This is a genomic window from Pedobacter sp. GW822-FHT03F06 (assembly GCF_058801365.1).
The window spans coordinates 1-230,686 of record NZ_JBXANE010000009.1; the positions used below are offsets into that span (position 1 = coordinate 1).

The following is a 230,686-nucleotide window of genomic DNA, read 5'->3' on the forward strand; positions in this document are numbered from 1 at the left end:
AAACTCCAAAAAAAGAGTTTTTCTTAAAATAAATTTGCAATTGTGGTAAACCTAGAATACGACCGTAGCGGAGAGATGTTGTAAATTTGATTTCAATAACATGGTACAAAGATCTCTCCATTCCGTTGCACTCCAGTCGAGATGACGACCCTTTTATTAGAATCCTTTATCTCAACCGGTCGTCATCCGATAGCTGTCGGATCCCGCGCAGGCGGGAACCTTAAAACGCTTTTAATTTTAAAACTATGGGTGGGAACTCCCCTCCTTCAGGAGGGGTTGGGGGAGGTTTTGCCTTCTGCACTGTCTTGCCTCGGCTCACCGCCGCCGAGGGGCTCTTACTTTTGGCTTGGCCCAAAAGTAACAAAAGCCCAAGGCTTGCAGCCTTCCTTGTAAAAAGCGACGGAAATCTCAATTGCGGCAGCATCGAGGCTCTTACCTTGGTTTATCCCTGCGCTCCCGCTTTGATCCTGCCTTAGGCTGTGGGGTTATGAGGGGGACTGCAAAGATTTCCGTGCTTTTTCCTACGAAAATCTGCCAGGCCGGATAGCAGGGCGCAGAGAATCAATTACCATATCTCAATCGAGACCAATCCGTCATTTCGACTGGAGCGCAGCGCAATGGAGAAATCTAATTAGCAATGTTTTTTAACCACCAAGTCACATAGACACTAAGATTACCAGGTATTGCTTGGTGTTCCTGATGTCTTCGTGGTTGTAGACGGTATTGTCATCCTGAGCGCAGCGAAGGATCTCTGCACAATTAACCACTACCAATACTTTTACAGTAACATTAACACAATCGTCATTCCCGCGCAGGCGGGAATCTTAAAGCGTTGGCTATTCTTTGCCCGGGCTTGCCTCGGTTCGCCGTTTAACAATTCTTAAGCCATTCCATTGCTTCATCTGCCTGATGAAAAAACTGGATTTCAGCCGTTTTTTCATCATTATCCACACTTTTCTGGGCAGATAACTGGCTGAACACGCTCGCAGAGAAAATCCATGCAAAGTATCTTAATCCTGCAAGTTCCATTAAAGGCAGCCAAACTGCTGCGGCCCAGTCGGAAGCTTCAGACCAGGTACCTAAAACCAATCGGTTATCATTAAAAACTTTTGAACGCGGATTAGATTTCAGGTATTCAATCATCAATGCACCACCATGTTTAACCGATCGCATGTCCTGATGGCCTACCCATTCTACATACATAATGTCTTCATCTTCAGGGCAGAAAATACTGAGATATTGATCTTTATATCGATTTTTTATTTTTATTTCTGGCAGTATCGGTTGGCCCTGATCTAAAGGAAGTTTAAAAGAGAATACGGAGCCTTTCCCAAGTTCGCTTTCAATCCAAAAGCTTCCGCCATGGCGCTTTATAATTTCTGCAGAAATAAACAGTCCTAAGCCCAGGCCATCAAATCGTGCAGAAGAATTATCAGCGCGATAGTAACGTTCAAACAGTTTGCCTAAATGTGCTTTTTCAATACCGATACCGAAATCGGTTACCGAAACAATTACATTGCCATCCTTTAAGCTGGTGGAAACGAGTACACGATCGGCATTGGGTGAATATTTTACCGCGTTTGACAGGAAATTTTGTACCACTTGTTCGAGCCGGTAAAGATCGCCACTAAACTCAAGCTGCAGGTTGTCTTCTAAAATAATGGTATGATTTGGCGCCAGCTGCTGCATGGCTGTTATGGCTTCGCGAAGCATACGCGAGAAATCGAAACTTTCGATGTTGAGCAGCATCTTGCCGGCATTGATTTTACTAACGTCAAGCAAATCCCTGATTAATTTCTCGAGCCTGTTGAGCTGGCCTTCGCTCCGGAGCAGAAAATCGCGTACTGCACCCCCTTCTACCTTACGGAGCAGCATTTGGTTATAACCTTTGATAGAAGTTAGCGGCGTTTTTAACTCATGACTGGCAATGGAGATGAATTCATCCTTGCGCGATTCAATATCTTTATGATGTTGTATATTGGTATTGGTACCTACCCAAATGGAAGGTTTATTTACCTGTTTGATTAATACGGCCCTGGCCAGGTGCCAGTAATAAGCACCATCTGCAAAGCGTAAACGAAATTCTTGCGTATATTCTTTTTCAGTTCTTAACGATTCCTGCCAACGGTTTAAACTCTCAGAAAGATCATCAGCATGAACAAAGGTTTCCCAACCATTCTCAATAATTACCGACTGTGGATAACCAAAATCGCGACAAATGGTTTCATTTACATAATTGATGTAACCATCAATTCCTGCCGTCCAAACCTGTTGTGGCATGGCATTGAGGAGCGAAAGCGAACTCAGGTGATCATCTCCCGTTGAACCAGCAGAAATTTTAACTCCCTGACCTTTATCTCCCGCTTCATTGGTGTTTTCCATCTTCAAATCTACTAAAATGCTAAAAAAATAATGGCCTTTGTCTGTAAAATTAGTATTTAATCGAGTAGATTATTTACAGAAACTGAAATGGATAAAATAAGTTGCCATTTTTACCATTAAGTCATTTCTACCTCGATCAGTCCGTCATCCGATAGCTATCGGATCCCGAGCCGGCGGGAATCTTAAAGCGCGCGCTATTCTTTGCCTCCCGCTCGGTCTTGCCTCATTATTTTCTGTCATCCTGAGGTACGAAGGATCTTTTAATTGCCGTTATCGCGAACAATCCGTCATTTCGACCGTAGTGGAGAAATCTTTTAAGTTAGGTTAATAGTGTGCATTTTTTCCCTTCGCTCAGGCTTGCCTCGGCTCACCGCCGCCGAGGGGGCTCTTTCTTTTCTCTTGATAGAAAAGAAACAAACCTGAGCGCAGCGAAAGCATGCCTGCCATTGAAAACAACAAACACCAAGGCATAACTGAAAGGCTTGGATCTGATGTCGGATAAATTCGCCAAAGCTTTGAGGTCGTCAGCACAAGCCCCGATGAAAAATCGGGGAGGGCGTGCTGCCTCAGGGTAGTGGTAGGTTGAAAGGAGGTGCAAAAGCTTTAACGTCCTGAGCGTAGTCGAAGGATCTCCTTCCATCATATCCTATGCCGGATACCAGGGTGCAGAGACAGGCATCCGTAAATTTATTCTCTCTGAAACTATGAGGGGCACGCGGGGTCGTCATCTCGAACTTTCTAATACGGTCGTCATCCGATAGCTATCGGATCCCGCGCAGGCGGGAATCTTAAAGCGTTGGCTATCTGCTATGCCGGATAACAGGGAGAAGAGAAATCATTCGCGTTATTTAAAACTCGATGAATCCGTCATTGCGAGAAGGCTTTTTCAGCCGACGAAGCAATCTCATTAGTAGTGTTTTTATCATTAAGTCATTCTACCTCGATCAATTCGTCATCTCCTTAGAGGAGAGATCTTTGTCCATGGCTCAGGCTTGCCTCGGTTCGCCGCCACCGAGGGGGCTCTTTCTTTTCTCTTGATAGAAAAGAAACAAACCTGAGCGCAGCGAAAGCATGCCTGCCGTTAAAACAACAAACACAAAGGCATAACTGAAAGGCTTACATCCTTTCTTGAACTAAGCTATCGAAATTCTTATTGCGGCAATATGGAGGCCCCGATGAAGAATCGGGACTTTATATTGCCTTGGGCAGCGGTGTATTGTGGGGTTGTGCAAGAATTTCAATGCTTATTTCTGCGAAAATCTGCCAGGCCGGATAGCAGGGCGCAGAGAATCAATTACCATATCTCCATCGAGACCAATCCGTCATTTCGACTGGAGCGCAGCGCAATGGAGAAATCTAATTAGCAATGTTTTTTAACCACCAAGTCACATAGACACTAAGATTACAGGTATTGCTTGGTGTTCCTGGTGTTTTCGTGGTTGTAGGCAGTGTTGTCATCCTGAGCGCAGCGAAAGCATTAAAAACAACCAAACACAAGGCACAGCTGAAGTGTTCGGCGAAGCTAATCTTAAAGCCGTAATTGGGTGTTTAGTGCCGCAGGTGGGCTGCTCCGACACTGCTATAGACCAAAATAACCCTAAGCCCGCTTTCTCTTTACCTTTTATTTAGCTATTGTTAACCTGGCAACCTAAAGCCAGGCAAATTTTAGAAATAGCAGACCTACAACGAAGCCTTAGTTTTACCAAAGCGGCTTCGAAGCAGTAGGCAAGTAAGTATACCGTAGGGTGCAGCCAAGCCTGGCAGGAAGGTGGCCTAAACGTGGGGTAAATGTGGCGTGAAGGTGGACTTTGGAATATTTTTTTTCGGATTTTTAGTCAGATTGACTACATTGGATGATCATCCCTTTTGTTTAACCTAATATACTAAAATTATGGCTATCCAGAATGGAATTATCAAAATTAACGGGCAACTCGGCGATCTTGTTTTTTACAAACGCGGAATTAAGGATGTGGTCAGGCAAAAAGCCGCCCACAAACAGCAGACCGAAGCGAGCAAAAAAAGCAGTCGCGATTTTGGCACGGCCAGCAGAAATGCCGCTTACATCAGAAAAGCGTTCGCACCGCTCGTCAAACTTTATGCCTATGGCGATCTCCTCAACCGCCTGAACAAGCGTTTTATCGAAATCTTTAAAACGATCCCAACCGAACATGCAGGTGATAAAAAGTTGATTGATGGTAACATTGCCCTGCTTAAAGGTTTCGAATTTAACAGCAGCAAGCCCCTGGAACAGTTATGGCTTCGCGAATCGGATTTGCGCATCGAACCCGATGGATTAGTAAAACTTATTCTGCCTAAGTGCGAAATAAAAGCCCTCCTGAAACCGCACCCCAAGGCTACAGAAGCCCGTTTGCAGGTGATGGGTTTTCATTTCGACCTGGACGGTACCGGCGGCTACGAAATTATGGAAGTGAACGACCTGGTGATCCCTTTAAACAACAGCCAATTTCCGAAAACAACCTTAACCTTAAGCCTGAACCACCAGGGCGATAAAGCCTTGGTTTTCGCCATGGGCATTTCATTTTTTTCGGGCACTGCCCGCTACGCCGACCGGCGTTATTATGCGGGTAAAATTATTCATGCGCTGCGTTTAAAGAATGGTGTAATCGTCGATTTTGTGGCGCAACCTCAAGTGGAAAGGGAGGTAATGGAGCAGGGGGAGAAGTTAAGCTGGGTGGTAGAGGAGGAGTGAGTTGCTGTTGTTTTAGTCTGATTTTTTGATAAGAATCTGAACCCGATTTATTATTTTTTTTGAGGTGTACGGGAAACCGTAAATAATAGCAGCTTCTATAAGTTACCTTGTTGCACTATTGGTGAATCTTAGGTGTAAATCCAGATTTACTTAGCGCATGTACAACTTATAAATCGTTATGAGCCTTAAAATCCAACTTTATATCGTTTCGCTTTGGTTACTCTTCTTTTTATTATTTATTAATAAAGTACAGATACCTTATTGTTTTGATAAGAATTGCCATTTTATTGGTCTTTCTAAACTGCTAATCGCTAATCTAGTTCCGTTAATATTTTTATCGCTGGCAATTTTTGGCTTTATCTTTTATGCAAATTTTAAATACGTTATCCGTAGAAATAGGTCTTTGCCTGATAAAGTAACCAGGATTGAAAACTTAAACTGGGAGCATTTAACTTTCCTGGTTACCTATGTAATCCCATTTTTAAGTTTCAATTTAAATGAAGATCGAAATGGTTTGGTCTTTTTTCTTGTGCTGATTATCATTGGTATTATTTATATAAAAACGAATATGTTCTACACCAATCCAACATTGGCACTTCTTGGATATCATATTTATAAATTATCTACCACCAATAAAGAGAACTTTATCATCATTAGTAAAGATGTAATTCAAGAAAATGATCGCATTCAATATCAACTATTGAGTGACAATATATACATGGCCAATAAATCAATAAACAATGGAAATACAAGAACTTAAAGAAAAACTAAATTTAGTTAACGATGTAATTAATCCGATAGCGATTAATATACATTTAGTGAAAAAAGAAGAGGATGGAACTGAATCTATTCTTGATGCCGATATCTCGAAGGAGCTTGCCGATGAATTAAAAGAAATATTTACGGTAGCTATAAATGAAAAGATACTTAGCAATGAAGAAATAGAATTAAAAGATATTTCAACTGCAAGTGAAACAATCAATTCCTTGTTTTTTTACGATTTGGAAGAATTCCCAGAGAAACTTGCAATCGCTAAGGAGTTTGATCCATTTATTGATTACCCCACATTTTCATTCTCAAATGATGATATGGAAACCATAAAAGCGATTATTGTAACTATTGGGAATGCCGATAATTATTTTTCAATTTACAAACACGTATACCCGGTTACAATTGTAAGACAAGATAAAATGTTAGGGCTTATTCCTATTGGTAACAGATTTGAAAAGCTTAACAGTAATATTTTACAGATTAATAGTTCTATTGATTTCTTATTCACAGATGATTCTCTTGTGATTAACAATCTAAAAACTTTGGCTTCTGCCTACGGTTATAATGAAATTGTTAAAAACCAAGCCAGACAAAATATCGAACTTATTTCAGAACTTGATTTAATTGATAATTTAGATGAGTTAACCTCGATTGTAGATAATGTTAAATATGCTAAGCGTGTATTAAGGATAAAACCAGATTCGCCCGTGCTGCAACTTGCCAAAACAAGAATCATCGCTTTTATCACTTCACACCCTAAACTTTCGGGCAAAATAAGATTAAATGCAGCTGGAGATAAAATTTTGTTGGATACCGATGTTTCTAAAGTGATTACTATTGGGATTTTAAATGATGATTATTTAAAATCAAATTTGACCGAACTGGATTATGAAAGCGAAAGTAAATTAACTATAGCTGATGAAGTATAGCTGACGAAAATTAAATGTTACAAGCGTGATCATTTAAAATAAAGTGTTGAAACTTTAATTGCCTAAATATGAACCACCCCAAAATAAGGTTACGATATTTCGGCTTCTTTTGATAATTTAGCTAAATATTCTATCCGCTAGTTTTAATTTAAGCAATTATTGCTAAATTATGTCGAGCCTAAATTACTCAAAAAAGATAAATGACTTTGATCGTTAACGAACCTCAAGTTGAGTACGGATTTATTGGAAAACTAACCGATTTGAAATATACTTATCGGGCAGATATACGCGATCGTAATTCTTTGGAATTAAACTTTCGCCGGAAATTTGATGCATTGAATCGGGTAAACTTATCAGATGCTGAATTTGCACGGTTGAGAGATGAAATCGTTACGCCAGATGTTTTTGCGGCTTCAAAGACTTTGCGTCAAAAGAATACTTTTACCCGTGAAGATGGTACGCCACTGCAATACACTTTGGTTGATATTAAAGATTGGTGTAAAAATGAGTATGAGGTAATCAATCAGTTTCGCATGAATACAAAAGATACCAATCATCGTTATGATGTTATCTTGTTGATTAATGGGATACCTGTAGTACAGATTGAATTGAAGACACTGCAGATTAGCCCCAGGAGGGCTATGCAGCAAATCGTTGATTATAAAAATGACCCAGGCAATGGTTATAACAATTCGCTGCTGTGCTTTATGCAGTTGTTCATTGTGAGCAACCGTTCTGATACTTACTACTTTTCAAATAACAAAAATCAACATTTTGCTTTTAATGCCGATGAGCAATTTCTACCTGTTTACAAATGGGCAAGAGAAGATAATTCAAAAGTTGACAATTTATACGAGTTCACCGAGATATTTTTAGCGAAGTGTACTTTGGGCGAAATGATTAGTCGCTATATGGTGTTGGTAGAAAGTGAGCAGAAGTTAATGGTAATGCGACCTTACCAGATTTATGCAGTTAAAGCCATTGTGAATTGTATTCAGCAAAATCGGGGTAATGGTTATATCTGGCATACTACTGGAAGCGGCAAAACGCTTACATCGTTTAAAGCATCTACACTATTAAAAGATAATCCCGATGTAGAGAAATGCTTGTTTGTAGTAGATCGTAAAGATTTGGACAGGCAAACACGGGAAGAATTTAACAAGTTTCAGGAAGGTAGCGTTGAGGAAAATACCAATACAGATACATTGGTTAGGCGTATGCTTTCTGAAAGCTACGCCGATAAAGTAATTGTAACCACTATACAAAAGTTAGGCCTGGCATTAGACCCTAGTCACCGTAAAAACTACAAGGAGCAACTTAAACCCTTAGCGGGTAAAAGAATGGTATTTATCTTTGATGAATGCCACCGTTCGCAGTTTGGCGACAACCATAAAGCCATTAAAGAATTTTTCCCAAATGCCCAATTATTTGGTTTTACGGGTACACCTATTTTTGAGGATAATGCCACTTACAAAAAAATAGATGGGCAGCACGCTTCATACTTAACTACAGAAGAAGTTTTTCAAAAGCGGTTGCATGCTTATACCATCACACACGCTATTGAGGATGAAAATGTTTTGCGTTTCCATATTGATTATTTTAAAAGTCAGGGAGAATACGAACAGAGGTTGGATAAAACCTATACTAAACAAGCTATTGTAGAAGCCATATCTGATAAACATAATGCAGCAACACATTCACGTAAGTTTAATGCGGTGTTTGCAACGGCATCTATTAATGATGCTATTGCCTATTATAACCTATTCAAAGATGCGCAATTAAAGAAATCAGCCTTGTATGACGATTTTTATCCATTAAATATTGCTTGCGTTTTCTCCCCGCCTGCAGAAGGTAATCAGGATGTAAAACAATTACAAGATGATTTGCTACAGGAGAAAGCAGATAATGAGGTAGCACCGGAAGAGAAGAAACTGGCACTTAAAACCATTATTATCGATTATAACAAACAATATGGTACCAATCATACCATTACAGAGTTTGATCAATATTATCAGGACGTGCAACAGCGCATTAAGGATCATAAATATACCAATGCAGATTACCCACATGCCAAAAAAATAGATGTTCTAATTGTGGTAGATATGTTGCTAACTGGTTTTGATTCTAAATATTTAAATACATTATATGTAGATAAGAACCTGAAATACCATGGTTTGATACAAGCATTCTCGAGAACCAATCGGATTTTAAATGCCAGTAAACCTTATGGACATATTTTAGATTTTCGTAATCAGCAAGATGCTGTTGATGATGCCATTGCTTTATTCTCTGGAGAAAATACCAGCAAGGCAAAAGAAATTTGGCTGGTTGATGCTGCGCCTGTGGTAATTGGTAAATACGAAGAGGCTGTTAGCAAACTTAATCAATTCATGCAATCGCGTGGTTTAGCAACCAAACCTGACGAGGTGAACAACTTGAAAGGCGATATGGCCCGTGCCGAATTTATTACATATTTTAAAGAGATACAACGTTACAAAACACAGCTAGATCAATATACCGATTTAAAAGAGGCTGAGCAGGAAAAAATAGAAAGTTTATTGCCAAATGAAGATTTACGTTCTTTTAAGGGCGCTTATTTAGAAACGGCTAAACGCCTGAAAGAGAAACAAGATAAGGGTGACGAAGACACCGATGCGGATATACAGGAATTGGATTTTGAATTTGTACTGTTTGCTTCTGCTGTGGTTGATTACGATTATATTATGGGCTTGATAGCCAAATATACCAATGCCAAACCATCTAAGCAGAAAATGACGCAAGAGCAGCTTATTGATTTGTTGAGTTCGAGTGCCAACCTGATGGATGCCCGTGATGATATTGCAGCATATATTAAAAGTCTAGAAGTTGGTAAAAGCTTATCTGAAACTGAAATACGTGAAGGATTTGAGAAATTTATAGAAGAAAAATCTGCTCAGGAGCTTACAATTATTGCCCATAAATACGGTTTAGCAGTTAAGCCATTAAAAACTTTTGTAGAAAGCACAGTAGAGCGTATGATATTTGATGCGGAACAATTAAGTGATTTGTTGGCACCACTAGAGCTGGGTTGGAAAGATAGAGCCAAAAAGGAATCAGCCATCATGGACGATTTAATGCCCCAATTGAAAAAATTAGCCAAGGGAGGCGAAATAGCAGGGTTATCAGCTTATGAGTAGGTAATTGAAAATTCAAAACATGAAATGACTAACAAATCTCAATTAAACATAAACGATTCGGATTATAGCGAGATTTTACATCAGGCTATAAGCCAGATCAGGATTGTGCAGACTTTAATTGCAAAACAAGTAAACAGTGCTGCAAACTCTATTTATTGGAATTTGGGAAAATTACTCTTTGAAAAACAACTGGAAAGCTATGGCAGTGGCGTGGTGAAACAATTAACTATCGATCTTAAAAACGAATTCCCTGATATGGGATTATCACCTCGTAACCTGTGTGATATGAAGCGGTTTTATGAGCGGTATCATTTGGCAAACCAAAAACTGCGACTGGCTGTCGCAGTTTTGCCTTGGGGCATAACCTGCTTTTACTTGATATAATCTAGGATAAATTGCAAACCTTAGTATTAAACGAATTAAACGCATCAGAAGAAGAAATGAACAAGGAGAATAAATTGGTGCCGAAGTTGAGGTTTCCTCAATTTGAAAAGGACAATTCATGGGCTGATCTTCCTTTAAGGAATTATATAGAAGAGTTCCAAGAAAGATCATCATCGAATAATATCTATGAAGTATTGACTTCTTCTCGTTTTGGTTTGATTAGACAGAAAGATTATTATGATAACAGTCGGATTACAGGACGCGAAAATGCTGGTTTCAATATCATTCCTCAAAATTATATTACTTATAGAAGTAGGAGTGATAATCGTCGTTTTTATTTTAATGAAAATAATCTGGGTATAATAGGCTTAATTAGCAGCTATTATCCAGTTTTTCGCATAGTTGGAGGAAGTAATAAGTTTTTTGTCGAATTACTTTCTAATTATGTAGATCACGTAGGCAAACACAGTGTAGGGACATCACAAACAGTATTATCAATCAATGAACTAAAACGAATTAAACTACCGGTGCCTCTAAGTGAGGATGAACAACAAAAAATAGCTGACTGCCTTTCCTCCTTGGATGAATTGGTAACTGCGGAAACTGAAAAGTTAGGTTTTTTAAAAGAATATAAAAGGGGATTAATACAAGAACTGTTTCCTATTGAGGGTAATAAAATTCCTAAATTGCGTTTTCCTGAATTTAAGCATAGTGAAGAGTGGGAAACGGATAAGTTATCTGGAGATGATGTTGCTTATCTAGTTAATAAAAAAATAAGTTTTGAAAAATTAGACTTGGCTACATATGTTAGTACGGAGAACTTACTTACGAATTATTCAGGAGTTGTGATCGCATCCAGATTGCCATCATCTGGAGCTTTCACTGAATATCAAAAAGGTGATATTCTTTTATCAAATATTAGACCTTACTTAAAAAAAATTTGGCTTTCTGATAGAGCAGGAGCAACATCAAATGATGTGATTGTTATCCGAGCTAAAACAAAATTGAATGCTTCATTTTTAGGTTGTTTACTCATAAATGATGATTTCATTAATTATATAATGAAAGGTGCTGAGGGTGTCAAAATGCCGAGGGGAGATAAGGATTCGATAAAACAATATCAGATTGTTTTTCCAAATAAGCATGAACAACAAAAAATAGTGAATTGTCTTTCTTCTTTGGATGAGCATATAGCTTCACAAGCAAAAAAAGTTGAAAATTTAAAATTGCATAAAAAAGGCTTACTGCAACAGTTGTTTCCAACCATTAATTAATTTACGATGGCTAAAAAGATTTACAATTATAAAAATCTTAAAGAACTTGTGATAAGGCTCAGAGATGACCTGAAAACCTGTGATTTCATTTTACTTTATGCCCACAATGGAACAGGTAAAACCAGGGTATCTATGGAATTTAAAGAGCAGGGCAAAAAAAACAAGCAGAAGCAGGCTGATACTCTTTATTTTAATGCCTTTACAGAAGATTTATTTAGCTGGGATAATGATATCGTTAATGATAAGGAAAGAGTTCTAAAAATCAATTCTTCATCCAAATTTTTTAGCGGCTTTCAGGAGTTGGAATTGGAGAACAGAATTCGACCTTTTTTAAACCGCTATGCCGATTTCGATTTTTCTATTGATTATGACAGCTGGGAAATTAGCTTTAGCCGGCAAGTTCGTGTAAAAACGAATGTAAAAGGCGAGGTTCAGGAAAAAACAGAAATAGTTAACAGTATTAAGGTATCACGCGGTGAAGAAAATATGTTTATCTGGTGTGTATTTTTAGCTATTTGTCAGTTGGCTATAGATGGGGCAGAGGCTTACAATTGGGTTAAATACTTTTATATAGATGATCCTATTTCTTCCTTAGATGATAATAATGCCATTGCGGTAGCCAGTGATTTATCGCAATTATTGCTGCAAGCGGAGGGTAAAATTAAAGTAGTCGTATCATCACACCATATTCTTTTCTTTAATGTAGTTTGCAATGAACTTAAGAGGAAACCACACGAAAAATATTTTTTATATAAAAAAGCTGATCAATCTTACAGCTTAAGAAAAACTACTGATACACCTTATTTTCATCATGTCGCCTTGTTGGGTGAACTTAAGGAAGCAACGGTGTCGGGAAATATTAAAACCTATCATTTTAATATACTCAGAAGTATATTGGAAAAGACCTCATCATTTTTTGGTTTCAATGATTTTGGAAAGTGTATTTATAATGTAGAAGATGAGGTTCTTTTTGAAAGGGCGCTAAATCTACTCAGTCATGGTAAACATTCAATTTATGAACCAGTTGATATGAATGACGATAATAAAGAATTATTTAAAAGGATATTGGACGCCTTTTTGGATAAGCATCAATTTGAATTACCAGAGTTATTAAAAGATAGTACAGCACAAAAAGTATAATATGACCGCATTAGAACAACAACAATTAGGGAAAACGCTTTGGGCAATAGCAGATGATTTACGTGGTTCGATGAACGCAGATGATTTTCGCGATTATATGCTCTCATTTCTTTTCTTACGTTACTTATCCGATAATTACGAGCAAGCAGCCAAGAAAGAGTTAGGAGGGGACTATCCTGTATTAGATATAACAGACAAACGCACGCCATTGGCTGTTTGGTACGAAGCGAATGCTGCAGATGTTTTGGAATTTGAAAAACAAATGCGCCGTAAAGTGCACTATGTGGTAGAACCACAACATTTATGGACGAGCATTTCTGAACTGGCTCGTAAACAAGACGGAGAATTACTTACTGTTTTACAGCAAGGTTTTAAATATATTGAGAATGAATCTTTTGAAAGTACCTTTCAAGGCTTATTCTCCGAAATCAATCTCGACTCTGAAAAACTAGGTAAAAACTATACTGAACGTAATAAACGGCTTTGCACTATTATTCAGAAAATTGCAGAAGGTATTGCTAAATTTTCTACCAATACCGACGTTTTAGGCGATGCCTACGAATATTTAATTGGGCAGTTTGCTGCAGGTTCGGGTAAGAAAGCTGGCGAGTTTTATACACCACAACAGCTGTCAACTATATTATCTGAAATTGTCACCTTAGATAGCCAAGATCCTTCATTAGGTAAAAAGAAAAAGGTAGATAAAGTACTTGATTTTGCATGTGGTTCTGGTTCGTTGCTTTTAAACGTTCGCAGGCAGCTCGGAGCATTTGGTATCGGTAAAATTTACGGTCAGGAGTATAATATTACAACCTATAACCTAGCGCGGATGAATATGTTATTGCACGGTGTTAAAGATACCGAGTTTGCGATTCATCACGGTGATTCCTTAGCCAATGATTGGGATATTTTAAACGAAATGAACCCTGCAAAGAAGATGGAGTTTGATGCTATTGTGGCTAATCCACCTTTTAGTTATCGTTGGGAACCAAACGAAGTAATGGGCGAAGATTTTCGTTTCAAGAGCTATGGATTGGCACCAAAATCGGCTGCAGATTTTGCTTTTTTGCTTCATGGTTTTCACTTCTTAAGTAATAGCGGCACCATGGCGATTATTTTACCACATGGTGTACTGTTCCGTGGGGGTGCAGAAGAACGTATTCGAACCAAGTTGTTAAAAGATAATCATATTGATACTGTAATCGGATTACCACCAAACCTGTTCTTCTCTACAGGAATACCGGTTTGTATCTTGGTACTTAAAAAATGCAAGAAATTTGATGATGTATTGTTTATCAATGCCAGCGATCATTTTGAAAAAGGAAAAAGGCAAAATAGACTAAGAGATGGTGATGAGAAGGAAGGCGAGCCAAATGATATTCATAAAATAGTAGAAACTTATAAAAACCGTTTAGAAGAAACCCGCTATTCTCGTCGTGTGTTGATGGATGAGATTGAGCAAAACGGTTATAACTTAAACATATCCCGTTATGTAAGTACCTCGGTTGATGAAGAAATTATAGATTTAGCAGAGGTGAACAAGCAACTGGTTGATATTGATAAGAAAATTGCAGATGCGAGGAATAGGCATAATGCGTTTTTGAAGGAATTAGGGTTGCCATCTATTTAAATTTTATTAAAATAATGATTTCAAATTATCGCTCTCTACTTCTTCAGGTCAATGCTCTCCAAGATAAATACCGAACTATTTCTGAAATTACTGGAGAAGATTTTAATGTTTTTAAGATTCTTAAATTGCAAGCTTCAGAAACTCGACTTCATTCTGCATTTTTGGCCGAGTTATTAAGTCCTTTAGGCTCTCATATCCAGAAGAGCAGATTTTTAGAATTATTTGTATCAAAGGTTATTGCCGAAGAATTCGATTTTGATGTAACTACCGCTAAAGTTCGCATAGAACAACACATTGGCTTCATAAATGAGGAAAAAACTAAAGGCGGAAGATTGGATATTGCAATTAAAGACGCCAGAGGTAATGAAATATTAATCGAAAATAAGATTTATGCTGGCGATCAAGAAAATCAGCTATTAAGATATCATCATTATAATCCTAAAGCAAAGTTATTATATCTGTGCTTGGACACAAGAAGAGTATCTGAATTTAGTTGTGGACACCTAAAAGAATTTGAACATTTTCAGGTCATCACCTATAAAGATGATATTTCAAGTTGGTTGGAGCTATGCAGAAAGGAAGCGGCATCTTTCCCGATTTTACGAGAAAGTATAACTCAATATATTAATCTCATAAAACTGTTAACCGGACAAAACACAAATAGTAAGATGAATAGCGAACTTGCAACACTACTTAGTAAGGATAAAGAAAATTTGGAATCATCATGGGCAATAGCCAGTGCATTGGATGCTGCTTGCGATTTGTTATTGGGGAAATTTAAACTACAATGTGAAAAGATAGGTACTGAATTAGGTTTAGAGTTCGAATTTGGTATCAATTGGAGTAAAAGATATTCAGGTTTTTTTTTCTGGGATAAAGATTGGAATGATAAGTGTATTGGCTTCGAATTTCAAGGAATGGCTAACGGTCTAATTTTTGGTGTATGTTGGCAATCTGATGAGTATAAAGATAAGGAGAAAGCAAGCGAATACTTTGATAAACTTAATGTAAACAATATTGGCCATAAGACGGACTATTGGCCTTATTATGAAAATATAGAATCTCCATTGGATAATTGGGACAATAAGGAACCGTGGTTAGGAATTATTGATGGTACTCTGAAAGAATATATTTTTGAAAAAATAAAGGGAATTAAAACGATTTTAAGCGATTAAATTAATAAATAAAATTAAATTCTATCTATAGAAATGCTAACCGAAAATCACATAACAAAATTGTTTGTAAACTATTTGGACAAAAATAACTTTACAGAAATCACATCAGTAACCACTAAGCAAAAAGGTTTTGACATAACTGCTTTAACACCACAAGGCAAAAGGTTTTATGTAGAAGTTAAAGGCGAAACAAGCGCCAATGAAAATTCCAAACGTTATGGGCAATATTTTACTGGTAAACAAATATGGTCACACGGTGCGGTTGCATTATTTACTACGCTACGATCAATGGATAAACCGGAGCATCAAGATGCTCAATTTGCAATGGCGTTCCCAATGAATCATGAGCCGATGATGTTATACATTAAGAAATCTATGGATAAACTCGGCATACAAGTATATTTTGTATCGGAAAATGAAGTGAAAATGCTTTAGCTTCATTTTTATTTTCTATTTATTCTTCAATATCTCGACTTTCTTCCTCTTACTAACAAATAATCTTTCAAAAGTTTAACAACTTTGTCTAAAGATCGTTCATTGCGAGTGAATTTAAGATTTCTTCACCGATTTCAAAAACACAAAACCCACCACACCCGATAAATCCAAGTGGTTAATACGCAAACCTCATCACATGGTAATCAATACAGCTTACCATTACAACGAATCTAAAAAATCTAAATACAAAGGAACGCTTTCTTCTACCCATTTTTTCGACGTGTTATACTCCATTCCATAATAAGCAAATGGGGGTTGGTAATCGGCTTTTACATATTCAAAAGAAAGTTCGAACGGACGGGTTAATTCTGCTAATGTATATTTATACTTTTCTGACGGACGCAGTTCGTGTTCTTCAACGCCCAATGAAATGGCCAGGGCGATTTTCTTGCCAGACAATTTATAACCACTTTTGCTGCCATAGGCCCATCCATGAGTGAGTACTTCATCCATCCATTTTTTTAAAAGCGGGGGACAATTGAACCAATAATAGGGAAATTGGAATACAATTTTATCATGTAGTTCAACGAGCTTTTGTTCTGCCAATACATCAATCTTTTCATTAGGATAGGCCTCATACAGTTGATGCACTACATATTTATCAGGGTATTTGTTTAATTCTTCAATCCACCGCTTGTTGATTAGGGAGCTTTTAATATCGGGATGGGTTACTACGATCAATGTTTTCATTTTTACAGATTTTGATGATTATAAAGCGCAAAAATAAATGCATAACAGCTTATTTTGTACATTAGCGACCAATTGTAAGGTACTATAAAAAATGTAAGTATGTCTAAAATCAAGGAAACCTCAACCAACTATGCTAACAAACAAGCTTTAGCTGATGAGTGTTTAGAAGTTTATTCTGCAAACATTATCGGCGGGCAATGGGCTTTAGTGATCTGTTCGTGGTTAATGAACGGTAAACTCAGATTTGGAGAGTTAAAACAACGTTTGCCAAATATTACCGAGCGAATGTTAACCTTACAGTTACGCAAATTAGAAGCGGATAAAATTGTTAAGCGAACCATCTACGCCGAAGTTCCGCCACGGGTGGAGTACGAACTAACCGAAATTGGCCTGGAATTGAGACCGATTATTAATGAACTCGAAAGGTGGGGCGTAAAACATAAAAATCTGTTAGGGGAGTAGTTTACCTGGTAGATTTAGGCGCTCGCTATAGTACGGTCGTCATCCGATAGCTATCGGATCTCGCGCAGGCGGGAAGCGGTATTGTTGTCTTTGAGGACTTTGTATCGTTGGGGTTTAAAGCTATGGGTGGGAACTCCCCTCCTTCAGGAGGGGTTGGGGGAGGTTTTGCCCTAGACTCAGTCTTGCCTCGGTTAGCCGCCGCCGAGGGGCTCTTTCTTTTCTCTTGATAGAAAAGTAACAAACCTGAGCGCAGCGAAAGCATGCCTGCCGTTAAAAACAACAAAGACCAAGGCATAACTGAAAGGCTTGGAACTGATGTCGGATAAGCTAGTCGAAACTTTATTTGCAACAGCGGCTAGGAACGAAGAAAAATCGTTCTTGCCTCTGTTTTGGTTCTTTGGGTTAGGGAAAGATTGTGCACAAGTTTCAACTGCTTCTCCTTCCATCAGTTCCGAGGCCGGATAGCAGGATGCAAAATAGCATGGAGCATATTGCAGGGCACAGAAATTTGTCTTTTAGCCCTTTCCCTTTCAGGGGAAAGGTGCCGATAGGCGGATAGGGGTTTAAGGCGCTCGCTATAGTACGGTCGTCATTCTCGCGCATGCGGGAACCATGAAGTGCTCAGCGAAGCTAATCATAATGCGCCCGCTATTTTCTTGCCCTTTGCTCGGTCTTGCCCCAGCTCGCCGCCGCTGGAGGGCTCTTTCTTTATCCTTGATGATAAAGAAACAAACAATCAAGGTTTGCATCCTTCCTTGTAAAAACCTACGGAAATCTTAATTGCGGCAGCATCGAGGCTCTTAGCCCTTGCTTTATTCCGCCGCTCTCGCTTTGATCCTGCCTTGGGTTGTGGGGTTATGAGGGGGACTGCACAGATTTCCGTGCTTTTTCCTGCGAAAATCTGCCAGGCCGGATAGCAGGATGCAAATAGCATGGAGCATCTTGCAGGGTGCGATACTTTGTTTTTTAGCCCTTTCCCTTTCAGGGAAAGGTGCCGATAGGCAGATGGGGGTTTAAGGCGCTAAAAAGTAACGCTTGTTCTTCGTGTTCTTTGCGGTTCCCCCTCTGCGCCCTTTGCGGTTAAATGTACGCCTAAACTTTCTTCATCGATTTCAAAAACACAAAACCCACCACACCCGATAAAACCGATGCGGTTAAAATCGCAAACTTCGCTTCCGAAACATGCAGCACCTCGCTAAAGGAAAGCAGCGCAATAAAGATCGACATCGTAAAACCGATTCCGGCGAGCATACCCAAACCTAAGATGTGTTTCCAGCCTGCTCCGGTGGGTAAATCGGCCCATTTCAGTTTCACGGCTAACCAGCTGAAAAAGGTTACGCCAATGGTTTTACCCACAAATAAACCTACAATAATGCCGATGCCGAGGGGTGAAACCAGTCCAGCGAGCATTTCTTTCTGGAAAGTGATATTGGTATTCGCCAATGCGAAAATGGGCATAATGATATAGTTGACTGGGGTGGTTAAAAAATGTTCCAGTTTTTCTAGTGGCGATTCTTCATCCGTTTCGTTAGTAGGGATGGTAAAAGCCAGCAGTACCCCTGCAATGGTGGCATGGATGCCGGAGTGGTGGATGAAATACCACAGGAATAACCCCGGGATGAGGTAAAATACCAGTTTCTTTACGCCGAAATAATTCATCAGTCCTAAAAGAACAAGGATGCCCCCAGCCATGGCCAGATATTCTAAATGGATCTGGTGGGTATAAAAAATCGCGATCACGAGAATGGCGCCGAGATCATCTACTATGGCTAAAGCAGCCAGGAATATTTTTAAACTGGTAGGTACGCTTTTACCGAGCATGGCAATAATGGCGAGGGCAAAGGCAATGTCGGTTGCCATGGGGATGCCCCAACCAGATGCAGAGGTTTCGCCTTTATTAAACAGGGCATAAATCAAAGCAGGAACCAGCATGCCGCCCAAAGCTGCAATTACGGGTAGGGCTGCACTTTTAAGCGAGGAGAGTTCGCCTTCTACGAGTTCGCGTTTGATTTCGAGTCCGACGAGGAGGAAGAAGATGGCCATTAAGGCATCGTTTATCCAGGCTAGGATGCTATAGTTCACTTCACCAAAGCCTAATTTGATTGCTAAAAAGGTTTCGAAACTTTCTTTTGAAGCGGTATTGGCGATGAGTAAGGAGATTGCCACGCAGATCAGCAATAAAAAACCGCCTACTTGTCCGGAGCGGAAGAAACGCTGAAATACTTCTAGGTTGATGAGTTTGGCCATAAGGGTAAAAGTAGTGAAATGAAGGGGGAAAGGGGAAGTTTTTGTGAGGAAATCTAAATAGATGATTTTTTAAAACTAAGGGTGGGAGCTCCCACCCTTAGTTTCAAGGAGGGGCTGGGGGTGGTTATAAGTTATAGTACGATCGTCATTCCCGCGCAGGCGGGAACCTTAAAGCGATCGCTATTCTTGCCCTTCACGCAGTCTTGCCTCGGTTAGCCGCCGAAGGGCTCTTACCTTTTTCTTGATAAAAAGGTAACCAAACCTGAGCGTAGCGAAAGCATGACTACCTTTAAAAACAACAAACACCAAGGCATAAATCAAGGCTTGGAACTGATGTCGGATAAATTCGTCAAAGCTTTTTGGTCGTCAGCACAAGCCCCGATGAAGGATCGGGGCTTGTGCTGCCTCGGGGGTAGTGGTAGGTTGAAAGGAAGTGCTAAAGCTTTAACGTCCTGAGCGTAGTCGAAGGATCTCCTTCCATCATTTCCTAGGCCGATAGCAGGGTGCAGATCGCATGGAGCGTATTGCAGGGTGCGGTACTTTGTTTTTTAGTCCTTTCCCTTTCAGGGGAAAGGTGCCGATAGGCGGATAGGGGTTTAAGGCGCTCGCTATAATACGGTCGTCATTCCCGCGTAGGCGGGAATCTTAAAGCGGTCGCTACTCTTTGCCCTAGACACAGTCTTGCCTCGGCTCGCCGCCGCCGAGGGGCTCTTACTTTTGGCTTGGCCCAAAAGTAACAAACCTGAGCGTAGCGAAAGCATGACTACCTTTAAAAACAACAAACACCAAGGCATAAATCAAGGCTTGCACCTTTTCTTGAACTAAGCTATCGAAATTCTTATTGCGGCAATATGGAGGCCCCGATGAAAAACCGGGACTGTATATTGCCTTGGGCTGTGAGGTGCTGTGGGGTTAGTGCAATAATTTCAATGCTTATTTCGACGAAAATCTGCCAGGCCGATAGCATGGTGCAAATAGCATGGCGCGTATTGCAGGGTGCGGTACTTTGTTTTTTAGCCCTTTCCCTTTCAGGGGAAAGGTGCCGATAGGCGGATAGGGGTTTAAGGCACTCGCTATACGGTCGTCATCCGATAGCTATTGGATCCCGCGCAGGCGGGAACCGGTATTGTTGTCTTTGAGGACTTTGCATCGCTGGGTTTTAAAGCTATGGGTGGGAACTCCCCTCCTTAAGGAAGGGTTGGGAGAGGTTTTGCCCCAGGCTCAGGCTTGCCTCGGCTCGCCGCCGCCGAGGGGGCTCTTACTTTTGGCTTGGCCCAAAAGTAACAAAAACCCAAGGCTCGGATCTGATGTCGGATAAATTCGTCAAAGCTTTTTTGGTCGCCAGCACAAGCCCCCGATGAAAAATCGGGGAGGGCGTGCTGCCTCGGGGCAGTGGTAGGTTGAAAGGAGGTGCAAAAGCTTTAACGTTTTCTCCTTCCATCATTTCCTAGGCCGAATAGCATGGCGCATATTGCAGGACGCAGTACTTTGTTTTTTAGCCTTTCCCTTTCAGGGGAAAGGTGCCGATAGGCGGATAGGGGTTAGGGGTTTAGCGGATCGGTGGGAACGCGATCAATAAAAAAAGCCGCAGATCTTTTAAATCTGCGGCTTTATGATGTGGCTCCCGGATGAACCAGGGAGGCTGATGTTTATTAGCATTAAGATCCCCGCATGCGCGAGGATGACGACAGTCGTTTAAATTAAGGCTTCTTGCCAATATTCACCCTGATATTTACTTCAAAATCGCCATCGGTGTAACCACTGATTGCGGAAGTTGCCGTGTTGTAATAAGCCATAAAATACAAGGTCGATTTGTAGTTCATGCCGAAACCAAATGTAGCGTTCTGGGTATTGTGGTACATGGCCATTACGTACAGTTTATCATTGGCAAAATTTGCATTTAAACCGGCATCCCATAGGTTATCGTAATTTTTAATGCCTCTAAAAACACCTTTGGGCTCGAGACTGATTCCGTTAATGCCCGATCCCAGCATAAATTTATAACTCACCGCCGAATAAAACGTGGGTTTGTCGGCAAAGTTTAAATCATCTTTTCTAAAAACGGAACGCATGTTCGGTACGGCACCCTCAACCGTTAATCCTTTCGAGGTATAAGAGATCCCGAAATCGCCATCTACATAATAACCCCTGTCGTTAAAACGGGCGATGGATGGGTCGTTAATGTCGCTGTTCCTTACACTGCTTAAATCCAGTTTATCCTGACTTGCGCCAAAAGAGATCCCAAAGTTTAATTTCTGATCGTCGCTGTTTAGCGGAAGGTGGTAAGCAAAGGTTCCAACGGCTTTGGTGCGTTGGATACCGCCCGATTTCTCGTTGTACACATTCACACCCCAGCCTACTTTGTTCACCTGCTGATCTAAGGTTACACTTTGTGTAATGGGGGCACCCGGAATGTTAGACCATTGTTTGCGGAAACTTCCGTTGATGTTAAAACCTTCGTTTATACCGGCCATTGAGGGGTTAACCAGGTAGCGGTTCTGGAAATATTGTGCATTTAACGGAAGGATCTGTGCTTTAACCGAACCTAAAAATAATGTGCCTGCAGCAAATAGAAACGTTACGCGACGCATTTGCTTTATGTTTTTTGTAATTGCTCTCATGTCTGTAATTAGTCTCTAATGATGTTGATAAAACCTTTGAATGTACCGATGCCACTACCCAAATCGATGATGTAATAATAGGTTCCTTCATTCAGCGGACTACCGTTTATGGTTCCGTCCCAATCGTTGGCATAGGTATGTTTGGTGTATAAAATCCGCCCGGCCTTATCGAATATCTTCAAGGTATTGTTTGGATAATAATCGATGTTTTTCACGATAAATTTATCGTTATAACCATCACCATTAGGCGTAACTACAGTACTGGCTTCGAGTTTATAATCGTCTATTACGGTAATGGCAATGCTTTGATCGCTCACACAACCACTTGCATTGCTTACAGTAACACGGTAAGTACCGCTCTGTTTCGGTCGGATGGTTAAGGCAGCAGTACTTTGTCCGCTAACGATATCCGAGCCTGTCCAGCTGTATTGTGTACCGCCGGTAGCCGTTAAAATGATGGCATCGCCTTTGGAAATCGATAAACCTTTGTTGCTGCTGATGGAAACCACTGGCAGGGCGTTTACCGTTACCGTAGCTGTTCCGCTTTGTGTTTGGGTCGCATAAGCATCGGTCACGCTTACTAAATTGTAGGTAAATGTACCTGTTAAATTGGTTGGTACACTAACCGTTGCAGTAGTTGAGCTTGTGCTTACCGTGCGGTTACTACCTCCATTAATGCTGTAAGTAAAGGTATAAGGTGCTGTACCAACCGAGCCTGTGAAAGTAATGTTTGGTGATGAACCGAAGTTACATACGGATGTATTACCTGCAATGGTGGCTACCGGTAAAGGACGAACCGTTACCGTGGTTGAAACATTTTGTGCTTGTGCACTAAAAGCATCGGCAATGTTGGTGATGGTGTAAACGAATGTGCCCACCACATTGGTTGGTGCCGTTACTGTTGCGGTATTGCCTGTTGCCTTTAACGTTTGGCTGCTGCCTCCATTGATGTTATAAGTAAATGTAAACGGTGCTGTACCTGCAGTAGCCCTAAAGGTAATTACCGGAGCAGTGGCGTTTTGTGGAACAGCAACACTGGCACTTAGTGCGGCAACCGGTTTGGGATTAATATGAAGATTGGCAGAATTGTAGTTGATGCTGTAATTGCTACTTAAAGCCAGCGTTCCCTGCTGAATGGCATAATCGCCTGCAGTTTCGCCCGCCACACGGCTTAATGCGCCTGTAAAAGCATCGGTACCAATTAATGCAGGACTGGAAACGTAGGTAAATGCAGGATCAGCTGTTCCTTCTAGCTTGGTTTTGGCATCTGCGGTTACCGTAATGGCTTTAGGTGCAATGGTTAATACCTGTTGTTTGGCAATTGCCGGGTTAAAGAAAGTATCGCCCGGTTGATTGGCCGTAATGGTTACGGTTCCTGCTTTTACAATGTGGATATCATTATTGCTAATGGTGGCAATATTGGTATCGCTACTGGTATAAGTAATGTTGATGGCGGTATTATCGCTGGTGGCTCCTGCAACTAAATCAGGATCGCCGTAAGTAGCAGTTCTTGTAGGCGCAAAGGTAATATTCTGGTCTTTTTTAACGGTAGCATCATCCCTGGTGTACCAGATGGGCGAGGTGATGATCCGGCTTCCGTCTGCTTCTACAATATCAGCATAATAATAGCCTGTGGCCAGGTTGGCCAGTGCATTATCGGTATAGGTTAAACTTGCGGTTGGACTGGTGGTTAATTCTACCGGGTTGGTACCGCTTCCAGGTGTTCCGTATAAAATTTTAATGCTGGTTACCGGACTTGTGGTAATCGAACTCACCGAGATCTGTGGCGCACCGGCTGTTTTAAATACACTGCCTACCGGTTGTTTGTTGATGGTGAAAACCACTTTGGCTGCCGAATCTTGTGATGCATAAAAACGCATCTTTTTAATGGCATCCAATAAATCGTTCTCGGTAAGGGCGGGAGCCAATACCACTAACCTGGCACGGGTGTGCTTACCAAAGGTTAAATTGTGGTTATCATGATCGATACTTGCACCAAGGTGATAACCCTTAGCCAGCATGCGGTTATAATAGCTTAAATAACTCATTGAGCTGGCGGGATCGGAATAGGTAACATTGGTTGAAAACGCAGGACCACTTTCTAGTGCCGCACCTACAATGGCGCTATCGGCGCTTAAATCATAAGTAGCCGAGATGTTGTTAAAATCGGTAGTATTAGGGTGAGCCAAAGTAGCTACGGCATTTAAACCATGGCGGTTAATGATCCTGAATAAACCCGCTGGCCCGGTATAAGTACTTTTAGGTACATAAATCTGGTTTTCGCCGGGCTCCCAGCCGATCAGTGAATCGATACCATACACAATTACGTGTCCGCCGCCACTGATTACACCCCATTCCATACCGTGCAAAGCAACGAAAGTTGAAGTGGTTGCATTTTTGGCAGCAATGATACCCGGTTGCCAGTTGGCCAATGACATGCCGGCCTGTGTATGGTTATGCTCTGATATTCCAAGGAAATCGAGGTTCATCGCCGTTTTGGCAAAAGCATAATCATCTTCTGGTTTTTTGGTTAAATCGTCTTTATTTCCATCAGAATAACTGCTGTGACTGTGTAAGTTACCATAATAGAAGTTGAGTTTGTTTACATCGAGGATACCGGTTTTAAAGTTTCCTAAAAGGGGCTGTGCGGTTAAATATAAAGGGCCACCGCTGCAGGCACTATTTACCGCATAAGTGAAAAAGTAATAATTGGTGTTCTGGGTTAAACCATTTCTGATAAATGAAGTGCCCGTTCCTCTTTTCACTACAATACCACCACCTAAAGCATCGCCTACATTATAAACCGTTTGGTTTACCGGTGCTGCGGTTAAGGTGCTGCTGGTACTCATCACCACCAGGTATTCATCAGCTGCGCTGGCGGCTGTAAAAGAAGCCTGGATAAAGTTATAGTTTGCAGAAGTAATGGTAAAACCTGTAGGCTGTGCCGTTGGGGTGGCACAGGGCAATAAGGTTTTAGTGCTTTGTGCTGCGGTTAAAATATTGGTGGTTAAATATTTCGGTCCGCCGGTACAAGAAAGGTTGTTTAACGGAACAATAAAATAGTTGTAAGTAGTAGAACTGTTTAGATTGTTATCGGTAAAGGTATTGTTTACAATTTTGTTAATTACCGTACCCCCACCAAAAGCAGAACCAATGGCATAAGCAGTACCATCAACCGGAAGCGCACTCAAAGTGGCATTTAAACTTCTGATGATCAGGTATTCGTTGGCATCGGCCGATTTAGTGAAAGCAGCGGTGATACTGCCTGTAGTTACGGCACTGAAGGTTAATGCTGTTGCCGGACTGGTTGGCGCGGCGCAGGCAGGTAAGTTAGGTGGGAAATGTACACCCAATCTATTGGCATCGTCGTCATCAATGGCATTTTGAACGGTAGCCAGTGGTGTTCTGGTCCAATCGTCGTCTACGTAAGTAGGACTAGGTGCGGTTACATTCAAACTTCTTACATAAGAAACATCTTTGGCGTTAACTCCCTGACCGAAAGCATCTATAATGTTGTTATTGGCATCTAAAAGTGCCACACCATCGTTACCGTTAAAGTTGATTACGGTATTGCTGTTTAATATGGCACTGGAAGTACTTAGGTAGGGTACTTCGGTATTGCTGTTGCCCGTATTGCCCAAAAGTACGGAGCCATGAGCCGGAATGGTAAAGTTTAAATTTACCGTTTGCGAAGGTGTGCCAGTGATGTTGATGTTACCTGCATCGCCCGAAATATTGTATAAAGCCAATTTTAACTGTGGTGATGCAGTATTGATCGGAGCGTTGCTCAGGTTGGTTAGTTCGATCCATTTGTTTACAGAAGTGCCTTCGTAATATTGACTGATGATTACGGGTGCGCTTACCAGAGGAGGATTAGCAGTGGTGGCATCTACCGCGGCAACTGTAGTTTGTAAATTGCCAGCGGCATCTTGTGCCACTACATATAAGGTATAACCAGTACCGATTGTTAAACCTGTAATGGATGCACTGGCATCGGTGTTAGCCGTGTTGGCAAATGATCCCGATTTTAAAGCTGCAGATCCGGTTCCATCCTGAGCAGCTTTCACCTGTGCAGGTGTTGGCGAAGTACCTCCCGAAAGGGCCAAAACATAATAAGTGGTACCGGCTTCGTTAATGTTGTTTATAAAATCGACTGAGGTAGTGGTAACCGTTGTGGTTTTGGGGAAAGTGGCTGCCGTTACCGGTGGGGTAACATCTGCCAAACCCAGTGTTGTTACATTTAGGAGTGTAACTGAAGTTTGTAAATTAGGCGTGCTGGCACCATCTTCTGCCACCACGTACACAGCATAATTTGTAGTTGCAGTTAATCCGGTAATGGATGTACTAACATCTGTATTAGCTGCATTGGTCAAAGCGCCAGATTTAATTGCTGCGGTACCACTTCCGTTTAATCCAGCTTTTACCTGTGCCGGTGTTGGTGTTGGGCTGCCTGATGCGGTAACAACGTAATAAGTTTTACCCGGCTCATCGATATTATGGGTAAGGCTAAAAGAGGTTGAGGTAATATTTGATGTTTTTGGGTATGAGGCTGTATTTACAGGAGGGGTATTGTCGGTACCAGAAACTGCAGATCCGGAAATAACGACATCATCTATACTAAACGTACCTCCGGCAGCTTCGGCATTGTAACCATAAAAACGGAAAGTAGTTGCTGTAGAAATGCTGGTAAAGCCTGTTAAGGTAATGGTACTGCCAACCTCGGCAGTTGTTGCCGCATCCAGGACCTGAAATATGTTTCCTGATACAACCTGAAGATCTGTATTGGCGGGCGATACAGTGGCTTGTAAGTTAGCCGCATAGCTGTCTTTACTCGATCGTACACTGTATTGCCTGATTCCTGTTCCTGAACGTTGCAGGGTGAATTTAATCCCCGTAATGTTTAAGGTGTAACCTGCAACAGGTGTAATGGTTACTTCGTAATACTTGGTTAAATCTATTGTGCCGGTAAAAACATCACTGGCATTGGTTGCCCCTGTAGGCTGACTGGTGAAAGAAAACCTTCCTCCTGCGTTAGGGTTTGCAGAAACAGCCCCGTTAGCCGTAAAAGAACCAAAAGTAACTCCGGTTGCAGTTGGAACCGGGGTAGGGTCCGTTTTACCGGTAGTGGTAGAAACGCTACCGAAATTGTAGGTTCCGTTAAAACTTTGGGCAAACAACGAAGTTGCCAAAAGCATTGTAGAACATAGTAGTAAAAGTTTTTTCATATAAGTTTTTTAGGGATATGAAATGATGAATTAATCTTTTTGAATAAGTTAGCGGAGCGGATTAAGCATAATTGCTTTATTTTTCGGGAACGGTCCCGCGAAGATTGGAATGATTAGGAGTAGCGTTTTGCCATACAGAATAATAAGGATTGTAATTAGAAGATTTTTGATCATTCAGCGCAAACCATCATTACTAAAGGGAAATGCCTATAGCAATTGTGCGAAAATCATTTGCTGACAACGATTTTTTTAGCAAGAAAGCTTTATTGGAGTAATTGTAGCGCCATATAGAATGATTAGGTTACGAAAATAAGCGTAGAATATTAATTCAGTATTAGAATGAGGTTAATTTTAGTTGTTTGTTTTGTTAAAAGCTTGTGGAGTACGGCATTAAAATATAAATTTATATATTTCTTTGGTATTTAGGTTGGATGTTGATAAATTTTAGGCGAGGAGGAGAGCTGGGGCGTCATCTTGACCGTAGTTTAGAGATCTTTGTGCTTTCCATAAACACATTTCGTCATTCCCGCACAGGCGGGAACCTTAAAGCGGTCGCTATTCTTTGTCTTAGGCTCGGGCTTGCCTCGGCTCACCGCTATAATACGGTCGTCATTCCCGCGCAGACGGGAACCTTAAAGCGGTCGCTATTCTTTGCCTTAGGCTCGGGCTTGCCTTAGGCTCGGGCTTGCCTCGGCTCGCCGCCGCCGAAGGGGCTCTTTCTTTTGGCTTGGCCCAAAAGAAACAAACCTGAGCGCAGCGAAAGCATGCCTGCCTTAAAAAAACAACAACAAACAAGGCATAACTGAAAGGCTTGGAACTGATGTCGGATAAATTCGTTAAAGCTTTTTTAGTTGCCAGCACAAGCCCCCGATGAAAAATCGGGGAGGGCGTGCTGCCTCTGGATAGTGGTAGGTTGAAAGGAGGTGCAAAAGCTTTAACGTCCTGAGCGTAGTCGAAGGATCTCCCTCCATCATTTCCTAGGCCGGATAGCAGTGAGCAGATCGCATGGAGCGTATTGCAGGGTGCAGTAATTTGTTTTTTAGTCCTTTCCCTTTCAGGGGAAAGGTGCCGATAGGCGTATAGGGGTTTAAGGCGCTGGCTATAATACGGTGATCATTCTACTACAACAATAAATCCGTCATTGCGATGAGGCTTTTGCAGCCGAGGAAGCAATCTTCCTACTATGGGTTATCTGCGATTGATACGGCGGTTACTCCATCGTTTTTGCTTCTAATAATTTTCTGTCATCCTGAGGCACGAAGGATCTTTTGCCGACAGATTCTTCACTGCGTTCAGAATGACAATTGTAGGTCTTGCCCCAGGCTTATGCTTGCCTCGGTTAGCCACCGAAGGGCTTTTACTTTTTCCTTGATGAAAAAGTAACAAAAAATCAAGGCTCGCATCCGTTTTTTATGTGATTATATTGTTTTTATAGGTATAAAAGATTGCTGCGCAATTCTTGTAAAAACCTACGGAAATCTTAATTGCGGCAGTATCGAGGCTCTTGCCTTGGCTTACTCCATCGCACCCGCTTGATCCTGCCTTGGGCTGTGGGGAACGGAGGGAAGAGCACAGATTTCCGTGCTTTTTCCTGCGAAAATCTGCCAGGCCGGATAGCATGGTACAGATCGCATGGAGCGTATTGCAGGGTGCAGTAATTTGTTTTTTAGCCCTTTCCCTTTCAGGGGAAAGGTGCCGATAGGCGGATAGGGGTTTATGGGGCATGTTCTAGGTATCCCTAGATTGATCCTTTTGAAACTGTGAGGGGAACTCCCCTCCTTCAGGAGGGGTTGGGGGAGGTTTTGACCGGTCGCTACAAATACTCCTCAATATTTCCTTTACCCTCACGGATCACTTCGAACTCGCCTGTTGTACAATCGATTACGGTAGAGGCTTCATTGTCGCCAAAGCCGCCATCAATGACCAGATCAACCAGGTCTTCATATTTTTCGTGGATCAATTCCGGGTCGGTAGAATATTCGATTACATCATCGTCATCCTTTATCGAAGTAGACAGGATAGGATTACCCAGTTCTTTTACAATACAACGGGCAATGTTGTTATCGGGCACACGGATACCCACCGTTTTTTTATTGGAACTTAGTAATTTAGGTACATTGTTATTGGCATTAAAAATAAAGGTAAAAGGACCCGGTAGTGCTTTTTTTAACACCCTGAACGTGGTATTGTCAATCGGTTTAATGTAATCGGAAATATGCTTTAAATCGTGACAGATGAAAGAGAAATTGGCCTTTTCGGGTTTGATGCCGCGTATTCTGCAAATTTTTTCGATGGCTTTCGGATTGGTAATGTCGCAGCCCAAACCATAAATGGTATCGGTTGGATAGATAATTAAACCACCTTTCTTCAACACTTCAACAACTTGTTCAATGGCTCTTTCGTTTGGGTTTTCTGGATAGATCTTAATAAGCATAGCGTAAAAATAACAAATTAATACGTTTGTTGTTTAAATAACATTAATCATAAACATTCTAAATATGTACAAATAATTGTACAGTTTTTTTATTATCTTTAATTTTGAAGATTATTAACAGTAACATGGAAATCACAAATTATACCTCATTCAGGCAAAGTTTAAAGTCTTATTTAGATAAGGTTTTTACGAACCATACCCCCTTATTTGTTACCCGGGCAAAAGGAGAAGATGTTGTTGTGCTATCTAAAGCAGATTATGACAGTATGCAGGAAACTTTTTATTTGTTAAAAAGCCCAAAAAATGCAATCAGACTTGAGCAGGGACTAAAAGATTATGAGAATGGTTTGGCCAAGGAGCAAGACTTAATCGATAATGATTAAATTGTTTCTCGGTGGTGCATGGGAGGATTATCTCTATTGGCAATCGGTTGATAAATCGGTTCTGAAGAAAATAAATGCTTTGATAAAAGAAATCGAACGCACACCTTTTGAAGGTACCGGAAAACCTGAACCACTAAAACATCAATATTCTGGATGGTGGTCGAGGAGGATTAATTTAGAACATAGACTTGTTTACAAAGTAGAAGATAACAAAATTATCCTCCTACAGTGCAGGTATCATACTTAACAATAACAACATGAGAAAAGCTTTTGTCGCAATTGCAGCATTTTTAATTGCCTTAACCATTATGCTGGGCCTTTACCATCCTTTTTTATGGTGGACATTCATCTTCACCGGTCCTTTTGTAATCCTTGGTATTTACGATTTATATCAGCCCAAGCATAGTATTGTAAGGAACTACCCGGTTTTTGGCCGTTTAAGGTATTTTATGGAAGAACTGAGGCCGAAAGTTTACCAGTATTTTGTAGAGAGCGATACAAACGGTACACCTTATAGCAGGCTAAACCGCTCATTAATCTATCAACGCGCTAAAAAAGATAACGATACCATTCCATTCGGAACGCAGTTAAATGTTTACGATAACGGTTACGAATGGTTAAGCCATAGTATTGCAGCCATTTCTCACCACGAATTAAATTTAGATCCGCGTGTTATGGTTGGTGGCCCGGATTGCAAGAAACCTTACTCTGCGAGTATTTATAATATATCGGCCATGAGTTTTGGCTCCTTAAGTCAGAATGCCATTCTGGCTTTAAACGGTGGCGCTAAAATGGGCAATTTTGCACACAATACCGGCGAAGGTGGAATCAGCGATTATCACCGTCAGCCAGGTGGCGATTTAATCTGGCAGATTGGTACCGGTTATTTCGGTTGCCGCAATGCCGACGGTACCTTTAATTACGATGCTTACGCCGAAAGGGCAAAAACAGACCAGGTAAAAATGATCGAGATTAAACTTTCTCAGGGCGCTAAACCTGGTCACGGTGGCATGTTGCCCGCCAAAAAGGTAACGCCAGAGGTAGCCAGGATCCGTTTAGTGCCCGAAGGTAAAGATGTATTGTCGCCACCTGCACACTCGGCATTTAATACGCCGATCGGTTTATTGGAATTTGTGAAGAAACTTCGCGATTTATCGGAAGGTAAACCCGTAGGATTTAAACTTTGTATCGGTCGTAAAAGCGAATTTTACGCCATTTGTAAAGCCATGGTAGAAACCGGTATTTATCCTGATTTTATTACCGTTGATGGTGGCGAAGGCGGAACAGGTGCTGCCCCACAGGAATTTTCGAATTCGGTAGGTATGCCTTTGCGCGAAGGTGTAGCTTTTGTATACGATGTTTTGAATGGTTTTGATCTGAAAAAACACATTAAAATTATCGCCTCGGGTAAAGTGGCAACAGGTTTCGATCTGGTTAAAAATATTGCCCTTGGTGCCGATATGTGTAATGCTGCCCGCGGAATGATGTTCGCTTTGGGCTGTATTCAGGCTTTAGAATGTAACAGCAATACCTGTCCAACAGGTGTTGCTACACAAGATCAGAGTTTAATGAAAGGCCTTGTGGTAGAAGATAAAACCGTTCGTGTTAAAAACTTCCATAACTTAACTGTGGCTAGTGCGGTAGAGTTATTGGGGGCTGCGGGTTTAAGAGAAACGCATCAGTTAAGCAGGGCATATATCAATAGGCGGGTGAGTCCGAGTGTAATGCAGAGTTATTTAGAGAGTTTTCCGTATATCCCTGCAGGCAGTTTGTTAAAAACACCTTACCCAACACGTTACGAGCTGGGTATGGCGCTGAGCACTTCGGCCAGTTTTGCCCCAACCGATTATAAGGTTTCGGCGGTAGATTATGCACATGCCAATCCGTATGGAGATAGTATGCATGATGATGGACGATAAATTTGCGGATGACTTCCGAAGTTTAAAAAGGGACCGAGCGTAGGCAGAACTTCATAAGTCTAGCATATGGCAAAACTCATTAGTTTTTTTGGAAAGCATGGGCAGTGGTGTTTAGGTTTGTTCAGTCCTGCTTTTTGCTTCTGCCGATGAAAAATCGGCATCCGCGTCAATCAGGTTTAGGTGGCCAGAAATAGGGAGATTATGAATGTGCAATATAGCATGATAGATACTGAAACAAGTTCAGTATGACGGACCCGCTCTCTCGATCGTCACCCTGAGTTTAGCTCAGGGTCTTAATAACGAAAATAGCGGGATAGATACTGAAACAAGTTCAGTATGACGAAATGCCCTGAAACAAGTTCAGTATGACGGACCCGCTCTCTCGATCGTCACCCTGAGTTTAGCTCAGGGTCTTAATAACAAAAATAGCGGGATAGATACTGAAACAAGTTCAGTATGACGAAATGCCCTGAAACAAGTTCAGTATGATGGACCTGTTCCCTCGCATTGCAAATCGAAATAATTTTATAGATAAAAAAAGGAGTCAAGTTTTAAAACCTGACTCCTTTGATAATGGGTTATTTGTTTTCCCTAAACCCTAAACCCTAAACCCTAAACCCTAAACCCTAAATCCTGTTAAAATTCTGCGTTTTTCGGGAACCTTGGGAAAGCAATTACATCGCGGATGTTGGTCATTCCGGTTACGAACAATACTAAACGTTCGAAACCTAAACCAAAACCCGAGTGCGGAGCTGATCCAAAGCGGCGGGTATCTAAATACCACCAAAGTTCTTCCTGTGGAATGTTTAAATCTTCCATGCGTTTAGTTAAACGGTCTAAACGTTCCTCACGCTGCGATCCGCCAATCATTTCGCCAATGCCCGGGAATAAAATGTCCATCGCTGCAACAGTTTGTCTGCCTTCGGCATCTGGCTCATTCTGGCGCATGTAGAACGATTTAATATCGGCAGGGTAATCTGTTAAGATTACCGGTTTTTTAAAGTGTTTTTCTACCAGGTAACGTTCGTGCTCACTTTGTAAATCGGCACCCCATTCATCAATCAGGTATTTAAATTGTTTCTTCTGGTTTGGTTTAGAAGATTTTAAAATCCTGATCGCCTCCGTATAAGTTAAACGTTCAAACTCGTTGGCTAAACAGAAATCGAGTTTTTCTAACAAGCTAAATTCGCTGCGCTCGTTCTGTGGTTTTTGTTTATCCTCTTCGGCCAAACGGGTGTTTAAGAATTCTAATTCATCTTTGCAGTTGTCTAAAGCATATTTAATCACATACTTCATCATATCTTCTGCAAGCTGCATGTTATCTTCTAAATCGGCAAAGGCAACTTCTGGCTCAATCATCCAAAACTCTGCCAGGTGGCGTGTGGTATTCGAGTTTTCTGCCCTAAACGTAGGTCCGAAAGTATAAATCTGTCCGAAAGCCATTGCCGCTAACTCACCTTCCAACTGACCAGATACGGTTAAGTTGGTTGCTCGGGCAAAGAAATCCTGCGAGAAATCTACCTTGCCATCATCTGTACGTGGTGTATTGTCGAAATCTAAAGTGGTTACCTTAAACATTTCGCCGGCACCTTCTGCATCACTTGCGGTAATTACAGGTGTGTGCATGTACACAAAACCACGTTCGTTGTAGAATTGGTGAATGGCAAAGGCCAAAGCATGACGTACTTTAAAAACGGCATTAAAAGTATTGGTACGGAAACGCAGGTGTGCAATTTCGCGCAAAAACTCTAAACTGTGTTTTTTTGGTTGCAATGGGAATTTTTCAGGATCGCTATCACCCAAAATTTCTACAGTTGTTGCCTTAATCTCAACAGTTTGACCTTTACCTAAAGATTCGATCAGCTTACCTGTTGCAGAAATGGCCGCACCGGTAGTGATTCTTTTTAACAGCTCATCAGGTAAATTATTAAAATCGATCACCACCTGGATATTGCTCATGCAAGACCCGTCATTTAATGCAATAAACTGATTATTACGGAAAGTTCTAACCCATCCCATAACCGTTACCTCTGTGTCAAATGCTGTCGACTTTAATAAATCTTTAATTTGCTGTCTCTTAATCATATTGTTATTTGTAAAAGGCGCAAATTTAGAAAAAAAAACGTATCAGTTGGCAGTTTTCGGTATACAGTTTTTAGTTTTTTAGCATGAGGCAATTGAACCGTTAACTGCAAACTGAAAACTGCCTACTGTTGTTGCTGCTGCATCGCTTCCATATATTGCTGATAGCTGTTTTGTGTTCTTGCGGTGGTTATTGTTCCGGATGGTTTAGTGTAATTCACTTCTTTTGGCTGAAAATAAGTTTCGTGATCATTAAAGTCTTCATCATTATAACCTACTGATACGTTAACTTCCATAATATGTTCGAAACCACCTTTGTAAACCCCTTTTACTGGTGAGCAATCGGCAAAATTTCGGCCTACTGCCAGGCGCACATGGTTTTCATTAGCAATGCAGTTATTGGTGGGGTCTAAACCCAGCCAGCCATATTCTGGTAAATAGGCCTCGGCCCAGGCGTGCGTGGCGCCTTCACCCCGCATACCATCTCTATTTGGGCAGATATAACCGCTCACATATCTGGCAGGAATCCCGGTTAAACGCAACATGGCCGTTAATACATGGGCAAAATCCTGACAAACACCTGCCCTAAGTTTTAAAATTTCATCTATGGTGGTGTCAACTGCTGTTACCCCTTTAATGTATTCGAAATTATTGAAAACATCGGCACAGTATTTTATCGCGGTTTGATAGGGTGTATCTTCAGTATCTTTAATCTTCAGTGCTGTTTCTTTCAGTTGGCTAATGCCCTCGAAACTTTCTTGTCGTAAGTAATCGATATATGGCACTTCGAATTTTAGTGCGCTCAAACTGTTCCATTGCTCGCTGCTAAACATATCGTCTTGCGGCAATGGCTTCGGGAAGGTTTCTACACTCACTTTAGAAAAAATTTTCAGCTGGGTATGTGGCTCATTTTGAGTAAATGTGCCTACTTCATTGCCATAATAATCGATAAAGATTTCAATTTCCGGGCTTCCGGAGATATTCAGGTCGTGTTTAACCACCTTTTGAAAATCATCCTTGATCGGAAATAATATAATCTGATTTGCACTGTCCCGAACAGGCAATTCGTATTTGTAATTGGTGATATGTTTGATTTTGAAAATTGGCATATTGGTTTTTATTATTATAGGTTACCACAGATAAAAAAAGATAAACACAGATCATAAATCAATAAAAGAATAGTATCTGTGGTTAAAAAACTATTTATGAATTTGCGAAATAATATTCATTCAGCAGGTTTCCGATGCCGAAAAGTTCAGCTCTGATCTCTGTAAGGTAATGATGCAGCTGCTCTTCGTTCATGGTATTTACCGAGCTATAGGTGATCATGCTTTTTAAACGCCCTATTTTAAAAGATAAGTTGTTATAATGTTCGATATTGCTTTCGCTCTTTAACCGGTTAAAATACCTTTCGATATTATGCATCGCATACAGTGCCGACCTTGGAAAATCATTGTTGAGCATCACTAATTCGATGATGTTTTTTGCGTCGAAACCTTGCCTGTAAGTTTTTAGGTATAGCTCATAACCACCTAATGATAGCAATAAATGTTTCCAGTAGGATATATCCGTAAGCAGATCCGGATTGCTGCTTATCGAGCTGAATTTAATATCGAGAATATCGACTGACTGTATGCTTCTCTCCAGGTGTTTGCCAATATTCATAAAACTTCTGCTTTCGCCACGCTCCATCACACTGTCGGCAGTTCCGTTATATAACATTACCTGTTTAATCAAAACATCCAGGGCGGTAACAGGATCATCCTTCTGTACGTACCACAATAATTTCTCGTCTTTTACCGCATGGTAATATTCGTTTAAACACTGCCATAAATCTTTAGGGATATGTTCCTGAACGCTCCGTGCATTTTCCCGGGCCAGGGTAACGATGTTTAAAATAGAATTTTGATTCTCTCGGTTTAACAAGAGGTATTCTATCACCGCCCGGCTATCGTGCTGGATATTCAATAATTCATTTTCGTCATCTGACGAAAAAATCCTTATGACGGGCTTCCAGGTAAATTCCTGTATGGTATCTTGTGAGGAAGCATAATTTGTTTTTAACATGCGCAGCATACCATCGCTGCGCTCAACATATCTGCTTAGCCAATATAAGCTTGATGCAACTCTACTTAACATATTCTGTATTCTAAGAAGTTAAAACCCATGTATCTTTACTGCCGCCGCCCTGCGAACTGTTTACGACCAGCGAACCTTCTTTTAAGGCTACCCTGGTTAAGCCGCCCGGCACAATTGAAATGCCATCCGGTCCGTTTAAGGCGAAAGGGCGAAGATCGATTCTGCGTGGCGCCAGTTTTCCGTTGATAAAACACGGGGCTGAAGACAGGCTTATGGTAGGTTGGGCAATAAAATTGCGGGGATCTTTCAGTACTTCGATTTTGTATTCGTTAGTTTCCTGCTCGCTGGCAGCATGCCCCATTAACATGCCATATCCACCACTTCCATTGGTTTTTTTTATGACCATGGTATTGATGTTTGCAAAAACATAATCGAGCTCGTCTTTATTACTGAGTTGGTAGGTGGGTACATTCTTGAGTATGGGTTCTTCGTTCAGGTAGTACCTGATCATGTCTGGTACATAAGTATAAACGGCTTTGTCGTCGGCTACGCCATTGCCTATTGCGTTAATAATGGCTACATTGCCTTTGCGATAGGCGCCCATTAGGCCTGCAACGCCCAGTACGCTGTTCGGATTAAAAACCAGCGGATCAAGATAGTCGTCATCTACACGGCGATAAATCACATCAACCTGTTGTAGGCCAGTGGTGGTTTTCATAAATACCTTTTGGTTTTTAACCACCAGATCACGCCCTTCTACCAGTTCTACCCCCATTAAGCGGGCCAGGGTAGTGTGTTCGTAATAGGCAGAATTATACATACCCGGGCTTAACAGTACAATTGTTGGGTTCGAAACAGCTCTGGGAGAGAGGCTCATTAAATTTTTATACAATATGGCAGGGTATTCGGTTACACTTCTTACGCCGCATTGCGGAATAAGGTCGGGGAATAATCTTTTGGTGATTTCCCTGTTCTCGAGCATATAGCTTACGCCCGAAGGTGTGCGCAGGTTGTCTTCAAGTACATAAAATGTTCCGTCATGATCTCTTATTAAGTCTATTCCGGCAATATGGATATAAATATCGTGTAATACGTTTACATTGTGCATCTCTCTTAAAAAATGCGGACAAGAATAAATTACGTTTATCGGTACAATCTGGTCTTTTAAGATAAATTGATTGCTATAAATGTCATTTAAGAAAAGATTCAGCGCTTTTAAGCGTTGTTTTATTCCTTTTTCTATAAAACTCCACTCTGTTGAGGTAATAATTCTTGGAATAATATCAAAAGGAAAGATTTTTTCGATGCCTTCGCCACTATCATATACCGTAAAGGTAATGCCCTGGCTCATGAACAGCTTTTTAGCCAGTTCTTCTTTTTTGTTCAGGTTCTCGAGCGATTCTTTAGAGAAATTATTGATGAAGTTCGAATAATGATCTCGGTAATGATCGCCATTTAGGAACATTTCATCATATGTTTTGGGATGATTTAAGTAATTTTTTATAAAATCTTCTATCATTTTGCTTAAATATTTCCTTAAATTATGATTTTGAAAGGAAAAAACTAGTTTTTTTGTGTTAAAAATTAATTTTTATATGATTTATATCTATTTAGTTTATTTTTTATGTCTGTATTTTAGTGTTTTATGTATTTTTTTATTAAAATATTTAAAATTTTTAATAAAAATACTTGCTAATATGAATAAAGTTTGTACTTTTGTAATGCTCGTTAATTATTATTATATATTTGGTTTAAAAAAAGCGCTGGTAACGGCGCTTTTTTTACAAAAGCATCAAGACTTATTCATAATCAACATAAACCAAACATCCTAAACCAAAAAAAGCTCCGGTAAACGGGGCTTTTCTTTTTTGATGTCATTACAGTTCAGTAACCATAGGATAAAGTATGTCGGAAAGGAGCGTTCTCAAAGAAAAGTCGTCATTGCGAGGAGGCCTTTTCAGCCGACGAAGCAATCTTACGACTATGGATTGTAGCGATCGTTGTAAGATTGCTTCGTCGTTCCTCCTCTCAATGACGACCCCTCATAGGAATTCTAAGTGCATAAAAAAAGCTACCCTTTTTAGGATAGCTTTCAATATATGTTTTGTTATTGTTATTCTTCTGAATAGGTGATTTTGTTCACGTGTTTATCAATTTCCCATCTTCCTGTACCTTCTTCGCCAATCACTTCGAACAATTCTAATGCCCTGCGTGCTTTGTATTCTTCTTCGCGTTGCTCTTTCAGGAACCAGTTTAAGAATTCCATGGTTACAAAATCCTGCTCTTTGTGGCATTTAGCCGCCAGGTTTTTAAAACTTTGGGTAATGGCAATCTCTGCTTCTAAAGCATCTTCGAAAACTTCCCTAAATCCGGCAAATTCGGTTTTAATACCAGAAACTTCCGGAGATATTGCGTTTCCGCCCATATCTAAAACATATTTGAACAATTTAAGCTGGTGTACTCTTTCTTCTTCAGATTGCTTTAAGAAATAATCTGCTGAAAAGTCGAATCCATTTTGGTCGCACCAAGATGACATTGATAAATATAGTGATGAAGAGTGAGCTTCTTTTTTGATCTGCTGATTTAATAATGTTTCGATATCCTGTGATATTAAACATTTAATGCGCATTAAGTCTTTCATAATTTTCTTTGCTTAACTAATGATACAAAGGTAACATCAAATTAAGTATATTGTGTGATTTATTTGCTATATGAAATTAGTCTAAATTGCTGATAATTAGTTATTTGTAATCAGTTTAAATAAGGGGCGGGGATGGGAATGGATAGCAGAATAACGCGAAACGGATAGTGCTTGAGGATCAGAAGGATAAAGGGAGGTTCATTGCCAATAATTAATAACTAATGAAACAATGACCAATAGCGAAATAGAAAAATTGCAAATGAGCGATATTGGATAACTAATGTATCAATAGCGATAGGAGTTGACAGTTTTCAGCTATCAGTGAATTTCAAGGAAATAAATCTCCTCAGATTATCGTCATTGCGAGAAGGCTTTTTTGCCGACGAAGCAATCTTTGTAACAGGATCACCGGCATGAAAGATTGCTTCGTCGTTCCTCCTCGCAATGACGATTCTTCTATAAGAATCTGTCAATGGTAGTTTATCTCAGGATTTTTCCGATATAATAGATACTGAAGTAACCCGATAGCTATTGGGTTCAGTATGACGCACCGAATGGATTGAACGAAAAATGGATGTAGTTAAACGATACAGTTTTCAGTTGGCAGTTTTCAGTTGATAGTTTGATATAAGTGAATAAGCAGTTTAAGCAATTGCTACAATTAACCAATTATGCTTACCATTAAGAAGTTAAGAAAATTAAGGTTTAAGTGAGGTTTGTGTGCAATATGGCTATGAGCCATCGAATCACTATCTGTTAAGCGGTTTAAGCAATTAACCACCCTGAACTACCAATAAACTAATTACTAATGAGCCACTGAACTAACGACTAATAAACCAGTCTGTAAAGGCAGTCGCTGATAAGGTGATTTAGTTTGAACATGGTAAAAGTACCCTGCAACAAATCTTTTAAAGCGATAATTTCTAAAGCACTTAATAAATAGATGTGTTCGCAGCCATTAAAGGTAACCAGTTCGAAATCGGCTTTGTTGGTATTTAAAAGGAGTGCTTCAATATCAATATCTTCTACAACCTTTTTTAATTTTTGAAGCGACAGGCAATTAAAGCGTGCAAATTTGCCACCAAAATCTACATAAAAGCAGTTTAATTTATCTGATTGATAAATAGAACCATGGGTATTTGAGAATACGTTAACCAGTTCATTAATATCGATACACGCTTTTTCCATCGGTTACAAAAATTGGCATTATTTAGATTAAATACAAATAAAAACGAAAATAAATTTGAAGCGTGCTGGGCGTGGAGCATTTAGCGGCTCAAAAGCTATATGGGGAGGGGATTATTTGAACTTAAAGACCATATGATGGTAGAGTCCGCCTATAAACTGTTTTTCATTTTGAATAACAAAGCCCATGTTTTGGTAAAGTTTTAACGCACGATCATTGTTTTGTTCTACCAACAAACCTACAGTATGGTGGCCAAGTTGTTTGGCCCAATCTATACCTGCTTTAATGAGCTGTTTTCCTATTCCCTTTCCCTGGGCATTCGGATTAACACTAATGGTATCGAGGTAGAATTCACCGCTTTGAGTCTCGGTGCCCTGACCGGTATTATTGGCCTGGTGATGCTCAGCCAGGTATGCTAAAAATGGCAGGCGAAGCTTTAGGAGTTCTCCGCCATCATAAGCATTTAAAGATCCCAGGATTTTGCCTTCATCTTCAAAAACCAGGGTATTTTCGTAACTGTATTGGTTGTTCTTTTGTTGGAAAAAATGTTTAAAGATCCGGTTAATTATTTCATCGTCTTCTAAATTGGTTAATTTCTTGGCCAGCTTGCCCATCGCCTGAATAATCAGTGGTACAACTTCTTCTGTATCTGAGGGCATAGCTGGTCTGATCATCTAAATATCACTTAGGTTAAAAGTTTCGGACACACGGATTCCTTTTTCTGTTCGCTGTAAGGTGCAACATTCGTTAACGGGATCGTGCTCCAGGTATAATATATAGTTGTTATTAACAGCTTCTTCTAAAAAAGCCTGTTTCTCGGTCAAGGTTTTTAAAGGAAACATATCATAAGCCATTACATAGGGCAGGGGAAGGTGACCCACCGAAGGTAAGAGGTCGGCCATATATACAATGGTTCTGCTTTTGTAACTGATTTTTGGCAGCATCATGGCATCGGTGTGGCCATAGGCGAAACTGATGCTGATATTTTTCTGCCATTCGATATTTTCTTTTTCGGCTACAAATTTAAGCTGTCCGCTTTCCTGGATCGGCAGAATGTTTTCTTTTAAGAAAGAAGCTTTTTCCCTCGCATTTGGCGCTACTGCCCACTGCCAATGTTTTTCATTACTCCAATAATGTGCATTTTTAAAGGCTGGTATCAGTTTCTCATTTTCTCTTACTATTGCCCCGCCAACATGATCAAAATGAAGGTGTGTGAGGAAAACATCCGTAACATCAGCTGTGCTAAAACCCAACTGCGCTAACGATTTTTCCATCGAGTCATCCCCATGCAGGTAATAATGACTGAAAAACTTTTCGTCCTGTTTGTTCCCAATTCCGGTATCCACTAAAATCAATTGATTACCTTCTTCAATTAACAGGCAGCGCATGGCCCAGGTACAAAGGTTATTCGCATCAGCAGGGTTTGTTTTTTGCCAGATGGCCTTGGGTACAACGCCGAACATAGCGCCACCATCTAATTTAAATAAGCCTGTGTTTATGGTGTGGAGTTTCATTTTTGTAGTATCAAGTAATTAGTATCAAGTATCAAGTAGTTAGTATCTAGTATCAAGACCGGAATTGGTTAAAAATACAAAAACCCTTCAGCTTTAACTAAAGGGTTTTTGTAAATGATATTGGTTTTACTTATCGATGTGGCACCTTAGGCCTTCCACCTTTAAACCTTCTACCTTATAAGTGTATCACTTCTCCGTATGCATCAGCAGCAGCTTCCATAATGGCTTCGCTCATGGTAGGGTGAGGGTGAACAGATTTAATCATTTCGTGACCAGTAGTTTCTAATTTACGGGCAACTACGATTTCGGCGATCATTTCGGTAACGTTGGCACCGATCATGTGTGCGCCTAATAATTCTCCGTATTTAGCATCGAAAATTAATTTTACGAAACCATCTTTAGCACCGGCAGCACTTGCTTTACCTGATGCAGAGAATGGAAATTTACCAATCTTTAACTCGTAACCAGCTGCTTTAGCTGCTTTTTCGGTATAACCTACTGAAGCAATTTCAGGGGTGCAATACGTACATCCCGGGATGTTGTTGTAATCTAATGGCTCGGCATGCTGACCAGCAATTTTTTCTACACAGATAATACCTTCTGCAGAAGCCACATGGGCAAGTGCCTGACCGCCTACTACATCGCCAATTGCATAATAACCTTTAACTGAAGTATTGTAGAATTCGTCGGTAACAATTTTGCCTTTCTCCGTTTTGATACCGGTTTCTTCTAAGCCGATGTTTTCGATGTTGGCTACAATGCCAGCAGCTGAAAGCACGATGTCGGCCTCGATAGTTTGCATACCCGAAGCTGTTTTAACCGAAACTTTACAGCCCGCACCGCTGGTATCTACAGATTCAACACTTGCTGATGTCATGACATCGATACCTACTTTTTTCAGGCTGCGTAACAATTGTTTAGAAACGTCTTCATCTTCAACCGGAACAACATTATCCATAAATTCTACGATGGTTACTTTTGTGCCCATAGTAGCATAGAAATAAGCAAACTCTACACCAATAGCACCAGAACCTACTACTACCATACTTTTTGGTAATTCAGGAAGTACCATGGCCTGGCGGTAGCCGATAATTTTTTTACCGTCTTGTTTCAGGTTAGGCAATTCTCTTGAACGGGCACCTGTAGCAATGATGATATTTTTAGCACTTAGCTCTTGTTGAGAGCCATCTGCACCTTTAACTTCTAATTTGTTTCCTGGTTTTACTTTACCAGTACCCATGATGACGTCAATTTTATTTTTTTTCATTAAAAATTGAACGCCTTTACTCATGCCATCGGCTACACCGCGGCTGCGTTTTACCACAGCAGCAAAATCTGCGGTTGCACCAGCAGTAGTAATTCCGTAATCAGCAGCATGATTAATATATTCGAAAACCTGAGCACTTTTTAAAAGTGCTTTAGTAGGGATACAGCCCCAGTTTAAACAAATACCACCTAATGATTCACGCTCAACAATTGCAACTTTTAGTCCCAACTGAGAAGCTCTGATTGCAGCTACGTAACCACCTGGGCCGCTGCCTAAAACAATAACGTCGTAATTCATCTGTTTTTTAATCTATTTTAAAGAGATTTGTTTTAATTGTTTTGTATTATCTGTAATCGTCTGGTTTCATTCCTTAATCAGGGCTGCCCCACATCCGGATTACAAAATTTAAAAGATCTTCATCCAGCAACAATCGCTCAAAACTAAAAAAAAAATGTCAATTGCTTAGCTCAATATTGAGATAACAGTGAAAATTTACAATGATTGAATATTGTTTTAAGCATGCTGTTTAAAAATGACAACTACAATCAGGTGGATTTGCAGAATAATATATTGATAAGCTGGTAAAAAGTTAAATAACCGCGATGTTTAGGGTTTAAAAAATGTTGTTAACATGTATTATTTGAAAAATACCAATGTTAGCATAGGTTTTCTGCTTAAATTATAATCAACTGTTGATTTTATTATTAAAAATTTAGTTTTATAAACAATGTATTGATAAACTGAAAGTTATAATCACTGCAATATGTGTTAAATGTTGAAAAGTTTTGCCTGACTTAATAATTATTTAACATTAGATGTTAAAATGTGTTAAATTTTATTGGGTACATTTGCGGCATAATATAATATCCCTATTAGATTTATTATTCAACAACAAAAAACATTTAAAAAACAAAGTATGAAGAAATCTTTACTTTTAAGATTAGTACTGGTTATTGTTGCATTTGTAGGTATTGCCATTGGTGCCAATGCACAGGTAACTACATCATCAATGACAGGAACAATTAAGGATGCCAAAGGCGCCTTACCTGGTGCGAGTGTGAAAGCAACACATACACCAACTGGGACTGTTTATTCGGTATCTACAAACAACGATGGCCGTTTTACCATCGGTGGTATGCGGGTTGGCGGTCCTTATACCATTGAAGTTAGTTTTGTTGGTTACAGACCGGAGAAACAAACTGAAGTTTATTTGAAGTTAGGAGAACCTTACTTATTAAATCTAGTTTTAACTGATAATAGCTCTACGTTGGCTGAAGTTAAAGTTATTGGTCAAAGCACCAATTCTATAATGAATTCAAGTAGGAATGGAACTTCTACTGTTATTAGCAAACAACAGATCCAAAATCAACCAACTATTAGCAGAAGTGTTAACGATTTAACCCGTTTAACGCCACAGGCAAACGGAACTTCAATTGGTGGTGGTAACTATCGTTCGAACAATTTTACCGTAGATGGTGCTAACTTCAATAACCAATTTGGTATTGGTCAGAACATCCCTGCTGGTGGTTCTCCAATTTCAATTGATGCCTTGGAGCAAATCTCAATCAATGTAACACCATTTGATGTTCGTCAAACTGGTTTTACTGGAGGTTCGGTAACTGCGGTTACCCGGTCTGGTACAAACACTTTTACCGGAAATGCATTTTACACGATGCGTGGTGAAGAACAACAAGGAAAAAGAATTGGTGAAACATTTAGATTAGGTACGCTTCAAAAGCTTGATGAGAAAAATTATGGCTTTAGTTTTGGTGGCCCAATTGTTAAGGACAAATTGTTCTTCTTTGTGAATTATGAGAAGAAACACACTATTCAGCCAGGAACAAACAAAATTGCTTCAACTCCACAACTTGCTTTTGGCGGAGTAGGAACACCATCTTATGTTGCAAAACCTACTGAAACTTTCTTAAATACAGTTTCATCTTATTTGCAATCTAAATATGGTTACGAGACAGGTCCTTATCAAGGATACTCGAATATCAGTGATAACGAGAAAATGTTTGCACGTTTAGATTGGAATATCTCAAAATCTCAACGTTTCAGTGTACGTTATAATCAAGTAGAGAGTCAATCGCCTTCGCCTTTAAGTAACTCTACAACCGGATCTGGAGCAACTTTCTCTACAGCAAATAACAGAACTGCAAACACCGCATTATCTTTTGCAAGTTCAAACTACTACCAAGCTGCAAACTTATATTCTGCTGTAGCTGAATTAACCTCATCTTTCGGAAGTAAAGTAACAAATGTTGCTAGGGCAACTTATTCTCATCAAAATGACCCAAGAAAATCAGATAGCAGCCCATTTCCTTTAGTGGATATACTTGATGGTCCTGCAGTTGCAACTTCTTTCGGCTACGAGCCATTTACTTATGGTAACTTGCGGGATGTTAAGGGATACACTTATTCTGATGATTTAAGTATTGCTTTAGGAAAACATAACTTAAGTTTAGGATTACAAGCAGAATTTAGTACCACTAAAAATGGTTTTCAACGTTTCGGAACAGGTTATTATATCTTTAATTCTTGGGCTGATTTTGTAAATAATGCCAAGCCTTCGAACTATGCTGTTACTTATCCTTTAACAGCTGATGGTTCTCAAGCTTATCCTAGCTTTGAGTTTAACCAGTATTCAGCATACTTACAAGATGAATTTACGGTATCTGACCGTTTAAAATTAACTGCCGGTTTACGTGTTGAACAAGCTACTTATCCTGATGTATCGGAAGTAAGAACGCATCCATTGGTTGCTGGTCTTTCTTTCGCAGGTCAAAAAGTTGATACCGGTTTATTACCTGAAAATAGAATTTCTTATTCGCCTCGTTTTGGTTTTAACTGGAATGTTTTCGGAGACCGTTCGTTCCAGGTACGTGGTGGTACAGGTATCTTTACCGGTCGTATTCCATTTGTATGGATTGTTTCTCAATCGGGTGACGCTGGATTATTACAATATACCCAAACTTATTCAGGTCAAGCAAATACTCCATTTTTTAATCCAAGCATAGCCCCAAATTTATTGAGTGCTGCTCCTGCAGCAGGTTCTTCAATTCCAAGTAGCATTAGCGTAATGTCTCCTAACTTGAAACTTCCACAGACCTGGAAATCAAGCTTAGCATTTGATATTAAATTGCCTTGGGGTATTGTTGGAACCTTGGAAGGTATTTATGGAAGAGATTTAAATGTAGCGGTTGCTCAGAATATAAACTTAGTTAATCCAACAGCGTTAAATATTAGCGGTTACGGAGACACCAGATTAATGTTCCCTTCTGGTGGTCAGTTGCCAACAACATCAACAGGTGCATTTGCTAGGCAAAACGTTTCTTTAACAAGTGCCGGTGCAGTTACAACTTCTGCTGCTACGACCAGTTCTTCTGGTTTTAACGTTATTCAAATGACTAATGCTAAAGGTGGATATAACTGGCAGGCTACTGCACAATTAACAAAACAATTTCAAGGTGGTTTAGCTGCAATGATCGCTTATACCCGATCTGATCAACGCAATTATGGCGATGGTGGTGGTGATCAGTTATTAAATTTATGGTCAATTCCTGCCACTGCTGGTAATCCAAATAACCCAACCTTAAGCTATTCTCAGAATTTAAATCCTGATCGTATTATTGCAAATATTTCATATAGAAAAGAATATTTTGGAAATTTAGCGACTTCGTTCTCATTGTTCTATGAAGGAACTCAACAAGGTAGATTCTCATATACTTACAGCACCGATTTTAATCGTGATGGTCAATCAGGAAATGATTTAATTTATATACCTAAAGCTGGAGAAATGACGGCTTCATCTTTTGTCGCTATTCCAGCTGGAACAACTAACTATAAAGTTGCCTACAGTGCTCAAGAACAAGCCGATATATTCGAAGCTTATATTCAACAAGATGCTTATTTGAGCAAACATAGAGGTGAATTCGCCCAACGCAATGCTGGTACTTCACCTTGGAGAAATCAGTTCGATTTTAGGTTAACGCAAGAAGTTTTCAAAAACTTTGGAAAAACTAAAAATTCATTCCAGTTTACAGTTGATATTTTCAATGTTGGTAATTTGCTTAACCGTAAATGGGGTAATGTTAATTTTGTTAATAGTTCTGCTATTTTGGTTCCTCAAAATGTTGGTTCTATCAGCAATACAACTAAACCTACTTTCAGACTTAACAATAGTCAAGGTGATATTACGAGAGAAACATTTGGTACTTCTCAAACCATTTCTTCAACTTATTATATGCAGTTTGGTGTTCGTTATAACTTTAACTAATACATAACAAATTATATAATATTAAAGCGCCGATCGTCTCTGATCGGCGCTTTTTTTGTTACAAAGAATGGGAATACGATTTATGATTTCGAACTATTCAGATACTATCCTACCTCTTTTTTAACCTTTGCAGGTACACCCGCAACCATCACATGCGGTGGAACATCTTTTGTCACGCAAGCTCCTGCCGCAATATAGGCTCCCTTTCCAATCGTTATACCAGGGATTATTGTTGCCCCAGCCCCGATAAACACACCTTCATTAACATGCACATTTCCGGCAATGGTTACACCGGGAGAAATGGTCACGTAGTTCTCTAGTATGCAATCGTGACTGATGTTGCAGTTTGAATTCACAATGCAGTGGTTACCGATATGCACATTTGCATTGATTACACAGCCTGGCGCAATACAGTTGCCGTAACCGATTTTAATTGAAGGGCTGATGTAGTTGTGTTGATGGATGATATTGATGAATTGATAGCCCTTGTTTTCTAATAGCTCAATGATAGATTTTCTTTCATAAGTGCCTATTGCACCAATTAATGCAATATTTAAAGCAACAGTATGTTTTTCTAAAAAGGATGGTAAAGAAATAACAGGCTTGGCTATATTTGGATGATTAATTGCATTTTCTAAGTTTATTACATACCCTGCTAACTGATAGTCGTTATTGCCGTTTAAATATTCGCTAAGCTCTGTAGCATGTTTGCCTGCACCCAGAAGATATACATTGATCATAACGTTATTCCTATTTGGAGTAGTTTATTTAAATCCAATATACATTTATATCAGCAAAATTAAATGATGTATCGATAAAACTTAATAATACGTCAACAAGGATATAATGGTAGCCAACTGTAGTATAGATTAATGACTGTCTTTGCGATGTTTTTTATTATAACTAAAACCATTTTAACCAAAAAATGATTTTAATATTAGTCTATTTATTTAAAACTAATATTAAAAACAATGAGCACTTCAAAACAGACCCACGATCATGCTAAAATAAAAGCCTGGGCAGCGCAACACAATGGCGTACCGGCGATGGTTGCTGATACAGCAAAAACCAGCGGAGGTGGTATTTTAAGGATACATTTTCCAAAGCATAGCGATAGTTCATCAGATTTAAAGGAGATAGATTGGGATACCTTTTTTAAAACCTTTGATGAAAACAAACTCGATTTTTTGTATCAGGATAAAAAAGCAGATGGAGAGGAGAGTACCTTCCATAAATTTGTAGAACGCGGGTAATAAATAAAAGGCTGCTGAAATTTAATTTTCAGCAGCCTTTTTAAATTGTATCTTAATGCTTAATTATAAACGAAAGTTCCTTTTTCGCTTTCGATGGTCACCTGTTTCTGCTCGCCTTTTTCTACGCGACCGATAATCTGCGCATCGATATTAAAGCTTGTTGCTATTTCGATAATGCTTTCGGCAATCTCCTGAGGAACATATAATTCCATCCTGTGGCCCATGTTAAATACTTTATACATTTCTTTCCAATCGGTACCCGATTGTTCCTGGATCAATTTAAATAGGGTAGGGATAGGAAATAAGTTATTCTTGATGACGTGGATATCATCATTGATGAAATGTAATACTTTGGTTTGCGCACCACCGCTGCAGTGTACAATTCCATTGATCTGGCTACGATGGCTTTCTAAAATCTTTTTGATTACAGGTGCATAAGTACGCGTAGGGGATAATACCAATTTACCCACAGTAGTTTTGCCGAATCCTTCAATATCTATTTCTTCTGTTAATTGTTTCTTTCCAGAGAAAACCAGATCGAATGGAACAGCCGGATCGAAACTTTCAGGGTAATTATGAGCTACTGTTTTATCGAAAACATCGTGACGGGCAGAGGTTAATCCGTTCGATCCCATACCACCGTTGTATTCGGTTTCGTAAGTGGCTTGTCCGGATGACGCCAGTGCCACAATTACGTCGCCAGGTTGAATGTTATCGTTGCTGATGATATCTTCGCGCTTTAAGCGGCAGGTTACGGTAGAATCGACGATAATGGTCCTCACTAAATCGCCAACATCGGCAGTTTCGCCGCCGGTAGAATAAATCGAGATGCCTTGTTCGCGCAGATCGGCCAAAATTTCTTCTGTACCGTTAATTACAGCAGCAATCACTTCTCCCGGGATCAGGTTTTTATTCCTTCCAATGGTTGAGGATAATAAAATGTTATCGGTAGCACCAACACAGATTAAATCGTCGATATTCATGATGATGGCATCTTGCGCAATACCTTTCCAAACGGAGATATCTCCGGTTTCTTTCCAGTATACGTAAGCTAAAGAAGATTTGGTGCCTGCACCGTCTGCATGCATGATATTGCAATATTCCTCATCACCACCTAAAATATCGGGGATGATTTTGCAGAATGCTTTAGGGAAAATTCCTTTATCGATGTTTTTGATGGCATTGTGCACATCTTCTTTTGAGGCAGAAACGCCACGTTGATTGTACCTGTTATCACTCATGTTGGCGCAAAGATAAGGTTTTAAGGGGAAAGACTAAAGCTAAATACTTAAGGTTTTTTGTGGCTAAATGGCAAGGCTTTTTTACCTGGTAGGGCACCTAAATTTGTTTATCACGAAGGCACAAAGCGCACAAAGGTTTAAGGTTGTAAAAGGTAGCGTTTTGTTTTTTGAAAGTGAAGGTTGGTTTTTCATGGCGGCTTGCAGCCCCGCTTTTCCTCTCCCGACTTTATTTCCTGCCCTGTGGACGCAGATATTTAATTATTTTTTTGCTGTTATGCCGCAGGGCATCAAACTTTTGAGGCATCAAAAGTATGAAAAAATGCTTTGTCAATCCAGCAATGGGCCTTTTACACAATCCTGCACACATCAAAAAAACAGCGGCACTTCGTTTTATGTTCAATTCATGAAAAAACTTTGAATTATGTCTATAAACACAAAACCACTGCGTTTAAGGCTTGGTAATGCCATTTATACTATTTTGCACCTGTTTTTTTGATTTCTCTGGCCCTTAGGATTGACGGCGTCCTTCGGTAAAGCTTGTGGATTTTCAAAGCCAGTTAGCATGATGCCCAAAACTATTCCTAAAAAAGAGGTGTACACATAGTAGGACTTTATTTCAGGACCATAGAATTGGGCTTAGGAAGGTTCTTTGTAGTTTTTTTTCTTTACACAGGCCTATCAGAAATAAACCTGATTGCATGGATGCTGTAAACGAGGGATTAAAATTTGAAGAAAATTTTACAGCAGGAAGGAAAGCAGGACCGGATTAACCGGCAGGCACTGGTATTGCTTTCCAAAAAAAAATGTCTTTGTCAACGTAATCCACTTTTCGATTAGATCCTGAACCAAGTTCAGGAAGACGTTGCGGTGAGGATAACAGCAACCAATTTTGATAATTAATCGATTAACCAGTTTTCATTGACAGTTTACTTTTAAAGGAAAGCAATGACTAATGAACCAATGACTAATGGCCAATGAACCAACAAAAAAGGGCGTAAAGTTAAACCTTACGCCCTACACTTTAAACCTTACGGCTTAAAATCTATTTCATGAATAATAATTCTCTGAATTTTGGTAAAGGCCAAACGCTATCGTCAACAATCTGCTCTAATTTATCGGCATGGTAACGGATAATATCGAAGTAAGATTTAACTTTCTCATCGTAAGCAATCGCTTTTTCGCGGGTATCTTCGATTTTGTTGGTTAATTTACGTTCTTCTAACATCGCATCGATATTGGTTTTAACAATTTCTAAATGCTCTGATAATTTTTTAACGATATCGATAGAAACTTTGCTGTCTACACCAATTGCTTTTAATCCTTGTACGTTTTCGATTAAAGCGTTTTGGTAAGCAATTGCAGCTGGGATAATGGCCGTGTTAGCCACTTCGCCCATTACACGTGCCTCGATCTGCAGTTTTTTATAGAAGTTTTCTAACATGATTTCATGACGGGCATGGATCTCACGTGTGCTATAAATACCTGTTGTTGCAAATAACTCAGCAGATTTTTCAGTTAAATAAGCATCTAAAGCTTTTGGTGTAGTTTTGATGTTAGATAAACCGCGTGCTGCAGCTTCATCTTCCCACTCCTGGCTATAACCATTGCCTTCGAAACGGATGTTTTTAGATTCTTTGATGTATTTTTTGATCACGGTTAATAAAGCGATGTCTTTTTTATCACCTTTTTTGATCAATTTATCAACTTCAACTTTAAATTTAACCAATTGCTCAGCCATAATCGCGTTTAAGATCGTCATTGGTGCAGAAGAGTTTGCTGAAGATCCAACAGCTCTAAGCTCAAATTTGTTACCTGTAAATGCGAAAGGAGAAGTACGGTTACGGTCGGTATTATCTAATAAAATCTGAGGGATTTTAGGGATACCTAACCAAAGTGCATTGTCTTCTTTGATTTTTTTGCTGATACGTGAGTGCTCAATCTCATCTAATACATCGTTCAACTGAGAACCTAAGAAGATAGAGATAATTGCAGGTGGCGCTTCGTTAGCACCTAAACGGTGATCGTTGCTTACTGATGCAATACTTGCACGTAATAAATCGGCATGCTCGCTAACGGCTTTAATTGTGTTTACAAAGAAAGCAAGGAACATTAAGTTGTTTTTAGGTGTTTTACCTGGTGCCAATAAGTTTTTACCGGTATCAGTAATTAACGACCAGTTGTTGTGTTTACCTGATCCGTTGATACCGGCGTATGGTTTTTCGTGTAATAATACACGGAAATGGTGACGACGGGCAACTTTTTCCATCAAATCCATCAATAATTGATTGTGATCGATAGCCAGGTTGATTTCTTCATAAATCGGTGCGCACTCAAACTGAGATGGTGCAACCTCATTGTGACGGGTTTTTAAAGGAATACCTAATTTTAAGGCCTCATTTTCGAAATCTACCATGTAGCTGAATACACGCTCAGGGATAGAACCGAAATAATGATCTTCTAATTGCTGGCCTTTAGCAGACATGTGCCCGAATAAAGCACGGCCTGTTAATAATAAATCGGGACGAGCATTGAACAATGACTCATCAACCAGGAAATATTCTTGTTCGATACCTAAAGAAGCATTTACTTTAGTAATGCTTTTATCGAAATATTGGCAAACATCAACAGCAGCTTTATCAAGCGCAGCTAATGCTTTTAATAAAGGTGCTTTATAATCCAAGGCTTCACCGGTATATGATACGAATACTGTAGGGATACATAGTGTTTTACCTGCTTTGCTTTCCATGATGAAAGCTGGAGAAGAAGGATCCCAAGCAGTATAACCACGAGCTTCGAAAGTATTACGGATACCACCGTTAGGGAAACTAGAAGCATCTGGCTCTTGTTGAACTAAAGCACTACCTGCAAATTTCTCGATAGCACCATCGCCACTTGGCTCAAAAAATGAATCATGTTTTTCGGCAGTTGTACCAGTTAATGGCTGGAACCAGTGCGTGTAGTGCGTTGCGCCAGCGCTCATTGCCCAAGCTTTCATAGCTGTAGCAATTTGGTTAGCATCGTCAGAATTGATCAATTCACCTTGGTTGATAGATGAAATTAATTTTTCATACACGTCCTTAGATAAGAAATCTCTCATTTTTTTCTTATCAAATACATTCGAGCCGTAAAAATCAGAAATTTTCGCCGCAGGAGATTTAACTTCTGGTGAAATTCTGTTTTGAGCCTCTTTTAATGCGATGGTTCTTAAGCTTTTCATTAATTTGTTATGTTTTTTGTCAAAAATAGTATATTTTATTAATTTTCGTAAAAGAATCGTATTATTTATATCAATTTTATTGAAAATGAAATAAAAAAATGTTTTTCAGATGAAAAATTTCATTTTTTGTAAAGAAAATAGATTTTTCGAATGTTTTATGGAATTGAAGATTTTGCTGCATCATGCTATAAAAATAAAAGCTATGCTCAACTCTTCAATTAACGTATACAAAACCGAGTGGCTCGATCTTGTATTTGCAAACCGCAACAAAAACTATGGTGCTTATGAATTAAGGTCTAAATCTTCATCGATTATGACAAGAGCACTTTTCGTATCCGGAAGCCTTTTTGTACTCTTGTGTTTCTCTCCCTTAATTTATTCAAAGCTATTCCCGAAAGAAATTGTTGTAGAAACACCACCAACGGAAGTAAAATTGGACAAAATTATCCACCAGATGAAGCCAAAGACTCCTGAACCAGAGAAAAAGGTTGAGCCTGCAAAAGCTGATCCGATAAAGGTTAAAACGGTTGCTTTGTCTAATAATATTGTAGTGGTTAATAAGGTAGATATTGTTGATCCGCCAACGATTAAAGAAATACAGAATGCAGTGATCAGTGATAAGACACAGGATGGAGTTGAAGCCCCTAATTTGGTAATCCCAGATAATAAAGGCAATGGTAATGGCACAGGTATCGCTAAAGATGGCGCAGAAAACGGTGATCCGAATGCTGTTTTAACTATTGGTGGAGTAGATGAATACCCTGAATTTACCGGAGGTGCCAAAGCCTGGTCTAAATATATGGAACGTAACTTAAGGTATCCATCAAGAGCACAGGAGGAAGGTGCCGGAGGAAAAGTATTTGTAAGCTTTGTAGTAGAGAAAGATGGTTCGATTACCGATGTAACTGTAGTTAAAGGGATTGGTTTTGGATGTGATGAAGAAGCCATTAAAGTAATTAAAAAATCGCCGTTATGGAAACCGGGAAAAAATAAAGGGGTTCCGGTTCGTGTAAGGTATAATATGGCGATTAATTTTCAGATGATGTAAAACTGATAATGGGGGATGCTTTCTAAGCTGCATGATAGATGCTGAAACAAGTTCAGCATCACGACAACGCTCAGGATGACACCTCGGTGAAAATGCCTGAATAATTTTTCTATTAATGCTCTTATAGAAAAATGTGAGGTTGGGTAAATTGAAACGGTTTGGGTGAAAGCTCAGGCCGTTTTTTTGTGTTAGTGGACTGTTAGCCTGTCCCAGTTTTTAATAGCGGAGCGGAAATATGTCCATAAAACCGCTTCTACGGGTAATATTTATTGTTGACTTTTTGGAAAGCAAGAACAGCACCTTTTTGTCATTACAGTCCCGCCCTTTGTTTCAAATCCTCGCCCTCGTACCTCAGACTGCGGGTTTTTCACTTCGGTCGGGTTTTGGTGGGCAAGGCTGGTGGTGCTATTAAAGGTTTAGCCTGGGACAGAAACAAGTCTTATGCTGAAGGGCAGGCTTTTGTTCAATAAACCCGACAGAGCGGTTAGCCCACAGTGAAGCGCAGCGGAACGAGGACTATAAGCGATGGCGGGTGTACAGCAGCTATGAAAGGCGGAACGCTCGTTTCATGATAAAATAAATCATCTAGAATAATACAAAAAAAAACCGTCATTTCGACTGAAGCTTGCCGGTTTAAGCATCTGTTATTATTTATCATGGTATGCTTGCTTGTTTCACAGGTTTCATCAGTAGCGAAATGGAGAAATCTATCTCCACAGATCTCTCGACTGCGTTGCACCCGATAGCTATCGGGGCCGCTCGAAATGACGAATGCTTGTAAATAAAAAATGGATGACGGTTTTAATTCCATCATCCATTTTACATCTTGTACTAGTTTCTTATCCTTTATTTTCAATCCACTTGCGTGCATTTACGAAGGCTTCCATCCAAGGCGAAACCTCGTCTTTACGGCCTTGCGGATAATTTGCCCAGTGCCATTGGAACAATGAACGCTCAATGTGCGGCATCATAACCAGGTGACGGCCAGTTTCATCACATAACATTGCGGTGTTGTAATCTGATCCATTCGGGCTCGCCGGATAGGTTTCGTAAGCATATTTGGCTACGATTTTATATTGATCTTCTGCGTATGGCAATGAGAATCTTCCTTCGCCATGCGATACCCAAACGCCTAAAGTGCTTCCGGCCAGCGTAGATAACATGACCGAATTGTTTTCTTGTAAGGTTAACGAAGTGAAAATACTTTCGTGCTTGCCACTTTTGTTGTGGAGCATTTTAGGCTTTTCTTCATGGTCTTTGTTAATTAAGCCCAGCTCTACAAATAACTGACAACCATTACAAACCCCAACAGATAAAGTATCAGGACGGGCAAAGAATTTTTCTAATGCTACCCTTGCCTTTTCGTTGTATAAAAATGCACCAGCCCAACCTTTAGCCGATCCTAAAACATCAGAGTTAGAGAAACCACCAACTGCACCGATAAACTGGATGTCTTCTAAAGTTTCTCTTCCGGTAATTAAATCGGTCATGTGTACATCTTTTACATCAAAACCTGCCAAATACATGGCATTGGCCAGTTCGCGCTCAGAGTTACTGCCTTTTTCGCGGATAATGGCTGCTTTTGGTCGTGGTTTAGTTGGATCGATTACAGGTTTCTTTCCGTCAAATTGTAATGGGAAAGTGTAATTTAATACATGGTTTTTATAATTGTCGTAACGTTCTTTTGCCAATCCGTTTCCGGTTTGTTTACTATCTAATAAGTATGAGGTTTTAAACCAAACATCACGTAAATGGTCGATATCAAAGCTGAAGCGATCAGCAGCATTTTTAACTTCCAATTTAGCCGATTGGGTAACCTCACCAATTTTGTGGAAAGCAACGCCAGCTTTTGCAAAGATATCTTCAACAGCAGCATCAGCCTGGAATACGATACCAATGTTTTCTGCAAATAATACTTTAATGCTATCCGCTTCTGCTAGTGAAGACAAATCGATCGAAGCACCTAAATTGCGGTCGGCAAAGCACATTTCCAATAGGGTTGTGATTAAACCACCACTACCGATATCGTGACCTGCCTGGATTTGGTCAGCTTTGATTAATTGTTGTAATGTGTTGAAAGCCGTTTTAAATTGATCAGCACCTTTAACATCAGGTGTTTCAGTACCGATTTTGTTTAAAATCTGTGCAAAAGACGAACCGCCTAATTTATAGGTATCGTTAGAAAGGTTGATGTAATAAATTGATCCGCCGTTTTTTTGAAGTACCGGCTCAACCACTTTAGTAATATCGTCGCAATTTGCCCCGGCAGAAATAATTACCGTACCCGGTGCAATTACATCACCATCTTTGTATTTCTGTTTCATCGATAGCGAATCTTTTCCGGTTGGGATATTGATTCCTAAATCGATGGCAAAATCAGAACAAGCTTTTACTGCTGCATATAAACGGGCATCTTCTCCCTCGTTTTTACAGGCCCACATCCAGTTGGCAGAAAGTGAAACACTTTTTAAGCCATCTTTTAGCGGTGCCCAAACAATATTCGAAAGTGATTCTGCAATGGCATTGCGGCTACCTGCTGCAGGATCGATCAAGGCTGAAAGTGGTGCATGGCCAACTGAAGTGGCAATACCTTCTTTACCCTGAAAATCTAAAGCCATTACACCACAGTTATTTAATGGCAATTGTAACGGACCTGCGCATTGCTGTTTGGCTACGCGGCCACCCACGCAACGGTCTACTTTATTGGTTAACCAATCTTTAGATGCAACTGCTTCTAATTGAAGCACCTGTTCTAAATAGGTGTTTAATTCGTTGTTGTTATAGGTTACAGCTTCGTATTTACGATCGATGGTTTGATCGTCCATTACGATTTTTGGTGAACTGCCAAACATGGCGGCCAATTCAAAATCCATCGGTTTTAAACCTGTTGTTGCAGATTTAAAGGTAAAACGGTGATCGCCTGTTACTTTACCTACGGTATACATAGGTGAGCGTTCGCGGTCGGCTATTTTTTGTAAGGTTTCGATATGCTCGTTGCCGATTACCAAACCCATTCTTTCCTGCGATTCGTTACCGATAATTTCTTTGGCTGAAAGGGTAGGGTCGCCCACTGGCAATTTATCGAGGTCTATTAAACCACCTGTTTCTTCAACCAGTTCTGATAAACAGTTTAAGTGACCACCTGCACCGTGATCATGGATAGAGATAATCGAATTGTGATCGCTTTCTACCATGCCACGCACCGCATTTGCAGCACGTTTTTGCATTTCGGGATTTGACCGCTGGATGGCGTTTAATTCAATTCCGCTTCCGTGCTGACCGGTATCTGCAGATGAAACGGCTGCACCGCCCATTCCGATCCTATAATTTTCTCCACCCAGAATAACGATGTTATCGCCCTCCTGTGGTTTAAGTTTTTGCGCCTGGCTGGCTTTACCGTAACCGATACCGCCCGCAAGCATAATTACTTTATCGAAACCTAATTTTCTGGGTGTCACACTGAGCTTGTCGAAGTGTTCGTCGTGTTCGAAAGTTAAAACCGAACCCGTAATAAGCGGTTGACCGAATTTATTTCCAAAATCTGTAGCACCATTTGATGCTTTGATCAGGATATCCATCGGGGTTTGGTATAACCATGCTCTTTCTTCAACACCTTTTTCCCATGGACGGTTATCTTCTAAACGCGAAAGCGCGGTCATGTAAACGGCAGTTCCTGCTAAAGGCAATGAACCTTGTCCGCCTGCTAAACGGTCTCTGATTTCGCCTCCCGAACCTGTTGCTGCGCCATTAAAAGGCTCAACAGTAGTAGGGAAATTATGGGTTTCAGCTTTTAATGAGATTACCGATTCGAAATCGCTTGTGGTATAATAATCAGGCTCATCGGCACGTTTAGGTGCAAATTGCTGCACTTTCGGGCCTTTAATAAAAGCTACGTTATCTTTATAGGCCGAAACAATATCATTAGGATTTTCTTCTGATGTTTTGCGGATCAATTTAAACAAAGAAGTAGGTTGTTCTACGCCATCGATTACAAATTTGCCATTGAAAATTTTATGGCGGCAGTGTTCCGAATTCACCTGAGAGAAACCAAAAACTTCAGAATCGGTTAACGGTCTTTCTAATTTTTGCGCTAAAGTATTTAAATACTCAACTTCTTCATCACTTAATGAAAGTCCTTCTTGTTTGTTGTAAGCAGCAATATCGGTGATTTCTAAAATCGGCTCAGGTTTAATGTTGATGGTATATACCTCCTGATCGAGCTTGTCGTATTTTTGAGAAAGCATTGGGTCGTAATCAGCAAAATTTTCATCAACCTGCTTAAATTCTTCAATCCTGATGATTCCCTGCATGTCCATGTTCTGGGTAATCTCTACTGCATTGGTACTCCATGGAGTAATCATTGCTGCTCTTGGTCCAACGAAAAAGCCTGTTAAAGCTGTTTCTTGCGAGATTTTGGCACCGCCAAATAACCATTCGAGTTTAGTAATATCAGTGGTAGAAAGCGCTTTGTCTGTTTGTAAAACAAAAATCGCCTGCGATTGACTAAGGAAGAAATGAATCATGCTTTTTTTTTGAAGTTGCAAAAATAGCGTTAAAATTTTAAAAAGCTCATTGTAGCGTACAATATAATTGCGCTTTTATTACTTTTGACGTTAATGTAGCGCGAGTTGCCATCATTATGCGTTTTAATTAACTGTATAAGTTAATATGTAGTTGATCCTTTTTGCCCAACGCTTATACCTGCCTCGGCTCGCCGCCGCCGATGGGCTCTTTCTTTTTGGTGTCAAAAAGAAACAAAAAACACCGGCTGAAAATTTTTCTTTCAAAGTCGGTGGGTTGGCTAGGGCAATGGAATCCGAAAAATTTGTTAGGCCGGATTTACCCGGAACGAAGATACAGTGGAGTGGCCTAGTTGGGCGGAAATACTTGCGAAAATAAAGTGCTTACTGATCGGTGATTTACAAACGGCATTAATTGTAGCGAAATGCAAAGCAAAAACTTTAAAAATTCAAATTTATGTTCAATAAAATACACCACATTGCCATTATCTGTTCAGATTACGAAAAATCGAAAGATTTTTATGTAGATAAATTAGGTTTTACCGTTTTGGCAGAGGTTTACCGGGCGGAAAGAAAATCGTATAAATTGGATCTTGCAGTAAATGGTATATATCAGATCGAGTTGTTTTCTTTCGAGAACCCTCCTGCAAGACCATCGCGACCAGAAGCGCAGGGCTTGCGCCACCTGGCTTTTGAAGTTGATGACATTGAAAAAGAGATTTCGCGTTTAAATGACCATGGTATTATTACCGAGCCTATCCGTATTGATGAGTTTACCGATAAGCGCTTTACTTTTTTTGCCGATCCCGATGGTTTGCCTTTAGAGTTGTACGAAATTTAGGATGAGCATTTTCAAGTTTAAACAGTTTGAAGTCGACCAGACAGGTTGCGCCATGAGGATTAACACCGATGGCGTATTGCTTGGTGCAACAGTTAAGCATCCTTCGCCTACAGCTATATTGGATATCGGGACAGGAACCGGTGTAATTGCATTGATGTTAGCGCAGCGATTTCCTGAAGCGACCATACATGCTGTAGAAATCGACCAGCAAGCTGCTGAAACCGCTGAGAAAAATTTTCAATTTTCAGTTTTCAGTGAGCGGTTAACCATCAGCCACACATCAATTGAACAATATGAGTATGCTCGGCAATTCGATCTGATTGTTTCTAATCCGCCCTTTTTTGTAAATGATTTAAAAAGTGAAGAATTTAGGAAAGGAATAGCCCGGCATGCAGATGAAGACTTTTTTAACATGCTCATTAAAAAATCGAGTGGGTTATTGGCAGAAGAAGGTTTGATTTGGTTAATCCTTCCGGTAAAACAAGCCGATGAAGTTATTGGTATTGCTGCATATTATAATTTATCTCTTGCAGAGCGGATCCATATTCATTCTGATGAAAGCAAACCAACCTTTAGGCAGATGATCTGTTTGAAAAAGGGTGAAACAGTTTTAAGAGAAAGAGACTTTAATATTTATGAATCTTTTAAACAGCATACAGCAGCTTATAAGGAATTGCTGAAGGATTTTTTCCTGGCATTCTAGCTTAGGGTTTTAGGATGGACGGAGGGATAGGTGCAATGGTAACATTGTATAATCATTATGGTGCTTTTTTATCATATTTAACCACCATTTTTTAAAGATTTGTCAATCTTTTGAGGATTTGTTTTAGCAAAAAATGGTTGAAAGATTTTGCTAATCCTGTAAATTAGGAGGCGCAATTAAGTTTACATAATGAAAAAAATAGGATTAATTTCTGATACCCATGGTTTTTTAGATGATGCGGTTTTTAAACACTTCGATGGAGTGGATGAGATTTGGCATGCCGGCGATTTTGGGCCTAATGTTGCCGAACCTCTGGCAGCTTTTAAACCTTTGCGCGGGGTGTTCGGAAATATAGACGATAGTGCGATTAGAGCAGAGTTTCCGGAGCAAAATCGATTTAGCTGCGAAAGAGTTGATGTTTGGATGACGCATATAGGTGGGTATCCAGGGAGATACTCATCTTATGTTAAGCCTGAAATATACACTAAGCCTCCGAAATTATTTATTACAGGGCACTCGCATATTTTAAAAGTAATGTTCGATGAAAAAATAAAATGTTTGCATATAAACCCAGGTGCGGCGGGAAAACACGGTTGGCACAAAGTGAGAACCCTCATCCGTTTTTGCATAACTGATGAAAATATTCATACCTTAGAGGTTATAGAGTTATCGGGTAGATAATGTAAAATATACACTAAGTATGGTTTGTGGCGTTAAAACACTAGGACAATTTATTATAGAAAAACAAGCAGATTTTCCATATGCTAAAGGCGAACTTTCGAGGTTATTGAGGGATATTGGTATAGCTGCAAAAATTGTAAACCGCGAAATTAACAAAGCTGGTTTGGTTGATATTTTGGGCGATATGGGAACCACCAATATTCAGGGTGAGGAACAAAAAAAGCTAGATGTTTATGCTGATGAGCAGTTTATTGCAGCGCTAACCAGTGGTGGCGAATGTTGTATTGTAGCTACCGAGGAAGAAGATGAAATTATCCATATCGAATCGCCTGTTTCTCAAAACGCCAAATATATTGTTTGTATCGATCCTTTAGATGGTTCATCCAATACGGATGTAAATGTTGCTGTCGGGACAATTTTTTCTATTTATCGCAGAAAGTCGGTTGATGGCAGAGCGAGTATAACGGATGTATTGCAAAAAGGTACAGAACAGGTAGCTGCCGGTTACATTATTTATGGTTCATCGACCATGTTGGTTTACACCACAGGGAAGGGCGTTAATGGTTTTACATTAGACCCATCAATTGGTGAATTCTGTCTTTCACACCCTCAGATGAAAATACCCGAAACAGGTTATCTGTATTCGGTAAACGAAGGTAATTATGTTCACTTTCCTGATGGTGTTAAGAAATATATCAAATACTGCCAGGTAGAGGATGAGGCGACCAAACGTCCATACACTTCGCGTTATATTGGTTCGATGGTTGGCGACATCCACCGGAATTTAATTAAAGGTGGGATTTACATTTACCCAACCACTTCGCGCTCACCTAATGGGAAATTAAGATTATTGTACGAATGTAACCCGATGTCTTTTATTATTGAGCAGGCTGGGGGCAAAGCCAGTACAGGTTTTGAACGTATACTCGAAATTGAACCTACAGAATTACATCAAAGAGTTCCGATTTTTATCGGATCAAAACATATGGTAGAAAAGGCTGAAGAAATGATGTTGTTGTATACCGCAAAATCAATCTCGATTGATGCCAATGTAGAAACGAAACTAGAAAATTTAAATGTAATCGGCGGAATTGATTAAGATTGGCTAAATCTTACTTCGCTCTGCTTCAAAAAAAGTATCTATGGCGAGGTTTTGCTTGTCTTGCGAGGCAAAAACAGCTAAACGGTCGCAACGTTCATTCTCCGGATGATCGTTGTGGCCTTTAATCCAAATAAATTTCACTTTGTGAAGTTTATATAGTTCCAAGAACCTCAACCACAGGTCTTTGTTTTTCTTATCCTTGAAATTTTTGGTTACCCAGCCGAAAACCCATTTCTTCTCTACTGCATCTACCACATATTTCGAATCAGAATAAACCGTTACCTGTTGATTTAGGCTTTTTAACGCTTCTAGTCCTTTTATTACAGCCAATAGTTCCATGCGGTTATTCGTGGTCATTCTAAAGCCGCCACTTAATTCTTTATAGTGTTGTCCTGCCCTTAAAATTGTTCCCCAACCACCTGGCCCTGGGTTTCCGCTAGCTGCTCCGTCTGTATAAATTTCGATCATAAACGCCGTAAAGTTATGTTTTTAGGTTCAAAATAGCTTGTTTTATCTGCTTTTGAATTTTTTTTTCAATTTCAAATAATTGAATGTTAAGGAATTAAAAATTAGTTGTAAAAACTTTGAAAAAAATATTTGCACGGAATATTAAAAGTCGTACTTTTGTGACATCAAAAAATACGGTGGCTGTAGCTCAGTTGGTTAGAGTATTGGTTTGTGGTGCCGAGGGTCGTGGGTTCGAGCCCCATCAGCCACCCGTAAAGGGACAAAATCTTTTAACAAGATTTTTGTCCCTTTTTTTTGCTCTTAATTCTTTGTTTTTCAGATAGATATGGTCGGCGATTTCGTTGGCTAAATTGTTCGATATCAGTCTCCATCGTATACCCTTATCGGACATTAATGAAATCAAATAATACTTCTTGATCTTTTTGAGAAAAATGACCTTAAATATTACAACTGAAATACATAATTAACCACAAAAATTTTTGGTCTATGTGATGGATAGTGATGAAAAAAGAATGGGGATGGGGACACAAACTATCCTATTTTGTGGTAAAGGTTTTTTAAATGTGCTTTAGGTGGTATAATGATCAGCATTTCATTATTTGCCGCTTCTTTCTTTAGTTACTTATGATCTTCAGATTTGCCACTTAAACATAACAGCTTATGTTATTCCAGCCCAGCGCTAAAGTCGATTCCGAAATTAAAATCCAGAAGTTCTGTTGGATGGATTTTTAAACCTATTGCCAATCTCAATAATGTAATAAAACTTGGACTGGTTTCTCCATTTTCATATTTAATAATATCTCCGGTATTAACCCCGCTTCTTTTGTAAAATTCGCGATAAGAAAGTTCCTGTTTCTCTTTTAAAGATTTTAAATGCTGACCGAATCTTTTCAGAATTATTTTTTCTTTCTCACTAATCATTTTATTGCTAATAAAAATATAATTGGCAATGTCTTTTATATTTTATTTAAAATCGTCATGCAATTACTTGACATTAAGCTTTTTTTTATTTACATTTACTTAATAAAAAAATAAAACCAGTAAGGTAAAATTAAGAGTCTTGCAACCTCAAATCTCACGCCGTTGGAGCAGGACAGCAGATTTTATCCCATTTCTTATAGTGGAATTGCTATCTTTAGCTTTCCAAAATAAGAGTGGGCTTCTGCTGTAATTCCATTTCAACGTAAGGCGTGAGAAACATTATGAGGTTATGGTTTGGGAAGCCCACTTTTTCCTCTCTCCGCCAAGACTCATAACATACGATTATGAGCAGACAAAAAATAAGTTGGATTAAATGGGTGGTACTTACTGAGGTGAGTATGTTCCAATATGTTATTTTAATTGTTCGTCATTTTCAAGTATTTTTATACCAGTCTCTATTAACTTGTCCGTTTGATCGGCTTTATGCCTTGAAGCCAAAGAATCCTGAGTAGTTTTTTTTGGATGAGGCAGGTTGGCCTTTATGGTCGAAAATAAAATAGGTTCTTAATAATGATGGCCTGCCTCATTTTTCGTTTGCTTGGAGCTTGGGCCCTGGTTTGTTGGGGCGTTTTTTGCCCATCCTTCCTCGATTTTTTTTGTGTTTGAAAAAATAAATGGTTTTACCGTAATGGGATTTGTATGTCTGGATTTTTAGGCCAGGGAGGGAGTTTTTCTGCCATTTAGGCTCTTCCACAATTAGGTACTTTGGGCGACTGCCTTTGATCAATTTTTAGTTTAGAATTTTTAACCCTGCATATGAAGAACAATAATATTTATCTGCCGCTTTTTTTTCTTTGTTGGGCTTTTTTGTATTGTCAATTCGAGGTATGGAACATTTGGTCTGCGGGTGTTGGCCGGCAGGAGCTTGCTATTGAAAAGATGGCTATGGCCGGGCAGGTGTCGCGGAATTCAATCGTGGATAGGTCGGGACCGCATGATTTTACCTGTTTCTGTTATATTGATGGCAATGTGATCTTGGTTATAAATTCTGACATTGATTTTATTTCCCCTTCGCTCCAAAATCCAATCAAAAATATTATTAAAGGTCCAGAATAGGTAGGTTGGCAGGCTTGGTTTTTCAATCATTGCTGAAATCCGGTTGCCAAATGTTACTGTAAAGTAGTCAAACTTTGCTCTTGCTTTTAATCAATTAACAATTTCTCTAGCCATCAATTCATGACCTTGTCTGATTATAATTCTAGAAATCTTTCTTTGAAAACAGCTCAACAGGTGCTGGAATCATTTTATGAACACTATAATGTCGATAAAATAAAGCTGACGTTGTTGGAGTCGTTCCAGGGTTATGCCTTGAATGAGAAGAAGGGTTTTCTGGAGCTTAACATCAGTGAGCAGGAAGTCAGTGATGTTTTCGATGGCCTGATCAATTTGGTCACGGCGGTGCGAACGCTGATGGAGCAGGGGAAGATTGAAGGAGTAAGGGCCTAGGAGCTACTTTGCAGTTCAATTTCTAATTTTTTTACGTTTTAAATCAATCAAAATGAAGCTTAAATTATGCTTCCTGCTACTGCTATGCCCATTTTTTTGGGTGCATGCCCAGGATAAAAACTTATCAGTTACCTCGGAGTCTGCAAACAATCAGGGGATTTCCATCGGGCAGCAGGTGCCGGATGTACTTGTACAGAATATTTCAGGCCTCAATGGGGCAGATAAAACGCCGATAGCCCTGCCGCTTTCAGCCTTTAAGGGCAAACTGCTCATCTTGGATTTCTGGGCGACATGGTGCTCGCCTTGTATCGCGATGATCCCTAAAATGGAGGCTTTGCAGCATTCGTTTGAAGGGCGTGTGCAGTTCCTCCCGGTAGCTTATCAGTCCTTTAAAGAGGTAGATGCCTTTTATAAAAAGCTGCAGCAGCAAACCAGTAAATCCGTGTCGCTACCTATGGTCACAGCGGATACGACACTGGTCCGGCTTTTTCCTCATCAGACGCTCCCACATTATGTATGGATAGGCGGTGATGGTGTTGTAAAGGCGATTACCGATCGTGAGGCTGTGTCTGCTGAAAACATCAATTCCTTATTAGCGGCAGGATCACTGGAGCTGAAGGTGAAAACAGATGAAAAGATGCGGTATGATGCCAGTAAGCCTTTGTTTTTTGCAGGATCGGATTTTAATGATGGTATTTTTCAATCGAAGCTTTCGGGCTATGTGGTCAATATCGGGCGGGGGATTTATAAAGATGTAGAAGTGCAGTCGGGTGCTAAGGTGAGGCGTATTACAGGGCGTAACCTCACCATGCCCGAACTGTTTCGCATCGCTTATAAAAAGGAAAAAAAAGAAACGGTGCTGGAAGATGGGCTGGAAGGTGAACTTGAGCCTCATGTAGCGAGTGCAGATTTTCTGGATTGGCTGAAGCAGGGCAGGGCTTATTGTTATGAGCTGATGATCAGTCAGCAGTCCAGCGGACGGGCCTATGCCTTGATGCAGAATCAGTTGCAGGGCTTTTTCTCAGGTTATCAGGTGGGGCTGGAAAAAAGAAAAGTGAAGGCGCTTGCGCTGATGCGTACCTCTTCAACGGACAAGATCCGAACCTTGGGCGGAGTGCCTTCGGTTGTGATGGATGGCTTTGGCTGCAAACTGACCAGTTGTTATCTCTCTGTTTTCATTGATCGGTTGCAGGTTCCTTTTCAGGCAAGCCCGCTTCCGGTAATTGACCAGACCGGATATACGGGAATGGTCGACATGGAGCTGACGGCCAATATGACCAGTGTCGGAGAGGTGAACAAAGTGCTGGCCCGTTATGACCTGCGTTTTATTGAAAAACCTGTGTCAATCGAAATGCTCGTTATCCGTAAACGCTAATTCTCAAATTTTAGTTATGAAGAAAATTTTATCACTATACCTAACCGCGCTATTTGTGCTTTACAGTTTAGCAGGGAAAGCGCAGCAGCCCGTTAAAGAAATCAAGGGCAGGGTTCTGGCGGCCGATGGACGCATTCCCCTGCATGGAGCAACCGTTAAAATGGAAGAATCCGGTGTCGCGGTGCTGACTGACCAAATGGGAAGTTTCGCGTTAAAAACCACACTGGGCAGGGTTACCCTGCGGGTATCTTACCTGGGTTATGAGCGGGTGAGCCTCAAGGTTTCCGCTAGCGATAAGCCGTTGGAAATTATACTCTCTGCTGCGGCAGCGCAGTTGAACGAGGTTGTCGTTTCCACGGGTTACCAGACCCTTCCGGCAGAAAGGGCTACGGGCTCTTTTGTTCAGGTGGACAATAAACTGCTCAACCGGAGGGTGAGTACAGGTGTGCTGGAACGGCTGGAAGATGTTACTCCGGGATTGCTTTTTAATAAAGGCAGGTCGGCTGGGGCAGGCCTGATCAGTGTGCGGGGTCAGAATACCATATATGGAAATTCCAGTCCTTTGATTGTGCTGGATAATTTTCCATATGACGGGGATATCAATAATATCAATCCCAATGATGTAGAGAGTATCTCGGTACTGAAGGATGCTGCTGCAGCTTCCATCTGGGGTTCCCGTGCCGGTAATGGAGTGATTGTAATCACAACCAAAAAAGGACGTTATAACCAATCCGTAAAAATAGGCTTTAATGCCAACGCGACAATTGGTGATAAACCCGATATTTTTTATCAGCTCAGGATGTCTGCTGCAGATTTTATTGGCATTGAAAAATTGCTTTTTGACAAGGGATTTTATCTGAATGCCGAAACGGGGTTCAATAATCCGGCGATTACGCCTGTGGTGGAATTGCTGATTGCCCGAAGGGATGGAAAAATAACTACTGCCCAGGCGGATGCGCAGATCAATGATTTGGCCGGATATGATGTGCGCAATGATTTTGACCGCTACTTTTACCGTAAAAGTATCAACCGACAGTATGCGCTGAACTTTAGCGGTGGGAGCGAAATCCAGCGTTTTAATCTTTCAGGAGGGTATGATCGCAACCTGGACAACCTGGTAGGAAACGGGTTTAACCGATATACCTTTAACGGCGGACAGTCGCTGAATTTACTGAATAAAAAACTGGAGATTACGACCGGGTTTTATTATACCCAGAGCAATACTACGACCAACAATCCCGGTACAAACCTGATCGGGCTAAAAACGGGTAACGGTTCTTCGCTTTACCCTTATGCCAGGCTCGCTGACGATGCTGGGAATCCGCTTTCGATGATCCATGACTACCGGCAGGGGTTTATTCAGTCTGCGCAGCAGCGGGGACTGCTCGACTGGAGCTATAAACCTCTGGAAGAAATCTATCTGGCGGATAAAACCCGTAAACTGATCGATTACCGGCTGAATTTTAACGCCAGCTATAAAATCAAGCCTTATCTTTCTTTCTTCCTGCTTTATCAGTATGGCCAGACCATCACTGGCGGGCGGAACCTTCGGAGCGAAAAAACTTATTTTACCAGGAACCTGATCAACAGCTATTCATCGCTTGATGCTAACGGGAAATTGTCTTACCCTATTCCCCGCGGCGCGATTTTGGATCTGGATCAGCTTACGGCTACCAGTCAAAGCCTGCGGGGGCAACTTAATTTTAACCGTCAATGGAATGATAAACATAGCCTGACGGCAATTGCCGGGTATGAAATCCGTGATTTTCACACTGTAGGAAATAGCAACCGCTCTTATGGTTATGATGACAGCCACGCAACCACTTTAGGGGTAGATTACCTAACCCAGTTTCCCCAGTATGCAATCCCAGGTTCTTTGAGCGCAATCCCGTTTTACAACAGTATGACGGATCTGAACGACCGGAATATTTCTTATTATTCGAACGCGGCGTACACCTACCTTGAACGGTATACCTTTTCTGCCAGTGCCAGGCTCGACCGGAGTAATCTCTTCGGGGTAAAAACCAATCAACAGGGGGTGCCCCTTTATTCGGCAGGACTCGCCTGGAATATCAATAAGGAGAATTTTTATAACCTTGGATGGCTTCCCTATTTAAAAATGAGGCTGACCTACGGCTATAATGGCAATGTGAATAAAAGCCTCTCTGCCTTCACAACGGCACTATACATCACAGGCAATGCCATCAATACCGTATATGCGCAGGTCATCAATCCACCAAACCCTGAGCTGAGGTGGGAGCGTGTAAGAATTATCAATTTTGGGATCGATTTTGCCACTAAGGACAACCGGGTCAGCGGCACCATAGAGCCTTACCTGAAACGGGGTATCGATCTCATCGGGGATATTGCCTTTGCGCCCTCATCGGGCATAACCACTTTCCGGGGCAATACGGCAAATACCCGTGGAGCGGGCATTGACCTTAGCTTAAACAGCCAGAATCTGGTCGGTGAATTCGGTTGGCAGACCAGTTTCTTTTTTAGCCATGTGAAGGATAAAGTTGTGAATTACGCCCTGCAGCAACCCGCAGGTCGATACGCACAATTGTCCGAAAACGAAGTGTATCCTTTGGAGGGGAAACCATTTTACGCGGTATACAGTTATGCTTTTGCAGGCCTTGATCCGCAGAGCGGTGACCCTCAGGGTTACCTAGGCGGAAAAATAAGCAAAGATTATAACCAGCTATTAACTTTGTCTACCACAGATAATCTGGTCTATGCTGGCCCGGCCCGGCCGGTCAGTTATGGGGCCCTGCGCAATACGCTCACCTACGGGCAGTTTTCGCTTTCTGCCAACATCAGTTATCGGTTGGGTTACTATTTCAGGCAGCCCGGAATCTATTATACCGGCATACTTTCCGGACAGGGGTATTATCAGGGGAGGTATAGCGAGCGCTGGCAAAAGCCCGGGGATGAACTGATCACCACCATCCCTTCGATGCCTGCGGGCATCAATACGGCAAGGGATGATTTCTATAATTTTTCAACGGCCACTGTAGAAAAGGCTGATAACATCCGCCTGCAGGACATTAGTCTGTCTTATGATTTTGGTAAAAACCTATTGCAGCGGCTATCGCTCAGTAAACTGCAGGTCTACTTGTATGCGAATAACATAGGGATCATCTGGAAGTCAACCAAAACCCGTTTTGACCCGGACTATCCCGTTGCCGACTACCTACCGACCCGATCGGTCGCGATAGGTGTAAAAGCTGATTTTTAAAATGATAATAATTAAACTGAATATTATGAAACCGTTATTTATGCTGATGTGCCTTTTGCTGTCCGTCCTGCTTTTTAGTTCCTGCCAGAAGGAATTTCTGGACAAAAAACCTGATAAGGCGCTGCTCATTCCAACAACCCTTGAAGATTTTAATGCCTTGATGGATAACCTGGCTATATTTAATATCAGCCCAGCCCTGCAGGAAATTTCAGCTGATGACTTCTACGCCACAGATGCCGCAGTGGCTGGATTTACAACCGTGGTCCAGAAAAACAGCTACTTGTGGGCTGCAGACCTCTATCAAAATGAATCCTGTATAGACTGGAACCTTCCTTATCAACAGATCTTTTATGCTAATATCATATTGGATGGCCTACAGGACCTTGAAGGGGCTGTGGGAGCGGACACCGAGTGGAACAGCACAAAAGGAAGCGCCCTTTTTCACCGGGCCTTTGCTTTTTATAATTTGGTGCAGTTGTTTTCCAAAACATATGACAAGAACACGTCAGCGGTGGATATGGGGATAGCCCTGCGCCTCACTGCAGATGTGAATGCGAAGATGGGACGGGCTTCCGTGCAGCAGGTATATGACCAAATTACAGGTGACCTGCTCGAGGCAGAAAAGTTATTGCCACAAACGACCCAGTTCAAAAGCCGTCCATCAAAGGCTGCAGCAGATGCACTATTGGCCAGGGTGTACCTGAACATGGAAAATTATGAACTGGCGGATAAATACGCGGCAGCCGCGCTCGCGCTCAACCATTACCTGCTGGATTACAATACCATCAGCCCGACCGTGACCAATCCATTTCCGTCTTCTCCTGCAGCCGACAATCCTGAGGTAATATTCTATGATAAGCTCATTCCATACGGATTTACCTCCTCGACCAGAGCAACGGTTGCTGATGAATTATACCAACTTTATGTTGATAAGGACCTGCGAAAAAGCATATTCTTCGCGGGCAGCGCGCCTTTCTATTTCAAAGGGCGTTATGGGAGCTCCCGCCTGCAGCTGTTTGGTGGCCTGGCTGTGGATGAATTGTATCTGATCCGCGCAGAATCACTGGCCAGGAAGGGCAGTTTTGCCGAGGCCATGAAAGAATTGAATACCCTGCTGGTCACGCGATGGGCCAAGGGAACTTACCAGCCCTTTACTGCCGCCGATGCAGAGGGCGCCCTAAAAATTATTCTTTTGGAAAGACGTAAGGAACTTACTTTCCGGGGACTTCGTTGGGGAGACCTCAAACGGCTCAATAAAGACCCGCGCTTTGCAAAACCTATAGTCCGGACGGTTTCAGGTCAGGTATATACGTTAAACCCGGGAGATAAACGTTATGTGCTCCCAATTCCGGCTGAAGAGATCGTTGCTACCGGGATTGCGCAGAATGAGCGGTAAATAAAAAAGCAACCGGCGCGATGCCGGTTGCTGGTTCAAAAGGTTAATCAAATGCTACTGTGCAAAATTGCCAAGTTCTTGGGAAAGATATCCGTCTGGATTGAGATTGGGATTTTGGCCTTCTGGATAGGTGCGGGTACAGATCTTATCAGAGGGTTCGCAGCCATAATCTTCGCCTGCCAACTCATAGGAGGTACCATTGAAACCCCATTTAACATTGGCTTTTTGGGCAGTAGATGCTACTGCTACGCCTGTTCCAAGTAGGAATGCGATAGCAGCAAAGTTTAATTTGATCCTTTTCATAGGAAACGAATGCTTTATTACATCAAAAAACATTCAGAAAAACTTTAGTGAATAAATGATGCTTACTCTGTTCGCAGGTTTTCAGCTTGCCCTGTTTGGCTTTTGGTCACGGTGTTGACCGTATTTAACTCCTTCGGTTCGAAAGTATAGATGTACAAAGCGAGAAGGTTTAGTATCAGAAAGAAACTATTGAATATTAGATGTGCAGCCCAGCCCATTTGGTTTAGAATGCCCCCACATGAACAGGGAACCCTGTCCCAGAAATGGAGCATGACCATGGCAATATAGCCTGTGAAGGCCAGCAGCAGTACAGATGAAAATAGCAGACCGGATATAATGGTTCGCTTGAAACATAGCAGCAGCGCAGTGATAATTTCTGCAGGGATCAAAAAATACAATAGGAAATCAGCAAGCCAACTGGGAAAAGATTGGTTGTGAAGCTGCTGGTCAAAATCTGAAAAAGTAAAGAGCTTACTGAATGCAGCATATACAAATAGCAGTACGAGCAATGACGGAATGGATGATTTAAAAATTGCCTTCATGGTAAAAGAATTATAAAAACAAATTAAGGGCGAATAGAAAAGCCAAAACAGTATGAGATGGGTATTATACCCTTTAAAGCGATGAAGAGATGAAAGAAAGTAAGTCAATGATGTACCGGTTTTTACCGCAGGTGTTTTTAAGGGCACCGTACTATAGCTTTACCGGCTATGATCTCTCGCGGTTGCCGGAAGTGTTGCAGGAACAGGCTTTTCGCAATGCCGTTTTTTTGGCGAGCGCAGCGTTTTTTGCTTTACTTGAAAAAAAGGAATTTGATTTCGATAAACTATCGGATAAGGAAAAACATAGCCTTTATAAGTATTATAACCGGATGTGCTTCCGACCAACTCCATTTGGGAGTTTTTCCTCCTTCACCTTACTCCAATGGGGAAGCGGCGGCCAGGTTAGGCTTGCCGGAAGTGATGAGTCGATCCTTCATTTATTGCCCGACCAGGAATTTTTAAGGAAACTGAAGAACAGGGCGGAGGCTGATCTGTCAGAAGGATTAATAGTCAACCCTGCGCTGTACCGGTTTAATGATGTTTTCCGCTACACCAAATCATCGTTAGATGATAAGGGGCGGTTTGGCTTTTCCCTGGAAGGGATTGCAGCCGTAAAATTTAATATACAGCTGTTTTCATTTTTATCGTCAAAAAAGGTTTCAAAAAATATTCTCTTGAGGTGGATTATGGAGTGCGGTGAGTGCTCAGATGTGGAAGCGGAAGAATATATCCAGTTTCTGTTTGACGCCGGAGCGGTTTTCAATGATAGACAGGGCAAAGTGATCAGTAATGAGGTTATGGAGAGCTTCCTTAGCTTACCTGGCTGGAACGGCTTTTGGAAAAATTACGCAATGATACCTTTATCGGGTGAAGCATCCCTGTCCGCTTTGGCCAGGGAAATCGGGAAAATTGCACAGGAAACAAAGCCTGTTGGCCAGCCATTTTATGCAGCGCTGGAAAGGCCGAACAAAAGCGAGGGACCAGATAGCGCTGAACAGGAAGAGCTGTCAAAAGCGGTCCATCTTCTGCAATTATTGGCAAATGCTGAGCAGCCTGCTGATCTGTCGCGTTTTATCCGTGATTTCCGTGCCCGCTTTGATCAGGAAAGGGTGCCTTTACTGCTGGCATTAGATCCCGATGGAGGACTGCATTATGGCGAGATGGAGCCATCTATGCCTGACCACGATATCCTGGAAAACATTCCTTTCCCTGAGCCGGAAGATGAAAACAGGACCCTTGGATGGCATGCCTCCCAGCAGTTTATCTTCAAACTTTGGATAGGGGACACCCTTCGCGATCCATGGTCGCCCCTTCAGATCAGCGAAGATGATTTGATTAAACTGGAAAATTATAAAAAGGCAATATTGCCTTTGCCACAGACGCAGGCGCTCATGTACCGCTCGACCGGTGAGCACCTGATCATCGAAAGTTCGGGCGGTGTAACTGCCGCTTCGCTGATTGGAAGGTTTTCATGCTTTAGCGATCCGGTTTACCAGTTATGCTGCGAGCTTGCTCTAAAGGAAACTACCGCAAACCCGGAACTTGTTTTTGCAGACATTGCCCAGCAATCTGATAGCCATGTTGACAATATCAACCGTCGCAAACCCATTTATTCACACGAGATACCGCTGAACGTATTTCCTTCGCAGCCGCCTGAAAACCTGGTACTGCCAGGCGAACTCATGCTTTCCCTTAAAGGTGGTGAATTGATATTAGAATCTTCCAAGCTAAACAAAAGAGTAATTCCCCGTCTGGCGACCGCCTATAACTTTCGAAATAACCATTCGCCGGTATTCCGGCTGTTGTGTGACCTGCAGTTCCAGGGTGTACAGGCAGGACTTTCATTTAGTTTGGAAAATTTTTTTCCGGGCCTTACTTTTTATCCACGGGTCTGCTACGGAAGGGTGATCCTCTGTCTGGCGAAATGGAATTTTAAGGAATCGGACATAGCGCTTTTAACGGTTGGGGACAATGCTAATCCTAATAAGACCCTGGATGGTTTTCGCAGAAAGCACCATCTGCCCCGGCACATCACCATAGGGGCAACAGACCAGCAATTGGTTTTTGATCTGGCCAATTCCACCGAGGCAAGTTTTTTTCTGCAGTGCATTGCCGGTTTAAAGCGGATAACCATTCAGGAATATTTATTGCCAGACCGTTCCATCCTGTCCGGTAAAAAGCCACTTGCGGGGCAAATGATTGCTTTTCTTGCCCACGAGAATAATATTTATAAACCTTCAAAAAAGGAAAGTGCCACTGTTAACGGCGAAAAACAACGCGACTTTTTAATGGGGAGTAACTGGCTTTACCTTAAAATTTTTTGCATTCCGCGCGCCTCGGACGAGATCCTTGCCAAAGTGATTTTCCCGTTCATTAGAGGGCAGAAAAAGCGGATAAAAAAGTGGTTTTTCATCCGCTACAGCGATAAAGGCTATCACCTGCGTCTGCGTATACAGGCGGAGGAAAATGATCTTGGCGAGATACTCGTGGCCTTGCGTAAAAAAATTGAATCATCCGGACATGATAAACTCATCAGGGATTTTCAGGGAGATACCTACCGGAGGGAAATCGAACGTTATGGGGCCGATCTCATCTCACCTATTGAGGAACTTTTTTGCGCGGGAAGCCGTCTTACTGTCCTTGCGCTAACTTTAAAGGGGAACAATTCCTTCCAACTTAGTGAGTTTGAACTGGCCTTGCTGACTGCCTGTCGCATGATCAGCTGCTTTTTTAATTCTCCGGTTGATTCCCTGGATTACCTTCGTAAGGTCACGGATCAGTTTATGGCAGAGTTCAGGGCAGATAAACCGCTGAAGGTCGCAATGGATGAAAAGTACCGCGAGAAGAAATTAATGATAGCGGACTTGTTGGAAGGTAAAGCATTATCGAAGCATCTTTTACCGCTATTAAAGCAGATGTCTGTTTTAGACGGGCTTACAAGCAGCTATTCAAATGATAAAAGAATGGAGCTTTTGGCAGACCTGGTGCATATGCAACTGAACCGGACTTTTTCCGTTAGACAAAGGCAACAAGAGTTGCTCGTTTACTATTGCCTGCAAAAGTATGTCGGCTCACGTTTGGCCCGCGAAAGGACTTCAGTCTAACGATCACTTTTGTCCCTTTTACTGATAAGTAAAGCAGGCTGGATTTTTTCCCGGAAGGCGGTGCGGAAAGTCGCTCCAATCGGAATACTCAGTTCACCGCTCAGTCTTACCTGGGCGTATTCCAACGAATGAATAGCTGCATGGTTGACGATATAAGACTGATGGATCCTGGAAAAACCTTCAAGAGGCAGCTTGGAAAGGACTTCCGCTAAAGTCAGGTAGGTGGTAACTTTTTCGTCATTCATATGGATGATGATGTAGTTGCCTATGTTTTCAATATAAAGGATTTCCGCGATGGTGATCCGGTTAAATTTTCCTTTAATGTTGCTTTTGACGAAAAAGAAGGGGGCAGCAGCGGTTTGATTTGCCTGACTGGTGAGGTTTGAGCGTACTCTGGTAACTGCCTTTAAAAACCTGGCGTAATTGATGGGCTTTAGCAGGTAATCTACTGCATCTTTTTCAAATGCTTCTGGTGCATACTCGCGGTAGGAGGTTGTGAAAATAATGTTACTCGCTGAACCTATAAGGTCTGCCACATCAAGGCCGTTAAGTTGCGGCATATCTACATCTAACAGAACAATATCGGGTGTCAGGATATTGCATAATTCTTCCAGCGCTAAAAGCGGGTTGGTGGAGCTGCCAACCAGTTCGAGGCCTGGGGTTTGATTGATGTACTTATCCAGTACTTCAATTGAATGATATTCATCATCAATGATATAGCAGTTTAAGCTCATAATTTAAGGGTTAAAGTGAGTTCGTAAAATTCGCCAGATTCTTTGATTTCCAGTTTATAGTTGTCTTTATAAAATGAATCCATGCGGAGCCGGATGTTTTGTAGCCCCAGTGCCTTTCGCTGACGGGGATGTCCGTTCTTTGATTTTTTTAGGTTCCTGCTATAAAAAGTTAATTGTCCGGTCTCGTTTGTTGTTAACTTCAGTACAGCCGGCGAGGTAATTTCGGTCAAATTTCCATGCTTAAACAGGTTTTCTGTCAGCGTAAGCAAAATAAGCGGAATTATTTTGTAGCGACCGAAATCACCGTGCATTTCCAGCTTAAGGTATAGCGGTTCTTTAAACCGGTAGCGGTTGATCTCGATGAGGTTTTCAATCTGCTCAACTTCTCTATCCAGTTTGATTTTTCCATCTGGACCTGCTTCTTCGAGGCTGAACCGCATAATCTCCGACAACAACCAGATACACTGAGCGGCATCATCGGAATACTTTTGTGTGCTGTTGTAAACAAAATTAAGTGCATTGAAAAGCATGTGCGGGTTGATTTGTTGTTGCAGATAAGCATTACGCGATTTGGTAAGTTGGGTTTCCAGCTCTGCTTTTTCTTTTTCAATAATTAATTGCCGCTTTTCCGCCTCTAGCGTCTGTCTTTTAAGAAAAGCAATGCGACCAGCCGACCAATAAAACATTGCCAAAATTGAGAAGTATAATGCTCTCATGATATTTCGCTGCAGGAAACCTTCTACATAAATGATGGAATTGGACTGATTAGCAGGCGAACTATTGACCAAATAATCAGCAACCGATTTAGTTATCATGTATAGGCTGAGCAATACGAGGCAACCTGCAATACCTTTGAAATATTTAGGTTTCCTCTCTTGGAAAACATAACTCAATAGTGCAGCAAAGAGATAAAAAAATGAAATGTTAATAGGGTAAAAGAATAAATAAACATAGGGTTTTTCTAAAGTTCCTAAGGCAATATGGACCATTGTCAGTTCATAGGTGATGAACAGTGCCCAGCAGATAACGTGTATTAGAAAAGATTTTTTTGAAAATTTTGTTACTGCTAATTTTAACATATTCTGTGCTATGAACGCTTTTTTTACTCCAAAACTGTATGAATCTGTAATAAAGATCTTTGCAACTTCACAATGTCTTAATTTAATATAAAAAATAGAAAATCATGAAAAATTCAATTAAACTTCCAGAGAAAAAAATTCTCACAGTAAACAATTTTAATCCAATTCCCGGTAAGTTCAAAAATCCTGATACTGATACGACTAGTATTACCACTAGCATAACCAGTACCCATTTGTTGAAAAATTAGTTACAAAGGTATTGGATTGATTACACCTGATGCTTAGAAATGAACTACATGATATCGAGGAACTGCTGTCTGCCTGGGGAAATTCAGGTAACGATATTGCAGTAGAATCGACTTTCCAATCAAAATCTCAACAACTTTTTGAAGCATGGAAAATGACTGCTTTCTCGCAGATTTCTGATAAAAGCTTAAGGCGTTATTTTTATTATCAGCTTGAGGGTATCCTGAAAATTTCGGATACCCTTTGTAAAATGCCAGATATTGAAATTTCAAACAAACTACAAGACCATCTTATATTACTGCTTGACGATTTAAAGCAATATTTTTCGAATTATTTTAATCGAGATGCTATGGCGCCTGTAGCTTATCATCAACGCTTAGTTAAACAATCAGGCGCAGATATTCAAGTGGTGATCACAAACCTCAAAAACGCTAAAATAGACCCGGGATTTAAAACTTTAATCTTAAATTGGGTAGATGAGATGTCAAGACACAGTAACGCAAGGCAGTATTCTTTTCGTACAATAGGCTATTTTAATTATGTCATCGAGCAAATGGCTTTGATTGATATACTTTCGGGAGAAGCAGAAAACCATCTCCATTTTTTTCTTTACAGTGTGAATTTTAATCATCTTTCTTTTTTTGTTTACCGACAAGGGAAAATCTGTGAAAAGTTGGATGCTTTTATTTGTTTAGGCGACAAAATAAATTATCTATATCATCAAAAGGCTATGGTGACATCTGTTCCTGAAGTGAAAAACATAACATATGATCCCTCATGGCCTTCAATAAAAACCATGCTTGGAGACTGGCTTCAGGAAGAAATTTGGTTGGCAGAGAAATCTTTGAGTAAGGTGAGCGAAGTCACAGTCTCAAAAATACCATTGGAAATGTCAGTTGCGCACCTGTCCTGCCTGATCCGATTACTTTATGAAGAGAGTGTTTTTGCCACTCAGAACCTTCAGTCCATTTTTAAATGTTTTGCTGGTTATTTTCAAAGCAAAAGACAGGTCGTTATTTCCCCAGGAAGCCTGAGCAAAGAATTTTATAGTATTGACCAGCATACCGCTGCACGCGTGCGGGATCTGTTACAGCGTATGGTACTGCGGATCAACCGTAATTTTTTTCCTATGGCCGTTGCAATAAATGCAACAGTCCTCTCTTATCTAAGTATGCGCTGAGTTCACCCAGCCAGTTATAGCTAAACCCTTTTTTATTGATCAGTCGTTCAGGCAAAAGAGATGTGATGTCGTTCAATGTACTGAAATGCATTGAAGTACAAGCTTTACAGAATTCAGTACTAAAACCAAGTCTGTTAATAGGGGTCTGTAATAATTCCTCAATTTCCATATTTTAGTTACATGACGTATTATAAAGATACATTTTTTGTTTCTAATAAGATGTATCTATTGTGCTGTTTCTTTTTAAGAGTACCTCTCGCGCATCATTTTGGTTTACTTTACGTTATGAGTAGAGCCAAAAACGAAGAGGAGAGCGAGCATATAAAGGAAGTTTTGAAATTGCTTGGTGCACGGATTCGTTCCCTCAGGGAAGCGAAAGGGGAAAGGAACTATGAAAAATTTGCCTTTAAACATGACCTTAACCGTACGCAGCTCTGGCGCTATGAAAATGGGGAAGATTTGTATTTTTCATCTTTGTTGAAAGTGCTTTCAGCATTGGATATTACCCTTGCTGAGTTCTTTAGTGATGGGTTTGATGAATCCGCTAAGTGAAAACATTTAGTAAAAATGAGCAGACAGCAATAAAAAAACTCAGGGCATTTGTCTTGCTGATCCTATTCGTTTAGATTTCACTTATTTAATAAGCATATTCATTGGAAGAAAACCTTATTCAAATGGATTCTAATTAGCCTCAAGAGAACTAATATGTTGATCCTGACGTAACGGATAGATAATTATAAATTATCTCCCGGGACTTATCTGTTGGTCGGACAGTATAAATAATATCGAACGCTGATCGGTTACCCTTCGAAATTTCGTAGAGCAAGTACTTGTCATTTGCGTTACTTGAAGTTTTCATGTTTTAGTTCGGTAGGATTTGGCAAATGTAAAAACATTTAATCAGGTAACTTCATAGGATTTTATCATTTGATTAATCGCAGGATCGTTTTTTGAGGAATAAAAAGTTAAGAAAGTAAAACAGTTGACGGATGAATTATTGTTTAGCAAAACATTAATGCCTTTCACATGGACGAGTACATCAATCTCGGCGAAAATGCGCCCCAACGTTTCGGGAACTTCTTAAAAGAAAGGATCTTTGATAAATTTAACTTTAAATCCGTTCATTACCTTAATGGAAATGTTGCCAATATTGAAGAAGAATGCCATCGCTACTCACAGCTTTTGGTAGACTATCCGATTGATATCGTTTGCATGGGAATAGGAGAGAATGGACACCTGGCCTTTAACGATCCGCCTGTGGCTGATTTTAACGATAGCAAAAAAGTTAAGGTTGTTGAACTGGATCTCGCCTGTAGACAACAACAGGTAAATGATAGATGTTTTGCAACATTGGGCGAGGTACCCCTAAGGGCCCTTACGCTAACAATTCCCGTCCTGATGGGCGCCGAAGTGATTAATTGTGTAGTTCCCGGAGAGACAAAAGCGCAGGCCGTACTCAATACACTTACTCGGCCAATCGATACCGCGTTCCCATCAACTGTGTTGAGAACACACCGCGGAACAGTTGTCTTTCTGGACACAAATAGTGCGAAACATATTCTTTAAATACACAGGCTTTTTAAAATGGCTGGACTAAACCTAATAGAGGAGTCATGTTGAAAACGCTCCGTCAACGTGGTCGAAAATCGGGAAAAACTTATCTGTTACAGTTTGGTATCATTAAATCTCAGCTTTAAGGCTGGATATCTCGTTCTCCCAATAGGTAATTCTATCCCATTAGTTAACTCAGCAGCAACACTTCCACCTTCTTTGTAAATGATTCCTTTTATGAATCCAGTATCCACCAGATACGATTTATGGATACGCTCAAAAGAAGAGGAAAGTAGTTGGTTGAGTTTTTCAAGTGATTTGTCATGAAGAAATATATCGCCGTTTATCGTATGGATTTCTGAATAGATGCCAGAGCCCTTGAAGTAAATCACATCGCTAACCCTAATCATCAGCACCTTTCCTTTTTGTTTGACCTGCAGATATTTCGGGGAATGTGCAGTTGCTGATTCTCCCAGTGACCTTGACAATGCCAGTGCCAGCCTGTTCTGTTCAAAGGATTTAGGTATAAAGTCAAGTACACCGAATTCAAAAGCCTCTATTGCACGGTCTTTGTAGGCTGAGATGATAATTGTGTGAAAAGCCCCGGAGGTGATTTCCGCTAGGATATCGAAGCCGTTTTCTCCATTTAGGTTAAGGTCTAGAAGCAATAGATCAATAGGGTTCGACGCAAGAAAAACCTTTGCTTCGTTCAGCTCTTCAATTTTTATATAAGAGGTCAGTTTTTTTCCAAGGATTTCTCTTACCATGCGTTCGATCCGCGTGGCTATTATTGCCTCATCTTCTATTGCCAATATTCTCATTTATGTAACTTGATTGTTGTAGTCCAGCCGTTTTCCCCGGGGCCATAATTTAACTCCCATTTTTCAGCATAAGCCTCACGTAACCTCGCTTCGATATAGTAAAACCCCATGCCGTTATAGCTTAGTTTTCTTTTTGCCCGATTGACGGCCTGAGTTTGGAAACGATAGATTTTTTCTTTCGGTGTCTGTTCATATTCCAGGCGAAATCTCACTGTTCCATCCTCTAAAGGCTTACTGTGGGTAATGCCATTCTCCAGTAGTGTATGGATAATAGCAGGCGGAAGATATTCACCATTATCTATTCCGATGCTTTCCCATCGGTAGTCGATTCCTTTTCTCATCTGCATAATTTCCATATGGTGCTTGCACAGGGAGATTTCGGTTGCCAATGGTATTAAAGATTTTTCGGCTATTGAGCATAGAATTTCGAATTCGGAGGAAAGGTCCAATATCATTTTTTTTCCCAGATCAGGAGAACTTTCAATAAGTTCGAGAAGAGCTGTTAAGGTATTCATGATAAAATGAGGCTGTATGCTTTTTTTTAGAAGGTCGGTTTTTAAACGTTCGGAAACTACCAGGCTTCTGCGGTAAGCTGTTTCCATAGCCTTCGAGCGTTCGCTCAATAGGTAAAGCATTGCCAATAACAACAGCCCGAAGGCTATATAAAGACTGTAGTCATAATAAAGAAACCACGAAACTGCCAACCCCAAAATAATTGCAATCAATATCAGCCAGGCTCCTTTTTTCTTTTTTTTGATTGCAAATGATGATACAGCTAAACTGCCCGTGGCCATAACCAATCCCATTAACTGCGCACTTAGGTCATAATGTCCGTGATTGAAGATGAAAACACTGATAAGTGTTATGGACAAAACAAGGTCGAATGGCCAGTTACTAAAGGTCGCAAACATCCTATTGAGAAAAGAGGGGATCAGAAAGGCAATAACTGTTGCCAGCATACCGATAATTTCTAATCTTGTCAGCTGGAAAGTATAAGGGTAAGCCCATAAAATAGGCAAGTATTCACATACTAATAAGGAAAGGAAAAGTAGGCAGATAAACGCAAGAAATAGGTAGGGTTTTTCGTTTTTGTGCTGCACAAAGAGGAACAAATAATATATCGATCCTGTAAGGAAACAACCTGCGAGGACAGCCATTAAAAGGGCCATTAACATTGGGAACCTCATGAGCTGGCGGTAACTTTCAATTCTGGCATTGAAGAAGGAATACTTCCGCTGATAATGAAAATTGGATATCCGCAGGGCTAGCACATGCTTTCCAGCTTTGGCTAGCGAGTCAGGGATAGGAAGGACCATACTATGGTAGCCTGGGATTTCTTCTTTAATATTATTTCCGATCTTTCCACTGCTGCCGATTTTATTATTGTCCCAAAAGGCATCATATGATCCTAATGCCACAATGTTCACCGCAAGCGGGAATGATTTCCGAAGGTCATTTGACAGTTTAAAATGGAAACGTACTATAAAGTTTCCCTTCGCATCTGTACCGTTTGCCATTTCCCAGGCACTGTCATCGGTTTTCGGTCCCAACCATTCACTTTTATTTCCGGTTTTCAGTCTGATCTTTTTAGGGCGGATGGAATCCTGCCTACAGGCTGGTGTTAGCAGGATGACAAAAATAGAAATGATACCAATGAGATATTTAAACGGATGCATATCCAAAGATAATTCTTTGTCCTGTTTTTTTTCTGTCGTTCGAATGGCGGAAATGACGTTCACAAGTTATCTGTTGACCGCCGGCAGAAGGACAGGTATAATTGTCTAAAAAATAATCCCATGAACAAAGCTATAACCTTGGCAGCTATCGGCTTGCTGATACTAGTCACCTTTAATAATGTCCTGGCCCAGGAAAATATAACTAAACGTATAGATTCTGTAATGAACCTCGCAGCCAATAGGGGGGTATTCAACGGAAACATTATCGTAACTAAAAACGGTAAGACCATCTATTCTTCTAGTATTGGATATGCGGATCCCTTATTGAAGACTAAGCTCAATGCGGCGATGTTATTTGATATCGGTTCGGTAAGCAAAGAATTTAATGGTGTTGCTATCATGATATGCAAGGAGCATAACCAGCTTGACTTGGATGATCCGCTGTCTAAATTTATCGATAGCCTTCCAGATTGGTCAAAAAAAGTGAAGGTCAGAAATCTAATCAATTATACTTCAGGTATCCCGCTTTTCGATCCTTTGGCCTTGGAAACCGAGCAGGCTATATGGAAAAACCTGAAAGGACTTCAACATTTGAGTTTTGAACCGGGGACAGGTTATATCTATAACCACTATAATGTTTTTCTTCAGATGAGGGTTATTGAAAAGGCCAGTGGAATGCGGTATGCAGATTTTATACATAAATATATTTTCAGACCGCTCGGAATGAATAGTGCGATAGTGGACTATCCATCCAATGGCAAAAAAATGGCTAAGGCTTTTGATGTTATGGGACATCCTACACCTTATCTGCAGGGAATGACCGGGTGGGTGCGTCTTACTACAGCTGATCTTTGTAAATGGGTAGCAGCTGTGGATGGATTTAAACTGATTAATGAAGAATCATACCGTTCCCTTGCCATAAATTTCCCAGGAGGAGAAAGCAGTTTGGGCGCTGTAGGGTTTGAGGGCAATAAACTTTCCTGGCACCAGCATCAGGGATCAAATAGTAATTTCGAAGCACTGATATACCATTCGCTCAAAGACGAGCTAATTATTGTAATGATGACCAATCAACAGCAAATGAAGGTGCATGGTTTGAAATCCGCAATTATTTCATCATTTGATCACTGGCCCGTAGTTGTTCCAAAACGGTCTGTTTATCTGGCCGTGAGGGAGAAGGTACTGTCGGATTTCGGTTTAGGAATGAGCTATTACGAAAAACTTAAAACAGAACAGCAGGAAAACTTTGATTTTTCATTTGAAACTGGGGACTTGATCAGCTTAGGTAAGTACCTCCAGCGCCGTGGACGCCATAAGGATGCGGTGAGCATTTTTGAAATGGCTGTTTTAGTACCTGCTCCTGCAAAAGATCTTTCATATGGGTATGAGCTTATGGCTGGGGCTCTGGTGAAACTGGGGGAACGATCGAAAGCGATAGAATTTTTTCAAAAGGCTGTGGCACTGGATAACGGAAATAAAAATGCTGCAAACGAATTGGCTTCGCTTCAAAAAATGGAATAAAAAATGGCCTTCCTTCACTGTCTTAATAACTTATGGAAATAAATCTTTTATTTAGGTTAATCCCCTTATTGAGGCATCGAAAATTCAGAAAAAGGTTTTGACTAACAGAATTAATTTTGTGGCAGGAATATATGAGAGACTGCAGCCTCTATGTCGTGTTGAATGATTTGTACGGTGTTGACTTTAATTGTTTGGCATAAATATATGGGGTAGAACATTCCTCATTTCAAATTCCTGCCGCCATGAAAAGCTCCACCAGCTTCCTTATTAGATTCTTCCCGAACCTGCGAGCGTAAACATAGCCATTATTATCTATGGCAGTCTTTCTAATTAAAAAAGTGCTGGTAATCAAAAAAATTGAGCGTTTACTTAAATAAATTATTTAATTATTTATAAATGATCTTAGCTTTTGCAGCAAATGCGTCTCGATTAAATGATTATGATTTTTTGTCCAATCCACCAATCTAAGATGCTTCAATTCATTATTTTTGGGAATGAGTACTTCTAAATTAGCTTATTACAGGCGTAAGGGCGGCCTTAGTCAGGAACAGCTCTCATCAGTTTCAGGGGTAAGCACCAGGACTATCCAGCGTATCGAAAGTGGTAAGGTTGAAGCGCATCTGGCTACAATAAAAATGCTCGCTGATGCGCTAGGTATCGAAGCGCAGCACTTGGTTGAAGATCAAGCGCTGTTACCCATTCAGCAGAAAGTTAGAGGAGATAAAATGATTGTATTATTTCACCTTTTGGCGCTGTTAGGACTTTGCTTTCCTATTCTTAATATCATTCTCCCTGGTCTTTTTTGGTTTTTTAAAAAAGATGGGCAGTTAATTTATGACATTGAAGGAAGGTTGGTTGTAAACTTTCAGCTTACCATGTCGATTGCTTTTGTTCCAGCGATTTTCTTAATAATCTTTTTGTTTCCTGTCGGTTTCCCCCTGGTATTATTAATCTATTTTTATACGCTAGTGATGAGCCTTATTAATATTTTCAGGACAATTAACAAGCAAAAGGCGCTCTATCCTTTAACCTTTAAATTTCTGAGGTGAGGCATCAAAATATGCCTTCCAGATCAAAATGACGTGAACCTGTCGTGAAAGTGTCTTAGGTAATCATCGCTATTTACGGTTAAATTTGCATTGCTTAAATACTTTCAAGATGAAAAAACTATTAACGCTGGCATGCTGGATTTACATGCTACCACTATTTGCACAAAACAATATTCAGGTTAAACAACTGAACGGAAAAAAGATAACAGCCCAAGTTTTAGAAGAGCAGTTATCACGTCTGGTTGACAGTGTTAAGATTGCGGGGCTTCAGGTAGCGATCGTTAACGATAACAATATCGTCTATTCTTCCAGTTTTGGTTTTAAGGATCTTGAAAATAAAAGGAAGCTGGATGACAGTACCGTCATGTACGCCGCTTCACTAACTAAACCGGTAAGTGCATATATTTTTATGCGTTTGGTGGAAAAGGGAATATTCAGTCTTGACAGGCCAGTCCACCTGTATCTTAAAAAACCGATAGCTGAGTATCCAAAATGGAAAGATCTTGGAGATGACACCGCATCATTTAATCTGATCACGCCCAGGATGCTGTTAAGTCATAGTTCTGGTTTGCCCGTTTTACGCCAGCTGTATGGCAACAAAGTTAATCTTATTGCCAAACCTGGTGAAAAGTTCTATTATTCCAATGAGGGCATTAATCTATTGGGATTTATGATTGAAGAGTTAACGGGAAAGAAACTCGAAATTATCGCACGTGAAGAAGTTTTTATTCCACTAAGGATGGAATACACCAGTATGATCTGGGAAAAATCCTTTGAAAACAATTTTTCTTATGCTTACTTCAAAGACGGAAAGAAATATGGCTCTGAAAGACGGGAGAGTAGCCGTGCTGCAGGTTCGATGTCAACAACAGCCGAAGATTATGCTCGGTTTATGATCAACCTAATGAAAGAAAACGGTTTATCCAGATCAGGTTATCATGAGATGCTTCGTGCACAGGTCCCGGTGAAAAGTAAACGGGGGTTTGGTCCTTTGAAAGACAGCATTACAAATGAAAATAATGCTATCGGGTTATCATGGGGGCTGGGCATTGGTACATTCAAGTCGGCTTTTGGACGGGCCTTTTTCCATACCGGGCATGGTGATGCTAACCAGAATTATGCTGTAGCTTTTCCTAAAGCTGGAATCGCTGTAATTTTACTGAGCAACAGTGAAAATTTTGAAAAAGCCAACGCCCAAATTTTAAAAATTTGCATCGGTGATACCTATTCGCCGCTGAGATGGCTTGGTCATTTGGGCGAGCCGGCCAAGGAGGAAGTTGTGAAATAACCTGATAATTAAAAAGAAGAGTTGCAATCCTTACAATGAAACTGTTAAAATTATCCTATCTAAAACATCCGTTTTTTCAATTTAGATTCAGCGACATTTTGAAATGGAAATTTAATATATCTACGAATCCCTATGATAGGGGACACTTTTTATTTAAACTAGCCTACTCAGGATTGAATGGCTTTTTTTATTTTTTAGCCAACAATACATTTAATTATTTTTAAGGTATATCTCCTTTGCAAATTTGAACCCCGCCTGACTAAGTCTTTTACAGCGGATATTTGCATGATTTTGCTGGTGTGTACGTCCTTTCTGCATTTAAACTGTCGCGCCATTTCGCTTTAAAGTGACCACCTGTTCAGAGGGAAAGGAACTTAGATGTGCATGGTCCGGTAATCAAATTGGTGGCCAGTTTGGCCCGAAACAGAGGAGTCAACTTTCACCGAAATACACACGTTGGCCAAAAAACCTGCTAAAATGCCCTGGTATATTTTTTTTCACAAACATGCCATCGAAATAAATAATACAAATCCTATAGGAATACTAGATTATTATTTCTAGTTTTGCATCATTATATAATACTTATCCAGAAAGACTGAGGGAAGGGCCCTAAGACGTCTGAGGAACCTATACACTTGTAAAAGGTGCTAATTCCTTTCTGCCCAAGGGTGGAGAAGATAAGTTGGTTATGCATCCGCATGCTAATTATTTTGAGGTCGCTCAAAGTTTTTCTGGTAAAGAACTCCTAAAAAATCAGAAAATGAAGAAAACTTTTACCTTTTTCACGGCTATTCAATTGCTCTGGCTTCCTTTATTGGCGCAGGAAAAACTGAGTGGATTTAAAATTCAAAACATTCCGCTACAGCGAGATATTGAGCAGAAATTTGATGCTGGGCTTAATAAAGAAAATATAGGGGCGACCATAAAAGAGCTTTCTGCCAACCCCCATCACTTGGGCGCTAAGGGCAGTAAAACGGTAGCAGAATCTGTACTGAAAAAGTTTAAAAGCTATGGCTGGGATGCAAAAATAGAGACTTATTATGTTTTATTTCCAACACCTAAAACCCGATCGGTAGAATTTTTAGGAAGCAACAAATACAGCGCCTCGCTTGAAGAAAAGGCTGTTAAGGAAGATTTAGCAACCGCACAGCAAGGGCAGTTGCCTCCTTACAATGCCTGGAGTGCCGATGGCGATGTAAGTGCAGGCCTTGTTTTTGTAAATTATGGTCTGCCAGCTGATTATGAAAAGTTGGAGCGTTTAGGCATCAGCGTAAAAGGCAAGATTGTTATTGCAAAATATGGCAGGTCGTGGCGGGGCACTAAACCTAAAATAGCTTACGAACATGGTGCGGTGGGCTGTATCATTTATTCGGATCCAAAAGATGATGGCTTTGTGAAAGGCGATGTATATCCACAGGGTGCTTACAAGCCAGAATTTGCTGTTCAACGGGGATCGGTAATGGATATGGTAATTTATCCCGGTGATCCATTGACCCCTGGAATCGGTTCTACAAAGGATGCCAAAAGGTTGGAGCGGGGCGATGCCAAAACGATTCTTAAAATTCCGGTTCAGCCTATCAGTTATCATGATGCTTTGCCATTGCTTGCTGCACTTAAAGGTCAGGTAGTACCTACCGATTGGAGCGGCGGCTTGCCCGTTACCTACCACATTGGCGATGGAAGTACCGTGGTTCGTTTAAACCTGGCTTTTAACTGGGATATTGTGCCAGCATACAATGTTGTAGCAAAACTTGAGGGAAGTAAATTTAAAAATCAGTGGATCATCCGCGGTAATCACCACGATGCCTGGGTAAATGGCGCTGCAGATCCGGTAAGTGGATTAGCCTCTTTATTAGAAGAAGCAAAATCTATCGGAAAATTGGCAAAGGCAGGTATAAAACCTAAACGAACACTTGTTTATATTGCCTGGGATGGAGAAGAACAATCGCTTTTAGGTTCTACAGAATGGGTAGAAGACCATGCAGACGAGTTAAACAGTAAAGCGGTTGCCTACATCAATTCGGATGGCAATGGCCGTGGCTTTTTAGAAGCAGGCGGCTCGCATGCTTTAGAAAATTTTGTTTCTGAAATTTCAAAAGATGTAAAAGACCCTCAGGTGGGTTCTAATATTTTTGAACGCTGGAAAGCCAATAAAGCCATTTCTACAGCCTCGCTTACCGAACGTAAGAAAATACAGGACAGCCAAACGCTTGATCTGGGTGCGCTAGGTACAGGATCTGATTATTCTGCATTTTTACAGCACCTTGGTATCCCTACTTTAAGCCTTGGCTTCGGTGGTGAGGATGAAGGAGGGGAGTACCATACCAATTTCGATACTTACGACAACTTTGTGAAGTTTAAAGATCCGGGTTTTGAATACGGATTGGCCCTATCGCAAACAGCTGGCAGGGCGGTATTGCGTTTGGCCAATGCAGATGTACTTCCGTTCAACTTTTCTAATCTTCAGGCTAAAATAGCGACTTACGTTACTGAAGTAAGTACATTGGCAAAGCAGCTCCGGGAAGGTGCGCAAAGCCAGAATAAGCTCATTTCAAACGGTGCTTATCAGCTTGCCAACGATCCTAAAGAAAACTTGAAAAATCCTCCTGTACAGGTCGAATTATCTGAATTTGATTTTAAAGCACTGAACTTAGCAGTAGATAGTTTAAAAGCAGTCTCATCAAAACTTAGTCAGACCGTAACCGCTGCACTTGCTTCGGATACTAAAACTGACCAACTGAATACCTTACTTTTTCAGGCTGAAAAACAATTGCTTCTACAAGCAGGTTTACCAGGGCGACCGTGGTATAGACATAGCATTTATGCCCCTGGTTTATATACCGGTTATGGCGTTAAAACCCTCCCAGGTGTGAGAGAAGCCATTGAGCAGTATCATGCAAAAGAAGTACAGGAACAAATTCTCGTGTTAACAGCCTCCATCTTAAAACTCACTCAATTTCTCAACCAAACCAATCATCCTTAATTATAATCCCTAAACATGAAACTATTTTTTACCCAGTTGATAGTCTGCTTTGTTTTGCTTAGCAGTATGCAGGCTTTTGCTCAAAATACCATTCGCGGTAAGATTACCGACAGTAAAGATAAGCAGCCGCTTATTGGTGCCACCATAAAGTTAAAAGGCACGAAAATCGGCACCAGTACCAATGGTAAAGGAGAATTTAATTTAAACATATCTCAAAAAGCTGATAGTATCATTATTCATTTTCAGGGCTATCTAGAGCAGGTTGTAGCCATCAATAACCGATCGGAAATTAATGTGGAATTGAAAGAAGATGTCCATCTTTTATCTGATGTGGTGGTTACTGGCGTTGCCGAAGGTACCAGTCGTAAAAAGCTGACCTTTGCGCTAACAAAAGTGAATAACGATCAGATTAATACCGTTCCGGCAACAGATGCCTCTCAAACTTTAAGAGGAAAAGTTGCAGGGATCCAGATCAGCCAATCTTCTGGTAATTCGGGGGCAACAGTTTATCTGCGTGGCGCTAAATCGGTATCGGGCAATATTGCGCCGCTTTTGGTGGTGGATGGCTTTGTAACAGCATTAAACCTGTCTGACTTAAATCCACAGGATATAGAGTCGATTGAAGTGGTTAAAGGTGCAGCGGCTTCGGCCCTTTATGGTACCAGGGGTGAAGGTGGAATTATCCAGGTGCTCACCAAAAAAGGAAAAGGTACTGGAAAGGTAAATATTATTGTCGACAATGAATTTGGCTTAAGCAATGTGCAAAATACGCCGCCAACCGCTCAGTTCCACCATTTTAAGGTTAATGCCGATGGCTCGTTTGTGCTTAATGGCAACGCCAGGACAATCGATGTACAAGCTAACGGTTATTCCCTTAACCTTCACCCATATCCAAATGTATACGATAATGTGGCGAATATGTTAAACAACAATCCGTATTTTACAAATTTTGTTTCTGCATCAACTGCAGGCGATAAATATACGTTGTATGCCTCTTTTCAAAACCAATATAAAGGTGGGGTTGCAGAACCTGTAGGAGCCGATAAAAGACAGACTGCCTTATTTAATTTTGGCTATAAACCGGATAAAAACTTAGAAATTAACCTAAGCCTGCAATACTTTAACAACAAAACGCCTTCTTCATCTATCTCATCAAGTGGTAGCGGTTCATTGTTGTATGCTACTTCACTTTACGAACCTTTCATCAATCTGCAGGAGCGCGATGCTTCCGGGAAATATGCTTTTAAACCCTATGGTTTTGATATCCAGAACTTCAATGTGAACAACCCTTTTTACCAACTGAGTTACCGTGAATATGAAAACAACAGTGATAATTTGCTTGCCGGAATAAAAGTGAAATACCAGTTTACCGATAAGTTGAATGCGGAGGTATACACTTCTATACAGAATGAAAACTACAATGAAACAGATTATTATCCGATTGGCTTTCAGACAATCTCTGCCGACATTACCCGCAACAATGGTTATTATGGCGAACAGACATCAAAAACCACTTCCAAAAATGGTCAGGCCCAGCTAAACTATAACAATAAATTCAACGATTTCGATTTCGGAGCAACGCTAAAGGCGGTATACGAAGAAAACAGGTTTACTTCATTATCTGGCTCTGGCTATAATCTAAGCGCACCGGTTAAAAGTTTAGGAGCTGCATCTGCCGATAGTAGAAGCATTGGCTCTACCTGGGAACAAACAGTTAACTACGGTTACTTTTTAAACTTAAAAGCCGCTTGGAAAGAAAAGATTTTTGTCGATGTACTAGGCCGCTTGGATAACAGTTCCAGGTTTGGTGCTGACGTTGGAACAGCGTTTTTTCCAAGGGTATCTACCGCATACCGTTTAACAGAAGATGTGAAATTGGGTATCATTAACGAATTAAAACTGAGGGTAGCCTATGGTAAGGCCGGAAGTTTGCCTCCCTTTGGTGCTAAGGATAGTCAGGTTTCCTTATCCAGTTCTGGCGGCGTAAGCTATAATCAACGTGAAAATACAGATCTTAAAAGGGCCATCACCTCTGAGCTTGAGTTTGGTATTGATGCCCAGTTGTTTAAACGGATTAATGTTCAGGCCAATTATGCTTTTTCGAAAAGTATAAACGATTTTATCCTCGTTCCGGCTTTTCCACCAACTACAGGCTCGGCAAGAATTTACGGGAATTTGGGCGCTGTAAAATCGAACTCGCTCGAACTCGAAATCAATGGCAATGTGATCACCAAAAATGCCTTTACCTGGAATACCGGAATTACCTTTAGCAGGATTAGAAGTAAGATTACCTCTTTGGGCGACGTGCCTGAGTTTACAGATGGCGATTTTAGAAAAGCACCTGGGGTTAGTCCTTTTGCCTTTTATGGTTACAGTGTGCTAACAGGTCTCGATCAATTGGAAACCAATGCACAGGGGCTGGTTACCAATGCAGCAGGTGGAATTTACAAGCTGAGCGATTTTGCTGTTAACCAATTGGGGTTTGTGGTTTTGAAAAGCCAGCAAGGTACTGCAGCCGAAACGCCTTTGTTATACCAAAATGCAGCTACTGGTAATTCGAAGATTATCGGAGATGCACAGCCCGATTTTATTGTCGGTTTTTCAAATACTTTCAATATCGGTCCATTGTCTCTTTATGCTGTTTTGGATTGGAAACAAGGTGGACAGAAATATAATGAAACGCAGCAATACCTTACCTATCAATACCGTTCTCCATTTTCTGATCAGGCTGCACAGGCTGGTTTGCCGCTTGCTTTTACTACAGCAGTTTTTAATGCCCAGCAAACCACCGACTACTGGTTGCAGAACAGCAGTTATGTTTCGTTAAGAGAACTTTCGTTAAGCTATAAGTTGCCGCTAAAAGCCATAGGAATAAACCGTGTTTTAAGTAATGCCCGCTTAGCGCTTGTTGGCCGTAACCTATACACCTGGACATCCTTTACCGGAGTAACGCCAGAGGGCAATCAGGATTTTTACGATTATCCAAACTACCGCATTTACAGCGCAAAACTTACGCTAAACTTTTAACGAACAGAAAATGAAAAATATATTCTACATATCTCTTATTGCCTTAAGCCTTAGCGGCTGCAAAAAAACCGATTTTGATAACCCAACAACGCTTACTAATCAGGAAGCTATCGAACAGATCAAAGATTTGGGGCTAAAATTAACCACAAGTAGTGTACAAACTGTTTTTAGCACTTCAACAAGTGCATCGGGTACGCATTTTAGTCTTTTGGCCGATCAGACCACCAATACCAATGGGAACTCTTCCTGGTGGGATTTTGCGAATGAACCACGCTTAAGGCTCAACAACAACACTTCTTACCGTGGCGCAGTTACCTGGAATACTTTTTACAATAACTTTTATCAGGCCAATTTAGATGCTACCCTGGCGTTGGATATTATTGAAAAGCAGGGTAAAAAGATTTACGATACACAGGGGGCAGATAGAACGCAGGATTGCCTTATAGCCGCCTATTATGCCAAAGGCATAGCCCAAGGCTATCTTGGTGTTATTTTCGACCGTGGCATTATTGTGGATGACGTGAACTTGAGCACGAAAGATTTCCCGGATTCGTACAAGGCCTTAATTGCGAACGGAATCAAGCTGATTGACAAATCTATAGCGCTGGCTGAAGCAAATGCGCAGTTTAAATTTGATTTCCTCAGTGGAAAAACATTCAGTAAAGCAGATTTTATTAAACTGGCCAATTCGATGGCTGCAAGGATTTTATCTTCTGAGGCACGTGATAAAACCGAAGCTGAAAAAATTGGCGATGTACAATGGAGCAAAGTTTTGGCTTATGCCGAAAAAGGATTTACCACCGATTTTGTAATCACTACGGTAACAGGGGGGTATTATAATCAGTTATTGACCAATTTATTGCAGCGTAACTCAGATGGTTCTGGTTGGTTGCCACCAGATCTTAAAATCGCCTATTTGGCCGATAAAACCGGAAATACCCCTAAGTTTTACCCTTTAACCGGAATATTACCCAACATTAGCAGCAACGATAAACGTTTCGATGGTTATTTTGGATACACGACAAGTTTTGGAATATTTATCGAATCGCGTGGACGTGGACTTTTTACCAATTGGTACCGAAAAAGATGGTATAATACAGCCAACACGCTAAACTCACCAGGTGCTGTTAATCCTTATTTCCTGGCCGAGGAGATCAGGCTACTAAAGGCTGAATCCAAATTTTGGCTGAAGGATTACGCTGGCGCAGCTGCCATACTAAATGATCCGGCAGCTGCAAGAAAAGCCGTAGGAACGCTTCCTGATGTTGCCGCCAACCAAGCTGATTTGAGAAAGCAATTGCATTATGAATATGCCATTGAAATAGATGGCGCTGGTGGTGCATTTCTGCCGTTTACGTTTATGCGCAGGAACAATTTGCTCGTAGGCGGTACGCCGACAGAATATCCTTTGCCGCAACTTCAGCTCGATCTGGTAAAACAGCCCGTTTATACTTTTGGTGGCAACGCCTACTTCGGAGAAAAAGGAAAATATGGCGAAGTCGCCACCGCGCCTGATGAAGGCTGGAAAGCTGCTGAAAAATAACGAAACAATATTATCACCCTTTAGAAACTAAATATTATGAAAATTAAACTATTAACCTTAGCCGCAGTTTTGCTTACACTAAGTGGATTTGCGCAACAACCAAAATTCGAAAACCCAAATGCCGATAGCAGAGGTTATCTGGTAAAAGTAGGGGATAAGGCTCCTGATGATTTTGAACTTGTTCTCCATGACGGAAAGAAAACCACGTTAAAAGAATTGAAAGGAAAAATCGTCATCCTACAGTTCACCGCTGCGTGGTGTAAAGTGTGCCGTGAAGAAATGCCCTATTTAGAAAAGGATATCTGGCAGGCCTATAAAGATAAAGATGTGATATTGATCGGTGTTGACCGGGATGAACCCTTAGATGTGGTACAGAAATTTCACAAAGATATGAATATCACCTATCCATTGGCCTTAGATCCTGGGGCTAAAATCTTCCAGAAATTTGCCGATAAAAAAGCGGGCGTAACACGTAATGTAGTAATCGACAGGGATGGTTATATCAGGTTTTTGACCAGATTGTATGATAAGGAAGAATTTAGTCTTCTGGTTAAAAACATTAAAGAATTAACTGAAAAGACAAGTAAGTAAGAATTTTGTTTAATTTGGAGAGGCTGTTTCTTCAAAAGAAAACAGCCTCTTCTCTTTCTATCCCCAGATTTAAGTGAAGCGGAAGCTTTATGGCTTGCAGAAAAATGTAAAGCCATATAAAGTGGGTGTTTGCAGTATAAAATAAAAAGCAGGGAATGAAAAATCCCTGCTTAATTAACTAAATCAATTAATAATTATTTTGCAACAGTAGTATAAGATAGTTTAATTTTATAGGGCCATTGTTCATCGTTCTCATCTTTTCCATCTGTAATATGTTCCCAATGTGTTGTTGGCGCACCACTTACAATAAGCCATAAATATTCGGTTTCTTTAGGTACAATGAATTTCGCAAATCCTTTCGGATTAGATTCTATTTTTCCATAAACTCGTTCTCCGCCTTTTTTAACTGCAAGAAAACTATACCTCCAGCCTGCATACTGAAGATTTATTTTTCTGAAACCATCGGCGCCAGCTAGACCATTAAAAGCAAGTGTAATTACCGTTCCGGCTTTAGGTGTAATTAATTTAATGCCGTTATAACCATAATTTTGTGGGCAATTAATTGGCGATACCCGAAGCCATCCATCCGCCAGCGAATCCAAAACGGTTACATGCTGGTTTGAATAAGATTTGGATGCTTTTTTAGCCTGATCTAAATCCCAGGTAATGAATTTAGTTGCTGCCTGATGCATTTCATCGTTAAATTTTTGCTGGCTCGTACCCGTAATCCTTTTATAAGTCATAACCGGATCATCGCCCTTTAAAGCTTGTTGCCACAATTTTCCTATAAATTTAATGCCGTGTTTATTTGCCCAATACTCAAGCACATACGGCGAGTGATATTGATTTGTTTCATGCAAAAAAGCATAATGTGTTTTTTTGTAATAGGCCTGTAGATGGTAGTTTTCAAAAGTCATCCATTCGGGATATACATGCCAGAGCATAAATTGCGAAGTCATTTCGAAAATGGCCTGACCATGGCTACCTTCTGCAGCATCAGTAAATGCCCATGCGCCATCTGCATGAACCAGATACTGAAAGGAATGACCGATTTCGTGCGCCAATGCGCCAAATGGAGTTTTGCTAATGCGGGACAGAGGAGTCCATGCGATGCCAATCTTGTTTTCTTCACCACCTCCAAAAGCAGTTCCTTCTTTACCTTTGAATATAAAAATTAGAAGTTTGTATTTGTCGGTTACTGATTGTCCTTTATTTACAAAACCTAAACTGTCTACATAAAAGTTGTAAAAGCGATCACACTCTGTGATAACCTGTTTCATATTTAAACGCAATGCCGGATCAGCATTTTTAGAAAGATCATTGCCAAATTCCTTCGACCAAAAAATGGCGATATTGTTTGATTCAATCATTCTTTTATTACTAAACTCACTGTCATCTAGATTAAAATCATTCCCTTTTGGAACCATATATACTTCTCCAGGAATGTAGCGTTTCTTTTTAGGTACCGTACTTGTGTTTTCAACAGTTTGACAGCTGGCTACATTTGGGTAAATACACATCATTATAGCCGTTAATAATCCAAGGTTACACAAAGGTTTCGTGGTATTGGTAGCGTGTTTTTTATGTCCGAACATTTATATGGTTTATGTGAGTAAAAGTTTAACTGCCTGGATTTTATGGTTTTAGTAATTTGATTTTATTTCACTGCCCATTCGTGCACACCCGTAGCATGTTCTGCAGGAAGTTGAATCAACATTTTTAACGCAGTAGTATTTACGGGTTTAAATTTGAGAACATTAAATCTGTCTTTACTGATTTCGTATGCTGTGGTTGTTTCTACCGGAAGCCACTGTTCGCCTTTTTTGTACAATAATTTATAAGAGACAGGTATACGGCAACCACCCCAGGGGCCATCATCATACCAGTAAACTTTCGATTCGCTTACCGTCTGTTCTGATGCAAAATCGTACTGAATATATTCAGTGGTATTCTTAGCTGGCCACCAGTGTAAGTATGGGAAATTGGTGTCTTTAGAATCTGCAGGTTCGTATTGATCTTTTATTGCAGAAAACATTCTTTTGTTTTTTAGAGATGCGGATACTGTGCTTCTACTGGCAATTGTCGCTGCTGGTTTTGGTCTTGCTGCTGATTTTTCGTAAGGTATCCAAACGGTCATTTCACTAGGCCCCCTGTTTGCCCACGCATAGTAGGGAATGGCTTTCACATCTTGATCAACAGTTAAAAGACTATCGCTATTTAACTGTCTCTTTGTGCTTCGCCCGGGAATATTAATGACATCGACACCATTTAAAAGATTAGCATTGTATTGTGTGCTGGCAATGGCATTTTTGTCAATCATGATGTTCTGTACCAAACTATCTTTATTGTCTGGTCCTTCTAGGCAGTATACTATTGGGCCACGTTCGAGTACAAAACGGGAAACATCATCTTTTACGCTGCTATTGGCAATTACCTTATCGGTTTCCATTGGAAGAACAATTGAAATGCGATCGCCCTTTTTCCATTTTCTGGCTAACACGGCATATCCTTTTTCGCTGGTATAATCGGCCCGTTTTCCATTAACTGAAATGGTAACAGGTGTGGCTTTTTTATCTAGAAATGAATATAGATTCCCTGGAGAAGCTTCTTCTTTTGCCCATCCGGGTATCCTTAACCTCATAGTAAATTCTGCTGTTTTCTCCGGATTGATGGAAATGTCAACATTTCCTTTCCACGGGTAATCAGTAGCCTGAACCACTTCGACATTTGTAACGGCTAGTGCAACTTTACTGGTACTCCCCATATAAAGGTTTACATATAAATCATTTTGGTTTTGTGCATAAACATAACCTGGTAATGATGGTAAAAATCTGGCCATATTACTGATGCAACAGGCACAGCTTATCCAGGCGCTACGTTGATGCTGGAACATTGATGCCAGTGGATTTGGATAGAAAAATCGATCTCCGCTCAATGAAACGCCAGATAATAATCCATTGTATAATGTTCTTTCCAAAATATCAATGTATTTAGAATCTCCATGTAAAAGAAACATTCTTTCGTTCCAATAAACGTTGCCAATAGCTGCACAGGTTTCGGCATAGGCAGACATGTTTGGAAGTTGGTAGGCCTCACCAAAAGCTTCACCAGCACCGGTAGCACCAATGCCACCAGTGATATATAGTTTTTTATTTACTACATCTTCCCAGATATCATCTATTGCCGATAGATATTTGGTATCTCCGGTTAATGCAGCAATATCGGCCATTCCGGTATACATATATGCTGCACGGACTGCATGTCCAACGGCTTCATGCTGATCAACAACATGTTTGTGTGCTTGATTGTAAGAATCTCCGTTTGGCCCTCTAACATCTAAAAAGAACTTAGCCAGATCTAAGTATTTCTTATTGGAGATAACCCGGTACATTTTTGATAACCCAATTTCAACAATCTGATGGCCGGGGTAAGCCTCAATCTTGCCCGGACCAAAAGTTTTTACCAGAAGATCAGCATTTTTAATCGCAATATTTAACAAAGATCTTTTGCCGGTTGCTTGATAATGTGCTACAGCTGCTTCGTAAAGATGGCCTGCATTATAAAGCTCGTGGCTCAGTATTTCTTCTTTCTCCCAGCGGTTTGCACCAATCCATTCATGAGGTTTTTTTGCATTAACAGTTCTAAAAGTAAAGAGGTAGCCATCTGGTTCCTGTGCCCCACCAATAATTGTAATTAAGGTATCTATATATGCGGCGAGTTTCGGGTTGGCTTTATTTTGTATGGAATAAGAAGCGCCCTCTATTGCTTTATAAACATCGGTATCATCAAAAGGAAATTCACTCATCTTATCGCCGGCAATTTTTTTTCCTGCGCGAAGGAAGTTATCCATTCTTCCATTGGCTTTACATTGTGCAATTACATATGGAATGGTAACACTGGCATTAACTTCCATTTTTGGCTGCCAAAAATTATCCTGGACATGAACCTTTGTAAATGCCACTGGCTGAATGGGGTAGTCTTTTGTCTGTGCGGAAACGCAAACAGAAGTAGCCGCAAGGAAAAGGCTGACCACTACAATTTTATTGTTTTTTAATCTCATGTTTTTATGGTTATTACTTATTTTAATTGAGATGTAAAGCGCTCAATGTCTTAATGGATAAGTTCGATCTATTAAGGCTATACTATACTTAAAGAGGATAATGGCTGAAATGATTTCTTGTTCAACTTTGTTTTTTTATTAGGTCAAAAAAGCGGCTTTCTTTTTTGAATCAGCTGTTTTAACGCTAAAATCGTTATCCTTAAAAAAGAGGGCCCAGATGGTTTTATTTCCAACCTGGGCCTCATCATCAACGACCTAATTAGGGTTTTTTTGTAATAGTGGGTATTTTTATAGTTACAGTATAGCTGCCTGCAGATAATGCCTTAAAACCAAAAAATACCGGATTTGCATTCCTGTTTTCTACCGTAAACCTTGCGGGGATGCGGTAATAATTTCCCGTTCCGTTATTACCATCCTTAATCGGGAAACCGTTTGGCAGATCTATAAACTCCCATTCGAGTGCAGTTGTTGTTCTTACCACAGGAAAATATGGGTTCATTTGCGAAAAATTACCTCTATCTCCCCTGGTGATTACCTGTCCGGCGGAAGGATCAAAGGCAGCGCCATTTTTGTCTAAAAACACAAACCTGATCTTGTTAGGTCCCTTGTTGTCGTAAGTAACGGTTACGGGCAGATTTACCCTATCGCTGAAACCTGTTTCTGCATCAGGATCAGATGTGGTAACAAACGGCCCGTCATCAAGGGCAAAATATGCCTTGGGTAATAGCTGTATCCTGCATGCATTTAAAATCTGGCGGGTACCTTTGATGTTGCTTACCTCAACATCGATTACATAATTTCCAGTGGAAACAAATGCTGTTGCCTGGGAGAGGGATATTCTTCCCCCAATCTCGCTGATCTCTAACGGTAAAGCAGGTTTGAGCACGATTTTTTTGTTTACCAATGCAACGGTTGAATCTGCACTGGTAATCTGACCGAGAAACTGTTTAATGGTAAACTCTTTTGTCATTTCTGGTGCTGGCTGCCCGGTGTCTGCGTTTCTGATAGCAAGAAGTTTAACCTTCACCGGCCCCGTGGTTCCGTCTAATTCAAGCGCGTTGGAATTTGTTACATTTCCCTGGGTAGCAATTAAAGGGTTCGGACTGTAATACATATAGTCGCTGATGAAACCCTTTTCCACCTTTTTACAGCCAAATAAAATGCCGGTCAAAGCTAGAACAGATATGGATGAAATTAATAATATTTTCTTCATGGTTGTACCTATTGTGATTCCCCGTTAGAATCTGATGAATGTATGGTTATTGCTTAGCACATGGAGCATGCCGCCCGATGATGGTTCGATATCAGTTGTCTGGCACTGTGCTTTAAGATCTACGTTTGGATCATTGGGCTGGGCAACAACATTTGGCGGATCCAGGGTACCCCTGACCTTTATATAATAGAGATAATATATTGGTGCAGATGACCAGGATTCGGCTGGCTTTGGCTGCAAAATCCTTTGGATTGCTGTTTGCGTATTTGCTGCATTATTCACAATGGTTGCCTGCAGCGGTGCTGTCATTAATGTTATCCTTGACTTTGAAATGTAAATCCTAAGCGAATCAGCGTTAATATCCTTATACATATCGGTTAGATTATAGTTATTGTTTTCATCAATACGTCTGACAGAATCTCTTTTTATTTTCAGATAACTGTTGATGGAATAGTTGGTCGGGGCAAAAAAAGTTGCAGCACCATTTACTTCCTCTTTCATATTATAGTGATCAATCACCATAACCAGCGTGTCAAACAAGTGGTATTTGTGCTGTTTGAGATAATCATATGTTGTTAGTGAGGTTTTGCCAACACTTAATCCGCCGTCTGTCAGGTATTCACTCTTCTTACAGCCTGTAAAATATGCAAGCCCTAGGCTGCATATTATAAAATACAACATTTTATTTTTCATTATTTTACATCTTTGAGCTCCAGAAAGGAGTTTGTGTTAACTTTTTGTTTATAACCATTAACGCAGGGTCTATCGGCCAATAATATTTACCGGCATCAAAATCACTTTTGCTCATTTTATCATCACCGAATTTAATAATACCGGTTTTTCTCCCAAGTCTGACCAGGTCATAAAAACGGTGCCCCTCCAAGAAAAGTTCTCTTCCCCGCTCGTCTATAATAGCTTCAAATAAGTTCGCATTTGTCCCATTCCAAGCGCCTACACCAGCTATCTCTCTAACTTCATTTAGTACGGTTCTGGATTGATCAAACTGGTTTAACGCCGCAAGTGCCTCTGCTTTTAACAGCTTTATGTCTGCAAGCCTAAAAATGATGATGTTATTGTGAGCAACCGGGGTAATTACGTTTTGGCCGTTAACGTAGGTAATATTAGCATACTTGATACAGATCGGATCTGTTGAATTTGTCAGTGCGAAAGCATTGGAATACCGCTCATCGTCCGGGTCATCGAAAAGGTTCTTTAACGTAATCGTATTAAGCGGAAAAATTGCATTTCCGGTATTTGTGGTCAAATATGGACTTTTCAAAGTATAATTTGCAATATTGAAGACATTTCCTTCGTTCTCTCCGCTCTGAGCAATCTCAAAAATGCCCTCAGTAGACTTACCTTTGTATATGTTTAGATAACTATCCCTGCTTACATATTGATAAAAATTTTGGGCGATAATCTTGTCTGCGGTTAAATTACAGTTCTGGTAATCGCCCTGCCACGCATAAATATGTGCCAGAAGGGCATAAGCTGAACCTTTGTTGGCCCTAACGGCCCTATTTGTTGCGTTCGCATAATCCCAGCTCAACAGACTTATAGCCATGTTAACATCACTTAAACACTGCGCTAAAACTTCAGATGCTTTGTTGCGTGGAATATCAACGGCATCTGCAATCGCCCCGGTCTGCGTTACCAGGGGAACATCTCCCCAGATTCTGGTCATATAGAAATAATTGAATGCCCTTAAAAAATAGGCTTCACCCAATAGGTTGTTCTTTGATGTAGAAGAAGAAAATTTATCGTCTGGTATGGTTGGGATAAACTTGATACAGCGGTTGATCTGATCTATAGCACTATAAAAGCTATCATACCTTCTCATCTGCATCATTGGATCTCCTGTTTCTGCAGCTGCAACAGCTATCGACCACCTTATTGTGGAAATGTTGTCGAAACGATAAGAAGTCACTGAAGTGAATTCATCGGTTGGCAGATCGCCATAGGCATAAAAAGCAAGTCCATTTGCCTTATTCAAGGTTTTTCTCAATAGTGCATAACCTCCTGCTATACCCTTGTCCGCATCGTTCTCATTTTTCCAAAAGGTAATATCGGTAGATGTGCTGATGGGTTTTTCATCAAGAAACTTCTTGCATGAAGTTGCTATGCTCAATCCGATTGCACAGCATATATATATTGTTAGTCTTTTCATTGTAGTAATGTTTAAAATGTTAAATCAATGCCGAATGTGTACTTCTTAGGAATGGGATAGTCGTTTCCTCCGGAATAGCCATCCACTCCCACAGCTTCCGGATCAGGCACAGTAGATTTAGACCATACTTTTACATTGTCCATCACACCGTAGAACCTGATCATGTTCATGCCTATTTTTTTTGTGAATTTTTGAGGCAAAGCGTAACCCAGCCTGATGTTTTTGATACGTAAGAAGCTTGCATTTTCGACGTACATGCTCTGGCCAATGTGCCATTTATCTACAGTATTGGTTATGAGTCCGGGATATTTGGCAATATCTCCTGGTTTAGACCAGAAATCCGAAACATTAAAGTTTGATGCCGGTCCAGATCGGGGGCCCCAATAGAAGTATGGATCCGATGTTCCGGCATCCTGAAATTTGTCTGAAAGATAACCATTGCGTAGGCTGCGACCTGAAATGAAAGTGACCAGAACATCAAGAGAAAAGCCTTTATAAGAAAATGAATTGTTCATACCACCTGTAATATCCGGATTTGGGTTTCCATATGATACATAGTCATTATAATCGATGTTGTAATCTCCATTCTGATCTGCCCTTGCCGGATCACCTGCACTATATTGTGCCCCGCCGAAGTGGGTAATCCGCTTGCCTGTCTTCGGGTCTACAGGAACATCGGCGTCTGTTGAATAGATACTTTTAACGTCCCAGACCTTATAGGTGAACAGAGGTTCGCCAACGCTCAATGTCTGTTGTAGCCAGGGTGGCCCGAAAGTGAAATCTCTTCCCCCGTTTGGCAGTTTGGTAATATAATTATCGTTGTAGGCTATATTGAAGTTGGTTGTCCATTGAAATTTTGAAGCCGGACCGAAATTTCTCGTAGTTAAAGTTAACTCAACACCCGAATTGCGCAGATCAACATAGTTGTTTGAGATTTGGGAATATCCGCTGGTAAGCGGTACGGCCACCTGGAATACCTTGCTTTTAGAGTCCCGGATATAATAATCGGCTGTTAAGGTTATCCGGTCCTTAAACAATCCCAAATCGATTCCCGCATTAAACTGTGGACTTCTTTCCCAGCTAATCGAACTGGCCGAAGCTGCCCCGTAATAATCTGGGTATAATACCTGTGTGCCATTATAGGTATTCTGGAAGCCACCTACACCATTTGCCAGTACTGATGTTGGATAACTTGCATCACCTATTAACGATTGGTATTGGGCATAATAGGCGCCGGGATCATTGCCGGTTACTCCATAACTGGCCCTAAGCTTTAAATAGGAGAGAATATTCTTTACCGGGGAGAAGAAACTTTCCTCAGATGCATTCCACCCTGCCGATACCGATGGAAACGAGCCCCAGCGGCTATCAGCACTGTATCTTGAAGATGCATCGGCACGGTAAACAGCCTGTAACAGGTATTTTCCCTTGTAATCATAGACAAAACTTCCCATCCATGATAAACGGGAGCGTTGCTGGATATCATTGCTTACAAACAAATTTGGGCCGGCGGCTATGCCTGTAACCGTTTTTACTGCATCCGAATTTCCTATGCTGGAGCTGTAGGTGTTATTGAGTATGTTTTTTTCCATTCCCTGTAGCAGGACAATGTTAAAGTTATGCCCGCTCTTCAGTGACTTGTAGTAGTTCAATGTGTTTTCCAATTCCCATCGGTTAGTCTGATAGATATATCCATAAGCTTCATTCTGGCCGCTGGAACTTAAAAGATTTGGTTTAAAATAGCTTCTTGTATTATTGTTTACATTGTACGATATCGTGCTTTTTAAGTTTAAGCCAGGTATAATGGTGTATTGAGCCATTGTATTACCGTTCAGACTAGTGGTTTTATCATCGTCCCTGAGTTCATCATATCTGCCGGTATATAATGCCTGTTCTGTAGGACCGATACTCCAAAAGGATGAGGGAAAGCCCCAGGTAGTGAATGGGTATTTGTTTTGGTCACCTTGACCATGCTTGGCCTTGGTTAGGCCGACAAAAAGATTTGTCTGGATCAACAGTTTTTGGGTAGGTGATACCTGAAAGAACAGGCTGGGCGTAACCCTGTTGATATCATAACCTTTCATTACCCCTTCCTCAAAATAACGGTTGAAAGAGAATCTGTATGAATATTTATCCGTTGCCGCTGCTATGCTTGCATCAATATTGCTGATGTTTCCCGTTTGAAGAAATAATCCCTGCCAGTCTGTATTGTTGTTGAAGGCAGTATTTAAACTGTCTGTCAACATCATATTCAGGTTTTTGAGCCGGTCATACGATGCGTTACCTCCATACAGTAAGTCCATTTTCAATCTTCTCTCTGCAGTACCTGTCTGGATAGGCTTCAATGCCGGTTTATTGGCAATTCCAAAATAGCTTGAAATTCTAATCTGAGGTGGCGCGCCGGCTATAGCCCGTTTGGTCTTAACAATAATAACGCCGTTGGCAGCCCTGGCACCATAAACGGCTGAAGCAGATGCATCCTTTAATACGTCAACAGATTCGATGTCGTTGGGGTTGATCGCCTGCAAGGGACTGCTCCCATAGGCTGACCCAATGTCATTTACATCATAGATCACGCCATCAATAACGTATAACGGTGAGCTGCTTTGACCTAAGTTTACGTTGCTTGCACCACGGATGTTAACAATGTTGTTTCCTCCAGGTTCGCCTGAGGTACTTAAAACGGTTAATCCCGCAACCCTTCCCTGTAGCATTGCATCAAAAGTAGAATAAGGCGTGTTTTCAAAATCTTTTCCCTTTACAGACGAGATTGCTCCAGCGGTCTTTCTTCTCTGGATGTTCTGATACCCTATGGCAACCACCTCATTCAGGGAATTGTTATCTTCCGCAAGCTCAATATTTATGGCTGTCTTGCCTGCAACAGATATTTCTTTTGTCTTATAGCCAACAATGCTGACCGTCAAGATCGAAGATCCTTCCTTTAAGGTTAACGAGAAGTTTCCCTTAATATCAGAAGAGGTCCCATTAGTTGTACCCTTTTGTTTAATAGATGCCCCGGGTATGGGCCCGTTTTTCCCATCAGTTACCGTACCGGTAATTTTGGTCTGTGCAAAGGTAAGAAAAGGCATAATCAGAAATATAAGGATGCCTAATAACTTACCCCACCTCAAAGTAAAGTTTAATTTCATTAGCTTAATTGATTAGTTTATTAGTTTATTAGTTTTTTTGGTTAGTTTAAGCGTCGTTATAACGTTTATAAATTTAGCCATTAAAAGTGTTCAGTCGTAATGATTATTTTACCTGATTTAGATCACTTTTTAACCGAAATGTAGAATAATGCCCTTTGCAAAAGGTATAGTTATTACTAAGTTAGATTTCGTTCTAGATTTATTGATGAGGAATGGACATCGGGAAATGTTAAAAAAAATCCCATTTTATGAATGTTCTGATTGTTAACCTCTTGAGATTATTCAAATGTACACTGGTCTACAACTTTTGCATATACTAGGGCTAGTTTTGCCGTCATTTTAAAGGCATTAGTATTTATAGCGCAAATTATATAAAGCCCCGATCAAAATTTTATATTGATAAAGGTTACAGGATTTTCTGTTGATGGGCGACGGTAATAAGCTCAGCAACATTTTTAACCTCGAACTTTTGGATCAGGTTCCGCCGGTGGGTATCAACGGTCAAGGGGCTGAGAAAGAGTTCATTTGCGATAACCTGGCTTGTTTTTCCCTGTGCGAGGAGGCTCAGGATCTGTTTTTCTCTCCTGGTGAGCTGTGGCGCACTCCGCAATTCATTTTTGGTTGGGCGGCTGATGATCTCCATGACTTCACGGCTATAGCAGATATTTCCCTGTACCGATTCGGAAATACATTTCCGGAGTTCATCCAGTGAGCTGTTTTTTAACAGGTATCCGCTTGCTCCGTTCTGGATGGTCTGCATAATGATGCTCCTTTCTGTGTGGTTGCTGAGGATGAGTATGATGGTATTCAGGGATACTTTCTTAATCATATGGCAGAGTTCCATACCATTGATATCAGGCAGGGTCACATCCAGCAGCACCAAGTCGACCCGGTTGGTCTGGATATAGTGGAGCAGGTTTGTTCCGTTATGGAAGCTACCTACGATTTTTAGGTTGTGCTCATTTTTCAGCAGGGTCCTGAGCCCTTCAACAACGATCGGGTGATCGTCGACTATTACAGTAAGCAATTTATCCATCGGCTCTGGTTTTTAGTTCTATATCGATTTCTGTTCCTTCGCCTAAGGCGGAGTGGAGCTCAAATTTCCCCTGCAGAAATGCTACGCGGTTTTTCAGGTTGTCAAGGCCCATCCCTTTTTTGCCTTTCAGGGATGCTGTATCGAAACCTACTCCGTTGTCTTCAAAGGTAATAAAAACGGTGTCTTCATTTTGACTGCACTGCAATAGGATGTTGCTTGCCCCGGAATGCTTGAGGGCATTTGAGAGGAGTTCCTGCAGTATGCGGTAGATATTCAGCTGTACGTTCATTGCAATATCCCCGCGGAAGCCAAAGGTTTCAGCGGTGATCTTCAGGCCGTCGCGCATGTAGAATTCGCACAGGTCCTTGATGGCCACCTCCAGTCCGAACTTAAGCAGCGTATCAGGAACCATATTACGGGCAATGCGGCGCAGTTCGCTCACTGAACTGTCCAGCTGCCCAATAATCCGGTTCAGGTCGCGGTCTTCCGAGAGCCCGGCCCTGGTATCGCTCCAGCCGGAGAGTCCTATTTTTACCCCTGCGAGCATGCCACCAAGGCCATCATGAAGATCTCTTGCCACCCGCTCACGCTCGAGCTCTTCGCCGTCCAACATCGCCTTTGTCACCTTTAGCTGCTGCTTTTGTTCCAGCTCGCTCATCTGACGGCGGTAATTGATTTCGCGCTCGGTGGCGAGCTTGCGCCTGGTTCGGGAGCTAAACAAAACTCCAATCAGGAGCATCAAAAGAAAAAAGCACCCGGTTCCAAGTAATAGTTTGTACAGCCTGTCATTGCGAGAGGCGAGCAGTGCCGCTTTATTCTGCGCCTGAAGGGCTGTGATTTTCTGCAGGTTTTCCGCGCTGCGGTATTTGGTTTCGAGCTCATTGATCTTAACTTTGGTCTGATTGGCATTGATGCTGTCATTCACATCCCGTGACCTGTCCATCCACTGCAAGGCTCCTTTGTAATCCCCTAGCTTTTCGCTTACTTTGGCCAGTTCTGAATAAATTTCTGCCCTATCATTGATCTTGGCCGTCAAAGTTCCTTCCCTTACAATATCCAAGAGGACCCGCCGGGCCTGGTCATATTTTTTCTGCTGGCTGTAGATATTATATCTGAGGAAAAACAACTGGCTATAAAGTTGTTTCTGATTAAATTTTTTAGCTAACAATGTCCCCTCATCCACACTTTTCAGCGCTTTACCGTAAGCCTCGGTGGTTGTATAATAAAGCGCCTCATTATAGTAATAAAGTGTATAGTTGAGTGATTCCGGGTGCGGTTTTAAAAGTTTTTGAGCCTGTTGGAGCAGTTTCCATGCCCTTAATGGCTGCTTGTCGTAGCAATGGATGCTTACTCCAGAAAGATAGGCGAAGAGCAGATCGGTTAGTTGCTGCCGTTCGCTTTCCAGGATCCCGATTGCCTTTTGGTTGTAGTCGGCAGCTTTTGAAAACTGATAGTTGTTCATCAAAATGGTGGATAGCTGGTTATAAAAATAGGCAAGTAAGGCTGGCTTTCCAGCTTTCTCTGCATTAGGAATAGCCTTTTCGAGGGTTATCGCCGTTAAAAAATCATATCCCTGCTTATCCACATTCATCAGGCCATAATTATACCAGGCAGCGGCAAGTTTGGCATAGGCTTTTTTTGTTTTGAAGGCTGAAAGCGTCTGGGTTGCTTTTTTAAAGGCCACTGATGCTTTTTCTTTATTCCATGCAAAATAGTACTGGCCCTGATAGAAACTTGAAAGTGCATTCAGATAAGGATCTTTGCCCGCGACCTTTCTGGCTGCCTGCAGATAAGATTTGCTCTTAATGGTATCCTTGAATTTCCAGTATTCCACCAGTTCGTAATTGGCAATGGCCTTGGCGCTGTCGGGGCTTTTTTGCGTTAATACCTGTTGCAGGCTATCCAGATGATGCTTTTCGTCCAATGGTACCTGCTGCTGGCTGAATCCATTGTATCTGAAAGCCTGGGATATCAGTAGTAGAAGAATTATTTTTTTCATGCTTTATCCATCGCTGCCCGGTCGGCTGTACGATCTTAAACAGCCTTCCAAGTTGTCTGTAAATATCAAAATTTAATCTGCAACCCATCTGTATTTTTCTTTCAACAATAGAAAATACCTAAAAACCAGTAGAAAAAAAACGGCAAAAGGTGGTATTCCTTTTGGCCCATACTTATAATAGCTTTGCCCACATACCTTGAAACATATATACCATGAAAAAACTAAGTTTTAAAGATGTGCTCCGATCCATCGCATTCCCCCGGGATCACCTGTCTTTTTTCAGTAAGCTGCTCTATCTGGTCATTATTGCCTTAAGTTTATCTGCCTGTAAGAAGGATGGGGGAGGCGGTGAGCTAACCGGAGATTATTATTTCAACGCCAGACTGGATGGGCGCAAGATCGATTTCCATACCGTGAATTTTCAGGGAAGCGGTGCCGACGGCCGCTTTGAGCATATCGTTGTCGGCGGTTATGAAACATCTTATCCAACTTCAGGTGGACCGGTACCTCCATCGCTGGACTTTGAAATCTGGAAACTTGGCGGCAATATCACACCAGGCAGCTATGCTACACCTGCCGAGCAGAAAATGATTGCACGTTATGCTGTGCAGAAGTCGGATGGAACGCTGTTGTACAATACTTCCTTTGCGAACGACATTTTCACGCTGAAAATAGAATCCATTAGTAAAACAGGAATTAAAGGCACTTTTTCTGGTACGCTGAGAAATATGGCAGGCCAGTCGATCAGCGTGAGCGAGGGGTCGTTTAACCTCCCTTATAAAACAATTGTCAACCCTTAAACATGATAAGATGAAAACTACAAAATATTTTATTGCATTCGTTTTTACCATCTCCGCTGGGCTTCATGCTGCAGCGCAATATAAAGAGCCTGAGAAAAAAGATAAAATTGAAGCCATTTATCCGGAAGTCGTTTTTGATTCGCTACAGGCAAAAAAAATGCTCTCAAAAGGCACCGCCGTCATCAAAGGCGTAGCATTTACCAGGCAGAAACACCCGCTCGGATATAGCGTTCCGCTTTCGCCCAGAATACTCGCTAACAACATGACAGTAGTACTTTTGCCGGTAACGCCTTATTTTGAAGACTGGTATAAGCTTCGTAAAGAAAAGGAGAATACCAGAAAACGACGCTTTGTGTATCTCTCCAAAGATGCATACCGCTACAGGCTCGAAGCGGTCACCAATAGCGACGGGGAGTTCACCTTTCCCGACATGAAGCCTGGAAGGTACTTTCTGCAGGGAATGCTGGATTATACCCTTAGGGGCTCATATAATGCCTATACAGGTACCGGTTACAATAATTATGGCGGGCAGACCGATTATTATCAGAAAAAAGAGTATTCCAAAAATATCCAGGACCGGATCGAGGAGTTTGTGGAGATAAAGGAGAACGGGGAAATACTGAAGGTAAAGTTGCATTAAAATAGCTGCCGCGGTAAGTAACGTTAGGATTTCAGCGCTGAAAAAATAAACTATTGGTTTTTTTCGCTATGAAGCTTGAGATAAGTTCAATTGTAGTGTTCCGGAAAAACATTTTAGCTGTAACCACTTTTATTTCCAGTGCGTCTAAGAGTTGAATATAAAATCATATGACAGTGTTTAAATACCACCCAAGCCTGCTATGCGGGTTGTTCTTTATTCTTGGATCCTTTGGGATACTCAAGGCCCAAAACCTCCAGCAAGGCATTGACAGCCTCATCTTAAAAGAATTCTCTGACCCAAATGGTCCGGGTGCAGTTTTTATGGTCGCCCATGGCGGGAAACCAGTCTACGAGAAAACTTTTGGCAAAGCAAATCTGGAAGTTGGCAATGATCTCAAGGCTGAAAATGTCTTCGAGCTGGGCTCGATGACCAAGCAGTTTACTGCGGTGGCGATTCTCATGCTAGAACAGCAGGGGAAATTACAGGTCACCGATCCGCTTTCCAAATATATTGCAGATTATCCCGGAGGTAAGGCTATCACCATACATCACCTGCTTACCCATACCTCGGGAATAAAGGATTTCACCAAAATGAAAACACTATCAGAGATTGCCCAGAAGGAAATGACACCTAAAATGATGGTGGATTTTTTCAAAAACGAGCCGGTGGATTTTGCGCCAGGGGAAAAGTTTGAGTATAACAATTCTGGTTATGTGCTTTTAGGCTACCTCATAGAACTTATTTCGGGGGAAAGTTATGAGGATTTTATCCAAAAGCATATCTTCGAAAAGTTGCATATGGATAACTCCCGATATGCCAGTGACCGGCTTGTCATTGTTAACAGGGCCTATGGCTATCATAAGAAAACATCGGGCTATGTAAACAGGACAGCTATCAGCTTCAGTGTTCCTTTTGCTTCAGGGTCTTTGATGTCAACAACAGGCGATATGCTTAAATGGCAAAATGCACTGAACCAAAACCTGTTGCTAAATGTACAGGAAACAAAAAAAGCATTCAGCACTTATAAGCTTAACAATGGCGAAACCTTTGGCTATGGCTACGGATGGCACATCAGGAACATCAGCAAAGTACCCACGCGGGAACACGGCGGAAGCATCTTTGGCTTTAAAACCATGGCGGTATACATTCCCTCTGAAGACATTTACGTTGTTGCGATGAGCAACTGCGACTGTAATTCGCCAACCAAGGTTACTGGAGAGATTGCAGCACTGGCCCTCAAACAATTCGGGAAGAAAAGTCCCGGCACTCAGTAGCTGGACCAACTTGATTAACTGGTTGAATTTAATATCATGACAATACAATCAGGCACTCAGATTAAAACTTAAACCTTTGATATGAAAAGAACATTTTCAATTTACCTGTTTTTTTGATGGTAGGACTACATTCCATCTATGCACAGGAGATACCGTTTGCAGACAGCGAGCTTTAAAATCCAAATTAAAGAATATCATGGATAGCGTAGTAAACCTAAACTCCCTTCAGATGAAATCAAAACCGGATAGCTCCGACTGATAAAAGAAAAACCCAGTGGGGATATAGATAAAATGTGCAAATATAAATCAAGGTATTAAAAACACTTTTAGATATTTTAGAGAAGTTTAAACATGATGAAAAAAATCTTGCTTTTATTATTTCTTTTCGCCGGTAATGCCGATATCCATGCACAGCGGGTACTCGAGCCTGACACTAAATCACACCCGGAATGGTCTAAGCCTATTGCTCCTTTTAAAGTTGCAGGCAACCTCTATTATGTAGGTACTGCAGATCTGGCTTGTTATCTTATCGTTACCACTGAAGGAAATATCCTCATCAATACAGGTCTTGCCGCCTCAGCTGCACTCATCAAATCAAACATCCAGGCACTGGGATTTAGTTTGGCGGATACAAAAATCCTGTTGACCACGCAAGCGTACTATGACCATGTGGGTGCCATGGCCGAAATAAAAAAGATAACAGGAGCCAAAATGATGGTGGACTATGCCGATGCCCAGGTAATAGCTGACGGGGGAATTTCCGACTATGATCTAAAAGGCGATGTTTGCGTATTTGAACCGATAAAAGTAGACAGGGTTCTTCGCGGAGGGGATAGCATTAACCTGGGTAATACGAGTCTGGTTATGCTTCATCATCCCGGCCATACCAAGGGCTCCTGCAGTTACATTTTTAATCTCTGGGAGAATGGCAGAAAATACAGGGTGCTAATTGCCAATCTGCCAACTATTCCGACAGATAAAAAGTTTTCCCAGTTAAGTGCCTACCCCAATATAGCCAGAGATTATGCCTGCACACTGAAGGCTATGAGAAAAATCAAATTCGATATTTGGGTAGCATCACATGGCGTTCAGTTCAGTCTTCTCGAAAAGGTCCGGTCAGGTACTTCTTCTCCGAAGGCATTCATTGATAAAAAAAACTATTATCGCTCAATAAAGGAACTACAAAAGGATTACAAACAAAAGCTTAACGAAAATTGACTTGTATCCTGCAGGCACTCAACCCGGCTAGCGCTCTGGGGGCGCATAAAATCAATCCACACCTAAAAGAACGAACAATGAATAAGACCTTTTTTGCTGTTTTATTTCTCTTTATGGCATTCTTGCCATATGCCTACGCCCAGCAAGCTAAGATACCGAAAGATGCTAAATCGGAAGGTAAGACAAAATCCATTGCGCTGACAAAGGAAAAATGGCATTGGGGAACTGCAAACAAACAAAATGAATCTGCAGGTTATGCCCAGGTGATCAAGTGCGGCAACACGGTTTATATTTCCGGGATACCGACAAGCGATCTCAGCGCAATGGGCGTCCGCGAGCTCTATAAATCCCTTGCCCAATGTCTTGCCGCTTTTGGTGCAACACCTGGAGATGTAGTTAAAGAAACCCTTTACACAACAGATATAGAGGAAATGAAAAAATATAACCAGGAACGGAAAAACTTTTACAAAGGAGATTTTCCGGCAGCAAGCTGGGTGCAGGTAAGCAGGCTTTACGAAAGAGGGGCCAAGCTGGAGGTTGAGCTGATCGCTGTGCTTGGAAATGCTCAGTAATGGTGCTGATTTCCATTATAGCCATTGTTAAAGATTGGTTAGAATAGAGATATCTCGCTTCCAATATCACTGGTAAATTAACTCGAGGGATCTGCAGCTCAGGTCTCAAAGTTATCCAGTTGCACAATATGGCTCTTAATAAGCTGTACGGCCAGTGGTTCATCATCGGCCAAAAGACACTTTATTTTCATCAGTTAATTTATTTTTATCTTATTACCAAGCTCAATTGTAAATAAAGCTACAAAGATATTGTTATGGGCAGAAACGATTAATTTATGTCTTTCTCCTCCCGTCCGTCGATGGATAGGCGGATTTTTCAGGTGTTTGCATGTTTTTTAGCCATAAACAGTTATATCCTTTAAACTACACTCTCTGTCTTCAAAACAAGCCTATTCATCGCCATTTTAAGTTATGAAAACATCATTCGCTACTTTTGACCCATTGAAAGGCTGGTAACCGAACGGTTCTGGACTTTTAAAGAAAAAAACAGAAATATGAAAATAGTCTTTGAACTAAAAATACTTGCATTACTATTCTGCAGCTTAATAACTTCTGGTCTGCTTGCTCAGGAAAAGCCTGAACTTCAGAACCTGAGTGCAAAGAAACTTGATGCTATTATTCAAAAAAGCATTGATGAATCGGGAATGGTAGGGCTCAGTGCCGCCATTATCGTAAAAGGAAAGATTGTCTGGATGAAAGGTTATGGCTATGCCGATAAGGAACTCAAAAAACCTTTTACCCCAAACACCATCATTAATATTGCATCAATTACCAAGACTATTACCGGTGTATGCGTTTTGAAGGCGGTTGAAGAGGGTAAGTTATCCCTTGATGCTGACATCAATACTTACCTGCCCTTTAAGGTTATCAATCCTTATTTTCCGGATGAAAAGATAACCCTTCGAAACCTGGGTACGCATACTTCCGGTATAACAGATAGAAGCCCTGTCTATGAAAATTCCTATTTTTACGGCGGGGATTCCCCGGTCTCTCTGGAAGCTTTTTTAAGAAGCTATTTCGATGTTCATGGTCAGCTTTATTCAAAAGATAATTTTTTAAACCACAGACCGGGCACGTTTTGGGAGTATTCCAATATCGCGACTGGCCTGGCCGGTTATGTAGTAGAAAGGGTAACAGGACAGGCATTGAATGAATATAGCAGGAAGAATATTTTTAAACCGCTCGGTATGAAAAATACCGGATGGTTCAGTACCGAGATAAATATGGCTGCTCATTCCAAAGGTTACGATAAACAGGGTGACACCTTAAAACTAATTCCATATTATGGGCTGCCCACCTATCCGGACGGAGGCGTGCGCACATCGGTAAGTGAACTCTCTAAATATTTTATCGCCCTGCTCGCGGATGGTCAATATCAGGGTAAGCGCATATTAAAGAAATCTTCTGTTGATTCCATGCAGCGCTTTCAGTTCTCTCCGTACCACAAGCCCGAAAATATAAACCTGTCAAATAAAAATGCAGGTATATTCTGGGCCACCAAGGATGGAGGTACAAAAATCGGTTATGGCGGAACCGATCCGGGGGTAAAAACAGAGATGCTGGCAGACCTTGATAAAAAGGTTGCTGTTGTACTCTTTTCCAATACCACCTTAAACAGTAGGGATTTTATGAAATACTATGTGGGTGTCTTTAATGAGCTGTTCAGGTACGGGAGAGCATTGAATGCTGATGCTAATAAAAAGCAGCGGTAGTAAATGAATGTAGATATGGTTAATGATAATGATACCTGCTACATTTTGAAACCATTTTCTTTTGGATTATTTCTATAAAAAAAATAAATGAAAAAATTCGGGTTAGCTTTCTTCTTATTTATTGCCGGTTTTTCAGCACAGGCGCAGACCTATAAACCCGTTACCAGCAAAAACAAAACATATCTTGCGAGCGTGAAAGGACTGTCTTATTCCTATAAAAATGGAACAATAACACTGAAAAATAACGGCAGTTACGATCTTGGTACAGTAAGTGTAATTGCCTCATCCACGGCAGATACCACCTTGTTTGGAATTGTCCTGTTTGAAGATGGGCTCGGCAAAGGCCAGACCGAGAGAGCCAAAGTTTATTTTACTACAGGTCAGGGAAAAGGTACCTATGAAATTCCGCTATCTGAGATAGATCAAAAACATCTTGTTTTCTCTTTCGACAAAGCGGTTAGGGCCAAGCCATAGTTGTTTGTCTGAGGCTGGTCTTATCAAAAAATAGCCAGGATCAAACTTTAAATTACCCGGACTTCTTATCTAAACAGCAAGCAATCCAATTGCAGGCAGAGTTCAATCTGCAAATAAGTTCCACCTTACAAAGTGGGGCGGTTTAAATGCCGATAAAGCTCACTTTTGTGCATCATGTTGGTTCCGGTCTATATTTTATGGATTGCCCAACTGGCTTAAAACTGATTAATAAAAATGAAAAAAAAGATCTTTTGGGTGCTGTTTGCTGTGTTGTCTATCCTTATTGGATTATATCCGCTCAAATATCTCCTGATCCACGGGAGGGTTGGCATTTTGAATGGTAAACCGGAATGGCTTTTAAATAGTGGAATCTGGAATGCCGCCTTTTATACGCATATTATTCTGGGTGGAGTGGCTTTGCTGATCGGATGGATCCAGTTTAGTGAAAAAATCAGATTCGATAAACCCCGTATCCACAAATCCACTGGTAAAATCTATGTAGTCTGCGTTCTGCTGAGTTCCTTTTCGGGCTTCTATATCGCGCTGTTTGCTGACCAGGGACCATGGTCTTCCCTGGGCTTTGCCTGTCTGGCTGTAATCTGGTTTTATACAACATTGATGGCTTATCTGACAGTTAAAAATAAGCAGTTTTTAAAGCATCAGAATATGATGATCTACAGCTATGCAGCCTGTTTCGCTGCTGTAACGCTGAGGATATGGCTGCCTGTCTTAGTGATCATTACCGGTAATTATGGCACTTCCTATATTATTGTGGCCTGGTTATCATGGATACCCAATTTGTTTGTAGCTTATCTGAAAGTAAAAAGATTAGCATTGAAAAGTATAATAATTGACAAGTCCTGAATTGTTATAAATTTTATCTCATATATAAATCATCGCGGCTGGAAAAATATGAGCTGACTTCCAGCAATTCATCACTCTATCCGTAGCGGGGTATTACCGGATGATCCATATTAACTTGTTTAAAACGCGGGTTAGTCTTTTAACTTTATTAATTCCACTCTCCGGTTTTTTGCTTTATTTTCTTCTGTTGTGTTGCTTACCAGTGGCTTTTTGGAGCCGAAGCCGTTTGATATGAGTCGGTCCTCAGCAATACCTTTTTTAATTAACGCAGAACGGACTGCAGCAGCTCGCTCTATTGAAAGGATCAGATTCCTTTCTTCATTTCCTTTATTATCGGTATGACCATTAACAGCAATTTTCAAGCTCATATCGGCATTGAGTACTTTGTAGATTTCTTCCACTGCGGTTTGTCCTTCAGGCTTTAAAGATGATTTGTCGGTGTCAAAGTTGATATATAGGACGGCTTTTCCGTCGTGATCTAATTGTTGTTTAATTTCGTCCGCTTTAATCAGTGAGATCGTCTGATGAAAACTTCCTTTCTCTGCAATTTGTATTGCGCCACTTGTACCGGTGGTTTGTAGCTGTATATAAATTATATCGCTATCTGAACGTTTGATCACATAGGTTTTAATAGGGATATTGTTCCAATAATCAAAAGACCCTTCATCACCACTTTTCAGTTTATCTTTTCCTACACGGTCAACTTCCTCTTTAGCTACTACTCCTTCAGCTATTTTTACTCCTCCTAAACCTATAATCATATCTTCATAGCTTTTATCTACATAGAATTGTTGCCACTCTTCGCCATCAGCAGTTTGTATGTATGCGCTAAAAGATGGCCCCTCAACAGGAGTCAATATCCCATTGATTGGGACATATGTTTGATCAAAGTCTTTTTTCTTCCCGCCTCCGTTAATGTAAATAGTTTTTTTAGGGGCTGAAAAATAGGGAAATACACCAAGATCGTTTTTACTTACTGGAATGTTGCGAATATCAAACCCTTGCTTTTCGATAGGTTGTGCTTTGCTCGAATCTGCGACTGGGTTTTGAACAGTATCAGCAGATTTACTTTGTTTGTTGCCTGGACTTGAACAGGAAACAACCAGTAATGTGAATAACAGGAAATAAACTATTTTTTTCATAAGGATGTATTGTAATTTCAACGTATTAACTGTTAAAGAGGATGCCCATCAATTGACCGGCGATGTGTATTGCATCTTTCGAATATTTATAGATGGGTGAGGATTGCTGAATTTTCATTTCTTCAGGACTTGTTTTTACGGCTTCTACTTTTTTAAAGCGGTACACAATGGCCATATGCTCATCCGTCGTATAGAAAATTTTCAGTTTCATTATCCCGTCTTTTTCATTGATATATAAGGGGTTTAAAAAGTTGACTGATGAGGTCATCTGGTCTGAAGACCAAACCTCTATCTTCGCCACTGTAAGAGAATGGGATACTTGCTGGTGATTGACTGTGGTATTTGCATTCTTTAAGGTATAAATGCTTTTTTTGCAGATGAAGCCAGCGATGTTCTCCCTAATAGGCGTTTTTTGTATTGCATAGTCTTCACTCCTTATCGTAGATTGAATACCTGCTTTACCGAGCTCATTTTTTTGATAGGTGAAGGTGATTTTTTGGTTTTTCTTATCCTGTGTACTGATAAAAAAGGTGCCGCGCCCTGACTTATCATCTACTGAATTTTCGCCATGATAAGTTAAAGCATCAAACTTCGCAGTTGCCGTACCAGGCTTTAGGAAAATGAATGATTTCCATGGTAATAACATGAGGTTGAGAAGCATCATGGGATTTTTATTTTTGATGGCTTCAAATTCTAACTTTGTTTTGGAGCTGGATAGTTTGATAGCATTTTCAAGCTGTTTACGGACATTTCCCTGTTTAGGTTCTATACTTCGGAAAATTTCCCCCAGTGATGTTCCCGTTATGTTAATTTCGATTTCTATTTTACCTTCGGTAAACTTTTGAGAATTATCAAGAGCAGCACTTTGGTCTTTTCTCTCCGATACTGGCTTTTTACTAGCATTAGGAGTGGTGCAGGAACTGATGGTCAACAAGTAAAATATAAATACAGGTAGTTTTTTCATAACTGTTGGTTCATGTCTAACGGTGAATTATCGCGATATTCAAAAGATGTTCTATATAATTTAAACTGTATTCTGATCCTAACTGTCATTTTAGTAGGATTTGCACAAAATTATTTCGGTAGCACGTGCCATACAATACCTGTTTGCGTGGGATTATTCCTACTGGTTTTTAGGTATTTTGTGCCTGTGGAATGATTTTAAGCCACATTAATTGCTATAATTGTGGTTTAGTCTTGTTAAAGTTTAAAATTTATAATTGTGGCAATATTTGCAGCAGATTTATTTACATAACCTGATATAAATGCCAAAAAAATATACGCTCCTTCTTTTAATATGATGGTGTAGGCTTTGATATTGGAAGCCTGAAAGGAAAAGAAGGAATGGGGATAAGTAACACCAAAACGAGGGTAGCATATTTAGGCGGTAAATTAGAATTTGTTTCGAGTGACAATGGACAAGGAACCAATATTAATATAGAATTAAAAGTTACCGTTTAAGTTGACACAGTCTATAAGACATGCTTAGGTGCGGAAACAATTTTTATACTTTCTGCCAATTGGCAATTGTTTTTCGTCAGCTAAGAACACAAATTGTGAATTATGCGATTTTACCCTTTTCTCGTGAACAATATACGATTTGTGGATTCTTACAAAGCCTAATCTTTCATTTTTCTCCATAAAATCAGACAGTCGCTGTAAAACCATATATTGTTTAAAGCGTGTGATGATTTTTAGGTATTCTCCAAAACCTTCAATCCATAAGATATCTTTTGTTGGAAGTTTGTTTACCATATAATCCGATTTAAAAACCAGAAAATCGCTCTCCTGATCAAGCCCGGTAAATTTTAAATAATCGGTTGCTTTTTGAATGGCTTTCAAAAAACGTTCAGGAAATACTGGCTTAACCAAATAATCAATTACATCCATGTCATAAGCTTTTGCCGCGTGGATCGGATCAGCAGTGATGAAAATGCATAGCTTGCCCTTCGGCACCAGTCCAACCATTTCTGTACCAGAAATTCCGGGCATTTCGATATCAAGAATAAGCAGATCCACTTCATCCATTCGCTCGTAAATAACCGCCTCTGTTGGATCTAGAAAACAGGCCAGCAGCTCAATTTCGTCAATCGACGCACAATACTTGCTGATCAGATCTAGCGCCGGAGCTTCATCGTCAACATAAATTGCTTTTATGGGTTTCATATGCTGATGATCAGTTTAGTGAAATAAGTAGTTTCGTTTTGTTCAGTTTTCATCTCGTATTTTTCTCCATATTCCTGATGCAGAATCATGGTTAAAACTTTAAGTCCCGCTCCACGGTAGTTGATGGCATCATCCTCGATCTTCTTTTCGGATATGGAATTTAAAATATTAAACTCTACTTCCGATGGCCTGAACAATAGCGTAGCCGCAATTTGTGCATGTTCATCTCTGCCAATAGCCGAATACTTTACGGCATTTTCAAAAAGTGTAAGGTAAATCGTAGGTGGAATTTCAACAACACTGGTAAGCTCACTTGAATCAAAATTCATGACCAGATTTAGTGCGCTGTTACTTTTCAATTGATAAAGTTTACCAAGCGCAGCAATCATCTGGAGTTCGCGCTCAACAGGGATCTTTTTTTTTTCAATTTCATAGGTGGTATATTGCATCAGGAGGCTCAACTGCTTAATTAAATCAGCAGAACTTCCATCTGTAGCATAGCTATGGGAGTAAATGTTATTGAGCGTGTTGAACAGGAAGTGTGGATTTATTTTAGATTTTAGAAGTTCCATATCTGCCTCTTTTTTTCTGATGCTAAGCGCCGATAACTCGCGCTCGGCAATGAGCTTGTATTTCGAAATGCTTTGCATAGAAGGCACGAGGATAATTATGGCCTGCATAAAATAGACCATTAAAAGGTATTTTCCATCTCCAGATCTAAAAGCGCTAAAAAGTTCTGGTTCAACCAATATTCTGATCAGGCTTGAAATTACAAATAGCGATGCGGTATAACGCACATATTCGCCATATCTGGCCTGCTGATAAAATTCCGGAACAAGTTTCTTAAAGCAGAGCAGGTAAACCGGAATATTGATTGATAGCATAAAGAGCATCGCCAGGGCAGCCTCCCCAATACTAAAGAAACTAAAATAGATGTAGCTGCTAACACCTGAAAAAGCAATCCAGAATAATATATGTTGCATGGTGATTACGCCTGGCCACCTTCCGTTCAATAGAAAATCCATCACCTTTTTTTCAAAAGAAATCCGGAGAATCAGGATAAGGAAGACTAAATTGATTAAAAGAATCATTGCAACTGTCTGGTTTCTGTAGTTCGCTTATAATTTCTGTCGTTTATTGATATAAATGTTTTCCAGCATCACTTATGTTCATCTTTAATATTCAGTTACATCTGTTTTTGTATCTGAATTAACCAAATATAAACATAGGATTCACTATTTCAATAAATAGGCAACAATCAACCATGGCGAACAAACCTGTTTTTTATAAAAAGAAAGGCGCTCCAAATCTTATGGTTCGGTTTTACCTCATCTCGGTAATCTGCAGCTTTTTTTTTAATTACGCATCCGCTCAGGAAAAAAAGCAGAACAAACCACTCGTTGCCTACCTCAATGAAGATAAGTCGCATTTTATAAAATTTTCGGGCTACGGACAATTTTGGGCCAGGTATACACAGTTAAACCCAGGGAGCAAGGTGAATGAAAGCCTAACCAAAAGTACTGCAGATCTTTCGCTACGAAGGTTAAGGATGAAAATGATCATTTATCCTATTGATAACCTCAGCTTGGTTTTTCAGGGCGGTACAACCAACTTAACCTATTTAAATGACAATGAAAGTGCCTTTGATCTGCTTGATGCGTTTGGGGAATATAAATTTAGCGGGAAGTTAAGTTTGGGTGCCGGCCGTTCCAATTGGAAGGGGCTTACACGGTTTGCCTCCGGACCTACGGCTACCTTACTGTATGATGTCCCTTTTTTGGATTTAGGAAATGTAAACCGCACTGATTTGACGCTACGCAACCTGAATATATTTGCAAAAGGCCAGTTCGGCAGGCTGGATTATCGTGTTATTCTGGCGAAACCTTATGTGCCATTAACCGCTAAGCCGGTTCAGAACGTTTCGGGCTTCAATAACCTTTCGGTGAAACCAAATCTATCTGCATACTTAAAATGGCAGTTTTTTGAGCAGGAAAGCAATGCGGGACCCACTTCTGCAGGGAGTTATCTCGGCAAGAAAAAAGTACTTGCCATTGGCATCGGGGCCGAATTACAAAAAGACTTGTTATGGCACCTGGCTGGTACCGATACTGTGCTGAATGATATGAAACTCTATAGTGCAGATGCATTTTTCGATACACCAATAAACCTTCAAAAAGGAACTTCGTTTAATGTTTATGCAGCGGTTTTTCACCATGATTATGGGCCTGGTTATATCCGGAACCTCGGAATTAACAACATTTCAAACGGCCTGGATGCCGCAACTGCCTCGTTTAACGGTGCCGGCAATAGTTATCCTGTGGTAGGGACCGGAAACAGTTTGATTTTTCAGACGGGTTTTACACTTCCTTATTTCAATCAGCAGAAAAAGAAAGCCAGGTTAATGCCTGCCATCGCGATTCAGTATTCTAAGTTCGAACGCTTGTCTGACCCTATGTTTACCTACGATTTTGGCCTTAGCCTATTGCTGAGAGACCATGCTTCCAAATTTGTTTTCAATGCCCAGAGCAGACCCATTTACACGCTTCAGGGAACTGAGCTCAAAGTTTCTGAAAGGAAAATGATGTTTGTTCTCATGTACCATATCAATATAGATTAATAAAAACAGCGCAACATGTTAATTAAAAAAAATCTTCAACCAGCAGATCAGCAAATCAAAGGCTCCAGGAGCATTTGGGTGCGAATTTTATCTAACCTTACCTTTTGGGTACTGGTGGCCATCATTGCCGGTATAGTACTGGGCAGTTATGCACCGGCAACGGCCGTTAAAATGGAAATTATCGGTAAAACTTTTATCGATATCATTAAGCTCTTTATCGCCCCGATCATCTTCCTAACGATTGTTCTGGGCATCAGCGGCATGGGCGATTTAAAAAAGGTGGGCCGAATCGGGCTTAAATCGCTGATTTATTTCGAAGTAGTATCTACCGTTTCTTTGGCTATCGGTATTCTGATGGCGGTTTTAATTAAACCGGGCAATATTGATAAATCTGGCTTACAGATTCAGAATGCTTCAAAATACACATCTGCACCCGCTAAAAGTTTCGATTGGGTAAGTTTCTTTATGAGCAACCTCACCATTCAGGTATTACTGGTGGCCATCGTTTGTGGCATTATTTTAAATTATTCAAGGCATCGTGAAAAAGCGGTGAGTGGTTTGAGTTATGCATCCAAAATTGTTTTTCAAGGATTAAAATATGTGATGTATCTCGCTCCCTTAGGTGCTTTTGGCGGCATGGCGTACACCATCGGTAAGTTTGGCCTGCACACGCTGGTTCCTTTAGCCAAATTGATGGGAACAGTGTATTTAACCATGGGCCTGTTCATCTTTCTGATTCTTGGTGGAATTATGAAATACTACAAAATGAGCATCTGGAAATTCATCAGATATATTAAGGAAGAGCTTTTACTCGTACTGGGAACCTCCTCGTCGGAATCTGCATTGCCTTCCATTATGCAGAAACTCGAAAAAATGGGCTGCAGTAAATCTGTAGTCGGGTTGGTTATTCCAACCGGTTATTCTTTCAATTTGGATGGGACATCGATTTATCTCTCTATGTCGGTTATTTTTCTTGCGCAATTGTACGGCGTTCAGCTCTCTGTATGGGAAATGCTCAGCATCATCGGTATCCTGATGGTTACATCAAAGGGCGCAGCAGGTGTTACAGGAAGTGGTTTTATCGTGCTTGCGTCCACACTGGCAGCCATCCATAAAATTCCTATTGAAGGATTGGCTTTTCTGCTTGGCGTAGATAAGTTTATGAGCGAGGCGCGTGCCATTACCAATATCATCGGAAACGGCGTAGCCACTATTGTGATTTCGAAAAGCGAAAATGAGTTCCATCCCCATGTTGAAGTGGCGCAGGATCCCAAATTGATGGAAATAGAAAAGAAAATGGTTAAGCAGGAATTTGTATACTAAATCTAATAAAATGAATACAGCAGAAACATTCAATGAATTAAGCTTCAGCGTTTACGGTAAGCAGGTGCATTATCAGTTAAGTCCAGAAAAACTGGTTAGTCAAACATTAGAACGCCAACAGGGTAGTTTAAGCAGCAGTGGCGCGCTGTGTGTGGATACTGGTACTTTTACGGGCCGCTCTCCGAAGGATAAATTTACGGTAATTGACGATACCACTCGGGATACTGTAGATTGGGGCGATGTTAACAGACCTATTTCTGAAGCACATTTTCATGGCCTGTACAGCAAAATACGGGCATATTTGGCCGAGAGGGAAGTATGGGTTAGGGATGCTTATGCGTGTGCCGACACGAGACATCATTTAAGCATCAGAATTGTGAACGAAACACCATGGGCAAATTTATTTTGTTATAACCTGTTTTTAAGGCCTGATGAAAAAAATGTCATTGCCGGTGAAACAGAATGGCTCATTTTGCAGGTGCCTGGTTTCGAGGCCGATCCAGAAGTGGATGGTACGAGGGCGAAGAACTTCACGGTAGTAAATTTTACAAGCAAAATCATTCTCATTGGCGGAACAGCCTATACAGGAGAAATGAAAAAAGGAATCTTCAGCGTGTTAAACTATATTTTACCTGAAGAAAAAGGTGTGTTAAGTATGCATTGCTCTGCGAATGAAGGCATTAATGGCGATGTTTCGTTGTTTTTTGGTTTGTCGGGTACAGGAAAGACAACTTTAAGTGCAGATGCCAGCCGTTTGCTGATCGGTGATGACGAACATGGTTGGTCTGATGAGGGAATTTTCAATTTCGAGGGAGGATGTTATGCGAAGGCCATTGATCTGAATCCTGAAAAAGAACCTGAAATTTTCGGCGCTATTAAACCTGGTGCGCTTTTGGAAAACCTCGTGGTTAATCCTGCTACCGGAGCGGTCGATTTTTCAGATACAACCAAAACAGAAAATACAAGATTGGCCTACCCGATTGATTTTATCCACAATGCCAAAAAGGTATCTACAGGCAGCACACCAAAAAACATTTTCTTTTTAACCTGCGATGCTTTTGGGATTTTACCTCCCATCAGCAAGCTGGATAAAGGGCAGGCCATGTACCACTTTATATCGGGTTATACGGCCAAGGTTGCAGGAACAGAAATGGGTGTTTCTGCTCCTCAATCTACTTTCTCTGCATGTTTCGGACGTGTTTTTCTTCCATTGCACCCGCTTAGATATGCCGAACTGCTGGGCGCGAAACTTGATGCGCATCCGGAGATAAATGTTTGGTTGGTAAATACAGGATGGATTGGTGGTGCTTATGGAAAGGGAAATAGAATCAGCCTGAAATATACCAGGGCACTTATTGCTGCAGCTATGGGCGGGCATCTTGAAAATGTTCCGTTCGCTCATCATCCCGTTTTCAGGTTTGCCGTGCCGCAATACTGCCCGGGGGTACCTGCAGAAATTCTAAATCCGAGGTCACTTTGGGACGATGTAGACGAATATGATCAAAAAGCTGCCGAGTTAGCGCTCTTGTTTGAAGATCATTTTTCTGATTACGCAGCATTGGCAAGCACCGTAATAAAGGATGCAGCACCATCATTTGTGTAGAAATATTGTTATATTGAAGATCATCCGCAAAAATTTGACGCTGATAAAGAAAATAAACCCGTTTATTGATAAGCTGAACAAGTATTTGAGCTTACAGATTTTTGCTGCCATTTTATTGGGCGCAATGGTTGGGGTATACTTTCCTGGTTTTGCAGTGAAGTTGCAGTGGGTGGCCAGATCATTCGTTTCCGTTATTGAGCCCTTTGTACCGCCGGTAATTTTTCTCAGCATAGTGAGTGTGTTCGGAAGTTTAGAAAATCTTAAACTGGCCGGAAGAATTACCGCTAAAGCCATTATTTACTTTGTTGTGGTAAGTACACTGGCCATTGTTTTTGGTATTTGCAGTGCATTGATCATTCGCCCTGGGAGAATAGACAGGAGTTTAGTTGAATCCATGCCCTCTGCCAGATTAATTTCTGCCGATTATGAGGGCTGGCTTAAGGTGGTGATGCAGAATAGCATGTTGTTGTTATTTGTGCTGGCAGTTGCCATTGGTATTTTTATCAACCGTTTGGCAAAGCACGATCAGGTAGTAAAGGTATTCGAACAAATGAAATCGGTTTTGCTCAGGTTATTGAGATTTATTTTTTTACTGGCTCCAATTGTTACCTTCTGTGGTATTGCCTATACAGTTGGCCGCTTTGGTTTGGATAGGCTGGTACCAATAGGAAAAATGCTTGCCGGAACTTATATCACAATGTTCCTGTTTGTTGCTATTGTACTTGGCTCTTTTTTGGCAGGTTTAAAAGTGAATCTTTTTACGTTTTTAGGTTCGATAAAAAATGAGCTGCTTTATGCACTGGGAACTTCTTCTTCAAGTTCTGTGATCCCCCTGCTTCTGGAAAAACTGGAAAAGCTTGGCCTGAAGAGGCCTGTGGTGATGTTGGTTACTGCGACGGGAAATTCGCTAAATTTAAATGGAACCAGCATTTACCTGGGGATGGCAGTAATGTTTCTGGCCCAGCTTTACAATGTAAGTTTTTCATTTGCCGAAATTTGTGGAATGGTGGTGGTCATTTTACTTACTTCTAAGGGTGCATCGGGGATTCCCGGAACAGGGTTTTTAGCTTTGGTAACCACTGTGGGCAGCATTCATAAAATCCCGGTTGAGGGGTTAGCCATATTGCTGAGTATCGATCGGTTTATGAGCGAAGCACGGGCAATAACCAATACAATAGGGCACGCCGTTGCCGCATTAGTTATTTCAAGGAGCGAGTCATAGCGCTCCGTAAATAAATTTAGAAATTAAAATTATGAAAAAATCAATTTCATACCTACTGATCATTTTAGTAGGCATTGGTATAGGATGCAAGAATAAAGAGGTGGATGAGCAGACGGATGTTGTGCTGGTGGGGGCTGGAATAATGAGCGCCACATTGGGCTCAATGATGAAGACACTCAATCCACAACTTAAAATTAATATTTATGAGCGGCTGGATCTTGTTGCTGCTGAAAGTTCTGACGCATGGAATAATGCCGGAACAGGGCACTCTGCCTTCTGTGAACTGAATTACACACCACAGCGTCCGGATGGCACCATAGAATTTAACAAAGCTGTATCCATTAATGAGCAGTTCGAAATTTCCAAGCAATTTTGGGCTTACATGGTAAATAAGGGGAAACTCCCTGAACCTAAATCGTTCATCAACAATGTGCCGCACATGAGTTTCGTATGGGGGAATAAAAATGTAGAATACCTTAAAAAACGTTATGATGTTTTAAGTAAGCAATTGCTATTTAAAGGCATGCAATATTCTGAAAATTTTGATACACTTTCTAAATGGATGCCTTTGGTGATGACAGGAAGAAACAGAAAACAGAAGGTTGCCGCAACTTATATGGCCATTGGGACAGATGTTAACTTCGGAAGTTTAACAAGAGGCTTAGTGGCCTCTTTGAAAAAAGAAAAGGGTGTAAAGGTAGCACTGAACCATGAAGTGAGAAATCTGAAACACCTGGAAGATGGTACATGGCTGGTTACCGTACGGGATAACAAAACAGAAAAGGAGCGAAACATAAAAGCTAAATTTGTATTCATCGGCGCCGGAGGCGGAGCGTTGCGGTTATTGCAGAAATCGAAAATCCCGGAAGGAAAAGGTTTCGGTGGTTTTCCGGTAAGTGGCGAATGGATGGTATGCAATAATCAGGATATTATAGCCAGGCACATCACCAAAGTTTATGGTAAAGCCGGAGTCGGTGCACCGCCAATGTCTGTTCCGCATCTGGATACAAGAATTATCAATGGTAGAAAAGCTTTGCTCTTTGGTCCTTATGCAGGTTTTTCTTCTAAATTTTTAAAACAAGGTTCTTATCTCGATTTAACCCGTTCAATCACATTAAAAAACATTTGGCCAATGATGTCTGCCGGAGCGGATAATATTCCGTTGACTAAATATTTAATTAGTCAGGTTAGCCAATCAAATGCAGCACGTTTAAATGCCCTGAAAGAATATTTTCCTGAGGCGAAGGCCTCAGATTGGAAACTTGAAACTGCAGGACAACGCGTGCAGATTATCAAAAAAGATAAAAAAGGAGGAGGAGTGCTTCAGTTTGGCACAGAGGTGGTAAGTGCAAAAGATGGAAGTTTAGCCGCTCTGTTGGGTGCTTCACCAGGTGCATCAACATCGGTTGATATCATGATCACAGTATTAAAAAAATGTTTCCCAAAAGAAATGGCTACACCAGAATGGCAATCGAAAATGAAGGAGATGATCCCATCATATCAGAAGAAACTTTCAAACGATAAGGCTTTGGCAAATGCCATCAGAAAGGCAAATAGCACTTCGCTTGGTCTCAAATATTTCACAGTCGACTAAAACACAAGTGTAAATAGAGAAATGTCTCGTCCCAGAGTTACTTGTCGTTTTAGGACATCTTGACGGAAGATGGAGGAATATTCAATTATGCGGATTCCTGAATTTATCTCACAGCGGATTTTTTCTTTACATCCTCACTTAACCGACCCCAAGGTTTCCTACCCGAAATTTTTGTCTTGTCTTTGATTTTTGTTGCCATCCTTTTGTTTTTAATGAGAAGTTATAGAGCAGGAAGAGACACGATAGACTTGTCCCAGAAACTATTAATTCATTATTAGCTAGGGGAATATTCCCAAATATGATTATTGCAGTAGAAAGAGATCAGCTTTTATTTTTATTTTTGCTTATGAAAATCCCCGATTTTACATCATCTATCGACCCCGCAAATATTACTGCCCTATCAGACACTATTCAGAATGGTGCAGATTCTTTTCATATACTGGACCTCAGCATAACTGGTAATCCGATTTTTTCATTTGAATATAGCAGGAAGAAATTTTACACAGCTACATTATTACAAGGTGACTATCGGCTTGAGTTTGAAGATAGGAACATTGATATTTCGGACAACTCCTTACTGTTCACCACCACCAAAATTCCTTTTGGGGTTCACGAGGCCGGTTTAGGGTACTCAGGGATTAGCTGCGTCTTCAAGGAGGAGTTTATCACCAAAGCTAACAGCGGTTATCGTCTACTTGAATTTCCAATCTATAAACCAGGCAGACAAAATATCTATTCCCTTACAGAGGAGCAGACGAAACTCTTTATTGAGGTCTACAATAAAATGTTTGATGAATCACAGACCGATAATCCTTTTAAAGAAAATCTGCTACGCACCTATTTACTTGAGATTATTTTCAATGCACAAAAGCTCGCGCCGTTTAGCTCCTTCGTAAAAACGAATAATACCACCGAGGTTATCGCCTGTTCCTTTATAAGATTGTTAGAATCGCAGTTTCCCATAGAATCTCCTCAGGATACAATCAAATTTAAAACTGCGAAAGATTTCGCAGACAGCCTGTCACTACATCCCAATTATTTGAACCGCCAGGTAAAATTGTCTAAAGGAAGAACCGTAAGTGAGATCATCGCGGCAAGGCTTGTTCAAGAGGCCAAGATTTTATTAAAATTAACCAACTGGAACATTGCGGAGATTTCTTTTGCACTCGCTTTCGAAGAGCCATCACATTTCAATCTATTCTTTAAAAAGCATGCCAGCATTTCGCCTACAGATTACCGAAAATTACAAAAGGAATAGTTGCTCCTGGATGTTGGTGCAAGAAAGTTTGATTTTAGTAAGGATCGGTGTTATTTGCGCTAACATCGGCCATGCCATCCACGCTACCTTTGTATTGGAATTAAACAATTTGCAAAATGACAAAGATAGCATTAGTGACCGGAGCCAATAAAGGCATTGGTTTTGAAACAGCAAAACAACTAGCAGCTCACAATATTAAAGTTTTATTAGGGGCAAGAAATGAAACCGAAGGTAAAAAAGCGGAAGCAGCCTTAAGGGATTTATCATTAGACGTTACTTTTGTACAACTGGACATCAGTAACTCGACTGATATTGATAACGTTAGAAAATACATTGAAAGCGAATATGGTGTGTTGGACATTCTAATCAACAATGCAGCCGTATTTTTAGACGGCGCGTGGTTCGGAAATAACACGGAAACCGTACCCACACAAACCCTGCGTGATACTTTTGATATCAATTATTTCGGTACAGTAGAGCTGACCCAGGCATTATTGCCCGCAATCAAAAAAAGTGAGGCGGGGCGTATTGTAAACATTAGCAGCCTTTCTGGTTCCTTTGGTGTTCATTTAGATAAAGAACATTGGTTATACGCTTTAAAACCTTACGCTTATAGTGCGTCAAAAACGGCCTTGAACCAGTTCACAGTTTTTCTGGCTAATGCCCTTGCCGCTTCCAAGATTAAAGTGAATGCAGTTAGTCCAGGTTGGGTGAAAACATCCATCGGTTCAGACCAGGCACCCTTAACTACGGAAGAAGGTGCTAAGTCAGGTGTTGCCATGGCATTACTTGATGAGAATGGTCCAACAGGAACTTTTTCCCAATCAGGCGAATTTGTACCATGGTAAATACCAACCCTGTAATTTTAAACGCGGAATGTGCAACTGACTGTATCAGATTATTTGTTTTAAACTATAATCGCTCCCTTTCTTTGGAACGCTGTAATCACGAACCCAATCAATACAGCATTGGTAAAGGGCCGTAAGACCCCATCGCTCACCCAACCAGGGTCCTGCATACCTCCCAGTAAATTGAACCTCGCTGAGGGGACAAAGAGGTATTATCTTTGCCTAACTACTCAAGTGACTGGGAGGTGTCACCCTCGCAATATCAAAATTAAGTTGTTCTGCCACGATTTAATTCTTTTATGCTGTACCGCCAACCATTTTTTATACAACTAATCAAAGCCAGTCCTTTGGTGGCTTTGTTGATGCTTTTCTTATCTCCAAATAATGTAATGCCAAGGTAGATTATGTCTCTTATTGAAACTGCTTCAATGTTTGCTTGATATTCCCCGTAAGTACGAGCCTGTTGTGCAAAAGAAGTAAAAGATAACTAAAATGAAAGACAAGAAAGTTTGGTTGGTCACTGGTCATCTTATACCACCAGCTCTGAATTTTTGGTGAGAAAACACAACAATTCTTTAATATTTTGAGTAAGGCGATTTCAGCTAACATTGTATGGCTTTGTCAAGGAAATTGCTAAATTGCCATTTCAAATAGTGAAATGGCAGGCTATAAATCATATACTGATCAAGAACTGATTTCATCGCTGAAAAGCGGTGATGAACTTGCTTTTGAAAATCTGTACCTGCGCTACTGGGAAAAGATGTTTTATTTTGCCATTCAGAAAACCGGGGACATCATGGATGCAGAGAATGTAGTACAGGATGTTTTTATTTCTTTGTGGAACAGAAGATCTTCCCTTAATATCACCTCAGAACTTTCTCACTACCTGATAGTATCTGTAAAATACCGGATCATTAAATTGTTTGAAAAACAACGAAACCAGCGTTTGCATGAAGAGCAGAGTTTGGCAGCCTATGATATTTTAGACGATTCTACTCAGCAATATCTCAATTTTGAAGAACTTCGTAGCAGACTTGAAGAATTTATCTGTAAACTGCCGGAGAAAAGTGCGGTCATTTACAGAATGAGCAGACAGGAAGATGTTAGCCATAAAGAAATCGCCCTCAAATTAGGTATCTCGGAGGATGCGGTAAATTCAGACCTTAAAAGGACTAAAAAGAAGCTGGCTGTTAATCTTAAATCATTTCTTCATACCGTTTTATTGTGATTTAATTTTCTGTATATCACTTAATTATACTTTTTTATCATTTTTATCTGTCACATTTTGACAGTTTCCCTTTTCAGCAGGTACTTGTCTATATAAGACCTATCGGAAATGATTGAAAAAAGTAAAATAAGATTACAGGAATTGTCTCATAGGTGGTTGAAAGGCACGCTTACCAAAGCAGAACAGCAGGAATTCGACGAATGGTTCAATGAGCAGAATCAGATTCCGATAGAGATGCCATCTGATATTGCTGAAAACCGTGAAGAGCATGAGCAGGCAATATTAAATCGCATTAAACATGCGACAGGTATTGCCAGGCAACCTAAAGTGGTTTCTTTATGGCCGCGTATTGCGATTACTGCCGCTGTTGCGTCCATCATTTTTGGAGCCGGACTATTTTACTTCAACAGTGATACCAAAAACACGACCCATCAGATTGCTGACTACAATGACGTCAAACCAGGTGTGCAAGGCGCTACGTTGACACTGGCCGACGGGAAGAAGATATCGATAAATGATGCGGTGGCTGGAAACATAGCTTTGCAGTCTGGCGTGAAAATTTCAAAAAACACAAACGGGCAAATCATTTATGAAGTTACAGATCAGAATTCCGAGAACTCGGATTACAATACGCTAACTACGTCGCGGGGAGAACAAACACAGGTACGTTTGCCTGATGGCTCTTTGGTTTTTTTAAATTCTGCATCCTCCCTAAAATACCCAACTAGTTTTGTCAGAGCGAAATTCAGGCGAGTTATCCTAACAGGTGAAGGATATTTTGAAATTTCAAAAGATAAGGTACATCCTTTTTTGGTCCAGAGCAATGGGCAGGAAGTAGAAGTATTGGGAACGCATTTTAATATCAACGCATACAAAGATGAAAAGGCGGTGAGAACTACATTGCTGGAAGGTGCGGTAAAGATTACACCAATGCCGGGCAACAAAACAAAAAGTTCAATTCTCAAACCCGGTCAGCAAAGTGCACTGGATGAAAACGGAATTCAGGTTACTGAAGTTGATCTGGAAGAAGCCATGGCCTGGCAAAAAGGCTATTTCAGTTTTTATGATGAAGACATCTCTGCTGTTATGCGAAAAGTATCGCGATGGTACAACATAGAAGTGGAATATCAAGGTCAATTGCCGGATGTTGGATTCAATGCGCGTATCGACAAATACAGCGACATAAAAGAGGTGTTAAAAATATTACAAAAATCAAAAGCCGTTCACTTTAAACTAGAAGGGAGGAAAGTTATCGTCAGCAAATAATTACGCAATGGCTAAAACGCCAAATCCCGAGTGGAATCGGGATCTGGTGGTCTAATTGGCTATAAGTCAATAAAAATATATCAACTAACCGCAGTCAGCCTAGTGTTTTCGAGGCAATAGCTTACTGCTAAACCAAACTAACTACTAATGTATAAAAAAAATACTAACAAACGGGGTGTGCCCAAGGCATACCTGCGTCAAATTCTATTGATTATGAGGCTAACCAGTATCGTCTTGATCATGGCTATTATGCAGGTAAGCGCATCCACCTTCGCGCAGCGCATCACCCTGTCCGAAAAAAACGCCACACTAAGAAAGGTCTTCGACCGCATTTCCGATCAAAGCGGATACAACTTCATTTTCACCAGCGATTTGCTAAAAGGCACAAAACCTGTATGGATCAACGTGAAAGACACAGAACTGGCTCAGGTGCTGGACAAGATTTTTGCCAATCAGCCCTTGTCCTTTTCAATTGAAGATAAAACCGTAGTAATAAAAGCAAAAGAAAAAAGTTTATTAGAAAATATTATTGCCAAGTTTCAAGCGATTATTGTCAGGGGTAAGGTCTTAGACGAAAACGGTCAACCCCTAGTTGGCGCTAATGTATTCATTAAAGGTACGAATAGATCGGTAAGGACGGATCAAAACGGAAATTTTTCAATCGACGATCTTCCAGATAACTCTGTGATCGTAATTTCTTATGTAGGTTATAAGGTTAAAGAAGTTAGGGCTTCTTCAGATTTTATGACTATTAAACTGGAGCCAGATGAACAGAATCTACAGGGTGTAATAATCAATAAGGGGTATTATTCTACCTCCGAAAAATTAAATACAGGTTCTGCTGTTCAGATTTCGGCAAATCAATTACAGAGGCAACCTCTTGGAAATCCTTTGCAGATGTTACAAGGATTAGTCCCGGGCATGCAAATCAAACAAACATCTGGCATGCCGGGATCGGCCACAACGGTATTCATCAGGGGTAGAAATTCTATCAACTCCGGACTTATCCCACTTTATGTTATAGATGGAATTCCGTTTAATGGCGTTCCAGTGGATCAACAGGTAGGTTCAGGAGCAACAACTTTGGGAGGGCAACCGAATGGTTTTACCGATCCGTTAAGTAATATCAATACTAATGACATCGAAAGCATTACAGTACTCAAGGATGCTGATGCTACAGCAATTTACGGGTCAAGAGGAGCCAATGGAGTAGTCCTGATCACAACCAAACGCGGTGCAAAAGGAAAAGCAACATTCGATGTAAATTACAACAGCGGTCTGTCAGAGGTGGTAAATCAAAGAAAGCTACTTTCATCAAGCGAATACCTGGATCTTCGTAGAAGAGCATTTGCCAATGATAACAGAACGCCAACTGTAGCTCTTGCCCCAGACCTTATGCTTTGGGATCAAAATGCCAATACCAACTATCAAAATATGCTTATTGGCAATACAGCCAAACAAAACGAAGTGAGTACCTCTTTATCTATGGGGAATGAGCGCTCATCTCTTCTCCTCAGTACGAACTATAGGCACGAAACATCCATTCTTTTTGGGAATGGCAAATATCAAAAAGGTGGTTTCAATATCCGTGCTACACAAACTTCGGCCGATAATCGACTTAAACTGGATCTTGGCACTTCACTCGGATTGACCTCCAATAATATGCTCGGTAGTGATTTTGCTTCGGCTGCGATAAATATTCCTGCTAACTATCCGCTTTATGACGGCACCGGCAAACTCTATTGGGTTACCAACTTCAGCAATCCCATTGCTACTAGTAACCAATCGGTGTTAAATAAGGGAAGCAACCTGCTTGTCAGTGGGAATCTTTCGTATAAAGTGAGCGACCATTTAACAGCCAGAGTAAATTTGGGCTACAACAACATATCGCAGGAATTAAAGGCAAAAGCCCCTGCAAGCACCCAGAATCCACTATTTTCTACTCCTGTATCTTCAGGTATCTATTCCGAAACAGAGGGTAAAGTTTACATCGCAGAACCTCAATTAGATTATCAGACAAAGATTTGGAAAGGAATATTGAAAGCAACATTGGGAGGAGCGTGGCAGCAGAGCAAAAACAATCAGCCTTATTTTATAAATGCGAACACCTTTGCTTCGGAAAGTTTGATGGACAGTTACACAAATGCCGCAAACTTTACAACTGTGAGAAGCCTCAATTCTGAATACCGCTATGTTTCTGGCTTTGGTATTTTAAACTACAACTTGTTGGATAAGTATGTTGTTAATGTTGTATTTCGTAGAGATGGGTCTTCGCGTTTTGGACCCGGGAATAAATATGGGAATTTCGGTTCAATGGGATGGGCATGGAATTTCGCAGATGAAAAATTCATCCAAAATCTAAACCTGTTTAGCTACGGAAAACTTCGTGGCAGTTATGGTGTGACAGGGAATGACCAGTTCGAGAATTACAGCTTTATGGATACTTATACGTCAACAACTTCCAGTTATGGCGGTAACCCTGGATTTTATCCTACTCGCCTCGCTAATCAAGATTTCAAGTGGGAGGCCAACCGCAAAATGGAAGTGGGACTCGAATTGGGCTTTCTGAAAGACAGAATACGTTTTACCTCGTCTTTTTACAGAAACCGTTCAGACAATATGGTTGTCCGTAATGCTCCTCTTCCGGCACAAACAGGGTTTAGCACCTACATTACCAATCTGGATGCGCTTATACAAAACCAAGGGGTTGAGTTTGATCTGAATGCGACTCCAATAAAATCGCCTGGTTTCACATGGGATGTTTCCTTTAATTTGTCCATTTCAAGAAATAAGCTTTTAAGCCTTCCCGACGAATTATTTACCCTTTATGGGAATACCTATGCGGTTGGATCAAGTTTAAATTCATACGTTGTATATCAAAATACCGGATTTGTAGATGGTGTAGCTCAATTTCAGGATAGAAATGGCAACGGCGCTGTAACAAGTGGTTTGACCAATGATAGCTACGTTGCCGGAACAAGAGATCCTCAGTTTTATGGGGGATTGGCTTCTGCAATCTCTTACAAAGGTCTGAGGTTAGATATTTTGGTTAATTTTACTAAGCAAACAGGTGTAAATCAGATTGCATTTCCTGGGTTGCTTGGTAGTCAACTAGATGATTTGATGGACACGCAATTTAAACCCAGTTCTTTAACCAGCTCAGCAGCCTATAGCTCTTACGTCAATTATGCCGGATCGGACGCGGTTTTGACTGATGCATCTTTCATCAGGCTACGTAATGTTTCGCTAAGCTATAATTTGCCAGAGAAATGGTTGGGTGCCATTAGAAGCAAAAGGGCGCAGATCTACCTGCGGGGGCAGAACATTTATACAATAACTGGCTACAAGGGGCTTGATCCTGAAACCCAAGGTTCGGTACTTCCTCCCCTAAAAATGTTTGTGGCTGGCTTACAATTTACATTCTAAGTAAACATCATGAAAAAGAAGACTCAAAATATAAAAAACATTGCATCAACAATGTTACTCGCACTATTGATGATAGGTTTAAATAGCTGTGAAAAATTAATTGAAGTGGGTGTGCCGGTCAATCAACTTACTAGCAGTAACGTATATACCGACTCGGTAACTGCTCAAGCGACTGTAAACGGCATGTACTCTGTTATGTATAATACAACAGGTGGTGGTACTGTTACCGCTTCCACTTTCGGAACTTTCGTCATCAACTGTCCTGCAAGATCTGCTGACGAATCTTATTTTCCAGACTCGCCTGATGACTTTGAGAGCAATTCGCTAAATCCGACAAACATCAATAGCAATTCAATTTGGGTTAGTAGCTACCTCAGCGTGTATCACGCCAATAAAATTATAGTAGGAATGGAAAACAGCGATTTGTCTGCCACGCTTAAAAGACAGCTGATAGGTGAAGCCAAGTTCATAAGGGCATATTGCTACTATACCTTGGTCAATTTTTTTGGTGATGTACCATTAGTCACAAAAACAGATGTGCAAACGAATATATCCATGCCGCGTACGCCATCTGATCAGGTTTATGCACTCATCATTCAAGACTTAAAGGATGCACAATCTTCGCTTGCACGAGACTACAGCTGGTCAGCAGGGCTTAGAACCAGGGCAAACTATTGGTCGGCTACAGCCATGTTGGCAAGGGTATACCTTTACCAGAAAGAATATGCTTTGGCGGAAACGGAGTCAAGTAAAGTAATTGCAAATGCTACACTTTTCACCATGCCAACACTTTCCACAACATTTTTGAAAGCCAGTACCGAGACCATCTGGGCGTTCAATACCAACCAGTTTGGTTACCCATTTATTACAAGGGCGTTTTTAACGGGTTCAACCGGCGAACCGGGCCAGCCAGTTACCGCACAATTGGTAGCTGCTTTTGAACGGGATTTGGCCAGGCCTGAATATGAAGATGACCGGTTTACCGCCTGGTTGCGAAGGTCGCCAGGGGGGCGCTATTACTCGGTAAAATATCAGTCTAGTACGGCAGGCGCCAATACCGAGTTTGCTGTGGTGCTGCGTTTAGCCGAACAATATTTGATCAGGGCAGAAGCCAGGATACAACAAGATAAGCTTACTGATGGAATAAGTGATCTTAATGTAGTTCGAACTCGTGCCGGGCTTCGTGGAACACCATCTACAGGTAAGGCAAACCTATTATTGGCTGTAGAGCATGAACGCCAAGTGGAGTTTAACATGGAGTTTGGACATCGGTGGTTTGACTTGAAGCGAACTGGAAGGGCGACAGCCGTACTTGGTCCGATCAAAGGCCAAAATTGGCAATTAACCGACCAATTGTATCCCATTCCAACGGTACAAATAACTAGTAACACCAACCTGACTCAAAACCCTGGTTATTAATATATCTTCGACATGATAAAAAATATCTTCATACTGGTCGCATTATTACCTCTTTTTGCCCATGCTCAACAGCAATATGTTGTGAAAGGAAATTTTCATGATACCAAAAAGACGGGCAAAGTATATCTGACCTACAAAATAGGCGGCATTACCAGAGCTGATAGCGCCATGGTTAGCTCCGGCGTTTTCGAACTGAGCGGGCCGATGCCTGCGGTTACAAGTGGTTATTTGCAATTTGTCGGGCCACAACGTGCTACAAAAAAGACATCACCTGACGCCATCATTTTATATTTAGAGCCTGGACAGATTTCCCTTGTGGCAAATGATTCATTGAAACATGCAATTATTAAGGGATCCAAGGTTAACGATGATTATCTCACCCTGAACAATTTGGATGAGCCTCTAAAAGTGGAAATGAATAAGTATAGGGAGCAATATTCGGCTATTCCTAAGCATGCACCTGATCTTATACAGCAACAACAAGCGGTTCAGATTAAAATGAAAGAACTGGCCGAAAAACGAAAGCTGGTCTATAAGAATTTTGTACGCGATAACCCGAATTCTTACATTAGCTTATTTGTTATCCGCGATGTTGCCGGACCATACATGGACCAGGAGAATGGCGCGGAACTTTTCGCTGGTCTGTCCGATCGGATAAAAAATTCGCCAGACGGCAAACAGATGAAAACAATGCTTGATGGCATAGCCCGTACCGCTAAAGGAAATATGGCCCCCGTTTTCAGTCAGCCAGATACAGCCGGAAAAATCGTTTATTTGACTGATTTTAAAGGTAAATACGTTTTGGTAGATTTTTGGGCATCCTGGTGTCATCCATGTCGTGCTGAAAATCCAAGGCTGCTCAAAGCGTATAATCGTTTCAAAGACAAGGGGTTCAGTATAGTGGGTATTTCTATTGACCAGGAAAAGATGCGGAATGCTTGGTTAAAAGCCATAAAAGACGATGGTATGCCTTGGACGCAGTTGATAGATACTAATACTGATAAGAACGGTGCTGCGGCACTTTACGGGGTAAAAGCAATCCCTTCTAACTTTTTAATAAATCCACAGGGAAAAATTGTCGCGAGAAACCTAAGGGGGGAGGATGTTGAAAAAACAATTGAACGTATACTGAAGGACGAATATTAAAAAGAAGTTACACGAGCTGAAGCAATGGATTTTTTTCAGCAGCTCTAATTCGTTCCCGCTGATTGGTAGTAACCGGGCGCAAGCCCAAAACCTTAAAGGGCTGCTTGTTAAAAAGCAGCCCTTTTTACCATATCGCCCACGGTGTTTTCTCATTTTTTGTGCCCTGCCGTAAAATTAAAAATCACCTTCTTCAAACCATTCAAAGGATGCTCTTGCCTTAATAATTGCATTGGCATCCGGTAAGAAAGATGCATTTGATATTTACATTTCCCATGTGGCACTAAATTGCACTTGCTGACATAATCCTGTAACGTAATTTTCCCCTTTATGGCGTCCTTTGGGATCTCAATGTGCTAACAGGCAGTTTATTTTCGGAAAACAGTCAATAATCATATTCAAAATATTATCAAAGAGACTTGAATATAATATTAGAAACAAGACATCAATATTTATCATTTTCTTATCTTTATCGGTGATAGAAATTTATTCTTTAGTCATTTTACAGGAAGAAAATGTCGCAGACTCAGAGCAACTGTAAAAGTTAATAAAGATTGATTTGTGAAATCAATATGCTATTATGACATATTAAAATTTAACTATGAAAAAAGTATTACTTGCGATTATAATTACGTGCTGCTCTTTTTGTTTAATTACTTCAGCTCAAGAGGTAATTAGCCCTTATGTAGCAGTTAGTGGAGGATATGTAAATTGGTCGGAGTCTGTTTTTAGTTCCTACTATCCGGTATTGGGAGTGATGGCCGAACATGGTGCAGGACAGAAAATGTTGATCAGTACAGGTTATGGAAGTGGTTTTCTAGACATGTTCACAAAGATTAGCCCATGGAGTAGGCTTCCCACTGTTGGTAACATAGATAGTGCCAATTTCATTGCTATAGGTCTAAGTGGTAATTCATACACCCCTGGGAATTTTATGATTGACGGAAGTGTTGGAATCGGAACAATTACTCCTAGAGAAAAGCTCTCCGTTAATGGAACTATACGCGCAAGGGAGATTAAGATCGAGTCTGCTGCCAATTGGCCTGATTATGTTTTTAAAAAAGGATATCAGCTTACTCCATTATCTGAAATAGAGAAATATATCAATTCGAACAGTCATTTACCAGAAATCCCATCAGCAGTGGATGTTCAGAAAGAAGGGATTGCTTTGGGTAAGCTTAACAATACCCTGTTAAAGAAAATAGAAGAACTGACCCTTCACCTTATCAAGCAAAATAAATCGATCATTACTCAAAATAAAAAACTGTTAAAACAAGAGAAACAGATTAACTTACTCCAGAGTGAAATTAATGCAATAAAAAATAAAAATAAATCAAAAGATTAATAATTAATAAAGGATTTCTTTTCCAGGTTTCTTGATTAAGACAGAGACTTTTTGTCACAGAATTTAGTAATTCGGTCATTGCATTGTCTCTAGGTGATGCGTTGCTTGATATACCATATTGATTAATTCTAAAAGTATAAATTCTATCGTTATATTCTTAAAATTAGATGCTGTGCAAATTAAATGTATATATGAAAGTTTTTTCTCTTCTGCTGAGGTATCGATTATCATATAGCAACCAATAACTTTCTTAATTTCCAATAAGGCGATACTGTTGCCTTCATATTAATGATCGCTAGCTTATATCTTCCTACTGCTGTTGATAAAAATTAAATACAAACCTTTAGAATGATCTCCTTCTAACCCAAATTCTCCAAAATAGCAAAACAACAGTGTTCCATCCCGAATTGTAGATATGAGCCCAGGAGCGATTATTTTATGCAGAAATTGAAAGATTGTTACCGAAAGCCAGTCGCGGAAAAAGCCGATCAAAAGATCAGAACGATAAGTTTGCCCCGGAACAGGGAGTTCACTGTAAAGCGAAATGGGACAGTAGCTTAAACGCAGAGCAGGCGGCCATTTTTGCCGAATGCCCAAATGGATATTTATGGCTGATCCCAAAAAAGGAAACCGATGCCAATAAATTGATTAAATAAGAAGATTTAGAGCGAATGTCTTTTGATAACTTTTGTCGGGTTTCTCGTAGTCACAATTTTTTCATCCAGGATGGCTTGTGCGACTGTTTTACCCATTGCCTCAAAATCAGTTGAGATGACCGTAATACCATCTTCAAGCACTTCTTTCACAAGCGTATCATTATAAGAGATGAGACCTATATCCTTCCCTAACTTAAGCTTCTTTTTTCGGGCGAGCTTAATTAACATAACATCATCGGTGTCGTACCTGCTGAAGGTTACATAAGCATTACCTTTTTGAAAAGTCTTTTCATCAATCTCAGATTGTATCAGGTAGGGGTATTCAGTTTCAGTGCAATAATGTAAAAAACCTTCAATTACCAATCTGGCATGTACAGCTTCGGAATGGGCAACTAATATCAGCCGGTCGTATTTTTTTAAGTCAGCCTGTAGCTTATGAAGGCTATTATAAATGTCATAGCCGTAATCCTGGTATATACTACTGTAATTGCCTGATAAACCTTGCTCGTTTAAATCAATAATTATTCTTTTCTTGTCGGGAATCAGGTTCAGGAGCGGGGCTACATTTTCTTTCAAAAAAGTTGCAACGACGTAATGTGTATATGATCCCAGGTTTTCTTTGATCAATTTTTCGAATACCTGATAGTTATGGTGGTGAAAGTAGATATCTATATCGGCGCGGTTTTCCAGTTGATTAAAAAGTGTCCTATAAAACTGTTCACGCAGAATATTCATTTTATCAAGCAGTAAAAATACGCGGAACGTATGATGAATGGCCTTTTTGCGTACATAATATCCTTTCCTGTATACAGATTCCACGATGCCTTTTTCAACAAGCTCGTTTAGGCCTTTGAGTAAAGTTTCCTTACTCATTTTTAATTGCAACTGCAGCTGCTTGAGAGAAGGCAGCTGATCTCCAATATGTAGCTGATCAATTTCAATCAGCGACATAATGTGATCGGCAAGCTGCTGGTATTTCATTTTGCCTTGATTGCCTTTCTGGAGTGTGTTTTCAGCGGTCATAAGTATATTATTTTGGCAAATGTAATTAATACACCATACAAACCAAACCAGCCCACCTAACAATTATTCAATAATCTCTACATTTTGGGTATATGGAGCTTTTTTTATTTTTTTATCTTTTGTAAAGAAATAAAATATATTATATTTGTTTACTAACCAGTCCAGTCCAGACCAGACTAATGTTGTGAGCATTTGATGATGTGCGTAGTAATTATTGTTATACTGCTCTAATTGCTATTCTCGAAATCTGGATGAGGTTTTAAAATGCCTTAACAAGTCATTTAAAAATATACTTCAGATAGGTAAATTTCTGAAGTAAGAATACAACCAAATATAAACAATGAATATGAAACCAAACTTACTCTTAACGGTGCTATTGGTTCTGGGTATTCCGCTATCCAGTCTGGCCCAGGCGGTAAAAACCATTACCGGAACTGTTACAGAAGAAACCGGGAAACCCTTACCGGGTGCGAAAGTAGTCATCCAGGGGAAAACAGTTTCCCGTGTAACAGACGATCAGGGCCGCTTTAGCTTTTCTAATGCAAAGGAAAGTGAACTATTGGTGGTCTCCATGGTTGGCTATATCAGCAAAACTGTGGTTATCACCAGTCAAAACCAGTATAAAATTCAGCTGGTACCTAACAACACTGCGCTAGATGATGTGGTAATTGTTGGTTATGGCCAGGTAAAACGAAAGGACCTAACTGGTTCGGTCGGTTCTGTAGTAATGAAAGATATGGAAAAGGCACCAGTGGTTTCCTTTGAAGATGCTTTGGCAGGAAGGGTGGCCGGGGTGCAGGTCGGTTCTAGTGATGGACAGCCAGGCAGCATTAGCAACATTACCATTCGCGGAGGAAATTCCATTACCCAGTCAAACTCACCACTTTATGTAATTGATGGCTTTCCTTTGGAAAATCCCGACAACAATACCATAAATCCAGATGATATTGAATCAATAGATATATTGAAAGACGCATCTTCTACGGCAATTTATGGGGCGAGAGGGGCCAATGGGGTAATCATAATCAAGACCAAGGAAGGTAAGGTAGGCGCACCGGTAGTTAACTATAACAATTGGCTGGGCTATCAGTACCCGTCAAAGCAAATAGAAGTGATGAGCCCTTACGAGTTTGTGAAGTACCAGCTAGACTTGAATAAAACTTCTGCTACAGCTTTGTATCTTAAGGACGGCAAAACTTTAGATGCTTACCGCAATGAGCGCGGGATAAACTGGCAGGATAATGTATTGCAGAATGCATTTATGCAAAATCATAGCTTCTCTATGAGGGGCGGCACTGCGGCTACAAAATATTCGGTGAGCAGTTCTTATTTAGATCAGAATGGAATTGTTATTAATGGTGGATATAAGAGATACCAGGGGCGGTTTCAGATCGATCAGCGTTTAGGGAAAAATATGAGAATTGGCATTAATACCAATTATACATACGGAATCAAAAAAGGACAGATAGCAAATCTAACCAGTGATAACCTAAACAGCAGCTCGGCCGGAAATGCCAGCTCATATTTGATGTACAGTACCTGGGGGTACAGGCCTGTTACAGGCAATGCGGATGACGAAAATTTCCTTGATCAGCCTTTTGACGACGATGTGGCCGGCAATACAGATTTAAGGATAAATCCAGTGGTAAACTCCAACAACTTATATCAGTATGCTTTTAACAAATCACTTACTGCCAATGCTTTTGCAGAGTATGCTTTCCTGAAATATTTTAAGTTCAAGCTGAGTGGCGGGATGACAGATACCCGTTTGATTTTTGAGCGTTTTAACAATGCTAATACGGCAGCCGGAAATCCGCGTACCGTTTACGGGCAAAGCTACGGTATTAATGGTTCCATCGAAAATCAAAATATCCGCAGTTTACTGAACGAGAACCTGCTCACATTTAACAGGACATTTAACAAGAAACACCGTTTAGATGCAGTGGCTGGATTTACCATGCAGAGAAATAGTATGGAGGGGGATGGATTTGTATCTATTTTATTGCCAAATGAGTCATTGGGTGTCAGGGGGCTTGACCAAGGGACTGTACTGGTAAAAACAACTTCAGGCAGTTATTCAACGCTGGTGTCTTTCCTGGGGCGTGTGAACTATACGTTTAACTCGCGCTACCTGTTCACGGCTTCTTTTCGTAGTGATGGATCTTCTAAGTTTGCCCGTGATAACCGGGTGGGTTATTTCCCTTCCGGGGCCTTTGCCTGGAATATTGGGGAAGAAAATTTCCTGAAATCAGTTAAAGCTATTTCTTCCACAAAACTAAGGGCTTCTTATGGAATTACCGGAAACAACCGGGTATCAGACTTTGCGTACCTGAGTATTTTGGATCAGGAAGTAGGGGCCAACACTGGAAATACCAGGAGTGGCTATTATTTTAACGGACAATACATTAAAGGAACTGTACCTGTTGGGCTGGGAAATGAGAACCTTAAATGGGAGCGAACCGGAAACCTTGACCTTGGAATAGATTTAAGTTTCTTTAAGCAGCGCATTAGTTTAACGACCGATTATTATTATAAAAGAACTACAGACTTATTACTGAACGCTTCATTGCCTACTTCAACCGGGTACCTTACCGCATTTAAAAATATTGGTGTTGTGGTAAACAGGGGCTTGGAGTTTACCTTAAATACAATTAACCTGAGTACAAAGAAATTTAGCTGGACATCCAATTTTAACATTGCCTTTAATACCAACAAGATCGAAGAGTTGAATGGTGATCAGCCTAGTTTGATTACACGTGTTTCGAACTGGAACGCCAATTTCAATAACTCTTTACCTTATATAGCCTTACCAGGACGCCCTGTGGCTTTGTTTTACGGCTATGTTTTTGATGGAGTGTACCCTTTAAGTGATTTCAATGTATTGTCTAACGGTAGCTATGAGCTGAAACCTGATGTACCGAATAATGGGAGCGCCCGTTCGCTCATTAAGCCGGGCTTCATCAAATATAAAGACATTAACGGAGATGGGGTAGTAGATGCAAATGATCAGACGATTGTTGGTAATCCTAATCCAAAACACATTGGGGGCTTTTCCAATAATTTCAACTATGGACCGTTTGACCTTAATGTTTTCTTACAATGGTCTTACGGAAATGACATTTTAAATGCGAACCGGATTGTATTTGAAGGCGCGGAAGCCAGACCAAGTCTGAATATGTTTAAAACCTACGAGAACAGGTGGTCTCTGGAAAATCAGAATAGCGATTTGCCTGTAGCCGGTGGTTATGGCCCTAATGTGTTCTCCGACAGGAATATAGAAGATGGTTCCTTCCTTCGGTTAAAGACGGTCTCGTTAGGCTATAACCTTTCTTCTTCAGTAACGAAAAAGCTGAAAATACAATCTGCCCGCTTTAATGTTTCGGCACAAAACCTGATAACCTGGACCAACTATTCTGGTTTGGACCCTGAAGTTTCAGTGCGCCACTCTGCGCTTACACCGGGTTTCGACTGGAGCCCATATCCAAGAGCGCGCACCATCACCTTTGGTATGAACCTAACTTTTTAACGATAAATGTTTTTCCAAATGAAAACAACTTTATTATATATCGCGATGATGCTGGCACTGGTTGTTAGCTCGTGTTCAAAGATCCTGGATACAACCCCACAGGATTTTGTATCGCCAGTAAATTATTACAATACAGAAAGTGAACTGCAATCTGCATTGGCCGGAGTATACGACCGTTTGGGCGATAACAGGCTTTATTCGCAAGGTATGTCATGCTATATGGTTTTTAGTGACGAATTTTTCATGAAAAACCAGACATCGGGAATGAACGCCAATATTGTAGATGCTTCGACCCTGGAATTAAACAGACATTGGGAAACGCTTTACACGGGTATTGAGCGAGCGAACATGTTGCTCGAAAACATCGATAAGGCCGTTAAGGTGACTCCGGAAAAACGCAACGAAATAAAAGGGCAGGCGCTATTTTTAAGGGCTTACTATTATTTTCTGTTAACGGATGAGTTTGGAGGTGTCCCTTTAAAGCTTCAATCCAGCAAATCACCTGAAGAACCGCCTCTTCCTGGTACTCCGTTAAAGGACCTTTACGAACGTATTATTACCGATATGAAACAGGCAGAAGTTCTGGTGAAATCTATTTCTGATTATGGCTATAATACCCGTATTACAAAAACTACTGTACAGGGTATACTCGCAAGGGTATATCTGACCATGGCGGGCGCCCCGCTAAATGATGTTGCAAAGTATGCTGATGCCAGAACTTATGCAGAAAAAGTAATGCTGTCAGGATTGCACAGCCTTAATCCCGATTTCAAACAAATCTATATCAACCACGTTCAGGAGATTTTCGATACAAGGGAAAGTATGTGGGAAGTAGAATTTAAAGGCGTAAACCAGGGCGAAATACAAGAGGGCGGCATGATTGGCAGTTATAACGGTATTACCTGTGGAAATATTGAATTGGGATATGGCTATGATTATGTTCATGCTACGGCGAAGCTTTACAATGCTTATGCAAATGGCGATCAGAGAAGGGACTGGACAGTTGCGCCTTACCGGTATGTGACAAGCGGACAAACGGCTGTAAGGACCAATTGGGCAGCAGATCAGATATACGACCGTAGCAATGGGAAATGGAGGCGCGAGTATGAACTTCTTTTACCAAGAAATCAAAACTATACTGGTACAAATTGGCCATTGTTGAGGTATGCCGATGTATTGCTGATGTTTGCAGAAGCTGATAATTATACCAATAGCGGACCCTCTGCAAATGCCTATAAAGCGGTAAATATGGTGAGGCGAAGGGGCTATGGAAAAGATGTGCTTGTGCCCGATGTAGCGGCCGATGCTGCTGCTAATTTGTCTCAGCAGGACTTCCTTGATCTGATCAGGAATGAACGGTTACGTGAGCTTGCTTTCGAGGGCATTCGGAAACACGATCTTGTACGATGGGGTATTTATCCATCCGTTATGCAAACACAGGCAAGAGAATACCAAACCAATATGCCAACTGCTTTAAGAGACGCAGCTGTTGCACAGGCACAGCGCGTAACAGATCGTGCTGTTTTATTCCCGATCCCTAACAGCGAACTGGCCGTTAACCCTAATATCAAACAAAATACAGGATGGTAACTACAAAATTGTATAAGATGAATAAGCTATTAATTGCATCTGTTATATTATTTTCCCTCGCTTCCTGCCAGAAGACCTATGAGCTGGCGCCGCAGGATGATTTTTCTGTTGAGTTGGAAAAAAACAGTTATAAAGCTGGAGAACCCGTTAGGTTTATAATTAATGGTAACCCGGAGAACATTGTATTTTGGTCGGGAGAAGCTGGGCGCAAATATGAGTACCGTAAAAGAACGGTCGTGGAAGGAAATGCGGTTTCCTTAAATTTTAAAACTTATGCCCAGTTCGGCCTAATGCCCATCGATCAATCGGTAATAAAACTGTACATATCTACCAATTTCAACGGAATATATGATGCTACAAATGTAAAGGCTGCTACCTGGGAAGATATTACAGATAAAGCCATTTTATCTGCTGGCCTGGATCAAACCTCCTCAGGAAATATCAGCCTGAACACTTTTGCCGCGCGTAATAAAAATATGGCGCTGGCTTTGGTTTATAAGACTACTGTTATAAAACCTGAAGCACAGCAAAACCGTTGGGTAGTCCGTTCTTTCGATCTTAAAAGCACCAATCAGCAGGGAGAAGAAACGGTACTGGCCACTATGGCTACCGCGGGCTGGACTGCTTTTAATTTTAGTGGTCCTGCAACCAATTGGAGTATTAGTTCAGCACAGTTGCTTACTGTAAGGAACAGCACCGATCTTGATGATGACTGGGTAGTAACCAAACCGTTCAACCCTAATAGTATTTTACCAGACATAGGGGAACCTATTAAGAATATTTCCCAGAAACTAACAGATTATACCAGGGTTTATACTAAAGCCGGCGTATATAAAGTATCGTTTGTGGCAACCAATGCCAATGTAGAACGATCACTTACAGTTGTAAAAGAAATAGATTTAACCATTACCCAATGAGATTAAACCCTGTAATTGTGCTGTTACTTGCTTTTGCAAACAGCAGTTATGCCCAGTTAGCGCCCAAAGCCCGATTAACAAATGATGTACTTCTTCTGAACTGGGATGATACCGGTAAGGGATATAAAATAAAACAGCTGTCGGTAAAAGGACAGACCGGATGGCATTCCCTGTCTGGCACATTGGGGCAATATACCCTGCTTTACAGTGCAGATCAACCCAGGATGGATTCGGAAGCTAAGGATAAAAACGGGAAAGAAATTCAGTTTCCTGAACCTGAATACCGCTATATCATTCCTACCTGGAAGGCGAATACATCTGCAGTTTCCTTAAATAAAGAAGGGCGTGCCATTTTATTTTATCCACAGCAATATAAGCAGGTTGGCAATACACTCGTTTTTCAGCAAAAAACAGATGTCTCTACTGTAGAGGCCATATGGAAACTAGATCCTGTTTACAAAAATGACCTATGTATTTCCATTCGTTTAACAGCCGATAGGGATGGATATTATTCCATAGCGACTCCGGCATTGAGCACCAACGACAAAAAAAGTTTTGAATGGGGCTGTATCCCCGGTGTGTTTCAAGGCAGTACCATCAACAATAATTTTACAGATGCCTATGCTTATGGACATGGAATTCCGGACAGGCCGGTTGTGGTTAGAGAAAGAACAGCGGCTGCACTTACGGCTATACTCACCAATAGAGATGGAATTACACTCGCCGTTACGGCTGAGCCGGGAACAGCCAGGCACCCATGGGAATATGATAAATCTACCCAGTCGAACTGGCTACTTGGCCTGTCGCTAATCAATAGGCAGGAACAACTGAGCCCAACCTTATATCATCCGGTACTGGGGCAGAACAAGTCGTATTTAAAAAAGGGGGAAAGCATCTCTTTTGATTTCAGGTACACCATCAATACTTCGAGCTGGTATCAGGCATACCAGCATGTTGTAAACGATGTTTACCGCTTTGATGAGCTATTGCATTTAAAGCAAACCAAGCTTTCCTTATCCGCTCGCATGGAACAGCTTTTAGACTATGTGAAAAAGGACAGTACTTCACGGTGGCGGACTTTCGATTATCACGGCCGGACTATTGGTGCCCAGGAATATTTGGGTGGCGTATATGGCTCGGAAAAAGACGCCGTAAAAAATGCCGATTATGGAGCCATGTGGATGTTGGCGAATATCACTCAAGACCCGATTCTGGTTCAAAAACGTCTTAAAGATGCATTGAACTTTAAATTGGCACAACAAAATACTGCTGGAGGTTTTTTTCACGGAGCTGCAGCTGGTCAATATTACCTCTACAATTCAAAACGGTTTACCGAAGAGTGGGGGCCTTATACCGAGCCAATCGCAACCACTTATTATATGTTGCTTGATATGGGCAACGTGTCTTTGTTTGAGCCAGATAATCAGCAGCTTAAATCGGGTATGCGTATGGCGGCCGACTGGCTTTTGACTAAAATGAAACCAGAAGGTTATTGGGAAGTAGCTTATCATAACGATACGCAAAAGCCTATGTTTGAAGATCTGAAAGATTACAGACCTACTTTTTACGGACTGTTAGTTGCATACCAGACGCTTCGGGATAGGAAATACCTGGAGGCGGCTGTAAAAGCTGCAGACTGGTATATCAAAAATGCTGTAGATAAAGGATACTTTTTAGGTGTTTGCGGAGATGCCAGGTTTGCACCTGATTTTGCAACGGGGCAAAGTGCCCAGGCCTTGCTGGATCTGTTTGAAATTACAAAGGACGTACGATTTAAACAGGCTGCTATTAAAACTGCACAATTCTATACAACCTCCATCTATTCTCATCCGATTCCGAATAAAGAAAGCAAAAAAGTTGGGGCGATACAATTGGAAGACTGGCAAATAAGCCAGGTGGGGCTAAGCTTTGAACATGGAGGGATTTTAGGTTCCGCCAATAACAGCGGCCCCATTATGCTTGCAAGCCATGCCGGTATGTTTGTAAGGCTATTTCAACTGACAAAAGATTCGCTATACCTCAAAATGGCAAGAACAGCAGCTTTAAGTAAAGATGCTTTTGTAGACCCAGCCACAGGAGTTGCTTCGTATTACTGGAGCGCCATGAACAAAGGGGCCGGGCCTTTTCCTCATCACGCCTGGTGGCAGGTGGGTTGGATCACCGATTACCTGATGGCAGAACTTTCCTTACGTTCACAGGGAAGGATCGATTTTCCTTCTGGCTTTCTTACGCCTAAGGTTGGCCCTCACAAAACCTTTGGCTTCCGGCAGGGAAAAATATTTGATAAGCAGGGAGACCTGACATTGATGGAGAAACTGGTTTCATTGAACAATCCCAATATGGACTATGTATGCGCCCTGAATAAGCAGGAAAAAGTGTTTTACCTGTTTGTATTGAATAACGATGACGAAATACAGGAAAGTAACCTTCGGTTAGATATGTCCCGTTTTATTTCAGGACATAGCCTGGATTTGAAAACCGCCAAATGTTTTTCTGCATCAGGTTTAAAAATCCCTTTTTCTACAGGAGATCCTATAAAAATAGCACCTTATGGTCTCCAGGTTTATGCATTTACATACAAATAAATTAAGACATGTACCAGAAAACCAGGCTATGTTTATTATTAACAGCATTCTTGTTTTTAACAACAGGAACTGTGATTGCCCAGCAAGAAAAAAGCCTGCTGTTGGGGACTGATTTTCAGTTTAAAGGCAAATGGTTTAATGAAGTCAATAAAGACGGCATCAGTGGCAGCATTTTAAGGTTTTTAGAAGGAGAACGGGATAGTACATCTGATGCATTAACCGTGATGAATATCGGAAAAGCAGGTCGTTATGCCATCTGGATAAGGACCCCCGATTTTGATACACGTCCACGTACCCGGTTATTCCAGCTGTCGGTTGGAAATGCGAGGTTAAAAAAAGCAGGAGGACATGGAAAACCAGGATATGCCTGGGAGCGCCTCGGAAGTGCTGATTTACAGGAGAGTGATGTGCTGTTGCGCCTCCATAATTTTAATTTTGGCCGCTGCGATGCTATTCTTTTTACGCAGGATAGCACCATTAATCCAAATGATATAGATAAGAAAATCCTTTTATCCTGGAAAAAGCTTCCTGTTATGCAGGAAACACTTACAGCGGAAAAGAAAAACACGAGCCCCGCACTTCAACTGAGCAAGACGGATAAGGTAATTGCAGGAATTGAAAACGAGGCTGTACGTGTGCAGTTTGTACGAACGGGAGCCGACCATAAGGCTATTGCTTGTAAAACAGAAATAAAAAAAGACGGGGTTTGGCAACAGATAAGTACTGCAAACATTGAAGACCATAGGGTTTTCTTAATCAGTACTAATGCTACCGCCATCCAGTTTAATAAATACTACCCGGCATGGGACAGCCAAAAACCAAAAGCATATTTTGTTTTTAAGGGGCAGAAATATGCAGTTTACCAGCCTGGAGCCGATCTCAATCCTTTTGAGGCGGGGAACCTCAGCGAGGCCATTCCCATAACTGCAGAAGCTGTAGATAAACAGACCATAAAAGTTCAATATGTAACCAGGAATGGTTCTGCAATAACCGGTTTGTGGATATTACATCCGGGTCAGCAACATATTGATCTGCGGCTGATCTGCAAGACTGCCCAGCCAGGGTATTACAGTATGGGGATCGAAGCCTTTCAGCCTGTTTCCGATCAGGAGCTGGAAAGCGTATCGATGGCACCCATGTTTCAGTATAAGCGGCTTTCTGACGGCCCGCAAATGATGATTACTGCTATGATGCAGCAACCCCTGGCTATTGTTTCTACGAAAACAGGACAAAGTATTGTTTCAAGCTACGTAGCAACAAGTCCTGAATTGTTTAAAAAAGACTGGGGTTCTGCAGACTATGCGCCTGCGGGTTTTACACTGAAGAACCACAATAACCAGATACAGCCTGTTATGTTTTCTCCGGTTCTGGGAATGAATGATTCTAAATACCGTGCAGGAGAGCTGATTGAAAGGCGATTTATTATTGGTCTAAAGTCGGGCAACTGGGATTCGGCCATGGATTATGTATCGAAGGAAGTGTTTGAGGTAAAGGATTACCGAAAACAAGAACAAGCTTCGCTTACTGATGCAGTATTCAACATGATTGAGCTGGTGAAAAACGACAATGCTGCGGGATGGTCGACTAAGCTAAAAGGTTTTTTTGATATTGAAGGTGACCCCAAAACAGCACCTACAGTTGTAAATGCCACACCATTGGCCAATATTGCACTTTCTGTATTGCAGAATGATGAAGCGTTTTACATCAGCCGATCTTTGCCAACCATAGAATTTACGCTTTCCAGAAGCGGGTACCGGTGGGCAACCGATATTGTGCCGACAGCGTATAATGCTACACGAAAAACGTTGGAGTTCAACCCGTTTACCTCTCAGTTTACCACCTCTTATTATGTAGGATTGGATCGTTTATTGGGTGGATTGAATCCCTGGCTGAAAAATATAGCATTACCGGGAGATAGCCTTAGGATGGCAAAAGGCTACTCAACAGATTTCCATTCATGGAACCAGGCGCTCTGGGCATACCAGCTCACAGGTCAGGCAAAATGGCTGCAGCAGGCAAAAAACGATGCAGATCTTTTTATTCAGCAAAAAATATATAACAATACCAATAAAGTATTGAGTCATGTACCTTTTTACAATGCCAGTTTTTATGCACCCTGGTGGGACCTGCTGGATCTCTATGAAACAACAAAAGATAAAAAATACCTGAAAGCTGCAGAATATGGTGCACATTTTACCATTGCGGGAATACGCAGTTATCCGAAAGTGGAAGATAGCCTGCAAACAATCCACAAGAATAATCATTATGATGGCGTTACGCACATCTGGTGGAAAGGCAACGAGCCTTATCGTTTAGGCTTTCCACGGAAAAATGGAGATGTACAGGAAAAGAAAGTGCCCGAATGGCTGGTATCGCCGGTAGGCCTGGGCCTGGAGCAGCCCAGTACCTATTTTACCCGCGTAAAAGATCAGACGGTACGTCCGGTATTTATGAGTAGCTGGGCACCCCATTTGTTGCGCTTGTTCCAATACGAGCACAAACCTATCTACGAAACCTATGCCCGCAATGCAGTAATCGGTCGTTATACAAACTATCCGGGGTATTACGGTACGGGTTTTACAGATATACCCATGTCGGTTGATTTCCCTTATAAAGGGCCGGATGTGAGTTCCATTTATTATCATCATATCCCACCACATATCGCTTTTAGTCTCGATTATCTCATCTCAGAAAGTATACAGCGTTCGAATGGAAATGTAGCGTTTCCTTATAGCAAACAGGAAGGATTTGTCTGGTTTAACAACCGGGTATATGGTGGTGGAAAAGGAAAGATCTTTGGCGATCAGGAGGCCACACTATGGATGCATAAGGGCCTGGTAAATATTCAGCATCCAGGAATCAATTATGTTACTGCTATTTCGGATAAGAACTTTTGGATCCTGCTTTCCTCGGAAGCTGAGTCTGAACAAAAAGTAGCCGTACAATGGACTGATGCTACGGCAGCGTTAAAGGATGGGAAAGCCCTGGTTTACGCGCAAAGCGATCAGTCAGTCTCCCAGGGTTTTAAAGCGGCTAAGATTGATGTTGTTGTTCCTGCAAAAGGATTCAGGGCCATTGCTATTCCATTAAAAGCGACCCCAGTAGCAAAGAAATACCAGCCGGTAAAAGATGGGATGAAGGTGATTGATCTGGGGGCTCCCTGGGGACGTGTATTCTTGTTCCGTATCCGTTCTCCCTTTGGTTGGGATACCTGTTATGGATTTGCAGAAACAGCTCCTTTAAATGGATATTCCATAACCGTTAATTGTAACAACCAGCTACAGGAAATAAAGCAATATCCTTACGAATGGAGCTTTAATAAACTGGCAATGGGTGAGGACGCAAAACTGGAACTCATTTTTAAGCGTAATGATGGGAAAACAAAATCAAAAAAGATTGTACTCAATGGTAATGAATAAAAAAGGTGTGAAAACTGCATTGCTTGGTTGTTTATTAATGTCTGCTACTGCATTTTCCCAAACCAGGCCTGATAGCGATAAGATTGCGGCCTCCCAGGCAGGGGCTTCTCCTCTTTATTTTGATGTTTCTGCAGCTAATATCCCTGTAATTGAGGCTGGTAATTTCAATAATGAGCTGGAATGTAATGCCAGGGCAGGCCTTCCGGGCTTTTTTGAAAAAGTAAATGCGGGTAAAAAGGTGGTGGTTGCTTTTATTGGAGGGAGCATCACCCAGGCAAATTTTGGTTATCGCCTTCAAACGGCCCGGTACCTGGAGCAGACTTATCCTCAGGCTAGCTTTCAATGGATCAACGCAGGTGTATCGGGCACAGGAACAGAGCTTGGTGCATTTAGGATCAATGAACAGGTGCTCAGCCACCAGCCCGATCTTATTTTTATAGAGTTTGCCGTTAACGGCGCTTATGCCGCCGGGATGGAAGGGATGATCCGTCAAACAATCAGGAAGAACCCCAATACAGCTATTTGTTTGCTGTATACCATTTTAACCGGGCAAACGGCCTTTTATCAAAGAAATGAACTGCCACCAAATATCAAAGGTCTGGAGCAGATTGCGGCATACTACGAACTGCCTTCTGTAAATTTAGGTGTGGAGTCAGCAACGCTGGAAGCGGCAGGTAAATTGATTTGGAAAGGGAACCAGGCTGATCCGAATAAAATTTTGTTTTCTGAGGATGGAATCCACCCGATAACAGCAGGCGGGAACCTGTATGCGGCAGCCATAGCCCGTGCATTTAAAAAAATTGAGGCAGCAAAGCCTTTAAAAAAGAATGCGCTGCCAAAGCCTTTAATTAGTGCCGCATGGGATGACGCAATGATGGTAGATCCTTCAACTTTACCTGTTCCTGATAAGGGCTGGAGAGTGTTGCCAACAGATACTAATCCAAACCTTAAAAAATTCAGTCCCTGGTTTTCTAATGTACTTTCTGCAAATAAGCCAGGGGCCACATTTAGTTTTCGTTTTAAGGGAGATATGCTAGGCGTATTTGATATTGGCGGACCAGAGGTTGGACAACTGGAGTGGATCATAGATGGAAAACCTGTAAAACTAAGCAGAGAAAAGGAGGGGAGTTTTATTTATTACCAGGCAAAAGATACAACCGCTGCAGATGTGTTGAACAGATTCAACAGCTACTGCAATAACCGTTACCGCGGACAGTTTGATGTAATTAAAGTATCGCAGGGCGAACATTTTGTAAAGGTCATTTTGTCCGCCCGTAAGTCTGATAAACTTATGATACTGCCTGAAGACAAGAGAGCAGATATTGTTCAACATCCTGAAAAATATGATCAGACAGTGATCTATTTAGGCCGGATTTTATTAAGGGGGACATTATTGAAATGAAACAGATTTTTAAAATAAAAGAGTATACTAAATTCATTTGTTTTTCAATTGCATGTTGTTTAGGTATGCCGTCGAATGCGCAAACTGTAAAAGATAGTCAGGGCTTTAAAATTTTATCAAAGGGCAAAACTTACCTGTTTAAACCCAATTTTGTTATTATCTGTAACGACAGAGATCCTGAACTGGCATTGAAACCTTCAGGCTTAAAAAAAGTATCTTACAATATTCCCACCTGGAAAACCAGTGACAGTAGTTTGGCCGATTATCACCAACAAATTGTTAACGCCAGTGTTGCCGGAGATGGATTTGACGATAAAATATTAAGAAGTGCGAAGCAAGATAGGACGGCCAATATCTATCACGCGGGAAAAACACATTTTCTTACCGCAATCAAAACAATCAGTTCTGGAGATTCCATTCGTTTTATCTTTCCGGAACATGCCTTATTTACGCTAAAAGCGTGGCTGATTAAAAGTAGTTTGCCTTATCCTAAAATAGAATTTTTGTTTACACCTAAAAAGAAAGGTTTTTATAGTGTGGGCTACATCGGGGCGCCATCCTTTAAAAGTGATCATGTTGATGAAGTATGGCAGCCCCTGATCTGGACTGAAAAACGGGTTCCCCTGCAACCCTATCTTACTCCGTCGTTTATGGCAACAATCCCTACTACACTGGTTAATGACGGGTATAACTCAATAGGCGTACTGGCTGCCTCCAGGTATTTGCCTTTTCAACCTTTACCGCTTTTAACCAACAGCCAGTTCGGAATCGCACTTCTAAATAACAAATCAGAATTACAGCCCCAGGTTTTCGCTCCTATGCCGGGTGGTTTCAATTCGCAGATGATGGCAGGACATTCTTTTGAGTTTTCAATGAACCTAGTTGTTGAGCCCTTGAGCATCACTAAAACATATGAGCAAATGGCAACAACTGTGTTTGGATTTAAGGATTACCGGACCAATGCCACCGTTTCTATGAATACAACTCTGGATAACCTGATTGATTATTCAAAAACCCGTTTTGCCTGGTTTATCGATAGCCTGAAAGGCTTTGCTTATGCTACGGATGTGCCTGGCGCAGTAAAAAATGTTTCAAGTCTGAACCCGCTTGAACTGGCTATCGTGAGGGATGATCAGGAAATGTTTGATAAAAGGGCATATCCTTTAATGGAGTTTATGTTGTCGCGCGAAAAGTTCCTGTTTGCGATTGACAGCAATCAGAAAATTCAATCTCCATCCAGGAAATTGAGAGGGCCTATTGCTCCATTATCTGAATTACAGGTATTATCAGGTGTTTTTGGCGGTAACAACTCCTTTTATACTACGATGGCAAAAAAAGAGTTTGGAACGGCGCGTGTCAGAAATCTTGATGAAGAGCAGAAAGGTCGCAACTGGGTCAATGCGATGTTTATGTTTAAACTGACATCCGATTCTGCTTATTTAAGTTTAAGCAAGGCCCTGGCCGATAAATATCTGAAAGAAAGAGTAAATACAAGGTTAAAGGAGTTTGGCGATCCCCTGTTTAGTTCTAACTTCTTCTGGCCAACCTTTACCAATAACTGGTCTGCTCTTTTAGCGTTATATGAACTTACTGCCGATCGCCGGTATCTGGAAGCCGCACAGGATGGAGCCAGGCATTATACGTTGTTTACCTGGATGACACCTGCAATACCGAATGATCTGGTTACTGTAAATAAAGGAGGGAAAGCACCGATGTATTGGTACCTCAAATCAAAAGGACATCATCAAATGTATTATCCCGAAGAGAAAGTCCCTGCATGGAGGCTTTCTGAGATGGGGCTTACACCAGAATCGTCAGGAACTTCAACCGGGCACAGGGGTATTTTCATGTCAACCTATGCACCGTGGCTGTTAAGGATAGGCTATCATACAAATGATCCATTTTTAATGAAGGTAGCTAAAGCTTCGATTGTTGGCCGTTCCGAAAGTTTTCCGGGATATCATATCAATACAGAGAGAACTACAGCCTACGAAAAAGCCGATTTTCCACTCCACGAGCATAAGGACCAGAGTGTAAACTCCTTTCATTACAATCATATCCTGCCCATGGCTTCTATGTTTGTTGATTATCTGGTTTCAGATGCTTATGTAAAAAGTGGTGGCAGGATAGACTTTCCGAGCGATTATATAGAAGGATATGCCTATTTGCAGAATAAGTTTTACGGCGCTAAGAAAGGCCGGTTCTTTCAGCTCGAAAATGTGCAACTCTGGATGCCGTCCCGTCTGTTGAACACAGCAAATATTGGTTTAAACTATGTCAGTGCAAAAAAAGGAGATACACTTCTGCTTGCTTTTATGAACCAATCCGGAGCGGATATCAGCACTCGTGTTGCTGTAGATGCTTCAAGGGTAGATTTTTCAGGCAGTACTGGAGTTCAGACCTTATATCCATCAGTGCAGGTTTTGAATTTAAAAGATGGCACTTTCCAGATCAATGTCCCTGCTGGCGGCATTACTGCACTGGCTATCCCGGGCGTAAAAATCAGCAGTGCTTTTCAGGACCAGATCCTGAATGTGAAAAAAGACCAGAGAAGTGATGATGTCAATATCCCGGAAGGAGATACAAAGGCATTACTATTTAAACTTGGTGCTTATGCGCAAAAGCTTTTTGTATTCCTTCAGGAAGATGATACAAAATGGAAGAAGGCCAGGTTGGTCTACAAAATCAATGGAAGCAAGGAAAAGAGCATTGATAAAAACGAATATCCATTTGAATTTACAGTGCCTGTTGATCAAGATAAAGCAGTTCGTTTTTACCTGGAATTAACAGATATCAATGGAAAATTGACGAGATCCAAAGAAAAGGAACTGGGCAAATAATATTTATTTCCCACAATAGCTTTTGGATATCAACAGGTTTTCAGGTTGACTCCCTGATGATCAGTTCTGTTTTCAATACTTTGGTCACGGCCTTCCAGTCGCTCACATCCCTATTGATCTGATCAATCAACAACTGGGCTGCGGTCATCCCGATCTCTGCTATCGGTTGAGCGACAGTTGTTAAGGAGGGGGCCATCAGTGCCGACGCATAATCGTTGCTAAAGCCGATAATGGCAATATCTTCGGGGATTTTTAAACCTCTTTTTTTGATAACCTGAATGGCTTCTATTGCCGTTGGATCGTTTACCGCAAAGATCGCGTCGGGCGGGTTTTCCAGATTTAACAGGTGGTTTACATAAATCTTAACTTTTGAAAGGCCCAGGTCGTAAGAAATGATGAGTTCCTCATCTATTTCTATATTGTTTTTCTTAAGTGCAGATTTATAGCCATTGAGCCTGCGTTCACTTATTCTCAACGAAACCGGACCCGCAAGATGGGCAATTCGTTTTCTGCCATTTTTTATTAAATAATCAACGGCATTGTAAGCACCCTCAAAATCATCCACAATGACTTTGGGAACTTTCATTTCATCGCATACACGGTTGAAGAATACGATTGGAATCCCCTTTCTTTCAAAGATTTTTAAGTGGTCGTAGTTCTTGGTTTCGCGGGTAATAGATACGATTATGCCATCAACCTGGTTGGCCAGCATCACTTTGGTGTTGGCTACTTCAGTTTCGTATGTTTCGTTTGATTGGCTGACAACGGTATTGTAGCCAGCCTGGGTAGCTACTTCCTGCGCGGCTATGATTACCTGTGGAAAATAGGAACTCGAAAACTCGGGAACGATGATGCCTATGGTATTTGTTTTTTTACTGATCAGGCTTATGGCCAGCATGTTCTTTTGATAGTCCAGCTTTTTTGCCAGTTCCAATACCGCTTCCCTGGTTTTGAGGCTTACATTGGCATGGCCTGTTAAAACCCTTGATACAGTTGATTTCGACAGGTTAAGTGCCCTGGCAATATCTATTATGGTAACCTGGTGCTTTTTCATCGTTAAAATATCTGCTGTGGTGCAATCACAAAATTCATTATTTACAATATACAACATATTAATTGATTGGGGAAAGGATTTTGGGAATGTTCCCAAATATTGGGACCGTTCCCAAAGCAATAAGTTTTTTGAAAGCTGCGAGGTTCTTTTACTGTACCTTATATTTGAATTAACCATTTATAAATCTCACCCTAAAAAGGTCAAAAACATCAAACTTGAAAAAAGCGATATTATTTATCAAGCTACTTCTTCTTGTATCTGCAGTGAAAGGGGCAGTTTTGAATACTGAAATTAAAATGATCAGTCCCGATGGTCATATTTCAGCTGAAATATCTCAAAGTGACGGACGTTTATTTTATACCGTAAAGGCTGGTCAGCAGTTACTGGTCAATAATGGCACAATGGGGCTGGTTATTGATGGCATGGCATACGGGAGCCGTGTTAACAGCCTTTCTATTTTAGCAAAGCGTACAGCCAGTACGGGAAATAAAGTGTATCATATATACACATTGTTGTTAGAAGAAGCAGGAAGAAAATATAACATCGAATTTCGGTTTTCCAATGAGGGGGCTGCCTTTCGGTACATTTTTGATAGCAAAGCAGCACAACATGTAAGCAAAGAGCTTACTTCCTTTGTGCTTCCAAAATCGAGGGTATGGTTTTTTGAGCGGAATAGTGCGTGGAAGCTGAAAAGTTACGCAGGTTTATGGCAAAATACCACGGCAGATAGCCTGGATATAATATCAGGTCAGGGGCCCGTACAGGGGAAACCTTTATTATTCGAACTTCCGGGCAAAAAATACGCAATGCTTACCGAAGCGGCGCTGTATAATTATAGCGGAATGCGTTTCAAAGCTTTAAACAATAGGGTATTGCAGGTTGATTATACAGAAAAGAACGGGTTTAAAGTTACGGGCAACCTGATTACGCCATGGAGGGTTTTATTGTATGCCAAAGACCTGAATACGCTGGTGAATAGTACGATGATCAATGACCTGAACCCTGAACCGGATAAGGAATTGTACGCTGACCAAAGCTATATAAAACCCGGAAGATCAGTCTGGAGCTGGATTACCAGGGATAAAAACTATATGCAGCCTGAGGAAGAAATGAAATTCATAACAGCTGCCAGCGAACTGAATTTTGAATATACTTTATTGGATGAGGGATGGGAAACGATCTGGCCCGACAAATGGAAGCAGTTAACTGAAATCTGCAGTTTCGCAGCAGGTAAAAAGGTGGGCGTATGGGTATGGAAGAACTCAAAAGCACTTAGAGAGCCCTCAAAAAGAGACAGTTTTCTGGATAGTGTGTGCAATGCAGGCGCTGTTGGTATAAAAACAGACTTTATGGACAGTGAGGCAAAAGAACTGATCGATTTTGAGATCGGATTTTTAAAAGCCTGTGCAGCAAGAAAACTGATGGTCAACTTCCATGGCTGCCATGCGCCTACCGGAGAAAGAAAAACCTATCCAAATGAAATGACCAGGGAGGGGATCCGTGGGATGGAACTGAATATCATGAAAGAACCCATACCAGCTTGGCACAATGCTGCGCTACCTTTTACCAGGCTGGTACTCGGCCATGGCGATTATACCCCCGGCTTGTTCTCTAACAAGGCCAATACCACCAATATACACCAGCTGGCATTGTTTTTTCTGTTTAATTCCCCCTTCCAGTGTATGGCCGAAAATCCGATAAAATTATTGACAGATAGCCAGTTTAAGCCTGTTATTCCCTTGCTGAAAAAACTGCCTGTTACCTGGGATGAAACGATTGTGCTGAAATGCAGCGTTATCGGAGAAATTGCGGCCTTCGCAAGAAGGAAAGGAGATACATGGTATATCGCTGCAATTAATGGTTCAACGGAAAATAAAGAAATTTCTTTCAATGCAGATTTTTTAAAGACGAAGAAAAAATATAAGGTTATAGCGATCAACGATGCACCCGATGGCGGTTTTTTGAGAACAAGGTCAACAATCGGTGCAACTGAGGTTAAACAAACAGTTATTGGCCCCAATGCCGGACTGGTGATGGAGATCAGTCCCTCAGGTAATTAATTCCCATTATGAATTTAATGCAGAAGGATTTCCCTTGTCGCCATTCAGAACAGACAATTGGAAAAGTATAACAGAAGGAAAGAAATAAGACAGAATATTTTTATGATCACAAATCAAGGAGGCGAAAAGAGGCAGCTGCGATCTAACGAACTCGCGGCAGATCTTGCCATTATAGGTGGCGGGGTATCTGGAACCTGTGCCGCAATTACGGCTGCAAGGCAAGGGTTAAAGGTTGTCCTGATACAGGACAGGCCCGTGCTTGGCGGAAATGCGAGTAGTGAGGTAAGGTTATGGATGCTGGGTGCTACATCACATATGGGAAATAATAACCGTTGGGCCAGGGAAGGTGGTGTTGTGGATGAGCTGATGGTTGAAAATATGTACCGTAACCCCGAAGGAAATCCGTTGATTTTTGATACGGTTTTGCTCGATAAAGTTGTTTTAGAGCCAAATATTACCTTATTGCTCAATACCGGAGTATATGATGTAGAGAAATCAGCCGCAGATCAACTGAGCGCCATAAAAGCCTTTTGCAGTCAGAATTCTACCGAATATATCATACACGCACCACTTTTTTGCGATGCATCAGGAGATGGCATTGTGGCCTTTCTGGCAGGTGCAGCGTTCAGGATGGGTGCCGAGGCCAAAGAAGAATTTGGAGAACAGTTTGCACCTACAAAAGAATATGGGGAACTGCTTGGCCATAGCCTGTATTTTTACAGCAAGGATACCGGCAAACCCGTAAAGTTTGTAGCCCCTTCTTATGCGCTGGATGATATTACAAAAATCCCCAGGTTTAAAAATTTTAATGCCAGGGAGTACGGATGCAAACTTTGGTGGCTGGAGTATGGAGGAAGACTGGATACCGTGCATGATACCGAAAAAATAAAATGGGAACTCTGGAAAGTAGCCTACGGTGCATGGAACTATGTAAAAAACTCAGGGAATTTTCCCGAAGCCGAAAACCTGACGCTAGAATGGGTAGGTACCATACCGGGCAAAAGAGAGAGCCGCCGTTTCGAAGGCGAATACATCATCAAACAACAGGATATCGTTAATCAGCAACTGCATAATGACGCTGTCGCATTTGGTGGCTGGAGCATAGATTTGCACCCTGCAGACGGGGTGTTCAGCGAGAAACCCGGTTGCAATCAATGGCATAGCAAGGGCATTTATCAGATTCCCTACCGCGCTTTGTACAGCCGCAACATCAGAAATCTTTTTCTGGCTGGTAGGATTATCAGTGCAACACATGTTGCCTTTGGCTCTACTAGGGTTATGGCTACTGCTGCCCATGCGGCACAGGCAGTAGCCATGGCAGCGAAAATCTGTAAAGACAAAAATCTGTTGCCAGCGGATATCTATCATAAAGGATTTATACCCGAACTACAGACTGAGCTGCTGCGCAGTGGGCATCATATTCCGGATCTTGTACTCAACGATGCGCTCGATCTTGTACGAAGTGCGCAGGTTACAGCATCCTCCGAGCTATTGCTGACAGGTCTTCCTGAAAGTGAACTGTTTAAGCCACTTGAGTTTTCTGTTGCACAGATGATCCCCCTAAAAGCAGGTGCAATCGGGGCCTTTGTTGTACATGCGGAAGGAGATGTGGCAACGGAGCTGGAAGTGGAACTTAGGATCAGCAGTAAAAAGAGCAACCATACGCCAGATTTGACCATAAGTAAAGTTTCACTGCCAATAAATGTTGGGCGCAATTGCTTGCAGATCAGCTTTGATGCGGCAATGCCCGAAGAAACTTATGCATTTCTTACCTTTATGAAGAATCCTGATGTTAAACTGCAGTTCTCAGCGAAGCGGGTTACGGGATTATTGTCTGTGTTCAACGCCATTAATAAGGAGGTCTCCAATTATGGAAAACAAAGCCCGCCAGAGGATATCGGGGTAGATGAGTTTGAATTCTGGTGCCCAAAGCGCAGGCCCGAAGGGCACAATATTGCATTTAACTACGCATCTGGCATCAATGCTTTTGGTGCTGCAAATGTTACCAATGGTATAGACAGGCCAGTTTCTGCGCCAAATGCATGGGTGGCCGATTGGGAAGATAAGAATCCTGCACTGACCATCAGCTGGAAAGAAATCAAGACCGTTAAACGGATCGAGTTATTATTTGATACCGATTTTGATCATCCGATGGAGTCTGTCCTGATGGGGCATCCTGAAAATGTGATGCCGTTTTGCGTAAGGAACTATGTAATTAAAGATGATAAAGAGAACGTTGTTTTTACTAAAAGCGGTAATTATCAAACCAGGAACATCATTGAGCTAACTGAGCCTTTAAATACCAGCAGCCTAACAATATATTTGGAACATCCTTCAGATGAGGTACCTGCGGCTTTGTTCTCCGTGCGTTGTTATCAATAATACTAAATAGCAGATAAATTAAATGGGAAAATTAGATTTTGTGGTAATGGCCGTTTTTGCCTTACTTATATTCGGTATCGGACTTACATTTACCCGTGTGGGAAGTAAAAGCGGACAAGCTTTTTTCGAAGCCGGGGGAGAAACACCCTGGTGGATCAATGGCTTATCCTTGTTTATCAGCTATTTTTCGGCCGGAACCTTTGTGGTTTGGGGATCTATCGCTTATAAACATGGGCTGGTTGCCAATGCAATACAGTTAACAATGGCCATCAGTGGCTTAATTGTCACCTTTTTTATTGCCGGAAGATGGAAAAAAACAGGAGTTGCAACAGCAGCCGAATACATCGGCAAACGTTTCGGTGCGGCCGAAAAACAGTTTTATACCTATATGACCTTACTGCTGAGCCTGTTCACTACTGCTGCAGTATTGTATCCGGTTGGTAAAATGGTACATGTAGCAACGCCATACTCACTAGAAACCTGCATTATTGTAATCGGGTTGATCATTGTGGTATATACAGCTGCTGGTGGATTATGGGCGGTTTTAGTGACTGACGTAGTTCAGTTTGTAATACTTACAGCAGCGGTACTGATTGTGATCCCTATTGCTTTTTCCCAGATCGGCGGACCGGCAAACCTTGTGGCAAAAGCCCCTCCCCATTTCTTTGAGCCTTTTAACCAGGACTATACCTTTGGATTTATGCTTGCTTTTATTGTATATCAGACCTTTTATATCGGCGGAAACTGGTCGTACGTGCAACGTTATACCAGTGTGTCTAACCAGAAAAACTCAAAAAAGGTAGCGGGTATATTTACTATATTGTATTTTGTAAGCCCTTTTATCTGGATGATCCCACCGATGATCTACCGGATAATCAATCCAAATCTTCAGGGATTGGAAAGTGAGGATGCATACATGATGTTGATCCAAAAAGTAATGCCGGCAGGTTTGATAGGGCTTGTGCTGGCCGGAATGGTTTCTGCCACATCCAGTAAAGCCAATACAACGATTAATATGGCCTCAACCGTTTTTGCGCAGGATATTTATAAAAACCTGCTCAGGCCTAAAGCTTCAGAAAAAGAGGTGATCTGGATGGCCCGATTCTTTACCCTGGTTTTTGGCGTATTAACAATCGTGGTTGCCATTTGGATTCCAAGTGCCGGGGGAATTGTTGAAGTGGTTTTAAGTACTGCCTCTATCGCAGGGGGAGCATTGTTTGCGCCGATCATCTGGACGCTTTTTTCTAAACGTCAAACCGGATTTTCAGTTGTTACCGCTACTGTGGCATCATTGCTGATCAACCTGTTCTTTAAAGTAATTACACCCGGTATCTGGGGTTTAAAGCTCGGTCGTACCATGGAAACCTGCATGGGGATGGGCATTCCAATAGCGGTTCTTTTGTTTTTCGAAATATATTATACTGCTAAGGGGCATATTTCCATTAAGGTAGAAGAAATGGAGCAGGAAAAAGAGCTTACCGCGGTTAGTGTTGTAGATCCGGCCCTCCATATTGAGGCTGCAAAACAAAATAAATTCGGGATCGGTGTAATTGCACTTTCAATGGGCATTGTGGGGATTGGTATTGGAATACTTGGGTATATCGCAAAGGATTTTTCAATTACCGTAATGACAGTTGGGGGCCTAATCCTGATATCGGCAGGGTTAATATGGCGGGTGGCCAGTAAAAAGTTGATTGTTTAAGGCAAACAGTACAAAAGTTGATAGAATGGGTTGCTTTTTTACGGTCAGGAGTAGAACCATATAAATACATTAAAGCCTATCCAAAGGCGAGGTAAAAACAAAAATATATTAATATGATACAATTCTTTTTAAAGTACAGAAGCAGCAGATTATTCATTTTTTTGCTTGTTTTTAGTCTGAATGCTTTCAGCCAAACCAATAACAATACATTACACTTATTTGTAATTGGAAATAGTTTTTCGCAAAATGCGACCAGTTTTCTGCCTCAAATGGCCAAAGAAACGGGTAAAAATTTAATTATTGGCAGGGCAGAACTTGGCGGTCATTCTTTGGAGCAACATTGGGGTTATGTAGAAAAATTTGAAAAGGATTCAACCGATGTTAAAGGAAAGCCTTACGGTGGCAAATCATTGAAAATGTTATTGTCGCAGGGTACCTGGGATGTAGTGACTATTCAGCAATATTCATACCTTTCCGGCGATTCATCAAGCTACAATCCATATGCGAAAAAACTTGTAGACTATATTAAAAAACTTCAGCCAAATGCAGAAATCGTGATTCACCAAACCTGGGCTTACCGTGCTGATGCAAAGAAATTTGGGAGAGTTGGGCCAGCGCAATTGGCTAAAAACCAGCTGGAAATGTGGCAGAAATCCCGTGAAGCATACCACAAACTAGCAAAACAGTTTAATGCCAGGCTTTTACCTGTTGGCGATGCGTTTGAAGAAGTGGCAACCAATAAAAAATATGGCTATAAAAAGGATACAACTTTCAATTTTGAACATCCTGTTGCATCCAATTTACCTGATCAAACTCATTCTATCAATGTGGGCTATTTTTGGAACAAACAAGAATTAGCCTTTGATCCAAACCATGCTAATGATGCCGGGAAATATTTAGGCGGTTTGATTTGGTACGGGATACTTTTTAAGGATTCACCAAAAAAAATAAGATTTAAACCCGCATCTGTTTCAGATGATTTTAAAAGTTATCTGCTTGAGGTTGCGAATAAGGTTATAAAGGTTTCCAAAAACTGATTTTTGTGATATCAATCTCCTTTAATAAAGTTATTTGACAATTACGTTTCTCTTCTCTTTCTCAATTTCATCAGTCTCGCATGCTTGTTGTATCCTGTCAATTTAGTGCCTAGTCTGCGATTCGCTTTAAATCAGTTATAAATTTATTGCTTATCCGAAATTTTGACGACCCTTTATGGGGCAAAGACATTTTTGAATGATTTTGCCTCATTTTTTTTGTTCCTAATTTATCATTTTACCTTTAGAATGTAGCCTAAGCCATATACGTTTTCTATGCTTACATGGTCTGAGGCCTTAAAGAGCCGCCTTAACCTGGAAATAAAAACTTCAAGGCTCTTTCCATTAAAATAATCGTCATTTCCCCACAGCGCCAATAAAATATCTTTCTTTTTAACTACCTGATTAATATTTCCGGCCAAACGGTCTAATACTTCCGATTCTCTAACGGTTAAGGAAACTTCTTTACTGTCGGGCATCTGTAGAAACAGCTGATCTTTTTGGTACCTGATATCGCCTATATTGATAAATCCTGAACTGGATGAAGATTGTACAGTTGGAACGCCTGAAAACTTATTGATGATATTGCCTATCCTAAGTACCAGCTCTTCAATTTCGAATGGCTTCGAAATATAATCTATTGCACCAATCTTGAGACCGCGAAGACGATCCTGTTTCTCGTTGTGTGCGGTAAGAAAGAAAAATGGTTGGCTGGCGTTGATTTTTACCATCTCTGAGGCCAGGTCAAAGCCGTTCATATCTGGCAACTGTACATCAATAATAACCAATTTGTTATCAAGGCGGTTTGCGCTATAATATACCAATGCTTCTGTAGCAGTCTTGAACCATAGCACACTAAATCCCCGCAATTTCAGGTATTCCGAAATCACATTACCCAGGTCTATTTCATCTTCAATTATTACGATATCATAAAGCATAAAATTCTTTGGATTAATGATTTGTACTTATTATAGCTTGCTCCTTAGGGATATGCACCAGAAATTCGGTACCGTTTCCCGGTTCTGTTCTCACGCTGATTTCCCAGCCATGAATATCAATACATTGTTTAACGTAATATAAGCCAAGCCCCAGGCCCGAAACCGCATTGTCCTTGCCCGCACGGAAGAACTTATCGAATATTTTTTCTTTCATTGCGTCTTCAATTCCTTTCCCATTATCTTTAATGTGAAGGGTATAACCATCTTTATTGGTGGTGATAAAGAGTACAGTCATTTTTATATCGCTATGATTGTGCTTAAAGGAATTGTCGAGGATATTTTGTAACATGGTGGTAAATACAAAAGGATCCATCATAATCAGTATTTCCGAACCATGAGGATCAAAAGTAAGGCTATCTGGAGCCTGGACTTTTATTTTATAGTCGTTAACCAAAGTAAGAACCGCATAGTTAAGGTCTGTTTCTTCCAGATGGACGTTGTTGTTGATTTCCGAAATTTCGAGCATCTGGTTAATATGAGAGTGAAGTCGTCGGGCTTGTCTTTCTACAATATTTACGAGTGCATTTACGCGTATCCTGTCATTAAGCACCTCATCTTCGTGCAGGCTTTTGCTTGCTACCAAAATGGTGGTAATGGGGGTGTTAAATTCATGTTTAATGCTGTTTAGGAAATCGGATTTAACATCCGTTTCTTTTTTCTGCCGCATCCAGCTGATATAGGTGTAATAATTAATGCCTACGATAATAATGATGCAAAGTGCAACCAATAAAAATGTTGGCAGCATTTGATAGGCAACTTTTAATGTGCGGCCCGGAGGATCGACAAAAAGATTAAAGGTAACTCTGTAATCGTATACCAGTTTGCCACTAACAGAGAGGTTGGTTACCCTGTTCTGAACGTTCGGATCAGTCAGTGTGCCATCAATTATAACGCCAAATGGTGTTTTTTGGTCTGCTTTGAACAAGGTATCGGTACTGGTGTCAAATATGGGGATGTTGCCGATATTGGTATCAAAGTTAATTTCTATTGACTGGAAAGTGAGCAAATACTGCAGATTGGAATCTAACCCATTCCTTTTAACGATCGAGCGGAAAACACTATCCATAGTGCTTTCCTTCTGCAGGTCTTTTAACAATGTGTTGCTAACGCTCTGCGCGCGTTTAACAAATTCTTTTTTGTTGCTTAAGTATGCTTGTTTGAGCGCGGGCATATTTCTGGAGAGGATCGAATCGATAATCTTTCCGCCGCCCTTATATACTTTGTCTTCTGATATACTGCGCCCATATTCGTCGTTAATCAGTGTTTTTTCTTTTAAGCTATAGTCCCTGTCTCTCAGAACGTAAGAATTATAGGTTAACCTGAGCTGTACCAGAAGCAAAATCAGAAAACTGACCAACACCACCGATTTATATATACGATCTTTCATTTTATCCTTTAAAAATAGCCGTATTATTTCATAAATACCATAACGTTAAGCTTTTGTTAGGTTTCTGTTACGTTTTCGTTCGACAAATTCTTTCAATGTCGGGTGTAGCTTTGAATACTGGAAAACAGATCTCAATAAAAACCAGATCAGTGTTGATCTACCGGGATGAATAAGTATCTGTAATCCAGTAACTCTTTCAAACAAATAACACCAATCACATAACAAAAAAAGAGAAATGACCTTTAAAAGGATTTTATCATTATTGCTTATCGTTTCGGGAACGATAGCTGTTTACCCGGTAATGGCCCAACAAAAATCGGCTAATAAACCACTACCCGAACTTCAACAGGATTTTGTTGACCTTGGGCTGGGCATGTTTATCCATTATGGGATGCCAACTTTTATGGATCAGGACTGGTCTGACCCTGATGCCGACCTTTCATTGTTCCAATCGCCAAAACTCGATGCAGACCAGTGGGCAAAAGCCGCAAAATCTGCTAACATGACCTATGGTTGCCTTACCACAAAACACCATAGTGGTTTCCCGATCTGGAATACCAAAACAACAGCGTATAACGTAATGAATACACCGCTAAAGCGCGATGTAGTTAAGGAATATGCAGATGCTTTCCGCAAAAACGGATTAAAGGTAATGTTATATTATTCCATATTGGATACCCACCATGACATCCGCCCAAACCAGATTACAGCAGCCGATGTTAAGATGATCAAAGATCAGATTACCGAACTGCTGACAAATTATGGCGAAATCACAGCGCTGATTATTGATGGGTGGGACGCCCCATGGTCGAGGATTTCTTATGATCAGGTACCTTTTGAAGATATCTACTACCTGATTAAATCATTACAGCCAAACTGTTTGGTAATGGATTTAAATGCAGCAAAATATCCTACACAGGCGCTATTTTATACCGATATCAAATCTTACGAACAGGGTGCAGGGCAGTTTATTTCTAAAGAAAACAACAAGCTCCCGGCACTTGCCTGTCTTCCCCTGCAGGCCAACTGGTTCTGGAAAACCTCTTTCCCAACCACTCCGGTAAAAAATGTACCTGAGTTGGTGAACAAATTTATCATTCCTTACAACGGAGCATATTGCAATTTTATTCTCAATGTAGCGCCAGGTAAAAACGGTTTAATAGATGATAACGCTTTGGCAGCACTTAAGGAAATGGGGCAGATTTATAAAAAATCTACAGATCTTCCACGTATTCCTGCGCACGCTGCACCGATTATTTCGAGCAACATAGCCAAGCACGTAAAAAGTAACAGCAGCTGGAGTGATGATATGAATATCATGGATTTTGCCAATGATGATGATTTTGGTTCGAGCTGGTCATCCAATCACACTGTAAAATCGCCATGGTATGAACTGAATTTCGAAAAAGCCGTTCCCTGTAACATGGTGGTACTTACTGCGGGTAATAACCGAAAAGCTACCTACAGTTTACAGTACTATGCAAATGGTAAATGGAATGCATTAGCTGCAAAAAATGAGGGAGAGAAAAAGGTGAGTATTTTTAGATTTGAGCGTATCTGGTGCGAAAAAATAAAGGTAATCATTACAGGCTTCGATAGCCCGCCCGCTATTGCTGAGCTAGGATTGTTTAACGAAAGAAAATAAGATGGTTAGCCGGATCATTTTTGGCCCGGCTAATTTATTAACCGCTCTTGTTTGATAGATACGGATGGAAATTGACTACTCCAAGCGATACCGACAAACATTTTTTAAAATAACCTAACATAAAAACCAACCAAACTTTATGAACCAAAATTTTACTATTAAGGTAAGGCATTTGCCTTATCTGGGAAACCTCTGGGTACTGTTCGCAGTATTTGGTGCCTGTTTATTGCTTTTGGGCAGTCCCACTTATGCGCAACAGGGCGCAACAATCAAAATTACCGGTACCGTTAAAGATTCGCTTGGCCTGGGCATTCCGGGCGTAAGCCTTCAGGTTAAAGGCCAGAGCGGCATGGGAACCATTACCGATGGCGATGGTAAATTCTCGCTGAACACCACAGCCAAATCTACAGTTGTGGTATCATCTGTGGGTTTCAAACAGGTCACTTTTATAGCCGATCCGCTAAAGTTAAAGGTAGATCTGGTACTGCATTCGGATGATAACAATCTTTCGGATGTAGTGGTTACCGCCTTTGGAAAGAAGGAGCGGAGAGAAGCCATGGTAGGATCTGTTACCAGCATTACCCCTTCGAAGTTGAAAATCCCATCCAGCAACCTGACCAATGCCCTGGCCGGACAGATTGCCGGGGTAGTGGCCTACCAGCGGAGCGGCCAACCAGGATTGGATAATTCTACCTTTTTTATCCGTGGGGTAACTACCTTCGGTTACAAGCAAGATCCATTAATCCTGGTAGATAACGTGGAGCTTACGCCAACCGATCTGGCTCGGCTACAAGTTGACGACATTGCAAGTTTCTCGATCTTAAAAGATGCCAGTGCCACGGCCTTGTATGGTGCCAGAGGGGCTAACGGGGTAATCTTGGTTACCACAAAGGAAGGCGTTGAAGGCAATGCGAAAGTAAATGTACGTTTTGAAAATTCGATTTCGCAGGCTACACAAAACCTCGAAATTGCCGATCCCATTACTTTTATGAAGATGTATAATGAGGCCATCACCACACGAAATCCTTTAGGCGTGCCAAGGTTTAGTCAGAACGATATTTATAACCGCGAGCAGACTTTAAGTGGTGCGCCGGGGAGCAACAAGTATGTTTATCCCGCTGTAAACTGGATTGATGAACTTTTTAAAACCAGCACCAATAACCAACGCTTAAACGGAAGCGTAAGCGGAGGCGGAAAGATTGCAAGATACTACATCGGTACCTCTTATAACCGCGATAACGGGATATTAAAGGTAAGTCCGGTGAATAATTTCAACAATAACGTTAAACTCGAAAACTACCAGCTCCGCTCAAATGTAAACATCAATGTTACGCCGACCACAGAAGTGGTACTCAGGCTGTCGGGAACTTTTGATGAGTACAACGGGCCGATTACCGATGATGGCTCTTTCTCTGCCGACCTTTATAAAAAGGCGCTTCATACCAGCCCTGTGCTATTCCCGGCCTTTTACCCGGCCGATCCTTCGCTGGGGATCGATACCCACATCCTATTTGGAAACAGCTCAACCGAAGGCACAGGAAATACTGTTGGTTTTTCCAATCCTTATGCAGATATGATGAAGGGATATAAGTCTTTTTCCAGGTCAAGAATGTCTGCCCAGCTCGAGCTGAACCAAGACCTTAACTTCTTGACCAAAGGCCTGTCTTTTAAAGGAATGTTTAACACGAATAGATATTCTTATTTCGACCTGACCAGAAAATATTCACCGTTTTTTTACAATGTGGCATCCTATGATAGGATCAGCAATCAATATAGCCTCAACTGGATCAACAACCAGCCGGGCCAGGCTTCAGAGTACCTGAGTTTTGAGCCAGGGTTTAAAGACATTAATACATTTGTGTATATGCAGGCTGTTTTGGATTACTCGAGGCAGCTTGGTAGTAAAAACAATATCAGCGGTACATTGGTAGCCACAAGGCAACAGCGTTTATACGCGAATGCAGTAGATCCGGCAACCAATTTATCCAGCCTTCAATATTCGCTTCCTTACCGGAATGTTGGCCTATCGGGAAGGTTGGGGTATAATTACGATAACCGTTATTTTGCCGAATTTAACTTTGGCTACAACGGATCAGAGCGCTTTGCTGAAAAGAACAGGTTTGGTTTCTTTCCAACTATTGGCGGCTCTTGGGTGATTTCGAACGAAGCTTTCTGGAACGGAGGGTTAAAAGATGCTGTAAATAGGCTTAAACTGCGCGCCAGCTATGGCCTCGTAGGTAACGATGCCATTGGCGCACAGCGTTTCTTCTATCTTTCGAACGTGAACTTAAATGGTGGTAACCCCGCTTATTTCGGTCAGGCCAACAGCGTTACCAGGCCAGGGGTAAGCATTACCAATTATGCAAATGATGCTGTTACCTGGGAAACGTCCAGACAAACGAATATCGGATTGGAAATCAGCCTTTTTAAAAGCCTGAATATCATTGCCGAAGTATACAAACAACACCGTTATAACATTCTGATGGAGCGCGCTTCAATTCCATCAAGCATGGGCTTAGAATCGGGGGTAAGTGCCAACTTGGGTACTGCAGATTCTAGAGGTATTGATTTCTCAGCAGATTACAGTAAAACTTTTAAGGGCGGGTTCTGGATGTCGGGCAGGATGAACTTTACCTTTTCGCAGAATAAATATGGCCAATATGAGCAGCCAGCCTATAAAGAGCCATGGAGGATACTTTCCGGGCAGAAAATAGGCGTAAGATGGGGCTATATTGCCGAGCGTCTTTTTGTTGATGATCAGGAAGCTGCAGCTTCTCCTACGCAGCTTTTTGGCGCTGGAGCCTCGGCGCCTAAGGGAGGAGATATCAAATATACCGATGTAAACAATGATGGCAAGATTACCGAAGCCGATCAGGTATTTATTGGCCTTCCTTCCACACCCGAAATTGTTTATGGCGCAGGGCTGTCAATGGGATTTAAAAAGATAGACCTTTCACTTTTCTTTCAAGGTGTAGGCCGGACGAGTTTCTTTATTGATCCATCTCAGGTTAGTCCATTCCTATCCAACAGGCAGGTACTTCAGCCCTTTGCCGATAGCCACTGGACAGAAGAAAATCAGGATCTATATGCCAAGTATCCACGTTTGGGAACCACCACCTCCGAGATCAGTAATAACCTCCAAACCAGTTCCTGGTGGATGCGTGATGGTGCTTTTATCAGGCTCAAGTCGGTAGAAATCGGCTATACTTTTCCTGATAAGTTATCAAAAAAGGCATTTCTGTCTAACTGCAGGATTTATTTCAATGCTTTAAACCCGCTCACCTGGAGCAGGTTCAAAGACTGGGATCCGGAACTGGCTTCAAATGGCTTCAGCTATCCGATCCAGAAGGTATATAACATCGGCATCAATGTAAACCTATAAGCACGTTTGTAATGAAATTCAACATAAAACTTCTCATACTCCTTGCAGTGATTTCGGGAATGACCCTTTCCTGCAAGAAATACCTGGATGTAACGCCAGATAATGTGGCCACAATCGATTATGCTTTCAGAAACAGAAACGAGGCCGAAAACTATCTTTTTACCTGTTACTCTACCCTGCAGAACATGGGGCCGTCCAATAACGATGCTGCTTTTACCACTTCCGGAGAGATTTATTTCCCCAACACCTTAACCGAGGCGACATTGGGCAGCAGGGATGCGGAGCAGGGGTTCCACCTGATTAGGGGTGTACAGTCTACGGATAATCCATCTTTAAATTATTGGGACGGGGAACAGCTTGGCCAGCCTATTTTTAAAGCAATCAGGAGATGTAATATTTTTCTGGAAAATATCGACCGTCCGAAGGATCTACCACAATTTGAACGAAACCGCTGGATTGCAGAGGTAAAGTTTTTAAAGGCATATTATCACTTTTATCTGTTAAGGATGTATGGCCCTATTCCTTTGATTAAACAGAACCTGCCCATAGATGCCGGTACGGATGAGGTAAGGATAAAACGTGCGCCCGTTGACGAGGCTTTTGCTTATATCGTATCGTTATTGGATGAGGCCACGCCCGACCTTCCACGTACCATACAGGATCCTGCCAGGAGTTTAGGCCGAATTACACAGAATATTGTCCTATCAGTTAAAGCTGAGGTGCTTACCACACAGGCGAGTCCTTTTTTTAATGGCAATCCCGATTATACTGGTTTTAAGGATAAAGATGGTGTAAACCTGTTTCCTGCGGCCTTTAGCGCAGAAAAATGGAACAAAGCCATGCTGGCCTGCCAGGCTGCAGTAAAATCATGCGAGGAAAGTAACCTTTCACTTTACCGTTTTACCTCTCCGGGTAACCTTCCAACTATACCTGGGCCATTGAAAACCGTGATGGACATCAGGCAGAGTATTACCGAAAACTGGGAAAAAAACGCGGAAGTAATTTGGGCACTGAATCCTGAATTCGGTTTACAATCAATGGCTATGCCGAGGCTCACCAATGCCATGGTGCAGAATATGGGCGGCGCACCGGGCAATTTTGCCGTGCCTCTTGGGATGGCCGAACTGTTTTATTCGAAAAATGGCGTGCCAATGGCTGAAGATGCGGGCTATGATTACCGAGGACGTTACACTGTCGCTGCGGCAGGTACGGAAAGTAAATACTATTTAAAAAACGGTTACCAGACCATAAAAATGCACATGGACCGGGAGCCTCGCTTTTATGCCGATCTGTCTTTCGATGGAAGCTGCTTTTTTGGCAATGGACAAACTGATCCTGAGAATATGCTCTATGTGCAGGCCCGTGGCGGAACTTCATTGGCCGGCCCTAAAGACAATATCAGGGTTAACGTATCGGGCTACTGGCCAAGCAAACTGGTAAATTACCAATCTGTTTTTGGTACCGAGGTTACCCAGGCAAGTTTCAGGATGCCGCTAATCAGGCTGGCCGGACTTTATCTGCTGTACGCAGAAACGCTTAACGAGGTAAATGGCCCTACTGCAGATGTTTATACTTATATCGATAAAGTACGCGCACGTGCAGGTTTAAAAGGTGTTAAAGAATCGTGGGCAAGCCATTCTACTAATCCCGGAAAGGCTTCCAGCAAAGATGGCCTCCGGTCGATCATTCAACAGGAAAGGCGCATTGAACTGTGTTTTGAAGGAAGAATAGGGTGGGACTTAAGGCGCTGGAAAGTGATGCAGGATGTGTTGAGCAAACCACTTCAGGGCTGGAATATCCAGGATACCACACCCGAAGGTTATTACCGTCAGCGTAATCTTGTAATTCCTGTATTTGGCCTGAAAGACTATTTATGGCCACTTAAATATAACGACCTGATTGTAAATCCGAACCTGGTTCAAAATCCTTATTGGTAAATTAAATAGAAGATGATGAAAATTAGATCAAAAATATATAACAGGCTTTTTGCATTGCAGTTTATTGCCATACTACTTGTGGCCTGCTCGTTTTACTCGTGTAAAGAAAGTGAAGGTTTTAATGAGGTGGTATCGAAAGATATGACAAAACCCGGCGCACTCACCGGAGTAAAAGTAGAAAACCTGGCTGGAGCTGCAGTAATTTCTTATGTGCTGCCCAATTCCGAAAACCTGCTGTATGTACAGGCAGAATACCGGATCAATTCGCGGACTGTAAGGCAGAGTAAATCTTCTTATTATAGCGACACGATCAAGGTAGAAGGCTTCGAAAAAAGCGGAGATTACGATGTTACGCTTTATGCAGTATCGCGTGCGAATGTGAAAAGTGATCCTGTACAGGTACGTGTACACCCTGCAACCCCATCTTATTTGTCCGTTTATCCAACAGTTCAGCTTCAGGCTGATTTTGGTGGGGTAAATGTAATCGCCAGTAACCCGGCTAAGAAACCAATAGGGGTGATTGTGATTTCCAATGATAAAACAACTGGGAAAATGCTTCCGATAGAACAGTTCTACACCGAAGCCGAAAATATTAATTTTAGTGTAAGGGGATTTGACACCCTAAAAAGAGATTTTGGCGTATATGTAACCGATAGATGGGGAAATATATCCGATACCTTATATAAATCAATCAGTCCCATATTTGAGATTATGGTGCCAAAAGCGCAGTTCAGCGAATATCGGCTACCATCAGATTCTCCTCTGGGTGCAACAGGCCTTGGATGGAATACTTCGAGGTTATGGGATAACAATACTTCCGATCCCGGCTGGCATACAGAGGCCGGTTATGGCAAGCCTCTTCAGCTCTGCACATTTGATATGGGTGTACTTGCCAAACTCAGTCGATATAAATTGTGGGAAAGAGGAGAAGCCTATGGTAATGATTATTCTTATAATCACGGTAATCCTAAGGCCTGGACACTCTGGGGATCAGCCAAAACTGCACCGGCAGATATCGAATTACCGGTAAGTTCGGCAAAAGGAACTGTTGTAGGCGATTGGATCAACCTGGGGAATTTTACCTGTCCGCCGCCTCCCTCTGGTAATGCACCCGGACAAACCACACCTGTGGATCTGGCCGCAGTAAAAGCCGGCTTTGAATTTAACATTGCACTTGATATTCCTAAAGTGAGGTTTATCAGGCTGGCCGTTAACTCGACCTGGGGAAATGCAGATTTTGCCCACGTAATGGAATTATCTTTTTGGGGAAATACCAATTAAAAATTAAAGAAGATGACAACTAAACATATCAACAGCATTTTAATGGTTTTTATGGCCATTATAGTTCTTTGTGGCTGTAGCAAGGATGCACTTGATTACAGAAAATACCTTGATGGAAAAGAACGCATATATCCAGGCTTTGCCGGCAAAGTTGGTGCAGCGCCAGGAAATTACAGGATAAAACTGAACTGGAAGGCAAGTCCCGATCCAAGTGTAACCCATTACCGGATATTCTGGAACAATTCGGCAGATTCATTGGAAATGAAAGCGCCAGACCGCACTATCACTGATGTATCGGTAATTATTCCCAAACTGGTAGAGTATAATTATTCCTTTATCATTTATTCTTATGATAAGGCTGGCAATAAATCGGTGCCTGTTCAGATTAGCAACGTAAAGGTTTATGGCGATAGCTACAAATCGAGTCTAACCAACAGGTTTCTGGTTTCAACCGATCCTTATCAGCTGGATGACAACGGCATTACACTTAATTTTGAAAAACCAGATACCATCAATATTACAACTGAGATACGCTATACCTATAAAGATGGTACCATTCATAAAAGTGCGTTAAGTCCTGATGAAAATTCGATCAGGCTGGCCGATTACAAAACCGGAACAAAGATTTATTTCAGGTCGGCCTATGTGCCGGTAAAATTGGCTATTGATACCTTTTATACAGCTGATTACGATTCTTTGAGCAATATTATGGTGCCGGTGGATAAATCACTGTTCCGTCCGCTAAAGCTAGCGAATGATGTGGGTACTTATTCGAGCGAAACCTCGTTATCGCAACTTTGGAATGGCAATAAAGCACCAACCGCATATCCGGATATTTTCCATAGCGATGACAAAACGCCGCTTCCGCATCACTTCACTTTTGATATGGGAAAAGCAATAACGAACCTTACACAGTTTGAAATCATCGGGCGCAATGGTTATAATAATCCTACCAAATTTGAGATCTGGGGAATCGCCGACCTTACAGGAGCGGAAACCCAGTCGCCAGGCAATTCACCAGGATGGATAGCAGAATCGAAAGGAAGAGGATGGACACTGCTTAAAACGGTAGAACGCTCAGATGATGGATCGGCACCATTTAAAGTTGCCTTGCCTGATGGCCTGCCCGCAATTCGGTATATCCGGATTCGGGTAATTGAAGTGGCCAGTGGCGATGCCTATTACAGCAATATTAGTGAAGTATCGTTCTGGAATAAATAGGGGGCTCTTCTGTATAATGGAGGAACAATACAATTATGAATAATACTAAAGCAAGCATTTATTTACTAGTCCCAATTTTTTTATTGGGACTGGTTTCAAAATCCAAAGCCCAGGCTAAGGATCAGTCGAACAAAGCGATAAACACCCCTGATTCTGTATGGAAAGAGCACTGGTTTGAACATCAGGAAGAACTGAAACTGATAGAAAGCAATGCACATGTGGCTGTTTTTTATGATAAAAACATGCCGCTCAATGTTAAATGGCCTATTGCTGTAATGGCAGACTGCTGGGCCTACGTTAAACGCAACTATGGCGATTTCGGACCGGATCCAAAACTGTATGTGATCCTGCACCGCGCAATGGGTAAGGATTATGGAGGAGGGCATCCATCACCTTTTTTTGATGCGAGCCATGATTACCGGAACGTGATCGATTGTGGTTTAGCACAATGGAATAATCCTACAGGCGAACAGATTGGCATGCCGATACACGAGATGGGACATATCGTAACCAGCGCTAGCCATGGTACAAAAGGCTCGCCTGCTGATGTACTTTGGGGAGATAGTAAGTTTATGGAGATTTTTAATTATGATGTGCTCAAAAACATAGGTATGACCAACGAAGCCCATAAAGTATTTATCCAAATGCAGACCCAGTACGACGACTTTCCGAGATCGGGAACACAGTGGTTCAAAAACTGGTTTTTCCCTATTTATAGTAAGTATGGTGAAGGAAAGGTACTCAATAGGTATTTTGAACTCCTGGCATTAAACTTTCCCAAAAACAAAAATGGGCGATACAAAAGAGATCTGAATTTTGGAGAATTTATTCATTTCTGGAGTGGTGCATCTGGAGTAAACCTACAGGATGTTGCAGAAAAAGCCTTTGGTTGGCCCATCGAATATGATCTTCAGTTTAAACAGGCCCAAAAGGATTTCCCGAAGCTAAACTATGAAACTAAAGGTAGCAGCAGATAAGGTGCTTGTTATCATTTAAAATATTCGCTTTGATGTTTTGTCAAATCAGGAGCCTGAGCAGACATCAATGGATGAGGTATCCGGTGAGGACCGGTCATAAATTCAGCCTTAATGAGATCTGATTCTTGTTATGTGCTGATTAATTTAGTAAAACATAGGCTGTGGTGGATACCAGGCCTATGTTTATTTATACAGCAATCCAGTTCGGATAGCAGGTAGTAACGTAGTGCTCATGAATACATTTAAAGAGAAAAAAGCTTACGAATAATCGTAATGCCTTGATAGGGTTAATAGCTTGCATTAAGATTAGCTTCGCTGAGCACTGCGTGGTTCCAGCCTGCGCGCGAATGACGGCCCGTTTTAGTTATTTGTCATCCTGAGCTTGTCGAATAACCTGTTTATAAAATTACAGGCATTTCGACAAGCTCAATGTGACAGATTTATAAATGCTCTACGATTTAATAAAGGCTAAAATATCCTTATTAATTGTTTCTGCCTCTGTTGTAGGCATACCATGAGGGAAACCCGGGTAAGAGATCAGTTTACCGTTTGGCAACAATTTTGCCGCTCTTGGTGCCTGATTAAAAGGAACGATCTGGTCGTCTTCTCCATGCAACACCAATACCGGAATTTCCACACTTTTTAAGTCTTCGGTAAAATCTGATTCCGAAAATGCTTTAATCCCTTCATAATGTGCCAATACAGACCCCATCATGCCCTGGCGCCACCAGTTGTGTTTTATTCCTTCCTGAACGGTTTTACCATCCCGGTTCCAGCCGTAAAATGCTACAGGGAAATCGTAAAAATATTGGGCTCTGGTAAAGCCTGTACCCTGACGGATTTCATCAAATATCGCCAATGGCACACCTTCCGGATTGCTCTCATTTTGGATCATAATCGGCGTTACTGCACTGATTAAAACTGCTTTTGCAACGCGGCCTTTTCCATGTTTTGCCACGTAACGGATTACTTCACCACCTCCTGTGGAGTGGCCAATATGGATGGCATCTTTCAGGTCGAGTGCCGCTGTAAGTTCTGCAATGTCGGCTACATAGGTGTCCATATCATTACCATTGGCGCTTTGACCTGATCGGCCATGCCCACGGCGGTCATGCGCAATCACCCGATATCCCTGTTTCAGGAAAAACATCATTTGTGTATCCCAGTCATCTCCAGATAATGGCCATCCATGATGAAAAACGATAGGCTGTCCTGTTCCCCAATCTTTGTAGTAAATTTCAGTTCCGTCTTTTACTTTAATTGTACTCATAGCTTTTTTATAGATTAATTTTAATTGTTTAAAGCAGTTTTTGCGAATTACCCAAAACTAATAATTGATGTTAAGGTAACCATTAAACTGTATGTTAAGTTTCGTACTCACTTATTACAATTTGTGATCCATTTTGTTAAGTGTTTGATTGTTAGGTTTTTATTTTTTGTTTATTGGTTTTTAATTTGCGCTATTTCGTTAATTTACGTTAGTTGTTTGGTAGAATAGATTTTTCTGAATAATTTTTGATTATGCTTTAGCGAAGATAATCGTATTGATTAAACCAACAACCTGGCGCATTAGTTTCTGGTCTTATCGTATTATCCATTTATTGTTTGTTTAGTGGATTTTAGCAATTATTCCAGGTAAAATCACGTTATATCGTTAGCTGTTTTGTTAAAACAACAACCCTTTAAAGCTCAAATAACTGGTTATTTGTTGATTATATTTGTGGTTTATTCTTTGTTAAAGACAAGCCATGCATTACACCCTTCTTCAGTTTCTTATTTTACTTTCAGTAGCTTTCCTGTTAATCATGTTGGCTCAAAAGGTAAAAATTTCCTACCCTATATTTTTAGTGCTGGCGGGTTTGGGAATAAGTTATATTCCCGGGATTCCTGCCATGTCGATCGATCCTGAAGTGATCTTCCTGATCTTTCTGCCGCCCTTACTTTATGAGGCTGCCTGGTATACTTCGTGGAACGATTTCTGGCGCTGGCGAAGACCAATCAGTTTGCTAGCTTTTGGTTTGGTCATCATTACATCACTGGCTGTGGCATTTTTAAGTTCCTCCATGATCCCCGGTTTTACACTGGCCATGGGCTTTTTGCTTGGGGGCATTGTATCTCCTCCTGATGCTATTGCAGCCACGTCGGTACTTAAAAATATAAAGATTCCGAAACGCATTACCACGATATTGGAAGGCGAAAGTTTGGTTAACGATGCATCAAGTTTAATCGTACTCCGATTTGCCCTGGCTGCGGTAATTACTGGACAGTTTTCACTTTCGAATGCAGCTGGCGATTTTTTCTTAAGTACTGTAATGGGAATTGTGATCGGCTTGGCCATTGCACACGTATTGTATCTTATTCACCGGTTTTTACCCACCACGCCAAGTATCGACGCTGCCATTACGCTAATTTCGCCTTATTTTATGTATCTGGCAGCAGAGCAATTCCATTATTCGGGCGTAATGGCAGTGGTTAGCGGGGGTTTGTTCTTATCTTATCGTTCGCACGAAATTTTTGTAGATGGGCAAAGCCGCTTGCAGGCCATTAATGTTTGGGCAACATTAACCATCATTCTCAATGCTTTTGTGTTTATTTTAATTGGTTTGGAACTGCCTGTAATTATGGCCGGCTTAGAAGGTTATTCAATTTGGGAAGCTTTTAGTTATGGTCTAATTATTAGTGCACTTGTAATTGTACTCCGCATTGCCTGGATTTATCCGGTAGCTTTTATACCAAGGTGGCTATCTGCCAGGGTAAGAAGGAGTGAAGCCCACCCAGGCTGGAAAGGCCCGTTAATTATCGGCTGGGCCGGAATGAGAGGAGTAGTTTCTTTGGCCGCGGCACTTTCATTGCCCATTACTACAGCTGCCCATATTAATTTTCCACACCGTAACCTGATCATCTTCATCACATTTGTGGTTATTTTGGTTACCCTGGTTTTTCAGGGCCTTACTTTGCCCTATATCATCAAGGCGATCAACATTTATGAAATTGATCCACTGGTACCTGATGAGCAACAAGAGGCCAGCATTAAACAGCGGCTGCTAAATGTTTCATTAAACCGCTTAAGGGAAAAGTATGCAGATGAAATTGAAGGAATCGGATTGGTAAATGGTTTGAAAAATGAACTCAAGAACAGCTTAAACCATACCTCCAGAAGACTCGAATCGATGGAGTGCGAAGCAATCGAAAATGCAGAGATGGAAGTTTATAACCATATCTTAAAAGATATTTATCATATCCAGCGACAAGAACTTCACAAAATCCGCAAGGAAAAGCAATTTAGTGATGAAATAATCAGGAAGCAGGAAATGCAGATCGATTTATCTGATACTAAAATTCCACATGGCAAAATAGCAATAAAATAATGGCTAAATGGTTTATACAGCAGTGGCGGGGCGCTGCAAAATAAAATATTTTAACATCGTTCAAAGATCTCTTCTCCAAAGGAGTTCCTGTGGAACACTGCGGAGATGACGATACCTCGCGACTCTGCTACGATGACAGATTCTAAGATAAGGGTCGTCATTCCCGCGTAGGCGGGAATCTTAAAGCTTATTGCATTACGATTCCCAATCAAGTTGGGAATGACGACCCCGCAGAATATATTAATTCATTAAAATCCACTGCTATTGATATCAGTCTTATACAATAAATTACTTTTCAAGATAACAAATCACAGTGCTTAATCGACTCCAGACTCAGAACTACCAACTCCGGACTAAAACCTCAATTTTACCTGACAGCCTATTTAACAAATTCGAACTTTATTCCTAGTTTTTTGATTTTTGAATTTAATGTCGTAGAAGGGATATTAAGGATCTCAGCGGCGCCGCCCGGGCCAAATATTTTGCCTTTACACATCTTCAAAATGCTCATAATATGCTCCCTCTCCATCTCTTCCATCGTTTTAATTTTGAAATGATCTCCATGAGCAAAGCTTGCTGCCTGGGTAGGGTTTGGAAGATCAACTTTAGTAATCATTTCCCCTTTAGTTAACAGCATACTTCTTTCTATCAGGTGCTCCAATTCCCTGACATTTCCAGGCCAGTGATAATCCTGCATTTCATTCAATACATCTGTAGATATTGAAGTAACCGATGAAGATCCTTTTTTGCCATATTTGTCAATAAAATAAGCAGCCAGAGCAGGTATATCTTCTTTTCGGTCTCTCAGGGAAGGCAACTCTATCGGGAAAACATTTAAGCGGTAATATAAGTCAAGGCGGAAACGGCCTTCTGCAACTTCTTTCTCCAGATTTCTGTTGGTGGCCGTAATGATTCTAACATTTATCTTTTTGGTATAATTTCCGCCCAAACGTTCAATTTCTTTTTCTTGGAGTACCCTTAATAGTTTTACCTGGGCTTCTAAGGGAAGCTCGCCTATCTCATCCAGAAAAATCGAACCTCCGTCGGCCTGTTCAAATTTACCGATCCGTTTTTCGTTCGCACCTGTAAATGCACCTTTTTCATGCCCAAAAAGTTCCGATTCAATTAAGGTTAAGGGTAAGGCTGCACAGTTTACGGTAATTAAAGGTTTGTTTTTACGGGGAGATAATTTATGGATGGTCTGGGCGATTTTTTCTTTACCGGTACCACTTTCTCCCAGGATAAGCACTGAAGTATCATCCGGTGCCACCAGTTCCAGTTTCTTAAATGCGGCGTGCAGTAAAGCACTGTTGCCAATAATGCCATTAAAATCCTTTTGGGTTTCTATAGCTTGTTCTTTTTTAATGATTGGCTTTTCAACTACAGGTAAGCCCGTAGCTGGAGTTTGAGCTATACTATCCTTACTTAAAATAATTTTAGCTAAAATGAGCTCCAGGCTTTTCTTAAACTGGTCAATAATACCCGAATGAACTTTTGTGTAGATATCTGAAAGCTGGTTGAAAAAAACGAACTGAAATACATCGGTATCTATTTCAATTTCGGTAATCAAGGCTGATTCAAGTTTGTAATGGTCTGAAAGTGCTTGTACCGATAGACTTTCCATTCTCAATTTCCGAAAATCATATCCATTAAAGATTGATTTCCCATGATGGGCAATTGCAGTGCTGTTCCAGGTTTTAAAATCACGATCTGAAATATTGGTTTCTTTCAATAAAGCGTCGGTGCTGAGGATATTGAATGTTCCGTCGGAAACACGGTTGATGTAAACATCTTTCGTAGTTGTGCGTGGCTTTGATCTGGTAATCCACATAAAATCGAAAGGTACAACGGGGTGTATCGCGGCACTGATTTGTTTCAAACGCAGGGAAACCGGTTCCTGCTTTTGCGCAATATGTTCAATCTGTTTATGGAGCGGTGGCTCTTTATGATGGTTATATTTCAGGTTTTGTTCATGTCTGTAACGGGCAATATCCAACATTACCATGAGGTCTTTTTCGCGGAAAGGTTTAACCAGAAAGCCATAGGGCAGGGTTGCTTTTGCGGCTTCTAAAATCCCCTGATTGGTGTTTGCAGAAATATAAATAAAAGGAACTCCCATTTCGGTAAGCTGGCCAGCCAGATCAATTCCCGTTTTGTCGCCCTGCAAAAAAATGTCCAACAGTATCCAGTCGGGTTCTTTGGCTGCAATCAACTCAAGCGCTTTTACCACCGATGGTGCTATCCCACACACTTTATAGCCAGCTTTTTCAAGCATGATCCTAAGATCGTTGGCTACAATAAATTCATCTTCTACTATTAAGATTTTCTGTTTCATTTTCTATTTCGGGCGAGCGTTAGATATAAATCAAGGCCAACAAAGGTCCCTTTTTGATTGGTACAGTCTATTCAAATCAAGAAAAATACCAATCTTTAAGTTTTTGTTTATCAGTGTTTTATTGTGCTGGTTGGTTTTTGGTATTCATGATATATCGTCGATTTACTAAATGTCATTAACGTTTTATATTCAGCTTTTTAATTTTAGAACTCAACGTAGTTGCCGGAATGCCCAATAATTCTGCCGCACCACCACTGCCTGCAACCTTGCCTTTGCAGCGCTCCAAAACCCTGATGATATGGTCTCTTTCATTGTCAATAATCGTTTTAATCCCATTTGGCGAAAGCGGTTCCTCATTTTTAATTCCAAGTTCCAAATGATCGGGATTAAGTTTTCCATTTGATGAAAGCAGTATACTTCTCAGTATCACATGTTCCAATTCCCTGATATTACCTGGCCAATCATATAACATCAGCCTATCCATAAAATCAGTGGGAATTTCGGTAATGTTTTTACCTACTGCTTTTGCATGTTTCTGAACAAAATATTCTGCCAATAGTGGGATGTCGGTCTTTCGTCGGCAAAGCGGAGGAACGTGGATTGGAAAAACATTAAGCCGATAGAAAAGATCCAGCCTAAATCTGCCTTTTGCAATCTCTTTCTCTAAATTGAGGTTGGTAGCAGCGATTATTCTTAGATCAACAGCAATGGGCTGTTTGCCACCAATCCGTTCAATTTCTTTCTCCTGCAGGGCCCGAAGTAGTTTTGCCTGCAGATCGAAGGGCATTTCTCCGATTTCATCGAGGAAGATGGTGCCCCCGTTAGCCTCTTCAAATTTTCCAATTCTGGTGTTAACAGCGCCTGTAAACGAGCCTTTTTCATGGCCAAATAGAGTGGATTCAATTAAATCTGCAGGCAATGCAGCACAATTTACGGCCACAATTGGCTTTGCGCTTCTATGCGATAATCGGTGGATGCTTTTGGCAACTTCTTCTTTTCCTGTCCCACTCGCTCCGGTTATCAATACAGATGTATCAGTTGGGGCAACAATTTTAATCTTGTCTAAAACACTGAGCAAAGCCGTACTTTTGCCGATAATATTTTCGAAATCTTTTTTCGCTACAGGATAGTTGCCGCTTTCCTGATGTAAAACTGTTTCCATTCCCGCTTTTTCAAGCTCGATAATATGGACCAATTTTTTCTCTAAAGTGCCTGATAAAAAGTTAAGCAACTCCATGTGTGCGGGTTGGTAAATGTTTTCAGTTCTACTGTAAAACGAAAAGCTGATCTGATCGCCGTTTTCCAGGTAGAATGTTTTGACCAGGTTGGAATAAAGATGATAAGTGGTGGCGATTAAATTTTTCATTGGAGCAGCCTTTTTCACCCCCTCAAAATCATCACCAATGTAAATGGCGTCGGCTGTTGTTTCGGGTACCAGTTGATTGATGGTATCATATTCTGCCCTGCTTAAACCCGCGTATTTTAAGAAGTCATTTGCTGTAAATAAGTCGTACTGGTCAAAGTTTTTTCTGGTGATTCCAATTTCGCTATATCGTTTTCCATCTTTTGCGATACCTGAAAGTGCAATAAAATCAAAAGGAATATATGGCTGGAAGGCAGCTGCAGTGGCTAAAATTTTCTTTTGCCAGGTTAACGATTTCATCGAGATGTCTACAATGAAATCCTGCATAAAGCGCTCGCTGCTCATTTTCATGTTATTGCTGTTTTCCTTGCGGTACCTGGCAATATCAATGCTGAGTAAAATATCGCGGTCGCGGTAAGGTTTAACAATAAACCCGTACGGACAAGTTGACTTTGCGGCCTCCAGCACTTTTTCATTCGAATTTGCAGAGATATAAATGAATGGAATCTGGCTTTTCATCAAATCGTAGGCCAGATCAATACCAGTTAGTCTGCCCTTTAAATAGATATCTAAAAGCACCAGGTCTACCTGATGTTTTTCCAGTAGAGCCTGAGCATTTTTAACAGAATCGGCAATGCCGACAACCTGATAGCCGGCACGCTGCAAAATCATCTGCAGATCGTGCGCAACGATAAATTCATCTTCAACGATTAGAATTTTTTCTGTCCTCATCTTCAATTAATCTTTCAGCAGGAATAAATCTTCACTTCTATTTATAAAAATCAAACTTAACGAAACGCCATCTCTGCTTTCCATTGTAAAAATACCATCAATTTGTGCACTCAGTCCCTTCATCAAAATAATACCCAATGTGTTGCTCTGTTCATAATCAAAGTCGGCGGGTAAACCAATGCCATTATCCTTAATAAATAGTTGATAATGATCTGCATGGCATTCTTTTAGGCTAATGATCACTTTTCCGCCATGCCGATTAGGAAAAGCATATTTGAAAATATTGGTAATGGCCTCGTTAATGATTAAGCCAAGTGGAACAGCTTTCGAAATATCCAGTTCGAGATTTAAAATATCCAATTCAAAACTGATCTTTTTATCATCGTTCAGGCTTTCCTTTAAATATTCGACCAATTCTACAATATAAGGCTGAATGTTTATGGTAGCCAGATTTTCTGTTTGATAGAGCTTTTGATGAATCAACGCAATACTTTTCAAACGGTGCTGACTTTCTTTTATGGCCTCAATTGCCGATAAATCTTCCAGGTAATAACTTTGGCTGTTTAGTAAACTCATTGTTAATTGCAGGTTGTTTTTAACCCGGTGATGCACTTCCTTAATTAAGCTTTCCTTCTCTTCAATTAAATTATTTTTTTGTTGAATATTGACTTCAAGTTCAGCGTAGGCAAGGTCTATATCTGCTTTTTTCCTGACTAAAATATCATGAAGTTTCTTTTTCAACCGAAACCTGCCATAAATTAAAACAAGCACGATAGTTAAAAATGCCAGTCCGGCTATAGTGGCATTTTTGATCCATTGAATGCGGTTAAGTTCCTGACTTTGCAATTGTGATTTCTTCCTGAGGATTTCATTTTCATTATCCTTTTGCGAAGCCTGGAATTCAATCTTCAATCGCTCAATGGTGTTTAAGTTTTCCTGGCTAAGCATCGAATCTCTAAGCTTATGAAAGGTTTGCAGGTGAACAATGGCCTCAGCCGGACGATCTGTAGCTACATCTATTTTGTAAAGAATTTCATTTAACCTGATCTGTCTTGGCAGGGTCATGCTGATCTGGTTTTCTCTCGCCTTTTCAGCGAATTGTAAAGCTAGCCCGTATTTGTTTTGGGCAAAGTAAAATTCGCTTACAGAGAAGAAAACTGAAGTTTGGAAAGTGTTGGAATATGTTTTTAATGTAGCATCTTCCAGCAGTTTATCGAAATATTTTTTAGCCAGATCGTACTTTTTTAACGCTGCATAACACTCGCCAAATGCCAGAAACATAAAATATTGATGCCCGCTCGACGGATTGTTCACTTCGTTCCATGTTTTTTGGAGTATGGATAGTGCTTTTTTGGCTTCACCCAGTTTGATCATTTGGCTCGTAATGGAATAAGCCGTAACAAAACGGAAAGGATCTTTTTTATCGCCACTATCAAGGGTTTTATGGTACCAGGTTATACTTTCTTTAGCTTTGCCCATGGCCTCATAGGCAGAACCTACTCTGTTTAAATAGGTGCCGAGCACTTCCTCATGATTGCTTTGAGCCGTTTTTACACTCAGTAAAGCATAATTTAAGGCCTTGCTCAGTTCTCCTTTTCGTTCGTAAACTGCCGAAAGTAAATCGTAAGCCATTGGGAGGTCGGGGAGTTTAAATTTTTTATCCAGCGCTATAACTTCAAAAAGCTCTTTTATCGATAAATCAAATTTTTCTTCCTCTAAATGGAAGTCGGCCATTGTTTTTAGAAGCGTTGCCTCTCTGTATTTTTCCTGGAAGGAGGTGCCGATTTCTTTATACAAGGCATGTGCTGTAGCTGCCCGGTTGTAAAATGTTCTGTTTTTATAATCAGAAACCGTATCGGGAACATTAACATAATAAGCATACCATGCGCTGGCTTCGAAATGTTTATTGCCAATTCTTTTTGAAACAGCAATTGCCTTTTCATAAGTGAGTGCCTGCTGTACGCTTAAATGTTTTTTGTTGAAAAACCGGGCGTAGGCCATAAGGATCCGGAATTCCGAGTTTAGGGATTTAAGTTGATCATTTAAAATGCGTGCTTTTTGCAGATAAGGCATTGCCTTCGCTAAATTTATGCTTTGGTTTTCTTGTTGATTAATAAAATGACCGGCAATGTTTAGCAGGTATTGTATGCGGTTTGTATCGGGTTTTGAATCAGCCAAAAGTCTCTGTAGCTTTTGAAGAGAATCTGTGGGATTTAAACGATCTACCTGATTTCTGGCTGAAGTATTACTACTCTTAATGAGTATTAAACTGAAAATTGCAAATAGCATGATGAGCACGATCGTTTTATTGACGTGCTTTACTGACGCAGCTTTTTTAAACAGTTTGTTTAATTCTATCATTAAATGTTACTTATTCAGGATATGTTCCCGTTTAATTTTAAATTTTTTAATTTTTGAGTTAAGGGTGGTTGCAGGGATATTTAATATTTCTGCAGCTCCACCGATACCGGATATTTTTCCCTTGCAACGTTTTAAAACCGATAGAATATGGTCGCGCTCATTTTCGTGGATGCTTTTGATTTTTTGCTCATCTGTATTGTTAATTGCCTCATTTCTATCTGTTTTAGGTAGGTGGATTTCTTTTAATATATTGCCGGATGTTAATAATATGCTCCGTTCAATCAAATGCTCCAGCTCCCTTACGTTTCCCGGCCAGGGGTAGAGCATGAGTTTATTCAGCGCGCTTTTGGAAATGGCGTTTACCTGCCTTCCTGTTTTTTTTGAAATGCGTTCAATGAAGAAGGCTGTTAGATGGGGGATATCATCCAATCTATCCCTTAACGGTGGGACTGGAATTGGAAATACGTTTAACCTGTAATATAGGTCGCTCCTGAAACTTCCTTTTTCTACCTCTTTTAGCAGATTTCTGTTCGTGGCAGCGATAATTCTCACATTTGTTTTAATTACATCCCTGCCGCCAATCCGTTCAATTTCTTTTTCCTGTAATGCGCGGAGCAGCTTTACCTGAAGTTCTAAGGAAAGTTCGCCAATCTCATCCAAAAAAAGCGTCCCATTGTGTGCCAGTTCAAACTTGCCGATGCGCCTGTCGGTTGCACCTGTAAAGCTGCCTTTTTCATGACCGAAGAGTTCACTTTCAGCCAAGCTAGCGGGGATTGCGGCACAATTAATTTTAACCATCAATTCATTGCTGCGAAGTGAGGAATTATGTAATGCCCTTGCAATGAGTTCTTTTCCTGTTCCTGTTTCCCCGGAAATAAGTACTGTACTATCGGTAGCAGCAACAGCCTCAACCAGATGGAAAATGTCTTTTAACGACTTGCTCTGTCCGATGATTTCTGTATGATTGTATTTGTGTTGGATCTCTTCCTGAAGGTAACTTTTTTCATCCTCTAATTTTTGTTTGTACGCGTTGATTTCTAAGAGCTGTTGTTCTATTTTTTCGTTTGCGCGGATGTTCGATATCGCTATTGAAATCTGCTGCGAAATGCCCTGTAGCAGGTCAAAATAGATATTCGATAAGGAATTCATGTTCTTGGTGTAGAGGTAAAAGAAACCGATACATGCTGATCGGTCCACCATTTTAAGGCCAATCATTTCTTTAATGCCTTTATTGTGCCAAAATGATAACCAGGCAGGTGCGTCATCCCACTTTAAAACTTCTTCTACGTTAAAAACGATTGGTTTTGCTGAAGAAATCATCGCCCTGCACATGCCGTCATCGAGCGTGTATTTCTTCGATGATTCTGGTGCTATACCGGCTGTTTTAAGAAAATCCTCTTTTTGGTTATAGATGAAAGCACTATGGGTCTCCTGATCGTCATTAATCAAACAGATTACAAAGTCATCAAAATCAAATAATTTTTTAAGCTTTAGGTCTATAACATCGAAGAGATCAAGTTTATTCCTGATGGAAGCAATGGAGTTGCTTAACGATAACAAAACTGCATTTTCCCTTTCTTTTTGTTCGAGTTTTTTAACCAAGCGGGCGTTTTCGATTTCAAGTACTGTTGCTCCATTGATATTTGGGATGGCATGTTCTTGATTTTGAATTTCAGATAAATTGCCCTTGCTTTCCATGTCGCTAAATTAGGGTTTATAATTTTAATTAATGACTTTTGGTTTGTTAAATCAGTAACGAAATTTCGTTAGTTGTTTGTGTTTTGTGTTGATTTTTAGTGAGATATATTGTTTTTTAGTGTTGATATTTATTTGATTTTTTTCGTTATTATTTAGGTGCTAAATTAATTTATCCCGCAGATTTAGGAGATCTCCGCAGAATCATATCTAATATCTGCGCAATAATCCTGCGCATCGTCCTGCTGAACTTGTTTCAGCATCTTTCCTGTCATTAACTGGTACTGATTCCTTAAGAAGCATTTCCTTTATTCGCGCTGTGGTTAAAAAACAGGTTTCGATTAAAGCACCCTTTTGTGGTAAAACAAAACATAAAATTCGTAAATCAACGATATATAGTTAATCATAGTTTGTGTGTTTTTGTGTAATATTCTGATTTATAGTTATTTGCTTGATGGTATGTTTCTTGGAACAGTGAGGGAAACAAAAAATATTTAATTATGAAACCATCACCAGACTTATTATCTCCGGAAAATCATGCATTAGTATTAATCGATTTCGAGGGACAGATGGCTTTTGCAACAAAAAGCATCTCTATTACCGAACTCCGTACAAATGTGGCCATTGTTTGTGGTGCATCTAAAATCTTTAACGTACCCACTATTGTAACCACAGTTGCCGAAGAGTCGTTTGCCGGCCCTGTTTTTCCAGAAATTGAAGAATTTTATCCCCAGTCTACTTCAAATTATATCGATAGAACTTCGATGAATACTTGGGAAGATGAACCGGCTTACAGAGCAATCACTGCAACAGGAAAAAAGAAACTTGTATTGGCTGGTCTTTGGACGGGTGTTTGTATCGTTGGTCCGGCTTTATCAGCCTTGTCAGAAGGTTTTGATGTTTTCGTGATCACTGATGCCTGTGGTGATGTAAGCAATGAAGCACACGAACGGGCCATTCAACGGATGGTGCATGCAGGTGTAAAACCGGTAACTGCTGTGCAGTACATTCTTGAACTTCAAAGAGATTGGGCCAGAACCGGAACCTATGAGCCTGTAACCACACTAATGAAAAAATACGGTGCAGGTTATGGCCTTGGTATCCAGTATGCACACAAAATGGTAAAACACTAATCCTCATTTACATAAAATGAGAACTGATTATCCCCATTTGGCATTCGTTGTTGTTATGTGTTTTTGCTTATCAACAACAGTGGCTTTCGCCCAAGGCATTAAGCTAATGCGCTACGATGAGGATTATAGCCATTTGAAAGATTCGGCCAGGAACATCAGCAATACGTTAAAGTTCCTGCCGCTTTCTGCCGATAAAAAAGTTTACCTCAGTTTTGGTGGCGAAATCAGGGAGGAATATGGAGGAAAAATCAATGAAGACTGGATCAGAGATCAGGGTTTCAATTATTCTTTTTTACAGCGCTACTCGCTTTATGCTGATTTAAATGTTGGAGAAAGACTGCGGATTTTTGCCCAGCTAAACAGTGCCCTGGAAAATGGCAGTAAGTACGGTCCCTCTCCGGTTGATGAAGACCGGCTTGTGGTACAAAATCTGTTTGCAGAATATAGGATACTTAAAGATTCACCGAATAAATTAGCGCTTAGGTTGGGCAGGCAGGAAATTAATTATGGCTCCGGGCGGTTAATTTCTGTGAGAGAGGGGACCACCGTACGGCAGTATTTTACCGGGGCAAAACTGATGTATGCAGCACCGCGGTTTTCACTGGACGCATTTGTTTTAGCAGCTGATGAAGTGAATTTCGGGGTATTCGATAATCGTCCTAGCCATCAGGCAAACCTTTGGGGCGCTTATTCGAATCTCAATATCCAACAAGGGGGAAACTTCGATTTTTATTATTTAGGCATCAGGCGTGACAATGCAGAATTTGAGGAAGGCGTTGAAAAAGAAATCAGGCATACTTTGGCTACGCGATATTGGAAAAGTGGTGGCGGTTTTATCTATAATGTAGAAGCTGCCTATCAGTTTGGCAAGTTTGGAAGTGGCAATATAGATGCATGGACGATGGCTATTGAATTGGGTTATACTTTTGAAGATACCAGGCTTAAGCCTTCTTTAAACCTGCGTAACGATTATATCTCGGGTGACAGGAAAGCTGGCGATGGAAAACTCCAAACCTTTAACCCCTTATATCCCAAAGGAGGCTATTTTGGATTTAATCCCCTCATTGGACCTTCGAATTTGATTGATCTGCACCCTTACTTAACCCTTAGTCCAACCGATAAATTAAGCTTTCAGGCTGATATTGTTTTCAACTGGAGGTATTCTACAAACGACGGGATTTATCGCCCCAGCGGAAATTTTAATACCGCAGGTTCACTTTCCAATCATCGCTTTATCGGTACCACTTATCTGCTCAGTGCAGATTATAAATTCAATAACAACCTTTCATTCAGCTGTGGGGGGCAATATTTCAGGGTGGGTGATTTTATAAAAGATATCGTACCACTCTGGGAGAATTCAAAGTTTTTTAATGCTCAGGTATCATACAAATTTTAAACAATAAGAAAATGAAAAATAACTTCACTAAAAAATCAATAGCTGCTATCCAAAACTTCAGGGTGGCCATCATCATATTTTCTGTATTTGTTACAGGAACAGCATTTGCACAAAACACCACCGCAATAGGAACGGCTAAAGTTTGGGGTACAGTTGATGGAGTTGCCATCGAAGGTGTTGTTCAGGGGCCATCGGCGCAGGTTAGCGATTTACAGATTGCCTGCGTTTTCGAGTATACAGAGGGAGATATTTTTAATTCGCCACCTGCACTTCCGCCAGCATTAAATGGTTTGGTCCACTTAGATCAGGATATGAAAGGTTTGATCACCGAAATCCGCAAAAGCGGGAAATTTCTTGGTCACGCTAACGAAACCATTTTAATTTCTCCACCAAAGGGTACCATAGGTGGCAAACGTCTGCTTTTAATCGGTCTTGGCGATCGGAATAAATTTACACCAGAACTAATGACCGGAGTAGGCGCCATCGCCATGAGAGAAGCACTTAAGCTGGGTGTAAACAATTTTTCTTTTGCAAGTGATTTAAAAGATGCAGGAATCGACTCGCCAACGGCATTAGTTGCTGGCAACGTTGTAAAAGGCATTTTAGAGGCTTACAGAACCCAAACCTGGTTAAAAGAAAAGAATATGGCAACCTTTAAACCAGTAGCGAAAGTGATCCTTTTGGCTGGACCGGCATTTTTTACAACAGCTGGAGAAGGCATTCAGGAAGCAATTGCTGCCATTAAAAATTAAGATCTCAAATCTAAAAAAAGACACCATGACTGCAGATATCATTTTATTCAATGGTAAGGTTCATACCATTGCCAAGCAAAAGGAAGAAATAACAGCCGTTGCCATTAAAGATGGCAAGTTTATCGCCGTTGGTCGTGATAGCGACATTATGAATTTTTCGGGTTCTGCAACAAGGCTGATTGATCTGGGCAAAAAACGGGTTGTTCCGGGGATTAACGACTCCCATATCCATTTAATCCGTGGTGGGTTAAATTTCAATCTGGAATTACGCTGGGATGGTGTTCCATCGCTTGCCGATGCCTTACGGATGCTTAAAGAGCAGGTAGATATTACCCCATCACCACAATGGGTGCGTGTAGTTGGAGGCTGGTCTGAGTTTCAGTTTGCTGAAAGGAGGATGCCAACGCTGGAAGAAATAAATACCATTGCGCCAGAAACGCCCGTGTTTATTTTGCATCTATACGACCGTGCTTTTATGAACCGTGCTGCGCTTAAAGCCGTTGGGTACACCAAAGATACGCCTGCGCCTCCGGGCGGAGAAATCCAGAGAGATGCCAATGGTGAGCCTACCGGACTGATTATTGCCAGCCCAAATGCCATGATTTTATATTCTACGCTGGCAAAAGGCCCGAAACTTTCTTATGAACATCAGGTAAATTCCACCCGTCATTTTATGACAGAACTGAACCGTTTCGGGATTACCAGTGTAATTGATGCCGGTGGAGGTTTTCAGAATTTTCCTGACGATTATAAAGTCGTAAACGAATTAAATGAGCAAAAACAACTAACCGTTCGCATTGCCTACAACTTGTTTACCCAACGCCCCAAACAGGAGTTTGAGGATTTTGACAACTGGACCAATACCGTAAAACTTTACCAGGGAGATGATATGTACCGCCACAACGGAGCAGGTGAGATGCTGGTTTTCTCTGCAGCTGATTTTGAAGATTTTCTTCAGCCGCGGCCAGATCTCTCTGATAATATGGAACCTGAACTGGAACGTGTGGTGCGTTTGCTGGTCGAAAAAAGATGGCCTTTCAGGCTTCACGCCACTTATAATGAAAGTATTGGACGGTTTTTAAATGTTTTCGAAAAGGTTAATAAAGATATTCCTTTTGCTGGCCTGCCCTGGATATTCGACCATGCCGAAACCATCGACGAGCGGAACATTGAACGTGTAAAAGCATTGGGCGGCGGCATAGCGATCCAGAGCAGAATGGCTTATCAGGGCGAATATTTTACCGAACGTTATGGTGCAAAAGCTGCACTCCAAACACCTCCGGTTAAAAAAATGCTTGAAATGGAAGTGCCTGTTGGCGGGGGCTCTGATGCCACACGCGTAAGCAGTTACAACCCATGGGTTTCCATGTTCTGGTTAACTGCCGGTAAAACAGTGGGTGGCTTAAAAATCTACAGTGAGGAAACCATTTTATCAAGAGAAACCGCTTTAGAATTATATACCAGAGGTAGTGCCTGGTTTTCGAACGAACAGCAAAAGAAGGGCGATATCGAAGTAGGCATGCTGGCAGATTTAGCTGTACTTAACCATGATTATTTCGAAGTTGCCGACGAACAGATCAAAAGTATCGAATCTGATTTAACCATTGTTGACGGCAAAATTGTGTATGCAAAAGGTGATTTCTCTTCGTTTTCGCCACCAAAAATCCCGATTCTACCAGACTGGTCGCCAACGAAAAACTATAATGGATATTATTCTCCATTGACGCATAAAACAGATCAGCAAGGAAAAACAAAAGGAGCAAACGGAGCCGGTTCAGTTTTAGCCATGGTGCATTCCTGCGTGGGTAGCTGTAATGTACATAACCATAATCACGATGCAGTAAGGACCAGCAACCTCCCTGTAAACAATTACACCGCATTTTGGGGCGCTCTGGGCTGCTCATGCTTTGCTTTTTAAACCATGGAAAATATCATTAAATACCTGCTTTACTCTGATTTGGGATCAGACTTTAATAACTGGGCCGTACTTATTTTTAGGCTGCTGCTCATGCTCGAGCTTTTCAGGGTACATGGCATGAAAAAATTCCGTGTACAAAACGGAGAGAAAGAACATGTGCCCAATCCCTTGGGGTTGCCAGATAAACTAAATGCTCTGGTTGCCACTTTTTCTGATACCGTTGTGCCATTTCTGGTTGCAATAGGGTTCGGAACCAGGCTTTTCCTATTGCCATCAATAGGGGTAACAGCAATCGGTTACTTTGTGGTACACCGTAAAGATCCGATAGCGGTGCGTGATGTACCATATATGTACACACTTGCCATGCTTTTTTTATGGCTAATTGGGCCTGGAACCATTTCAATAGATCATTACTTAATCAACACATTTTTTAATTAACAGATAAACATCAAAATCATGGAAGCTAAAATTGGAATCAGCGCAGAAAACCTCGCCGAGGTTGCACATTCATTAAGCAAAATTCTTGCAGATGAATACGTTTTATATACAAAAACAAGAAAAGCGCACTGGAACGTAGAAGGGCCAGATTTTTACAACAAACACAAATTCTTCGAAGAGCAGTATACCCAATTGGAAAGTATTGTTGATGAAGTTGCAGAACGGATCCGCAAACTTGGCCATTATGCCCCGGCGTCGCTTAAACAGTTTCTGGAATTGACCCACTTAAGCGAGGATGACCGTGGCAAGAACGATGCACCAACCTACATCAAAATACTGCTTGCTGATCACGAAAGTATCTTGATCCATTTAAGGGAAAACATTGATAATTATGCAGGGGCGCTTAAAGATGCCGGAACAAGCGATTACATTACAGGTTTAATGGAAACACACGAAACCATGGCCTGGATGTTAAGGGCACACTTATCATAAATCAAAAACAAAATGGAAGAAAAACAGAACAATATCTGGTTTGTAACCCTTATATTAACCATTATAGCAGGCTATTGCGATAGTATCACTTTTGTTGCTGCCGATAAGATTTTCTCGGCTCACGTTACAGGAAACTTTATTGTATTTGCCTATCAAATAATTAAAGGCACTGATGGTGATGCTTGGATCAAGCTGTTGACTTTCCCAATATTTATGCTCTCTGTTATGGCTGGTGGCTGGATATCGGCGAGATTTTCGAACAGGCATTTTCTGCTTTTATGCGAAGGGATTATCCTTTTGTTGGGCGGGGCAATAGCCTATTCACTCGGCTATATCGATAATGGAGAAATTACATGGCCAATGTACCTGGTTACCATGATCGTGGTTTTTGCCATGGGGCTGCAGAATGCCTTTGGGAAACTTTTTGCCAAAGAAACCTATGGACCAACAACCATGATGACGGGCAATGTAACCCAGTTTGCGCTCGATATTAGGTCGTTTTGTAATTCAGGTTTCAAAAACGCTGACTTTCTTTCAGGGATAAATAAGGGATTAATCACTTTGGGCGGGTTTTTAATCGGTTGTATCCTCGGTGCCTGGATCGGACAACTGTTTGGGCTGGTGGGTATTGTGCTGCCCGGCGTTGCCATGGTAATCTGCTATTACAGCACCAAACCGGTTAAAAATGATGTTAAACTTTAAAGATGCCAACCAAAAATAGAACAGCTAATTTTTGCAGGCCGGAATTCAGGTTCTTGTTCATTACTTTAATGCTGATCAGTCCTGTCCTTGCAAAAGGGCAGGGCATCAGGACCCTCAGGGAAGTTGAAACAGCAGAAATTAAACTCCGCAGGCTTGGCCAAACAGAAAGTAAAGTCGATTTATGGATCGAACTAGGTACCTATTACCTCAATTTACCGGGCGAATTAAAAGCCGACCTTGCCCGGGCGATGCGATTCCGAGAACAGGCTTTTGCTTTAGCCAGCAAGATCGAATACGCCAAAGGAATTGCCCGAAGTATGGTACTCAAAGGAAATATCATCCGCGAATTGGGAGATAGGGCCTTAGGGACAAAAATTTATGAACAGGCCATTGCTTACGCTTCAAGGTTAAACCTGAAAGATCAATTGGCAGAAGCATATTCGGCCATGGGTAATCTTTTTGGCAATGAAGGAGCAGATCTCGATAAGAAAATTGCTTACAACGAAAAATCACTGGCCCTTTACCGCCAGGTTGGGGATAAATTAGAAGAAGCCAATTCGCTCAAAAACCTGGGCGATTATTACAACATCAAAGGACAGCCTGCCCATGCCATAAAACTAATGGATACTTCGCTTGCCGTTTACAGGACTGTTGGCTTTAAAGAGCTGCAAGGAGTTTACAATAACATGTGTATTACCAATATCAGCCTCGGCAATTTTTCAGAAGCCTTAAAATATGGACTATTGGCCGAGAAAACTGCCGACCAGTTGGCTGATACAAGTTTGCAAAGAAGTTCTATAAACAACCATTTAGGTTTAACCTATTATTACCTGAGGAACGACCAGAAAGCACTTGACTATTGGTTAAGGGCCAAAAACATTGCTGAGCGTTACAAAGATCCGGGTTACATGCAAACCATTATTGCCAATGTTGCTACCATTTATGTCCGGATGAAAAGGTTTGAAGATGGAATAGCTGCATTGAAAGAGTTGATTAAAAAGTATCCGCCAACTGATACCCAGATGAAACTGCGCATACCTTATATTTTATTCAACACCTATTACGATATTGGACAATATGGCAAGGCTGAACCTTTTTTCAAAACTTTAATTAAATTCCATCACGACCTGCCCAAAGATGATCCGAACCAGATTTACCTGTATCGAAGTATTATCCGTAAACTGATCCGTGAGAAGCAATTTCAAGCTGCCGACGGTTATTTAAAAGAACATGAAAAGCAAAGTATAGCGCAGAAAAACTTACTGGCGCTTTCGCAGTTGCACAGGCTTTGGTTTGATGTAGATTCTGCACTGAACAAACCCTGGTCGGCTGTTGCACATTATAAAACCTATAAAAGGTTAACGGATTCCATCTGGAACAACGAAAAGAACAAACAGATTTCGGGATTGGAAATCGAATATCAGACCGAGAAAAAAGACAAAGACATTGCATTGCTGCATCAGAAAAATCAGTTGCAGCAGGTCAGGATCGGGAATGAGGAGCGGGTGAGGTATTTTTTTATTGCAGGGCTTATTATCGCGGCGCTGTTTGTGGGTCTCATTTATAACCGTTATCGTTTAAAAAAGCGTAGCAATCTTGTCCTGGAGCAAAAGCAGGAAGAAATCAATACACAGAACGAACTGCTTAGGAAAATACTCGGCGAAAAAGAATGGCTCCTTCGCGAAATCCACCACCGGGTAAAAAACAACCTGCAGATTGTCATCAGCCTGCTTAATACACAATCTGCATATCTGGATAACGAAGATGCACTGGTAGCCATCAGGAATAGCCAGAACAGGATGCATGCCATGTCGCTCATTCATCAAAAACTGTATCAGTCTGATAATCTGGCAGAAATCGATATGAAGTGGTACATCAAAGAGCTGGTAGAATATATGATCGAATGTTTTGGTACTGATAGAAAAATCCAGTTCACTTTAGAAACAGAGGCGATTAAATTAGATGTTGCACAGGCGGTTCCGCTTGGTTTGATCCTGAATGAGGCCATTAGTAACGTGATTAAATATGCCTTTCCAGGTGATAAAAAAGGTAAAGTGCACATTTCTTTCTTGCTCACGGGAGAGGAGTGTTGCGAACTGAAAATTGCAGATACGGGGATTGGTTTGCCAACAGGCTTCTATCCTGATCATACCGAATCACTTGGAATGAGTTTAATGACCGGCCTTACCGAACAGCTTAACGGAGAAATAAAAATGTGGAACGATGATGGCCTTGTGCTTGATGTCATCTTCAAACGCCACAACGAATTAATTACAGAAAGCTCAGCACCATTAATAAATAAAAATTAAACGATATGAATACTAACATTTTAGGCCTGCACCACATTACCGCGATTGCAGGCAATGCGCAGCAAAACTTCGATTTTTATACTAAAACCCTAGGTTTAAGGTTGGTAAAAAAGACCGTGAACTTTGATGATCCTGGAACTTACCATCTTTACTATGGAGATGAAAGTGGATCTGCAGGAACCATTCTTACCTTTTTTCCCTGGGAGGGAATTGGGCAGGGGACAGAAGGCGTAGGAATGGCAACAGAAATCGGTTATTCCGTACCTGCGGGCAGTCACGAGTTCTGGTTAGAAAGATTCGGTTCCGCAAACGTTAAAACAAAAGAAATTACCGAGCGTTTCGGCGAACAGGTACTTGCTTTTAAAGACCCAGATGGTTTATCGCTGAGTTTGATTGTACCCAAAACTACAGATGCCAGAACCCCTTGGGAAACTGCTGATATCAAAAAGGATACCGCAACCAAAGGTTTCCACAGTACCACCTTAACCCTGCAAAGTATCGATGGAACTGCAAAGGTGTTAACCGATTTATTTGGTTACCGTTTACTGGGACAGGAAGAAAACCGATATCGTTTTATTACCGATACGGTAGAAAATGCAGCCATTGTAGACCTGCTGGAAGTGCCAGCTGGCCACAGGGGCAGAAATGCTGCCGGTACCAATCACCATGTGGCATTCCGCGTTAAAAACGAGGATATCCAAATGGAATTAAGGGAGCAGATTTTAAGTAAAAACTTACAGATTACGCCTAAAATTGATCGTGATTATTTCTACTCTTTATATTTCCGCGAACCAGGAGGGGTTCTTTTCGAGATTGCGACCGAAAATCCAGGTTTTACTGTTGATGAACCCTTGAATGAGTTGGGAACACACTTAAAATTACCGCATCAGCACGAGCATTTACGCGAAGAATTAGATAAATTACTTCCAAAATTAATTTAAAAAAGATGGCACAGGTAAAATTAAACATTCAGGAAGGTGAACCAAGTTCGTTCGATATTTATGATGAAGATGGAAAAGTTGGCGAAATGATTTTTGATATCAAAGATTCAGACCTAACCGTTTACCATACCGAAGTAGATCCTGCAAAAGAAGGAAAAGGTTATGCTAAAATGTTACTCGATGCAATGGTGGCCTATGTCCGCGAAAACAGATTAATGGTTATTCCAATGTGCCCCTATGTTCATATCCAGTTCAAACGGCATGAAGAGCTTTACGGCGATATCTGGAACAAAATAAAAGAAGAATAAAAATGAGAGAAATTATAAAAACTGGAAAAAGCCTTGATCAGGCAGAAAAAGTACTGATCATGATCCACGGCCGTGGCGGAACTGCCCAGGATATATTATCAATGGCAGAATACCTGGAGGTTTCAAAATTTGCACTGATCGCTCCGCAGGCTGAAAATAATACCTGGTATCCGCAATCATTTTTGGCACCACGGGTAGCTAATGAGCCTTCGCTTTCCAATGCGCTAAAAACAATAAACGATATTGTAGTTGATCTGGGAAAAGAAGGTTTTACAAAAGAGCAGATCTACTTTTTGGGTTTTTCTCAGGGCGCCTGTTTAACCCTCGATTTTGTTGCAAGCAATGCTGCCCGTTATGGTGGTGTGGTGGCTTTCACAGGTGGCCTTATCGGTGAACAGGTGGATCACCGCAATTATCATGGCGACTTCGACGGTACGCCTATTTTTATCGGTAGCAGTGATCCCGATATGCATGTTCCGGTTTCAAGAGTAAAAGAATCAACAGTTTTACTCGAAGGTATGGGCGCAGAGGTTACCGAGATTATTTACCAAAACATGGGGCATACCATCAGTCATTCAGAAATAGCACAGGTAAATAAGCTGATTTTTAACGGTTAACTGAGCAAATGGAAAAGGAAACAGAAAGAATAGAGGCTTTTAGCGATGGTGTTTTCGCCATATCAGTGACACTCCTGGTGCTCGAACTTCATATACCGGAAGTAAAAGATGGCAATACCTACACTCACCTGCTTGAGCAATTAAAGCTCCAGTGGCCGGGCTATATCGCTTTTGTCATTTCCTTTTTTAGCATTTTTATTATCTGGGTTAACCACCATAAAGTTTTTAAACAGATTTACAAACGAAACACGGGACTAATGTTTGCCAATGGGCTCATTCTATTCCTGGTTTCGCTTGTTTCTTTTCCCAGCGCACTACTGGCCAGGTTTTTTCTAACAGATTCGAAGCAGCTTTCGGTTACCATTTACACCGGGCTGTTCGTTTTGATTAATCTGGCTTTCAACCTGCTTTGGCAACAGGCTAGCTCGGATAAAAAACTGTTGCGTCCCGGAATCAGTGATGTTGCCATCAGGCAACTCCGGAATAACTACCTGTATGGATTCCCGACCTACTTAATCGCTTTTGTCCTTTCGTTTTTTTATCCCGATTATGCTTTGCTTATCTGCGTTTTACTTTGGATATTCTGGGCAGCATCATCTAAGAAAATTAACTTTACCGAAACACCAGCTTTGTAATTAAAAGGATTTAAATTCATAAAACATGTCAAAATATAAAATCGCAATACTTGATGATTATCAGGATGTAGCGAAATCATTTGCCGATTGGACGGTACTTGCCGAACATGCCGATATTAAAGTATTTACCGATCATCTTCATGGCGAGGATGAAATTGTGGAACGCTTGAAACACTTTGAAATCATTTGCGTGATGCGCGAACGTACCCCTTTAACTGCAGCTTTACTCATGCAACTGCCTAATCTGAAACTGATCGTTTCTACGGGGGCCAGAAACCGTTCCATTGATGTTGCTGCAGCTGAAAAATTGCAAATTGAAGTGCGCAACACCGGCTATTTAGGTCATGGCGCTTTAGAGCTTACCTGGGCACTCTTAATGGCCATCGCGAAACACATTCCGCAAGAAAATGCCAATCTGCGTGCCGGTGGCTGGCAGCATATGGTAGGGAATGATTTAAAAGGGAAAACCCTTGGCATCTTAGGACTTGGGAATTTGGGGGCACAGGTTGCTGCCGTGGCAAAAGTTTTTGATATGGATATCATTGCCTGGAGTGAAAACTTAACACCCGAAAAAGCATTAGCTGGCGGTGCGAGATATGTAGACAAAAAAACTTTATTCGAGGAGTCTGATTATTTAACCGTTCATATGGTGCTGAGCGATAGGAGTAAAGGTATAGTGGGTGCCGAAGACCTGACACTCATGAAACCTACCGCCTACCTGATCAATACTTCAAGAGGGCCACTTGTTGATGAAGAAGCACTGATCAAAAGCCTGGAAGAAAATAAGATTGCCGGCGCAGCTTTAGACGTTTTTGATAAGGAGCCGCTTGATGAAGATCACCCTTTCAGAAAATTGAACAATGTATTGGCTACGCCACATATCGGCTTCGTTACCCAGGATACCTATAACCTTTTTTTTAATGATATTATTAAGGCCTTAATGGATTGGCTGCCAAAACATCCAAAAAATTAAGTGAACTTTTAATGGATAGATGATATGAGAAGAATACTCCCGTTATTGTGGGAAGGCTTTTAAGCCGATAGCATGCCCCGATTTTCGGAGAAGCAGTCTTTATAGCAGGATAACTAGTGGTAAAGATTGCTTCGTCGTTCATTCTCAGCAATCACGATGCCTCCATATCCATCATCCTGAGGCACCGAGGATCTGCATCTAATAGGTTCACCTTTTCCCTGCTTTCCATTGCCTCAAAAAAAAATGAATCATAAATTAACGAAATAAGGTAAGCTTAAAATGTATTTATTTTATTTAATTGTTTGATAATCAATTTGTTGATGGTTGGCTTTTGTTTTGAAAGATAAGAGATAGCCCCTAAAGTAGTGGCATGATAAATTATTTTAAAACAAAAACAAATTATGATGAAGTACAATCAACTCATTGCGGTCACTTTACTCGTTTCGGCAATTGGTTTAAGCGCGTGTAAAGAACATCCGAAAGAAAACAAAGAAGAAACACAAAAAACAGCTACCGAAGGAAGAAAAGAATACTATGAGGTTGCGCCAAATGTAAAACTGCACGTAACTGATTTAGGCAATGGTCCGGCAGTGGTGCTGATCCATGGTTATCCATTAAGCGATTCATCCTGGGAGTATCAGTACCATGCTCTGGTTAAGGCCGGTTATCGGGCGATTGGGATTACTTTAAGAGGCTTTGGCCAGTCTGATAAACCATTTGGTAAATATGATTATGATCAGTTTGCGGATGATATCAAAAGTGTTTTAGATCAAATGGATATTAAGGATGCGGTAATCGGCGGACACTCCATGGGTGGTGCAATCGTGTTACATTATGCAGCCAAATACAATGGTGCACACATTAAAAAGCTTGGTTTGTTCTCGGCCGCCGCACCTCGTCACACTAAAACTGCCGATTATCCTTACCCATTATTCACAAAAGAGGATATCAGTAGCTGGGTTGCCCTTAATGATTCAGATCGCCCTGCATTATTGGCTGCGGTTGGAGGTAAATTTGCTTTAAATGCCACTTCACTCTCTCCAGGTATTGGCCAGTGGTTATACTCGATAGAACTTCAATCATCAGCTTATGCAATGGAGCAAGCACTTATTTCTTTAAGAGATGAAGATTTGAGGGCTGATTTAGCAAAAATCAAAATCCCAACTTTAATCATGCATGCAAAAGACGATCACATTGTTGCCTATGCATTAGCGCAACAAATGAATAAAGGAATCGAGGGTTCTAAACTCGTAACCTTTGATAAAAGCGGCCATGCTTCCTTTCTCGAAGAAAAAGATAAGTTCAATGAAGAACTGATCAAATTCATTAAAGAATAATCAATCATTGGTGGATATCGGGCACATTACATGCCGAATATCCACCTTTTAACATTACACACGATGTCAGAAAAACAAAAACTAAGTACCGCCCAGATTCTCATTATGTCGGTAACGGCAGGAATATGTGTGGCCAACGTTTATTACAGTCAGCCTATACTTGGTGCAATTGCCTCGTCTTTAAAAATAGATGAGAAATCGGCAGGACTAATTTCGGTTTTATCTCAGGCGGGATACGGTTTGGGCTTATTTTTTTTAACGCCGCTGGGCGATAAAATGGACCGAAAGAAATTAATTCTTTATTTGCAGCTTGCATTGGTAGCAGCTTTGGTTGCAATGGCTTTATCACCAAATTTGGCTATAATTTATGCCTCGAGCTTAGCCGTTGGTTTATTTGCCGTTTCCGCTCAGGTGATTTTGCCTATGGCAGCAAGTTTGGTTTCCGAAAACAGAGGAAAGATAGTGGGAATCATTTTTACGGGTATTTTGGTTGGCGTTTTAGCGGCTAGGGTATTCAGTGGATTCATTACTGAATGGCTCAGCTGGCGTTACGTTTTTGGTATTTCTGCAATAATGGTGGCACTATCCGCTATATTAATGCAAACAGATTTTCCTTCAGGTAAAGACCGTTTTGCTGGCAGTTATGCCGAATTGCTTCAATCAACTTTCGGGCAGTTTAAACGTTTTGAAACTTTGAGAAGAACGGCCTTAACAGGTGCGCTAACTTTTGGTACACTAAGTTCATTTTGGATTGCTTTAACTTTTCATCTTAGCGGTGCCCCATTTAATTATCAAACCGATACCATAGGTTTATTTGGATTATTAGCTGTCGCCGGTGCTTTATTGGTTCCACTCTTTGGGAAACTTTCTGATGCTGGCGGAAAACCAAAGCGTTCGCTCATTATTACGCTGTCTTTGGTTATCGCGAGTATTCTGGTGTTAAAAGTTTTTCCTTTTTCGGTTATTGCGCTTTCAGTTGCTGTGGTATTGTTAGATATAGGTGTGCAGGCCACCCAGGTAACTAATATAGCACTAATTTATAGCCTCGATTCAAAAGCCAATAGCAGGATCAATACGGTTTACATGACCTGCTATTTTATTGGTGGTGCAACAGGTGCCTTTGTTGGCTTAATCTGTTGGAAAATGGGCGGCTGGGAAATGGTAACCTGGCAGATGATTACTTTCGCAGCGCTTGCATTTTTGATGGTCATCATTGGAAAGGATAAGGAAAGATGATGTTTTGGGGCGTGTGATGTCCCATTCAATTACTTCATTATTATTCAATCGCTGGATCATTCGGGTCTTCTACTTTATTTCGTATTCAAAATCGCCTTTTAGCGAAATATCGTGAGCCATTTATCTTAATGGCATTGCCAGTAAAGCAATAACGCCATATTCCTGCCTTTGGCATGTTCTTTGAATTCGCGGGTTTGAACATTAACAAGCTAAGTCCCTATCGAATCAATCCTCAAACGCTCAGCGATGATGAATAATCATCCGGATATTGTTCGTTTTGCGATTGCGTTAAAGTTCATTCATCCAATTCCCGCATAAATATTTTGGGAAAGGTCAATTATAAAAAATGAGAAAGCAGGAATCAGATTATCACTCCGGGGCCAATGTTTATGGCACTGATGTTCAGTCTCATACCAATTCGTATTTCGCAGAGCGGGCAGAAATTGCAAGCGCGCAAGAAAAGAATTTTAGTTTAAAGGAACTATTTCAAGGTGTATTTTCTAAACTAAATCCATTATTTTCTATTGATTGTGCTGCATTGATTCTTTATAACGATGAAATGGACCACATTACAAGAGCATATCTCACAGAGGCTATTTTAGGCAAAATATCCTGTACAGAAATTATTTCCGATCCGATCAGCCTTTCACTGATTACAAAAGAAATTTCGGGATTTGATTTTCCAGTGCTTAAGTCCAGGCAAGACTGGATAGCAGATTTTGGTGAGAACCATTGCCTCGCCAACCACCCTACAGAATATCATTTTCATTGTTATATTCCTTTAGAGAATAATGGTCGCATACTGGGAACTTTCGAACTTCATAATCACAAGCGAGAATTAAGTGCAGAAGGATTGACTTTTTGCTGTAACATTGCCGATTTCATAGCGGGACTGTTAGCTACAATTGAGGAAAAAAATGTAGATGGCCCTGATCTTGCAAGGCCTGCTGAGGCTCAAATTATAAACGGGTCTGAAACATCGGCCTTTGCTGATGAAAAAATTAAGCAGTTAGAAAAGAAAGTTGAAAAACTAAGTGCGCAGCTTGATGAATACCTGATTTTTGAGCCTAAAGAATTACCTGAAATCCTCACACACCCCGAAATTGTTGGGAGTAGCCCTGAAATGAAAGAGGTTTACAGACTGCTCAACCGGATTTCCTCCACAGAAACTACAGTTTTAATTTTGGGCGAAACCGGGACAGGGAAAGAGCTGATCGCCAAAGCAGTTCACGACGGTTCTTCAAGAAGTAAAAAAACAATGGTTAAGGTCAACTGTGCCGCTATTCCACCTAGTTTAATCGAATCTGAACTTTTTGGTCATGAGAAAGGAAGCTTTACGGGTGCTACAGAAAAACGGATCGGGAAGTTTGAACAAGCGCATGAGGGTACAATCTTCCTGGATGAAATTGGGGAGTTACCGCTCGATTTACAAGTTAAATTGCTTCGTGTTTTACAGGAAAAAGAAATAGAGCGTGTTGGGGGCAAAACAACTATTGTAACTGATGTGCGCATCATCTCGGCCACCAACAGAAATCTTTTAGAAGAAGTTGAGGCGGGGCGGTTTAGGCGTGATTTATATTACAGGTTAAATGTTTTTCCGGTTTCATTGCCACCACTTCGAAATCGAAAACCGGATATACCTGTGTTGGCTACTTTTTTCTTAGCGAAATTCGCCAAAAAGTCGAATCGAAACCTTCATGGATTTTCTAAAAAGGCAATTTCCACGATGATGGCTTACAGCTGGCCTGGGAATGTAAGAGAATTGGAGCACCTTATCGAAAGGCAAGTGGTAATGGCAGAGGGTAATGTGATTAAGGATATCGAAATTCCGGAGAATAACAAACAATCCATATCTTCAGCTGGGGCTGTTAAAACCATATTTGAAAATGAACGCGAGCATATATTCAGGGTATTAGCGTTATGTAACGGGCGGATTTCCGGTCAGCATGGCGCGGCAAAATTATTGGGTGTTCCGGCAACCACATTGAATTCGAAAATCAAAAAGCTTGGCCTGGCCAAAAAACACATTTATTGATAAATCTTCAAGCAATAATGTTCATGCTTATTTTTTGCAAATTGCTTACTGAAATGGCGATATCTTCTAGCTTTTCTAAAGGATATCGCCATTTTTCCTGGCATAACGATTGGCCTAAATATCCAATTCGAAAGATGAGCGGGAAGCCTTGTCTGCCTGGTCTAACAAATCGGCATCATGTTCGGCAGCCCTTTCATCACTGATGATTGTGCTTTGATTTAACGCATCTTCCTCGCTGGTTAATGCATCTTCCTTATCGTCAGAAAGTTCTTCCTTATTTGGGTCTATAATCATGGCTTTTTTATTTAAAGATAACCATTTAAATTAGTTTAACTGCCCTTTTTTTCTTTTTTATACATTGAATAACTCATCTTTTGATCGTCTATATTTTTTAAAAAAAAAATATGACTGATTTTATCATAAATTCACTTTATATCGTCAGTTTTTTATTAATGGTTTGTTTTTAATGTTTTGTTTTACAGTGTGTTGTGTGTTGGTTTGTTTTTTGGTAAATTAACATGTCATTTAAAAAGAACAAATGATTATGGATAACGATTATTTAAAACATATCGGAGAAATGACTTCACTTTCCGAAGTTGTAAATGCCCTGGTTAAACAGGGGTATATTGTCGATTTCAATTTGAAAAGTAGCCAGTTAAGTAGCGGAGACAACCTAATTCAGGAGTCTCCCGAGCAATTTTTGATTGATAAACATTATCGCTTTGAAGGAGAATCCGATCCCGATGATGAGGCGATTGTTTATGCCATATCTTCTGTTGATGGTAAAATAAAAGGAATTTTTGTGAATGGTTACGGCACTTCATCCGAAAGCGCCGGTGATGAAGTGATTAAACAATTAAAAACCCGAACCGATTAGAAATTGCTCATGAACAAGCTAAAACTATATGGTAAAGCAGATTCTCCTGAAATTTACCCCATAAGAGACTTTTTGAAACGAAGTGTTATCGATTTCGAATGGTTCGACATTACGCATGATGATTTGGGCTGGGGCCAGGGAATTACCTCATTTAATAATCCGGATAAGCAGCCTATAATAGAATTTCCTGATGGCAAAGTGATCGTAAATCCAAGCTTAGAACAGATTGCCTGTAATCTGGGCTGGATTACCAAACCCAAATATGCAGAATATGATCTGTCGATTTACGGTGCTGGTCCTGCGGGACTAAGTGCCGCGGTTTATGCTGCATCAGAGGGTTTGAAAACGATTTTGATTGAACGAGAGGCTATAGGTGGGCAGGCTGGTACCAGTTCGCTGATCGAAAATTATCTGGGTTTTCCTGAAGGAATATCCGGGGCAAACCTTGCTGAAAGAGCCAGGCAGCAAGCACTAAAATTCGGTGTAGAGATTTTGCTTTTAAAAGAGGGGATTAAAGGTACTTTTTATAACAATAGAATCCATGTAGATTTTGCAACCGGCGAAAAGCTGGTCGCCAAAACAAATATTTGTGCAACCGGTGTGGAGTATGCCAGATTGAATCTCCCTGAGGAGGACCGGTTTTTTCATAAAGGTGTTTATTATGGAGCCGGTGCAAGTGAGGCTTTTTTCTGTCAGGATAAAGACCTTTATATTGTTGGTGGCGGAAACTCTGCCGGACAGGCTGCTACCTATTTTTCTGGCTTTGCCAAACGCGTTTTCATGGTAATCCGAAAAGGTAACCTTGCAGATACCCTATCTGAATACCTGATTCAGCGGATAGCATCCATTAAGAATATTCATGTCCTGTATTATGCTGAAGTAATGGCACTGGAAGGTGATGATTATCTGCAGCGCATCAAAATTGTAAACAGTCAGGACGGAACAGAAACATGGCACGACACCTCAAAATTATTCATCTGCATAGGTGGAAAACCCAATACCGAATGGGCTGTTGAAACTGCAATCTGCAGGGACAGAAATGGATATCTTTATACAGGTAACGATTTGCTTAGCCTGGAGCAATATAAGATGTGTTGGCAACTGGAACGGCCGCCTTATCATTTAGAAACCAGTGTGCCTGGCTCTTTTGCCGCTGGTGATGTCAGGTTTAATTCGGTAAAAAGGGTTGCATCGGCTGTAGGCGAAGGTGCCATGGCAGTAACTCAGGTTCATCAATATTTATCAAAATTGTAATTATGGAAAGCAACAGCATCTGCAGCCATATTGAGGCTGTAAAAGAATTAAAAACTGCAAAAGAATATGTTTGTGCAATCTGTATAAAACAAGGTACAGATTGGGTGCATCTTCGTACCTGCCAAACTTGTGGCATTACTTTGTGTTGTGATTCATCACCAATGCAACACATGTCGCATCATTGCCGGGCAGAAAAACATCCTGTTATAATCTCATCAGAACCGGGAGAACGGTGGATGTACTGCTTTCTGGATAATCAAATGGTTGAATACTGATTTTAAACATGATAAAAAAGATGGTTTTTTGGGTTAAAACGTATGAAATTAATAGTTACCTGGCCAGACAAAAATAGTTACGGAAAGAAATGCTTTACGAAATGATATGGTACATTCATCCCACTGTTGTCCGGTAAATATTTTTGTAGGAATCTTTCCAGAAGAAACACCTGTTTTAAACATAAGGCTGATTCTGCTTGTATGATCCTGATTTCTCCCGAAATGAACCACACCAGCATATGGTCATCATACATCAGGTATGATTAACAATTTGTCCTCATAGCTGGAAAGCTTAATGTCTTTAGTCAGGTATTTGGATATATGTTCTATGGTGATAAAGTTATTGGTTTTTGCTCATTTCTACTAAATGCACTGGTGCTCATCGATCAAATACTCCGAACGGGTGATAAAGGATGCCTCGCCACTTGCAAGTAAAGTAATCCGCTTTGCTAATTTCCCAGCCTTTTTCATAGCTAGTTTACTTTGAATTCAAACCCTATCATATCCTCAGTTAGTTTCCATAGTCTTTTTGCGCTGCTTTCATCTAGCGAATAGGCCGTTACGCCGCTTTGATGTAGTTTAGCTTTCTTTTGTGCAGCGTGATCTTCAGATAGCAGTTCGGCGATATCGTTATCCTCGCAGTAAACGCCACCGATGCTGTTAAGCAAGGGACTGGTTGCAACCCATACTGAAGTCGCTGCACCTTGTGGTATCGTTTTAAGGCTGGCCAATATTTCCGGGCGCATATTTCCATTTTCATCAAAAAAGCCCATTTGTTTAAACAACTCTATATCAGCATCTCTGGCTAACTCAGTTCCAGCGATTGATCCTGGGTGTAGTGAGTAGGCTCTTACCTGATGTGCTTTTGCACGGTTATCCAGTTCAAGGGCGAATAGGTTACTTGCAGTTTTTGACTGTCCATATCCTAAGAGCGTCTGGTATTCCCTGTGCTCGAAGTTGGGATCCTCGAAATCAAAGGGTGCCATGTGATGTCCCAGAGAAGAAACATTGACTACGCGTGCCCCATTAGCGATTTTAAGTGCTGGCCATAATCTTGCCACTAGCTGAAACTGTCCCAGATAATTAGTTGATAGTTGTGATTCGATCCCGCGGCTGTCCCTCTGTAAAGGCACCCACATAATTCCCGCATTATTGATTAATAAATGTAGCGGTTTGCCAGAAGTGAGGAATTTTTTGGCGAATGCATCAATGGTGTCTGGCTTAGCAAGATCCATTTGCTCAATTTCCACATTTGGGATGCCTTCGAGATTTTTTTTCGCTTTTTCGATATCCCTGGCCGGTACGATTACGGTTGCGCCTGCTGCTGCCAGTACTTTTGTTGTTTCCAGACCAATGCCAGTGTTACCACCTGTTACGATTGCGATCTTTCCTTTAAGGTTAATGCCTTTGATAATTTCTGTTGCAGTTGAGGTCTTGCTAAAGCCTGAGCCCAGTGGTTGTTGTAATGCGCCTTGATAATTGTTCTTTTCCATTTTTGTTTTTATTAAATGTATGAGACAAATTTAAGTGGTTGGTTAAAGGCAGGTTTTGTTTAGCGTGTCAATTAACTTTGTTCATAAGGTCAGCTTTTTAAAAAACGTTTGACAATCTGACTACAACAATTACCAATTGGGCTACTTTTTACAGCGCGACAATCAGGAGTTTTGTACTTGAGATTTATTCAGTTTTAGAAACAGTTAAATAGAATTATGCAAAAAAGAAAATTAGGAAATAGCGGATTAGAGGTTTCCGCATTGGGCTTTGGCTGTATGGGTTTAAACTTTCTGGACGGCAAAGGTCTTGATAACAAAGAGGCCATCAGGTTACTACGCAACGCAGTTGAAAGAGGTGTTACATTTTTTGATACCGCGGAAGCTTACGGACCTTACACCAACGAGGAGCTTGTGGGTGAGGCATTGCAGCATTATAGAAAAGATGTTGTAATTGCTACGAAATTTGGTTGTAAAGATGCCAGGCCAGCGGTAGGTCTAGACAGCAGACCCGAAACGATTAGAGCGGTAACCGAAGCATCTTTAAAAAGATTAAAGACAGATTACATTGATCTGCTTTATCAGCACAGAGTTGATCCTAATGTTCCGATAGAAGATGTTGCCGGGACAGTAAAAGACCTGATACAAGAGGGCAAAGTAAAATATTTCGGTTTATCGGAAGCAAGTGCTAAAACTATTCGAAAAGCACATTCAGTTCAACCTGTATCAGCATTACAAAGCGAATACTCTTTGTTTTGGCGTGAGCCAGAAAATGAAATCATACCAACTTTAGAAGAGCTGGGAATTGGTTTTGTTCCCTTCAGTCCTTTGGGCAAAGGCTTCCTCGCAGGTAGCATAAACAAAAAGCTAGAGGATATCGACCGTAGAAATATTATTCCCCGTTTCAGCGAAGAAAATATAAAGGCCAATCTGATTTTAGTGGAAGCACTTTCTGAAATTGCTAAACAAAAAAATGTTACGACAGGACAATTAGCATTAGCTTGGCTCTTAGCTCAAAAGCCTTGGATAACACCAATCCCAGGAACTACAAAATTACATCGTTTAGAAGAAAACATTGGCAGTACAAATATTATATTAACAGCCGATGAACTTACCAAAATTGACACAACAGTAAATGGAATTACACTGTTAGGCGACCGCTACCCCGAATTTTTAGAAAAACAAATAGACAGATAAGAACCAATAACAATGCAAAATATTAAAGGAAAAATAGTTGCTATCACAGGCGCAAGTAGTGGAATGGGTAAAGCCATTGCAATAGAATTAGCAAAAAACGGTGCAAAGGTTGTTTTGGGTGCAAGGCGAACAGAACAATTACTACAAATTATTGACGAAATTAAAAGCAAAGGTGGTGAAGCTGCCTTTGCTCAAATTGACGTAAAGAATAAAGCCGATTTAGTTCGTTTGGTAAATGAAGCAGTTGAGCAATACGGAAAATTAGATGTGATTGTAAACAACGCAGGCGTCAGTCAATTAAGTCGCATTGATGACTTGGATATTGAGGGTTGGGAAGAAATGATCGATGTTAACCTCAAAGGCGTTTTGTATGGCATGGCAGCTGCGATTCCTGTTTTTAAACAACAACAATCAGGACATATCGTCAATATCATTTCAACTTCAGGAATAAAGATTGTGCCCATGCAAGGCGTTTATGCAGGAACTAAAAATGCCATTCGCACTATTGCAGAAGCGTTTCGTCTGGAGTCGGACGGAAACATACGCATTACAGGCATTTCGCCCGGATTAGTGAAAACAGATTTTGCGAACAACATAAAAAATGAAGAAATGAAAACAGCTGTTCAAAAAGGAATGGAACAAATTGCTATAGATCCCATAGCCATTGCAAATGCTGTAATTTATGCAGTAAGCCAGCCTATGGATGTTGAAATCGGGGATATTGTTATTCGTCCGTCAAAACAAAATTGATTAAATTCGTAAACAAAAAATGAAACAACAATCCAACATCAATCACATTGAAAGTATATCGCAACTGGTGCGAGTATTGGGACTTCCTGCCCCATTGCACCCGTTGATTACATTGGTTGCTTACAATAATGTTTCGATTAAGATGTTTCCAAAAGGGCAAAAAGTGAGTCTTGATTTTTACAAAATTTCCTTTAAGCCTACATTCACAGGACAAATAAAATACGGACAAGGCCATTACGATTTTGAAGAAGGGGGATTAGCATTTTTGAAGCCAAAACAAATCGTTTTTTCACCTGAAGAAGCAGAAAGCTATGAAGGGATCGCTTTGTATTTCCATCCGGATTTTATCCGAAATTATCCGTTAGGAAAAACAATAAATCAGTATGGCTTTTTCTCTTACGATGTTTCAGAAGCCTTATTTTTATCAGAAAAGGAAAAAGAAATTATAGCCAGTTTATTTGCTGCAATAACCGATGAATTAGACAACAATATTGACCACTTCAGCCAGGATGTTTTGGTGTCACAAATGGAATTGTTATTGAATTACAGCAATCGTTTTTACAATAGACAATTTATTACGAGGAGAGCAATCAATCACGATATCATAACTTCTTTAGACAAACTTTTAAACAACTATTTAGAAGATGTAAACAACCTGAAAGACGGTTTGCCATCCGTGAGATATATCAGTACTGAATTAAAGTTATCGCAGCGCTATTTGAGTGATATGTTGAGTTCATTGACGGGACTAAACACACAGCAATACATCCAGAACGCAATCATAGAAAAAGCTAAAGAAAAATTATCAACGACAAATCTTTCCGTTTCGGAAATTGCTTATGAATTGGGCTTTGAACATTCACAATCGTTTAGCAAACTTTTCAAGACAAAGACGAATGTTTCACCTTTGGAGTTCAGACACTCGTTTAATTAAAAGAGGGCAGAAAGCGAATGCATAAAAGCCACTTGCCACTAATATTAATGCTTGATAATGAGGTGTAAGAGTTGCTTATATGAAGCATTTATTTAAGATTAAATATTAGCTATTTTATTGATTTTTTTCTTCTTATAATCTATTTGTTGGCACTGATTTTTCTCCTTCTTTTCTCAATTTTACAAGGTTATCATACGCTGTCATTTTAGTATCTAGTTCTGCAATTCTCTTTAAATCAGCAATAAATTCACTGCTAATTTGTACTGTTAATGACCCCGGATTTTTTAAAACAGTTCTGAAAAGAGCTGCTTTTTTGTTTGATAGTGCTGAGTATAAATAAGAATTCTCTACATGCCTTCTTCAGCATAAGCCTGTAACATCGTAAGGCTTGGCGCAAAATATAAGGTGCCTGTGTGTGGGGTGCTAAAATCGAGTATCCGATCTGAATTGCCAGGCGGATAACCAATAAACATTCTTGTTAACATTTCCTTAACGGTACTGAAATTTTTAGAATAAGCAATAAAGTAGGTACCAACTTCACCCTTTGAAGGATGCCCGAAAGGCATATTGTCTCTGATTATTTTAAGATCATTTCCTGCTTGATCCTCAATTCCGGCAAGGGCACTATGGGAGTTGCTGGGTTTTACATCATCAGTCATTTCGATGTCGCTCATTTTGTACCGACCGATTACTTTCTCCTGATCCTCCGTTGAAAGTGCCTGCCAGTTTTTCATTTCATGTAAATATTTTTGCACAAAAAGGTAACTTCCGTCTTTATATGCTGTGTCCTCCTCTCCAACAAGAGCAAAAAAAGGCCTTTCATCGCCAATTGGATTTTCCGTTCCATCAACAAAACCCAAGATCGAACGGCCATCCCAGTACCTGAATCCATGTATCTCCTCCAGGCAATCGGCAACTGGTAGCATGATGCTGGCAATGTCACTTGCCATATCAAAACATATTGCCATGTCAAGCGCCCGAAGATGGATATGGATATCTCCAGGAGTGGATACTGCGGTATGTTTTGCCCCGATAATTGGCTCGAAATTACAAAGTTCCTTAGGAGGAGGCAAGGGTAATCCCAGTTCTGTCCAGGCCGAAAAGCCCACGCCCAGTACACAGCTCGTTCTTCCTTTTACCACCCTAACAGCATAGGAACGGTTCATATTCTCTACCAGTGCGCAAAGTCTTTTGAAAGCAGGCCTGATAGCTGCACCATCTTTAAATTTCCAAACGGTAAAAATGGTATTGTTATTCGGATAGTCTGTTACGTTTTGAGATTGATTCACAGTTATATTTTTTAAGCATTTAGTCTGACTAATATTCCTTCTTTTGAAGTTAAATATAATTAAATTTAATTGGTTCGAAATGGCAAGACCCGACAAAATAAAGGGCTTTATGAGTGTAAAATCATATACCATAGCTACAAGCTTGTGCACACTGCCGACTTAATAATTATATCATGAAATAACAATTGCTTTGTATTCAAAATAACTATATTTAGTGTTAATTTCTGACTTTACCAATCATTGTTATGAGGGATATTCCATCAGTTTCGATTAAGCACCTACCTGTCAATAAAGTTTCAGGTTTCATTGCTTCACCTTCATTGGACATATTATCGGTGGAAGAGCCACTCGAAATTAGAATAGTATATGGGCCTACCGGGAACCGGATTGAGCAGAATATTTCCATCACCATGCGCACACCCGGAAATGACCTGGAACTTGCCCTTGGTTTTTTGTTTACAGAGGGTATAATTTCTTCACATGGAAATGTTAAAGCTATCGCCCATGTACCCTTATCCTGTGAACTGCAAAAAGAAAATGTTGTTTGTGTAGAATTAATAGAAGGGTTTATGCCCAATCTTTTGCAATCTGACAGGAATTTCTATACTACCTCAAGCTGTGGGGTTTGCGGCAAGGGGTCTATACAATCCATTAGAACAGTAAGCCCCTATTCAAATTCAGTTCAACAAGAGGAGATGCATTTATCTCCCAATGTGTTTTACAGCTTGCCCGAAAAATTGAGACTGGCCCAAAGCAATTTTGCAGCAACTGGTGGTATCCATGCTTCAGGTCTTTTTACCATAGAAGGGGAATTGGTATTGCTCTGCGAAGACGTGGGGCGTCATAATGCATTAGACAAGCTAATCGGTACTGCGTTAAGCAGGAATATGCTTCCCCTAAATCAATTTATATTGCTTTTGAGCGGTAGGGCCAGCTTTGAACTCATCCAGAAAGCAGCCATGGCCGGAATTTCGGTTGTTGCCGCAATTGGTGCTCCATCAACCCTCGCCGTAGAATTGGCCAATGAGTTCGATATTACATTGCTTGGCTTTCTTAGAAACGACAGATTTAACATATACACCACTAACGATCAGATATTAATCCCTACATCGCATGAAAATTAGAATTAAAGGCAATTCATTAAGATATAGATTAACCAAATCCGAAGTCGAGGTACTGGGTAAGGTTGGGTTTCTCTCCGAAAGTTCTCATTTCTTGAGCAAAACATTAGAATACGCCATAACAACTACAAGTGATGACAGCCTAAGTGCCGATTTTATTGATAACCGCATCGTGCTGAATATGCCCAAAAAAATGGTTGAAGAACTGGTCAATACAGATAAGGTAGGATTTAGTGAGCCTGGCGGGCCTGTGAGCATATTGATAGAAAAGGACTTTACCTGCCTCGATAATGTAGAAGAGGACCAAAGCGACAATTACCCCAATCCCCACTTAAATAGTTAAGGTATGGAGAACGATAAAAAAGAACCTGCTGCAGAAAATCCCTATAAATTGTTAGACCTTAAACTAACACCAGTGAAAACATGGGCCGCCGGCATACCAGCAGTACTGGCTGCATTCGGAGATCTGATTGAAGAAAAAACACTTTTAAGAGGGACAAGGGCATTGTTTAAAATGAACCAGGCAGGCGGTTTTGACTGTCCGAGCTGTGCCTGGCCGGATCCGGATGATGAACGGTCTCCATTGGGAGAATATTGTGAAAACGGCGCAAAGGCGCTTGCCGAGGAAGCTACAACTAAAAGGATTACTGCTGCATTTTTTAAGAAAAACTCTGTTTTTGACCTGGCAAAGCTCGATGATTTCACCATAGGCAAAATGGGGCGGTTAACCGAGCCGATGTATCTGCCACAGGGAAGCACCCACTACCAACCAATTTCCTGGGATGATGCATTCTCGAAAATTGCAGCTCATCTGAATGCGTTAGAAACTCCAGATGAGGCAACATTTTATACTTCGGGAAGGACGAGTAATGAAGCGTCATTTCTTTACCAGTTATTTGCAAAAGAATATGGTACCAACAATATGCCCGATTGTTCCAATATGTGCCATGAAACATCTGGTACTGCACTGCGCCCCACAATTGGTATTGGAAAGGGAACCGTAAAGCTTGAGGATTTCTACGATACCGACGTGGTTGTGATCGTAGGCCAAAATCCGGGGACCAATGCACCGAGGATGATGAGTGCCCTCGAAAAATGTAAAAAGAACGGTGGTAAGATCATTGCCATAAATCCCTTGCCAGAAGCAGGATTAATGGGATTCCGTAATCCTCAGGAGGTAAGTGGTGTGCTGGGCAATGGCGGAAAACTCGCGGATATTTACCTGCCTGTAAAAATAAATGGCGATATGGCCCTTTTAAAAGCGATTGAGCTGCTTCTGCTTGAATTTGAAAGGAAATCTCCCGGAGCGGTATTCGACCAAGATTTTATTGCCGAAAAAACAATTGGGTATGATGCTTTTATCGAGCAGTTCGAAACCTATAAGTTAGCAGAACTTGCAAAGGAATGTGGCGTTTCTACAGCATTGATTTACGATGCTGCACAAATGCTGGCATTTAAAAAAAGAATTATTATCTGCTGGGGAATGGGAATCACCCAACAGCCCAATGGAGTAGATATGATTAAGGAAATGCTCAACATCCTGTTGTTAAAAGGTAGTATCGGTAAGCCCGGGGCAGGCGTTTGCCCTGTTCGTGGGCACAGTAATGTTCAGGGAAACAGGACCATGATGATTGATGAAAAGCCTACAGATGCCCAGCTAGACCGTCTTCAGGATTTTTATGGCTTTAATCCTCCCCGTAAACACGGGTATGACGTGGTGAGGGCAATCAAAGCCATGCATGGAGGGAAAGTCAAAGTCTTATTCTGCTTGGGAGGAAATTTTCTATCAGCAACACCAGATACAAACTATACCGCCAATGCGGTACGAAAACTTAATTTAATTGTTTCCGTATCTACAAAACTCAACCGTAGCCACCTGGTTCATGGAAAAGAATCCATTATATTGCCAACACTATCACGGAGCGATATTGATATGGTAAATGGTGTGCACCAGTTTATCACTACAGAAAACTCGATGGGGGTAGTACAGTCATCAAAGGGAATGTTGAAACCGGTATCAGATCATCTTATCAATGAAACACAGATTGTATGCCGTATGGCCATGGCAACTTTAGGTGATAAATCGGTTATCGACTGGAAACGTTACGCAGAAAGTTACGATGCGGTAAGAGACGATATTGAAAAATGTATCCCCGGCTTTGAAAACTACAATGAAAAAGTTAGGCGTAAGGAAGGATTTTATCTGCCTAATCTCGCAAGAGACGGGAAATTTATTACCAAGGACTTTGGAGAAAAAGCACCGTTTACGCTAACCAGTCTGCCTGAAAACAATCTGGAAGATGGGGAATATATGATGGCTACCACCCGTACACACGATCAGTTTAATACCACCATCTATGGGCTTGATGACCGGTACCGGGGCATAAAGAATGAACGTAGGGTAGTGTTTATGAATCAGAACGACATTGATGGCGCAGGGTTCCAAGCAGGAGATAGGGTAGACTTATTTAACTATGATGATGGAATAGAGCGGATAGCACCATTGTTTATTATTGTTTCCTATCAGATTCCTGAAAAAAATGCCGTTACCTATTTTCCGGAAACAAATGTGCTGGTAGGTATTAACAACGTAGTGAAAGAAAGTAATATGCCCGCATCGAAATATGTAAAGATCAGGATTAAAAAACATGATCCTGAGATATATGAAAGCGTGAAAAAACTTGAACAGACGGTTCAGCTGTAAAAGAAAATAGACAGGAGCCACCACGTGATAAATAAAGATGCTTAAAAGCCAAAATGCTGTATGATAATTAGAAATAAGGAAAACTGGTTCAAAATGCTGTTCGTTTGGCATGGTTCTGTTCTTCCAAAGCTGCTTCCCAGACTCTCATTACTTTTTGTTTTGTCAGTTGGCGTTGTATACTTCAATGGTAAAATCTTTTCTTTTAAAATCCCTTTAAATCCAACACCTTTAACCTTATTTGGTTTTGTACTCGCACTGTTTCTCGGTTTCCGTAACAACGTTAGTTATGATAGATTTTGGGAAGCCCGGAAACTCTGGGGAGCCCTATTGAATTGCACACGTTCATTGGCCCGGCAGGTACTAACGCTTCCGGAGCCTCCGGTAGACAGATCACTTTCGCAGCACTTTATTGGTCTTCTTGTTTCTTTTGCCTATGCCCTCAAACATCAGCTAAGGGATACAGATCCGCAACAGGATCTTAAGGCACGGCTTAGTGAAACACACTATAATTTTATTATCTCTACAAAGTATAAACCTGTTATGATTACGAAACTCATGAGCGAATGGGTAGCTAATGCACACCGGACTGGCCGCATTGACACTATACAGCAGATGAGATTCGATGAAAACCTTGATAAACTGGCCGAGATTGTTGGGGGGTGCGAACGTATTATTTCTACCCCCATTCCTTATAGTTACCGGGTATTATTGCACCGTACTGTCTATTTGTACTGTTTTATGTTGCCCTTCGGGCTTGTTGATAGCCTGCAATGGCTTACCCCGTTTATTGTAGCTTTTATTGCCTATACTTTTGTAGCCTTTGAGGCCATTGCAGATGAGATAGAGCAGCCTTTCGGCATGGCATCAAACGATCTCGCGCTAAATGCAATGTGCCTGATGATCGAAACCACTTTGAAGGAATTGAATGGTGAAGAAATTTCAGGGAACATCATTCCAAAAAACGTCATTATCGATTGATGATTATTTACCATGAATTCTAATCTGTTTGTAGCTGAATTCTTAATCCAGTTATTCATTCATAAATTAGTTAGGATTTAGTATGGTGATAGATCAGGATTTTTTAAGGTTTAGTATAAAACTGAATCCTTTTTTATGCCTTAAAATTCTCGCGATAATTTAACGGCTTTCCTTTATCTTTGCCGCGAATTTAATATTCCCAATCGTGATTAATGTAAATAACATCTCCGTTTCATTTGGCGGAACCACCCTTTTTAGCGATGTAACCTTTTCGATAAACGAGAACGATAAAATCGCCCTTATGGGTAAAAATGGTGCAGGCAAGTCGACCATTCTAAAAATCATTGCCGATGTAGCTAAACCTACTTCAGGCAGCGTAACAGGTCCGAAAGAAGCTGTAATTGCATATTTGCCACAACATTTGCTCACTCATGATAATGTGACTGTTTTTGAGGAAACCATGAAAGCTTTTGCAGAGGTAAACCAGATGCAAAAAGAGCTTGATGAGCTGAATGAGCAACTGACTATCCGTACCGATTACGAAAGTGACGACTATATGAAACTTATCGAGCGCGTATCGGAGCTGAGTGAGAAATTTTATTCGATTGAAGAAACCAATTACGATGCAGAAGTAGAGAAAGTATTAAAAGGTTTGGGTTTCGAGCGTAAAGACTTTACCCGCCAAACTTCTGAGTTTTCGGGTGGGTGGCGCATGCGTATCGAGTTAGCTAAAATTTTATTAAAAAAACCCGACCTTATTTTACTGGATGAGCCTACCAACCACATGGATATTGAAAGTATTCAATGGTTGGAAGATTTCCTGATCAATTCGGCAAAAGCAGTGATGGTAATCTCGCACGACCGTACCTTTGTAGATAACATTACCAATCGCACCATTGAGGTAACGATGGGCAGGATATACGATTATAAGGCTAAATACACCCATTATCTCCAACTGCGTGCCGAGCGCCGCGTACACCAGTTGAAAGCTTACGAAGAACAACAACGTTTTATTGCCGATAACCAGGAATTTATCGATCGCTTTAGGGGAACTTATTCTAAAACCTTACAGGTACAATCGCGTGTAAAAATGCTCGAGAAACTGGAAGTGATCGAGATCGATGAAGTAGATACTTCAGCGTTGCGGTTAAAATTTCCACCGTCGCCACGTTCAGGTCAGTATCCGGTCATGGTAGAAGAGCTAACTAAAACTTATGGCGATCATGTGGTGTTCGAAAAAGCATCGATGGTGATCGAACGAGGAGAAAAAGTAGCTTTTGTTGGTAAAAACGGTGAAGGTAAATCGACTATGATTAAAGCCATTATGGCTGAGATCGATTTTGAAGGCGGCTTAAAAGTAGGACACAATGCTAAGATCGGCTATTTTGCCCAAAATCAGGCTGCGTTGCTGGATGAGAACCTGACAGTTTTCGAAACCATTGATCAGATTCCGTTAAGCGATGGCTCAATCAAAATAAAAGACCTCTTAGGTGCCTTTATGTTCAGTGGCGATGATACCACAAAAAAGGTTAAGGTGCTTTCTGGTGGCGAGAAAACCCGTTTGGCCATGATCAAATTGTTGTTGGAGCCCGTAAATGTATTGATCCTGGATGAGCCAACCAATCATTTGGATATGAAAACCAAAGATATTATTAAAGACGCGTTGAAAGATTTTGATGGCACTTTGATTTTGGTATCACACGACCGTGATTTCTTGGATGGATTGGTGCAGAAAGTGTTTGAATTTGGCAATAAACGTGTTCGTGAACACTTTGAAGATATTAAAGGGTTCTTAGCTTATAAGAAAATGAACAGTTTGAAGGAAATTGAGCAAAGTTAATAAGCACCGAGGTCGTCAGTCTGAGCGGAGTCGAAGACTTCTTGAGATTGATAAATCACAAATAAATGCCCTTCGACTGCGCTATCATTGACAGACCCCATTAGAAAAATCGTCATTGCTGTAAGGGTTTAGTAATTCGGTAACAGAATTACTAAACCCTTACAATTGCGAGGAACGAAGATAACCGAACGAAGCGAGCTCATGAATGCCTTTAAAAACAACTGCAAAAATGAATAATCTTAATGCGCACGCTGGTAGCGATCGTTTTAAGATTGCTTTCCCAAAGGTCGGGATAGGCTTTCGGCTGAAAAAGCCTTCTCAGCAATGGGGATTCCTGGAAGCCTAGCCGTCTTAAAGTCTTTTCCCTTTTTTTATCATTTTTAAGCAAATGGCGCATTTGGAATTAATAATTTCTTTATGCGTATTTTAATTAAAACACCTGACCACTTTATTCAAAAATAAGATTACTGTTTAGCGCTAATCGAAGCTTTTAATGGGATTTCTAAATTTTTTATAGCACCAATTGGAGCAAGCTTAATTAAACTGTTCCCTTTGGATAGGTAGAAATAATAAATACTATTTGTGCCGATCAAATAAATGTCTTCAGATTCGCCGTTCGAATAATTCAGCTTGCGGTCGTATGCGAGTTCGTTATTGCTGATGTGTTTTGATAAGTTTCTCCCTTGGCCAAGTCCAATTCCCAAAAAAAGTGATAGGAGCCCAATGGCAAAAACAATAGTGAAAAGTTTCGAAAAATGATTTCCTACTTCCTCTTCACTAAGTGTTTCAGGATTTTTTAGGCCAGAAAGATTTTGTGCCCACTTTTTATCCCTTCGCTTTGCCAGATAGGTCGGGTAAGCATAAGCGAGGATAATAAAACCTGTCGTAACGATTAATACCACCGGATTAGATGTTAGTGTTGCCACCGGACTGATCAATACATCCATAATTGTGGTATACTTTAAAATGTTTATACCAAGCTGATAGTAAAAAATGCTTTCCTTTAATATCCCCATCACCACAAGGAACAGGTAACCATATGGCAATAGTTTTTGTAAGTTTTCTGAGAGTTTCATTTGCTAATGATGTTATTTAGTCTAGAGGTAAACTTTATTTTGAATGCAAAATAGAGAAAATAACTGTTTCCTTTGGTTGTTTGTGTGATAAGCAAAATTATTGATCAGGATGATTAACTATTAAAACCGCTACCATTTATTGAACTGAGGATGGAACCAACGCAGCAATTTCTTCCCCAGTTTCCACTTGGCTAACCTCTGTTTGGGTGGCGGCAAAACGATCGATAGTCAAATTTGATGCTTTGCCCATAACCAGCGTATGGCGATTGGTATTGCCTTTGAGTTTTAATGTACTATTGTCGAGAATTTCAGTATATAAACCTTCACTACTGCTGTCGATGTCGGCAAAGGCGTTTCCCTTAAGAATGATCTGAAGAAATTTAGTGCTGAGCTTTGCTTCTGTTTTTACTACAGCATTTTGATCAGCCTCAATGCGGTAGATATCGTTTACATAAATAACAAGTTTACACTTTTCTATATCGAGGCTGGTAATGCGTAGTACCTCGCCCTGCTGGGTAACTTTCACATTTCCGGTATTATCATCTGCAAAAGATATTCCAATGGCGGGGCGCTGTACCAACATTACTTCTACATTTCCCTTTATCACAATCCTTCTAAAGTTTTGAATCTTGTAAAGTATCGTTGTGTTTTTTTCTGTAGCACTTAAGTTGTTTGTAAGTGTAGCCGTTAAGGCAATTACTGCAGATGCAATAAATATTACCGTTTTAATTGAGTTTTTCATGGTGTTTTTGTTTAAATGTTAAAATTTATTAAGCTTATGGCGGGTGCGCTAATTAAAACTAGTTTGTACCAGCATTATTCAGTTTCGTGGTTAACCAAGCGGGTGCCAAAAAACAAATGTCACTTTAATGGCTTTGTAAGGGTTGTTTTTGCTTATTGCCCGTTGAGGGATGTTCATTTCCGAACAGTGGCTGTGCAGGAACGAACAGTTTTTAATGTAATAGCAGTAATTGCTATTTCAATTGTTTATTAGGGTACATGTAAGATTATATTCATTATTTTAGTGAAAAGTTAAGGTATATTGAATCAGTAGTTTTGAATAAAAATCACGATGTCAGTAAAAATCAATCGCCAAACACAGCAGAAACTTCAACAATTATTGGTCATTATCCTGACCTGGATGATGGCTGGGGTGGTAATTGCCATTTTTGAAGATCTTGTGCTGCATACCCGAAATTCTTTAGGGCCAGCGCCTGGTTATACCTTAATTTCTTCAATTGTACTAAATGCAGTTATTGGCTTGTTTGGGGCACTTTTAGGAGGAAGTTTACTCGTATTCTTTGTAAATGTAAAATATAACGATAAGCCTTATGGTTATACCCTCTTAATTGTAGCCGGATCGTTTTTAGGCGTTATTTTGATTGTGAACGAGATACTGAGCCTCTATGAACTGGGCGACTCGAAAAGATTTTTAAAAAACGGATTGGTGTGGGCCCTTGTGGTTTCCATAACGCAGTTGCTGCTGCAGATAAACAGTAAGTTTGGACAAGGTATTTTCTGGGATATTATCAGTGGAAAATACAATACACCCAAAGAAGAATCACGGATTTTTATGTTTCTCGACTTAAATTCATCAACCTCCATTGCCGAAAGCCTCGGAGATAAAAAGTACCACGAATTATTAAAAGATATCTTTATCGATATTACCAATCCTATTTTAGAAAATAGGGGAGAAATATATCAATATGTGGGCGACGAAGTGGTAATTGCCTGGCGCTATGATGAAGGATTAAGAAACAATAAATGCATCAATTGTTTTTTTGATATCAAAGCGCATCTGTTACTTCTGAGGGATAAGTACATTGGAAAGTATGGTTTAATACCTGCTTTTAAAGCAGGTATTCATTGCGGAAAGATTATAGCAGGTGAAGTGGGGATTATAAAACGAGATATCACCTACTCTGGAGATGTACTGAATACCACTTCAAGAATCCAGAATATGTGTAAGGAGTTTAACCAGGAGATGCTGGTATCGATAGCACTAATTGAAGAACTTCAGTTAACAGACCATTATACCACGCAGATGTTGGGTGCAATTAAGCTCCGCGGAAAGGAAAAAGAAATGCAGCTCGTGGCTGTAAAGCCTGTTTAATACAGGCCAAACTTAAAATTGTAAATCCTATTAATTACTCACGCCATCCATACTGTAATAATTTCTTTACGGAAGAAGCAGGACAGAGCAGGTTGCTTATTCTTATTAATTATGATAGATTGGCTTGATTAACCAATTATAAACCCCTATATGTTTTGTTCCTGTTTGGAGCAATGATATAGTTTAAGCCATCCAATATGTTTGTTTCTGCTAATCCGATTAAAATTTCAGGATTTAAAATGCTGTTCTTTTGTACTGCGTTATGTGCCGGTGCACCTGCTTTTGCTCAATATGTAGAACATAAAGGCAATGATGTTACCTCGCCGCTGCATCTGTTAAAACCGGCCTATGTTACACCTTATGGTGAAACAAAAATGGCGGATGTTAAAGTATCGCTGGATCGCGTTTTTAATTACCTGGATAAAACGACCCCTTTCGAACTGAAAGATAAGGTTTCTGGAAAAGTGGTTTCGGATTTAAAAAAAGCAGATTCCAATTCGATATTTAAACCCGGAGACTACCGTTTAACGAGTTACGAATGGGGTGTTACTTATACGGGTATGCTGGAGGCTGCTACCGCCACGGGAGATCAAAAATTTAAAGATTATACCCTTAAGCGGGTTAATTTTTTGGCAAATGTTGTTTCTGCGTATCAAAAATATTTACAAACAAATAAAGGGGCCGTAACGCCTGTTCGTTCAGTAATAGATCCACATGCACTGGATGATGCAGGTTCTATTGCTGCTGCAATGATTAAGGCGCAGCGAACAGGAGAAGTGAAAGCCGATCTCCGTCCGGTTATCGATCATTATTTAAATTACATCATGACCAAAGAGTTCCGTTTAAAAGATGGTACTCTGGCCAGGAACAGGCCACAGCCCAATACACTATGGCTTGATGATCTCTACATGAGCCTGCCGGCAATGGCCCAGATGGGTGTATTAACTGGTGAGACCAAATATTTTAACGAAGCGGTGAAGCAATACAGGCTATTTGCCGAACGGATGTTTAACCCAGAAAAAGGATTATATATGCATGGCTGGGTTCAGGATATGGATCCCCATCCGCAGTTTCATTGGGCGCGGGCCAACGGTTGGGCACTTATGACCAAAATAGAACTGCTGGATGCCTTGCCTGTAAACCATCCAGGTAGACCCTATATCTTACAAATGTTAAAAGCACATGTAAAAGGTTTGGCAGCTTTGCAGGATGGAACAGGTTTTTGGCATCAGCTTTTAGATCGTAACGATTCTTATTTAGAAACATCAGCTACCGCGATTTATAATTATTGCATTGCCCGTGCAGTAAACAAAGGCTGGCTTGATGCCAAAGCCTATGGCCCTATGGCGCTGTTGGCCTGGAATGCGGTGAGTACTAAAATAAATGCAAACGGTCAGATAGAAGGTACTTGTGTGGGTACAGGCATGGGTTTCGATCCTGCGTTTTACTATTACAGGCCTATAAATGTTTTTGCTGCACATAGTTATGGCCCGGTGCTTTTGGCAGGAGCAGAAACTTATCGTTTGTTACAAGAGCATCCTTTCGTAATAAACGATAGTTCAGTTCAGATGTATAAATAATCTACGCTGCTTTTAACCAAAATAACGATGAAATATACATCCTGTTCATTTCTCATTGCCGCTTTTACCTGCATTTTAGTACTTAATCATCAGCCCGGTTACGCACAGATTGGTAAACGTTTTCCTTCAGAAAGAAAAGTGCTTAAGGATCCCGTTACGGGGGCTGTACTTACTTTTCTAACCAGCACGCCTGCAGGAGATTCGAAGATTTATCAGACGCATAACCAGTGGACTGCTGATGGACAGTGGTTGATATTCCGATCGGGCAGGGTTAAAGGAGAAGCAATGGCCGTAAATGAGACAACAGGAGATCTTGTTCAGGTTACCGAAGGTGGCTACACCGGAATGTTGAATGTGTCCAGAAAATCGATGAAACTATATTTCATGCGGAATATTGATACGGGCAAACGCTTAGGAGGCGCAGTAAAAATTATAGAAGTAAATCTGGCTAAGGTATTTGCCGATAGTAGATCTGGTAAAATGAAACCTGTGTCAGCTTATGAACGTGTTTGTGGAACTACACCCGAAAAAATTGGTGCAGGTGGCGATATGGCGCTCGATGGCGATGAAAACTGGGCTTATTTCAGGGTGGGCAAAGAAGAAGCGGCTAAACATCTTGCGGCAGGAACTAAACCCGAACCAAACTTTGGACCGCGGAAAATGGGTGCCGGCCCTTCGGGTATTGCAGGGATGAATATTCATACCGGCGAAATTAAGTATGTAGTATCCGTTCCTTTTCAGATAGGCCATATACAAACCAACCCTTGGCTTGCAGGCGAAATTGTTTTCTGCTGGGAAACCGGTGGGAAATCGCCACAACGAACCTGGACGGTATTGGCTGATGGAACAGGATTGCGGCCATTATACCCAGAGGCCGATTATGAATGGGTTACCCACGAAGCTGTTATTTCGCGTGATGAAGTGGCTATGGCCATTATGGGGCACAGGCCTGTACCTGGCACAAATGCTGTAGCTGCACCACAAACAGATGTAAATGGCGCCAATCCCGGGCAAGAAAATGCCTGGGGACCGTCAGGTACCCGCGAAAAACCTACCGGGCTAGCCATTGTAAATTTAAGAACAAGGGAAATGAGAATCGAAGGACAAACGCCTACGGGTAGCGGGCTTTGGCATGTAAGTGGTTCGCCAGATGGCAAGTGGGCCGTTGGCGACGATTTTTCGAGGAGTATTTACCTCATTAACAGGAAAACACACGAAATGAAACTGCTCTCAGCAGGGCATAAACAAACAGCGGCAGATCATCCGCATCCTACCATGAGCCCTGATGGTAAAAAAATCGAAATCCAATCAGCGATGTTGTCCGAAGATAACCGATCCATGAACATCTGTGTAATTTCTATCCCAGAAGGATGGATGAATAGCAAATAGCTTTAAACCAAACAACACGACAGCTACTGCTAATTGCAGGATAGCCCTCATATTTTGTCTTATTTCTTGTACTGTTAATGTTTTTTTTGATCAGTAATGCTATTGTTTAATTTTTTTTAAAGGCATTAAGGCTTACTTAAAACGATTTACTTACGCTGAAGATAGATATTCTCTTTTTATGATAATATTTTATAGTAAGAAGACAGGATAGTACAGGATGGGGATTTTGTTCTTCCTTTTTATATTTAAGAAATAATTCACTAACCAAATAACTTTTTAACCAACTATTTAATTAACGAACGTTAATACGATTCTATGCAGTAAAAATCTACTCACCCTTTTAAGTCAGTTTTCGCATTTTTAATTTCTAATTGATTTAGATCCATAGCTTTTTATTGCCCAGTATTTTAATGGCCGTTTATCCAATGAAATTGCTATGAGTAAAGTTTTACAAAAATTTTTAATCGTCAATTTGACGATTATATTCATTCTCAGCGCTTGCCGGAAAAAAGAATTTGATGAGTTCTATGGCCGTCCTGAAACATTAGCCGATCCAATTTATCAACAACTTCAGGCCAAAGGGAATTTTACCAGATTTTTAGATTGTATAGATAAATCTGGCTATAAAGAAACCTTAAGTAAAGCAGGTTCGTGGACGGTTTTTGCACCAACAGATGCGGCTTTTACCACCTATATGTCTGAAAATAACTTAACCGAGATAAATGCCACCCTGGCTTCGGCAATTGTACGTTATTCTATGACCTATGATGGAGAAAAAGTAGAACGTTTAAGCGATAATTTAACGGCAAAGGGTTTCGTTAAAAATGTTGGTTTTAGACGACGTACCGTTTATTACGATTTTGTTTACGATGGCGTAGATAACGACGGTAAAGCGATAAAGGTAATTGCGGGTAACCGAAACGGAACTTATTTGCCAACCGATTTTAACAATAAAAATCTGCCCTATTTTCTAAGCCCCTTCGTCACTTTTGCAGGTATTAGTGCTTTAGATTATAATTATTTTTATCCAAATACCGAGTATACCGGGAAAAATGTTGGCCCTGGGAAAATTATCGAGCAAGATATTGTGGCCGAAAATGGCGTAATCCATATCGTAGATAAGGTGCTTACCCCTCCTCAAAGTATCGATCAGTATATAGGTGCTAAAACGCAATATGGTGCTTTCAAATCTCTTTTGGATAAATATGTAAGCTATAATTTAAATACCGACATTACCCACCGTTACCAGGTTTTAACGGGTAAAAGCGATAACGTTTACGCTAAAAACTATAGCATGTTACTTGGTTTTTCGCCTAACAACGAAAATTACCTGAAAGAAGATGCCAACGATGCGCAGATTGGTATGTACACCATTTTTGCACCGACAGATGATGCGGTTGAGGCCTATGCAAAGGTGCTGTTAAAATATTATGCAAAAAACAGGTTGCAGCCCGGAAACTATAAAGCACAGCTGAACGAACTGTTTTCTTTAAGGTCCGATATCATCAGGGATTTTATCAATTCCCACCTATACAGAACTACCGTATGGCCAAGCAAGTTTAGTACCGTTAACAGCTTTTTGGGCGAAGCTACGAAACTTACGCCTGCTAACGTGGTAGATAAACAATTTTTAAGTAATGGATTGTTTTATGGCGTAAACGCGGCCCAAAATGCCAATGTATTTTCAACCGTGTATGGGAAGGTAAATTTAGATCCTACCTATTACATTATGAAACAGGCGCTTGATGTATTGGGTTATGCTATTCCGATTAAAACAGCCTCTTTAAAATACATTGTTATTCCCATTCCTGATGCCACCCTGGTAAGTTTAGGGTTTTCATACGATCCCTTTTATCCTTCCTCTCCAATTAGGGGAGACCTCAATATTTTAAGGCGACTCTTGCAAACGCATATTATCCCACTGGGCGACCGTGCAGTACCAAATTTTGCTACAACAGCTGGTATTTTAGAAACTTCGGGTGGTGAATACATTAAGTACAACAATGGTTTTTTCTCTTCAGCTGGCACAGAAGATTTACCAGCAGTTGCTGATAAAAGTATTAAGATCGATTCGGTTGCCACAGCTGTTAATGGAGCTGATGCCTATGCTGCCAAAGTACTGATGTATACGGTACTTCCGGTAAGCAAGCATATCGAAAAATATGGTACGCTAACAACCGATCCTTATTATTCTTTCTTTCAGTACCTTAAAAATAACGTTACGCTTTATACGGCTGCTACAGGTGCAATTCAAGGGGTTACCGATGGAAGTTCTTACACCGTTTTTATTCCTACAAATGCGGCTATACAAGCTGCGGTAACCGCAGGATTATTGCCAAAACTAGCCAACGGAGCACCGAATTATGCGCCAACAGATGCCGGAGATATTAGCAAGGTGGCCAAATTTATCCAATACCATATTATTAAAAGCACGGTAGCAAGCGACGGACAGAAAACAGGTTCTTTTGAAAGTTTGCTTAAAAACGATTCGGGAGATGCAGCCAAGGTTACTGTATTTACCAATACCACCAATACACTCACGCTAAGAGATGTAACCAATACTTCTGTAAATGTTTTGCTCGGTACAACCGATAGAAGCAACGTATTATCTAACAGAACGGTGATTCACCAAATCAATTCTTATTTAAAATATCAATTCTAAACCGAGATGACTAAAAGATATAATTATAGTTTTTTTATTTTACTATGCTGTTTGTTGGTATCATCACTAGGCTATGCACAACAAATTAACTATGTAAAGGGTAAGGTAATTGATAAAAAAGATAAGCAGCCCATTATTGGTGCATCTGTTGTAATTGTTGATAAAGATAAAAGGGTAATTAAAGGCGTTTCGACAGATATTGATGGAAACTATTCTTTGCCGGTAGCAGATAAAACCTACAGAATATCGGTCTCATATATTGGTTATAGGTCTTCGGCACCTGTTAATATCGATAAGCCTGTTATTAATTTTCAGTTGGAACCTTCTGAAAATCAAATGGATGAAGTTCAGATTGTTTCGAGGGCAAAAACGAACAATGGAAGTGGAATGACGATTGATAAACGCGATCAGACTTCGGCTACCGTTACCATCGATGCCAAAG

163 protein-coding genes, 1 tRNA gene, 1 pseudogene and 1 riboswitch (1 of these 166 cut by a window edge) are annotated in these 230,686 nt (G+C 40.8%); of the genes and pseudogenes, 110 read left to right on the forward strand and 55 right to left on the reverse strand.

Annotated features, from left to right (window positions below):
* Window positions 1-870: 870 nt before the first annotated feature.
* The gene (locus AC1RJ8_RS16365; protein WP_492954920.1) at window positions 871-2,382 is read right to left on the reverse strand and encodes a sensor histidine kinase; all 1,512 of its coding nucleotides are present in this window, start codon (window positions 2,380-2,382) and stop codon (window positions 871-873) included.
* A 1,891-nt stretch (window positions 2,383-4,273) separates the two neighbouring features.
* Between AC1RJ8_RS16365 and AC1RJ8_RS16370 the strand changes: the two genes are divergently transcribed.
* The 10 genes from AC1RJ8_RS16370 to AC1RJ8_RS16415 all read left to right on the forward strand — a co-directional run bounded on the left by AC1RJ8_RS16370 (window position 4,274) and on the right by AC1RJ8_RS16415 (window position 16,006).
* Entirely contained in the window at window positions 4,274-5,092 is an 819-nt protein-coding gene (locus tag AC1RJ8_RS16370) for a hypothetical protein (RefSeq protein WP_492954921.1), read from the forward strand.
* A 178-nt stretch (window positions 5,093-5,270) separates the two neighbouring features.
* A complete protein-coding gene (kwaA, locus tag AC1RJ8_RS16375; RefSeq protein ID WP_492954922.1) occupies window positions 5,271-5,852 on the forward strand; it encodes an anti-phage protein KwaA in 582 nt (193 codons plus the stop codon).
* Window positions 5,833-6,792, forward strand: coding sequence for an anti-phage protein KwaB (gene kwaB / locus AC1RJ8_RS16380; RefSeq protein WP_492954923.1), 960 nt, complete (start codon window positions 5,833-5,835; stop codon window positions 6,790-6,792). The genes kwaA and kwaB overlap by 20 nt, the downstream gene beginning before the upstream one ends.
* 200 nt (window positions 6,793-6,992) lie before the next feature.
* Window positions 6,993-9,968 (forward strand): type I restriction endonuclease subunit R, encoded by a 2,976-nt coding sequence (locus tag AC1RJ8_RS16385; RefSeq protein ID WP_492954924.1) that lies wholly within the window; start codon window positions 6,993-6,995, stop codon window positions 9,966-9,968.
* A gap of 24 nt (window positions 9,969-9,992) precedes the next feature.
* Window positions 9,993-10,352, forward strand: coding sequence for a DUF1016 N-terminal domain-containing protein (locus tag AC1RJ8_RS16390; RefSeq protein WP_492954925.1), 360 nt, complete (start codon window positions 9,993-9,995; stop codon window positions 10,350-10,352).
* Window positions 10,353-10,363: 11 nt separating this feature from the next.
* Window positions 10,364-11,626 (forward strand): restriction endonuclease subunit S, encoded by a 1,263-nt coding sequence (locus AC1RJ8_RS16395; protein WP_492954926.1) that lies wholly within the window; start codon window positions 10,364-10,366, stop codon window positions 11,624-11,626.
* Between the two features lie 6 nt (window positions 11,627-11,632).
* Window positions 11,633-12,766 carry an AAA family ATPase gene (locus AC1RJ8_RS16400; protein ID WP_492954927.1) on the forward strand — a complete coding sequence of 378 codons (1,134 nt, stop codon included), beginning with the start codon at window positions 11,633-11,635 and terminating at the stop codon, window positions 12,764-12,766.
* A 1-nt stretch (window position 12,767) separates the two neighbouring features.
* Window positions 12,768-14,396 carry a type I restriction-modification system subunit M gene (locus AC1RJ8_RS16405; RefSeq protein WP_492954928.1) on the forward strand — a complete coding sequence of 543 codons (1,629 nt, stop codon included), beginning with the start codon at window positions 12,768-12,770 and terminating at the stop codon, window positions 14,394-14,396.
* A gap of 14 nt (window positions 14,397-14,410) precedes the next feature.
* A complete protein-coding gene (locus tag AC1RJ8_RS16410) occupies window positions 14,411-15,571 on the forward strand; it encodes a PDDEXK-like family protein (RefSeq protein WP_492954929.1) in 1,161 nt (386 codons plus the stop codon).
* A gap of 33 nt (window positions 15,572-15,604) precedes the next feature.
* Window positions 15,605-16,006 carry a protein NO VEIN domain-containing protein gene (locus AC1RJ8_RS16415; protein ID WP_492954930.1) on the forward strand — a complete coding sequence of 134 codons (402 nt, stop codon included), beginning with the start codon at window positions 15,605-15,607 and terminating at the stop codon, window positions 16,004-16,006.
* 219 nt (window positions 16,007-16,225) lie between these two features.
* Here AC1RJ8_RS16415 and AC1RJ8_RS16420 read toward each other — a convergent pair whose 3' ends face one another.
* Window positions 16,226-16,756, reverse strand: a complete 531-nt coding sequence (locus tag AC1RJ8_RS16420) for an NAD(P)H-dependent oxidoreductase (protein ID WP_492954931.1) — start codon at window positions 16,754-16,756, stop codon at window positions 16,226-16,228.
* Between the two features lie 99 nt (window positions 16,757-16,855).
* Between AC1RJ8_RS16420 and AC1RJ8_RS16425 the strand changes: the two genes are divergently transcribed.
* Window positions 16,856-17,218: a winged helix-turn-helix transcriptional regulator gene (locus AC1RJ8_RS16425; RefSeq protein WP_492954932.1), complete on the forward strand. Its 363-nt coding sequence runs from the start codon at window positions 16,856-16,858 to the stop codon at window positions 17,216-17,218.
* Between the two features lie 191 nt (window positions 17,219-17,409).
* Here the strand turns inward: AC1RJ8_RS16425 and AC1RJ8_RS16430 are convergent, their stop codons facing one another.
* The 5 genes from AC1RJ8_RS16430 to AC1RJ8_RS16450 form a co-directional block, all read right to left on the reverse strand.
* Complete coding sequence (locus AC1RJ8_RS16430) at window positions 17,410-17,664, reverse strand: hypothetical protein (RefSeq protein ID WP_492954933.1); 255 nt, start codon at window positions 17,662-17,664, stop codon at window positions 17,410-17,412.
* A gap of 646 nt (window positions 17,665-18,310) precedes the next feature.
* The gene (nhaA, locus tag AC1RJ8_RS16435) at window positions 18,311-19,465 is read right to left on the reverse strand and encodes a Na+/H+ antiporter NhaA (protein WP_492954934.1); all 1,155 of its coding nucleotides are present in this window, start codon (window positions 19,463-19,465) and stop codon (window positions 18,311-18,313) included.
* Window positions 19,466-21,165: 1,700 nt separating this feature from the next.
* Window positions 21,166-22,056 (reverse strand): PorP/SprF family type IX secretion system membrane protein, encoded by an 891-nt coding sequence (locus AC1RJ8_RS16440; RefSeq protein WP_492954935.1) that lies wholly within the window; start codon window positions 22,054-22,056, stop codon window positions 21,166-21,168.
* Window positions 22,057-22,094: 38 nt separating this feature from the next.
* Window positions 22,095-27,311, reverse strand: a complete 5,217-nt coding sequence (locus AC1RJ8_RS16445; protein ID WP_492954936.1) for a CehA/McbA family metallohydrolase — start codon at window positions 27,309-27,311, stop codon at window positions 22,095-22,097.
* Between the two features lie 1,813 nt (window positions 27,312-29,124).
* The gene (locus AC1RJ8_RS16450) at window positions 29,125-29,745 is read right to left on the reverse strand and encodes an L-threonylcarbamoyladenylate synthase (RefSeq protein WP_167293758.1); all 621 of its coding nucleotides are present in this window, start codon (window positions 29,743-29,745) and stop codon (window positions 29,125-29,127) included.
* A 125-nt stretch (window positions 29,746-29,870) separates the two neighbouring features.
* On the opposite strand from AC1RJ8_RS16450, the gene AC1RJ8_RS16455 reads away from it, so the two are divergent.
* From AC1RJ8_RS16455 to AC1RJ8_RS16465, 3 genes are read left to right on the forward strand one after another with little or no spacing between them, the layout of a single operon-like run.
* The gene (locus tag AC1RJ8_RS16455; protein WP_412468217.1) at window positions 29,871-30,128 is read left to right on the forward strand and encodes a type II toxin-antitoxin system Phd/YefM family antitoxin; all 258 of its coding nucleotides are present in this window, start codon (window positions 29,871-29,873) and stop codon (window positions 30,126-30,128) included.
* Window positions 30,121-30,375 (forward strand): Txe/YoeB family addiction module toxin, encoded by a 255-nt coding sequence (locus AC1RJ8_RS16460; protein ID WP_492954937.1) that lies wholly within the window; start codon window positions 30,121-30,123, stop codon window positions 30,373-30,375. The genes AC1RJ8_RS16455 and AC1RJ8_RS16460 overlap by 8 nt, the downstream gene beginning before the upstream one ends.
* 10 nt (window positions 30,376-30,385) lie before the next feature.
* Window positions 30,386-32,047: an FMN-binding glutamate synthase family protein gene (locus AC1RJ8_RS16465; RefSeq protein WP_492954938.1), complete on the forward strand. Its 1,662-nt coding sequence runs from the start codon at window positions 30,386-30,388 to the stop codon at window positions 32,045-32,047.
* A 636-nt stretch (window positions 32,048-32,683) separates the two neighbouring features.
* Here AC1RJ8_RS16465 and asnS read toward each other — a convergent pair.
* The 9 genes from asnS to lpdA form a co-directional block, all read right to left on the reverse strand.
* On the reverse strand, window positions 32,684-34,132 hold the full coding sequence (gene asnS / locus AC1RJ8_RS16470) for an asparagine--tRNA ligase (RefSeq protein ID WP_029275819.1): 1,449 nt from the start codon (window positions 34,130-34,132) through the stop codon (window positions 32,684-32,686).
* Window positions 34,133-34,254: 122 nt separating this feature from the next.
* Window positions 34,255-35,238: a transglutaminase family protein gene (locus AC1RJ8_RS16475; RefSeq protein WP_492954939.1), complete on the reverse strand. Its 984-nt coding sequence runs from the start codon at window positions 35,236-35,238 to the stop codon at window positions 34,255-34,257.
* 94 nt (window positions 35,239-35,332) lie between these two features.
* The gene (locus AC1RJ8_RS16480; protein WP_426328634.1) at window positions 35,333-36,268 is read right to left on the reverse strand and encodes an alpha-E domain-containing protein; all 936 of its coding nucleotides are present in this window, start codon (window positions 36,266-36,268) and stop codon (window positions 35,333-35,335) included.
* A 10-nt stretch (window positions 36,269-36,278) separates the two neighbouring features.
* On the reverse strand, window positions 36,279-37,727 hold the full coding sequence (locus AC1RJ8_RS16485) for a circularly permuted type 2 ATP-grasp protein (protein ID WP_492954940.1): 1,449 nt from the start codon (window positions 37,725-37,727) through the stop codon (window positions 36,279-36,281).
* 594 nt (window positions 37,728-38,321) lie between these two features.
* On the reverse strand, window positions 38,322-38,849 hold the full coding sequence (locus AC1RJ8_RS16490; protein ID WP_138823284.1) for a ferritin: 528 nt from the start codon (window positions 38,847-38,849) through the stop codon (window positions 38,322-38,324).
* Window positions 38,850-39,677: 828 nt separating this feature from the next.
* The gene (locus AC1RJ8_RS16495) at window positions 39,678-40,037 is read right to left on the reverse strand and encodes a hypothetical protein (RefSeq protein WP_492954941.1); all 360 of its coding nucleotides are present in this window, start codon (window positions 40,035-40,037) and stop codon (window positions 39,678-39,680) included.
* A gap of 111 nt (window positions 40,038-40,148) precedes the next feature.
* Complete coding sequence (locus AC1RJ8_RS16500; protein WP_492954942.1) at window positions 40,149-40,709, reverse strand: GNAT family N-acetyltransferase; 561 nt, start codon at window positions 40,707-40,709, stop codon at window positions 40,149-40,151.
* On the reverse strand, window positions 40,710-41,549 hold the full coding sequence (locus tag AC1RJ8_RS16505; protein WP_492954943.1) for an MBL fold metallo-hydrolase: 840 nt from the start codon (window positions 41,547-41,549) through the stop codon (window positions 40,710-40,712).
* A 175-nt stretch (window positions 41,550-41,724) separates the two neighbouring features.
* The gene (gene lpdA, locus AC1RJ8_RS16510; protein ID WP_029275810.1) at window positions 41,725-43,113 is read right to left on the reverse strand and encodes a dihydrolipoyl dehydrogenase; all 1,389 of its coding nucleotides are present in this window, start codon (window positions 43,111-43,113) and stop codon (window positions 41,725-41,727) included.
* A 619-nt stretch (window positions 43,114-43,732) separates the two neighbouring features.
* Between lpdA and AC1RJ8_RS16515 the strand changes: the two genes are divergently transcribed.
* A complete protein-coding gene (locus AC1RJ8_RS16515; protein WP_492954944.1) occupies window positions 43,733-47,095 on the forward strand; it encodes a TonB-dependent receptor in 3,363 nt (1,120 codons plus the stop codon).
* A gap of 104 nt (window positions 47,096-47,199) precedes the next feature.
* Here AC1RJ8_RS16515 and AC1RJ8_RS16520 read toward each other — a convergent pair whose 3' ends face one another.
* Complete coding sequence (locus tag AC1RJ8_RS16520) at window positions 47,200-47,835, reverse strand: acetyltransferase (protein WP_492954945.1); 636 nt, start codon at window positions 47,833-47,835, stop codon at window positions 47,200-47,202.
* A 231-nt stretch (window positions 47,836-48,066) separates the two neighbouring features.
* Here AC1RJ8_RS16520 and AC1RJ8_RS16525 point away from each other — a divergent pair, with 231 nt between their 5' ends.
* Window positions 48,067-48,348, forward strand: a complete 282-nt coding sequence (locus AC1RJ8_RS16525) for a hypothetical protein (protein ID WP_492954946.1) — start codon at window positions 48,067-48,069, stop codon at window positions 48,346-48,348.
* A gap of 59 nt (window positions 48,349-48,407) precedes the next feature.
* Here the strand turns inward: AC1RJ8_RS16525 and AC1RJ8_RS16530 are convergent, their stop codons facing one another.
* Window positions 48,408-49,589: an AIR synthase related protein gene (locus AC1RJ8_RS16530; protein ID WP_492954947.1), complete on the reverse strand. Its 1,182-nt coding sequence runs from the start codon at window positions 49,587-49,589 to the stop codon at window positions 48,408-48,410.
* 1,042 nt (window positions 49,590-50,631) lie between these two features.
* Complete coding sequence (locus tag AC1RJ8_RS16535; protein ID WP_492954948.1) at window positions 50,632-52,806, reverse strand: glutamine synthetase III family protein; 2,175 nt, start codon at window positions 52,804-52,806, stop codon at window positions 50,632-50,634.
* A 109-nt stretch (window positions 52,807-52,915) separates the two neighbouring features.
* Between AC1RJ8_RS16535 and AC1RJ8_RS16540 the strand changes: the two genes are divergently transcribed.
* Window positions 52,916-53,854: an energy transducer TonB gene (locus AC1RJ8_RS16540; protein WP_492954949.1), complete on the forward strand. Its 939-nt coding sequence runs from the start codon at window positions 52,916-52,918 to the stop codon at window positions 53,852-53,854.
* Window positions 53,855-54,693: 839 nt separating this feature from the next.
* Here AC1RJ8_RS16540 and purL read toward each other — a convergent pair.
* Complete coding sequence (gene purL, locus AC1RJ8_RS16545; RefSeq protein WP_492955076.1) at window positions 54,694-58,413, reverse strand: phosphoribosylformylglycinamidine synthase; 3,720 nt, start codon at window positions 58,411-58,413, stop codon at window positions 54,694-54,696.
* Window positions 58,414-58,831: 418 nt separating this feature from the next.
* Between purL and gloA2 the strand changes: the two genes are divergently transcribed.
* The 4 genes from gloA2 (at window position 58,832) to fbp (ending at window position 61,698) form a co-directional block, all read left to right on the forward strand.
* On the forward strand, window positions 58,832-59,215 hold the full coding sequence (gloA2, locus tag AC1RJ8_RS16550) for an SMU1112c/YaeR family gloxylase I-like metalloprotein (protein ID WP_492954950.1): 384 nt from the start codon (window positions 58,832-58,834) through the stop codon (window positions 59,213-59,215).
* A gap of 1 nt (window position 59,216) precedes the next feature.
* Entirely contained in the window at window positions 59,217-59,918 is a 702-nt protein-coding gene (locus AC1RJ8_RS16555; protein WP_492954951.1) for a tRNA1(Val) (adenine(37)-N6)-methyltransferase, read from the forward strand.
* Window positions 59,919-60,107: 189 nt separating this feature from the next.
* Window positions 60,108-60,599 (forward strand): metallophosphoesterase family protein, encoded by a 492-nt coding sequence (locus tag AC1RJ8_RS16560; protein WP_492954952.1) that lies wholly within the window; start codon window positions 60,108-60,110, stop codon window positions 60,597-60,599.
* A gap of 19 nt (window positions 60,600-60,618) precedes the next feature.
* Window positions 60,619-61,698 carry a class 1 fructose-bisphosphatase gene (gene fbp / locus AC1RJ8_RS16565; protein ID WP_492954953.1) on the forward strand — a complete coding sequence of 360 codons (1,080 nt, stop codon included), beginning with the start codon at window positions 60,619-60,621 and terminating at the stop codon, window positions 61,696-61,698.
* Window positions 61,699-61,704: 6 nt separating this feature from the next.
* Here fbp and rnhA read toward each other — a convergent pair whose 3' ends face one another.
* Window positions 61,705-62,169: a ribonuclease HI gene (gene rnhA / locus AC1RJ8_RS16570; protein ID WP_057934856.1), complete on the reverse strand. Its 465-nt coding sequence runs from the start codon at window positions 62,167-62,169 to the stop codon at window positions 61,705-61,707.
* A gap of 176 nt (window positions 62,170-62,345) precedes the next feature.
* Here rnhA and AC1RJ8_RS16575 point away from each other — a divergent pair.
* A tRNA-His gene (locus AC1RJ8_RS16575) sits at window positions 62,346-62,419 on the forward strand.
* 413 nt (window positions 62,420-62,832) lie between these two features.
* On the opposite strand, the gene AC1RJ8_RS16580 is transcribed toward AC1RJ8_RS16575, so the two are convergent.
* A complete protein-coding gene (locus AC1RJ8_RS16580; RefSeq protein WP_215126009.1) occupies window positions 62,833-63,090 on the reverse strand; it encodes a helix-turn-helix domain-containing protein in 258 nt (85 codons plus the stop codon).
* 816 nt (window positions 63,091-63,906) lie between these two features.
* On the opposite strand from AC1RJ8_RS16580, the gene AC1RJ8_RS16585 reads away from it, so the two are divergent.
* From AC1RJ8_RS16585 to AC1RJ8_RS16605, 5 genes are all read left to right on the forward strand, one after another.
* Entirely contained in the window at window positions 63,907-64,206 is a 300-nt protein-coding gene (locus AC1RJ8_RS16585) for a hypothetical protein (protein ID WP_492954954.1), read from the forward strand.
* A gap of 156 nt (window positions 64,207-64,362) precedes the next feature.
* On the forward strand, window positions 64,363-64,596 hold the full coding sequence (locus tag AC1RJ8_RS16590; protein ID WP_492954955.1) for a hypothetical protein: 234 nt from the start codon (window positions 64,363-64,365) through the stop codon (window positions 64,594-64,596).
* Window positions 64,597-64,648: 52 nt separating this feature from the next.
* A complete protein-coding gene (locus AC1RJ8_RS16595) occupies window positions 64,649-65,971 on the forward strand; it encodes a TlpA family protein disulfide reductase (RefSeq protein ID WP_492954956.1) in 1,323 nt (440 codons plus the stop codon).
* A 16-nt stretch (window positions 65,972-65,987) separates the two neighbouring features.
* The gene (locus AC1RJ8_RS16600) at window positions 65,988-69,209 is read left to right on the forward strand and encodes a SusC/RagA family TonB-linked outer membrane protein (protein ID WP_492954957.1); all 3,222 of its coding nucleotides are present in this window, start codon (window positions 65,988-65,990) and stop codon (window positions 69,207-69,209) included.
* 25 nt (window positions 69,210-69,234) lie between these two features.
* A complete protein-coding gene (locus tag AC1RJ8_RS16605) occupies window positions 69,235-70,605 on the forward strand; it encodes a RagB/SusD family nutrient uptake outer membrane protein (RefSeq protein ID WP_492954958.1) in 1,371 nt (456 codons plus the stop codon).
* A gap of 54 nt (window positions 70,606-70,659) precedes the next feature.
* On the opposite strand, the gene AC1RJ8_RS16610 is transcribed toward AC1RJ8_RS16605, so the two are convergent.
* Entirely contained in the window at window positions 70,660-70,908 is a 249-nt protein-coding gene (locus tag AC1RJ8_RS16610) for a DUF6520 family protein (RefSeq protein WP_492954959.1), read from the reverse strand.
* A gap of 62 nt (window positions 70,909-70,970) precedes the next feature.
* Window positions 70,971-71,450 carry a MauE/DoxX family redox-associated membrane protein gene (locus AC1RJ8_RS16615; protein ID WP_492954960.1) on the reverse strand — a complete coding sequence of 160 codons (480 nt, stop codon included), beginning with the start codon at window positions 71,448-71,450 and terminating at the stop codon, window positions 70,971-70,973.
* Between the two features lie 89 nt (window positions 71,451-71,539).
* Here AC1RJ8_RS16615 and AC1RJ8_RS16620 point away from each other — a divergent pair, with 89 nt between their 5' ends.
* Window positions 71,540-74,554 carry a lantibiotic dehydratase gene (locus AC1RJ8_RS16620; protein WP_492954961.1) on the forward strand — a complete coding sequence of 1,005 codons (3,015 nt, stop codon included), beginning with the start codon at window positions 71,540-71,542 and terminating at the stop codon, window positions 74,552-74,554.
* On the opposite strand, the gene AC1RJ8_RS16625 is transcribed toward AC1RJ8_RS16620, so the two are convergent.
* The gene (locus AC1RJ8_RS16625) at window positions 74,551-75,288 is read right to left on the reverse strand and encodes a LytR/AlgR family response regulator transcription factor (protein WP_492954962.1); all 738 of its coding nucleotides are present in this window, start codon (window positions 75,286-75,288) and stop codon (window positions 74,551-74,553) included. The two genes, AC1RJ8_RS16620 and AC1RJ8_RS16625, sit on opposite strands and share 4 nt — an antisense overlap.
* Window positions 75,285-76,103, reverse strand: a complete 819-nt coding sequence (locus AC1RJ8_RS16630; RefSeq protein ID WP_492954963.1) for a sensor histidine kinase — start codon at window positions 76,101-76,103, stop codon at window positions 75,285-75,287. The genes AC1RJ8_RS16625 and AC1RJ8_RS16630 overlap by 4 nt, the downstream gene beginning before the upstream one ends.
* 541 nt (window positions 76,104-76,644) lie before the next feature.
* Here AC1RJ8_RS16630 and AC1RJ8_RS16635 point away from each other — a divergent pair.
* The 3 genes from AC1RJ8_RS16635 (at window position 76,645) to AC1RJ8_RS16645 (ending at window position 79,359) form a co-directional block, all read left to right on the forward strand.
* Complete coding sequence (locus tag AC1RJ8_RS16635) at window positions 76,645-77,793, forward strand: hypothetical protein (RefSeq protein ID WP_492954964.1); 1,149 nt, start codon at window positions 76,645-76,647, stop codon at window positions 77,791-77,793.
* A gap of 285 nt (window positions 77,794-78,078) precedes the next feature.
* Complete coding sequence (locus tag AC1RJ8_RS16640; RefSeq protein ID WP_492954965.1) at window positions 78,079-78,345, forward strand: helix-turn-helix domain-containing protein; 267 nt, start codon at window positions 78,079-78,081, stop codon at window positions 78,343-78,345.
* Window positions 78,346-78,819: 474 nt separating this feature from the next.
* The gene (locus AC1RJ8_RS16645) at window positions 78,820-79,359 is read left to right on the forward strand and encodes a 6-phosphogluconolactonase (protein ID WP_492954966.1); all 540 of its coding nucleotides are present in this window, start codon (window positions 78,820-78,822) and stop codon (window positions 79,357-79,359) included.
* Window positions 79,360-79,457: 98 nt separating this feature from the next.
* Here AC1RJ8_RS16645 and AC1RJ8_RS16650 read toward each other — a convergent pair whose 3' ends face one another.
* Complete coding sequence (locus AC1RJ8_RS16650; RefSeq protein WP_492954967.1) at window positions 79,458-80,156, reverse strand: LytR/AlgR family response regulator transcription factor; 699 nt, start codon at window positions 80,154-80,156, stop codon at window positions 79,458-79,460.
* 5 nt (window positions 80,157-80,161) lie between these two features.
* Complete coding sequence (locus tag AC1RJ8_RS16655) at window positions 80,162-81,904, reverse strand: histidine kinase (protein WP_492954968.1); 1,743 nt, start codon at window positions 81,902-81,904, stop codon at window positions 80,162-80,164.
* 57 nt (window positions 81,905-81,961) lie between these two features.
* Between AC1RJ8_RS16655 and AC1RJ8_RS16660 the strand changes: the two genes are divergently transcribed.
* From AC1RJ8_RS16660 to AC1RJ8_RS16690, 7 genes are all read left to right on the forward strand, one after another.
* The gene (locus AC1RJ8_RS16660; protein ID WP_492954969.1) at window positions 81,962-83,362 is read left to right on the forward strand and encodes a serine hydrolase domain-containing protein; all 1,401 of its coding nucleotides are present in this window, start codon (window positions 81,962-81,964) and stop codon (window positions 83,360-83,362) included.
* Window positions 83,363-83,856: 494 nt separating this feature from the next.
* Window positions 83,857-84,411 (forward strand): magnetosome magnetite crystal formation protein family, encoded by a 555-nt coding sequence (locus AC1RJ8_RS16665; RefSeq protein WP_492954970.1) that lies wholly within the window; start codon window positions 83,857-83,859, stop codon window positions 84,409-84,411.
* Between the two features lie 109 nt (window positions 84,412-84,520).
* Window positions 84,521-85,699, forward strand: a complete 1,179-nt coding sequence (locus tag AC1RJ8_RS16670; RefSeq protein WP_492954971.1) for a serine hydrolase domain-containing protein — start codon at window positions 84,521-84,523, stop codon at window positions 85,697-85,699.
* 579 nt (window positions 85,700-86,278) lie between these two features.
* Window positions 86,279-86,383, forward strand: a riboswitch (SAM riboswitch).
* A 76-nt stretch (window positions 86,384-86,459) separates the two neighbouring features.
* Window positions 86,460-88,682 carry a transferrin receptor-like dimerization domain-containing protein gene (locus tag AC1RJ8_RS16675; RefSeq protein WP_492954972.1) on the forward strand — a complete coding sequence of 741 codons (2,223 nt, stop codon included), beginning with the start codon at window positions 86,460-86,462 and terminating at the stop codon, window positions 88,680-88,682.
* Window positions 88,683-88,697: 15 nt separating this feature from the next.
* Window positions 88,698-91,709, forward strand: a complete 3,012-nt coding sequence (locus tag AC1RJ8_RS16680; protein WP_492954973.1) for a SusC/RagA family TonB-linked outer membrane protein — start codon at window positions 88,698-88,700, stop codon at window positions 91,707-91,709.
* A gap of 10 nt (window positions 91,710-91,719) precedes the next feature.
* Window positions 91,720-93,252, forward strand: a complete 1,533-nt coding sequence (locus AC1RJ8_RS16685) for a RagB/SusD family nutrient uptake outer membrane protein (protein ID WP_492954974.1) — start codon at window positions 91,720-91,722, stop codon at window positions 93,250-93,252.
* 36 nt (window positions 93,253-93,288) lie between these two features.
* Window positions 93,289-93,843, forward strand: coding sequence for a peroxiredoxin family protein (locus tag AC1RJ8_RS16690; protein WP_492954975.1), 555 nt, complete (start codon window positions 93,289-93,291; stop codon window positions 93,841-93,843).
* 194 nt (window positions 93,844-94,037) lie between these two features.
* Here the strand turns inward: AC1RJ8_RS16690 and AC1RJ8_RS16695 are convergent, their stop codons facing one another.
* The 8 genes from AC1RJ8_RS16695 to AC1RJ8_RS16730 all read right to left on the reverse strand — a co-directional run bounded on the left by AC1RJ8_RS16695 (window position 94,038) and on the right by AC1RJ8_RS16730 (window position 107,467).
* Window positions 94,038-95,438, reverse strand: a complete 1,401-nt coding sequence (locus tag AC1RJ8_RS16695; RefSeq protein ID WP_492954976.1) for a DUF6055 domain-containing protein — start codon at window positions 95,436-95,438, stop codon at window positions 94,038-94,040.
* Window positions 95,439-95,500: 62 nt separating this feature from the next.
* The gene (locus tag AC1RJ8_RS16700; protein ID WP_492954977.1) at window positions 95,501-97,903 is read right to left on the reverse strand and encodes a glycoside hydrolase family 127 protein; all 2,403 of its coding nucleotides are present in this window, start codon (window positions 97,901-97,903) and stop codon (window positions 95,501-95,503) included.
* A gap of 259 nt (window positions 97,904-98,162) precedes the next feature.
* On the reverse strand, window positions 98,163-99,116 hold the full coding sequence (locus AC1RJ8_RS16705) for a hypothetical protein (RefSeq protein ID WP_492954978.1): 954 nt from the start codon (window positions 99,114-99,116) through the stop codon (window positions 98,163-98,165).
* Window positions 99,117-99,140: 24 nt separating this feature from the next.
* On the reverse strand, window positions 99,141-99,809 hold the full coding sequence (locus AC1RJ8_RS16710; RefSeq protein ID WP_492954979.1) for a hypothetical protein: 669 nt from the start codon (window positions 99,807-99,809) through the stop codon (window positions 99,141-99,143).
* A 4-nt stretch (window positions 99,810-99,813) separates the two neighbouring features.
* Window positions 99,814-101,283, reverse strand: coding sequence for a RagB/SusD family nutrient uptake outer membrane protein (locus AC1RJ8_RS16715; protein WP_492954980.1), 1,470 nt, complete (start codon window positions 101,281-101,283; stop codon window positions 99,814-99,816).
* 11 nt (window positions 101,284-101,294) lie between these two features.
* Entirely contained in the window at window positions 101,295-104,432 is a 3,138-nt protein-coding gene (locus AC1RJ8_RS16720; RefSeq protein ID WP_492954981.1) for a SusC/RagA family TonB-linked outer membrane protein, read from the reverse strand.
* 406 nt (window positions 104,433-104,838) lie between these two features.
* A complete protein-coding gene (locus tag AC1RJ8_RS16725) occupies window positions 104,839-105,468 on the reverse strand; it encodes a response regulator (protein ID WP_492954982.1) in 630 nt (209 codons plus the stop codon).
* Window positions 105,461-107,467 (reverse strand): tetratricopeptide repeat-containing sensor histidine kinase, encoded by a 2,007-nt coding sequence (locus AC1RJ8_RS16730; RefSeq protein ID WP_492954983.1) that lies wholly within the window; start codon window positions 107,465-107,467, stop codon window positions 105,461-105,463. The genes AC1RJ8_RS16725 and AC1RJ8_RS16730 overlap by 8 nt, the downstream gene beginning before the upstream one ends.
* Before the next feature lie 212 nt (window positions 107,468-107,679).
* On the opposite strand from AC1RJ8_RS16730, the gene AC1RJ8_RS16735 reads away from it, so the two are divergent.
* The 8 genes from AC1RJ8_RS16735 (at window position 107,680) to AC1RJ8_RS16770 (ending at window position 115,021) form a co-directional block, all read left to right on the forward strand.
* Complete coding sequence (locus tag AC1RJ8_RS16735; RefSeq protein ID WP_492954984.1) at window positions 107,680-108,267, forward strand: hypothetical protein; 588 nt, start codon at window positions 107,680-107,682, stop codon at window positions 108,265-108,267.
* A 10-nt stretch (window positions 108,268-108,277) separates the two neighbouring features.
* Window positions 108,278-108,907 carry a carboxypeptidase-like regulatory domain-containing protein gene (locus tag AC1RJ8_RS16740; RefSeq protein ID WP_492954985.1) on the forward strand — a complete coding sequence of 210 codons (630 nt, stop codon included), beginning with the start codon at window positions 108,278-108,280 and terminating at the stop codon, window positions 108,905-108,907.
* Window positions 108,908-109,074: 167 nt separating this feature from the next.
* Window positions 109,075-110,181, forward strand: coding sequence for a serine hydrolase domain-containing protein (locus tag AC1RJ8_RS16745; RefSeq protein WP_492954986.1), 1,107 nt, complete (start codon window positions 109,075-109,077; stop codon window positions 110,179-110,181).
* Between the two features lie 354 nt (window positions 110,182-110,535).
* Entirely contained in the window at window positions 110,536-111,399 is an 864-nt protein-coding gene (bla, locus tag AC1RJ8_RS16750; RefSeq protein ID WP_492955077.1) for a subclass B3 metallo-beta-lactamase, read from the forward strand.
* A gap of 77 nt (window positions 111,400-111,476) precedes the next feature.
* Entirely contained in the window at window positions 111,477-111,971 is a 495-nt protein-coding gene (locus tag AC1RJ8_RS16755; RefSeq protein WP_492954987.1) for a RidA family protein, read from the forward strand.
* Between the two features lie 494 nt (window positions 111,972-112,465).
* Window positions 112,466-113,683, forward strand: coding sequence for a serine hydrolase domain-containing protein (locus tag AC1RJ8_RS16760; protein ID WP_492954988.1), 1,218 nt, complete (start codon window positions 112,466-112,468; stop codon window positions 113,681-113,683).
* 87 nt (window positions 113,684-113,770) lie between these two features.
* Complete coding sequence (locus tag AC1RJ8_RS16765) at window positions 113,771-114,157, forward strand: hypothetical protein (RefSeq protein WP_492954989.1); 387 nt, start codon at window positions 113,771-113,773, stop codon at window positions 114,155-114,157.
* 234 nt (window positions 114,158-114,391) lie between these two features.
* On the forward strand, window positions 114,392-115,021 hold the full coding sequence (locus tag AC1RJ8_RS16770; RefSeq protein WP_492954990.1) for a DUF2306 domain-containing protein: 630 nt from the start codon (window positions 114,392-114,394) through the stop codon (window positions 115,019-115,021).
* A 131-nt stretch (window positions 115,022-115,152) separates the two neighbouring features.
* Here the strand turns inward: AC1RJ8_RS16770 and AC1RJ8_RS16775 are convergent, their stop codons facing one another.
* From AC1RJ8_RS16775 to AC1RJ8_RS16790, 4 genes are all read right to left on the reverse strand, one after another.
* Window positions 115,153-116,163, reverse strand: coding sequence for an OmpA family protein (locus tag AC1RJ8_RS16775; RefSeq protein WP_492954991.1), 1,011 nt, complete (start codon window positions 116,161-116,163; stop codon window positions 115,153-115,155).
* Between the two features lie 25 nt (window positions 116,164-116,188).
* A complete protein-coding gene (locus AC1RJ8_RS16780) occupies window positions 116,189-117,127 on the reverse strand; it encodes a hypothetical protein (protein ID WP_492954992.1) in 939 nt (312 codons plus the stop codon).
* A gap of 521 nt (window positions 117,128-117,648) precedes the next feature.
* Window positions 117,649-118,329, reverse strand: a complete 681-nt coding sequence (locus AC1RJ8_RS16785; protein WP_492954993.1) for a LytR/AlgR family response regulator transcription factor — start codon at window positions 118,327-118,329, stop codon at window positions 117,649-117,651.
* The gene (locus tag AC1RJ8_RS16790) at window positions 118,326-119,354 is read right to left on the reverse strand and encodes a sensor histidine kinase (protein WP_492954994.1); all 1,029 of its coding nucleotides are present in this window, start codon (window positions 119,352-119,354) and stop codon (window positions 118,326-118,328) included. Before AC1RJ8_RS16790 ends, AC1RJ8_RS16785 begins: the two co-directional genes overlap by 4 nt.
* A 239-nt stretch (window positions 119,355-119,593) precedes the next feature.
* On the opposite strand from AC1RJ8_RS16790, the gene AC1RJ8_RS16795 reads away from it, so the two are divergent.
* The 7 genes from AC1RJ8_RS16795 to AC1RJ8_RS16825 all read left to right on the forward strand — a co-directional run bounded on the left by AC1RJ8_RS16795 (window position 119,594) and on the right by AC1RJ8_RS16825 (window position 128,794).
* Window positions 119,594-120,946, forward strand: a complete 1,353-nt coding sequence (locus AC1RJ8_RS16795) for a hypothetical protein (protein ID WP_492954995.1) — start codon at window positions 119,594-119,596, stop codon at window positions 120,944-120,946.
* A gap of 15 nt (window positions 120,947-120,961) precedes the next feature.
* A complete protein-coding gene (locus tag AC1RJ8_RS16800) occupies window positions 120,962-122,269 on the forward strand; it encodes a cation:dicarboxylate symporter family transporter (RefSeq protein WP_492954996.1) in 1,308 nt (435 codons plus the stop codon).
* 10 nt (window positions 122,270-122,279) lie between these two features.
* A complete protein-coding gene (gene pckA, locus AC1RJ8_RS16805; protein ID WP_492954997.1) occupies window positions 122,280-123,872 on the forward strand; it encodes a phosphoenolpyruvate carboxykinase (ATP) in 1,593 nt (530 codons plus the stop codon).
* A 34-nt stretch (window positions 123,873-123,906) separates the two neighbouring features.
* Window positions 123,907-125,094, forward strand: a complete 1,188-nt coding sequence (locus AC1RJ8_RS16810) for a cation:dicarboxylate symporter family transporter (RefSeq protein WP_492954998.1) — start codon at window positions 123,907-123,909, stop codon at window positions 125,092-125,094.
* A 31-nt stretch (window positions 125,095-125,125) separates the two neighbouring features.
* The gene (locus AC1RJ8_RS16815) at window positions 125,126-126,688 is read left to right on the forward strand and encodes a malate:quinone oxidoreductase (protein ID WP_492954999.1); all 1,563 of its coding nucleotides are present in this window, start codon (window positions 125,126-125,128) and stop codon (window positions 126,686-126,688) included.
* Between the two features lie 298 nt (window positions 126,689-126,986).
* Window positions 126,987-127,946, forward strand: coding sequence for an AraC family transcriptional regulator (locus AC1RJ8_RS16820; RefSeq protein WP_492955000.1), 960 nt, complete (start codon window positions 126,987-126,989; stop codon window positions 127,944-127,946).
* A gap of 116 nt (window positions 127,947-128,062) precedes the next feature.
* On the forward strand, window positions 128,063-128,794 hold the full coding sequence (locus AC1RJ8_RS16825) for an SDR family oxidoreductase (protein ID WP_492955001.1): 732 nt from the start codon (window positions 128,063-128,065) through the stop codon (window positions 128,792-128,794).
* 268 nt (window positions 128,795-129,062) lie between these two features.
* On the opposite strand, the pseudogene AC1RJ8_RS16830 reads toward AC1RJ8_RS16825, so the two are convergent.
* Window positions 129,063-129,266, reverse strand: a pseudogene (locus AC1RJ8_RS16830) (DUF2000 family protein); the annotation flags it as partial.
* Window positions 129,267-129,452: 186 nt separating this feature from the next.
* Between AC1RJ8_RS16830 and AC1RJ8_RS16835 the strand changes: the two are divergent.
* The 7 genes from AC1RJ8_RS16835 to AC1RJ8_RS16865 all read left to right on the forward strand — a co-directional run bounded on the left by AC1RJ8_RS16835 (window position 129,453) and on the right by AC1RJ8_RS16865 (window position 139,277).
* Window positions 129,453-130,022 (forward strand): RNA polymerase sigma factor, encoded by a 570-nt coding sequence (locus tag AC1RJ8_RS16835; protein ID WP_492955002.1) that lies wholly within the window; start codon window positions 129,453-129,455, stop codon window positions 130,020-130,022.
* A gap of 108 nt (window positions 130,023-130,130) precedes the next feature.
* Window positions 130,131-131,288 carry a FecR family protein gene (locus AC1RJ8_RS16840; RefSeq protein ID WP_492955003.1) on the forward strand — a complete coding sequence of 386 codons (1,158 nt, stop codon included), beginning with the start codon at window positions 130,131-130,133 and terminating at the stop codon, window positions 131,286-131,288.
* Between the two features lie 147 nt (window positions 131,289-131,435).
* On the forward strand, window positions 131,436-134,714 hold the full coding sequence (locus AC1RJ8_RS16845) for a SusC/RagA family TonB-linked outer membrane protein (protein ID WP_492955004.1): 3,279 nt from the start codon (window positions 131,436-131,438) through the stop codon (window positions 134,712-134,714).
* A gap of 9 nt (window positions 134,715-134,723) precedes the next feature.
* Entirely contained in the window at window positions 134,724-136,133 is a 1,410-nt protein-coding gene (locus tag AC1RJ8_RS16850) for a RagB/SusD family nutrient uptake outer membrane protein (RefSeq protein WP_492955005.1), read from the forward strand.
* A gap of 12 nt (window positions 136,134-136,145) precedes the next feature.
* Entirely contained in the window at window positions 136,146-137,279 is a 1,134-nt protein-coding gene (locus tag AC1RJ8_RS16855) for a redoxin domain-containing protein (protein WP_492955006.1), read from the forward strand.
* 598 nt (window positions 137,280-137,877) lie between these two features.
* The gene (locus tag AC1RJ8_RS16860) at window positions 137,878-138,621 is read left to right on the forward strand and encodes a hypothetical protein (RefSeq protein ID WP_492955007.1); all 744 of its coding nucleotides are present in this window, start codon (window positions 137,878-137,880) and stop codon (window positions 138,619-138,621) included.
* A gap of 455 nt (window positions 138,622-139,076) precedes the next feature.
* On the forward strand, window positions 139,077-139,277 hold the full coding sequence (locus AC1RJ8_RS16865; protein WP_492955008.1) for a hypothetical protein: 201 nt from the start codon (window positions 139,077-139,079) through the stop codon (window positions 139,275-139,277).
* Window positions 139,278-139,283: 6 nt separating this feature from the next.
* Here the strand turns inward: AC1RJ8_RS16865 and AC1RJ8_RS16870 are convergent, their stop codons facing one another.
* Window positions 139,284-140,300 (reverse strand): GntR family transcriptional regulator, encoded by a 1,017-nt coding sequence (locus tag AC1RJ8_RS16870; RefSeq protein ID WP_492955009.1) that lies wholly within the window; start codon window positions 140,298-140,300, stop codon window positions 139,284-139,286.
* 346 nt (window positions 140,301-140,646) lie between these two features.
* On the opposite strand from AC1RJ8_RS16870, the gene AC1RJ8_RS16875 reads away from it, so the two are divergent.
* The 7 genes from AC1RJ8_RS16875 to AC1RJ8_RS16905 are packed head-to-tail and all read left to right on the forward strand — an operon-like array spanning window position 140,647 to window position 156,579.
* On the forward strand, window positions 140,647-143,826 hold the full coding sequence (locus AC1RJ8_RS16875) for a SusC/RagA family TonB-linked outer membrane protein (protein WP_492955010.1): 3,180 nt from the start codon (window positions 140,647-140,649) through the stop codon (window positions 143,824-143,826).
* An 18-nt stretch (window positions 143,827-143,844) separates the two neighbouring features.
* Complete coding sequence (locus AC1RJ8_RS16880; protein WP_492955011.1) at window positions 143,845-145,416, forward strand: RagB/SusD family nutrient uptake outer membrane protein; 1,572 nt, start codon at window positions 143,845-143,847, stop codon at window positions 145,414-145,416.
* A gap of 17 nt (window positions 145,417-145,433) precedes the next feature.
* A complete protein-coding gene (locus AC1RJ8_RS16885) occupies window positions 145,434-146,333 on the forward strand; it encodes a DUF5017 domain-containing protein (RefSeq protein ID WP_492955012.1) in 900 nt (299 codons plus the stop codon).
* On the forward strand, window positions 146,330-148,918 hold the full coding sequence (locus AC1RJ8_RS16890; protein WP_492955013.1) for a glycerophosphoryl diester phosphodiesterase: 2,589 nt from the start codon (window positions 146,330-146,332) through the stop codon (window positions 148,916-148,918). Before AC1RJ8_RS16885 ends, AC1RJ8_RS16890 begins: the two co-directional genes overlap by 4 nt.
* A gap of 8 nt (window positions 148,919-148,926) precedes the next feature.
* Complete coding sequence (locus AC1RJ8_RS16895; protein WP_492955014.1) at window positions 148,927-152,337, forward strand: hypothetical protein; 3,411 nt, start codon at window positions 148,927-148,929, stop codon at window positions 152,335-152,337.
* Window positions 152,330-153,739 carry an SGNH/GDSL hydrolase family protein gene (locus AC1RJ8_RS16900; protein ID WP_492955015.1) on the forward strand — a complete coding sequence of 470 codons (1,410 nt, stop codon included), beginning with the start codon at window positions 152,330-152,332 and terminating at the stop codon, window positions 153,737-153,739. The genes AC1RJ8_RS16895 and AC1RJ8_RS16900 overlap by 8 nt, the downstream gene beginning before the upstream one ends.
* On the forward strand, window positions 153,736-156,579 hold the full coding sequence (locus AC1RJ8_RS16905) for a hypothetical protein (protein WP_492955016.1): 2,844 nt from the start codon (window positions 153,736-153,738) through the stop codon (window positions 156,577-156,579). The genes AC1RJ8_RS16900 and AC1RJ8_RS16905 overlap by 4 nt, the downstream gene beginning before the upstream one ends.
* A 40-nt stretch (window positions 156,580-156,619) precedes the next feature.
* Here AC1RJ8_RS16905 and AC1RJ8_RS16910 read toward each other — a convergent pair whose 3' ends face one another.
* Window positions 156,620-157,633: a LacI family DNA-binding transcriptional regulator gene (locus AC1RJ8_RS16910; protein ID WP_492955017.1), complete on the reverse strand. Its 1,014-nt coding sequence runs from the start codon at window positions 157,631-157,633 to the stop codon at window positions 156,620-156,622.
* Window positions 157,634-157,848: 215 nt separating this feature from the next.
* On the opposite strand from AC1RJ8_RS16910, the gene AC1RJ8_RS16915 reads away from it, so the two are divergent.
* The 4 genes from AC1RJ8_RS16915 (at window position 157,849) to AC1RJ8_RS16930 (ending at window position 164,814) form a co-directional block, all read left to right on the forward strand.
* Window positions 157,849-159,693 (forward strand): glycoside hydrolase family 97 protein, encoded by a 1,845-nt coding sequence (locus AC1RJ8_RS16915; RefSeq protein WP_492955018.1) that lies wholly within the window; start codon window positions 157,849-157,851, stop codon window positions 159,691-159,693.
* A 102-nt stretch (window positions 159,694-159,795) separates the two neighbouring features.
* Window positions 159,796-162,075 carry an FAD-dependent oxidoreductase gene (locus tag AC1RJ8_RS16920; protein ID WP_492955019.1) on the forward strand — a complete coding sequence of 760 codons (2,280 nt, stop codon included), beginning with the start codon at window positions 159,796-159,798 and terminating at the stop codon, window positions 162,073-162,075.
* A 22-nt stretch (window positions 162,076-162,097) separates the two neighbouring features.
* Window positions 162,098-163,777, forward strand: a complete 1,680-nt coding sequence (locus AC1RJ8_RS16925; RefSeq protein ID WP_492955020.1) for a sodium:solute symporter family protein — start codon at window positions 162,098-162,100, stop codon at window positions 163,775-163,777.
* Window positions 163,778-163,890: 113 nt separating this feature from the next.
* Window positions 163,891-164,814: a DUF4886 domain-containing protein gene (locus AC1RJ8_RS16930; RefSeq protein WP_492955021.1), complete on the forward strand. Its 924-nt coding sequence runs from the start codon at window positions 163,891-163,893 to the stop codon at window positions 164,812-164,814.
* 230 nt (window positions 164,815-165,044) lie between these two features.
* Here the strand turns inward: AC1RJ8_RS16930 and AC1RJ8_RS16935 are convergent, their stop codons facing one another.
* Together AC1RJ8_RS16935 and AC1RJ8_RS16940 are read right to left on the reverse strand one after the other, a co-directional pair.
* The gene (locus AC1RJ8_RS16935) at window positions 165,045-165,749 is read right to left on the reverse strand and encodes a response regulator transcription factor (RefSeq protein ID WP_492955022.1); all 705 of its coding nucleotides are present in this window, start codon (window positions 165,747-165,749) and stop codon (window positions 165,045-165,047) included.
* Between the two features lie 13 nt (window positions 165,750-165,762).
* Entirely contained in the window at window positions 165,763-167,196 is a 1,434-nt protein-coding gene (locus AC1RJ8_RS16940; RefSeq protein ID WP_492955023.1) for a sensor histidine kinase, read from the reverse strand.
* Between the two features lie 235 nt (window positions 167,197-167,431).
* Here AC1RJ8_RS16940 and AC1RJ8_RS16945 point away from each other — a divergent pair, with 235 nt between their 5' ends.
* The 6 genes from AC1RJ8_RS16945 to AC1RJ8_RS16970 all read left to right on the forward strand — a co-directional run bounded on the left by AC1RJ8_RS16945 (window position 167,432) and on the right by AC1RJ8_RS16970 (window position 177,639).
* Window positions 167,432-168,841 carry an alpha-L-fucosidase gene (locus AC1RJ8_RS16945; protein ID WP_492955024.1) on the forward strand — a complete coding sequence of 470 codons (1,410 nt, stop codon included), beginning with the start codon at window positions 167,432-167,434 and terminating at the stop codon, window positions 168,839-168,841.
* Window positions 168,842-168,980: 139 nt separating this feature from the next.
* Window positions 168,981-172,223 carry a SusC/RagA family TonB-linked outer membrane protein gene (locus AC1RJ8_RS16950; protein WP_492955025.1) on the forward strand — a complete coding sequence of 1,081 codons (3,243 nt, stop codon included), beginning with the start codon at window positions 168,981-168,983 and terminating at the stop codon, window positions 172,221-172,223.
* Window positions 172,224-172,234: 11 nt separating this feature from the next.
* On the forward strand, window positions 172,235-174,160 hold the full coding sequence (locus tag AC1RJ8_RS16955; RefSeq protein ID WP_492955026.1) for a RagB/SusD family nutrient uptake outer membrane protein: 1,926 nt from the start codon (window positions 172,235-172,237) through the stop codon (window positions 174,158-174,160).
* A gap of 12 nt (window positions 174,161-174,172) precedes the next feature.
* The gene (locus tag AC1RJ8_RS16960) at window positions 174,173-175,441 is read left to right on the forward strand and encodes a DUF5000 domain-containing lipoprotein (RefSeq protein WP_492955027.1); all 1,269 of its coding nucleotides are present in this window, start codon (window positions 174,173-174,175) and stop codon (window positions 175,439-175,441) included.
* A gap of 12 nt (window positions 175,442-175,453) precedes the next feature.
* The gene (locus tag AC1RJ8_RS16965) at window positions 175,454-176,662 is read left to right on the forward strand and encodes a DUF4998 domain-containing protein (RefSeq protein ID WP_492955028.1); all 1,209 of its coding nucleotides are present in this window, start codon (window positions 175,454-175,456) and stop codon (window positions 176,660-176,662) included.
* Window positions 176,663-176,697: 35 nt separating this feature from the next.
* Complete coding sequence (locus AC1RJ8_RS16970) at window positions 176,698-177,639, forward strand: hypothetical protein (RefSeq protein ID WP_492955029.1); 942 nt, start codon at window positions 176,698-176,700, stop codon at window positions 177,637-177,639.
* Between the two features lie 451 nt (window positions 177,640-178,090).
* Here AC1RJ8_RS16970 and AC1RJ8_RS16975 read toward each other — a convergent pair whose 3' ends face one another.
* Window positions 178,091-178,909, reverse strand: coding sequence for an alpha/beta fold hydrolase (locus AC1RJ8_RS16975; protein WP_131032265.1), 819 nt, complete (start codon window positions 178,907-178,909; stop codon window positions 178,091-178,093).
* A gap of 478 nt (window positions 178,910-179,387) precedes the next feature.
* Between AC1RJ8_RS16975 and AC1RJ8_RS16980 the strand changes: the two genes are divergently transcribed.
* Window positions 179,388-181,007, forward strand: coding sequence for a Na+/H+ antiporter (locus AC1RJ8_RS16980; protein ID WP_492955030.1), 1,620 nt, complete (start codon window positions 179,388-179,390; stop codon window positions 181,005-181,007).
* A gap of 379 nt (window positions 181,008-181,386) precedes the next feature.
* Here AC1RJ8_RS16980 and AC1RJ8_RS16985 read toward each other — a convergent pair whose 3' ends face one another.
* The 4 genes from AC1RJ8_RS16985 to AC1RJ8_RS17000 form a co-directional block, all read right to left on the reverse strand.
* Window positions 181,387-183,342, reverse strand: coding sequence for a sigma 54-interacting transcriptional regulator (locus AC1RJ8_RS16985; RefSeq protein WP_492955031.1), 1,956 nt, complete (start codon window positions 183,340-183,342; stop codon window positions 181,387-181,389).
* 175 nt (window positions 183,343-183,517) lie between these two features.
* Entirely contained in the window at window positions 183,518-185,437 is a 1,920-nt protein-coding gene (locus tag AC1RJ8_RS16990; RefSeq protein ID WP_492955032.1) for a sigma 54-interacting transcriptional regulator, read from the reverse strand.
* A 6-nt stretch (window positions 185,438-185,443) separates the two neighbouring features.
* A complete protein-coding gene (locus AC1RJ8_RS16995) occupies window positions 185,444-187,726 on the reverse strand; it encodes a tetratricopeptide repeat-containing sensor histidine kinase (protein ID WP_492955033.1) in 2,283 nt (760 codons plus the stop codon).
* Window positions 187,727-187,804: 78 nt separating this feature from the next.
* Window positions 187,805-189,496, reverse strand: a complete 1,692-nt coding sequence (locus AC1RJ8_RS17000; protein ID WP_492955034.1) for a sigma-54 interaction domain-containing protein — start codon at window positions 189,494-189,496, stop codon at window positions 187,805-187,807.
* 497 nt (window positions 189,497-189,993) lie between these two features.
* On the opposite strand from AC1RJ8_RS17000, the gene AC1RJ8_RS17005 reads away from it, so the two are divergent.
* The 16 genes from AC1RJ8_RS17005 to AC1RJ8_RS17080 all read left to right on the forward strand — a co-directional run bounded on the left by AC1RJ8_RS17005 (window position 189,994) and on the right by AC1RJ8_RS17080 (window position 206,715).
* Window positions 189,994-190,626 carry a hydrolase gene (locus tag AC1RJ8_RS17005; RefSeq protein WP_492955035.1) on the forward strand — a complete coding sequence of 211 codons (633 nt, stop codon included), beginning with the start codon at window positions 189,994-189,996 and terminating at the stop codon, window positions 190,624-190,626.
* A gap of 16 nt (window positions 190,627-190,642) precedes the next feature.
* Window positions 190,643-192,022, forward strand: coding sequence for an alginate export family protein (locus tag AC1RJ8_RS17010; RefSeq protein ID WP_492955036.1), 1,380 nt, complete (start codon window positions 190,643-190,645; stop codon window positions 192,020-192,022).
* Window positions 192,023-192,033: 11 nt separating this feature from the next.
* On the forward strand, window positions 192,034-192,774 hold the full coding sequence (locus AC1RJ8_RS17015) for a M17 family peptidase N-terminal domain-containing protein (protein WP_492955037.1): 741 nt from the start codon (window positions 192,034-192,036) through the stop codon (window positions 192,772-192,774).
* Between the two features lie 25 nt (window positions 192,775-192,799).
* The gene (locus AC1RJ8_RS17020) at window positions 192,800-194,692 is read left to right on the forward strand and encodes an amidohydrolase (RefSeq protein WP_492955038.1); all 1,893 of its coding nucleotides are present in this window, start codon (window positions 192,800-192,802) and stop codon (window positions 194,690-194,692) included.
* A 3-nt stretch (window positions 194,693-194,695) separates the two neighbouring features.
* A complete protein-coding gene (locus tag AC1RJ8_RS17025) occupies window positions 194,696-195,130 on the forward strand; it encodes a DoxX family protein (protein WP_492955039.1) in 435 nt (144 codons plus the stop codon).
* A gap of 18 nt (window positions 195,131-195,148) precedes the next feature.
* Window positions 195,149-195,622, forward strand: coding sequence for a Dps family protein (locus AC1RJ8_RS17030; protein ID WP_492955040.1), 474 nt, complete (start codon window positions 195,149-195,151; stop codon window positions 195,620-195,622).
* A 12-nt stretch (window positions 195,623-195,634) separates the two neighbouring features.
* Complete coding sequence (locus AC1RJ8_RS17035) at window positions 195,635-196,324, forward strand: YoaK family protein (RefSeq protein WP_492955041.1); 690 nt, start codon at window positions 195,635-195,637, stop codon at window positions 196,322-196,324.
* A gap of 2 nt (window positions 196,325-196,326) precedes the next feature.
* Entirely contained in the window at window positions 196,327-198,633 is a 2,307-nt protein-coding gene (locus AC1RJ8_RS17040) for a tetratricopeptide repeat-containing sensor histidine kinase (protein WP_492955042.1), read from the forward strand.
* Between the two features lie 5 nt (window positions 198,634-198,638).
* Window positions 198,639-199,574 carry a ring-cleaving dioxygenase gene (locus AC1RJ8_RS17045; protein WP_492955043.1) on the forward strand — a complete coding sequence of 312 codons (936 nt, stop codon included), beginning with the start codon at window positions 198,639-198,641 and terminating at the stop codon, window positions 199,572-199,574.
* A gap of 5 nt (window positions 199,575-199,579) precedes the next feature.
* Window positions 199,580-199,882 (forward strand): GNAT family N-acetyltransferase, encoded by a 303-nt coding sequence (locus AC1RJ8_RS17050; RefSeq protein WP_492955044.1) that lies wholly within the window; start codon window positions 199,580-199,582, stop codon window positions 199,880-199,882.
* 2 nt (window positions 199,883-199,884) lie between these two features.
* Complete coding sequence (locus AC1RJ8_RS17055; protein ID WP_492955045.1) at window positions 199,885-200,499, forward strand: alpha/beta hydrolase; 615 nt, start codon at window positions 199,885-199,887, stop codon at window positions 200,497-200,499.
* 8 nt (window positions 200,500-200,507) lie between these two features.
* Complete coding sequence (locus AC1RJ8_RS17060) at window positions 200,508-201,134, forward strand: TMEM175 family protein (protein ID WP_492955046.1); 627 nt, start codon at window positions 200,508-200,510, stop codon at window positions 201,132-201,134.
* Between the two features lie 25 nt (window positions 201,135-201,159).
* A complete protein-coding gene (locus AC1RJ8_RS17065; protein WP_492955047.1) occupies window positions 201,160-202,107 on the forward strand; it encodes a D-2-hydroxyacid dehydrogenase family protein in 948 nt (315 codons plus the stop codon).
* Window positions 202,108-202,508: 401 nt separating this feature from the next.
* A complete protein-coding gene (locus tag AC1RJ8_RS17070) occupies window positions 202,509-203,444 on the forward strand; it encodes an alpha/beta fold hydrolase (RefSeq protein ID WP_492955048.1) in 936 nt (311 codons plus the stop codon).
* A gap of 63 nt (window positions 203,445-203,507) precedes the next feature.
* Window positions 203,508-204,680: an MFS transporter gene (locus tag AC1RJ8_RS17075; RefSeq protein ID WP_492955049.1), complete on the forward strand. Its 1,173-nt coding sequence runs from the start codon at window positions 203,508-203,510 to the stop codon at window positions 204,678-204,680.
* Between the two features lie 346 nt (window positions 204,681-205,026).
* Window positions 205,027-206,715 (forward strand): sigma-54 interaction domain-containing protein, encoded by a 1,689-nt coding sequence (locus AC1RJ8_RS17080; RefSeq protein ID WP_492955050.1) that lies wholly within the window; start codon window positions 205,027-205,029, stop codon window positions 206,713-206,715.
* A 114-nt stretch (window positions 206,716-206,829) separates the two neighbouring features.
* Here AC1RJ8_RS17080 and AC1RJ8_RS17085 read toward each other — a convergent pair whose 3' ends face one another.
* A complete protein-coding gene (locus AC1RJ8_RS17085) occupies window positions 206,830-207,009 on the reverse strand; it encodes a hypothetical protein (RefSeq protein ID WP_169501870.1) in 180 nt (59 codons plus the stop codon).
* Window positions 207,010-207,259: 250 nt separating this feature from the next.
* On the opposite strand from AC1RJ8_RS17085, the gene AC1RJ8_RS17090 reads away from it, so the two are divergent.
* The 3 genes from AC1RJ8_RS17090 to AC1RJ8_RS17100 are packed head-to-tail and all read left to right on the forward strand — an operon-like array spanning window position 207,260 to window position 209,121.
* Window positions 207,260-207,592, forward strand: a complete 333-nt coding sequence (locus AC1RJ8_RS17090; protein WP_492955051.1) for a phosphoribosylpyrophosphate synthetase — start codon at window positions 207,260-207,262, stop codon at window positions 207,590-207,592.
* Window positions 207,593-207,601: 9 nt separating this feature from the next.
* Complete coding sequence (locus AC1RJ8_RS17095; protein WP_492955052.1) at window positions 207,602-208,846, forward strand: NAD(P)/FAD-dependent oxidoreductase; 1,245 nt, start codon at window positions 207,602-207,604, stop codon at window positions 208,844-208,846.
* Window positions 208,847-208,848: 2 nt separating this feature from the next.
* Window positions 208,849-209,121 (forward strand): UBP-type zinc finger domain-containing protein, encoded by a 273-nt coding sequence (locus tag AC1RJ8_RS17100; RefSeq protein ID WP_492955053.1) that lies wholly within the window; start codon window positions 208,849-208,851, stop codon window positions 209,119-209,121.
* Between the two features lie 473 nt (window positions 209,122-209,594).
* Here AC1RJ8_RS17100 and AC1RJ8_RS17105 read toward each other — a convergent pair whose 3' ends face one another.
* On the reverse strand, window positions 209,595-210,614 hold the full coding sequence (locus AC1RJ8_RS17105) for an SDR family NAD(P)-dependent oxidoreductase (protein ID WP_492955054.1): 1,020 nt from the start codon (window positions 210,612-210,614) through the stop codon (window positions 209,595-209,597).
* 216 nt (window positions 210,615-210,830) lie between these two features.
* Between AC1RJ8_RS17105 and AC1RJ8_RS17110 the strand changes: the two genes are divergently transcribed.
* From AC1RJ8_RS17110 to AC1RJ8_RS17120, 3 genes are read left to right on the forward strand one after another with little or no spacing between them, the layout of a single operon-like run.
* A complete protein-coding gene (locus AC1RJ8_RS17110) occupies window positions 210,831-211,808 on the forward strand; it encodes an aldo/keto reductase (RefSeq protein ID WP_492955055.1) in 978 nt (325 codons plus the stop codon).
* Window positions 211,809-211,820: 12 nt separating this feature from the next.
* A complete protein-coding gene (locus tag AC1RJ8_RS17115) occupies window positions 211,821-212,558 on the forward strand; it encodes an SDR family oxidoreductase (RefSeq protein ID WP_492955056.1) in 738 nt (245 codons plus the stop codon).
* Between the two features lie 19 nt (window positions 212,559-212,577).
* Window positions 212,578-213,492 carry a helix-turn-helix domain-containing protein gene (locus AC1RJ8_RS17120; RefSeq protein WP_492955057.1) on the forward strand — a complete coding sequence of 305 codons (915 nt, stop codon included), beginning with the start codon at window positions 212,578-212,580 and terminating at the stop codon, window positions 213,490-213,492.
* A 347-nt stretch (window positions 213,493-213,839) separates the two neighbouring features.
* Here AC1RJ8_RS17120 and AC1RJ8_RS17125 read toward each other — a convergent pair whose 3' ends face one another.
* Window positions 213,840-214,781 carry a Dyp-type peroxidase gene (locus AC1RJ8_RS17125; protein WP_492955058.1) on the reverse strand — a complete coding sequence of 314 codons (942 nt, stop codon included), beginning with the start codon at window positions 214,779-214,781 and terminating at the stop codon, window positions 213,840-213,842.
* A gap of 245 nt (window positions 214,782-215,026) precedes the next feature.
* On the opposite strand from AC1RJ8_RS17125, the gene fdhD reads away from it, so the two are divergent.
* The 5 genes from fdhD (at window position 215,027) to abc-f (ending at window position 221,424) form a co-directional block, all read left to right on the forward strand.
* Window positions 215,027-215,905 carry a formate dehydrogenase accessory sulfurtransferase FdhD gene (gene fdhD / locus AC1RJ8_RS17130; RefSeq protein WP_492955059.1) on the forward strand — a complete coding sequence of 293 codons (879 nt, stop codon included), beginning with the start codon at window positions 215,027-215,029 and terminating at the stop codon, window positions 215,903-215,905.
* Window positions 215,895-216,245, forward strand: coding sequence for a DUF7009 family protein (locus AC1RJ8_RS17135; protein ID WP_492955060.1), 351 nt, complete (start codon window positions 215,895-215,897; stop codon window positions 216,243-216,245). Before fdhD ends, AC1RJ8_RS17135 begins: the two co-directional genes overlap by 11 nt.
* Window positions 216,246-216,248: 3 nt before the next feature.
* The gene (locus AC1RJ8_RS17140; protein WP_492955061.1) at window positions 216,249-218,606 is read left to right on the forward strand and encodes an FdhF/YdeP family oxidoreductase; all 2,358 of its coding nucleotides are present in this window, start codon (window positions 216,249-216,251) and stop codon (window positions 218,604-218,606) included.
* Window positions 218,607-218,666: 60 nt separating this feature from the next.
* Window positions 218,667-219,584 carry a bestrophin family protein gene (locus tag AC1RJ8_RS17145; RefSeq protein ID WP_492955062.1) on the forward strand — a complete coding sequence of 306 codons (918 nt, stop codon included), beginning with the start codon at window positions 218,667-218,669 and terminating at the stop codon, window positions 219,582-219,584.
* A gap of 205 nt (window positions 219,585-219,789) precedes the next feature.
* Entirely contained in the window at window positions 219,790-221,424 is a 1,635-nt protein-coding gene (abc-f, locus tag AC1RJ8_RS17150; RefSeq protein WP_492955063.1) for a ribosomal protection-like ABC-F family protein, read from the forward strand.
* Between the two features lie 464 nt (window positions 221,425-221,888).
* Here abc-f and AC1RJ8_RS17155 read toward each other — a convergent pair whose 3' ends face one another.
* Together AC1RJ8_RS17155 and AC1RJ8_RS17160 are read right to left on the reverse strand one after the other, a co-directional pair.
* Window positions 221,889-222,500, reverse strand: coding sequence for a hypothetical protein (locus tag AC1RJ8_RS17155; RefSeq protein ID WP_492955064.1), 612 nt, complete (start codon window positions 222,498-222,500; stop codon window positions 221,889-221,891).
* A 136-nt stretch (window positions 222,501-222,636) separates the two neighbouring features.
* On the reverse strand, window positions 222,637-223,242 hold the full coding sequence (locus tag AC1RJ8_RS17160; protein WP_492955065.1) for a GIN domain-containing protein: 606 nt from the start codon (window positions 223,240-223,242) through the stop codon (window positions 222,637-222,639).
* 330 nt (window positions 223,243-223,572) lie between these two features.
* Between AC1RJ8_RS17160 and AC1RJ8_RS17165 the strand changes: the two genes are divergently transcribed.
* The 5 genes from AC1RJ8_RS17165 to AC1RJ8_RS17185 form a co-directional block, all read left to right on the forward strand.
* Window positions 223,573-224,613, forward strand: a complete 1,041-nt coding sequence (locus AC1RJ8_RS17165; RefSeq protein ID WP_492955066.1) for an adenylate/guanylate cyclase domain-containing protein — start codon at window positions 223,573-223,575, stop codon at window positions 224,611-224,613.
* Window positions 224,614-224,852: 239 nt separating this feature from the next.
* On the forward strand, window positions 224,853-226,193 hold the full coding sequence (locus AC1RJ8_RS17170) for a glycoside hydrolase family 88/105 protein (RefSeq protein ID WP_492955067.1): 1,341 nt from the start codon (window positions 224,853-224,855) through the stop codon (window positions 226,191-226,193).
* A gap of 27 nt (window positions 226,194-226,220) precedes the next feature.
* Window positions 226,221-227,582 carry a hypothetical protein gene (locus tag AC1RJ8_RS17175; RefSeq protein WP_492955068.1) on the forward strand — a complete coding sequence of 454 codons (1,362 nt, stop codon included), beginning with the start codon at window positions 226,221-226,223 and terminating at the stop codon, window positions 227,580-227,582.
* A gap of 472 nt (window positions 227,583-228,054) precedes the next feature.
* Window positions 228,055-230,244: a fasciclin domain-containing protein gene (locus AC1RJ8_RS17180; protein ID WP_492955069.1), complete on the forward strand. Its 2,190-nt coding sequence runs from the start codon at window positions 228,055-228,057 to the stop codon at window positions 230,242-230,244.
* A gap of 6 nt (window positions 230,245-230,250) precedes the next feature.
* Window positions 230,251-230,686, forward strand: the beginning of a protein-coding gene (locus tag AC1RJ8_RS17185) for a SusC/RagA family TonB-linked outer membrane protein (protein WP_492955070.1). 2,840 nt of this gene lie beyond the right edge of the window; only the first 436 of its 3,276 coding nucleotides appear in the window; its start codon is at window positions 230,251-230,253; its stop codon lies beyond the right edge, outside the window.

Coding starts and splice junctions, on each gene's coding strand:
- AC1RJ8_RS17115 (WP_492955056.1), top strand. CDS start 211,821: ATGCAAAATATTAAAGGAAAAATAGTTGCTATCACAGGCGCAAGTAGT.
- AC1RJ8_RS16365 (WP_492954920.1), bottom strand. CDS start 2,382: ATGGAAAACACCAATGAAGCGGGAGATAAAGGTCAGGGAGTTAAAATT.
- AC1RJ8_RS17025 (WP_492955039.1), top strand. CDS start 194,696: ATGGAAAATATCATTAAATACCTGCTTTACTCTGATTTGGGATCAGAC.
- AC1RJ8_RS16860 (WP_492955007.1), top strand. CDS start 137,878: ATGAAAAAAGTATTACTTGCGATTATAATTACGTGCTGCTCTTTTTGT.
- AC1RJ8_RS16710 (WP_492954979.1), bottom strand. CDS start 99,809: ATGAAAAATAAAATGTTGTATTTTATAATATGCAGCCTAGGGCTTGCA.
- AC1RJ8_RS17120 (WP_492955057.1), top strand. CDS start 212,578: ATGAAACAACAATCCAACATCAATCACATTGAAAGTATATCGCAACTG.
- AC1RJ8_RS17140 (WP_492955061.1), top strand. CDS start 216,249: ATGGAGAACGATAAAAAAGAACCTGCTGCAGAAAATCCCTATAAATTG.
- AC1RJ8_RS16990 (WP_492955032.1), bottom strand. CDS start 185,437: ATGAGGACAGAAAAAATTCTAATCGTTGAAGATGAATTTATCGTTGCG.
- AC1RJ8_RS16820 (WP_492955000.1), top strand. CDS start 126,987: ATGATTATTGCAGTAGAAAGAGATCAGCTTTTATTTTTATTTTTGCTT.
- AC1RJ8_RS17035 (WP_492955041.1), top strand. CDS start 195,635: ATGGAAGAAAAACAGAACAATATCTGGTTTGTAACCCTTATATTAACC.
- AC1RJ8_RS17075 (WP_492955049.1), top strand. CDS start 203,508: ATGTCAGAAAAACAAAAACTAAGTACCGCCCAGATTCTCATTATGTCG.
- kwaA (WP_492954922.1), top strand. CDS start 5,271: ATGAGCCTTAAAATCCAACTTTATATCGTTTCGCTTTGGTTACTCTTC.
- AC1RJ8_RS16535 (WP_492954948.1), bottom strand. CDS start 52,806: ATGAAAAGCTTAAGAACCATCGCATTAAAAGAGGCTCAAAACAGAATT.
- AC1RJ8_RS17175 (WP_492955068.1), top strand. CDS start 226,221: ATGAAATATACATCCTGTTCATTTCTCATTGCCGCTTTTACCTGCATT.
- AC1RJ8_RS16425 (WP_492954932.1), top strand. CDS start 16,856: ATGTCTAAAATCAAGGAAACCTCAACCAACTATGCTAACAAACAAGCT.
- AC1RJ8_RS16950 (WP_492955025.1), top strand. CDS start 168,981: ATGAACCAAAATTTTACTATTAAGGTAAGGCATTTGCCTTATCTGGGA.
- AC1RJ8_RS16825 (WP_492955001.1), top strand. CDS start 128,063: ATGACAAAGATAGCATTAGTGACCGGAGCCAATAAAGGCATTGGTTTT.
- AC1RJ8_RS16880 (WP_492955011.1), top strand. CDS start 143,845: ATGAAAACAACTTTATTATATATCGCGATGATGCTGGCACTGGTTGTT.
- AC1RJ8_RS16840 (WP_492955003.1), top strand. CDS start 130,131: ATGATTGAAAAAAGTAAAATAAGATTACAGGAATTGTCTCATAGGTGG.
- AC1RJ8_RS16985 (WP_492955031.1), bottom strand. CDS start 183,342: ATGAAACAGAAAATCTTAATAGTAGAAGATGAATTTATTGTAGCCAAC.
- AC1RJ8_RS17110 (WP_492955055.1), top strand. CDS start 210,831: ATGCAAAAAAGAAAATTAGGAAATAGCGGATTAGAGGTTTCCGCATTG.
- fdhD (WP_492955059.1), top strand. CDS start 215,027: ATGAGGGATATTCCATCAGTTTCGATTAAGCACCTACCTGTCAATAAA.
- gloA2 (WP_492954950.1), top strand. CDS start 58,832: ATGTTCAATAAAATACACCACATTGCCATTATCTGTTCAGATTACGAA.
- AC1RJ8_RS16740 (WP_492954985.1), top strand. CDS start 108,278: ATGAAAACTACAAAATATTTTATTGCATTCGTTTTTACCATCTCCGCT.
- AC1RJ8_RS16800 (WP_492954996.1), top strand. CDS start 120,962: ATGTTAATTAAAAAAAATCTTCAACCAGCAGATCAGCAAATCAAAGGC.
- AC1RJ8_RS16525 (WP_492954946.1), top strand. CDS start 48,067: ATGAGCACTTCAAAACAGACCCACGATCATGCTAAAATAAAAGCCTGG.
- AC1RJ8_RS16450 (WP_167293758.1), bottom strand. CDS start 29,745: ATGCTTATTAAGATCTATCCAGAAAACCCAAACGAAAGAGCCATTGAA.
- AC1RJ8_RS16625 (WP_492954962.1), bottom strand. CDS start 75,288: ATGAGCTTAAACTGCTATATCATTGATGATGAATATCATTCAATTGAA.
- AC1RJ8_RS16480 (WP_426328634.1), bottom strand. CDS start 36,268: ATGTTAAGTAGAGTTGCATCAAGCTTATATTGGCTAAGCAGATATGTT.
- AC1RJ8_RS16685 (WP_492954974.1), top strand. CDS start 91,720: ATGAAAAATATATTCTACATATCTCTTATTGCCTTAAGCCTTAGCGGC.
- AC1RJ8_RS16790 (WP_492954994.1), bottom strand. CDS start 119,354: ATGGATTTTCTATTGAACGGAAGGTGGCCAGGCGTAATCACCATGCAA.
- AC1RJ8_RS16460 (WP_492954937.1), top strand. CDS start 30,121: ATGATTAAATTGTTTCTCGGTGGTGCATGGGAGGATTATCTCTATTGG.
- AC1RJ8_RS16700 (WP_492954977.1), bottom strand. CDS start 97,903: ATGAGATTAAAAAACAATAAAATTGTAGTGGTCAGCCTTTTCCTTGCG.
- AC1RJ8_RS16905 (WP_492955016.1), top strand. CDS start 153,736: ATGAAACAGATTTTTAAAATAAAAGAGTATACTAAATTCATTTGTTTT.
- AC1RJ8_RS16890 (WP_492955013.1), top strand. CDS start 146,330: ATGAGATTAAACCCTGTAATTGTGCTGTTACTTGCTTTTGCAAACAGC.
- AC1RJ8_RS16995 (WP_492955033.1), bottom strand. CDS start 187,726: ATGCTATTTGCAATTTTCAGTTTAATACTCATTAAGAGTAGTAATACT.
- AC1RJ8_RS16780 (WP_492954992.1), bottom strand. CDS start 117,127: ATGAAAAAACTACCTGTATTTATATTTTACTTGTTGACCATCAGTTCC.
- AC1RJ8_RS16815 (WP_492954999.1), top strand. CDS start 125,126: ATGAAAAAATCAATTTCATACCTACTGATCATTTTAGTAGGCATTGGT.
- AC1RJ8_RS17065 (WP_492955047.1), top strand. CDS start 201,160: ATGTCAAAATATAAAATCGCAATACTTGATGATTATCAGGATGTAGCG.
- AC1RJ8_RS16770 (WP_492954990.1), top strand. CDS start 114,392: ATGAAAAAAAAGATCTTTTGGGTGCTGTTTGCTGTGTTGTCTATCCTT.
- AC1RJ8_RS16540 (WP_492954949.1), top strand. CDS start 52,916: ATGAAAAATTTCATTTTTTGTAAAGAAAATAGATTTTTCGAATGTTTT.
- AC1RJ8_RS16730 (WP_492954983.1), bottom strand. CDS start 107,467: ATGAAAAAAATAATTCTTCTACTACTGATATCCCAGGCTTTCAGATAC.
- AC1RJ8_RS16560 (WP_492954952.1), top strand. CDS start 60,108: ATGAAAAAAATAGGATTAATTTCTGATACCCATGGTTTTTTAGATGAT.
- AC1RJ8_RS16515 (WP_492954944.1), top strand. CDS start 43,733: ATGAAGAAATCTTTACTTTTAAGATTAGTACTGGTTATTGTTGCATTT.
- AC1RJ8_RS16670 (WP_492954971.1), top strand. CDS start 84,521: ATGAAAAAACTATTAACGCTGGCATGCTGGATTTACATGCTACCACTA.
- rnhA (WP_057934856.1), bottom strand. CDS start 62,169: ATGATCGAAATTTATACAGACGGAGCAGCTAGCGGAAACCCAGGGCCA.
- AC1RJ8_RS16785 (WP_492954993.1), bottom strand. CDS start 118,329: ATGAAACCCATAAAAGCAATTTATGTTGACGATGAAGCTCCGGCGCTA.
- AC1RJ8_RS17060 (WP_492955046.1), top strand. CDS start 200,508: ATGGAAAAGGAAACAGAAAGAATAGAGGCTTTTAGCGATGGTGTTTTC.
- AC1RJ8_RS16705 (WP_492954978.1), bottom strand. CDS start 99,116: ATGAAGAAAATATTATTAATTTCATCCATATCTGTTCTAGCTTTGACC.
- AC1RJ8_RS16980 (WP_492955030.1), top strand. CDS start 179,388: ATGCATTACACCCTTCTTCAGTTTCTTATTTTACTTTCAGTAGCTTTC.
- AC1RJ8_RS16415 (WP_492954930.1), top strand. CDS start 15,605: ATGCTAACCGAAAATCACATAACAAAATTGTTTGTAAACTATTTGGAC.
- AC1RJ8_RS16935 (WP_492955022.1), bottom strand. CDS start 165,749: ATGCTTTATGATATCGTAATAATTGAAGATGAAATAGACCTGGGTAAT.
- AC1RJ8_RS16930 (WP_492955021.1), top strand. CDS start 163,891: ATGATACAATTCTTTTTAAAGTACAGAAGCAGCAGATTATTCATTTTT.
- AC1RJ8_RS16405 (WP_492954928.1), top strand. CDS start 12,768: ATGACCGCATTAGAACAACAACAATTAGGGAAAACGCTTTGGGCAATA.
- AC1RJ8_RS16855 (WP_492955006.1), top strand. CDS start 136,146: ATGATAAAAAATATCTTCATACTGGTCGCATTATTACCTCTTTTTGCC.
- AC1RJ8_RS16505 (WP_492954943.1), bottom strand. CDS start 41,549: ATGAAACTCCACACCATAAACACAGGCTTATTTAAATTAGATGGTGGC.
- AC1RJ8_RS16445 (WP_492954936.1), bottom strand. CDS start 27,311: ATGAAAAAACTTTTACTACTATGTTCTACAATGCTTTTGGCAACTTCG.
- AC1RJ8_RS17020 (WP_492955038.1), top strand. CDS start 192,800: ATGACTGCAGATATCATTTTATTCAATGGTAAGGTTCATACCATTGCC.
- AC1RJ8_RS17010 (WP_492955036.1), top strand. CDS start 190,643: ATGAGAACTGATTATCCCCATTTGGCATTCGTTGTTGTTATGTGTTTT.
- AC1RJ8_RS17135 (WP_492955060.1), top strand. CDS start 215,895: ATGAAAATTAGAATTAAAGGCAATTCATTAAGATATAGATTAACCAAA.
- AC1RJ8_RS16940 (WP_492955023.1), bottom strand. CDS start 167,196: ATGAAAGATCGTATATATAAATCGGTGGTGTTGGTCAGTTTTCTGATT.
- AC1RJ8_RS16975 (WP_131032265.1), bottom strand. CDS start 178,909: ATGAGTACAATTAAAGTAAAAGACGGAACTGAAATTTACTACAAAGAT.
- AC1RJ8_RS16440 (WP_492954935.1), bottom strand. CDS start 22,056: ATGCGTCGCGTAACGTTTCTATTTGCTGCAGGCACATTATTTTTAGGT.
- nhaA (WP_492954934.1), bottom strand. CDS start 19,465: ATGGCCAAACTCATCAACCTAGAAGTATTTCAGCGTTTCTTCCGCTCC.
- AC1RJ8_RS16885 (WP_492955012.1), top strand. CDS start 145,434: ATGAATAAGCTATTAATTGCATCTGTTATATTATTTTCCCTCGCTTCC.
- AC1RJ8_RS17155 (WP_492955064.1), bottom strand. CDS start 222,500: ATGAAACTCTCAGAAAACTTACAAAAACTATTGCCATATGGTTACCTG.
- AC1RJ8_RS17105 (WP_492955054.1), bottom strand. CDS start 210,614: ATGGAAAAGAACAATTATCAAGGCGCATTACAACAACCACTGGGCTCA.
- pckA (WP_492954997.1), top strand. CDS start 122,280: ATGAATACAGCAGAAACATTCAATGAATTAAGCTTCAGCGTTTACGGT.
- AC1RJ8_RS17165 (WP_492955066.1), top strand. CDS start 223,573: ATGTCAGTAAAAATCAATCGCCAAACACAGCAGAAACTTCAACAATTA.
- AC1RJ8_RS17170 (WP_492955067.1), top strand. CDS start 224,853: ATGCTGTTCTTTTGTACTGCGTTATGTGCCGGTGCACCTGCTTTTGCT.
- AC1RJ8_RS16455 (WP_412468217.1), top strand. CDS start 29,871: ATGGAAATCACAAATTATACCTCATTCAGGCAAAGTTTAAAGTCTTAT.
- AC1RJ8_RS16665 (WP_492954970.1), top strand. CDS start 83,857: ATGAGTACTTCTAAATTAGCTTATTACAGGCGTAAGGGCGGCCTTAGT.
- AC1RJ8_RS16465 (WP_492954938.1), top strand. CDS start 30,386: ATGAGAAAAGCTTTTGTCGCAATTGCAGCATTTTTAATTGCCTTAACC.
- AC1RJ8_RS16400 (WP_492954927.1), top strand. CDS start 11,633: ATGGCTAAAAAGATTTACAATTATAAAAATCTTAAAGAACTTGTGATA.
- AC1RJ8_RS16735 (WP_492954984.1), top strand. CDS start 107,680: ATGAAAAAACTAAGTTTTAAAGATGTGCTCCGATCCATCGCATTCCCC.
- AC1RJ8_RS16945 (WP_492955024.1), top strand. CDS start 167,432: ATGACCTTTAAAAGGATTTTATCATTATTGCTTATCGTTTCGGGAACG.
- AC1RJ8_RS16530 (WP_492954947.1), bottom strand. CDS start 49,589: ATGAGTGATAACAGGTACAATCAACGTGGCGTTTCTGCCTCAAAAGAA.
- AC1RJ8_RS17100 (WP_492955053.1), top strand. CDS start 208,849: ATGGAAAGCAACAGCATCTGCAGCCATATTGAGGCTGTAAAAGAATTA.
- AC1RJ8_RS16635 (WP_492954964.1), top strand. CDS start 76,645: ATGCTTAGAAATGAACTACATGATATCGAGGAACTGCTGTCTGCCTGG.
- AC1RJ8_RS17040 (WP_492955042.1), top strand. CDS start 196,327: ATGCCAACCAAAAATAGAACAGCTAATTTTTGCAGGCCGGAATTCAGG.
- AC1RJ8_RS16595 (WP_492954956.1), top strand. CDS start 64,649: ATGAAGCTTAAATTATGCTTCCTGCTACTGCTATGCCCATTTTTTTGG.
- lpdA (WP_029275810.1), bottom strand. CDS start 43,113: ATGAATTACGACGTTATTGTTTTAGGCAGCGGCCCAGGTGGTTACGTA.
- AC1RJ8_RS17000 (WP_492955034.1), bottom strand. CDS start 189,496: ATGGAAAGCAAGGGCAATTTATCTGAAATTCAAAATCAAGAACATGCC.
- AC1RJ8_RS16845 (WP_492955004.1), top strand. CDS start 131,436: ATGTATAAAAAAAATACTAACAAACGGGGTGTGCCCAAGGCATACCTG.
- AC1RJ8_RS16680 (WP_492954973.1), top strand. CDS start 88,698: ATGAAACTATTTTTTACCCAGTTGATAGTCTGCTTTGTTTTGCTTAGC.
- AC1RJ8_RS16485 (WP_492954940.1), bottom strand. CDS start 37,727: ATGATAGAAGATTTTATAAAAAATTACTTAAATCATCCCAAAACATAT.
- AC1RJ8_RS17005 (WP_492955035.1), top strand. CDS start 189,994: ATGAAACCATCACCAGACTTATTATCTCCGGAAAATCATGCATTAGTA.
- AC1RJ8_RS17050 (WP_492955044.1), top strand. CDS start 199,580: ATGGCACAGGTAAAATTAAACATTCAGGAAGGTGAACCAAGTTCGTTC.
- AC1RJ8_RS16965 (WP_492955028.1), top strand. CDS start 175,454: ATGACAACTAAACATATCAACAGCATTTTAATGGTTTTTATGGCCATT.
- AC1RJ8_RS16610 (WP_492954959.1), bottom strand. CDS start 70,908: ATGAAAAGGATCAAATTAAACTTTGCTGCTATCGCATTCCTACTTGGA.
- AC1RJ8_RS16960 (WP_492955027.1), top strand. CDS start 174,173: ATGATGAAAATTAGATCAAAAATATATAACAGGCTTTTTGCATTGCAG.
- AC1RJ8_RS16920 (WP_492955019.1), top strand. CDS start 159,796: ATGATCACAAATCAAGGAGGCGAAAAGAGGCAGCTGCGATCTAACGAA.
- AC1RJ8_RS16900 (WP_492955015.1), top strand. CDS start 152,330: ATGAATAAAAAAGGTGTGAAAACTGCATTGCTTGGTTGTTTATTAATG.
- AC1RJ8_RS16385 (WP_492954924.1), top strand. CDS start 6,993: ATGACTTTGATCGTTAACGAACCTCAAGTTGAGTACGGATTTATTGGA.
- AC1RJ8_RS16645 (WP_492954966.1), top strand. CDS start 78,820: ATGGACGAGTACATCAATCTCGGCGAAAATGCGCCCCAACGTTTCGGG.
- AC1RJ8_RS16630 (WP_492954963.1), bottom strand. CDS start 76,103: ATGATAACTAAATCGGTTGCTGATTATTTGGTCAATAGTTCGCCTGCT.
- AC1RJ8_RS16490 (WP_138823284.1), bottom strand. CDS start 38,849: ATGAAAGACTTAATGCGCATTAAATGTTTAATATCACAGGATATCGAA.
- AC1RJ8_RS16640 (WP_492954965.1), top strand. CDS start 78,079: ATGAGTAGAGCCAAAAACGAAGAGGAGAGCGAGCATATAAAGGAAGTT.
- AC1RJ8_RS16580 (WP_215126009.1), bottom strand. CDS start 63,090: ATGATTAGTGAGAAAGAAAAAATAATTCTGAAAAGATTCGGTCAGCAT.
- AC1RJ8_RS16500 (WP_492954942.1), bottom strand. CDS start 40,709: ATGATCAGACCAGCTATGCCCTCAGATACAGAAGAAGTTGTACCACTG.
- AC1RJ8_RS16870 (WP_492955009.1), bottom strand. CDS start 140,300: ATGACCGCTGAAAACACACTCCAGAAAGGCAATCAAGGCAAAATGAAA.
- AC1RJ8_RS16370 (WP_492954921.1), top strand. CDS start 4,274: ATGGCTATCCAGAATGGAATTATCAAAATTAACGGGCAACTCGGCGAT.
- AC1RJ8_RS17015 (WP_492955037.1), top strand. CDS start 192,034: ATGAAAAATAACTTCACTAAAAAATCAATAGCTGCTATCCAAAACTTC.
- AC1RJ8_RS16605 (WP_492954958.1), top strand. CDS start 69,235: ATGAAACCGTTATTTATGCTGATGTGCCTTTTGCTGTCCGTCCTGCTT.
- AC1RJ8_RS16875 (WP_492955010.1), top strand. CDS start 140,647: ATGAAACCAAACTTACTCTTAACGGTGCTATTGGTTCTGGGTATTCCG.
- AC1RJ8_RS16895 (WP_492955014.1), top strand. CDS start 148,927: ATGTACCAGAAAACCAGGCTATGTTTATTATTAACAGCATTCTTGTTT.
- AC1RJ8_RS16600 (WP_492954957.1), top strand. CDS start 65,988: ATGAAGAAAATTTTATCACTATACCTAACCGCGCTATTTGTGCTTTAC.
- kwaB (WP_492954923.1), top strand. CDS start 5,833: ATGGAAATACAAGAACTTAAAGAAAAACTAAATTTAGTTAACGATGTA.
- AC1RJ8_RS16660 (WP_492954969.1), top strand. CDS start 81,962: ATGAACAAAGCTATAACCTTGGCAGCTATCGGCTTGCTGATACTAGTC.
- fbp (WP_492954953.1), top strand. CDS start 60,619: ATGGTTTGTGGCGTTAAAACACTAGGACAATTTATTATAGAAAAACAA.
- bla (WP_492955077.1), top strand. CDS start 110,536: ATGAAAAAAATCTTGCTTTTATTATTTCTTTTCGCCGGTAATGCCGAT.
- asnS (WP_029275819.1), bottom strand. CDS start 34,132: ATGATTAAGAGACAGCAAATTAAAGATTTATTAAAGTCGACAGCATTT.
- AC1RJ8_RS16745 (WP_492954986.1), top strand. CDS start 109,075: ATGACAGTGTTTAAATACCACCCAAGCCTGCTATGCGGGTTGTTCTTT.
- AC1RJ8_RS16585 (WP_492954954.1), top strand. CDS start 63,907: ATGAAGAACAATAATATTTATCTGCCGCTTTTTTTTCTTTGTTGGGCT.
- AC1RJ8_RS17045 (WP_492955043.1), top strand. CDS start 198,639: ATGAATACTAACATTTTAGGCCTGCACCACATTACCGCGATTGCAGGC.
- AC1RJ8_RS16715 (WP_492954980.1), bottom strand. CDS start 101,283: ATGAAAAGACTAACAATATATATATGCTGTGCAATCGGATTGAGCATA.
- AC1RJ8_RS16495 (WP_492954941.1), bottom strand. CDS start 40,037: ATGGAAAAAGCGTGTATCGATATTAATGAACTGGTTAACGTATTCTCA.
- AC1RJ8_RS17080 (WP_492955050.1), top strand. CDS start 205,027: ATGAGAAAGCAGGAATCAGATTATCACTCCGGGGCCAATGTTTATGGC.
- AC1RJ8_RS16970 (WP_492955029.1), top strand. CDS start 176,698: ATGAATAATACTAAAGCAAGCATTTATTTACTAGTCCCAATTTTTTTA.
- AC1RJ8_RS16475 (WP_492954939.1), bottom strand. CDS start 35,238: ATGCCAATTTTCAAAATCAAACATATCACCAATTACAAATACGAATTG.
- AC1RJ8_RS16835 (WP_492955002.1), top strand. CDS start 129,453: ATGGCAGGCTATAAATCATATACTGATCAAGAACTGATTTCATCGCTG.
- AC1RJ8_RS16675 (WP_492954972.1), top strand. CDS start 86,460: ATGAAGAAAACTTTTACCTTTTTCACGGCTATTCAATTGCTCTGGCTT.
- AC1RJ8_RS16720 (WP_492954981.1), bottom strand. CDS start 104,432: ATGAAATTAAACTTTACTTTGAGGTGGGGTAAGTTATTAGGCATCCTT.
- AC1RJ8_RS16690 (WP_492954975.1), top strand. CDS start 93,289: ATGAAAATTAAACTATTAACCTTAGCCGCAGTTTTGCTTACACTAAGT.
- AC1RJ8_RS17030 (WP_492955040.1), top strand. CDS start 195,149: ATGGAAGCTAAAATTGGAATCAGCGCAGAAAACCTCGCCGAGGTTGCA.
- AC1RJ8_RS16620 (WP_492954961.1), top strand. CDS start 71,540: ATGAAAGAAAGTAAGTCAATGATGTACCGGTTTTTACCGCAGGTGTTT.
- AC1RJ8_RS16795 (WP_492954995.1), top strand. CDS start 119,594: ATGGCGAACAAACCTGTTTTTTATAAAAAGAAAGGCGCTCCAAATCTT.
- AC1RJ8_RS16760 (WP_492954988.1), top strand. CDS start 112,466: ATGAAAATAGTCTTTGAACTAAAAATACTTGCATTACTATTCTGCAGC.
- AC1RJ8_RS16755 (WP_492954987.1), top strand. CDS start 111,477: ATGAATAAGACCTTTTTTGCTGTTTTATTTCTCTTTATGGCATTCTTG.
- AC1RJ8_RS16955 (WP_492955026.1), top strand. CDS start 172,235: ATGAAATTCAACATAAAACTTCTCATACTCCTTGCAGTGATTTCGGGA.
- AC1RJ8_RS16420 (WP_492954931.1), bottom strand. CDS start 16,756: ATGAAAACATTGATCGTAGTAACCCATCCCGATATTAAAAGCTCCCTA.
- AC1RJ8_RS16695 (WP_492954976.1), bottom strand. CDS start 95,438: ATGTTCGGACATAAAAAACACGCTACCAATACCACGAAACCTTTGTGT.
- AC1RJ8_RS16520 (WP_492954945.1), bottom strand. CDS start 47,835: ATGATCAATGTATATCTTCTGGGTGCAGGCAAACATGCTACAGAGCTT.
- AC1RJ8_RS16390 (WP_492954925.1), top strand. CDS start 9,993: ATGACTAACAAATCTCAATTAAACATAAACGATTCGGATTATAGCGAG.
- AC1RJ8_RS16925 (WP_492955020.1), top strand. CDS start 162,098: ATGGGAAAATTAGATTTTGTGGTAATGGCCGTTTTTGCCTTACTTATA.
- AC1RJ8_RS16775 (WP_492954991.1), bottom strand. CDS start 116,163: ATGAAAAAAATAGTTTATTTCCTGTTATTCACATTACTGGTTGTTTCC.
- AC1RJ8_RS17160 (WP_492955065.1), bottom strand. CDS start 223,242: ATGAAAAACTCAATTAAAACGGTAATATTTATTGCATCTGCAGTAATT.
- AC1RJ8_RS16555 (WP_492954951.1), top strand. CDS start 59,217: ATGAGCATTTTCAAGTTTAAACAGTTTGAAGTCGACCAGACAGGTTGC.
- AC1RJ8_RS16410 (WP_492954929.1), top strand. CDS start 14,411: ATGATTTCAAATTATCGCTCTCTACTTCTTCAGGTCAATGCTCTCCAA.
- AC1RJ8_RS17090 (WP_492955051.1), top strand. CDS start 207,260: ATGGATAACGATTATTTAAAACATATCGGAGAAATGACTTCACTTTCC.
- AC1RJ8_RS17055 (WP_492955045.1), top strand. CDS start 199,885: ATGAGAGAAATTATAAAAACTGGAAAAAGCCTTGATCAGGCAGAAAAA.
- AC1RJ8_RS16725 (WP_492954982.1), bottom strand. CDS start 105,468: ATGGATAAATTGCTTACTGTAATAGTCGACGATCACCCGATCGTTGTT.
- AC1RJ8_RS16850 (WP_492955005.1), top strand. CDS start 134,724: ATGAAAAAGAAGACTCAAAATATAAAAAACATTGCATCAACAATGTTA.
- AC1RJ8_RS17145 (WP_492955062.1), top strand. CDS start 218,667: ATGATAATTAGAAATAAGGAAAACTGGTTCAAAATGCTGTTCGTTTGG.
- AC1RJ8_RS16765 (WP_492954989.1), top strand. CDS start 113,771: ATGAAAAAATTCGGGTTAGCTTTCTTCTTATTTATTGCCGGTTTTTCA.
- AC1RJ8_RS17070 (WP_492955048.1), top strand. CDS start 202,509: ATGATGAAGTACAATCAACTCATTGCGGTCACTTTACTCGTTTCGGCA.
- AC1RJ8_RS16615 (WP_492954960.1), bottom strand. CDS start 71,450: ATGAAGGCAATTTTTAAATCATCCATTCCGTCATTGCTCGTACTGCTA.
- AC1RJ8_RS17095 (WP_492955052.1), top strand. CDS start 207,602: ATGAACAAGCTAAAACTATATGGTAAAGCAGATTCTCCTGAAATTTAC.
- AC1RJ8_RS16910 (WP_492955017.1), bottom strand. CDS start 157,633: ATGAAAAAGCACCAGGTTACCATAATAGATATTGCCAGGGCACTTAAC.
- AC1RJ8_RS17085 (WP_169501870.1), bottom strand. CDS start 207,009: ATGATTATAGACCCAAATAAGGAAGAACTTTCTGACGATAAGGAAGAT.
- AC1RJ8_RS16430 (WP_492954933.1), bottom strand. CDS start 17,664: ATGGAAGGAGAAGCAGTTGAAACTTGTGCACAATCTTTCCCTAACCCA.